At 43.0% G+C, this 230686-nt stretch carries 184 protein-coding genes and 1 tRNA gene (1 of these 185 cut by a window edge); 84 read left to right on the top strand and 101 right to left on the bottom strand.

The features are described from left to right. The first annotated feature begins 723 nt into the window (after positions 1–723). Positions 724–1107: a DUF3570 domain-containing protein gene (locus BLS28_RS16750; protein WP_369596630.1), complete on the top strand. Its 384-nt coding sequence runs from the start codon at positions 724–726 to the stop codon at positions 1105–1107. Positions 1108–1735: 628 nt separating this feature from the next. On the opposite strand, the gene BLS28_RS16755 is transcribed toward BLS28_RS16750, so the two are convergent. The 3 genes from BLS28_RS16755 to BLS28_RS16765 are packed head-to-tail and all read right to left on the bottom strand — an operon-like array spanning position 1736 to position 7319. Continuing rightward, positions 1736–3187, bottom strand: a complete 1452-nt coding sequence (locus tag BLS28_RS16755) for a TolC family protein (protein WP_176844491.1) — start codon at positions 3185–3187, stop codon at positions 1736–1738. A gap of 2 nt (positions 3188–3189) precedes the next feature. Next, positions 3190–6231, bottom strand: coding sequence for an efflux RND transporter permease subunit (locus BLS28_RS16760; RefSeq protein ID WP_091169765.1), 3042 nt, complete (start codon positions 6229–6231; stop codon positions 3190–3192). Between the two features lie 5 nt (positions 6232–6236). Further along, complete coding sequence (locus BLS28_RS16765) at positions 6237–7319, bottom strand: efflux RND transporter periplasmic adaptor subunit (protein WP_091169767.1); 1083 nt, start codon at positions 7317–7319, stop codon at positions 6237–6239. 256 nt (positions 7320–7575) lie between these two features. On the opposite strand from BLS28_RS16765, the gene BLS28_RS16770 reads away from it, so the two are divergent. The 5 genes from BLS28_RS16770 to BLS28_RS16790 all read left to right on the top strand — a co-directional run bounded on the left by BLS28_RS16770 (position 7576) and on the right by BLS28_RS16790 (position 13643). Then, on the top strand, positions 7576–7767 hold the full coding sequence (locus BLS28_RS16770) for a hypothetical protein (protein ID WP_143020797.1): 192 nt from the start codon (positions 7576–7578) through the stop codon (positions 7765–7767). A gap of 109 nt (positions 7768–7876) precedes the next feature. Further along, positions 7877–9085 (top strand): hypothetical protein, encoded by a 1209-nt coding sequence (locus BLS28_RS16775; protein ID WP_143020798.1) that lies wholly within the window; start codon positions 7877–7879, stop codon positions 9083–9085. Beyond that, complete coding sequence (locus BLS28_RS16780) at positions 9078–9527, top strand: hypothetical protein (RefSeq protein ID WP_091169777.1); 450 nt, start codon at positions 9078–9080, stop codon at positions 9525–9527. The genes BLS28_RS16775 and BLS28_RS16780 overlap by 8 nt, the downstream gene beginning before the upstream one ends. A 47-nt stretch (positions 9528–9574) precedes the next feature. After that, entirely contained in the window at positions 9575–12718 is a 3144-nt protein-coding gene (locus BLS28_RS16785; RefSeq protein ID WP_091169780.1) for an efflux RND transporter permease subunit, read from the top strand. Between the two features lie 199 nt (positions 12719–12917). After that, positions 12918–13643, top strand: coding sequence for a LytR/AlgR family response regulator transcription factor (locus tag BLS28_RS16790; RefSeq protein ID WP_091169782.1), 726 nt, complete (start codon positions 12918–12920; stop codon positions 13641–13643). 16 nt (positions 13644–13659) lie between these two features. On the opposite strand, the gene BLS28_RS16795 is transcribed toward BLS28_RS16790, so the two are convergent. Then, a complete protein-coding gene (locus BLS28_RS16795; protein WP_091169787.1) occupies positions 13660–15492 on the bottom strand; it encodes a TlpA family protein disulfide reductase in 1833 nt (610 codons plus the stop codon). A 296-nt stretch (positions 15493–15788) separates the two neighbouring features. Here BLS28_RS16795 and BLS28_RS16800 point away from each other — a divergent pair, with 296 nt between their 5' ends. Both BLS28_RS16800 and BLS28_RS16805 read left to right on the top strand, forming a co-directional pair. Next, positions 15789–16790 (top strand): sensor histidine kinase, encoded by a 1002-nt coding sequence (locus BLS28_RS16800; RefSeq protein ID WP_176844492.1) that lies wholly within the window; start codon positions 15789–15791, stop codon positions 16788–16790. Then, a complete protein-coding gene (locus tag BLS28_RS16805) occupies positions 16787–17476 on the top strand; it encodes a LytR/AlgR family response regulator transcription factor (protein ID WP_091169795.1) in 690 nt (229 codons plus the stop codon). Before BLS28_RS16800 ends, BLS28_RS16805 begins: the two co-directional genes overlap by 4 nt. Before the next feature lie 334 nt (positions 17477–17810). Here the strand turns inward: BLS28_RS16805 and BLS28_RS31380 are convergent, their stop codons facing one another. The 4 genes from BLS28_RS31380 to BLS28_RS16825 all read right to left on the bottom strand — a co-directional run bounded on the left by BLS28_RS31380 (position 17811) and on the right by BLS28_RS16825 (position 19683). Beyond that, positions 17811–18005 carry an OsmC family protein gene (locus tag BLS28_RS31380; protein ID WP_256337461.1) on the bottom strand — a complete coding sequence of 65 codons (195 nt, stop codon included), beginning with the start codon at positions 18003–18005 and terminating at the stop codon, positions 17811–17813. Between the two features lie 117 nt (positions 18006–18122). Then, positions 18123–18800 (bottom strand): type 1 glutamine amidotransferase domain-containing protein, encoded by a 678-nt coding sequence (locus BLS28_RS16815; RefSeq protein ID WP_091169798.1) that lies wholly within the window; start codon positions 18798–18800, stop codon positions 18123–18125. Positions 18801–18826: 26 nt separating this feature from the next. Further along, positions 18827–19225 carry a DoxX family protein gene (locus tag BLS28_RS16820; RefSeq protein WP_091169802.1) on the bottom strand — a complete coding sequence of 133 codons (399 nt, stop codon included), beginning with the start codon at positions 19223–19225 and terminating at the stop codon, positions 18827–18829. Then, a complete protein-coding gene (locus BLS28_RS16825) occupies positions 19225–19683 on the bottom strand; it encodes a MarR family winged helix-turn-helix transcriptional regulator (protein ID WP_256337462.1) in 459 nt (152 codons plus the stop codon). Before BLS28_RS16825 ends, BLS28_RS16820 begins: the two co-directional genes overlap by 1 nt. A gap of 314 nt (positions 19684–19997) precedes the next feature. Between BLS28_RS16825 and BLS28_RS16830 the strand changes: the two genes are divergently transcribed. From BLS28_RS16830 to BLS28_RS16870, 10 genes are all read left to right on the top strand, one after another. Next, a complete protein-coding gene (locus tag BLS28_RS16830; RefSeq protein ID WP_091169805.1) occupies positions 19998–20897 on the top strand; it encodes an AraC family transcriptional regulator in 900 nt (299 codons plus the stop codon). A 1217-nt stretch (positions 20898–22114) separates the two neighbouring features. Beyond that, positions 22115–25300 (top strand): SusC/RagA family TonB-linked outer membrane protein, encoded by a 3186-nt coding sequence (locus BLS28_RS16835; protein WP_091169809.1) that lies wholly within the window; start codon positions 22115–22117, stop codon positions 25298–25300. Positions 25301–25349: 49 nt separating this feature from the next. Next, complete coding sequence (locus tag BLS28_RS16840; RefSeq protein ID WP_091169814.1) at positions 25350–26849, top strand: RagB/SusD family nutrient uptake outer membrane protein; 1500 nt, start codon at positions 25350–25352, stop codon at positions 26847–26849. Between the two features lie 24 nt (positions 26850–26873). Continuing rightward, positions 26874–27569, top strand: coding sequence for a hypothetical protein (locus BLS28_RS16845; RefSeq protein ID WP_091169817.1), 696 nt, complete (start codon positions 26874–26876; stop codon positions 27567–27569). Between the two features lie 32 nt (positions 27570–27601). Then, positions 27602–28576 (top strand): hypothetical protein, encoded by a 975-nt coding sequence (locus BLS28_RS16850; protein WP_091169822.1) that lies wholly within the window; start codon positions 27602–27604, stop codon positions 28574–28576. 743 nt (positions 28577–29319) lie between these two features. Continuing rightward, complete coding sequence (locus BLS28_RS16855; RefSeq protein WP_218134442.1) at positions 29320–29622, top strand: zinc-binding dehydrogenase; 303 nt, start codon at positions 29320–29322, stop codon at positions 29620–29622. Between the two features lie 365 nt (positions 29623–29987). Further along, positions 29988–30266, top strand: coding sequence for a winged helix-turn-helix transcriptional regulator (locus BLS28_RS16860; protein WP_256337463.1), 279 nt, complete (start codon positions 29988–29990; stop codon positions 30264–30266). Positions 30267–30454: 188 nt separating this feature from the next. Continuing rightward, positions 30455–30985 carry an AAA family ATPase gene (locus BLS28_RS31215; protein WP_218134443.1) on the top strand — a complete coding sequence of 177 codons (531 nt, stop codon included), beginning with the start codon at positions 30455–30457 and terminating at the stop codon, positions 30983–30985. After that, complete coding sequence (locus BLS28_RS31385; RefSeq protein WP_256337464.1) at positions 30982–31956, top strand: AAA family ATPase; 975 nt, start codon at positions 30982–30984, stop codon at positions 31954–31956. Before BLS28_RS31215 ends, BLS28_RS31385 begins: the two co-directional genes overlap by 4 nt. An 804-nt stretch (positions 31957–32760) precedes the next feature. Then, positions 32761–33024: a tyrosine-type recombinase/integrase gene (locus BLS28_RS16870; protein WP_091169825.1), complete on the top strand. Its 264-nt coding sequence runs from the start codon at positions 32761–32763 to the stop codon at positions 33022–33024. A gap of 5 nt (positions 33025–33029) precedes the next feature. On the opposite strand, the gene BLS28_RS16875 is transcribed toward BLS28_RS16870, so the two are convergent. From BLS28_RS16875 to BLS28_RS30900, 12 genes are all read right to left on the bottom strand, one after another. Further along, positions 33030–34613, bottom strand: a complete 1584-nt coding sequence (locus BLS28_RS16875; RefSeq protein ID WP_091169830.1) for an arylsulfatase — start codon at positions 34611–34613, stop codon at positions 33030–33032. A 6-nt stretch (positions 34614–34619) separates the two neighbouring features. Next, the gene (locus tag BLS28_RS16880; RefSeq protein WP_091169834.1) at positions 34620–35351 is read right to left on the bottom strand and encodes a thioredoxin domain-containing protein; all 732 of its coding nucleotides are present in this window, start codon (positions 35349–35351) and stop codon (positions 34620–34622) included. Between the two features lie 2 nt (positions 35352–35353). After that, complete coding sequence (locus tag BLS28_RS16885) at positions 35354–37231, bottom strand: arylsulfatase (RefSeq protein ID WP_091169837.1); 1878 nt, start codon at positions 37229–37231, stop codon at positions 35354–35356. Between the two features lie 18 nt (positions 37232–37249). Further along, a complete protein-coding gene (locus BLS28_RS16890; RefSeq protein WP_218134444.1) occupies positions 37250–39085 on the bottom strand; it encodes an arylsulfatase in 1836 nt (611 codons plus the stop codon). 13 nt (positions 39086–39098) lie between these two features. After that, on the bottom strand, positions 39099–39353 hold the full coding sequence (locus tag BLS28_RS16895; RefSeq protein WP_091169844.1) for a DUF6841 family protein: 255 nt from the start codon (positions 39351–39353) through the stop codon (positions 39099–39101). A 356-nt stretch (positions 39354–39709) separates the two neighbouring features. Further along, on the bottom strand, positions 39710–41266 hold the full coding sequence (locus tag BLS28_RS16900; protein WP_091169848.1) for a RagB/SusD family nutrient uptake outer membrane protein: 1557 nt from the start codon (positions 41264–41266) through the stop codon (positions 39710–39712). A 24-nt stretch (positions 41267–41290) separates the two neighbouring features. Then, positions 41291–44380 carry a SusC/RagA family TonB-linked outer membrane protein gene (locus BLS28_RS16905; RefSeq protein ID WP_091169851.1) on the bottom strand — a complete coding sequence of 1030 codons (3090 nt, stop codon included), beginning with the start codon at positions 44378–44380 and terminating at the stop codon, positions 41291–41293. Further along, positions 44377–44550: a hypothetical protein gene (locus BLS28_RS30895; RefSeq protein ID WP_176844493.1), complete on the bottom strand. Its 174-nt coding sequence runs from the start codon at positions 44548–44550 to the stop codon at positions 44377–44379. The genes BLS28_RS16905 and BLS28_RS30895 overlap by 4 nt, the downstream gene beginning before the upstream one ends. Positions 44551–44743: 193 nt before the next feature. Next, positions 44744–45883: a formylglycine-generating enzyme family protein gene (locus BLS28_RS16910; protein WP_091169854.1), complete on the bottom strand. Its 1140-nt coding sequence runs from the start codon at positions 45881–45883 to the stop codon at positions 44744–44746. Beyond that, positions 45883–46848 (bottom strand): sterol desaturase family protein, encoded by a 966-nt coding sequence (locus tag BLS28_RS16915; protein WP_091169857.1) that lies wholly within the window; start codon positions 46846–46848, stop codon positions 45883–45885. Before BLS28_RS16915 ends, BLS28_RS16910 begins: the two co-directional genes overlap by 1 nt. Next, the gene (locus BLS28_RS16920) at positions 46841–47038 is read right to left on the bottom strand and encodes a hypothetical protein (protein ID WP_091169859.1); all 198 of its coding nucleotides are present in this window, start codon (positions 47036–47038) and stop codon (positions 46841–46843) included. Before BLS28_RS16920 ends, BLS28_RS16915 begins: the two co-directional genes overlap by 8 nt. Beyond that, positions 47035–47211, bottom strand: a complete 177-nt coding sequence (locus tag BLS28_RS30900) for a hypothetical protein (RefSeq protein WP_176844494.1) — start codon at positions 47209–47211, stop codon at positions 47035–47037. The genes BLS28_RS16920 and BLS28_RS30900 overlap by 4 nt, the downstream gene beginning before the upstream one ends. 445 nt (positions 47212–47656) lie before the next feature. Here BLS28_RS30900 and BLS28_RS16925 point away from each other — a divergent pair, with 445 nt between their 5' ends. Together BLS28_RS16925 and BLS28_RS30905 are read left to right on the top strand one after the other, a co-directional pair. Further along, entirely contained in the window at positions 47657–47830 is a 174-nt protein-coding gene (locus BLS28_RS16925; protein ID WP_218134445.1) for a hypothetical protein, read from the top strand. A 176-nt stretch (positions 47831–48006) separates the two neighbouring features. After that, positions 48007–48183, top strand: a complete 177-nt coding sequence (locus tag BLS28_RS30905; RefSeq protein WP_176844495.1) for a hypothetical protein — start codon at positions 48007–48009, stop codon at positions 48181–48183. A gap of 222 nt (positions 48184–48405) precedes the next feature. On the opposite strand, the gene arsA is transcribed toward BLS28_RS30905, so the two are convergent. After that, positions 48406–50193, bottom strand: coding sequence for an arsenical pump-driving ATPase (arsA, locus tag BLS28_RS16930; protein WP_091169864.1), 1788 nt, complete (start codon positions 50191–50193; stop codon positions 48406–48408). A gap of 864 nt (positions 50194–51057) precedes the next feature. Between arsA and BLS28_RS16945 the strand changes: the two genes are divergently transcribed. The 4 genes from BLS28_RS16945 (at position 51058) to BLS28_RS31230 (ending at position 54484) form a co-directional block, all read left to right on the top strand. Then, on the top strand, positions 51058–52710 hold the full coding sequence (locus tag BLS28_RS16945; RefSeq protein WP_256337465.1) for an NAD-dependent succinate-semialdehyde dehydrogenase: 1653 nt from the start codon (positions 51058–51060) through the stop codon (positions 52708–52710). 122 nt (positions 52711–52832) lie between these two features. Beyond that, a complete protein-coding gene (locus BLS28_RS16950; RefSeq protein WP_091169877.1) occupies positions 52833–53420 on the top strand; it encodes an alcohol dehydrogenase catalytic domain-containing protein in 588 nt (195 codons plus the stop codon). Between the two features lie 618 nt (positions 53421–54038). Beyond that, positions 54039–54248, top strand: a complete 210-nt coding sequence (locus BLS28_RS31225) for a hypothetical protein (protein WP_218134446.1) — start codon at positions 54039–54041, stop codon at positions 54246–54248. Next, on the top strand, positions 54242–54484 hold the full coding sequence (locus BLS28_RS31230) for a carboxymuconolactone decarboxylase family protein (RefSeq protein ID WP_256337472.1): 243 nt from the start codon (positions 54242–54244) through the stop codon (positions 54482–54484). The genes BLS28_RS31225 and BLS28_RS31230 overlap by 7 nt, the downstream gene beginning before the upstream one ends. Before the next feature lie 348 nt (positions 54485–54832). On the opposite strand, the gene BLS28_RS16960 is transcribed toward BLS28_RS31230, so the two are convergent. The 9 genes from BLS28_RS16960 to BLS28_RS17000 form a co-directional block, all read right to left on the bottom strand. Further along, complete coding sequence (locus tag BLS28_RS16960; RefSeq protein ID WP_091169880.1) at positions 54833–55837, bottom strand: NADP-dependent oxidoreductase; 1005 nt, start codon at positions 55835–55837, stop codon at positions 54833–54835. Between the two features lie 38 nt (positions 55838–55875). Continuing rightward, entirely contained in the window at positions 55876–56643 is a 768-nt protein-coding gene (locus BLS28_RS16965; protein WP_091169884.1) for an SDR family oxidoreductase, read from the bottom strand. A gap of 16 nt (positions 56644–56659) precedes the next feature. Further along, positions 56660–57463, bottom strand: a complete 804-nt coding sequence (locus tag BLS28_RS16970; RefSeq protein ID WP_091169888.1) for an SDR family NAD(P)-dependent oxidoreductase — start codon at positions 57461–57463, stop codon at positions 56660–56662. A 28-nt stretch (positions 57464–57491) separates the two neighbouring features. Beyond that, complete coding sequence (locus BLS28_RS16975) at positions 57492–58589, bottom strand: alkene reductase (protein ID WP_091169891.1); 1098 nt, start codon at positions 58587–58589, stop codon at positions 57492–57494. 214 nt (positions 58590–58803) lie between these two features. Further along, positions 58804–59394 (bottom strand): TetR/AcrR family transcriptional regulator, encoded by a 591-nt coding sequence (locus BLS28_RS16980; RefSeq protein ID WP_091169893.1) that lies wholly within the window; start codon positions 59392–59394, stop codon positions 58804–58806. Positions 59395–59568: 174 nt separating this feature from the next. Then, complete coding sequence (locus tag BLS28_RS16985) at positions 59569–60153, bottom strand: TetR/AcrR family transcriptional regulator (RefSeq protein ID WP_091169896.1); 585 nt, start codon at positions 60151–60153, stop codon at positions 59569–59571. Positions 60154–60190: 37 nt separating this feature from the next. Further along, entirely contained in the window at positions 60191–61483 is a 1293-nt protein-coding gene (locus BLS28_RS16990; RefSeq protein ID WP_091169899.1) for a TolC family protein, read from the bottom strand. 10 nt (positions 61484–61493) lie between these two features. Continuing rightward, positions 61494–64601, bottom strand: a complete 3108-nt coding sequence (locus BLS28_RS16995; protein WP_091169901.1) for an efflux RND transporter permease subunit — start codon at positions 64599–64601, stop codon at positions 61494–61496. A 9-nt stretch (positions 64602–64610) separates the two neighbouring features. Next, positions 64611–65672, bottom strand: a complete 1062-nt coding sequence (locus tag BLS28_RS17000) for an efflux RND transporter periplasmic adaptor subunit (RefSeq protein WP_091169904.1) — start codon at positions 65670–65672, stop codon at positions 64611–64613. Between the two features lie 259 nt (positions 65673–65931). Here BLS28_RS17000 and BLS28_RS17005 point away from each other — a divergent pair, with 259 nt between their 5' ends. Beyond that, a complete protein-coding gene (locus BLS28_RS17005; protein ID WP_091169907.1) occupies positions 65932–66522 on the top strand; it encodes a TetR/AcrR family transcriptional regulator in 591 nt (196 codons plus the stop codon). A gap of 172 nt (positions 66523–66694) precedes the next feature. On the opposite strand, the gene BLS28_RS17010 is transcribed toward BLS28_RS17005, so the two are convergent. From BLS28_RS17010 to BLS28_RS17055, 10 genes are all read right to left on the bottom strand, one after another. Further along, positions 66695–67252, bottom strand: coding sequence for a GNAT family N-acetyltransferase (locus tag BLS28_RS17010; protein ID WP_091169909.1), 558 nt, complete (start codon positions 67250–67252; stop codon positions 66695–66697). An 18-nt stretch (positions 67253–67270) separates the two neighbouring features. Beyond that, the gene (locus tag BLS28_RS17015) at positions 67271–68200 is read right to left on the bottom strand and encodes a hypothetical protein (protein WP_091169911.1); all 930 of its coding nucleotides are present in this window, start codon (positions 68198–68200) and stop codon (positions 67271–67273) included. 12 nt (positions 68201–68212) lie between these two features. Then, on the bottom strand, positions 68213–68656 hold the full coding sequence (locus BLS28_RS17020) for a DM13 domain-containing protein (RefSeq protein ID WP_091169915.1): 444 nt from the start codon (positions 68654–68656) through the stop codon (positions 68213–68215). A 62-nt stretch (positions 68657–68718) separates the two neighbouring features. Then, on the bottom strand, positions 68719–69009 hold the full coding sequence (locus BLS28_RS17025) for a hypothetical protein (protein WP_091169918.1): 291 nt from the start codon (positions 69007–69009) through the stop codon (positions 68719–68721). A 252-nt stretch (positions 69010–69261) separates the two neighbouring features. Then, a complete protein-coding gene (locus tag BLS28_RS17030; protein WP_091169920.1) occupies positions 69262–70074 on the bottom strand; it encodes a haloacid dehalogenase type II in 813 nt (270 codons plus the stop codon). A gap of 39 nt (positions 70075–70113) precedes the next feature. After that, positions 70114–70560 (bottom strand): DMT family transporter, encoded by a 447-nt coding sequence (locus tag BLS28_RS17035; protein WP_091169923.1) that lies wholly within the window; start codon positions 70558–70560, stop codon positions 70114–70116. Between the two features lie 69 nt (positions 70561–70629). Further along, a complete protein-coding gene (locus BLS28_RS17040; RefSeq protein ID WP_091169925.1) occupies positions 70630–71502 on the bottom strand; it encodes an alpha/beta fold hydrolase in 873 nt (290 codons plus the stop codon). 183 nt (positions 71503–71685) lie between these two features. After that, entirely contained in the window at positions 71686–71880 is a 195-nt protein-coding gene (locus BLS28_RS17045; RefSeq protein ID WP_091169928.1) for a hypothetical protein, read from the bottom strand. 94 nt (positions 71881–71974) lie between these two features. Further along, on the bottom strand, positions 71975–72961 hold the full coding sequence (locus BLS28_RS17050) for an alpha/beta fold hydrolase (RefSeq protein ID WP_091169932.1): 987 nt from the start codon (positions 72959–72961) through the stop codon (positions 71975–71977). Between the two features lie 97 nt (positions 72962–73058). Continuing rightward, complete coding sequence (locus BLS28_RS17055; protein ID WP_091169936.1) at positions 73059–73598, bottom strand: TetR/AcrR family transcriptional regulator; 540 nt, start codon at positions 73596–73598, stop codon at positions 73059–73061. A gap of 265 nt (positions 73599–73863) precedes the next feature. On the opposite strand from BLS28_RS17055, the gene BLS28_RS17060 reads away from it, so the two are divergent. The 5 genes from BLS28_RS17060 to BLS28_RS17080 are packed head-to-tail and all read left to right on the top strand — an operon-like array spanning position 73864 to position 77608. Beyond that, positions 73864–74883, top strand: coding sequence for a metallophosphoesterase family protein (locus tag BLS28_RS17060; protein ID WP_091170313.1), 1020 nt, complete (start codon positions 73864–73866; stop codon positions 74881–74883). Between the two features lie 6 nt (positions 74884–74889). Further along, entirely contained in the window at positions 74890–75423 is a 534-nt protein-coding gene (locus tag BLS28_RS17065) for a YceI family protein (protein WP_091169941.1), read from the top strand. After that, positions 75420–75824 carry a c-type cytochrome gene (locus tag BLS28_RS17070; protein ID WP_091169946.1) on the top strand — a complete coding sequence of 135 codons (405 nt, stop codon included), beginning with the start codon at positions 75420–75422 and terminating at the stop codon, positions 75822–75824. The genes BLS28_RS17065 and BLS28_RS17070 overlap by 4 nt, the downstream gene beginning before the upstream one ends. 9 nt (positions 75825–75833) lie before the next feature. Then, positions 75834–76892: a sensor histidine kinase gene (locus BLS28_RS17075; RefSeq protein ID WP_091169950.1), complete on the top strand. Its 1059-nt coding sequence runs from the start codon at positions 75834–75836 to the stop codon at positions 76890–76892. After that, positions 76889–77608: a LytR/AlgR family response regulator transcription factor gene (locus BLS28_RS17080; protein ID WP_091169953.1), complete on the top strand. Its 720-nt coding sequence runs from the start codon at positions 76889–76891 to the stop codon at positions 77606–77608. Before BLS28_RS17075 ends, BLS28_RS17080 begins: the two co-directional genes overlap by 4 nt. A 380-nt stretch (positions 77609–77988) precedes the next feature. On the opposite strand, the gene BLS28_RS17085 is transcribed toward BLS28_RS17080, so the two are convergent. Continuing rightward, entirely contained in the window at positions 77989–78219 is a 231-nt protein-coding gene (locus tag BLS28_RS17085) for a hypothetical protein (protein ID WP_091169957.1), read from the bottom strand. Between the two features lie 55 nt (positions 78220–78274). Continuing rightward, the gene (locus tag BLS28_RS17090; RefSeq protein WP_091169960.1) at positions 78275–78628 is read right to left on the bottom strand and encodes an alpha/beta fold hydrolase; all 354 of its coding nucleotides are present in this window, start codon (positions 78626–78628) and stop codon (positions 78275–78277) included. 551 nt (positions 78629–79179) lie between these two features. Here BLS28_RS17090 and BLS28_RS17095 point away from each other — a divergent pair. From BLS28_RS17095 to BLS28_RS17110, 4 genes are all read left to right on the top strand, one after another. Next, positions 79180–79755, top strand: coding sequence for an RNA polymerase sigma-70 factor (locus BLS28_RS17095; RefSeq protein WP_091169963.1), 576 nt, complete (start codon positions 79180–79182; stop codon positions 79753–79755). Positions 79756–79845: 90 nt separating this feature from the next. Continuing rightward, positions 79846–80928: a FecR family protein gene (locus tag BLS28_RS17100; protein WP_091169965.1), complete on the top strand. Its 1083-nt coding sequence runs from the start codon at positions 79846–79848 to the stop codon at positions 80926–80928. 204 nt (positions 80929–81132) lie between these two features. Beyond that, on the top strand, positions 81133–84417 hold the full coding sequence (locus tag BLS28_RS17105) for a SusC/RagA family TonB-linked outer membrane protein (protein WP_176844496.1): 3285 nt from the start codon (positions 81133–81135) through the stop codon (positions 84415–84417). Positions 84418–84433: 16 nt separating this feature from the next. Continuing rightward, positions 84434–85984 (top strand): RagB/SusD family nutrient uptake outer membrane protein, encoded by a 1551-nt coding sequence (locus BLS28_RS17110; protein WP_091169972.1) that lies wholly within the window; start codon positions 84434–84436, stop codon positions 85982–85984. Between the two features lie 730 nt (positions 85985–86714). On the opposite strand, the gene BLS28_RS17115 is transcribed toward BLS28_RS17110, so the two are convergent. From BLS28_RS17115 to BLS28_RS17145, 7 genes are all read right to left on the bottom strand, one after another. Then, the gene (locus BLS28_RS17115) at positions 86715–87917 is read right to left on the bottom strand and encodes a DUF4998 domain-containing protein (RefSeq protein WP_091169975.1); all 1203 of its coding nucleotides are present in this window, start codon (positions 87915–87917) and stop codon (positions 86715–86717) included. A 23-nt stretch (positions 87918–87940) separates the two neighbouring features. Then, positions 87941–89119 carry a DUF5000 domain-containing lipoprotein gene (locus tag BLS28_RS17120; protein ID WP_176844497.1) on the bottom strand — a complete coding sequence of 393 codons (1179 nt, stop codon included), beginning with the start codon at positions 89117–89119 and terminating at the stop codon, positions 87941–87943. Between the two features lie 48 nt (positions 89120–89167). Next, positions 89168–91114 carry a RagB/SusD family nutrient uptake outer membrane protein gene (locus tag BLS28_RS17125; RefSeq protein WP_256337466.1) on the bottom strand — a complete coding sequence of 649 codons (1947 nt, stop codon included), beginning with the start codon at positions 91112–91114 and terminating at the stop codon, positions 89168–89170. Positions 91115–91129: 15 nt separating this feature from the next. Continuing rightward, the gene (locus BLS28_RS17130) at positions 91130–94309 is read right to left on the bottom strand and encodes a SusC/RagA family TonB-linked outer membrane protein (RefSeq protein WP_091169980.1); all 3180 of its coding nucleotides are present in this window, start codon (positions 94307–94309) and stop codon (positions 91130–91132) included. A 467-nt stretch (positions 94310–94776) separates the two neighbouring features. Further along, positions 94777–96276, bottom strand: coding sequence for a RagB/SusD family nutrient uptake outer membrane protein (locus BLS28_RS17135; RefSeq protein ID WP_218134447.1), 1500 nt, complete (start codon positions 96274–96276; stop codon positions 94777–94779). Between the two features lie 55 nt (positions 96277–96331). Further along, on the bottom strand, positions 96332–99406 hold the full coding sequence (locus BLS28_RS17140) for a SusC/RagA family TonB-linked outer membrane protein (protein ID WP_091169987.1): 3075 nt from the start codon (positions 99404–99406) through the stop codon (positions 96332–96334). A gap of 205 nt (positions 99407–99611) precedes the next feature. Next, positions 99612–100910 (bottom strand): GH36-type glycosyl hydrolase domain-containing protein, encoded by a 1299-nt coding sequence (locus BLS28_RS17145; protein ID WP_218134448.1) that lies wholly within the window; start codon positions 100908–100910, stop codon positions 99612–99614. Between the two features lie 314 nt (positions 100911–101224). On the opposite strand from BLS28_RS17145, the gene BLS28_RS17150 reads away from it, so the two are divergent. From BLS28_RS17150 to BLS28_RS17175, 6 genes are all read left to right on the top strand, one after another. Further along, the gene (locus BLS28_RS17150) at positions 101225–101959 is read left to right on the top strand and encodes a GntR family transcriptional regulator (protein ID WP_091169993.1); all 735 of its coding nucleotides are present in this window, start codon (positions 101225–101227) and stop codon (positions 101957–101959) included. A 112-nt stretch (positions 101960–102071) separates the two neighbouring features. Next, positions 102072–103832 carry a class I mannose-6-phosphate isomerase gene (locus tag BLS28_RS17155; protein WP_091170320.1) on the top strand — a complete coding sequence of 587 codons (1761 nt, stop codon included), beginning with the start codon at positions 102072–102074 and terminating at the stop codon, positions 103830–103832. Positions 103833–103884: 52 nt separating this feature from the next. Beyond that, positions 103885–106767, top strand: coding sequence for a glycoside hydrolase family 38 N-terminal domain-containing protein (locus BLS28_RS17160; protein ID WP_091169996.1), 2883 nt, complete (start codon positions 103885–103887; stop codon positions 106765–106767). A 7-nt stretch (positions 106768–106774) separates the two neighbouring features. Next, positions 106775–108181: a sugar porter family MFS transporter gene (locus BLS28_RS17165; protein ID WP_091170000.1), complete on the top strand. Its 1407-nt coding sequence runs from the start codon at positions 106775–106777 to the stop codon at positions 108179–108181. A 1088-nt stretch (positions 108182–109269) separates the two neighbouring features. Continuing rightward, positions 109270–112413 (top strand): SusC/RagA family TonB-linked outer membrane protein, encoded by a 3144-nt coding sequence (locus BLS28_RS17170; RefSeq protein WP_091170004.1) that lies wholly within the window; start codon positions 109270–109272, stop codon positions 112411–112413. Between the two features lie 11 nt (positions 112414–112424). Further along, a complete protein-coding gene (locus tag BLS28_RS17175) occupies positions 112425–113978 on the top strand; it encodes a RagB/SusD family nutrient uptake outer membrane protein (protein ID WP_091170006.1) in 1554 nt (517 codons plus the stop codon). Positions 113979–114419: 441 nt separating this feature from the next. Here BLS28_RS17175 and BLS28_RS17180 read toward each other — a convergent pair whose 3' ends face one another. Beyond that, positions 114420–115892, bottom strand: a complete 1473-nt coding sequence (locus BLS28_RS17180) for an RICIN domain-containing protein (protein WP_091170008.1) — start codon at positions 115890–115892, stop codon at positions 114420–114422. An 841-nt stretch (positions 115893–116733) separates the two neighbouring features. On the opposite strand from BLS28_RS17180, the gene BLS28_RS17185 reads away from it, so the two are divergent. Beyond that, positions 116734–120849, top strand: a complete 4116-nt coding sequence (locus tag BLS28_RS17185) for a hybrid sensor histidine kinase/response regulator transcription factor (RefSeq protein WP_091170011.1) — start codon at positions 116734–116736, stop codon at positions 120847–120849. Positions 120850–121271: 422 nt separating this feature from the next. On the opposite strand, the gene BLS28_RS17190 is transcribed toward BLS28_RS17185, so the two are convergent. The 3 genes from BLS28_RS17190 to BLS28_RS17200 all read right to left on the bottom strand — a co-directional run bounded on the left by BLS28_RS17190 (position 121272) and on the right by BLS28_RS17200 (position 128031). Continuing rightward, positions 121272–123650: a glycoside hydrolase family 127 protein gene (locus BLS28_RS17190; RefSeq protein WP_256337467.1), complete on the bottom strand. Its 2379-nt coding sequence runs from the start codon at positions 123648–123650 to the stop codon at positions 121272–121274. 252 nt (positions 123651–123902) lie between these two features. Beyond that, positions 123903–125597 (bottom strand): cellulase family glycosylhydrolase, encoded by a 1695-nt coding sequence (locus BLS28_RS17195; RefSeq protein WP_091170014.1) that lies wholly within the window; start codon positions 125595–125597, stop codon positions 123903–123905. Positions 125598–126447: 850 nt separating this feature from the next. Further along, positions 126448–128031, bottom strand: a complete 1584-nt coding sequence (locus BLS28_RS17200; protein ID WP_091170015.1) for a GH39 family glycosyl hydrolase — start codon at positions 128029–128031, stop codon at positions 126448–126450. A 782-nt stretch (positions 128032–128813) separates the two neighbouring features. On the opposite strand from BLS28_RS17200, the gene BLS28_RS17205 reads away from it, so the two are divergent. From BLS28_RS17205 to BLS28_RS17220, 4 genes are all read left to right on the top strand, one after another. Continuing rightward, the gene (locus tag BLS28_RS17205; protein ID WP_091170018.1) at positions 128814–131975 is read left to right on the top strand and encodes a SusC/RagA family TonB-linked outer membrane protein; all 3162 of its coding nucleotides are present in this window, start codon (positions 128814–128816) and stop codon (positions 131973–131975) included. Positions 131976–131986: 11 nt separating this feature from the next. After that, complete coding sequence (locus BLS28_RS17210; protein ID WP_091170021.1) at positions 131987–133603, top strand: RagB/SusD family nutrient uptake outer membrane protein; 1617 nt, start codon at positions 131987–131989, stop codon at positions 133601–133603. Between the two features lie 35 nt (positions 133604–133638). Beyond that, on the top strand, positions 133639–134853 hold the full coding sequence (locus BLS28_RS17215; RefSeq protein ID WP_091170023.1) for a glycan-binding surface protein: 1215 nt from the start codon (positions 133639–133641) through the stop codon (positions 134851–134853). 384 nt (positions 134854–135237) lie between these two features. Continuing rightward, positions 135238–136704, top strand: coding sequence for a cellulase family glycosylhydrolase (locus BLS28_RS17220; protein WP_091170026.1), 1467 nt, complete (start codon positions 135238–135240; stop codon positions 136702–136704). Between the two features lie 93 nt (positions 136705–136797). Here the strand turns inward: BLS28_RS17220 and BLS28_RS17225 are convergent, their stop codons facing one another. From BLS28_RS17225 to BLS28_RS17260, 9 genes are all read right to left on the bottom strand, one after another. Further along, positions 136798–137187 (bottom strand): nuclear transport factor 2 family protein, encoded by a 390-nt coding sequence (locus BLS28_RS17225; protein ID WP_091170029.1) that lies wholly within the window; start codon positions 137185–137187, stop codon positions 136798–136800. A gap of 12 nt (positions 137188–137199) precedes the next feature. Then, positions 137200–138039, bottom strand: coding sequence for an MBL fold metallo-hydrolase (locus tag BLS28_RS17230; RefSeq protein ID WP_091170033.1), 840 nt, complete (start codon positions 138037–138039; stop codon positions 137200–137202). Positions 138040–138143: 104 nt separating this feature from the next. Continuing rightward, positions 138144–138725: a Crp/Fnr family transcriptional regulator gene (locus BLS28_RS17235; RefSeq protein ID WP_091170035.1), complete on the bottom strand. Its 582-nt coding sequence runs from the start codon at positions 138723–138725 to the stop codon at positions 138144–138146. Between the two features lie 333 nt (positions 138726–139058). Further along, the gene (locus BLS28_RS17240; protein WP_369596629.1) at positions 139059–140417 is read right to left on the bottom strand and encodes an alpha-L-fucosidase; all 1359 of its coding nucleotides are present in this window, start codon (positions 140415–140417) and stop codon (positions 139059–139061) included. Next, a complete protein-coding gene (locus BLS28_RS31600) occupies positions 140359–140571 on the bottom strand; it encodes an alpha-L-fucosidase (protein ID WP_218134450.1) in 213 nt (70 codons plus the stop codon). The genes BLS28_RS17240 and BLS28_RS31600 overlap by 59 nt, the downstream gene beginning before the upstream one ends. Positions 140572–140773: 202 nt before the next feature. After that, positions 140774–143173 carry a glycoside hydrolase family 2 TIM barrel-domain containing protein gene (locus tag BLS28_RS17245; RefSeq protein WP_091170038.1) on the bottom strand — a complete coding sequence of 800 codons (2400 nt, stop codon included), beginning with the start codon at positions 143171–143173 and terminating at the stop codon, positions 140774–140776. 22 nt (positions 143174–143195) lie between these two features. Continuing rightward, a complete protein-coding gene (locus BLS28_RS17250) occupies positions 143196–145352 on the bottom strand; it encodes a glycoside hydrolase family 3 C-terminal domain-containing protein (protein ID WP_091170324.1) in 2157 nt (718 codons plus the stop codon). Positions 145353–145398: 46 nt separating this feature from the next. After that, positions 145399–145965 (bottom strand): glycoside hydrolase family 5 protein, encoded by a 567-nt coding sequence (locus BLS28_RS17255; RefSeq protein WP_091170328.1) that lies wholly within the window; start codon positions 145963–145965, stop codon positions 145399–145401. A gap of 506 nt (positions 145966–146471) precedes the next feature. Then, the gene (locus tag BLS28_RS17260) at positions 146472–150626 is read right to left on the bottom strand and encodes a hybrid sensor histidine kinase/response regulator transcription factor (RefSeq protein WP_091170042.1); all 4155 of its coding nucleotides are present in this window, start codon (positions 150624–150626) and stop codon (positions 146472–146474) included. Between the two features lie 335 nt (positions 150627–150961). On the opposite strand from BLS28_RS17260, the gene BLS28_RS17265 reads away from it, so the two are divergent. From BLS28_RS17265 to BLS28_RS17290, 6 genes are all read left to right on the top strand, one after another. After that, complete coding sequence (locus tag BLS28_RS17265; RefSeq protein WP_091170045.1) at positions 150962–151849, top strand: helix-turn-helix domain-containing protein; 888 nt, start codon at positions 150962–150964, stop codon at positions 151847–151849. A 483-nt stretch (positions 151850–152332) separates the two neighbouring features. Further along, a complete protein-coding gene (locus tag BLS28_RS17270) occupies positions 152333–153973 on the top strand; it encodes an alpha-L-fucosidase (protein ID WP_091170048.1) in 1641 nt (546 codons plus the stop codon). Between the two features lie 5 nt (positions 153974–153978). Then, positions 153979–155931 (top strand): glycoside hydrolase family 97 protein, encoded by a 1953-nt coding sequence (locus tag BLS28_RS31240; protein WP_091170051.1) that lies wholly within the window; start codon positions 153979–153981, stop codon positions 155929–155931. A 53-nt stretch (positions 155932–155984) separates the two neighbouring features. Next, the gene (gene fucP / locus BLS28_RS17280; protein WP_091170054.1) at positions 155985–157253 is read left to right on the top strand and encodes an L-fucose:H+ symporter permease; all 1269 of its coding nucleotides are present in this window, start codon (positions 155985–155987) and stop codon (positions 157251–157253) included. An 18-nt stretch (positions 157254–157271) separates the two neighbouring features. Further along, entirely contained in the window at positions 157272–158288 is a 1017-nt protein-coding gene (locus tag BLS28_RS17285) for an aldo/keto reductase (RefSeq protein ID WP_091170058.1), read from the top strand. A 15-nt stretch (positions 158289–158303) separates the two neighbouring features. Next, on the top strand, positions 158304–158639 hold the full coding sequence (locus BLS28_RS17290) for an L-rhamnose mutarotase (RefSeq protein ID WP_091170061.1): 336 nt from the start codon (positions 158304–158306) through the stop codon (positions 158637–158639). A 242-nt stretch (positions 158640–158881) separates the two neighbouring features. Here the strand turns inward: BLS28_RS17290 and BLS28_RS17295 are convergent, their stop codons facing one another. After that, complete coding sequence (locus BLS28_RS17295; RefSeq protein ID WP_091170064.1) at positions 158882–159859, bottom strand: glycoside hydrolase family 43 protein; 978 nt, start codon at positions 159857–159859, stop codon at positions 158882–158884. A 195-nt stretch (positions 159860–160054) separates the two neighbouring features. Between BLS28_RS17295 and BLS28_RS17300 the strand changes: the two genes are divergently transcribed. From BLS28_RS17300 to hemN, 4 genes are all read left to right on the top strand, one after another. Further along, positions 160055–161242, top strand: a complete 1188-nt coding sequence (locus BLS28_RS17300; RefSeq protein ID WP_091170066.1) for a PAS domain-containing sensor histidine kinase — start codon at positions 160055–160057, stop codon at positions 161240–161242. Next, a complete protein-coding gene (locus tag BLS28_RS17305; protein WP_091170069.1) occupies positions 161239–162291 on the top strand; it encodes a response regulator in 1053 nt (350 codons plus the stop codon). The genes BLS28_RS17300 and BLS28_RS17305 overlap by 4 nt, the downstream gene beginning before the upstream one ends. An 82-nt stretch (positions 162292–162373) precedes the next feature. Further along, on the top strand, positions 162374–163411 hold the full coding sequence (locus BLS28_RS17310; protein ID WP_091170072.1) for a 2-hydroxyacid dehydrogenase: 1038 nt from the start codon (positions 162374–162376) through the stop codon (positions 163409–163411). 5 nt (positions 163412–163416) lie between these two features. After that, the gene (gene hemN / locus BLS28_RS17315; RefSeq protein ID WP_091170076.1) at positions 163417–164784 is read left to right on the top strand and encodes an oxygen-independent coproporphyrinogen III oxidase; all 1368 of its coding nucleotides are present in this window, start codon (positions 163417–163419) and stop codon (positions 164782–164784) included. A 64-nt stretch (positions 164785–164848) separates the two neighbouring features. On the opposite strand, the gene BLS28_RS17320 is transcribed toward hemN, so the two are convergent. The 10 genes from BLS28_RS17320 to BLS28_RS17365 form a co-directional block, all read right to left on the bottom strand. Continuing rightward, positions 164849–166624 (bottom strand): hypothetical protein, encoded by a 1776-nt coding sequence (locus tag BLS28_RS17320; RefSeq protein WP_091170079.1) that lies wholly within the window; start codon positions 166622–166624, stop codon positions 164849–164851. Between the two features lie 61 nt (positions 166625–166685). Then, positions 166686–167372 (bottom strand): sulfite exporter TauE/SafE family protein, encoded by a 687-nt coding sequence (locus BLS28_RS17325; RefSeq protein ID WP_091170083.1) that lies wholly within the window; start codon positions 167370–167372, stop codon positions 166686–166688. Then, a complete protein-coding gene (locus BLS28_RS17330; RefSeq protein WP_091170085.1) occupies positions 167369–167800 on the bottom strand; it encodes a FixH family protein in 432 nt (143 codons plus the stop codon). Before BLS28_RS17330 ends, BLS28_RS17325 begins: the two co-directional genes overlap by 4 nt. Beyond that, complete coding sequence (gene ccoG, locus BLS28_RS17335; RefSeq protein ID WP_091170090.1) at positions 167793–169166, bottom strand: cytochrome c oxidase accessory protein CcoG; 1374 nt, start codon at positions 169164–169166, stop codon at positions 167793–167795. Before ccoG ends, BLS28_RS17330 begins: the two co-directional genes overlap by 8 nt. Positions 169167–169171: 5 nt before the next feature. Next, positions 169172–170044 carry a cbb3-type cytochrome c oxidase N-terminal domain-containing protein gene (locus tag BLS28_RS17340; RefSeq protein ID WP_256337469.1) on the bottom strand — a complete coding sequence of 291 codons (873 nt, stop codon included), beginning with the start codon at positions 170042–170044 and terminating at the stop codon, positions 169172–169174. A 32-nt stretch (positions 170045–170076) separates the two neighbouring features. Beyond that, positions 170077–170268 (bottom strand): hypothetical protein, encoded by a 192-nt coding sequence (locus tag BLS28_RS17345; protein ID WP_091170095.1) that lies wholly within the window; start codon positions 170266–170268, stop codon positions 170077–170079. An 8-nt stretch (positions 170269–170276) separates the two neighbouring features. After that, a complete protein-coding gene (gene ccoN, locus BLS28_RS17350; RefSeq protein WP_091170098.1) occupies positions 170277–172403 on the bottom strand; it encodes a cytochrome-c oxidase, cbb3-type subunit I in 2127 nt (708 codons plus the stop codon). A gap of 86 nt (positions 172404–172489) precedes the next feature. Beyond that, positions 172490–172651, bottom strand: coding sequence for a cbb3-type cytochrome oxidase assembly protein CcoS (gene ccoS, locus BLS28_RS17355; RefSeq protein WP_091170101.1), 162 nt, complete (start codon positions 172649–172651; stop codon positions 172490–172492). Then, complete coding sequence (locus BLS28_RS17360; RefSeq protein WP_091170104.1) at positions 172648–175032, bottom strand: heavy metal translocating P-type ATPase; 2385 nt, start codon at positions 175030–175032, stop codon at positions 172648–172650. The genes ccoS and BLS28_RS17360 overlap by 4 nt, the downstream gene beginning before the upstream one ends. Before the next feature lie 158 nt (positions 175033–175190). Then, positions 175191–176069 carry a universal stress protein gene (locus BLS28_RS17365; RefSeq protein ID WP_091170107.1) on the bottom strand — a complete coding sequence of 293 codons (879 nt, stop codon included), beginning with the start codon at positions 176067–176069 and terminating at the stop codon, positions 175191–175193. 548 nt (positions 176070–176617) lie between these two features. Here BLS28_RS17365 and queD point away from each other — a divergent pair. Both queD and adhP read left to right on the top strand, forming a co-directional pair. Beyond that, entirely contained in the window at positions 176618–176974 is a 357-nt protein-coding gene (gene queD / locus BLS28_RS17370) for a 6-carboxytetrahydropterin synthase QueD (RefSeq protein WP_091170109.1), read from the top strand. 156 nt (positions 176975–177130) lie between these two features. Beyond that, complete coding sequence (adhP, locus tag BLS28_RS17375; RefSeq protein ID WP_091170112.1) at positions 177131–178165, top strand: alcohol dehydrogenase AdhP; 1035 nt, start codon at positions 177131–177133, stop codon at positions 178163–178165. A gap of 88 nt (positions 178166–178253) precedes the next feature. Here adhP and BLS28_RS31390 read toward each other — a convergent pair whose 3' ends face one another. Then, entirely contained in the window at positions 178254–178376 is a 123-nt protein-coding gene (locus BLS28_RS31390) for a hypothetical protein (protein WP_256337470.1), read from the bottom strand. A gap of 76 nt (positions 178377–178452) precedes the next feature. Here BLS28_RS31390 and BLS28_RS17380 point away from each other — a divergent pair, with 76 nt between their 5' ends. Further along, entirely contained in the window at positions 178453–179142 is a 690-nt protein-coding gene (locus BLS28_RS17380; RefSeq protein ID WP_091170115.1) for an OmpW/AlkL family protein, read from the top strand. A gap of 108 nt (positions 179143–179250) precedes the next feature. Here the strand turns inward: BLS28_RS17380 and BLS28_RS17385 are convergent, their stop codons facing one another. The 3 genes from BLS28_RS17385 to BLS28_RS17395 are packed head-to-tail and all read right to left on the bottom strand — an operon-like array spanning position 179251 to position 180248. After that, positions 179251–179454: a hypothetical protein gene (locus tag BLS28_RS17385; RefSeq protein ID WP_143020799.1), complete on the bottom strand. Its 204-nt coding sequence runs from the start codon at positions 179452–179454 to the stop codon at positions 179251–179253. Further along, entirely contained in the window at positions 179432–179746 is a 315-nt protein-coding gene (locus tag BLS28_RS17390; RefSeq protein ID WP_091170121.1) for a hypothetical protein, read from the bottom strand. Before BLS28_RS17390 ends, BLS28_RS17385 begins: the two co-directional genes overlap by 23 nt. A gap of 58 nt (positions 179747–179804) precedes the next feature. After that, positions 179805–180248 carry an Hsp20/alpha crystallin family protein gene (locus BLS28_RS17395; protein WP_091170123.1) on the bottom strand — a complete coding sequence of 148 codons (444 nt, stop codon included), beginning with the start codon at positions 180246–180248 and terminating at the stop codon, positions 179805–179807. A 584-nt stretch (positions 180249–180832) separates the two neighbouring features. Here BLS28_RS17395 and BLS28_RS17400 point away from each other — a divergent pair. Next, complete coding sequence (locus tag BLS28_RS17400; protein WP_091170126.1) at positions 180833–181243, top strand: cupin domain-containing protein; 411 nt, start codon at positions 180833–180835, stop codon at positions 181241–181243. An 84-nt stretch (positions 181244–181327) separates the two neighbouring features. On the opposite strand, the gene BLS28_RS17405 is transcribed toward BLS28_RS17400, so the two are convergent. The 3 genes from BLS28_RS17405 to BLS28_RS17415 form a co-directional block, all read right to left on the bottom strand. Next, complete coding sequence (locus BLS28_RS17405; RefSeq protein ID WP_091170129.1) at positions 181328–184966, bottom strand: family 78 glycoside hydrolase catalytic domain; 3639 nt, start codon at positions 184964–184966, stop codon at positions 181328–181330. A gap of 148 nt (positions 184967–185114) precedes the next feature. Beyond that, entirely contained in the window at positions 185115–186191 is a 1077-nt protein-coding gene (locus BLS28_RS17410) for a YncE family protein (RefSeq protein ID WP_218134452.1), read from the bottom strand. A 212-nt stretch (positions 186192–186403) separates the two neighbouring features. Then, a complete protein-coding gene (locus BLS28_RS17415) occupies positions 186404–187051 on the bottom strand; it encodes an RNA polymerase sigma factor (protein WP_091170132.1) in 648 nt (215 codons plus the stop codon). Positions 187052–187169: 118 nt separating this feature from the next. Between BLS28_RS17415 and BLS28_RS17420 the strand changes: the two genes are divergently transcribed. The 3 genes from BLS28_RS17420 (at position 187170) to BLS28_RS17430 (ending at position 188424) form a co-directional block, all read left to right on the top strand. Continuing rightward, positions 187170–187541 (top strand): hypothetical protein, encoded by a 372-nt coding sequence (locus tag BLS28_RS17420; protein ID WP_091170138.1) that lies wholly within the window; start codon positions 187170–187172, stop codon positions 187539–187541. A 208-nt stretch (positions 187542–187749) separates the two neighbouring features. Beyond that, positions 187750–188136: a VOC family protein gene (locus BLS28_RS17425; RefSeq protein ID WP_091170141.1), complete on the top strand. Its 387-nt coding sequence runs from the start codon at positions 187750–187752 to the stop codon at positions 188134–188136. A gap of 45 nt (positions 188137–188181) precedes the next feature. Further along, positions 188182–188424, top strand: coding sequence for a hypothetical protein (locus BLS28_RS17430; RefSeq protein ID WP_091170144.1), 243 nt, complete (start codon positions 188182–188184; stop codon positions 188422–188424). Between the two features lie 336 nt (positions 188425–188760). Here BLS28_RS17430 and BLS28_RS17435 read toward each other — a convergent pair. After that, positions 188761–188833 (bottom strand) — tRNA-Gly (locus tag BLS28_RS17435). A 313-nt stretch (positions 188834–189146) separates the two neighbouring features. On the opposite strand from BLS28_RS17435, the gene BLS28_RS17440 reads away from it, so the two are divergent. After that, positions 189147–191252: an AAA family ATPase gene (locus BLS28_RS17440; protein WP_091170148.1), complete on the top strand. Its 2106-nt coding sequence runs from the start codon at positions 189147–189149 to the stop codon at positions 191250–191252. A 9-nt stretch (positions 191253–191261) separates the two neighbouring features. On the opposite strand, the gene BLS28_RS17445 is transcribed toward BLS28_RS17440, so the two are convergent. The 4 genes from BLS28_RS17445 to BLS28_RS17460 all read right to left on the bottom strand — a co-directional run bounded on the left by BLS28_RS17445 (position 191262) and on the right by BLS28_RS17460 (position 194194). Next, positions 191262–191483, bottom strand: coding sequence for a DUF6965 family protein (locus BLS28_RS17445; RefSeq protein WP_129570495.1), 222 nt, complete (start codon positions 191481–191483; stop codon positions 191262–191264). Between the two features lie 106 nt (positions 191484–191589). Further along, complete coding sequence (locus tag BLS28_RS17450; protein WP_091170337.1) at positions 191590–192171, bottom strand: porin family protein; 582 nt, start codon at positions 192169–192171, stop codon at positions 191590–191592. 234 nt (positions 192172–192405) lie between these two features. Next, the gene (locus BLS28_RS17455; protein ID WP_091170155.1) at positions 192406–193170 is read right to left on the bottom strand and encodes a LytR/AlgR family response regulator transcription factor; all 765 of its coding nucleotides are present in this window, start codon (positions 193168–193170) and stop codon (positions 192406–192408) included. Next, positions 193145–194194 carry a sensor histidine kinase gene (locus BLS28_RS17460; protein ID WP_091170158.1) on the bottom strand — a complete coding sequence of 350 codons (1050 nt, stop codon included), beginning with the start codon at positions 194192–194194 and terminating at the stop codon, positions 193145–193147. Before BLS28_RS17460 ends, BLS28_RS17455 begins: the two co-directional genes overlap by 26 nt. Positions 194195–194413: 219 nt before the next feature. Between BLS28_RS17460 and BLS28_RS17465 the strand changes: the two genes are divergently transcribed. Together BLS28_RS17465 and BLS28_RS17470 are read left to right on the top strand one after the other, a co-directional pair. Next, on the top strand, positions 194414–195898 hold the full coding sequence (locus BLS28_RS17465) for a ligand-binding sensor domain-containing protein (RefSeq protein ID WP_091170162.1): 1485 nt from the start codon (positions 194414–194416) through the stop codon (positions 195896–195898). A 335-nt stretch (positions 195899–196233) separates the two neighbouring features. Continuing rightward, positions 196234–197034: an SDR family NAD(P)-dependent oxidoreductase gene (locus BLS28_RS17470; RefSeq protein ID WP_091170340.1), complete on the top strand. Its 801-nt coding sequence runs from the start codon at positions 196234–196236 to the stop codon at positions 197032–197034. Positions 197035–197113: 79 nt separating this feature from the next. Here BLS28_RS17470 and BLS28_RS17475 read toward each other — a convergent pair whose 3' ends face one another. Together BLS28_RS17475 and BLS28_RS17480 are read right to left on the bottom strand one after the other, a co-directional pair. Next, on the bottom strand, positions 197114–197365 hold the full coding sequence (locus BLS28_RS17475) for a hypothetical protein (RefSeq protein WP_091170165.1): 252 nt from the start codon (positions 197363–197365) through the stop codon (positions 197114–197116). 292 nt (positions 197366–197657) lie between these two features. Further along, the gene (locus tag BLS28_RS17480) at positions 197658–198596 is read right to left on the bottom strand and encodes a sugar phosphate isomerase/epimerase family protein (protein ID WP_091170168.1); all 939 of its coding nucleotides are present in this window, start codon (positions 198594–198596) and stop codon (positions 197658–197660) included. A gap of 142 nt (positions 198597–198738) precedes the next feature. Here BLS28_RS17480 and BLS28_RS17485 point away from each other — a divergent pair, with 142 nt between their 5' ends. After that, a complete protein-coding gene (locus BLS28_RS17485; RefSeq protein WP_143020800.1) occupies positions 198739–199134 on the top strand; it encodes a hypothetical protein in 396 nt (131 codons plus the stop codon). 2 nt (positions 199135–199136) lie between these two features. Here the strand turns inward: BLS28_RS17485 and BLS28_RS17490 are convergent, their stop codons facing one another. Together BLS28_RS17490 and BLS28_RS17495 are read right to left on the bottom strand one after the other, a co-directional pair. Next, the gene (locus BLS28_RS17490) at positions 199137–199553 is read right to left on the bottom strand and encodes a VOC family protein (RefSeq protein ID WP_091170176.1); all 417 of its coding nucleotides are present in this window, start codon (positions 199551–199553) and stop codon (positions 199137–199139) included. Further along, positions 199543–199977, bottom strand: a complete 435-nt coding sequence (locus BLS28_RS17495; RefSeq protein WP_143020801.1) for a hypothetical protein — start codon at positions 199975–199977, stop codon at positions 199543–199545. The genes BLS28_RS17490 and BLS28_RS17495 overlap by 11 nt, the downstream gene beginning before the upstream one ends. Before the next feature lie 273 nt (positions 199978–200250). Here BLS28_RS17495 and BLS28_RS17500 point away from each other — a divergent pair, with 273 nt between their 5' ends. From BLS28_RS17500 to BLS28_RS17525, 6 genes are all read left to right on the top strand, one after another. Beyond that, on the top strand, positions 200251–200568 hold the full coding sequence (locus tag BLS28_RS17500) for a hypothetical protein (RefSeq protein ID WP_091170184.1): 318 nt from the start codon (positions 200251–200253) through the stop codon (positions 200566–200568). Positions 200569–200671: 103 nt separating this feature from the next. After that, positions 200672–201094 (top strand): secondary thiamine-phosphate synthase enzyme YjbQ, encoded by a 423-nt coding sequence (locus tag BLS28_RS17505; protein ID WP_091170188.1) that lies wholly within the window; start codon positions 200672–200674, stop codon positions 201092–201094. A gap of 168 nt (positions 201095–201262) precedes the next feature. Next, complete coding sequence (locus tag BLS28_RS17510; protein ID WP_090533328.1) at positions 201263–201964, top strand: NUDIX hydrolase; 702 nt, start codon at positions 201263–201265, stop codon at positions 201962–201964. Between the two features lie 195 nt (positions 201965–202159). Further along, positions 202160–204028: a tetratricopeptide repeat-containing sensor histidine kinase gene (locus tag BLS28_RS17515; RefSeq protein ID WP_091170192.1), complete on the top strand. Its 1869-nt coding sequence runs from the start codon at positions 202160–202162 to the stop codon at positions 204026–204028. 106 nt (positions 204029–204134) lie between these two features. Further along, entirely contained in the window at positions 204135–204740 is a 606-nt protein-coding gene (locus BLS28_RS17520; protein WP_091170195.1) for a creatininase family protein, read from the top strand. Continuing rightward, entirely contained in the window at positions 204740–205006 is a 267-nt protein-coding gene (locus BLS28_RS17525) for a hypothetical protein (RefSeq protein WP_091170199.1), read from the top strand. Before BLS28_RS17520 ends, BLS28_RS17525 begins: the two co-directional genes overlap by 1 nt. 55 nt (positions 205007–205061) lie before the next feature. On the opposite strand, the gene BLS28_RS17530 is transcribed toward BLS28_RS17525, so the two are convergent. The 5 genes from BLS28_RS17530 to BLS28_RS17550 all read right to left on the bottom strand — a co-directional run bounded on the left by BLS28_RS17530 (position 205062) and on the right by BLS28_RS17550 (position 210957). Further along, entirely contained in the window at positions 205062–205757 is a 696-nt protein-coding gene (locus BLS28_RS17530; RefSeq protein WP_091170202.1) for an ATP-dependent Clp protease proteolytic subunit, read from the bottom strand. Positions 205758–205769: 12 nt separating this feature from the next. Continuing rightward, positions 205770–206042 carry a hypothetical protein gene (locus BLS28_RS17535; RefSeq protein ID WP_143020803.1) on the bottom strand — a complete coding sequence of 91 codons (273 nt, stop codon included), beginning with the start codon at positions 206040–206042 and terminating at the stop codon, positions 205770–205772. Then, on the bottom strand, positions 206023–206574 hold the full coding sequence (locus BLS28_RS17540; RefSeq protein ID WP_091170209.1) for an RNA polymerase sigma factor: 552 nt from the start codon (positions 206572–206574) through the stop codon (positions 206023–206025). Before BLS28_RS17540 ends, BLS28_RS17535 begins: the two co-directional genes overlap by 20 nt. 215 nt (positions 206575–206789) lie before the next feature. Continuing rightward, positions 206790–207665: an AraC family transcriptional regulator gene (locus BLS28_RS17545; RefSeq protein ID WP_091170212.1), complete on the bottom strand. Its 876-nt coding sequence runs from the start codon at positions 207663–207665 to the stop codon at positions 206790–206792. A 442-nt stretch (positions 207666–208107) separates the two neighbouring features. Beyond that, positions 208108–210957, bottom strand: coding sequence for a TonB-dependent receptor (locus BLS28_RS17550; protein ID WP_143020804.1), 2850 nt, complete (start codon positions 210955–210957; stop codon positions 208108–208110). 282 nt (positions 210958–211239) lie between these two features. On the opposite strand from BLS28_RS17550, the gene BLS28_RS17555 reads away from it, so the two are divergent. From BLS28_RS17555 to BLS28_RS17575, 5 genes are all read left to right on the top strand, one after another. Next, positions 211240–212310 carry a sensor histidine kinase gene (locus tag BLS28_RS17555; RefSeq protein ID WP_091170217.1) on the top strand — a complete coding sequence of 357 codons (1071 nt, stop codon included), beginning with the start codon at positions 211240–211242 and terminating at the stop codon, positions 212308–212310. Next, a complete protein-coding gene (locus BLS28_RS17560) occupies positions 212307–213050 on the top strand; it encodes a LytR/AlgR family response regulator transcription factor (protein WP_091170219.1) in 744 nt (247 codons plus the stop codon). Before BLS28_RS17555 ends, BLS28_RS17560 begins: the two co-directional genes overlap by 4 nt. A gap of 272 nt (positions 213051–213322) precedes the next feature. Further along, the gene (locus BLS28_RS17565; RefSeq protein WP_091170222.1) at positions 213323–214741 is read left to right on the top strand and encodes an ATP-binding protein; all 1419 of its coding nucleotides are present in this window, start codon (positions 213323–213325) and stop codon (positions 214739–214741) included. Between the two features lie 53 nt (positions 214742–214794). After that, a complete protein-coding gene (locus tag BLS28_RS17570; protein ID WP_091170224.1) occupies positions 214795–216456 on the top strand; it encodes an FAD-dependent oxidoreductase in 1662 nt (553 codons plus the stop codon). Positions 216457–216475: 19 nt separating this feature from the next. Next, positions 216476–216742 carry a UBP-type zinc finger domain-containing protein gene (locus tag BLS28_RS17575; RefSeq protein WP_091170227.1) on the top strand — a complete coding sequence of 89 codons (267 nt, stop codon included), beginning with the start codon at positions 216476–216478 and terminating at the stop codon, positions 216740–216742. 121 nt (positions 216743–216863) lie between these two features. Here BLS28_RS17575 and BLS28_RS17580 read toward each other — a convergent pair whose 3' ends face one another. Together BLS28_RS17580 and BLS28_RS17585 are read right to left on the bottom strand one after the other, a co-directional pair. Continuing rightward, positions 216864–217301 carry a DoxX family protein gene (locus BLS28_RS17580; RefSeq protein ID WP_091170230.1) on the bottom strand — a complete coding sequence of 146 codons (438 nt, stop codon included), beginning with the start codon at positions 217299–217301 and terminating at the stop codon, positions 216864–216866. Between the two features lie 184 nt (positions 217302–217485). Next, positions 217486–218469, bottom strand: coding sequence for a sugar phosphate isomerase/epimerase family protein (locus BLS28_RS17585; RefSeq protein ID WP_091170234.1), 984 nt, complete (start codon positions 218467–218469; stop codon positions 217486–217488). Positions 218470–218554: 85 nt separating this feature from the next. Between BLS28_RS17585 and BLS28_RS17590 the strand changes: the two genes are divergently transcribed. From BLS28_RS17590 to lysA, 3 genes are all read left to right on the top strand, one after another. Further along, entirely contained in the window at positions 218555–219688 is a 1134-nt protein-coding gene (locus BLS28_RS17590; protein ID WP_091170237.1) for a glycosyltransferase family 2 protein, read from the top strand. A gap of 240 nt (positions 219689–219928) precedes the next feature. Next, entirely contained in the window at positions 219929–221239 is a 1311-nt protein-coding gene (locus BLS28_RS17595) for an aspartate kinase (RefSeq protein WP_091170343.1), read from the top strand. Positions 221240–221365: 126 nt separating this feature from the next. Further along, on the top strand, positions 221366–222535 hold the full coding sequence (lysA, locus tag BLS28_RS17600) for a diaminopimelate decarboxylase (RefSeq protein WP_091170239.1): 1170 nt from the start codon (positions 221366–221368) through the stop codon (positions 222533–222535). A 1-nt stretch (position 222536) separates the two neighbouring features. Here lysA and BLS28_RS17605 read toward each other — a convergent pair whose 3' ends face one another. Together BLS28_RS17605 and BLS28_RS17610 are read right to left on the bottom strand one after the other, a co-directional pair. Continuing rightward, positions 222537–223301 (bottom strand): hypothetical protein, encoded by a 765-nt coding sequence (locus BLS28_RS17605; RefSeq protein WP_091170242.1) that lies wholly within the window; start codon positions 223299–223301, stop codon positions 222537–222539. A gap of 163 nt (positions 223302–223464) precedes the next feature. Next, positions 223465–224115 (bottom strand): HAD family hydrolase, encoded by a 651-nt coding sequence (locus BLS28_RS17610; protein WP_091170245.1) that lies wholly within the window; start codon positions 224113–224115, stop codon positions 223465–223467. Between the two features lie 430 nt (positions 224116–224545). Here BLS28_RS17610 and BLS28_RS17615 point away from each other — a divergent pair, with 430 nt between their 5' ends. The 3 genes from BLS28_RS17615 to BLS28_RS17625 all read left to right on the top strand — a co-directional run bounded on the left by BLS28_RS17615 (position 224546) and on the right by BLS28_RS17625 (position 226572). Further along, positions 224546–225682, top strand: a complete 1137-nt coding sequence (locus tag BLS28_RS17615) for a GAF domain-containing protein (RefSeq protein ID WP_091170248.1) — start codon at positions 224546–224548, stop codon at positions 225680–225682. 120 nt (positions 225683–225802) lie between these two features. Next, positions 225803–225997, top strand: a complete 195-nt coding sequence (locus tag BLS28_RS17620; RefSeq protein WP_090533335.1) for a cold-shock protein — start codon at positions 225803–225805, stop codon at positions 225995–225997. 188 nt (positions 225998–226185) lie between these two features. Then, positions 226186–226572: a YtxH domain-containing protein gene (locus BLS28_RS17625; RefSeq protein ID WP_091170250.1), complete on the top strand. Its 387-nt coding sequence runs from the start codon at positions 226186–226188 to the stop codon at positions 226570–226572. 71 nt (positions 226573–226643) lie between these two features. On the opposite strand, the gene BLS28_RS17630 is transcribed toward BLS28_RS17625, so the two are convergent. Continuing rightward, positions 226644–228509, bottom strand: a complete 1866-nt coding sequence (locus BLS28_RS17630) for a M1 family metallopeptidase (RefSeq protein WP_091170252.1) — start codon at positions 228507–228509, stop codon at positions 226644–226646. 277 nt (positions 228510–228786) lie between these two features. Continuing rightward, positions 228787–229293, bottom strand: coding sequence for a DUF892 family protein (locus BLS28_RS17640; protein ID WP_091170257.1), 507 nt, complete (start codon positions 229291–229293; stop codon positions 228787–228789). A gap of 155 nt (positions 229294–229448) precedes the next feature. Here BLS28_RS17640 and BLS28_RS17645 point away from each other — a divergent pair, with 155 nt between their 5' ends. Further along, entirely contained in the window at positions 229449–230399 is a 951-nt protein-coding gene (locus BLS28_RS17645) for a Smr/MutS family protein (RefSeq protein ID WP_091170261.1), read from the top strand. Positions 230400–230463: 64 nt separating this feature from the next. On the opposite strand, the gene BLS28_RS17650 is transcribed toward BLS28_RS17645, so the two are convergent. After that, positions 230464–230686, bottom strand: the final stretch of a protein-coding gene (locus BLS28_RS17650; protein WP_091170265.1) for an alpha-L-fucosidase. Its footprint extends 1925 nt past the window's final position; only the last 223 of its 2148 coding nucleotides appear in the window; the start codon falls outside the window, past its right edge — the gene reads right to left on this strand; it ends in the stop codon at positions 230464–230466.

A 230686-nucleotide genomic window follows, 5' to 3' on the forward strand; every position in this document is an offset into this window, starting at 1 on the left:
TTAGAATCGCCTAACGACACACTATCAGGCGGCAGTTTAGCCGGGATAACCGGAACAGGCAGGTGTCCGGACTTAATATTCTTATCAACTTTCTGCGCATAGCTATCAACTGTTAACAGGATAGCAAGTACAAACAACGTACTTATTTTTCTCATTGATCAATAAATAAAAGGCAACAAAATGGTCAGGCTAAAAGTAGATTTTCTATTAAACTGAAAAGTTGTCAAAAACCGACTTTCATTTATTATAAAGCGGTTTTTTTGTGGGCAAAACATTTAACCTATTACACTACTCGCCTTGCTTCATCCATATTCGCCGCCAGCCTCATCTTACCATGCAGAACAGAAATTGGCATTATTCTTAACCGATATAGCGCTACGTTTATTGCCGAGATAAGATTTATTTCAGCCAGGTCACACAGCTCAATTGGCCAGTGCCTTACCGTCCAAATGTATTTGAACAGTCTCTTCCAGAGTAATTTTATCTTAGTTTTATGTAACAAACACCTGAGGGTGACATCTAAATCGAAATATGAATGATAGAAATAAGATCGTACGCCTGTCGGACCTGTTATACCTGATCGTAGGATACTGCCATTAAGCATGATTAACGAGGGGCTGCAGAGCAGGTAAAGAATCAGTCGCCAATTGCTACCCTTTTTCAGACAATGTCAAACTTTCCAACCAGGGTAAATCCTTCGGATTTAGTAGGGCAAACTATTTCCTGGGAGATAATATTATTCTACGGTCCTATTATCGGTATTATACTGACAGCTGGGGCAGTAAATCAAATACGGCTAACCTGGAGATAACTTATAAAGTGTCACCTTTTTTGTCCATTTCACCGTTCTACCGATATTATACGCAAACTGCTGCCAAATATTTTGCTCCTTTCGAGCAAAATAGCGCATCGCAGACTTATTTTACCAGCAATTATGAATATGCAAAATTCAACAGCCAGTTTTTTGGGGTCGGTTTCAGGATCGCTCCGCCTAAAGGTGTGTTGGGCTGGGGAAGTTTACATGACCTGGAAATACGGTATGGCCACTATAAGCAAAATGTTGGTTTAGTTTCTGATGTGGTATCAATCGGCCTCGGTTTTAAATAATCCCAACAAAATGAACATGTCAAAGAATCCGGAAAGGTTTTAGTCTGGTTAGTTATGTTTATTTCTCCAGTTTTGTTACAAAACGAGATACCATTATAAAGTAATTCTGCTGCTTTTTTGGTTCCCAATTTGTCTTTTGTTCCTCATTTTTCAGTGTCACGTAAATAGTTGTAATTATGGATGACTAAATACCATTAAATGACACTAAATGTTACAAAACGCTCCAACTTTAGGGATATACAACGACCGATATTGTTACGATGATTTGTTGGGGCGGGTGTTAATGTGGATAATTAAATTGTGGAAATTTAAAATACATGGGTTTAAATTTCACGATCCAAAGAAAATGTGTGCATTGTAAACAAACGTTCAATGTACACATTTTCACTCGATTTTGCAGCACGCTGTTCAATAAGCGATTTAAAGCTGCAAAACAAAGAAGTAAAAAAATAAAGTTGAAAAGCTAAAGCCTGTTATTTTATCCGCTGAAGCAATGCAATCCTTAAAAATGTAGCGTTTTTAAATACTCAAAAAGCCGCACTATTGCTTTGCGTATCGTGCAGCTTTATTTACCATTTAATAAATACTGGTAAACTCGTCGCCTACCATCTTTTAATAGACGTTAAGCTTAATCAGAGACGTCGTAGGATATTTTCGTTCCGTTAACGAAGTCGAAAAGCGTCAGCCTCCGAATATGATAATATGATTCCCAAAACAACCGGAGATTTTTTATAAACGCCCGCTTAGCTTCATCCTTTTCCGTTAAGGCGATATTCAATTCGGTCAGCCCGATACGACCGATAAGGAATTGTTGTTCAGCCAGATCATACCGTTCACTGGCTATAGTATCAGCCTGTCGCGCGATTTTGATATTGTCACTGATGAGCTCTGTGTTTTGAACCAGGTTAACGATCTCTTCTTCAATCGCGATTTGCTCGAGCTCAATATTGTACTGCTCTGTTTTTAAATTGGATAAAGCCAAGCTTCTCTTTCCCCGGTTCCGTCCCCAATCGACGATAGGAATACTTAGATTTAACGAAAGCTGTTGCTGGCCTCTCGACGAATTATAAACACCATATATGTTATCATCAGATCCATTTACACCTGCTACGGCGCTCAAAGTCATCGAATAACGCTCCCGGTTAGCGCTTTCCAAATTGCTTTTGGCTTCCAGCATGCGTCTTTTAAAGGCAATAAATTCCTTCCTGTTTTTTTTAGCAGCCGCAATAGCTTGGTCAACGGATAATTGCATTGCCGGGAGATTTTCCGGAATCAGCAGGTCAGCCAGACTGGTGTCTTTGATACCGGCATAAGCTTTTAATTTGTATACAGCAGATTTAAAGTCGACATTCGATTTTTGTAGGTCCTGCTGTGAATTCAGTATTTTCAGTTTTAACTGCAAAATCTTGTCCTTGGTTGTCGTACCAAGACTGATTCTCCGATCTTCAATAGTGTACAGGTGCTGAATATTTTGCAGGTTTTTAATGGCTAGCTTTTTATTCACCGATGCTTCAATAGCATCAAAAAAATAAGTTACGATGTTGTCAGACAGACTTTCCATCTCTTGAACGAACGCTTTTTCTCCTTCCTGCATTTTCAAGGGTTCGATCTGTTTTTGCCATTTGAACCGATTGTAAGCAAACAACGGCTGGTTAATGACCAAGTTATAGAGGCTTCCGCTGTATTGCTTATAGCGATTCCCGAAGTCATCGAATCTGGACATATTGGTGGTCAGCGATAAGTCACCTCCAGTAGCGAGAATACTCTGACTTAAAATAGCACCCAGGTTGGAGTAATTTTGTTTGATCGGAATAAAGCGGAATGAGCCATCATCCTGCGATATTTTGGAATATTCCTTAGTATAATTCGCAAGACTACCGGTGATTACCACTTGCGGCTTGAGTGTTGCCTTGTAGTTTTCGAATGACCATGCTATGGTTTGACGGGTACTGTTGGCAAGCTTGGCCGATGCAGAATTATGGATGGCCAAAGCGATCATCTCGGACAGCGAATAGACCTTCTTTTCCTGGCTATGGCCAAGGACAGGAATAAGTAATAAGATAAACAAAAAGTACCTCATCTTTATTTTGACATTTTGAATTTGGTAGTAAGAAAGAAATAGGACAGAGGAACAAACCATACGGCCAGGAATGTCCCCATTGTTAATCCCCCGATGACCACATAGACCATCGGTCGTTGAAGGTCGCTGCCTATTCCCGGCGTTAACAGGACGGGTATCAGCGCGAGGCTGGTACTCAGTGAGGTCATTAACAATGGTTTCAGACAGATTTCACCTGCTTGATGTAATAGATTTTCCAGTTGTTCGACACTTTCTGAACCATTTGACTCCTGAAATTGCCTCCTCAGCCGGTTGATCGTTTCGACTTTCAGTATCGGATCGTCGACAATGATTCCCAGTACGACCACAAAGCCCACCGCAGCCATGATGTCCAGCGTGCCGCCTGAGATCCACAATAGCAGCAATGCTGCAGACAACCCAATCGGCATGGTCAGCAGCACAATAAGCGGATAAGTGATGCTTTCAAACTGCATGGCGAGAATAAAGTAGAGCAGCAGGATAGAAATGAAGAAAATGACTGCCAGATCTTTAACAGTGGCCTTACTGCTATAATACTTTCCCGTGAACGCAACAGAACAGTTTGAACGTAATGCGATTTGAGTAATGGAGTCGCTGAGCTTATCAATGTCATCATGATTTTGCTGTGCAAACAGGATTGATCGGTAAGGGCCGGCCCTGTCAGCAGTAACGTTTTTGGGATGTCCGACAAGTTCGTAATCGACCAAAGCAGTAAGTGGGTAAGATGAATGTTGCTTATTGATCACCGACTTGGCAAGCAAAGTGGTGAAATCAGCTTCCGGTCCGCTTAGTTGCAGCGACTCCCCCTGGTCTTCATTTCCTTGCCTGATCCTGTAAGGACCGAAAACCCTTTTAAGTTCCGACCTGACATCTTCAGCATCGATGTGGTAAGCTTCCAGCACCTTTTCCTTGAAAGACATGTCAATATTTTCTTCCTCCTGGAAGCCGGGGCCGAATTGCCAGTTATTGTTGTTTATGCCAGCTAGAGCTTTTTTCAGGGTTTTAAAATCCACTTCTCCTGAAGATGCAGAAATAGGTTTGAAGCGGGCCTCAAAGTACGGCTGATTATCTTCGAACAATTTGGTGAAAGCATTCGGTGCGTCTGTGATCGTGAATGTAGCATCAGGAAAGTGGGACTTCATGATTTGTGCGAGCTTCGCTATTCCCTGTCTCTTTTGTGCTTCGTTCTTAAAATTGAAGTAGATTTCCGCGTGCTGTGTGTTGTTAGTGTTTTCGTTCAGGGCAAACTGCCTTATACCGATCTCAGCTTCCCAGGCAACATCTTTGTCCAAAACACGGGTTGCTGTAAGCGTATTATAACGATTAGCTTCGACTGCTAAGGGGGCGTTCCAGTCAAGTGTCATTAGGCTTTCGTTTTGCGCAATGTGCGGGAGCGAGGCAACGGGGATAAAACGATAGATAATAAAACAGGCAGGCATGAAAAGCAGCGTGATGTAGAAAAAGAGTTTTTTGTGCCTGAATACAACGCTGATCATGCGATGATAACCGCCGGATATCCACAAATAGAATTGTGTATCCTGTTTTAGCGTTATCTGTCGTTTTCCTATGAGCAGCTTGTACAGCAGGGGGTTGAGCATAAATGCAACCAAAAGCGAGACTGTTAGTGATATGGTCAGCGCGATGGCCTGGTCGTATACCAGTGCGCCTGCGATCCCACTCAGGTAGACCAGCGGCGCGTAGACAGCCACCGTCGTCAGCACCTGGCTGATCACCGGAACTATGACCTCATTGGTACCCTGGACACAACTTTCTTCCGTATTCAGCCCTTCAAGCTGCTTCCTGTAAATATTATCCAGCACGACGATGGAATTATCGATCAGCATGCCGATGCCTAATGCAAGGCCAGAAAGCGAAATAATATTAAAAGATATTCCGAATATATAGAAGAATACAAAGGAGATGATCAGCGATAACGGGATACTGATGCTCATTAGCAGTGGCATCGCATAATTCCCCAAAAAAATAAATAAGAGCAAAATGCATAGTAATCCTCCGAAAAGCAGGTCCTGTACAAGATTACTGATGCCGGCTTCCAAAAGAAAATTCTGGTTCTGGGTAGTTGCAAATCTGATTTTGGGGTAGTCCTTTTGCAGGTATGATACGGTACTCAGGAGATGGGGCAGAACTTCATTCATCTTAGCGCCCGGCTGTTTCATAATATTGATAACGAGCCCTGCTTTACCGTTATAAATATGGTATCCTGTTGGAGACTCCCTGTATAGAGTAACATCTGCTATTGATCCGAGTGTCACGTGATGCGCGGAATCAATGGGAATCATTACGGACTTCAGTTGTTCAATGCCCGGCGTGCGGCCTTTAAGCTTCAAAAAATAATTATTAGTACCGTCCTGTACGGTTAATGAACCCAAATCTGTTGCAGAAGCATCTATTGCTGAAGCAATACGGTCTATGTTTAAACCGATCCCGGACATTTTCCGGGTATCAGGAATAATTTTGATCACCGGACGCTGGGCACCGCTGATATCTACCTGTGCAATACCCTCGATCTGCTCAAACCGGCGTTTGATCGAAGTTTGGGTCAATACCGACAGTTCAGGTAGCTGGGCTTCACTTTCTGGGGTCAGTTGCACTCTCAGAATCGGCACATCAGACGTATTTAGCCTGGAAATCTGCGGCCGTGGCATACCTGATGGCAGCGTACTAATGAGCCTATCGATTTTTTCATTCACGTCCACATAGGCCAAATTCATATTAGTGCCGTACTGAAAGGAAACCCGCAAGGTCGCCGCGTGGTTGGTACTTGTTGTTTCTATATCCTGGAGGTGATCTACATTGATGACACTTTCCCGGATCAGACTGGTCACATTTCTTTCAATAGCAGCGGCGGCGGTATTCGGATAATTTACCTTGATCAGTATGACCGGAACATCAATAGAAGGGAGTAAGGATACCGGTATTTTTTGCAGCGCAAGTATCCCTAATATGCTGATCACCAAGAACGACATTAACACAGCTACCGGCCGTGCGATTAAATACCTGACCATAGATGTTATTTTGAGGTTTTGTTGATGGCTACGGGGCTGTCGCTGTTCAACTGCTGATTATTGGATATAATGACGCTTTGGCCTGAAGTGATGCCGAAAAGTATTTCGACTTCTTTACCATCATCATGCCCGATGTTGACGTAATTCCAAACGGCCCGGCCGTTTTCAAACGTGAACACGATCATCTTTCCGCCTCTGCTGACGACAGCCCGCTTCGGGAGCATGATCGCACGGTTCGCCGGGACATTGATCGTAGCCTGGGCGTTCATCCCGGGCAAAAGAGCTCCGGGCTCGTTAATATGAAGCCGGACTTTGACCATACCGTTGTCCGCTACGATCGGGTTGATCTCTTCGACAACTGCCTTATGTATCTTGTTCGTTGCCAAAGGAATAACCGTGCAATATTGTCCTTGCCTGATCTTATTGATATCTTCTTCCAGAAGATCGGTTTCCATAGAAAGATCCGTTGCGGAATAGATGGTAAATAGTTCATCGCCAGCCCTGACAAAATCGCCCTGATGCACCTTTAGGTTAGCCACTTTCCCTCCGAACGGGGCTCGTACTACGGCTCTGTCAAGTTCGTTCTGGCGCTCCTGTATATCGAGTTCCGCCTGAACAAGGCCGACATTCGATCTGATTTTATGATAAACAGTATCAAGCGTTGCAGGTGCTTTGTTTTTTAACAGTGACTCCTGGCTTAACAGGTCACTTTTGTAATTGACTGTACTATTGAACGCTGTCTCCTTTGCACGGTTTAGCTTAAGGAGCAGGTCTTTAGTGTCAAATTTTAATATTTCTTCGCCGATGCCGAAGACCGCGCTGTTGCCGGCTCTGCTCGAACTGATAACGCCACTCGCAGGGCTATAAACCTTGGCGAATCTTTCCGGGTAGATTTTTCCGTTGCCTTCTATTTTAAATTGCATTTCCCTGACTTCCGCGTGAATAGTATCGACCATAATACGATCCGGGGTCGATGCCTGCAGCCCGGCAACATCTGTCGGAACACTGTCCTGATCCCCCCCGCTACAAGAAAGAAATAGGCAGAAAAGGAAGGTGATCGGGATAAAAAAACGTACTTGTTTTGTCATATACCTATTAGTTTGTCTATAAATGATGTACTGGGCAAAAACTGTTTTTTATATTAAATAGTATTTATCCGTATATGAAATAGTATTATATGAGGACTAAACCCATAATACAGAAATACAGAATTATATTCTCAATATTAAATAAAATAAATATTATATTCTGTTGTTATTTAATTTTTTGTTATATAATTTTGCTTTGTCGCCGGCCGGCAGCAATAGTCAATTATTATTTTTTTATTACTTAAAAAACATTATCATGAAAATCTTGAAAAAAAACTTTTCAAAAATCGTGGCAACTTTCGTTCTTGTAGGATCAGGAATCGTTTTGCCTGCCAAATCAAATGCAACAGTACAATATTGCTGGGGCAGCCTTCGCACCGTGCAGGGTATTTCGGTTTGTGACGGCGCGGCGAACAACTGTACCCATCCGTGTACAGTTGCCAATTAATTCGTTACCGGAGCCTGTGATCACAGGCTCCGTTTTCAGACCGCCGGAAAGTTTTAGCACAGGCCGGCATATTCCTGCTTAACGGATACATCTCAATGACTACACGAACATGAAACCTATACAATCACTTTTACCCAAAGCTCTTGCCGCATCGATGGTGCTCCTATGTGCGATTAATTTCTCTTGCGGACATGCCGGAAAAAAGCCCTCGGATGCCAGGGAAATGACATTCAAGGTCACCGACAGTATCCCCTTATATAATGATTCGTTATCTTTCCGGTTCTTTGACGTCAGCAGATTTTCCAAGGACTCCATACTGGCGTTTCAGCATCCTGCCTTGAATTTATCTTTGTTAGATCGCAAGGGAGTTTTCCGGAAAAACATCAGTAAAAAGGGCGATCTGCTCGGCCAGTTCATCGGGACTTTTTTACAGCCGAATTTTTCTGCGGATGGTTACCTTTTCGTGGTAGAAGATGGCAATACGCCCTGCATCTCGGTATTTGATCCTGATCTGAAGTTTGTTAAAAGGATCTACCTGAACGAATACATTGATTATGATTATGTTCCCACCCTACAGTCTACCTCTTTTGTTGAGAAGAATAATCAGGGGACGAAAATATTCCTGAGCACCAATACCACGCAATACGGTTTTAGTTCAGCCGAATTATATAAACGGACCAGCAGTATTATAGAAATTGACCTGGATAAAGATTTTAACGTGAAAGGCAAAAAGCGATTTCTTCCATATCAGTCCTTTGAAAAGATCAGATCTGCGCTGTCGGAAAATAAAAAGGACTGGGATAGTCCGGTAGCCCAGCTTGCTGCCGACCCGATTACCCGCAGCAGGTATGTAAAATATGAATTTGATGATAACCTGTATGCCTACGACCAAAACTGGCACCTGCTCAGAACTTATCATGTTTCTCCTCCTTACTCTGGTGCGGGGTATGGCATCCCTTTTAACCAGGGTATCAGCGATCCGCAAAAAAGTATGGAAACAGATTTCAAATGGAGATACGCCAATATTTATTATTACAGCATGGATGTCAGGGATGGCAAAGCCTTTCTGCTTTATTGGAAACCGCTGCCCGCTGACGGGATACCTAAAAACCAGTTCGAGGAGAATAAGGTGCTGGTGACTCCTGTACTCCATATCATCGACTTGAAGACCGGGAAGCAATTCTATACTAACCTTCCGGGTAAATTCTCTCCTTACAGCCATGTAGCTGCACTTAACCGGAAGGAAGTAATGATCTCCGGAAACTCCAAGACCAGTGAAGATATACAGCTTTATAAATTAAGATTAGCTTATGAATAAGACCTCTTTCGCTGTGCTCATTTCACTGCTAACATTCTGTCTTTTATCATGCGGCTGTAGCCGGAAAGATGAACAGAGACCGTTTCGGGCGGCGGATTCTGTTTTAACAAAGTACCATATCAGCGACCGTAATTCAGGAACATTCTATCTCATAGCTGATGCTTCCTGTGAGTTCTGCGTTAAAAACCTGGAGTTTTTTCTGCGTAAAGTGCCCCGGACTGACAGGCATATCCTCTATACTACGGGATTTAGTAAAATACGCTATGCTGATCTCCCAATCAGAAGCATCGTGGACAGCAGTAATTTGGTGATCCTGCCAGGCTATGCGCTGTTGGAAAATGCGGCAAATTATACACATGATATCAAAGGACCCTACAAAATCGAGATCAGTGACCATCGTGTCAACGAAATCACATCCCTGAAACTGATGGTACATAAGTAGCCGGCGCCGGGCTCTTATGTGCTATACTATGTCAAGCCTCCTCATCAATGACGCCCAGAAGAATTGTCATCCTTTTCGTGGTAGTGGCTTTGCTGAGCATCCTTTGTATCAGTAAACTGAAGGTAAGTTATCTGCCGGCAACTACGGTCACTAATCAGATATCTGTATATTTTGATGTTGCCGGTTCCGATCCGGAACAAACTGAGGCACTGGCGACAGAATCCCTGGAAAACGCGCTTTCGGGCATTACTGGTATCAAGAAAATATCTTCGGTATCCTCTTATAATTCGGGACGTATCGTCGTTTCATTTGAGAGCGAATCCGATCTGGATTACAAGTATTTCGAAATCATGGCGGCTGTCCGGCAATTGCGGGAACATCTTTCCCCCCGTGTTTCGTTTCCAACTGTTATCAAAGGGGATGAATTGACAAAGCTTCGACAGACGCCATTCCTCGTATATGCCGTGACGTTCAGGGAAAATGCGGAGAAGGGAAACGATTTACTGGTGTCTGTCAGACGAAAGCTGGCAGCGGTGCCAGGTATCAAGCAGGTGGAATTGTCCGGATATGCCAGTCAGCAACTTACAATCACTTACGATGAACAAAAGTTAATGGCCCTTCAGCTTCAACCATCATCGCTTTTATCAGCGATCAGTAAAAACACCTCAGAATACTATCATGGTTTAGCTGTCTACCCGGGCCATGGAAAGTTATTTATCCGGTCGCTGCGCCCGATAAATTCACTTGATGACATCAGGAACATCCCCGTGGTTAGCCCCCGTTCAGGCCTGATCCGCCTGAAAGAACTGGCCGAAATCAGCCTCGCCGATCAGCCGGTAACCAACATATTTCGGATCAACGGGGAAAGATCGGTCAATTTGGCCATATATGCCGATGACCAAAAAAACCAGGTAAAAATGGCCGGACAGATAAAGCGGATCATCCAAGAATTTGAATCGATGCTGGCAGGCCGGTGCTCGTTCCATCTGACACACGACAACGCAGCGTACATCGCCGCGGAGCTTAGAGATAACATCATCAGAAGTTTTTTTGTCGTGGCCATACTCGTCGCTCTTTTATTTGTTTCTTATCATAACTGGCGACCGTTTGTGATTCTGACCGGGACTCTGCTGATCAACCTCGGGCTGCTCCTTTGGTGCTGCTGGGCTATGGCGATCCATATCCATCTCTATTCACTGGCGGGTATCACCATTGCTTTCGGAATCATGATTGATCACGGCATCATTATATTCGATTACTTTCATCAGGATAAAAATATCCGGTCCTACACTGCGCTACTTGGGGCCACACTCACCACTATCGCATCCCTTTTGCTGGTCTTTCTGTTGCCGGATGAAGAAAAACAAAATCTCGTTGATTTTGCGACGATTATCTGCATCGCCCTCGTATCCTCGCTCCTAACGAACCTTTTATTCACGACTGCGCTTTATCGGCTGCTTTATCGCACCGGTCATGGACAACCGTCCCTGGGGGCCGCGAAACAAAATAAAGCCGGCTTTGAGCGGTCGCACCGGCTTTATTTTTGCATGATCGAAAGAATCAGCGGAATCAGGAAGACATTTCTTGTAATCGTGACCTTATCTTTTGGAACTCCTTTTTTCCTCCTTCCGGAAAAAATTGAAAGCGCTCCGCTTTACAACCGGACCATAGGCTCGGCACTTTACCAGCAAGGTATCCGGCCGTACCTGGATAAATACACGGGCGGCGCGCTCCGGCTATTTAAAGTAAATGTATTTGACGGAAGCGGCTTTCGTGACGCGGGAAAGACCAGACTGATCATCAGTGCTGAAATGCCCGCGGGGAAACCATTAAGCGAAATGGACAAGCTTTTTACGACACTGGAAAGCATTTTAAAGCCTTACAATTGCATTGATAAATGCATCACCCGGATCTCATCCCCGCAGCAGGGCGTAATGGAGGTTCTGTTCAGGAAGGGGTTCGATCATTCCGGGTATCCTGCACAAATAAAACTTTTACTTACCAATAAAGTGGTCTTTTATGGCGGAGTGGTCTGGGGAATTTATGGATCTGGCCAGGGCTTCAGTAATTCGCTGGAGAACCAGCTACCCTTTTTCAGGATCAAGATTACAGGATATGAGGCGGGAAAGCTCGATCAGATGGTCTCGGATTACGGCCAGTTACTAAGCACCAACAAACGCGTTGGGAAAGTTGATCTTAATGACCGGTATACTTATGAAGATAAACCTGCCCAGCAATATAATTTTCATTTGAATGAAAGTGCGCTGTCTGCGCGGGGACTCAATCACGAAGATATCAACAATGCATTGGCCTGGGAGCGTGGCAGTTCCGAAAGCCCAGCCATCAAGGTGGATAATACCTTTTATTCTCTTTATTTCCATTCCATGTCTGCCAGTTCTTTAACTGGTTGGGATTTACTTAACTCCCCGTTGTTCGTTAATGCCAGCCGTGCCATCCGGTTCAGGGATATCGGGGCGATGACTTTAGATAAAATACCTGGAGCCGTTTATAAAGAGAACAGGGCCTATGTGAGGATTGTCAGCTTTGAGTATAACGGATCTGCAGACTTCGGCGGTCGCTTTTTAGACCGAAGTATTAAGGAATTCAAAGAAAAGATCCCACAAGGGTACCTGATGCAGCGGATCGACGATTCCGGAACGAAAAAAAACGATAATGGTCTTTATGGCAGCATCATTATGCTATTGATCGTCGTCAATTATATCATCTGCGCTATCTTGTTTGAAAATCTTTTTCGACCACTGATCATCATTTTTACCATCCTCGTTTCTTTTATCGGGATATTTCTTGTTTTCTACCTATTTGGGGTTTCTTTCGATCAGGGAGGTTATGCAGCTTTCATTATGCTCGGTGGGCTGGTAGCTAACGCCGGTATCTTTATCATCTACGACTACGACGTATTGCTTCGGAGAAACAACCCGGGACAAGCGGATCGGAACAGGATGCTGATTGCTGCCGTAGCGAATAGGTCGCGTACTATTTTATTGACGAGTATATCTGCGGTATGTGGTTTGATCCCGTTCCTGTTTGAGGGCAGCAGCCAGATATTCTGGTTTTCCTTTGCCGTTGGTACTCTCGGAGGGGTGATATTTTCGTTTTTCAGCATCTTTATTTTTCTTCCGGTAATGTTATGGCATAAATCCGGCTATCGGCAGGTCGAAGGAAATCTCTGAACCACTTCCTGAAGCTTTGATGATCATTGTCAATATCATTCATCCGCTGATCTAGGGCATTTGTCAACTTTTTAGCCGTATTCGTCATTTGTCCAGAAATCCAACCCTCTATTTTTCATACTTTAAAGCAAATAAAAGCCGGGTATGCCGGAGCTCGAATGTCTTTTTAACCTATGTTTATCACATCCCCCCAATAAATATGTTAAAGTGCTGTATTATCGAAGATCAACCATGTTACTCGACACAGGTTATTAAAAATCATATTAGTGATACGCTCGGCCTCGAATTTGCAGGTTCTTTCACTGGCTTCGGGAAGGGCTTTGACCAGGTAAGGCGGTCAATACCGGATGTTTGTTTCATTAACGCCAGTATGCAGCGGATAGCGGAGGCTGATCCGGCCGGAATGATCGGAAGCCTGACTACCATTGTGCTGATTACCGAAGAACCGAATTACGCGCTGGAAGCTTACGATAATGAGTTTTTTGATTACCTGCTCATGCCGGTATCTTATAAACGCTTCTTACAGTGTATGAACAGCCTGAAGAAATTGGCGAAAAGGCTAAATGGTTACTCCCGGGAAAATCATTTCTTCATCCGTGCAGAATCCCGCGGCAAATTCATCAGGATCAATTATTCTGACATCATATTTATAGAAGGCGCCCTGAATTATATACAGATACATCTCACAGACGGGACCAAGCATAAGACATATATTTCCCTTACTGATATCTACATGAATTTAAGCCAGTTAAAATTCACCAGGATTCACCGCTCATACATCATCAATAACGAAATGATCACGGAAGTTAACGGTAACGAGGTGACGGTAAACGGCAAATTTACATTCGGCATCGGGGCGGCCTATAAAAATGGTTTCTTTGAAAGTCTCACAACCAAGGTGATCGGAGCCAGAAAAACGGCCTGACCTCTGATATCGATGCTCACCCCCCGTCAGTATTGTCTTTAATGAGCTGGTATAGGTATGTGCCCAGATCCTCCCTTGCCCCAATCGATCTGTCAAGGACAGCGCCGTTTTTACCGATGACGATATGTGCCGGAAGGACGTTGGTACCGAACGACTTGCCGAGATCACCATCATAACGCAGAATAGTATAGCTGAACGGATGTCGATTCAAAAAATACCGCAGGTGTTCTGCCCCATCCGTTGTAATGCCCAGGAAAACAACATCTGTCTTGTCATTGAAGGAATTGACCAGGTTATTTAACTGCGATATTTCGGCTACACAAGGCGCGCAGCTGATGCTCCACAGATTAATCACAATAATCTTATCCTTGAAGTCACCGATCCGAACAGGAACTCCGCCAATTGATGAGGTCAACAAATCCAGTATGTGCACGGCGGATTCACCACCCTGATTTGTAGTTGCACGCTTCTTCAACGAAGCTGCAAATAATTCAAATGTCCTTTTAGCTGCCGCGTCCGCTGAAAACAATAACCGGAGCGAGTCCAGCTTTATGGAAGGTGCCGCCGCATTATATAACACCCTGTAATCTTCTATAGATCGCTGATAATCCCTGCTAAGCCTGTACGCCTCAGCTCGGACGCTCAGGATCAACCTTTTGAAATTTCCCTCTATACTGGTTCCGTTGATCATATGCATCGCCATGCTGGCCTGGGCGACCGATTGACGATAGTCCTTCTGTGCCAATGCAAGCCTGGCCAAATCCAGGCGGGTTAGTGATAAATAGAGCTGATATTCGCCAGGCGTTACACCGCCTTCCCGATAGACACTACCGCTTCGGAAGTAAGCCAGTTCCTGCCTTAGCAGTACACGGCATCTGTCAGTTTTTTTCCGGCGCGCGATATATAATTCAGGAAGCCTGTTCAAATCATAATAATGAAGTGTACCGGTACGGCATGTTGCCCTCCTTACTTTTTCAAAAGCTTCAACGGGGATGGACAGATCATCCTTAAGTGCGTTCCACACGTCGGGGTCCCGTGATATTTCCGCAGCGGGGTACTTCATGAAGATCCGCTTGATTAAAGGCAGGATATCCTCCCCTGGGCCGCGTCCAGAAGCTTTATAATGCTCATAATTATAAATGCTGAAAGCAAAATCCGATTCTGCACTTGTGGGAAAATCATTAAGGGCCTTTGTTAGGTATTCTTTTCCCGCCAAAGGGTCTCCATTTTTCACAGCTGCAATGCATAAAGCAGTCAGCAATCCGGCATTGCTCGTCGTTCTACTATGCCGGTAGTAGTACTCCAGGCGCCTGCGGAGCCCGGCTATTTGTAGTTGGCCCGAGCTGTCCGGCCTGATCATCGATACAATGTTAATGTATTTGGCATAGGCCAGGAAATTATTCGTATAACGCACGATCTCCCGCAGGAAAATACTGTCCGGCTTATCCGTATACAGGGTTTGAAGAAAGGCGCCGCGGACTGGTACCCGGGTGTCCCTGGTGTAAACCGGGGACTCAGTCGCCGAACGCCGCGCATCTTTAGTCCTGTCGTAAAATACCGCCTGAAGCGATGCAGCATCCTTAGGAATCCTGAAGTAGGCCACAAAAAGTTTTTGTACCCTTCTAAGCCTGGGATGGTAGGTTCGCAGACTACCATCCTGAAAATAAGATGTTACCCTTATAAAGAGCTTGTTATGGCCATTTAGTTCAGCGCCAGGCGCCCCTGTGTTATAACTGAAACGCATTGTTTCTCCTGCTGCAGGCTTCCGGGCATCCCTGTTCCCTGGCTGCGCCGTCGCCAGGAGAGGCAACAAGCAGACGATCAAAGCAACAGCACTAGTTCTAACCATTTTTTAATTTTTCATAAATTGACTACAAACATGCCTGAAGTGCAAAATATTTTGATTACTAGTAGTCCACAACGGATGAGGCTTTGTTTTGGACCTCTGAATCGAATTTATGCTATAAAAAACATCGCCCGTCATTTATTTCCATCGCTTTGTCAGGAAAATCCGGTAATTAGTGGGAATTACCTTATATTCATCACATGAAATGGCTGAAAACCTTATGGGACCGATCTTTTACAGAAACGCCCTACCGAATTATTTTGCATAGCTGTTTTTGGTTTATTCTCCTCTTTTTCGGAATGGGGGAAAGTACCAGTGTCCGTATTGATCTGCAGCAACGCCTTTCTGTATCTTTGGTGGGGGTATTCTTTTCGCTTTTCCTATATTACCCGCTTGTGTATTTTATTTTGCCATTGCTCCGCCATAAAAAATGGTTATCGGCATTGTTTTTTTTTTTATTGTATTACCTGGCGGCCGTGCTGCTTCGCGATTATCATATCAAACTGGTCGTCGGCTTTTACAATCTCAAAAATACCTGGGTAATCGGGGGGGATTTCTGGGAGCGTTTGCGTAGCAGCCGGTTTAACCTCACAATCCTGACCGAAATTTTATTCAGCAGTATACCCAGCATGCTTCAGGTTATTTATATACCGTTGTCCATTAAATTTATCCGCTACGCTTACCAATCGGCAATCAGGCAAGCCTGGCTAGCCAGAGAAAACGCCCAGTTACAGCTATCCACTCTTAAGGCACAGATCAATCCGCATTTTTTTTTTAATACACTGAATAATTTACAATCATTTATAGTCCGGAACGAAAAAGCCAAGTCCGTCGACCTCCTGATCAAACTGGGTGAATTTATGCGGTCAACATTATATGATTGCAATGAAGATTTTATAACTATGTCCCAAGAGATTTCCCTGCTCCGCAATTATATCGCCATCGAACTCGTCCGTTTCGCTGAAAAGGCTGATATCAGGATCAATCTGGCTGATCAGGATCCAGATTATCAGATTCCTCCGTTTATCTTTCTGCCTTTTATCGAGAATACCTTTAAATACGGAGGGGCATTGCCTACCAACGAGATCGACATCCACGTGGAACTGGTTAATGGGTCCGAAGCTATCTTACTTAAAATAAACAACCGATACCACAAAAAAACAGATTTAATTGCCAGTGGCGGTATCGGCCTGCAAAATGTGCGGATGCGCCTGGATCATTATTATAAAGCAAAACACCAATTGTTAATAAATCAAGCGGATGATTTTTTCTCAGTAGAATTACAAATTGATAAATCATGAATTATTTGATCGTTGATGATGAACCACAGGCGCGTAAATTACTGCAGGCCTATATGGAAAACCTGAGTACCTTCCATTTGGTAAGGGAATGTGAAAATGTTATGGAAGCCTTTGAAGCCTTACACAGCGAGAAGATCGATATGATGTTCCTGGATATTAAAATGCCCATCATCTCGGGAACCGATTTTCTGCGGTCTCTGAAAAATCCGCCCTTGGTCATTTTTACCACTGCTTATAACAAGTATGCGATCGAAGGTTATGAACTGAATGTGGTCGACTATTTGTTGAAACCTATCGCATTGCCTAGGTTGCTGTTGGCGCTCGAAAAAGTTCAGGACCGTTTCAGGCAGAGACCAGTTCCGACGGTTCAGTTTAGCAGCTATTTTTTTGTCAAGGTCGGACTCAAGCTGCTTAAAGTGAATTTCGAAGAGATCTTATTGATCGAAGGCATGCAAAATTATTGTAAACTGCATTTGAAAGACAAGGTGCTGGTAGCTGGCACCACCATGAAAGCGATGGCCGAAACCTTACCATCAGCAAGCTTCATCAGGGTACACCGATCCTATATCGTACCAGTTATAACGATCAAAGCGATCAACGGGAACACGATAGAAACTTCTTACAAAGAGGTGCCTATAGGAGTGAACTATCGTTCCGCAATTCTAAAATACGCCAACCCGAAGTAAGTTAATACGATTATATAAACCGTAAAAAATCAAAGCATCTGTCGATAGCTCTGCAATGAATTTAAAGTTTACAGACAGTCCTACTCGCTGGGGCGAGATGTTAAAGGCACAAAGTATAGAATAATTAGCGATCAGTGGATAAACCACAGTCTATTGACCCCTGTCGGCCGATTTGTCTTTGACCACTTTCTATTTTTGTAATCAAGCAGTTAGAAATGCAAACAAAATTGGCGAGGTGGGGTCAACCAAAATATTTTTTCCATGTAGCCCTGTTAAAACCTTTTTTTAACAGGGCTACTAACAAGGAATTTATTTCACCTCTATCACGAAGCCTTCAACCGGGTTGCACACTTTTTTCATAGTTTTGCCCGATGCTTACCTTTGCAATGACAGCGGTGTTACCGGCAGCAGCCTTTTCTTGTTTGATCACTAAATTGAGGGCGCTGTCAAAACAGACTGCGTAACCTGCCTCGAATAATTGCTCGGGATTGGTATGATCGTCATCTGCGCCGCCAAGTACTTTGGGCACCCTAACTTCCAGGTCTAATACCCCCGTTGCTACTTTTTACATGACCATTGCGGCCTCCGGTTGCAGTCGCATCCACGTATATAATGTTTTCATTTCTTAAAAAGGTTTTCTTAATAATTATTTTAAACGGGCGATCATCTTTTCGGCAACACCTTCTGACGAAGCGGGATTTTGTCCGGTTATCAGCAAACCATCTTCAACCACATGTATGCCCCAATCTTCGGTTTTACTATAGTTTCCGCCCAGGCTTTTCAATTCATCTTCAACTAAAAACGGTACAACATCGGTCAGTTTTACTGCCGCTTCTTCTGTATTTGTGAAACCGGTAACGTTTTTCCCTTTTACAAAAGGCCCGCCGTTATCAAATTTTACATTCTTAAATACGCCGGGCGCGTGGCAAACCGCGCCAACTAATTTACCGGCGTTGTAAAAGTCAAGTATCAACTGTGCCGATTTTGCATCATTAGCTAAATCCCAGAGCGGGCCATGGCCGCCAGGATAAAATATTGCATCGAAGTCAGATGCATTCATTTCGTCAAGCTTATGAGTATGGGCAATTACATCCTGTACTTTTGCATCGTTGTAATAACGTTTGGTAGATTCGGTTTGCGCAGAAGGCGCTTCGCTGTTGGGGTCGATAGGTGCTTGGCCGCCTTTAGGAGTGGCTACCACTACCTCATAACCAGCATCAGTAAATTTATAATACGGTGCGGCAAATTCCTCTACCCAAAAACCGGTTTTGTGGCCGGTATCGCCTAATTCATCGTGCGAGGTAACTACAAATAGAATTTTCATTGGTTATTTCTTTTAAAGTATAATTATTAACTATTCTTTTTAAGCGCATTGGTACTCCAGAGCGCCCATAGGAAAAGGATTGGCTGAAAGAAGAGTCTTATAAGCCTTGCGTTATCAGTATTAAGGCCGAAGGCGTTTACGTTATTAACGTATTGTGAGATATTCCCCGAGAAAATGAGTACAAAGAAAACGGCCGCCGTAATGCCACCCCATTTTTTATATCTGACTGCAAAAATGAGGGCTAAACCCAAACTTATCTCTGCAATTCCGGATAAAACGACTGTAAGATCAGGATCAACGGGTAGCCATTTAGGTACCTGTGCTAAAAATTCCGTCCGGTTAAAAGTAAGATGACTTACACCCGCAAAGGCTAAGAAAGCACCGAGAACTACACGGGCTGTATTTTGTATTTTGGTAGTACGCATTATTTGCCTAAAACTTTATTTAAAAGAGCTTTTAATTGCAATAGTTCGTCGTTGGATACATTAGCGCACTTAACTAATTCTATCGGGATATGTATTGCTTTCCCTTTTAATTGGGTGCCTGAAGTTGTTAAAGAGATCATCACCACGCGCTCGTCTTGCTTGCCGCGGATCCGGTTTATCAGTCCTTTTTGTTCTAATCTTTTCAATAATGGCGTAAGGGTTCCTGTATCGAGATATAACTTTTCGCCTAACTGATTTACCGTTTGCGTTTGATGCTCCCACAATACCATTAACACCAGGTATTGCGGATAGGTAATATCCAGCTGGGCCAGCAGGGGCCTGTACAGATTGGTCAGATTTCTGGAAAAGGCGTACGCGGGGAAACAGATCTGATTTTCGAGCTTCAGTAAATCTTCTATAGATGTATAACGACATTCATGTATAAATGTTTTGCACAATATAATTTTCCAAAATTAATTTAGCGTTTTTTCGGCAAAAAATTCAAAAATTATTGCGAATTAGCTCCAAAATAAATTATTTATCTTCCATTTTAAGCCAAGTAAGTCTTTCATTGTTAGCTAAATCGCCACACATTATTGATTATAATCGTATAAAATACAATTATAATACTTTGCATTTTTATAAAATCCTTTTTTTAAGATTTATTAAGCAATAAATTATCCTTTTATAATATTAAATTATCCATAGAATCGTAAAACTTGCTTTTTTATATTTATTAATTGTAAATTAAACAATAATTAATAAACCCGGTATGAAAGTTTTACAGTTTACCATCCCTGTCGCTTACGATAAAACTGTGATCGCAGAGAAAGTTTGCCAGAAGCGCCATTATCCTTACCTGCACCGCCATAAAGAGATACAAATTACCTGGATCAGAAAAGGTGAAGGAACTTTGATAGCAGGAAACCATATGCATGATTATACCGTCGGTGATATGTTTTTCATCGGGGCTAATATGCCGCACGTTTTCAAGACTAACCCGGATTGTTTTTTTACAGGCTCAGATAAGGAAGTAGAGGCACTTACCATATTTTTTAACCCGGAGGGAAGACTCACGCAATCGTTTGACCTTCCGGAAATGAAGCAAACATTATATTTTATACGGCAACATCAACAAGGGTTTAAATTTCCGGCTTATCTGCGGGGAAAAATGTCAAGTGCTATGGTTAATTTAGAACAGGTGTCGGGGATTGACCAGTTAATTGCCTTCTTCGACCTGCTTAAGTTGGTTGTTAATATAAAAACAAAACTTGATCCATTGTCCTATGGAAATCTTCCTGCAATCACTGATCATGAAGGTATCCGGATTGGCATCATTTACGACTATATCATCCACCATTACGGCAAAGAATTAACCTTGGAGGATGTTGCGAAAGTAGCATTTATGACTCCTGAATCATTTTGCAGATATTTTAAAAAGCACACCGGACACACCTTTGTTTCTTTTTTAAATGAAGTGAGAATTAATGAGGCTTGTAAAAAACTTATAGCGAACCGGTTTGAAACAATAAATACCGTTGCTTATAAATGCGGATTTAAAAGCATAACCAATTTTAACCGGGTATTTAAATTAATTATTGGCTTAACACCCAAAAATTACATGGATAATTATAACCAAAATATTTTAACGTTTAACATTCAGGCAGGTTGATGCTGCACGTTATCTAACCGTAAGAGCGATTAGTTTATTAATGCCCTACTTAAATCACGACAATCTTCCGTAAGAATAATTGTTGCCGGGTACCTTATTTACTTATTAGTAAACTTATACTTTCAGCAGTATTGGCTGGCAAAACCGTTTGAAACAGTGTAAAGGGTGTGGGGGGGGCTGGGAGCATAAATGGCGTTCTTGGTACTTGTAACTTGTTGACAATGAATTAATAGGGATGGTAACTGGCCCTGTGATCTGTTTATTTATAAATCTGTACAAAGAACGATCAGTAGAGGGTAACAATGATGTCGGATTGATGGTACGCGAATCAGCCTCTCTTGCAATGATAATACAGGCAAAGTACAATTACAAAACAGTCTGTTCCCTGTGGAATCGCGGCAATCTGTTTACAAATGTTCAATCAGGTCAACTAAAATTTTAACAGGTATTTATAAGTTAAGGATCAGCGAACCCTTTTTATCCGATCTGTGCACATGGTAAAAACCTGGAAGGCTCTTCCAAGAGGTCCGGTACATCGTGACTTGGTCACGGACCGTTGCAGATTGACTTGTTTCAAAGCAGTTACGGTCCGCAGGAGGATTTTTGGAACCTTTTAGGCAGTGTATATAATACAGGCGAAACGCCGCGCTGTAACCAGGAGTAATCTTAAGATATGCTTTTAATCATTGGGACAGAAGCGCATTCAGGCCGGCGATAGCTTGGCTGGTTTGGGCGTAAGTTTCGTGGTTCATCCTAAATTTAAATTCGCGATATATTCAATTATAATCAATGGTGCGATGCCCTCCCGTATAAAATGGCTGATTTTGATCGACGCATGCCCGCCTCAACTATAACAGGTAATCTTTTCCCGAAAGCCCACAGGCATATTTAAACTTCCTATCATGTCATTTAAATAATTTACAAAATGTAGTTATCAAAGGATAATTTCTGACTAAATGGCAGTTAAGTATCTCGTTACTTTTGGTTATCAGTAAGTTATTGTTAGAAATTAAACGGCCATTGTAAAACTACATAAACCTGAACACCCAGCAGTAGTAATATCAATTCAAGAGTGGTTAAACTGATTATTTAAAAATTTAAGATTTGCCTATGACATAACAACAACAACAAACGGTGGCATTACTATGGGGCTGCCGGTACATTAACTTGTGAATTTAAGTTCAACATCCACTAAATTAAATTTAAACATCATCGAAATGGGAAAACGCTTACTAATTTTAATGCTTTGCTACTTCTTCTGCAATAATATTACAACAGTTCTGGCGCAGACCAACGCCGTAACCGGCGTAGTTAAGGACAACGAGGGTAAAGTGGTGCCGGGAGCTACTGTGGCCGAAAAAGGAATGGCTACTAACGGTACTACCACGGATCTTAATGGTAAATTTCAGCTTACCTTAAAGGGCAATTTAAATACTATCACCGTCAGTCTAATCGGTTTCAGACGGCAGGAAATTAAAGCCGAGGGAAAACCATTAACGATAACCCTGCAAATTCAGGAAAATTCCTTATCAGATATCGTTATTGTAGGTTACCAGAAGCAAAACAGACGGGAAGTCACCGCAGCGATATCTTCTTTAAGCGGAAAGGACATTGCCAATATACCGGCGGCAAGTTTCGATCAGACGCTTCAAGGGCGCCTCGCCGGTGTAAGCGTTTTGTCAAGCACCGGTGAATTGGGATCAAAGCCTGCTATTGTAATCCGTGGGACAGCCAATATAGACTTTGGGAACGCTAACGGCGGTAACACAGGCCCCTTATATGTCATAGACGGTATTATTTTCGACGTCAACGCAATGGGTAGCGCTTATGGGAATAATAATCCTTTATCACTCATCAACCCTAACGATATTGAATCGATAGATGTGCTGAAAGATGCTTCCGCAGCTGCCATATATGGCGCACGAGCGGGTAACGGAGTAATTATTGTAAAAACAAAATCAGCTAAGCAGGGGAAGCCTCAGGTTACAGTATCCGCTTTTGTGGGTTCTGTTACTAAACCTAATTTTATCAAAGTTTCGACGGGAGCAGCAGAAAGGTCGCTCAAGCTTGCACTGTTGCAGCAGCTTACGTACGGTGACCGGCAACTTGGTGTCATACCCCTGGCTATAACCGATAGTCTCAATTCCGCTTTTAACAACAATGTTGATTGGCAAGGCCTGCTTGTTCGGCAACAATCACTGGTCAATAGCCAGGATGTGGCAATTTCCGCGATCACTGGTTCGACATCGTACCGGCTATCTATTAACCACTACAACGAACAGGGCGTATTGCACGGTTACGGGCTGGAAAAGTTTTCTCCTCACTTAAATCTTACCATCAAACCATTGAAAGGTATGGAGTTAACCGCCGATCTGTTAATGTCTTCTCAACGCCAGCAACATGGGGTTGGAGGAGCGGGGGCCAATCTCTTTGGTGCATGGAATTTTCCAACCTCGCTTGCACCGTTGACACAGGCCCAATATGACGTTTACACCGGAAAAAAACACTATTATGATGATGATCGTGCATTTTCAATTATCGGCTCTTTACAATTGAAACAACAGATCACTCCTGACCTTATATTTAACAGCACCTACGGGTCGACCAATTATACCAATAAATACGGTTACTTTTCTCCGGTTGAATTAAATGGCACATTAAATACCGCTTACGATATTTATGCCAGCAACCCATCCTGGTCATTTGAGAATTTTCTGCAATACAACAAAAGGATTGGCAAGCACAACTTTCTGCTAGCTGCGGGTGCTTCGCTCTATAGCTACGAGAGTTATTATAATTATGCTTCTGCAGCGGGTATTTCCGTTTCGGGGATAAGTACCGTCCAGACCGTCCCTCCGGGAACGAACCTGAATGCATCCACCTCTTATCAGCGAAAAACAACCGAGTCTTATTATACTCGTTTTAACTATGATTATGCCGGCAAGTACCTTTTAACGGCCAGCATACGCAGAGATGCAAGTTCTATATATAGTTCAGCCTATAGATGGGCTACTTTTCCAGCGGTTGCTGCCGGGTGGATTGCTTCGGACGAGCCATTTTTTGAGCCAATAAAAAAAGCTGTAAATTTCTTTAAGATCCGTGCAAGCTACGGCATCACCGGAAAAGATCCTGGACAATGGTATTCTAAATACCAGTCCCTGTCAAACGATGCGAGCTACTTTGGCGGTACAAACGGAACAATTAACAACTTTGGACAGTTGGGTGGAAATGCCAGCACCTATAACGGTACTACAGTTGTATCTCCTTTTTCGTATTACAATAACTTTTCGAACTACGGGACAAAAGCAAATTCAACGGTGAGGTGGGAAAGGGATCCACAACTGGATTTTGGTGCTGATGTGGAGCTTTTTAACAGCCGGGTTAATTTAACTTTTGACTGGTACAGGAAAGATTCAAAAGACGTGTTCTTCTATAATGTCCCCGCTCAGGCGACGAGTGGCTATCAATATCAATCCGGGAACTATGTCGACTTGCGTAACCAGGGCTTGGAGTTTGCTGCTAACATCAATGTTTTAGGTGCCAAGTCCCCTTTTCAGTGGAATTTCAACTTTAACATTTCCTTTAACAAAAACATGGTGACCAAATTGCCAAATAACAACCGCGATTTCCTGTTTGATGTGCCATGGTTTTACAAAACTTTAACGTTGGGCAAGCCGATATTCAGTTACCGGATATTCCATACCAACGGTGTTTATGCTACCGATGCGGAAGTTCCTATTGATCCTACTACCGGCGCAAAAGAAACTGCTAACGGTGTTCCATTGAAAGCCGGTGACCCAAGATATGTCGATGTCAATGGAGATTATAACATTAACAATGACGATAAGTATGACGGAGGAAACCCCAATCCTAAATACACAGGCGGGTTCGGTAGTACATTCCGATATAAACGTATTTCGCTGAGCTTCTTCGCCTCGTATGTATTTGGAAGGAAAATATTAAATGGAGCACTTTCCGACGAGTTAAACGGCAGTAAATACCCGGGCAGTTATGGTACTACGGCAGGTCCAGCTACCTTTGTCAGTTTGCTTAACCAGTTCTGGCAAAACCCTGGCGACCAAACTAAATATGCCAGGTTAGTTTACAGTAACGCGGATGCCAACGTGAAGGATCCCTGGAATATAGGAAACGAATACTTTGTGGAGGACGGCAGCTTTGTAAAACTCAAAAACGTGACTTTAGGCTATGATCTTCCGGACAGATGGATTAAAAAGCTTGGTATGAGCAGATTTAATATATACGTTATGGGCGATAATCTGGCCATGTGGAAAAAAGCCAAGGATATAGCAGACCCAGAATTGGTAGACCCGACAACAGGCTCTGCAAATATCATATATCCGACAGCCGCAAAATTTACCCTTGGCGTTAACATCGGTTTTTAAAAGAGTGGGGCAAACCTTAATTCAAGTAATACTTATAAATCATACTTCAATGAAAAGAAAACACCTATTGATATATACTATGGCTGCGGCATTATCAACTGCTTCCTGCCGCAAATTTCTTGATCAAACGCCCGTAAGCACACCTACAGACGTTACCACATGGCAGGCCGACGGTGACGCGAATACCGGCGTAGCGGCTTGCTACTCCCTGATCAGAGCGGCATTTAATGCTTCTATAGGATATTATGCGTATGGAGATCTTGCATCGGGCGAATTCAGCAGCTCAGACCAGCCCGACTTTCAAAAAGTGATTGACTTTAACCTCGGCGCGGGAGTAGCTTCAACAGCTACTGATAACCCGTTGTTGAAATTAAGGTTATGGACTCCCTTTTTTACCGCCATCGCGCAAAGTAACAGGGCAATGTCATTTATTACAGCCATGCCGGTCACTGTTTTTAACGGGACTTCAGATGCCGAAAAACTTGCTCAAAAAAACAAATATCTGGGTGAAGCTTATTTTACCAGGGCATTTTGTTACTTTACAATGGCCAGGATCTGGGGAGATGTTCCATTGGTGTTGGAGAATACCGACGCAACGGCGGCACAACAGTATGCAAGGTCTCCGCAAACTGATGTGTTAAAGCAGGCAATCAAAGATGTTAGCCAAGCCATTCAATACCTAAATTGGAAGGACAGTGGTTCGTCTGATCGTTCAGTTCGTGCAGATAAGGGCGCAGCTTACGCTTTGCTGGCTCATATTTACGCATGGATGGGCAATTATCCTGCCTGCAATGCCGCTTGTGACGCCATTATTAACTCCGGATCATATTCCCTAATGCCTTCTGCATCCTTTATGGATATCTATAAGGGTCAGTCGCAGGAGAGTATTTTTGAAATTGCGCAAAACACGCTGGCGGAAGGTTACAATGCAAACGTTTATTACACCCTGGCATCCCAGACACTTACTGCTCCCTATTTAAATGGCACTGTTCCAGTCTGGCATGTGAATAGTTCGCTTGTTCAGAGCTTATATAGCGATACGGCTGACGTACGCTTAAAAAAGGGATTCATTACAGTAAAAAATGGCACAACATCTTTTTACGAATGTATCAAATATACCAACATTCAAACAGTTAATAACAATGCCGCGTTAAAGGTTGCGCTTAATAACATTGTGATATTCAGGCTGGCTGATATCATATTATTAAAAGCGGAGGCATTAAGTGCCGGACAAACCGTTAATTATGTCGCAGCGTTGTCTCTTGTTAATGAGGTACGTAGTGCCAGAAATGCCAGGCCCTTGGCCGGCGTTTTGGGTACGGCAGTTGTTCAAGCCGTAACCGACGAAAGGGGTCGTGAATTGTTCCTGGAAGGACACAGAACATTTGACCTGATCAGACTGGAAAGAATAACGAAGCAACAACAGTTTGACAATGTCACCCCGGGTGAATTCGCAGCAGGCAAAACTTATTGGCCTATCGATCCAAATTTGTTTCTCAATAATTCTAAAATTATCCAGACCCCGTTCTGGATCGGGAAAGTTAATTGATCCACAAATAAATAAAGACATACGATGAAAAAATCAAATCATTATTTAAGTGTTGTGCCGGTGGCACTATTGCTCCTGTTTTGTTTAGGTGCCTGTAAAAAGAATAGCTACCTTACAGACGGCGGCCTCCAAAAAGCTGCGACTCCGTTCTCAACATATGATTATCTGAAAAACAACAAATTTCACCAGTTTGATACCTTGCTTACTTTAATTGATTTCTACAAATTAAAGGACAGCATAAACAACAGTAAGACCTTTTTCGCACCTCCCGACATGGCTATCAACTTGTTAATGAAAAGAATAACTGTAAAGAGGGAAGTAGATGGTGCCATACTTTCCAGTCCAATCACCACTCTGAAACAGCTTACAGATTCTGTCAGTGCCAATCTGTTTAAACAATATATGTTTAACCAAACCATTACGCTTGACGGGGCAGGTATTACAGCGGTTTCTTACGCCAACAAAGCGGGTTCCGCCGCCCCGTGTGCTATAAAAAAAGTTGCAGGAATAAGCTCTGTCTATTTGTCCAACAGCGCTTTAAGTTATAATTATTATACGTTAGAGTATGTAGTGGTGAACGGTACGATAGATGGCCCCTCCGGTCCGTCTCCAGGCGACCTGGTCGACGCAAATTTACCCTGCCAGACGTCAGGTATCCAAACCAGTACGGGTACCACGCTTCACGTGCTGGCTAACTTTGCCGTATTGAGAAAGTTATAATATAAATTATCAACGTATTTAAATCAATTATCATGCGTAAGAATTTTACATATTGGATAGCAGTAACGCTGCTGCTGACGATAGCAACCTTCAGTTGCAATAAAATAAAAACAGGGTTTATAAGCGACAACATCTACTATAATGTCAATCCGTTTACTGTTGCACAAGGAATTACAACCGTGTCTGCCGGCTTGGTGATTGATGGTTCCACGACACCCGTCAATGTAAAATTGCTGGCAGTCAAAGATATGGCAACAGGCGCTGACGCTTCTAAATATCTGCTAACAAAGGATACTGTGCGGGTATATAAAGGCAATGTTACTGCTGACGACTCTACGATTGCATTGTTGAGTGCAAAACTTAAGGATAGTACACTAGCTCCATTTAGTATTAATCCGATAGGTGGACGCCTTCAGTTTACGCAAGCGTCCAAGTTTGTTCCTGTAGGGTCTTACAATATCGATTTACAGGTATCTAACGTCAGAGGAACACGGATATTAACGAACGCCTGCAAAATAAACGTAGTAGGCAGCATACCGGATACGGTAAGTTACAAAGCATATAACCATTCTGACGCAACGTATACTAACTTCGTGGGTTTCTCGGCTTCGTTATTAGATATTAAAGTTACCTATAAGCCGGACGGTCCGGACAAAATCATTTATGTATGGAAAGATAAAAATGGCAAACCTTGGAACCCGGCCAACGGGGAAGTTATCGGACGGCCTGGAAGACCGAATTTTTCGGACTTCGACCCCTATTATCCAGTGGTGAAAACAGATACCTCATTAGAATACAAGTATCCAGGCGGTGTTCCAGTTTTCCCGGTTTTTACCACTTCAAAAAACTATCCCGGTTTTGTCGGTGGACCTTATTATTACAGTATTGTTGGAAAGCATACTGATGTTGCAATGGCTGTTAATACGACTTTAACTGTAGGTTTTTTTCTGACAAAGGGAACTTTTGTTGTTACAACTACGGTAACAGACGTGACCAGAGTCCCTTAAGGTCATTTTCCGGCTGTATTCGTTATCTCGTAAAGTGCAATCAACTTAGCCTTTAATTTTTATCAATTTGCGCAAGACAGTTCCTTGAGGTTCCTTTCAGGGAAGACCTTAAAAAAAGACTATCTGTTGATCGGTGCAGGCATGCACTGATCAACAGATAGTGAATTTTTTCTTCTAATTGTGGCTTTTCCGCAATTTCGCAGCTTTTTGAGCATTTGCCCAATAATAATCGGGATACGAAAGACTGGATTTGCTTTATTAATTAACCTGATGTAATATGAAAATAACTGTTACGCTTATCTGTAACCATCAAAGTTTGTACTTTTCGCAAATACTGTCGAGTATGGTAAAAAAATCGGGCAGGCTTTCAATATATATAGCAAATTTGCAGCAAATAGATGTCGAGCATCCTGTAAAGCGATTTTGATCTGTAACATTGTATTTAAATAGAAGTCAAATTATTAATAACACCCTATTGATAGTTATCGCGTACTTACATTGGTTAACTTATCTACTGTAGCTACATCTCATTAATGAATCAAAATTCCCAGAATCCCACAGTAGAAATAGCCTCCGGTTTGACATTGATGACCGTGTTTACACTTATCTGGACAGGTATAGCTATTATGGATTTGACGGATCGCCATACAAGTGACTCTTAGGAATATTCCTGATAGTGTGTATTTGTTTTAGTTATTACGCTTTTCGTATCCGGAAAAACAGCAGAGATATACCATTCTCCGATGTTTCCACTAACCAGGAAGAAGAAAAGAAAAAAGATAAATGGTTTATCATCATTTGCGCAGGAGAAGGTACCGGGTGATACGGTACTGGTAGAAGGAGCTACAGGCGGTCTCGGTTCTTCCAGTGTGCAGCTCGCTAAGTTGTACGGTGTATCTAAAGTGCTCGGCGCAGCCAGTACGCCTGAAAAAAGAGCGATCGCGGAGAGCCTTGGCGCTGATGCGACGGTGGATTATACGCAAAGCGACTGGCCGGAACAGGTGAAGCAGCTGACAGATGGCAAAGGTCTATATATCATACTGTAAACAGTTGGTGGAACGGTCGCTCAGCAGGCATTATCTGCGCTCGCAGATTTCGGGCGGATGATCTTCTTCGGATAGGCGAGTGGTGAGAACACCGCGATCGATCTCTGGAAGCTTACAGTTCCTAATCAAACGATCACCGGCCTATACATCATGCCTTTCATCGAGATGCCCGGATTTGCGATGGAAAGCTTGACAGAGTTGCCCCGCCTGATCCTCTGGATGGCATGTAAAATAATTTATACAAAAACTGATAAACACCGATTACTGCATTGTAATTTAACATTATTTGTAAAATAACTTATAAAAAAACGGAATAAGTTATACTCCTGCACCGTAAGTGTAGCTATGGACCTAGTCGGCGGAAAGTGGTCATCCTGTATCATTTAAAAGATTGGAGTAAGCGCTATGGCGAACTGAGAAAAGAAATGCCTGGCATTACTGAAATGACCTTGAGTTTGCAATTAAAACAATTAGAAGAATGCGGATTAATTGCAAGGCAGGTTTATGGTGAAAAGCCGCCTGTTAAAGTTGTATACAGCTTAAATAATTTTGGAAAATCCTTTACACCGGTACTCGATGCCATTCTTAACTGGGGGAATGAAATTGCTGTTCAAAAGGGCAAGTACGTAAAAAGCATCACTTAAAAAAATTTTAAGTATAGGTCCTCCAAGCTGTCAAAAACCTATCTGATTAATGCAAAATGCGAAGCCCGGAAACCCTATATCTACAAACATTAGCCTAATATCATACTCAGCCATAACCATCTTTTTAAATAGACTTGTGGCTGATTATGTGTTTTTATAATTAGCCACAAGTATTTATATTTGCATAGTTGTGGCTGATTATAAAGAATACGATTTGCTCACAAGCATGGAAAATCAAAGTTAAAATAGAAGTGAAAGAAGTTATCGGTCGTATAGAAGAACAGCTTATACTCGGGCAGGCTTTGCAATCTAATGAAGCTGAATTGATAGCTATATTTGGCAGAAGGCGAGTTGGCAAAACCTATCTGATCCGAAAATCCTTTCAAAAACATATTATTTTTGAAATTTCTGGTGTCCATAATGCAACATTAAAAGATCAGCTGATAAATTTTAGCAACACATTGGCTGAAAGGATGCAATTACCTATCCCTCCAGCTATTCCAAGTAACTGGACACAGGCTTTTCAAATGCTTAAAAACTATGCAGAGCCGCTATTAAAGAAAAACAAATGTGTTATTTTCCTGGATGAGTTCCCCTGGTTAAGCTCGGCCAAATCTGGCTTTTTACCTGCGTTTGAGTTTTTTTGGAACTCATGGGGAACAAAACAAAACAAAACAACCTGGTTCTTACCATTTGTGGATCAGCAGCATCATGGATGATCCAAAAAGTAGTAAACAATAAAGGCGGCCTACATAACAGGATTACAAAGAAACTACGGTTACTTCCATTTACACTTGCTGAAACAAATGAATATTTGCGACACAACAATATAAATCTGGACCATTATCAAATTGCACAGCTATATATGGCTATGGGGGGCATCCCACAATATTTGAAAGAAATTTCTCCGGGACAAAGCGCAGCTCAGAATATAGACCGGATTTGTTTTACAAAAGATGGCATTTTGCAAAATGAGTTTAATAATCTGTACCAATCGCTATTTGCCCAAGCAGATAAACATGTTTCTATTGTAAGGGCGCTTGCCAATAAACCATCAGGTTTAACACGCAAGGAAATTATCGCAGAATGTGGTTTATCTACAGGTGGAACGGTTACCTTGCTATTGGAGGAACTAACAGAATCGGGCTTTATTTCCGCTTATCTGCCATTTGAAAAAAACGTACGCGACAGCATTTATAAATTATCGGATGAATATTCAAGATTCTATCTTAAATTCATAGAAAACAGCCGTGCAACTGGTGCTGGAACCTGGATAAAGCTTTCTACAAGTTCTTCATGGCGAAGTTGGAGTGGTACAGCTTTTGAAAGCGTTTGCTTAAAGCACATAAAAGAAATTAAAGCGGCGTTGGGGATCGCCGGGGTTTATACCGAAGAGTCGGCATGGCGATATGTTCCGGGGAAAGGCCAGCCAGGCGCACAAATTGATTTACTGTTTGATAGTCAGGATTTCTGTATCAGTATTTGTGAAATGAAATTCTCAAACTCAGTTTTCACAATAGATAAGGCTTATGCGGCAGATTTGGTGCATAAAAAAGATGTGTTTAAAAACAAGACTAAAACCGCCAAAACATTATTTATTGTCATGGTTACGACCTTTGGCACACAAGACAATAGCTTCAAAATAGGACTTGTACAAAATGATATCAAACTAGAAAGTCTGTTTAATTGATATAATTCCTAAATCGCGCCAAAACTGATTTTTTTATGATTTGGTAATATTGAAAGCCTTATCCATAGTTAATTTACCTAAGCAGTTACAAAAACATCAGGATACATAATTGAATTTTCCTTAACAGTAACTGTCGGGTCGCTATATTTTTGAAAAGCCCGCTAATTTAGGCAAGACAATAACTTATGCAAAAAATGCACAACATCAATAGGCATTTCTATAACAGAAAAAATGCGATTGCTGTTGTATTGAACCACCGAGAATTCCTCGGGGGCTGCTCCTAAGATATAAAAAATTAGACTTTAATCCTTATGACAACTATTATCCCATTCTTGTCTTTTATTTCATTATTTCATATCAGGTGTTCGCAATGAGTGTATAAAATAAGTTATTAGGAATATGAAAAGCCCATAAAAACTTTTTTACTATCTTCGTAACACAATCGGCAAAGGTCGATTATGTGTTTATTGAACGATTCATTAGCTTAAACACCACCTTACAAGTCAATAAAAATCAAGGACTTACATACACTGTTCGATTTCCACTCTGAGTACTTGAAAATCAAGCGATTAGATGAAAGACAGTAATCGCTTTTTTGTTTTCTGAAATTTCTGGTGAAACAATAGTGAAACAGTTAGTGGGTCATGAGGAAAAGTTAATGTTTCACAGGTAACGAAAACCTACGCTTTCGATCACGAATACTCACTCCTCTCATTATCACAATCACTACTACCTGAAGCAATCATTATTCTAGAAAAATATAAGAAAAACCCAAAATGCCTAAATACAGGACTGGCCCCTCCTATGTTGAGTAATCAGAAAATGAACTCCTATTTGAAAGAGATTGCAGGAATAGTGGGTATCAACAAAGAGTTGACCTTTCACATCGCCAGACATACATTCGCTACAACAATAACATTGAATCATGGTGTACCTATAGAAACTGTATCAAAATTGCTTGGTCATACCAATATTAAACAAACACAACATTATGCAAAACTGATAGATAAAAAAGTGAGCGCGGATATGCGCGAACTTACATTTAGAAAAGATATTATCAGCAATTAATTAAGTTACAAGTCTTTTATTGTTTCCCAGTCAACTACGCCGGTCTTATTTGCCCAGGCCAGATATGCTTTCTCCAGTTCGATTACCTTTGCGGGACATTTTTTAGCCAGGTCTTTCGTTTCAGAACGGTCTGCTTCGATATCGTAGAGTTCCCAGGGCTGTTTCGGTTCTGCAACCAGCTTCCATTTGCCTTTTCGGATGGCGCGGCTGCCTTCGTGTTCCCAAAAAAGTGTGCGTTCCCCATTATTTGCCTTGCCTGTAAAAACTGGAATAAGGCTTCTACCTGCCAAAGGCGTAAGTTCCCGGTTTTTAAATTGAGCGGGATAAGTTACCCCGGCCAGCTGCAAACAGGTAGGCATCAGATCGACCAGATGCCCTACACTACTGCTGGTACTTCCCGCTTTAATATGCCCTGGATACCAAGCAATCATGGGCGTTGCTATCCCACCCTCGTGGGTGTTGCGCTTAAATAGTTTAAAAGGCGTGTTACTTACATTAGCCCAGGGAATCTCGTAACTATCGATAGAATTTACTGATCCGGGCTCACCGTTCTTCTGGATCACTGTTTTCAGGCTTCTTACCTCATCAGCACTTCCGCCATTGTCGGATGCGAAAAGGATGATGGTGTTTTTATCTTTCTCCAGTTGTTTAAGTTTGGCCATAATCTCGCCTATGCAGGCATCCATACGGTAAACCATGGCAGCATAAATAGCCATACGGGTATCCCATTTTTGTTTATCTTCTTCGGATAATGAATCCCATGCAGGCGCACGTTTATCCCGGGGGGATAATGCCCAGCTCTTTTTAATGATACGAAGCGCCACCTGCTTTTCGTAACGCTGCTTGCGCAAGCAATCCCAACCTTTCAGGTATTGTCCTTTAAACTTAGCTATATCCTCCGGCAGCGCCTGGATTGGCCAGTGCGGGGCGTTGTAGGCCACATACATCAAAAAGGGCTTTTGCTCGTCTTTGATTTCTTCTAATGATTTGACAGCGAAATCTGTGATGCCTTGCGTTAGATATTTGGAAGTATCGTTCCGGGTAATCTCCTTATTGTTCAGCATAAAAGTGATTTTACTGCCATCGTTATACAAAGGCGCCGAATTAAAATAACTGCTACCATTGTTCAGCATGGTGAACGACTTATTAAAACCACGATTATAGGCCAGCGCTGATTTTTGCAAACCGACGTGCCATTTGCCCGATACAATGGTATTGTAGTCGGCCTGCTCTTTCAGTAATTCGGCAATGGTAGCGCTGTGATCGTTGAGGTACCCCTGATAGGCTGGCGAACATTTGTATTTCACCATATCGCCTATCCCTGCCTGATGGGGATATAGACCGGTTAAGAGGGCCGCGCGCGAGGGACAACATCGGCCTGCATTATAAAACTGGGTCATTTTCAAGCCCTCACGGGCAAGCCTGTCGATATTGGGTGTGCTGATCTCCGAACCGAAGCAGCTGATATCAGAAAAACCCATATCGTCGGCCAGGATGACCACGATATTGGGCTTTTGTTTAGGAGCCTGCCCCAATACAGGCCCCGTGCAACATATGGAGATGATTATATAGCCGATTTGTTTGAGCATAAACGCTTATTTGTTATTTACCGCCAATGGACTTTTGGCCGTTTCGGTTGCAGCGATAACCTGTACAGCTGATGAAAAGCCCTGCTTTTTCCAAACCTGTTTACCGTTTTTATATAGCACTAAGGTTGGCAGCACATTTACTTTCAAATCTTTGGCCAGATTGGTATTATCATAAACCTCAATGCTGATCACTTTTGGCGAAAAAGCTTTATTTGCTTTCAACGAATCCAGTACCGGCACCAGCTTTTTGCAGGCTCCGCAATACTTCGATCCGAAATCAACCAAAACCTCCGGTGATGAGGCCACCAATTCATTAAACTGGCTTCTCGAAAGAGATACGCCTTTTTTAATGGTTGAGATGATAGGATAACCAGAGCCAATCCAGTTCGCCAAACCTCCTGGCAATTCTTCCACATCTTTAAAACCTTTAGCCCGTAACTCTCGCGAAAGTACCGTGCTGCGGCCATTGGCTATCGAGTATACAAAGGTTGGCTTCTGCTTATCCAAAGCATCTAATTTTTGCAGATAACCGGGTGCTTTGGCATCTACATTGATTGCCGCTTTAATATGGTTCTGCACAAATTCCTCGGCCGAACGGGCATCCAGTATCTGTGGTTCTTTTGCTTGTTTCAGCTTTGCAGCAAAGGCCTCGAGCGATAACAGCTTTGGCGATTGCGCTTTTACTCCGCCGGTAATGATCACCAGTAGCGCCAGTAAAACAACTTTTAAGTTTTTCATGGTTAATTATTGTTTTCGAGTTTGTGTATGCGTTTGTTGTTGATATCGTCCCTGTCGATAAAAGGATAAATATGGTTCTTTTTGGCCTCGGCATCGAACAGGTCTTTCAGTTCTTTCAGCTTTTCGGGATATTTTTTGGCGAGGTCGTTGCGCTCGTTAAAATCCTCGTTCAGGTTGTATAGTTTCCAAACGTCCTTATTATAGTTACGCTCTGGGATGATTTTTCCCTGCGGAAAATTGAGCAGGTCCACGTTATCCGGGCGGTGCGCGGCTTCAGCTTTCCAACCATCTTTGTAGATCGACCTTGAAGTGAAAATATAGTAATACTGCTGCGTGTGCAATGTTTTTGCCTGCGCGTTATTGAATGAATTAATGAACGATTTGCCCTGCAAGGTATCCTGCTTAATACCTTTAACATACTCCGGCAATTTTAAACCGGCAGCTTCTATAGTTGTTGGGAATACATCCGAAACGTGGCTGTATTGCGTGCGGATGCCGCCTTTTTCGGTGATAAGTTTAGGGTAATAAACAATAAGCGGGTTGCGGGTACCACCTTCGGCATCGGCGTCAGATTTCCAGTATTTAAATGGCGTATTGGCGGCCTGCGCCCAGCCTAAAGGATAGTTAGTGCTGGCTTCGGGCGTGCCTATGGTTTCATAATCGCTTTCGTTCTTTTTTATATAATCAGCCTCCGGCGTAGTTGCAGCTGAGTTTTTAGGATTGATCACACCATGAACCGTACCTTCTTTACTGGCACCATTATCGCCTATCATTACAAAAACCAAAGTATTATCAAACTGCCCCGATGCTTTCAGATAGCTGATCAAACGGCCAACCTGGTTATCGATGTAGGTTAAATAACCTGCATAAACCTCCATAAAACGGGCGTAAAGCTTTTTCTGATCGGCAGGGAGGCTTTTCCATTCTTTAATGCGCTCGTTACGCTCGGGGAGCTTGGCATAAGCGGGGATATAGCCCGCTTTCTTTTGGTTTTCGAAAACTTTTTGGCGGTACACGTCCCAGCCTTCATCAAACTTGCCTTTGTACAGGTCGCTCCATTCGTGGCTTACCTGGTGCGGGGCGTGGGTTGCTCCGGGCGCGTAGTATAAAAAGAAAGGCTGATCGGGCGCGGCTTTGTGGGCGGCATCGATATAGGCGATGGCCTTATCGGTGATCTGCTCGTTCAGGTTACGGCCATCGGGTTTAATATGGAAATTATCCTCCACCAAATGCGGCGGGTTATATTGATCGGTAGCCGATTCGAGAAAGCCAAAATGGTGATCAAAACCTTTACCGGTCGGCCACCTGTCAAACGGACCAACGGCTGTGGTATCCTCATCTGGCGTTACGCCCCACTTACCTACAGCGAAAGTGCTGTAACCGTTGGAGCGTAAAGCCTCGGCAATAGTCCCTTTATCCGGCGGGATCCGGCCATCATAACCCGGGAAACCAGCAGCGGTTGAAGCATGGGCAAAATTGCCCATATGTACATAATGGTGGTTACGCCCGGTAAGCAAAGATGAACGTGTAGGCGCGCAAATACCTGCCGTATGGAAGTTGGTATAGCGCAGACCGTTATTGGCCAGCGTATCGAAATTTGGCGTACTGATCAATCCCCCAAAAGTTCCTGATGCGCCGAAGCCGACGTCATCCAGCAGGATCCATACAACGTTTGGCGCACCTTTAGGCGCTTTAAGCGGTTTGTTCCACCACTCTTTTGATTCGGCGAAGGTTTTGCCCTCTACGCCCTTGTAATTGGCCGGGTCGATAGGCGCTATGTTGGCCGGCGTTACCTTCACCTGGGGCAACTGTGCAAAGGCCTGCCCGCTGAACGCGAGGACTAAGGCCGAGAGCGCGGCAATACGTTGATAAGTTTTCATAATAAAATGGCTTATTGGTTATTTTTTGTGGTTTTTGTGGATGCGCTGGTGGTATACATCGTACCAATCAATAAATGGATACAGGTTGTTTTTCTGCGCTTGCGCCTCGAATACCTCTTTCAGTTCTTTCAGCTTTTCAGGATATTTTTTGGCGAGGTCTACGCGTTCGTTAAAATCTTCGTTCAGGTTATACAGCTCCCAGGTATCTTCATCAAAACTTTTATCCGGTACGTTCTGCCCTACTTTAAAATCTCCCAGTTCCACATTATCTGGGTGGTGCGCTGCTTCTGCTTTCCAGCCATCGCTGTAAATTGACCTCGAACCAAAAATGTAATAGTGCTGTAATGTGTGTTTTGATTTGGCTTCGGGATGATCGAACGAATAAACCAGCGATGTACCCTGGATAGTATCCTGTTTTACACCCCTGATATATTCAGGCAGTTTAATGCCGGTGTACTCCAAAGTAGTAGGCAGCACGTCAATCACGTGGCCGTATTGGGTACGGATAGTGCCTTTATCTTTGATCCCTTTAGGGTAATAAACTATCAACGGGTTACGTGTGCCGCCTTCAGAATTGGCATCCTGTTTCCAGTATTTAAACGGCGTATTGGCCGCCTGTGCCCAACCAAGGGGATAATTGGTGCTGGACTGCGGTGTGCCTATATCGTCAATATCCTCAATGTTGGTTTTCAGGAAATTTTCTTCGGTAGCCAGTTTAGGCGAGTTCTTTTTAGGATTGATCACGCCGTGAACCGTCCCCTCTTTGCTCGCGCCATTATCGCCGATAATTACAAATAACAACGTATTATCCAGCTGACCGCTTTGTTTTAAATGGTTGATCAAACGACCGACAGCGTGATCGGTGTAAGTGAGGTAGCCTGCATAAATTTCCATGAATCTTGCGTATAGTTTTTTTTCGACATCGGGCAGGGTTTTCCAGGCCGGGATGCGCGGGTTACGCTCGGGCAGTTTGGCATAATTAGGGATAATGCCCAGTTGTTTTTGCCTGGCGATAACCTTCTCCCTGAAATCGTCCCAGCCTTTATCAAACTGGCCTTTGTACAGGTCGCTCCACTCTTTGGCTACCTGGTGTGGCGAGTGGGTTGCGCCCGGCGCATAGTATAAAAAGAATGGTTTATCGGGCGCTACGTTATGCTGGCGGGTTAGGTAAAAGATCGCCTTATCAGTGATCTGATCGGTAAGGTGACGGCCATCTGGTGTTACGTGGGCGTTATCCTCCACCAGGTCGGGTTTGTACTGATCGGTAGCTGAACCTAAAAATCCGAAGAAATGCTCGAAACCTTTACCCGATGGCCAGCAGTCAAACGGACCGGCATCGGTTGCGTCTTCATCGGGCGTTAACCCGTACTTACCAACCGCGAAGGTATTGTAACCATTCTCGCGCAGGATCTCGGCAATGGTCCCCTTATCCGATGGAATACGTCCATCATACCCCGGGAAACCCGCCGACATGGTTACATGCGAAAACCCACCCTCGTGAACGTAATGGTGGTTACGCCCCGTTAATAAAGCTGAACGGGTTGGCGCGCAAATGCCCGCCGTGTGGAAGTTAGTGTAACGCAGGCCATTATTGGCCAGCGTATCAAAGTTTGGAGTTTTGATAATGCCGCCAAAAGTGCTGGTTGCACCAAAGCCAACATCATCCAAAAGGATCCATAATATGTTTGGCGCGCCGGCGGGCGCTTTATGAGGCTCGGGCCACCACTCCTTCGAATCATCAAGCGTTTTGCCCACCGTGCCGCCAAATACCGGTGTTTGTCCGTTTTGCGCTTTGGCCGTAATTGCTGCGAGCAAGCCAAGCGACAGGAACAAGGTTATTCTTTTTGTTTTCATGTTGTTGTAGGTTTTATTCGGCATAGCTGGAGCGGAATTCTATACCCCAGCGGCCCTTCTCTTTGGTTAAAATGTATAGTGATTTGTAATACCCTATCAAGCTGCCATCAGCCCGGAACCGCGAAAAGCGGGTATCAACATGCACCTTATCTGCAGATGCCTGCACGATATTGCAATAGTCCCACTGGCTATGCTCCCAACCTTGCTTTTGTAATTCGCCAAATACTTTTGCCGAATCGCGCAGGCCTGCCCTTTCCAATACCGACATTTTGCCGCCGGCCAATCTGTAGTGGGGAACTGGTAGGCATCTTCCCGGCCTTTCGGGTCTTTGGCGTTGAAGGTGGTCATGTATTCATCAAGCGCCTGCAATACTGCGGTGCTAACCAGTGGATCGATGCCGTGCGAGCCGTTTTCTATTACGGAGCCTTGTACAGATACTGTGCCGGTTAGGGTAGTTAGGACGGGGAGGAATAGTATTATCTTTTTCATAGGTTATCGATTATCTTGTTAAATCTCGCGCCCAAATAAACCTTTTGTCATTTCGACGAGCCTGGGGTGGGATTGCGCGGGAGCGGTGAGGAGAAATCGTATTGTCAATTGCCCTTTATATCTTAAAAGCCTTTGTTACTGCCAGCCCGGATTTTGAGTAAGCTTACCATTACTATTATCAATCTCCTGCTGCGGTATCGGGAACAGGTAAAACTTGCCCGCCGCACCTTTGCTCACATTGGTTTTCCCAACCTTCAGCAAGGCGGCTTCCAAAATCCCTTTGCCTGATGCATCCCGCTCGCGGATGAGATCGAACCAGCGTTGATATTCGAATACAAACTCCAACCGGCGCTCTAAATAAACCGCATCACGGAGTGAGTTTTGATCAAGCCCGGCCAAGTCATCTAACCCAGCACGCCTTCTTACCCGATTAACAGAGGCATAAGCTTTAGCAGTTGGGCCGTTCAACTCATTCTCGGCCTCGGCATGGATCAGCAATACGTCCGAAAAACGGATGATCGATACGTTCGCACCAGATTCGGCCTCGTTTGCGGCTACGCTTGGGTCGAAGTATTTATTGAAAAATGGGATAGAATCGTTAGCAATGGTTGGGTCATTCAGCTTACCATACCATAGGTTGGTTGATGGGCTTTGAAAGCGGGTTACAAAGCTTACGCGTTTACGCTTATCATTGGCCGAATACAGTTTATAAATGCTGAAAAATTTGTCTACCCCTCCCGGTTTAGTAACATCAGGCACCGAATAAAAAACCACCTGATCGGCATAGCTGCCTACCATGCCGGGGATCCCGTTCAGCACCGAGCGTGGTGCCTGGTTATTACCCTGCCCCTGCGAGTTTGATTTGAATTGGGCCGAGAAGATATGTTCCTTGCCGTTTTCGGTAGCAGGTAAAAATACATCTGCATAGTTGGCGAACAGATCATATCCGTAAGGGCCGTTTATTACAGCTTCAGCCTGGGTTACGGCTTTATTCCATTTGCGTTCGGTTAAATAAACTTTAGCCAATAAAGCATTTGCAGCACCCGCGGTAGCACGACCAACATCGGCACCGGTATAGTTATTTGGCAGATCAACTGCTGCATTGGTTAAATCAGTTTCTATTTGCGCGTAAACCGTAGCCGCCGGACTGCGTGGCACCTGCAAATCAGATAAATTGATAGAAGTTTGATCATGCAACACCAACGGCACATCACCATACAAACGCACTAAATTAAAGTAATACAGCGCCCTTAAAAATTTAGCTTCGGCTACCAGGCGTTTGTTCAGCGTGGCATCAAATTTTATATCGGGGATAGTATCGATAGCGATATTGGCCTTTTTAATGGCCGCATAATGCTGCTGCCAGATCTGCAGGATGCGCAAACCGGAAGCCGAATGTCCTAAAACAGCTTGCGACCGTACATCGGCATTGGTAGCACCCGGACCGGGGCCTTCATCGTCGGCCATAAAGTTCATACCGGTGTTAAAAAGGGTATTGTATGGCGTTTGCACACTATTTGCGCCCGCGTTAAGCAGTGAGTAAGCGGCTGTAACAGCCGCAACGGCGTCGGCCTGTGTTTTGTAAAACTGGCTGGCCGGAATAAATGATCGGGGGTCTTCATTAAGCTTGGCGCATGATGCCGCGCCTAAAGCCAGCAGTAAAACCATGTATTTAATATTTTTAGTTTTCATGTTAAAAAAATCAAAAGTTATTGGTTACAGGGTGATACCTATACCCAGAATAAATGATTTGTTGTTTGGATACGCCCCGTTATCAACTCCCGAGGTAATGGCCGATTGCTCGTTGCTACTCACCTCCGGATCGTAGCCTGTGTACTTGGTCCGGGTAGCCAGATTTTGCGCGTTGGCATAGATCCTGATCTTTTTAATAGGCGATTTAGAAAGCACCGATTGCGGGAAAGTGTAACCTAAGCTGAGGCTTTTGAGGCGCAGGTATGAGCCGTTCTCCACAAACCTATCTGATATGGTTGGCGCCGGGTCCTGGTAGGCACTGTGCACATCGGTATTGGTGTTGGTTGGGGTCCAGCGGTTAAGCAAAGTGGTGGTGGCATTGGTGTAGCCGGTACCCAGTTCCAGCACGTTACGTTGCTGGTTATAGATCTTGTTACCGTACGATCCCTGTACAAATACGCTCAGGTCGATACCTTTGTACGAGAAGGTATTGGTGATACCGCCCGTAAATTTAGGCTGCGCATTACCAAGGATCACCCTATCTGCCGCCTGGGTAATTTTACCATCACCGTTAATATCCACATAGTTTTGTCCGCCGGGTTGCGTATTAGCCGCCGGGGTAAGCACCGGACCGCCAGCCTGGATCAGGCCGTTGGTTTTATAGCCGATAAACGAACCTATAGGCTCGCCAACTTTAATGATAGATGGCAACGATGAATCGGGGATGAACTGATTAACACCGTTACCTCCTAAGCTCAGTACCTTATTACGGTTAACCGCGAACACCAGGCTGGTATTCCATACAAAACCACCGGTTAAGTTGTGCGAGCTAATACTCAATTCAAAACCTTTATTCTGTACCGAACCCACGTTTTCATACTGCTGCGGGTTGGTAATGGCCGTATTGGTAATAATAGTTAAACCGCTGGTTGCAGGCAATGGCAGGTAAAGCAGCAGGTTGGTTGTTTTTTTATAGTAGATATCGGCAGTAACGGTGATGCGGTCTTTAAACAAACCTAAGTCGAAACCGAAATCGTATTGGCTGGTTTTTTCCCAGGTTAAGTTAGGATTGTACAAGCTGTTCGGCGCGAAACCGGCAACCGTTGAGTTACCGAAATTGTATCGATAGTAGCCCAGCTGCGAGTATGATTGATAAGCTGGAATGTCGCTGTTACCGGTTTGACCAGCACTTAAACGCAACTTCAGCTGGCTAACAGCGGTCACATTTTTCAGGAAATCCTCGCTCGAAGCATTCCACGCAATGGCTGCCGAAGGGAACGATGCCCACTGGTGCCCAGGTGCGAATTTGGACGAGCCATCCGCACGCAAGGTAAGCGTTAACAGGTATTTGCTATTAAAGCCATAGTTCACCCTGCCCAGGTATGATTTCAATGCCCACACGTTTGATGAGGACGACGGCGCGATAGCGAAACCGCTGCCTGACACCGAAGTAACGCTACCCGAGCCCAGGTTATTAAAGGTATCGTAATCGCTCACAAAGCCCGATGAACCGGTTATGGCACCCTCGGCCTTAAACTGCTGCTGGGTAAAACCGGCCAATACGTTTAGTGAGTGCTTGCCGAATTTTTTATTGTAAGTAAGCGTGTTTTCGTTAAGCCAATTGAAAGAATCAAGCGTACCAACCTCGCCCAGGCCCGAATAACCGGCACCTTCATACACGGTGGCAGGCAGGTAACGGTTTTGTTTATTATCGATGATATCCACACCGGCCAGCACCCTTGCGGTCAGGTTTTCGGTGATCTTATAATCGCCCGCGATATTACCTAAAATACGGCTGGTAGTGGTACGGTTGGTTTGGTTATACAGCGTATTGATGGGGTTACCATAAGTACCTTCAAAAACGTTTTTGACGTAGAACGAACCATCGGCATTGTAAACTGGTGTGGTAGGTGTCATCAGCAAAATGGCAGGAACAACACCCTGCGGCGCAACCTGCGCGGTGTTGCGGCTACCGGTTATGTAGGAGGAGATCTTGAACTTATCGTTATAGTCATGCTCCACATTCACCCTGCCTGCGTAACGCTCAAAGTTGGTGTTCTGCAGGATACCATCCTGCTTAAAGTAGTTGCCCGAAAATGCCAGCCTTGTACGCTCGGTACCTGAAAATATCGAAAGGCTATGGTTTTGCGAGTATGCTTTGCGGAAGGCGACTGCCTGCCAATCTGTGTTGGCGCCATAAGGGTTAAGCTGGGCTTCGGTTTGGGCAGTTTTGCCGGTGTTTATCAAAGCGTCGTTACGTAACGCTTCCCACTGGGTACTGTTTAACAGCAATAAAGTTTTGATCACCTCCTGTCTGCCGAAGCTTCCATCGTAATTGATGGATGATACACCTGCTTTGCCTTTTTTAGTGGTGATGATAATTACACCATTGGCACCACGGGTACCGTAAATAGCCGTAGCCGAAGCATCTTTCAGCACCTCGATACTTTCAATATCTGAGGTATTGATCGAAGCCAGCGGATTGATCTTGGGGCCGTTGGTTACACCAGCATCAGTTAATGAGTTACTGTTTGATGTAGGGAAACCATCGATCACATATAACGGCTCGGCCACGGCATTAATAGAGTTCACACCGCGTACCTGTACGGTAACACCTGCACCCGGCTGCCCGGTAGCCTGCGTAACCTGGATGCCCGATACCGAACCTTGTAAAGCCCTGTCTAACGACGGGATAGGTTGCTTTAAGGCTAAAGCAGGCACTGAAGCCACCGAACCGGTAATATCCTTACGCTTTTGCGAACCATAACCCACAACAACCACCTGGTTTAGCTGGGTTTGGGCATCTTTCAGCTTGATCTCCACCGGGCTACCATCGGCAATAAATTCCTTTTTTTCGTAGCCGGTAAAGGTGATGATCAGTTTATATGGAAATTTCTGCCCGGTAACAAAGCTGAATTTACCCTCAATATCAGTAGATACAACGTGGGTAGTGCCCTGAATTTTTACTACCGCGCCAGGCAATGGTTCGCGGGTGGCACTGTCAATTACACGGCCAACCAAGTGTGAGTTGATAGTAGGCTGGGTTTGCTGCGCTATGGTTAGCAACGGCAAGCCTATCAATAATAAAAATGTAATTAATAACAGTTTTTTCATGTCGACAGGTTGTTAAAGGTTAAAAACTCCGCCGGTTGATTGTCTGCGTAAAACAGCTTGTATAATTGGTGCGGATGAAAAGCATCCTCCATAAATTGCAGCGTAAAGGCTGCTGCCCGCCGGGCAAAAGGCAACGTATAGCCTTTTCCCGCCTTTGCAATATTTTGCATAGATTTGATTAATTAAAATGACACCATAAAACAGGCTCAACGCCAATCGATCCCTGTTTCGTTGTTTTGATCCGGAGGGAAAAGCAATGCTTTTCCCTTATTTGCAGTAGGTAAATATTATCGTTTCATGTTCCTTTCTGTTTGTGCCCGCCATTAAGCAGGCAGGTCAATTATTTAATTCGGGGTATTTAATTTAGTTACTAACACAACGGAAACCCAAATGCTCCATCCCGCTATCTTCGGTAGTTTTCATCCGGCGCGATACCCGGTAGCCAGAGCAATAGCTATCGTTACATAAAAATGACCCGCCACGTACCGCCCGTTTTATGGCATAAGGCTCATCCGGGTCGTACGATTTGGAAGCGCCCTTGGGGTTTTTCACGCTTGATGTACCCAATGTTTTGTAATAGTTATTGTTGTACAGATCGGCACACCATTCCCATACATTGCCGGCCATATCATACAATCCGTAGCCGTTTGGTTTAAACGAACTTACCGGGGCCAGATAATAGTATCTGTCTCGCTGGGTATTTTTGTAAGGAAAACTTCCTTCCCAGGTGTTGGCTTTTGGCTGTCCTTCGTTTATTTTTTCATTACCCCATGGGTAGATTTTATCTTCCAGTCCTCCCCTTGCCGCCCGTTCCCATTCGGCTTCGGTTGGCAAGCGTTTTCCGGCCCATTTACTGTAGGCCACGGCATCGTACCATGATACCTGCACTACCGGGTAGTTTTCCTTGCCCTTGATATCACTGCCGGGACCGTGGGGATGCTTCCAGTTGGCTCCCGTTTTCCAGGCCCACCATTGCGCGTACTCATTAAGATTAACCGGGTGCTCTGCCGGTACAAATACCAGCGACGCTGGTACCTGTAAACTATCGGCAGGCTTTTCGGTGCCTGGCGGCATTTGCTTTTTCAGTTCATCCCAATCAGGCTTGCGCTCGGCGGTGGTGACGTAGCCGGTAGCTTTAATAAACCGGGCAAACTCGGCATTGGTTACTTCGGTTTTATCTATCCAGAAGCCATCAACAGTAACATCGTGTTTCGGGTACTCATCGGGCTCGGCCTGTTGGTTATCTGCCCCCATCCTAAAAGTCCCGGCGGGTATCCAAACCATCCCCGCATGGTTGGCATGGGTGTTGCCAGTATCAGGCAGGATAAGCGCAGCACCGCTTAGCCCTGCTGTTTTAAACCTGCCTGGTAAATTCGATTCGCAGCAAACCTTCTTATTATTGCCCGGAACCCGGGCAATAGCAGCAATGGTCACCGGTTTTTCCTGCTGCCCGCACGCAGCAAGTAATATCGCCCCAAACAATATCAGTATTCTATTTTTCATTACACTTTTACCGGCTGTAACTGGAACTCTGCAACAGGTTGCTCCGCTTCGGCTTTGGCCAATGGATCAGGACGGTATAACTGGTGAGGCTGCAAAGGCACATCGTCCTTAACCATAGGGCCATCGGCAGCTAATTCACTTCCCTCAACTTTCGATTTAAAAATTGGCCAGGCCAGTTGCGCATACCATTGGTCGCCCCCATAGTGCGAAATACCGTAAGCTTTAGGATACTGGCGAGAGATGTGCGCTGTACCGAAAATGACATCCCACCAAAAAAACATATTGCCAAAGTTGCCTTTGTAATAACCCACGCCATCATCGGTAGTAGCTGCGTGGTGCGCGTGGTGTGTTGCTGGTGTTGATATGGTGCGCTCCAATATCCAGGCCAGCGGATGTAACACCTTATACTGATAAAAAGGTTTATCCCATGGGATGCTTGAATGCGCCAGCGTGGTGATAGTACCTTTAATACCTTTCACAACCAAAGCTGGGATTCCCAAACCCAGATAAACCAAAGCTGCGGTTAAATAAGTTTGCGAAAAGAACAGCGTGTAAATGATATTTTGCCTGCTGGCCATAGCCATGCCCATGTACGATGCCGAGTGGTGCGTTCGGTGGAAACGCCATAACCATGGCACTTGATGGTGCAGGCGGTGATACCAGTACTGGGTCAAATCGTCGGCCACAGCTATGATGGCGCATCCCCATAAAAATGGCACCCAATCAAACGTGTTTTTTAAAGCCGGTAACAAAGCTGGCAATACCAATAAACTATAGTAGGCTACCAAGGGCCTCACCACCAGTTTAGGAATTGTAAAACAGGCTATATCCACCCATTTTTCATTTTTATTCCAACGTTTTTTGTACAGGCCGAACGAAAATTCGAGTACGCCCAATACCAGCGTTAAAACGGAAAAACCGTAGCCGTTAAGGTTATCTATTACTTGTTTTATTTGCTCAATCATTGTCTTGCGAGTTCGTGGTTTTAGTTTTTACTGTGTTTTCCTGTTTATCCTGATGCCGCTTTTTTTCCCAAGGCCGCTGACCAGTAATGGCGAAAGTGCCAAACATGAGTGCGATAGGCAGTATGTACAGCAACAAGCTCAATGAAGCGTTTTTGATGATCTGCTTTTTGGTTGATTGTTCTAATTTCATGATACGTTGGTGTTTTGAGGTTGAACAATTTGCGCTGTCTTGGCCTTCGGCGCATTGTCGAGCAATTTGCGACCGAGCCACAGGCCTCCGAAGATGATAATGAAAGGGATAATGGTTACGATAATGCCCACCAATACCTTCTTCCCGATAAGGGAAACGTCGTTAAGCGTCATGATAAATCTGATTAAGTTATTATAGCATAGGCACCTTATAGCGGTCCGCATTACCGGTACAAGCACCTGTTAATTAAAAAGGATCAGAGCATCTGCCTATAAATAGCAGAATGAAAGGAAGGGAGAGAATCCCTGTATTGCTTTATTAACAGCAACAACAAGAAGGACAACAGCATATAAAAGCAGAAGCAGTTAAATGTTGATTAGCAAAGCCGTATTTAAGTAAAAGTTCGGGTTGCATGGTGGTTGCTTTTAAACTGTTTTTTTGTAGTGATTTTGTTTACTGGTACAAATGTAGAAAAAGATTTGATAAATACTACAATTTCTATAGAAATTATATAATTAATTAAGCGATCAGTATTTCATATTACTGCATTTTGTATATTTGATTATAGCATTTGATGATCCGATAGTGAATGTTAATGATGTTGTTTTAAATGGTAGATTGAAAGTAAATATCAAAGGTATTGCTCCATATACCTTTGCAGACAATGCTCCGTTTCGAAAAGGGATGCAAATCAACGAGGCCAGCTATATATATTTGGGCTACCGGTTTTTTGACCAATACAAAACGGTTTGGGATTTTGACGAAAAGAAAATCTATGTACTGGAGAAATAAAACTTGTTAACCTGCTATTAGTTTTCGAATTGCCGAAGTCGTCTACAAAATCGGGTACCGACACCTGTTATAACCTTGTAAATTAATGATTTACAAGGCATTTTATTTCCAACCAGAGATAAAACAAAATACATTTAGTTATTGCAAAAGGATTCGTCTATTGTCGATATGACCGCGTGATAAGCAATAAAGGACAGATTGGCCTGCCCCTGCATTTCAAACGTTTTGGCCAATCCCCCAATTATTACTTCAACAAATATGGTGTACGCCCGTCCAACGGCAAGCCCCCTGGCAGATGGGGAAAGTATATGGTGATGAACCTGGAGATCAAAAAAGGATGGAAAGCATGGTAAAAAAAACGGCGATCACTTCGGGAATCCCTATCTTTCTGAAAAAAAGGATACCGGCAAAAGCACCAGGCTGAAAAAAGCCATCAGCAAGAGCATAGGATCGTGTTCCCGGAAACGATGATCGTCACAGGCCGACAGGCCAATGGGTTCTATGGCCCGTTTTACGGTTAACGGCGTTAGCTTTTCATGGGCAATAATATACGCCTTTTATAGTCGGGCAAAAAATCAAGTCGCCTGGATCACCGCGTCGTCATAGCGTGAAAGGATCGCCGGCAGCAATTTTTCTTCCGCTATATATGGGATCTCAAACGCTCTTTTTGATAAATGAGCAGCAATATGATCAATGATAGGGACTTCAGCGGATGCCCGTTTTCTTAAAAGGGGATCTTTTAAATCGTTTACAGCTGAAAGACATTCATTAATAACCCAGGCATAGGGTACAATTCCGGCCCGTTGCAGATCTTTTTGAAGCGCTTCAGCTTCCCTCATGGGCGTTGTTTCCGGTAAGGCGACCAATAGAATCTTGGCAAAAACACCGTCTTGTAGCATCATATACGGTGTGGTAATCTTGCTTGGACTTACAGCCATGTTTTTCATGATTTCCTTATGGTAGCTGCCGGTTGTATCCAGCAGTAGTAGTGTATGGCCTGTCGGCGCAGTATCCATCACCACAAACCGCCGCCTGGCACTTTGAATTGCTTTAGAAAAAGCATGGAATACAGCCACTTCTTCCGTGCAAGGCGACTGAAGGTCTTCACGCAGGAGTTTTTTACCTTCCTCATCCAAATGCTTCCCCTTTTGTGCGGCGATCTTATCGATATAATCCTTCGTTTCAATTTTCGGGTCGATCCGTTCAATGGTTAATTTTTCCGGGATGGCCGTTAACTGATCCATAAAGTTCCTGATATGTGCCGCCGGATCGGTCGTGGTTAAAAGAACGGTATGCCCCCGATGGGCCAGCATCGTTGCTATCGATGCTGCTACGATGGTTTTACCTACACCGCCTTTTCCCATGGTCATGATCAGGCCACTATCGCTATTTTTTTCCAGTTCATCAACTAATGCCTTCAAATCAGGCAGCAAATGACCAGCTTCCGTTAATTTTAAAAATTCAGCGGATACGATTTTACTTTGGAGGTCCGTATCAAATACAGACCGTAGCTTTTCCAGACCCAGTACGTTATAAGGCAATAATGCATAACGCTCAGCAGCTAGGTTTTTTAATGTCCCGGGCATCTCCAGCAATTCCCTTTCCGCTATTTTTTCCATTTTTAGCGCGGTAGTGTCCGTTTGGTCCCTTGCCTGAAATATTCCGTTGATCAATAAGCTTTGATTGGCCATCCCCAGGTCGATCAGATCCCGGCTTGTTTTGCCCGCTTCTTTCAATGATGTAGCGTCGGGCCGCGTTACCAGGAAAAAAGTAGTTTGCAAGGGATCTCTTAAACTGGACACTACCTTTTCATATCTTTCCCTACTACTTTTCAGGGCCGACGAAGGCCCGATGCAGGAAGCCCCGTTCGGGTTATTCCCAAGAAAATCATCCCAGGCGGCGGGTAATTCCAGAAGACGGATGGTATGCCCGGTCGGCGCAGTATCAAAAATGACGGTATCAAATATTTCCGAAAGACCTTCCCCGGTGATAAACCGGGAAAACTCATCAAAGGAAGCGATCTCCGTGGTACAGGCGCCAGAAAGCCCTTCTCTTATTTTGCTTATCTCATCAGCTGTAGCAATGGCTGCAAGCGGATCTATCACCCTTTTGCGGTAATCTTCTGCAGCAGTTTGGGGATCGATATTGACCGTGAACAGGAGATTTAGATCCTGATGCTGCGTTATTTGATCGCTAACGGGGGTGCCCAATACATCTTGCAGATTGGACGCGGGATCCGTACTGATCAACAGCACCTTCTTACCCTTATCCGCCATGGCCACCGCTGTGGCGCAGGCCAGCGTAGTTTTACCTACGCCACCTTTTCCTGTAAAAAATAGAAATCTAAATCCCTGGGCAGTCATTTTAGCATTTACTGATTGTTGAATAATTAAAGTTACACTAACAGCACGAAAACAAGGTGATCGTTAACGGCCCATTTAATGATATTGGTCATTATCAGGTTTAATATTCCGGGCGGGGCTTTTTTCATGTAGCTCACTGAGTGTGGTTGACTTGCTATTGCATGAAAGTCGGAAATTATATTGTAAACCGATGTAAAAGCCTTTGGGGGCCGGATAGAATTCGTATTTGGTGTCTTTTTCAAGGGCGATTGTCGATGAAACCGGACCACATCGTTTTGTCCGATGTTCAATAACTGCGGCGCCTGACCGGATCGTTTGCTTTTAATCAGGCCCTTGAAATGCTCGTAGTTGCCGCTGAATCCGCCTGATGCCCATACATCCCGCAATGCTTTAGTGAAAGCACCGTTTAGTGGTCCTTCGTAAGAAAGTTCATCATCTTTGCAGGCGGAAAGAAGTTTGACCGAGGCTTTGACCGGTAAATGATTGGATGCAGCCGTGGCTTTTTGAATATTGTCGTAAAAATCTTTGCGCTGTATATAAGTTTTTCCTGCCTCTCGTTCCGGAAGGTTTTCGCGCCTTTACGGATAATCTCGGTATTATTAAATTTGATGATTGTACTGCTATGGCAGCTGCAGGATATAATCAATATCCTTACGCCGGCCGCAAATTTGGTCCATATGGCATATAATTCGGCATCCACCAGTTGTCCGTCAAACAGGCACCACGTTTCATCCGCTTCGTCGTCTATTTCTTCATGTTATTCTACTCCGATTCCGTTATTTTCCCCGGTAAGTGTCCGGTATTTTGTCTTTTCCTAACATGCTTAAATATTTCGGCATGGATGCAACGTGCAAGAAGTAAATATTGTCAGATAAACAGGTTACACGGTTGTTCCCAAAAATCATCTGGTTCAACCATTTGATGATCGAACAATTCATCTATCCGGTCCGAAAATTCTATCAGTTCCCTGCTCATGATATATTGTTTAACAAGGCAAATTTTAGGAAAAACCACGCCGAAAGAAATGAGTATGCTCATTTCAAAAGTTGTTCTGTGTCATTTCTGCCGGCCAGCGAGTTTCTAATTTTGAAAGAGTATTTAAAATCAATCAAAATGGAAACAGCAGCGAAAACTTCGCCGATAAAAACGGTAAACCCTTTTAACAATGAACTGGTCAAATCTTTCGAAATCATGGGCGATGAGCAGATCGAATCAAAGATCGCGGTTGCCGATCATGCTTTTCAAACCTGGAAAAAAACGCCGATGGCGGATCGTGCGCAGCTTTTGCGCCGTGTGGCCCACTTGATGCGCGTTAAATCAGTTCAACTGGAAAAACTGGCCACACTGGAAATGGGAAAACTGGTAACGGAAAGCCGTGCGGAAGTGGGGCTTTGCGCTGCTATTTTTGATTATTATGCGGAGAACGGCGAAAAGTTCCTGGCCGATCAGCCGCTGGAAACCCCGCAGGGTTCAGCTTTCTTAAGTTTTGAGCCGATCGGGGTTTTATTAAGTATCCAGCCCTGGAATTTCCCTTTCTACCAGATCACCCGTTCCGCAGCGCCACACCTGATGGCAGGTAATACCATGCTGCTTAAACATGCTTCAAACGTACCACAATGCGCCCAGATCATGGAAGATATCTTCCTGGAAGCTGGTTTTCCCGCAGGTGTTTACCAGAACTTATTTATTCCCGGCAGCAAAATTGATGTTTTAGTAGCCGATAAGAGGATCAAAGGGGTAACGCTGACCGGGAGTGAGCCGGCAGGTTCTTCCATCGCCGCCGCTGCCGGAAAATATATCAAGAAATCTACGCTGGAATTAGGCGGCAGCGACGCTTTTGTCGTGCTGGACGATGCCGATGTGGAACAAGCCGCCGAGGCTGCCGTGCGTGGCCGTATGTGGAACGCCGGGCAGGTCTGCGTATCGCCGAAAAGGGTAATCGCAGAGGAAGGAATAGCCGACCTGTTCCTGGACAAAGTAAAGGCCAAATTCGCTGCTTTAAAGGTAGGTGACCCGATGGACGAACAAACCGATCTGGCCCCCCTCAGTAGCGAAAAAGCGGTCGAAGACGTGATCAAACAAGTACAAAAAGCGGTAGAACAGGGCGCGACCGTTTTAGCAGGCGGGCACCGCATTGATCGTCCTGGCGCATTTATGGAGCCTACGATCCTGACCGGTATACAGCCTGGAACTGCGGCGTATGAGGAAGAGATCTTTGGCCCCGTGTTTATGTTTTACAAAGTAAAGGACGAGCAGGCGGCAATTGACCTGGCCAATGCCACCGACTACGGTCTGGGCGGCAGCGTGTTCAGTTCGAATAATGAACGTGCGGTTAAGGTCGCCAGGCAGATCGATACGGGCATGGTCTATATCAACCATGTGACCGGAATCGCCCCTGAACTGCCTTTTGGCGGCACCAAACATTCCGGTTACGGCAGGGAGCAATCACAGGCTGCGATATACGAATTCGTCAACTCCAAACTGATCCGGGTGACTACGCCGGAAAGCGCCTATTAATTTAGCCCAGCCGTTTAATAAGAAAGCTCACAGTTTTGCGGGCTTTCTTATTGGATAAACCAGGACGTAATTTCAGTGCTGTCAAACCAACACGAATATAAAGTTTATGATACCCGAAAAAAATGGAAACCGCCGTCATTCATGGATTTGGAGAGCCGCTGCATATCGAAGAAATGCCCGTGAGGGAACCCGGTAAAAACGAGATCCTGGTAAAGGTGATCACCTGCGGTATTTGCCATACAGATCTGCATGCCTGCCAGGGCGACTGGCCGGCCAAAGCGAAAATGCCTTTAGTCTCCGGCCATAAAGCCATCGGCTACGTGATCGCTTTGGGAAAAGGCGTCAATAAGATCAGGGAAGGCGATATCGTGGGTGTTCCCTGGCTTTACAGTGCCTGCGGCTGTTGCGACTACTGTTATACGGGCTGGGAAACCCTGTGCGAAACCCAACAAAATGGCGGCTACAGCGTTGACGGCGGTTTTGCCGAATACGTCGTGGCTGACGCGCAGTATGTCGCGCATTTCCCTTCCCATATTAAATTTACAGAAATGGCTCCGATAATTTGTGCCGGGGTTACCGTTTATAAGGGATTAAAGCAAACAAAGGCCAAACCCGGGAATACTCAATGGCACAACGATCCGGGGCTCCATCGTCGGAACCCGCAAGGACATGGAAGAAGCCATCTCATTCGCGGTGGAAGGCAAGCTTAGGGCCACAGTCAAGAGAGATAGACCTGGACGAATTGCGGCTTCGTTCCCAGCTGAAATGATCATCTTATATTTATCCGGTAGCACTTCTCGCAATTATAAACAATTCAGTCCCTGTGCTGGATATTCCGGCATACTTAACCACCCTGTTTCGTGCTCATTAGAGCAGCGGGTTCTGTTAATAAATTTTAAATTTAAATATCTAAACCAAGAAGATAGCATGGTCAAAGCGTAATAGAACGCTCAGAACTCTTTTTCGGAATGCATTCGTCAATGGATGCGGAATATCCCCATGTTGTCTCGTCCTTATTTTATTTGTAGTTTTTGAGTGGTAATACTGGAATCAGTTTACACCGATACTACTTTTAATGCACGGATGAGCTGATTCGTGCATTTTCTTTTTCTGCCAAAAAAACAGCTTTATTAAGATGCTTCAGTTTGTCCTGATATTCAGCTCGTCAGTCCTCGGGCTTCATTTTTGATGGTCAGCTATCTGCCGGCAGGTTTGTATTAATAAAACCGAAATCACATCGGCCGCTGCTCTGTAAATATTCGTTTGATACCACAGAAACGCTTTATCATGCATAGGAACAGAAAAGCACAGCCCCTAATTTTACTTCTATGGAAACCACATTTAACGTGCCCGGAAGAAACGAGGTTTCTGCGGCCAATCAAGCTATCTTTGATACATTGATTAAAGCAATAGGCTTCGTCCCTAACCTGTATGCAAACTTTGCGTACTCCGGTGATGCCCTGTCTGCGTTTTTAACAATTCAGGGAGCCAAAACCTCCCTGACAATAAAGAAAAAGAGATCGTTAACCCGATCGTAAGCCAGGTTAATAACTGTGAATACTGCCGGAGTGCGCACAGCAAATTTGCAAAAATGAACGGGTTTACAGATGAGCAAATCATGGAAATACGAATCGGCCAGGCCTCCTTCGATCCTAAGTTTGAAGCCCTGGTAAAACTGGCAAAAGCATCTCTGAGAACAAAGGACATGCAGCTCCCGAAGCAGTTGATAACTTCCTTACCCAGGGGGTACACTAAAGGCAGCTCATCGATGTGATTTTATTGACCGACCTGAGGATCATCACCAACTATGTTTACGCCATGACCGATCCGCTGGCGGTTCCCGCGGTTTAGCTTCAAAACGGCTAACATCGCCTTCTCTTAATAAAAAACTCTTTTTTTATAACCTGAGGTACCCGCTATTTCCACGCCCAATGTAAGTGGCGTGAGTGACGGTACAGGAACAAGGGTCGCCGCGGCGGCGCATGGTATCCGAATAATTCAAGCCGATGGCTTCAATTTTAATCAGAACCTCTCCTTGTTTAGGTGATAAGTCGGGTACATCTTCGTAACAGAACTTCCGGCCCTCCGGTTTGGTGAAATCGTACTGCTTTCATTCTATTATCTATTTAATCTTAATAACCACTTTACCTTTCGCTCGCCCGGATTCCACATAGGCCAACGCTTCGTTGGTTTGTTCAATTGGAAATATTTTATCTATTACCGGTTTAATCACACCTGATTCTATCAGTGATGTAATTTTTGCCAGTTGATTGCCATCAGCCCGCATAAACAGGAACCGGAAACTGCTATTTGCCTTTTTTGCCTTTTTCTTTGCGCCGAAGCTCAATAATTTTGTCACCAATTTTAAATACCAGGGCAAGCCCAGTTCTTGTGCAAATTCCGGGGTTGGGGGACCAACCAATGAGATCAGTTGTCCGCCGGATCTCAAAATACGGAATGATTTTTCCAGCACCTTAGGATCCCGGTTGCTGTGTAATACCAGATCGTAATCTTTAAGTTTGGTTTCGAAATCTTCTGTTTTGTAATCGATCACCAGGTCTGCGCCCAGTTTTTTAACCCAATCAGTATTCGCTGAACTGGTGGTTGTGGCAACATAGGCCCCTAAATGCTTCGCCAACTGAATGGCGAATGTTCCTACACCACCGGAGCCTGCCTGAATAAAAACTTTCTGACCTTTTTTGATCTGGCCGATCTCAACCAATGCCTGCCACGCGGTTAAGCCAACCAAAGGAATGGAACCTGCTTCGTCCATAGTAAGGTTTTTAGGCTTTAAGGCTAAGTCGCCTTCATTTACAGCGATGTATTCCGCAAAAGTGCCTATCCTGTGATCGCCCACTCTTGAATACACTTCATCGCCAATTTTGAACCGGCCGACGTTCGAACCAACTTTAGTTACCACACCTGCCAGATCATGGCCGTTTACAAATGGTGGCTTGTAGGGTAAAAACAATTTGAAGTCACCATTTTTTATAAGCGAATCCAACAAATTGACACCTGCCGAATGTATTTGTACCAACACCTCGTTTTCCTTTACCATTGGCTCAGGTAATTCGATGAGATGCAGTTTTTCCTTTTTGCCGTAGCTTTTGACTATAAATGCCCGCATGATCTTTTTTTAATTTATTTTTAGGATTGGAATGATTTCTATGATACTAACACCTGGTAACTTTTTTTAGGATTGACTAACCCGAAAGCCACTTTTGGAAAAAGCCGATTGATGAGATAAACTGCTTTGCTATCGCCGACCCGGATGGTCAACTGCTCTTTCTTTAAACCTTCGATGAGCGCTTTCGCCAGTTTTTCCGGGCTGATCTTTTTATCTGGCCGATCTGCCACCATATCGGTGTCTACCAGCGGTGGAAGCAACTCATACACTTTGACGGAGCTGCCGATCGCTTGCAGGTGTGCCCTTAAGGTTTTTGTATATGACGACAAGGCCGCTTTGGACGCGGAATAGGTAGCTTCTAACACGGAAGGTACCATACAGAGCAATGAAGTGGTATTAATGATCGCTGATTCGTGGCGTGAGTTAAGCATTTTCATAAATAAATTATTCAGGCGTATTACCCCAAAGTAATTCACTTCCATTTCATATACTGCCCCTTCGAGATGTTTATCATTCGCAACTCCCAGGTTTAATGGCGACACGCCAACCCCAGCGTTATTATAAAGTATGTCAATACCGCCTATTTGCTCGATCTCCTCGAAGAGTCTCTTTGCATCACTTTCATTGGATACATCACTTTGGAAGACCGTCATATCGGGATAGCTTCGTTTGACTGCATCGAGTTTAGTTTTATTGCGCCCGGTCACGATCACCCTTGCGCCTTGTTGCCGGAATTGTTTTGCCGCTTCCAACCCGATACCTGATGCACCGCCGGTGATCAATACCGTTTTTCCTTTGATTTGCATAATCCTTATTTTTGAATTATTTAGAGGCGTTGATTGATTTTAAAATAGATTTTTCGAAGATTTTATAGGCGAAATGCTGAAGCAGGAGTATGATCGACGATCCTTTGCCGACAGGGTAGCTAAATGTCGGATTTTTTTCTTTTACTGCCTTTAATAAAGCAGCCACAACCGGCGCAGGCTCCGGCGCCTTATCAAATGTGCTTTTGGTATATGAAGTAATCTTTTTCCTGAACAGGTCATAATCCCTGATATTTCCTTCCGCTACAGTCCCGCTTTCGCCGATGCTGGTTTTGAAACTCATCGGTTCAAGCATGACCACCTTGATGTTGAACTGGTTCAATTCAAACCGGAGCGATTTAAAGTAACCTTCAAGGGCATGTTTGGAAGCCGCATAATAGGCTACATAAGGAAGGCCGACTAAACCCAGCAGGGAACCGAGCGTGATTATTTTTCCGTGTTTTTGCCTCCTGAAGTAAGGCAGTAGTTCGTTTGTTAATTTGATCGTTCCCCAAAAGTTGGTTTCAAACTGCTGCTTGCCTAACTCAACGGGGGTTTCCTCTGCCAGTCCGTTAACCAGGTAACCTGCATTATTGATCAGCACATCTAAAGTTTTGATCTCACTGAACAATTGCTTGCCCAGGGATGCGATGGATCGGTCGTCATTCAGATCCACTGCCAGTAACTTAAATGGCAGTTTCGCCTGGTGTTTTTCCGGGCTCCGGCTTGTGCCGATCACCTGGTAGCCTTCTTGATGAAGCTTGTTGGCAACAAGCAGCCCGATCCCTGATGAGGCTCCTGTGACTAAAATCGTGTGTTTCATTTTGATGTCTTTTAATTATTAAAAAGCATTATTGTTCAGCCATCACCGGATAATCGGTATAACCTTTTTCGCCCGGCGTATAAAATGTTGATTGATCGGGCTGATTGAGCGGCGCGTCTGCTTTGAAGCGTTCAACTAGATCCGGATTGGCAATAAAGGGAACCCCGAATGATACCAGGTCAGCATCACCGTCGTTCAATACCTGGCTGGCTGTTGTCTTGTTAAATCCGCGGTTAATGATGATAGTACCATCATAGAGCGGGCGGTAACGTTTGGCCACTTCTTCAATACCCCAGGGATTGCCCGATACATCGGTAAAAGGCTCGGTGAGGTGTAGGTAAGCCAGGCTATATTCATTCAATTTGGCAACGATATAATCGTGGACGGCGATAGTTTCCTCGTCGAGCATCATCCCCTGAATGCCGTGAAGAGAAGGATTTAGCCTTACACCCACCCTCGTGATATCAATTACCGTGCGCAGTTCATCAAGAATGTCGAATAATATCCGCGCGCGGTTCTCTATAGTGCCGCCGTACTGATCCTGGCGTTTATTGGAGTAAAGATTAAAGAACTGGTGCAGCAGGTAGCCATTGGCGGCATGCAGTTCAACACCGTCGAACCCCGCCTCTACCGCGTTTGCGGCAGCCTGTTTAAAATCGTTAATGGTCTTTTGGATTTGCGCAGTTGTCATCTCCCTGGCATCAACCGTGTCTTTGAAGCCTTCGGGGGTGAATACTTTGGTAAGCGGATTTAATGCGGATGGCGCCAGCGGAAGTTCACCGTTAAGCAGATCAGGGTGCGATATGCGCCCTACGTGCCATAACTGGGCGAAAATTTTGCTGCCCCGCTCGTGCACCGCATCGGTAACCAGTTTCCAGCCTTCAACTTGTTGTTCGGTGTAAATTCCGGGCACATTAACATACCCTACAGCCTCACGGCTGACGTAAGTTCCTTCCGTGATAATCAACCCTGCCGAGGCGCGCTGCTGGTAGTAGCGTGCTGTCAGTTCGGTTGGCACATTGCCCGGATTAGCAGACCGGCTGCGCGTCATAGGTGCCATTACTATGCGGTTGCTTAGTGCAAGGCCATTTAAATTATATGGCTCGAAAATAATTTGCTCATTCATTGTTTTAATTTCAAATAGTATCAGGAAGCAGGTTTCCGACCCTGATTTTTAGTTGTTTAAATTCTATTTTATACTTTTTAGTATATTTTATTTCATTTTGATTGCTTGTATCCCTTGCTAAATCAAGTATGCGGTAGTCCGTTGAACACTTAATCTCCAATACAATCCCACTGTCTACAAAAAAGACTTTTTAGTATATTTAATATCAAAAAAATTATATTGCATAACTTTCTAACTCCGCTTTCAGGTCCCTGAGTAAACCGGCCATCGGTTTTGCAGTATTCATCGCCCTGCACATTACAACTGCACCTTCAACCGCAGCTACCGCTTTGAATGCATAGACAGCAGGATCAAGTTTGTCAGAAAATTCACCATCGGCAATGCCCTGATTTAAAATACTAACAAATACTTCCTGTCCATGGCGAATAACACCGGCTATCTTTTCTTTAACAGCCGGAAAGTTATCATCCGACTCAACTGCAATGTTAAATACAGGACATCCACCTTTAAGGTAAGTATTCAAAGGATCTTTATAAAAATCGAGAAAGGCAAATACCTTAGCCTTCGCTGTTTTACCTTTACTGATGGTTTGTAGCATTTTCTCGCCATTAGTATTCAGCATGTGGTCAACAACCTGCAGAGCGAGGTCTTCCTTTCCTTCAAAATGACCGTAAAGGCATCCTTTTGTCAGTTTCGTGGCAGCGAGCACATCGTCTATGTTAGCACCGGATATTCCTTTCTGATTAAAGATAGGCGCCGCTGTTTCCAGGATGAATTGCTTTGTTCTTTCGGCTTTAGTAAGCAAGTTAATAAATTTTATGATACAAAAATATACTAAAAAGTCTAATTAAAAATACTTTTTAGTATATTTTTAACTTTGTGATAGGAGAATGACAATCATGGTGATCCTTAAAAATATCCGAAGTGGCGCTACCTGATTTAGTCTGCTTAACAATAGGTTACATAGAGGCGTTTGCTTTTACTTGGTATAATCCGCGAGAAGCCGACGCCCATCATCGGTAATTATTCCGTTTATAAATAGCTGGAGCGCTTCAAATATATCAGCTGTTTTTTTCCCAGTATTATTAAACAGGTAAAAGTCTGCCACGGATATATAGATGGCTGCTGTGGCCGGCACATCCAGACCAGTGCGGTACAATCCCATTGCAATGCCATCCGCTAAATTTGATTCAATAATTATCTTCAGATGATTAATTTTAAACTCATGGAAAGCTTTCATGGCCCTCGGGTACCTTTTCAACATCGTGTCGTTAAAAAGGTGCCGTAAGGCGATCAAATGTTTAAAAAGCCCTTGTTGAAGAACCAACTCCTGTACCGGGTCATCTGCGGCATTGGTATTTGAACTGATGATGCTTTTAGATTGACCTATCAGTTGATGAACAACAGCTTCTACAAGGAGTCCCTTATTGGCAAAACATTGGTAAACGGTTTTCTTCGACATACCGGCTGCTTTCGCTACATCATCCATTGTTACACTGATGATACCATGGTTGATAAAAAGCTCAATAGTAATATCAATCAAACGTTTTCTTTTATCTTCCATTCCCGGTTGCTAATTTGTTAACTTTTAAAGTTTCAGGTCAGGGCTGATTTTCAGTTTTGGCGGTAACATAATTATATACAGCCGACCTTACGTAAAAATCAGCAAATGCTGTAGCAACAGTGCTTGAGGCCTGCTGATAAGCAGCCTGGGCATCCAGCACCTCCGAAATGGTGGCCAAACCGGCTTTGTAATTATCCTGGTTAACTTTCAGATTTTCGGTAGCCTGTTCCAGGTTGTCTTTTGCATAGCTAATTTGTGTAAGCTGGTCCTGCATATCATACCAATAACGTATAATGCCTACTCTCAGCTGGTTTTGTCCGTCGCGGAAATCGTTTTGAGCTATTTGCTCATTGATCCTTTGCTTCTGCATCTTTTGCTTGCCTCGGCCCCATAAACCGCCGGAGATGGGAATACTCAGGGTAACAAAACTGGCAGGTGCAAAGTTGCTCCCGATCCCGCTGTTGATTGACCCTGTTTGTGATGCACTTAAACCAACTGCCAGACTCGGCAAGTTATCGCCATTGGCTAACCTGGTTTGTAGCTTCTCGCCTTCTATGCGTTTGGTCAGTAGCTGATAATTGGCATTGCGGGCCAGGTTGGTATCGGGCTGCAGGGCAGGCAATACCGGCGTGCCGTTTTTGTTAAAGGTATCCTGCATCACCATGAGCGAATCAAAGGCAATACCTGTATACATGGAAAAATCAAGCAGGGCCACCCGACGGCCGTTCTGCAGCTTGCTTTTATTAACCAGCAACTGGCTTAGCTGAACTTTTACTTTGAGCAGATCATTCCGGGCAATCAATCCGGATGCCAGCATGTCCTTTTGCATTTTCAGTACAGTGTTAAGCAATGCTTCATTGACCAGTATGGTTTTCTGCTGTTCCTGTATATTTACCAGGTTCCAGTATTTCTGCTCGGTAAGCAGTATCACAGAATCTGCCGATTGTTTTTTCCTGATCTGGCTGACCTGTAGCTGCAATGCCGCTAACTGGTTACCCGTTTTAATTTTGCCGCCGGCATAAAGGGATTCCGTACCGGTTACGCCAAACAGGTAAAAGTTATTGATACCTTTTTCCAATAATGGCGGCGCGGCCGATATGAAGTCTTTAAACCCCAATAAACCCAGCCCGGTTGCGCTGACCGATGGGAGATAATCTGACTTGGCTGCAGCGACATCGGTTTTTGCAGAGTTTATCCTCAGCTCACCATTTTTTAAAGCGTAACTGTAGGCTATGGCAGCCTGCTTGCTTTCCTGCAGGGACATGATATGCTGCTGAGCCCCGGCCTGCAGACATGTAAAAGTGAATATTGATAATAGGAATGTTTTCATGATAATGAGCTTATGCAGTTACAGATTCCGGTGTTTTGCTTTCCGGATGCTTTTGATCCTCCTTGCGGAAGAACAGCCAGTATAGCGTTGGCAACACGAATAGGGTCAGCAACATGGATAACAGTAACCCGAAACAGATCACAGTACCCAGCGGTCCCCATAAGGATGACCTGCTGATCACCATCGGTATTACGCCCACGGCCGCTGCCGAAGAGGTTAAAAAGATGGGCCGCATCCTGCGTTCGGCAGAAAGTTTTGCAGCTTCAAAAACAGATTTACCCTCATGTAATCGTAGTTCTTCCGCAAAATCTATCAGGATGATACCATTACGAACTACAATTCCGCAGAGCGCAAGTAAACCGAGGAACGACGTAAAGCCAAAGGGATAGCCCATGATAAAAAGGCCAAAAGATGCCCCCAATAAGCTTAATGGCATAGTAGTAATGCTCAACAGGGCATGTTTAAGGTGCTTAAAGTGCCATAATAAGATGAGGAATATCAATATTATACTTACCCCAAGCGCGGTACCCATTGGGCCCTGGTTTTCTCCCTGCAATTCCAGTTCGCCCCCGTAACGCAGTTCAACGCCGGCGGGAAGTTTTATTTTTTCGATGGCCGGTTGCAGTTCCTGCAACACGGCATTGGCAACAGCGTCCTGGGTTACATCCATACGTACCGTCAGCGTACGTACACTGTTTCTGCGGGCAATCTGGCCATCATTCCACTCCGGGTTTACGTCTGCAACCTGTCTTAAAGGGATCAGGGATTTAGTTTGTGGCGCTACGATATTCAGGTCACGCAGAGCTGAAAGGTCAGTCCGGGACAGTTTAGGCGATTTGATCTTTACATCTACCGCGTAATTATTTTCCCAAACCTGTGTGGCTGTAATCCCTTCTGAATGCATGGCTATTGCATTAGCAATATCGCCCTTGCTTAATCCAAGCCGTGCAGCTTCTGCTGTTTTTACATCTATTTTAAGGGTTGGCTGTATCTCGTTATAATCTGTCCGGGCCCAGGTAACCTGTTTATGCGTTTTGCCGATGGCTAAAACCTGATTGGCAACCTGCTTTAAGGCTGGAATATCATTTCCACTGATCCTTACCTCGATAGCTGCCAGCGCATTGATCATGTTTAATTGTTTCATCCTGACATAAGCAGCCGGAAACAGGTTACTGTATTTATGCTGATAGTCAACAATCACCGCTGCGGTGGCATCTTCAGATACTGTTTTGACCAGGATCTGCGCATAATTTTTTGACGGAAGATTTGGTGCATATACCGAGTGGAAACGCGGCGAACTGCTGCCGATAAAGCTGGTATAATTAAGAATGCGCTTATCCTGTTTTAATATTTTTTCCATTCCCTTCACCACGCTGTCCGTTTGCGAAAGCCTGTAACCCGATGGCAGGTAGATTTCCATTGCAAATTGGTTTCGCTCTACTTTAGGGAACAACTGTTGCGGCAATATTCCCATAATCCCTATGCCGATCACTACAGACAGTACCGCAAAAAATACGGTCAGCTTGTAGTGTTTCATAGAATTGCCGATATGGTTATTAAAGAAATCCTGTAATCGGTCCAGGAAAGATCTTTTTTCATCTGCCTTATTATGCAGCAAGCCTTTTTTGATAAACAGCGTATTGAAAAACGGCACCACCATCATAGAGATGATCAGCGACAGTGTCAGAGCGATCATAATCGTTACCGGGAACAGGCGGATAAAATCTTTTGCCGTACCGGTCATAAAAAATGCCAGGGGTACAAAGGTTGCTGATAAAGCCAGCGTAGCCGTAAACACTGATGGAAACAATTCCTTGGCGCTGCTAATGGCGGCATCCCAAACCGACATGCCGTGGTCCAGCTTTTCTACGTGGTTATCAATTACCACAATAGGGTCGTCAACCACAATCCCCAGCACCACGATCAACGCTGCAAGCGTAACAGTGTCCAGTTCTATACCTGTCATATACATAATACCCAGCGTTGCGGCTATAGTAATCGGTATAGTTGCCGCTGCAACTGCGGCAACCCTGAAAGGAAGCAAGAGTAAGGCAACGCACACTACGCCGATAAGCGCAAAAGCAAACTCTTTCATAAAGTGGCTGATCGAATCATCCACCACCTCAGGCTGATCGGCCAGTTTTACCAGTTGGATATCAGGCGGCAGATGCTGCTTTACTTTTTCTATATGTTCTTCCAACTCCTTACCAAACTGTACAATGTTTTTGCCGGTGATCATTTCCAGTGATATCACGATGGATTTGGTGCCGTTGGAGGTTACGTAGCTGTCCGGCTCGTCATACTCACGTTTCAGGGTAGCCACATCACGAAGGCGCACTGAGTTGCCGCCGGGGTCCTGCCTGATGATCTGTTCAGCAAGCTCGGCCTCGGTTTTATAGTAGGTGCTCAAATGAATAGGCTCATCTACCACCTTTCCTTCTACTTTACCGGTGGCGTTAATAGCGCCATCATTTTGTAGCACCTGCATCACATTATTGACCGATACCCCTTTTTGCAGCAGTTTATTATTATCTACATAAATGGTAATCTGCTCGTTCAGGTTGCCGGTATGGGATATCTTGGCAACGTCCTGTACCTGCCTCAGTTCTGCCTCGATGTCTTCTACATTACGAAGCAGTTCCTTATAGGGCCGTGTCTTGGACTCTACGGACAAAAGCATGGCAGAGGTATTACCGAAATCACTATCGATATAGAAGCCTTTAACTTCTTTAGGAAGCTGGCTTTGCAGGATCAGCATCCCGTTTTTGATTTTGTTCCAGAACGCTTTGGTTTGGATAGCATTTTGGTTATCTGCTACCTCCACAAAGATGTACATTACGCCATCCCGGGAAAAGGAGTAGGTTTTTTTCTTGTTAACCTCGTTATTACTAAAAAGGTATTCTTCTACTTTTTTTGTCAATTGCTCTTCTACCTGTTTGGATGAAGCGCCGGGGTATTGCCCAACGATGAGGCCCTGCCTGATAGTAAAATCCGGAAATTCGTTTCGGGGCATATTGAACAGCCCGGATAGGCCGAGCAGCACCAATATGGCCGATAGCGCAAGCGGGAACACATGGTACTCCATCGCCCATGCTATTAAATTCGAGTTCTTCTTCATGATAGGCGATTATTTACTAACGATAACAGGGGTTTGATCGGCAAGCTTCTGATAGCCGGAGGTAATCACTTGTTCGTTACCTGACAGGCCTGACTTGATGGCGATACCGTTGCTGTAAAGCTGTCCGGTGGTCACATCTTTACGTACCGCTTTATTTTGGGCATTCATAATGAATAAGAAGTTGTTTCCTTTATCGTCAACCTGTACAGCCTGTACAGGTACGATGATCTCTTTAGTATCCACTGACGTATTGCCTTTTTTATCTGCTGCGCCAAATGACACTTTACATAGCATGCCTGGCCTTAATTGGGCACTGGTATTGGGTAAGGCTATTTTTAGATTGTAATTGGCACTGCCGTTCAAAGCAAGCATGCCGACTTCGGTCACTTTACCCTGTAAAGTCTGATCGCCGAGCGCATCGATTTTTATGAATGCCGGGGTTCCGGCTTTATAGTGGTTGATCTCACTTTCAGGCACGGCGACCAGCACCTTTACCGAATGGGTATCCAATAATTGTAACACCGGCTGGCCTGGATTGGCCACCGCACCGGCTTCTGCCATTTTAGCGCCAACATATCCGCTTACCGGGGCGTAAAGATGTGTATGTGCTATATTCTGGTAGGTTGCATTAGCAGCTGAAGTCGCTTGCTCGTAATTGGACTTAGCCTCCAGCATTTTGATCTCGGCAACGCTTCCCTTTTTAAAAACCTCGCTGATACGGGTATAGTTTTCATTGGCCAGTTTAGCCTGCGCCAGTTGTGCGTTGTATTGGCTGCGGTAGGTGGTTTCATCCACAGCCCCCACCAGTTGACCTTTTTTAACGTAATCACCAGTTTTGAACGGGAATGACAAAATGGTACCCGAAACCTGGAAACTCAGGTCGATCGTTTTTTCTGCTTCCAGGGTTCCGTCATAAACAATGCGATCATTGATTGCCTGGGCCTCTGCCGACAAATTAAATACTTTTACCGTGAGGGTATCAGGTCCCGGCTTCAATTTGCTGTTGTTGGAGCAGCCGGTAATCCATAGGGCAGTTAATACCGCTCCGGCCAGTGTGATCGTTGTTTTCATTGAGTTAATTGAACGTTTATTGTTTTTTTGTCGATTTTTTGTTCATAGGAAACATCAGATTTCGTTCTTTTTCTACCTAATTGGGGTGAGCAATAATCAATCTTCCCGAAACCAATTTATTTTAATTTCGACAAATATACATTTTTTGTATTTGTATTTTTTTCAATTTAATTGTCATAAATTCTTCAAGTCGGGTACTTTGCGCCCATATAATAAAAGACGACGCCCGTATTGAACAAATAATGTATTTTTGTCGACTATGAAAAGAGTAGAAAATGATCAGGTGCGGGAAGAAATAGTTTTAGCTTCTGAAGCGGTTTTCGAGCGTTACGGTTATCTCCGGGTTTCCATGCAGGATATTTCTAATGAATGTAAGAAAGGCCGAAGCACCATATACCATTACTTTAAAAATAAGGAGGAAGTGCTGGATGCGGTTTGCGAGAAGATTTTTTTGAATTGCCTGGCGGAGAGCGAAGCTACCATCAGTAAAAGGCGCTCCTTTTCGGCTAATATCGAATCTTTTAATATCACCAAATTAAAGAACCTCCGTCAGATGGTCTCAAAGTACAAGTTAGCCATTGACGACTTGCGTTTAGACCCTTCAGGCTTTATATTCAAATTGAGGAGATTTGCTGAAAAAGAGGTTGCCGTTGTCAGTCAAATCATCGCATGGGGCGTAGAAAACAAGGATATTGGCGAACTGACAAAGGAAGACATTGATTTTTTGTCAGAAACATTGAATGCTGCCTTCAAAAGTTTTGAACAGGAAGTACTCGTTTTTGGAAAATTTCCGCAAAGCGACAGCCAGGTGGCCTGGTTGGCGCAGATGCTGCATAAGGGTTTGTTATAACCATTGAAACGGATTGTTGGTGCTGCTCTTCTAATAACGGTAACAATGGCATAACCGCTGGCAACGCCATTTTTTGCTTTTTCTTTTTGATGGTTAAATGCCCACCAAAAGACTGCGATGTTTTCAACTTTTTACAGTTTTAAATTCATAAATGGTTAATTGTCTCGTCCTGCTATAGCTTGTCACTAAAGACAAGAAAATGAAAACAATTCCAGGGAAGAAAAAGAAAGTAGCGGCTATCGTAAGACGCAAGCCATTTGACAAGGTCGAAGAACAGACCGAAATAAACCATGTCCGTTAGCCGGACGCCATCTTCAAATATCGGTGCTGAATAATAGGTCAAAAAGAATCCTTTTTTGATTTCAAATAATTCAAAACCTGCTCTTTTGTAAATGGCTAATTGCTTTCCGGCGATGGTGGGTGTACCAATGATTAGTTCGCAGAAACCCTGCTCCGTAGCCCTGGTCTCTGCATCTTTGAGCAACAGCTTGCCGATCCCCTGGTTCTGCCAAGCCTCGTTTACAGCGATGGCTTTTATCTCTGCGCTGTGTTCGTCAATGGGATAAAGTGCGTAAACAGCAATTACGATGCCGCCGGTTTCAGCCACATAAATAGCCGATTGGAATATATAACGTTCAATAGCTTGCATTTCCTCATCTGCAAGCAATAAAAGTTCGTAGGGGATGGCATCTGTTTTTTTTAATAGCCGGATCGCTGTTTGATCAATCATGGTTGGATCATCATTAAGTTAAAAAGCAATTGTGTATTGAAAATTGATCACACCGCTTCTGGTCAATCCATCCGGCCTTATCTTTCTCACGATAAACGGCGTTCCGACAACAATTTCAAAACGGTTCGCATTTTTGAAAGTCTTTGTGGCGACAATGCTGCCATTTAACGTAAGCCCTTGTGATCCATCGATCGAAGTCTTATAACCGAATTTGTTTTCATAGGCATCATCTCCAATATGATAAACCGCTGAAAGACTGGGTTTAAGCGTAAGGGAAGACTGTGGTAAGTGGATGTAATAACCAATCCGGCCAAGCAGGTCGCTTTTTCGCCTGAAATTATTGGTTGGCGCGAATTCCAGTGCCCTCGGGTCATTATATTCATCAGGAAAATACGTACTCTTATTTATTTGTATGACAGGCAACTGTACAGCCGCATCGAATTCCCATGTCCGGTTTACGATATAGTTAACACCTGCAATGGCATCGTAAGTGCCGATACTTGCCTGGTAATCTAAAGGCAAAGGCTTGCCCTCATTATTTTTATCGTTCCCGGTGCTCACCGGGATCTTTATGCCGCCAATGAAATTAAGGCTATTGGCCGAATTTAAACGGGGTGTATAATTGAGCGTTCCGTACACATCGCCGATATTAAATGCATGCCCTAAAAAGCCAGTAGCATACGTTGCGGTTAATTTTGATTGAAAAGAAAAATGATTGTTTAAATTTACCTGGTATTGGACATAAGTATTGATCGTGCTGGTATTCTGTTCTCCTAACCCGTAATTTATGCCAAAGTCAATAGCATGTTTTTTGGGCAATGTGCCTACTGTATCTTCAATATTATTTTTCAATACGCCAAGGCTACAAAACCCTGCATCGCTGCAGCCCTGTGCAAACCCGTTTAAGGCTATTACCATGGCAATAGCAAATATATATATAGTTTTCATGATATGCCCCGATTAAAAAGTGAGTTGTGTATAACCGAATAAATGGTGGTATTGCTGGCAGTAGATCAAAGCGTATGCGTAATCTTTCACGTTCGCTTCCGAAGGGATATCATACACCTGGTTGCCGGAAGTAGATTTTAGCGACCCAAGGTTTATAAAATGAACCGGATTTTGTTCCTGGCTGATATAAACCTTAAGATCCGGCCCGTTACTGGTAGAAAAACCCTCCAGGGCTAGTTGATATTTGCCTCCCGTTAAAAAGACCCTGGCAGTACCCGTGACGGTGCCGTATGGGCCATTGCTAAAATCGCCGCTATTGCTTGCAGGTTTAGATTGGGACGCATCAATCCTCTCATTCAAAGTAGCGGTTGGCGTACTCCCTTTTTTGCAACCCGCCAAAATCGTACATGTCAAGAGCACGATAATGCTTATTTTTAAGAAATTTGGTGTTTTCATGATGATTAATAATTATGGTTTTAGCAGTTTAGACGACATATTCCGGGAAACCTTACATCAATTTATAAGAAATCACCGGTTATGCGGCCAATGTTAAAACAATCAGCATCGATTATGTACCTTCGATAATTCACGATGCCGGCTAAAGCAACTGCCACATTACTTATTCGTCGATTGGTCAAGCCGGATAAACGCAGGCGTACTAATCCCTGGAAGGTCCCGGATTCTACGAGCGGCTGGGAATTCAGTACAGTTTCTACCGTGTTGTTATTCAGCTGTTCTGTAGGAAGCGTAGATTTTTCATCTTTTTTGCAGGCAGCAAGAGAAAAAATCACCAGGGCACCAAAAGTCATTTTTACTTGATCTTAAAATTTAATATAGAAGATCTCCCAGTTTATTCGATTCCTTTTGTTTCCTGGCATTGTTGTCGACAAAAAGCGATTGGCCTTTATTCTATTTGAATTAATGCAAGCCAGTTTTGATATGGGATGCCTCCACACTTAATGGGGCGTTCAACCGGCAGGAAGCTGTTTTTTCAAAAATCAGCCCGTTTGCCCGCTGCTGCGCGGGTCAATTCCATTTCGCTAAAAGGCACGCCGTACCCGCTATTTTTTCATATAGGCGATCAGTTCCGGCAGTTCCCTCCCAACTACGTCTGCAGACACCCCCAGTTCCTCGGGAGTGCTATCGCCCCGGTTTACCCAAAATGTGGGGAAACCGAAGAATTTAGCGCCGCAGGCGTCCCAGGCACCGAAGGCCGCAAAAACGATGTCGTCCTTGGGTAGTTTTAAAGTGTCGATCCCCATTTGATAGGCAGCGGGGCTCGGCTTGAAGGCACGTACCTCATCGGTGCTTAGCAGATGGTCGAAATACTGGCTGATATTGTTTTTCTTTAAAGAAGACTTAAGCATGTCCACCGTAAAGTTGGACAGAAAGGACAAGCTGATATTCATCTTTTTCAGAGTTTCCAGCCCTGCAACAACATCAGGCCAGATGTCGAGATTTAAATAGACGTTCATTAACCGCGCTTTGTTCTCATCAGTCATGGCCAAGCCTATTTTTGCTGCTGCAAACGTGAGTGCATCTTCCGTCACCCGCCAAAAATCCTTATATTGTTTGGCCGCAGTCAATATCCACGAATATTCAAATTGTTTCGTTCGCCATAGGGCAACTAATTCAGTGCTTTGGCTTCCAAACAATTCTGCGGCAAGCGCAAATACTGGTGCCGGGTTAAAAATCACAAAGCCATCAAATAAAATTGCTTTCTTCACGCTATTTGATCTTGATCCCTTCCCGGAGCCTACCGCTTTTAAGGGGATTTGTGTGGCAAGTAAGCCGGTAACGGTAGTTGCGATAAACCCTCTACGGGAAAACACATTACTGAACTCATTTTCTGATATTATTTGTTTCTTTGCCATACTTATAGGATTATTTTGTAAGTTGAAATTTTGCGAAGCCTAAAACTTTTTGATCAGTATTACGCCGGTAACCAAAAGTACGATACCACCCGCCCGAGCCCGGTTTACAGGGTGCGCAGCGTAATGCAGCCAGCCATAATGTTCTATAAGCACCGATGAGATGATTTGCCCGGCGATAAAAAAAATGATGGTATTACCCGCACCAATCTTCTGGGGTACAATACTGAAGGTTAAGATGTTCATGGCGATGATAACTCCGCCAAGCCACATCACCCAATTCGTACTTAACACTTGCGCGATACCAGGCAAAGGCGTGCGGGTAACGGTTATCACCAAGCTTACTATTATCGCCGCGATTAAAAAGGCGCATAAAGTCGCCAAGTACGGACTACCCAGTGTCTTTCCCAATGCGCCGTTACTGGATGCCATAACCGGCAGGCACATCCCAACCATCATTGTAGCCGCTATATAGGAAACGTTATTCATAACTTACTTTTATAAAGTTTCCCGCACTCATCATTAGGTTTGACAAGAACGGGAAACAGGTTAATTAATCTACCGGATATTATTCCTGGTTAAAAACTCCCTTATATTCTCCGCAATCTCCGCATGATATTCCTCAAGGGCAAAATGGCTGGTGTTGTAAACATGCAGTTCGGCGTGCGGCAGGTCTGTTTTGTAAGCTTCAGCAGCAGCCAGCGGGAAGAACTGATCATTTTTACCCCAGGTGAGCAAAGTAGGCGGCAGATGGGTGCGGAAATAATTTTGCCAGTTCGCATATTCAGCCACGTTATTAGAATAGTTATGCAACAGGTCTAAATGAATATCTATCAGTCCCGGCCTGGTCAGGTAATACAAGTCCATCACAGGGCCATCCATGTTTATTTTTGCCGGGTCTTCAGCCCCGTCAAAGTAGAATATCCTGATGCCATCCAGGGTCATTAATCCTCTGATCGGTTGCTCTGTTTCAGCGTTGCGGTTTTGTAAAAACGGCATCGCCAATCCGAAAGCCGGGCCGATACCTTCTATGTAAGCATTCGCATTCTGGATGATCAATGATTGGATCAACTCGGGCCTGCGGGCGGCGATCCTGAAACCTACCGGGCCGCCATAGTCAAAAGCGTATAAGCTGAATTGCTTCAAACCGATCTGGTCGATAAATTTCTCAATCGTGACTGACAGGTTATGGAACGTATATTCATATTCATCGCGAGATGGTACTTCGCTGTTTCCAAACGCCGGGTAATCCGGTGCCACCAAATGGTAATCGCCTGCCAGGTCATTAATCAGGTCGCGGAAAGAAATAGATGATGAAGGGAACCCATTCAATAGTAATATTGTAGGATTCTCTTTGCTCCCGGCCTCCCGGTAAAAAATATTGACGCCGTTTACGGTTTCATTTTTGTAGTAAATTGTTGTTTTTTTCATTTTAAAATGGTTTGATATTTATAGGAATTAAGGTTTCAGCGAGAAAAATACGTCCGCTGAAATACTGTTCAATTGCAGGTAAAACAGTAGGATGCAGTACACCAGGATATAAATCATTTGAAAAGTAACCGTGGCCCAATCCAAAACCAGGCTTTTGCCGGTAAGTAAGAGAAACATCAACAGTCAGCCCGCTATCAGTACACCCTGAGTTTCCAACCCGCATACCAGTAGCAAGCCGATACCAGTTTCCCGGTAAGGCAGGCTGTTGCCGGTGGCTATTGTAACAACAGGCGGCAAGCCTGAGCCTTCAAACTCCCGGCCCAGTGCGTTTAAGAATAATGAACGGCCATTCTTAAGCCTAACCAGCCCGTGAAGCAATAATGTTAAAGCCTAACCCGGCCCTTAACAGGAAAAATGCAATGTATTCGTTCATATAACATACATACCAGTCTGTTTTAATTTCACGAATAAATTATTTGATGTTGTTTTTTAACAAAAATGACCTGATGAGGCCGGCCGCTTCCTCGTGTTTTTCTTCCAGCACAAAGTGGCCGCCATTCAATAGATGGATCTCTGCCTTCGGGAGGTCTTTTTTATAGGCCATCGCTCCTGCGGCAATGAAGAGCTTGTCATTCTTACCCGAAATAACCAGGGCTAATGGCTGGTGTTTCTTGAAATAAGCCTGCCATTCTGCATATAAAAGTAAGTTAGTGCCATAGTTTCGGAACAAAGCAAGCTGTATATCCTGGTTGCCCGGTCTGTTCAAATAATATTGATCGGTGATGTAGCTGTCGGGGTCTATTTCCGACACATCTTCCGCACCATCGGTATATTGCCATTTGGTTCCTTCTATGCTTAAGACCCCTTTAATCGGGCCAATAGTGGATTCGCCGGGGTTTTGAATATAGGCCACTAAAGGCTTCAGTGCATCACCCAATCCTTCGGTGTAGGCGTTAGCATTTTGCACGATAATGGACTGGATCAATCCGGGCCTTGCACTTGCGATGCGAAAGCCTACAGGGCCGCCATAATCCTGCACGTAAAGGCTAAATTGCTTTAAACCCAGCGCGTCGATAAAATGGTTCATGGTTGCAGCCAGGTTATCAAACGTATAGTTGTATGCTGTTGGCTCCGGCGCACTACTTTGTCCAAAGCCCGGATAATCCGGCGCGATCAAATGATAGTTAGGGGCAAGGTCCCTGATCAGGTCGCGAAACATGTGGGAAGAAGATGGAAAGCCATGTAGCAATAAAATGGTGGGTTTGCTTTTATCTCCGGCCTCCCGGTAAAAGATGTCTAAACCATCCACTTTTATGGTCCTGAAATACACGCCTGCAGTACCATTTACTTTAGGTGCTTGATGAGCCGCCTGTTTCGCTTGAGTTGCTGCATGGACTACAGGGCTTGAATTAAATACACTGCCCAGCAATAGCGAGGCGACGATGCTCTTTGTTTTCATTCTTTTATTTGTTTATTGATGATAATATACAGACAAGTCTGTTTTAATTGAGTTAAATTTTTTTCCAACCCGGCTGCCGTGGTTGGCTGATGTTTAGTTATAAGATTTTTCCTGCCAGTGTTTTCGCTGTCTGAATTGGCCAGCCATTGCCGTGTACCTTGTTGGTAATCAGCGCACCGTCGAACAGCATATACAATTCGTCCGCCAGTTTTTCCTTATGTACGGGCCTCAATATATCTGCAAACATGGCCCTTACACCATCTTTTTGTTTGCGTATGATCCCCCGTACCCTTTCGCTGTCAACCGGCAGTTCCGAAACAATATTCAGGAAATTACAGCCATAATACTCCGGCTGCACAGAGACCTCCGCTAAAAAGTCAAACACCGCGAGTACCTTTTCCTTCGGTGCTTCAAATTTTTCAGCTTCGGCTTTCAGTGCAGCATTCGTTTCTGCCCCCTTTACAGTGAGGTATTCTACCAGCAAATCTTCCTTTGAATGGAAATGCTGGTATAAGGATGCTTTCGCAACCCCTGCCTCTTCAATAATTTGGTTAATGCCGGTGGCATTATAGCCTTGCTTATAAAACAATCTGGATGCGGTTTCTACGATCTGGTTTCTTACGGCACTTGTTTTCATGGCACAAATGTAAAAATTAATTTAAACATACAGACAGGTTTGTATTTTTTTATTTTTTGTATGACGCTAAGTTGTTGTTTGTCTAAAAGATCAGTAATCTGGGAGACGCTCATTAATCACCTTACGGCAGTAATTTCCTTTTAGATAACAATCCGGAAATATTAAGGAAACTGTATTCATCAAGAATATTTCCCGATTGGTGTAAAATTTTGCGAAAGTGGTTTTTGTTGATGGTACTTCGTACAAAATAAATAAAACAAAGATCATGAAAAACCATTTTCACAACGGGGATGAACACACCCCGCAAGCAAATAACGATGGTATTGACCGCAGAGGTTTCCTTGAATGCATGGCATGGGCCGGTACCGGTGTGCTTTGGATGATGTCGGGCGGCATATTAAAATCGTATGGGATGAGCCAGATGATAGATAAAACGACCGGGACCTTGCAAAAAGGGCTTGTTATGCCGAAATCTGATTTCAGTTTTGTGCAGATCAGCGACAGCCATATCGGCTTTACCAAGCCGGCCAATACAGATGTGGTAGGGACACTAAATGCCGCCATCTCCAAAATCAATACCATGCCGGTAACGCCATCTTTTGTATTACATACCGGCGACCTGACCCATCTGGCACAGGCTGATGAGTTTGATACGCTCGAACAATCGTTAAAAAGCGTAAAAACTGAAAAGGTTTTTTATGTGCCCGGCGAACATGATGTTACCGATAACGGCAAGCTATACCTGGAACGCTACGGTAAAGGCACACTTGGCGACGGATGGTACAGCTTTGATTCGCACGGCGTTCACTTCATTGGCCTTAATAACGTAACTAACCATGTAGATGGCGGATTGGGTTATATCGGTGCTGCCCAGTTAAAATGGCTGGAGGCAGACCTGAAGCCGCTATCAAACAGTACGCCTATTGTGGTATTCGCCCATATTCCGCTTTGGGCCATTTATCCGCAATGGGGTTGGGGAACAGATGACAGCGGACAGGTCCTGACTTTATTAAAACGCTTCGGTTCGGTGTCGGTATTGAATGGGCATATCCATCAAACCATTCAAAAAGTTGAAGGTAATATTACTTTTCATACGGCCAATTCTACCGCGTTCCCGCAACCCGCACCCGGCGCGGCACCATCACCGGGGCCAATGAAAGTTCCTGCTGATAAACTGCGTAGCTTTCTGGGTCTAACCAGCGTTAATTATGTGGAACACAACCATACCCTGGCTATAACAGATACGCCGCTGATATTGGCAGAATCCATGATCGAACAGAAATAACCTGAGATGATAAAAAAAATCATATTACTGATACTGATAGCCGGTGTGTCAAAAACCAGCCTGGCCCAATACAAACCCGTTGAAGCAGCATCATCCTTAAAGTTTACCATAAAAAATCTGGGCTTCAGCGTTGAGGGGACTTTTAGTGGCTTTGATGGGACCATCAACTTCGACCCTCAAAACCCGTCGGGCAGCAAAATCGACGTAACCATTAACGCTGCTACTGTAAATACAGATAACAGTCTGCGGGACGAACATTTGAAACAGGAAGGCTATTTTGACATTAAAAATAACCCGAGGATCAGAATGGAATCTAACAAGATCACGGCTACCGGGAAAGCCACATACCAGTTTAATGGTTTGCTGACGATAAAAGGAAAATCGCAAACCGTAACATTCCCATTCATGGCAGAACCTTTAGGAGATGGTTATGCCTTTAAGGGTTCGTTTAAAATGAAACGGAAAGATTTTAGCCTGGGAGGAACAAGCACCGTGTCTGATGAGGTGGAGGTAAACATTAACCTGATCGCAAAAAAATGAAGAAATTCCTAACGATAGTAAGCCTTGCCCTGCCCGTGTTTTTAACCGCTGCGGCCACCATCAGGTCTTCCGATAGTGCTAAATATACCAATTTGAAAGTCCTGCCTAAGAACATCAGTTCGCGAGACTTGCAAAGTATCATGGCTGACGATTTTGAAGATGGTCTGGGTGTAAGTTGCGGCTTTTGCCATGCTAATGCCCCGGATGGACATGGCCTTGATTTTGCCAGTGATGCCAAGCCCGAAAAGGCCATAACCCGTACCATGATGCGCATGACGCTCGACCTGAATAAGCGCTGGCTGCAAAACAAACACCCGCGATTGGGAGACCCGGCTCTTGTTGTACAATGCAGCACCTGCCATAAAGGGCAGGCCTTCCCAGATGGGGCAGAACCGCAATAGAAAAATTAAATGTCTTTTTCTTACCTTACTTGTAATTTGAACCCGGTATTGAAGATCAATAAAATAATATATCATCTTTTGTTTTGGGCGCTGGCCTACTTTTTTTGGATATTTATTTTCAGAAACGGGGCGCTGGTGCTTACCCATACCATTACCATACAGTTTTGTTATCTGGCGTTTATATCGGCAAACTACTATTTTAACGCGCTGTACACCATACCCAGATTGCTTAACAAAAAACGGTATGTAAAATTCGGTATCCTGTTTATTGGTGGCATCGTGCTTACTGCGCTTATCCGCATACCAGTATCCATACTGGTGGTTACCTATATTTTTAAAGTGCCAACCCCACATTTCGATTTGTTGACCATTTTTGTTGACTCGTTCATCAATATCCTGTTTTGGGTACTTTGTATACTCGCCGCAAAAATGGTGATCGAAAAGACCCGTTCTCAGATCTATATCGAGCAGATAGAGAAAGAGAAAGCAACCAATGAACTGAATTTTTTAAGGGCTCAGTTTAATCCACATTTTTTATTCAACTCCATCAATTCTATTTACGGTCATATCGATAAATCGAACAAAGATGCCCGCGGTATGCTACTGGTTTTTTCTGAAATGCTGCGCTACCAATTATATGAATGTAATGTAGAGCAAATAGAACTGAACAGGGAACTGAACTACATCCGCAATTACATCGCTATGCAAAAAAGCCGGATTGATGAGCGGATCGCCGTTTCCTTCAACATTGGCGAAATCAACGGTAATATTCAGGTTGCGCCTTTGCTGCTGATCACCTTTATTGAAAATGCGTTCAAATACGTGGGCTTTAACGAGTGCACGGCAAACCGCATCGACATCAATTTAAACTACAGCAGCGGCAGGTTGATATTTTCGATCGCCAATACCAGGGATGCCTTCATCAATCAAGCGCCAACGGTTGCCTCCGGCTTAGGTATAGCCAATGCCCAAAGGCGCCTCGAACTGCTTTATCCCGGCAAACATGAACTGCTTATAGTGGATAAAGAAGACACTTATGAAATTATTCTAACACTTTTCGATCTATGAAACTTAACTGCCTGATCATTGACGATGAACCTATTGCCCGTAAATTACTGCAGGAATATATCGAAGAAACAGATTTTTTGGTTTTGGTGGGTACTGCCGAAAATCCATTGAAGGCAGCAGGACTGGTTAACCAGCTGGAGGTAGACATGATATTCCTGGATATCAATATGCCCAAAATGAATGGGTTAGATTTTTTACGGTCATCCGTAAATTTACCCATGGTAATCATGACCACGGCTTACGGCCAATATGCGTTGGATGGATTTGAAATGGCTGTTGTAGACTACTTAGTAAAGCCCTTTAGCCTCGAACGTTTTTTAAAAGCCACTCAAAAAGCGCTGGAGTTAAAATCGCTTAAACAAAAAAAGACGTCTTATACAGACGCGAAGCCAGATCATTTTTTTGTTAAGTGTGAAGGCAAAATAGAAAAAATTTTATATGCCGAGCTGAATTATATAGAAGCGATGGCAAATTACCTTACGCTATATACTAACGGAGGTAAATTTGTTGTGTATCTCACCATTAAAGGCATCCTGGAGAAACTGCCGGCCGACAAATTTATGCAGGTGCACAAAAGCCATATCGTTAACCTAAATAACGTGCAAACCATTGAAGGCAATATGCTAAGGCTGGGCGGGGTTAAAATCACAATTGGTTTAAACTTTCACGACGCAGTAATGCAGCGTCTCTTAAGGGACAAATTCATCAAGCGATAGCTTCACAAAGCATCTCAGCAGGATGCACATCCCGCGGCCGATTATTTTAGGGCTGTGCTTTTAAAAACAAAGTTTACTTGATGCCCTTACTTGGTAACAACGACCGGATATAAGCCGTAATCTCGGTATAGTATTCCACCAGTGCAAAATGCCCGCCATTCAATAAATGCACTTCCGCGCTTTTCAGGTCCTTTAGATAAGCTAAAGCCCTGGGAAAGTTTAATATCGGGTCGTTTTGCCCCCTACAATTAGCACAGGCGGCCGATGCTGGCGAAGGTATCGCTGCCAGTCGGGATATTTTGTTAAATTGGTATGGTAGTTTTGAAACAGCGCATTTTGGATGGGCTCGTTTTCTTCCCCTTTGATAAATTGATAGTCCATTAAATAAGCATCGGGATTGATATGAGCGGGGTTAGCTGCACCCTCGGTGTATTTTGTACCTTGATGCCTTCAGATGAAATGATGGATTTAAGGATATTTTCAACCTCAGCCTTATCGCCAACATCTTCCATTGTCATTATCTTTTTAAAGCCGCTGCCTAATCCCTCACTGTAAGCATTTACATTCTGAACAATTAGCGCGCTTATCCACTCCGGATGTTTTACCGCCAAACGGAAACCTATAGCCGCCCCGTAATCCTGCGTGTATAAACTAAAGTGTTTTAGGTTAATTTGGCTTATAAAAATCCTCCATCACAGCGGCCAGGTTATCAAATGAGTAATCAAACCCATACACCGGCGGCCGCCTGCTTAAGCCAAAGCCCGGATAATCAGGTACGATTAAATGGTAGTCGGCTGCGAGGTCATTTATAATATCCCGGTACATAAAGGACGAATATGAGAAGCCGTGCAGGGCTTTGTCCGGAATTGTTATGCCCAGATCGATAACCCGGATGTGGAGTACCAGCGGTACCGGCTTTATTTTCTTTCCTCCTATGAACGGATAGACGACCTGGAAATATTCGGGAAGCACTAAAATCCGCACTACAACCATCAGGAAGCCGTAAATGTGTTCAATCAATCTCCCGCTGTCAGTACAAAAGCAGCGTAAAATCGCTTCAAAAGCCCTTAAATCAAATGATTTAGGGCTTTTTCTTTTAAATTCCCTCCAAAAGATTTATTCGGGTCAGGCAGAATTATTTACACTTGAGAGGATGTTTTAACACTCCCTAATTAATGAAAGTGCCAGTAACAACTTACTTCAAGCCTTTATTAATTGTAAATATAACAATTAATAAACTATATATTAAATTTCTATCAGCTGGATGCCCACTTTCAATATTGAATCGCAAAGACTATGTATACTTCTATTTCGAAGGTATTTTGCCGCTTGGTCGAATCTTCGTTAAATATAATTCGTGCGAAATCCCTTGATTAAAAGCCAGTTGTTTTACTTATTTGACATAGCCACTTCAATGCCTCGTTAAATCTTCCTGAAATTTTTGAGTATAACAATCCTGTTCTGCTGTCTTATTTAATAATCACAGGTCAGACTCTGCCAAAACCAAAACTATAACCCATTATAATAATATGCATCAGTTGGGAATTACCTCTGGATGTTAGGATATCAGTATGAACGAAACCACTATTCAGGACTTGTTACAAAAAATAGCTTTTGAAGATGATCAGCAGGCTTTCAAGGTGCTGTATTTTCAATACTATAAAAGGCTGTATAATCTGGCCTCTTTCTACGTGCGATCTGCCGAGGCTACAGAAGAAGTAGTGAATGATACCTTTATTTCGATCTGGTCACGGAGAAAACTTTTGGCAGACATTACTGACTTCACTTCTTATATCTACAAAGCGGTAAAAAACAAATCGCTGAATTTCCTGAAACAAAGAAACTTCCCGATACATTTTAACATCGACGACGTTAAGGCAGAAATTGAAGATGTTACCCTGAATATTGAGGACCAAATGATCGTGGCAGACTTTCAGCTTTTAATAGAGCATGCAGTTAATAGCCTGCCCCCGCAGTGTAAGCTGGTATTTAAGATGATCAAAGAAGATGGTCTTCCGCACAAGGAAGTTGCCGAGCTTCTTAATTTATCCGTAAGAACCATCGAATACCATATGAGCATTGCCCTGAAAAAACTGTCAGAAAGCCTGAATTACAAAAAAAATGCTCCCCTGGTTTCCTCCAAATAAGGAAGCTCTCATTTTATTTCATTAAAAAATATTTTTCTTCCTTCCCCGTGCCGGGCAATTTTTGATTGTCTATAAGATTAGAAAACACTTATGGTCAACAATACCTGGATACTTATTTACAAAAAGCTGAATAATACGGCAACTCCGGAGGAACTGGAAGAGATAGACCAGATCCTGAAGGAAGATGGCGGGTCACAATACCCTATAGCCATGCTGGAGCATCTTTGGCGATTATATCCGATATCAAAAGGATGTGATAATGAGCCAAAAGAAGAACGATGGGCGCAGTTACAATCTCAGTTAAATAATAGGCCTGATGCTTATGTTGAAGATGAATACCGAGCCGAAACGATCCAATCGATGCATCGCGGAAGGCTCAACTACATATTGATAGCAGCAGCGGCTGTCATTTTATTTTGTAGTAGCATAGCATTGATCTATTTCAGGTCAACCGACAAAAAAAACGGGATCTGTGAGATTAAGGTACCAATGGGGGGAATTACAAATATACAATTACCCGATGGCAGTACGGTTATCCTGAATGCAGGCAGCAAGCTTGCCTATAAAAACACATTTGATGCCAGGCACCGGGAGATAACCTTATCAGGCGAAGCCTTTTTCGATATCGTTAAAGACCCGGCACACCCGTTCATAATAACAACGCCAACAATAAAAATCAGGGTTCTGGGTACCCGGTTTAATGTCAGATCTTATCCGGGTGATAACACTTCCGAAGCAGCTTTAATACGCGGTGTTATTGAGCTTACTGTACTGAAAAACCCTGACCGACAAATTATTTTAAAGCCTTCGGAAAAACTGACGGTATTCAATCAACCGGTAGAAACATCGGCATCACGGTATAAGTCAACCGATACCACGTCAAAAGCGATAGTTGAGCTCAGTGAAATCCACCAGAGTAAAAGGGATTCTTTACCTGCAGAAGCCGGATGGACCAAAAATAAAGTAGCTTTTGACACCATGGAATTTGGGGAGGTAGCAAAAATGATGGAGCGGAAATACAGCACCACCATCCTTTTTAAAAAGGAAGAATTGAAAAAGTTGACTCTAACCGGAAAATTTGAAAATATAACGCTTGACAAGGCGCTGCAGCAGCTTAAGCTAACAAGCAATTTCAATTATCAAATTATAAATAACCAGGTTTTCATTTATTAAAATTTTAAACATGCGTATGATAAAATAACAGACCAGCGATAAAAAAGAACGGGAAATGCTTCCAACATTCCCCGTCAAATGGTACATAACTACCAGTCCGTCTTAATAAACCAATTAGTTAAATACCCTTGATACTAAATTATGAAAAAAAATCAAGGCCGCATATGTTATTTGCGGCACGAACGACTTTTGAACGTTCTTCTCATGACAAAATTTATACTTTTCCTGATCATTGTCTCGACCCTGCAATCCTATTCAAAGGGTTTCGGGCAGACCGCGATCAATCTTAACCTGAAGAATGTAAGCTTGAAGACTGCATTCCGGGAGATCGAAAAAAAATCTGACTATCACTTTCTTTATAACGATGAAACGATCAGGCACATTGATAAGCTTAAATCTATTGAGGTAAGTAACGCATCCATCCATGCGGTGATGGACCTGCTAACCAGTAACACTGCCATTAAGTACCAGCTCGGTGAAGACAATACCGTCATTATTTACTTGAACGGAGCACAATTTAATGCTTTTGTGGTGAAAGGTAAAGTGACGGATGATAACAGCCAGCCTTTACCCGGCGTTTCTGTCCGGTTGAAAGGAACATCCACAGGTACCCAAACAGATCTGAACGGCAATTATTCATTGAACGTTCCGGACGGTAGCGTTTATCTCGTGTTCACTTACACCGGCTTCGAGGCCCAGGAAGTTAATGTTGACAGCCGGGCAGTTATCGACATAAAGCTGAAAGCAAAAGATAATTCGCTTAGCGAAGTGGTAGTAGTTGGCTACGGTGTTCAACGCAAATCCGACCTTACCGGCGCTGTAACCAGCATAAAGAGCGCCGACCTAACTAAAATCGGGGGCAGCAACGCGGCCGAGGCGCTGCAGGGGAAAATACCTGGCGTTCAGATACTGAGCCAGGGTGGTCCCGGCGCCGCACCTACAGTACTGATACGCGGGCTTGGCACAAACGGCGACCCTACCCCGCTATATGTTGTTGACGGTATGATGGTGACCAATATTAGCTTCCTTGCGCCGAATGATATCGCGTCGATGGAAATTTTAAAAGATGCTTCCGCTACCGCGATATATGGATCGCGCGGAGCAAACGGAGTTATACTTGTAACAACAAAAAAAGGGAAACCAGGCAAACCAGTTATCAATTTTTTAACAAGTCAGGGATTCCAGTTTCTTACACGTAAGTTTCACGTTGCCAATAGCCAGGAATACGCCCAATTAGTAAACCTGTTTAAAACTAATGCAGGCGCAGCACCGGTTTACGATAATATCAGCCAGATAGGCGCCGGAACCGACTGGACCAAAGAAGTAACTCAAAACGGAATTGTCAGCGATTATCAGCTGTCTGTTGGCGGAGGAAGCGAAAATGTCAATTATAATATCAGTGCCAGTTACCATAATGAAGATGGCGTATTGAAATACACCAACTATAACCGCTTAACTCTGCGCGCCGATAACGAATATAAGATCAGCAAAAAATTAACCTTCGGGCATAACCTCTCATTGGCCAGTAGCCATTATAATGGTGATGGCGGCTCCAATACGGGCAGAGGGATTAATTCAATAACCCGCATATCACCCTTGATCCCCGTTTACAAAAGTGATGGCTCTTTTTCATCAGGCCAGGATGTGGACATTGTTAACCCCTTTGCGGAGCTTTATCTTCATAAAGATGCCCAAACCCATCCGCTGCAATTTGTTGGTAACGGATACCTGAACTATGAATTATTTAAAGGCCTTACATTCCGGAGCAGCTATGGTGTAGATTATACTTTGAATAATATCAACAGATACACACCTCCATACAACCTGGGGGCAAATCAAAGCAGTTTAACCAGTATTGAAAATGGATATACTGCGGTTTCAACCTGGCTATGGGAAAATACGCTGACTTATGACAAACAGCTTGGCGCATCTCACCATCTGAACCTCCTGGCCGGTTATACCGCGCAGAATACTGATTATAGAGGAGTGGACGTAACAGGAAGCGGCCCGTTAACTACAACCGATCCCAATTATCGCTATATCCAGGTTTACCCGATATCAAACATCAATTCACTTGGTGCATTGCCTTCCAGCGAATCTATTCTTTCTTATCTTTTCAGGGCCAATTACAGCTACAAGGACAGGTACTTGTTAACCGCTTCGTTCCGTGGCGATGGTTCCTCAAAATTCGCTGAAGGGCATCGCTGGGGATATTTTCCATCAGTAGCCCTCGGATGGCGGGCCTCCGAAGAAAAATTCCTGAAGAACGTTTCGTGGATAAACAACCTGAAAGTACGCGGGAGCTGGGGCCGGATAGGCAGCAACAAAATCGCCAATTACCAAACCTTTAACCTGCTTAATCAGGAAACAACCTACGACGGCGTATTTAACGGCGTTTTCTATCCGATGGCAACAATCGTAGCCGCTTCAAACCCTAATATTACATGGGAGGTTTCACAGCAAACTGATGCCGGCATCGAATTCGGCACATTAAAAAACAGGCTGCGGTTTGAAGGTGACTATTACCGCAGGGACACCAAAAACCTGTTGTTAATATTGCCTGTTCCGGGGGGCTCAACGGGTACCGCCCCTGCGTATTCAAACGCGGGAACTGTGCGTAACAGCGGTGTGGAACTGGCGGTAAGCTGGAATGACCGTATCGGGGGGCTTGGATATGGTGTAAAAGTGACCGGTACCGCCAATAAGAACAGAATCCTGGACTTTAAAGGCCTCACTTCGTATACATCAGATTTCCAGGTGCCATCTACCCACGTGTCAAAAGCAGGTGCCCCTATTGGTGACTTTTATGGTTATCAATCTCTCGGCATTGTGCAAAGCCAGGCACAGATTGACCAGCTAAACGCAACAGCAGCATCAAAATCAGGCAATCCAACAAAACAGTACTGGTCGGGATTAAAACCTGGCGACCTGCTGTTCAAAGACATAAACGGCGACGGTTTCGTGGATGCAAATGATAAAACAGATATCGGTTCGCCTTATGCAAAATTTGTCGGAGGTTTGACGCTTTCGGCAGATTACAAAGGTTTTGACCTAACCATTGATATGATGGGCAGTTTCGGAGGTAAGATCTACAATGACACCAGGAACCAGTTTGTAAGCTCCGGGTTATCCAACCTGAATGTTGAGTGGCTGGATTCCTGGACCCCTACTCATACCAATACCACCATTCCGCGTTACGCTGTTAACACGTCAACAACGCAATCATCCGATTTTAACATTTTTGACGGTACTTATATCAAAGCGCGGTTTATCGAGCTGGGATATACTTTCAACAAGCAGCTATTGAAAAGAGTTGGAATTTCGGGGCTTCGTGTTTATGTCAACACCACCAATCCTTTTTACATAACCAAATACAAAGGCTTCTCTCCTGAAGTATCAAATGCTTACGGGGTTTCAACTATAGGCGATGATTTCCGGACATATCCGGTTTCAGGCACTGCCAGATTGGGTATAAACTTAACTTTTTAAATAAGAAATAACAGTTATGAAAAATATTATAAAATTCATTGTTGTTTTAGAGCTTTTTGTGACATCTTCCTGCAAAAAGAGTTTTCTTGATAAAGAGCCGCTTGGGGTGCTTTCGAGCGCAACCTTTTCGGCCGATACAACAACACTTGGCTTGGCGGTAAACCGCCTTTATGGTTCCATTGCCTGGAGGGAATTCCGGATAGGGCAACACCAGTATTCAACAAAAGAAATGTGCGGCGATGACTTTATTGTGGGCGGGAATGCTGACTTTAAAGTATTCCAGGATTACAGCTACCTCACGGATAATTACATGATAGAGCGCTACTGGGGACGGGCCTTTGAAAATATCCATTACTGCAACGTAGTAATTGACCGTACATCGACTTTAAAAGCCCCCTATTCGGCACAATTATTTGAAGCCCAAGCCAAATATTTCAGGGCTTATTACAACTTTGACCTGACTAATGTGTTCGGCGATGCCCCGCTGAGAGATCATGACCCGGTGTCAACTGCTGAATATAATATCCCAAAAAGTTCGCACGCGGATATCATTAAGCTGGTGATATCAGACCTGAAGTATGCTATCGATCATTTACCAACGAGAAGCCAATGGGGAACGGCCAACCTTGGCCGTGTTACCAAAGGCACAGCACAGGGACTTCTATCGAAGGTTTATCTTTATGAGCAGGATTATGCTAACGCGAAATTATATGCCGAAGCAGTTATCAATGGCGGCGAATACAGTCTTTACAGTAATTACCGCAGCCTGTTTAGCCCGGATCAATTGTATTCTTCTGAAAATATGATGCCCGGTGGATTTATTTACAACACATCCCTGCCCGCCGGACGCCAGTACGGACCTTACCTTCAATACCAGGGGCTTCCTTCGCTGGGTTCAAATGGTGATATCTTCCCCTCACCTAACCTGGTTAGCAGTTATGAAAAAGGTGATCCGAGAATGAGCGCGACTATTTTTACGAAAACTGACATCATTCCCGGCTTTAACAACAACCAGCCGGTGGCATTCCCGGCATCAACCAATTATGCCAATAAAAAAGTGATCTGGCCATATTCATACTGGAACGGCGGTAACTTTAACTTTCAGAGTGTGAACCCAATGTATCTGAGGTATGCCGACATCATTTTGATAGCCGCTGAAGCCAATAATGAGTTGGGGAATATATCCGATGCGTTGAAATACCTGGAAATGATCCGTTTCAGAGCCCGTGGTAATAAAACATTCGCGGCATCAGTCGCAGCAGGCGAAAATGATGGAGCGGGTATCCTTCCACAAATCATAACCACAGACAAAACAACATTGCGTTTAGCCATCTGGCATGAACGCCGGATAGAGCTGGCCCTTGAATTCAATCGCTGGTACGACCTGGTAAGATATAACAAAGTGGCCGGCCCCAATGGCAGTTCAGGCACCGGTTATACAGAAAACCTGCTGAAGACTGTTTATGGGAGAACTAATTTTAATTATGCCAAATTCAGTCATTTCCCACTTCCTCAAACTTTTGTTACTTCATCAAATGGCGTACTCAAACAAAACAGTGCCTGGTAATTGCTCCTTACTTTTTCCGTTGTTCAATCTCGCATGAACTGCGGACCGTAAATTAATTAACAAAATAAGACAGCATATATCGGAACTAATAAAATAGTTCGACTAAAGGCAAGCTTAGCGTTTAGTATTGCCCCAATAAATTTAGTCAGTTTTTGAATTAAAATAATTAGGTGTTCAATAAATCCCCCATGTTGATTTATTGAACACCTTTTACAAAGAAAAATGGCTCAATTATTCGTGTTTTTCACTCAACTTTTTCTACTCATATTTCTCCAAAATCAGCTCTACCATCATCAGGAAGCCATAAATGTGTTCAATTAATTTCCCAGTCCCGGTACATATGGGATTATAGACAAATCCGAACAAAGTCTGTTCGATATCGAGCAGATTTTTTCATTTCTATTATTTAGTATATCTCAGATCCAGGCACTGATGAAACGCCAGTAATTATTTTTATCAAAGCGGTCTCTTACATGATTTCTGTAAATGAAGAAACCCCATTGTCATTAAAAATTTATTACTTCAATCAGGTACCCGTTAGCAACTATCCCGTTAGTATTCTTTCCTTTGTTCAGTTCTACACTTATCGAAAGAATTACGATCCAACGATAATGATTAGTCAAACAGTAAAACCAGGCATGAATTATAAACCTCAGCCTACTATGTCGATACCGATATCCATGTTGGCTTACACAGTTTTTTGGTATAAATAACCATTGCTATGTTTAGGCTATCTTTCATGCGTGTAAAAAGTAATTTCCTCCAAGGTCATAAAATCCCCACCATAATTAGATAGAAGCTTAAACCTGTAATACCTGAATTTTGGAGTTGAGGCTGGAACAGAAAAGTTTTCACCCGCCAAGGCAAAAGTGACATCCGTGTCAGAGTTCTGACCTACGGGGAGGCCAGATGGTTTTACCGAAGTATAGGATCCTATTTTAGTCCAGCTTGCCCAGCTTCCATCCATGTTGGGGTTATTACTGCCGTATAATTCGAAGGTTTTTACGCTTTGCAATTGATAAAGCCTATCGTTAGCTTGCCAAACTTTAAACCGGCTTAAGGAGGTAGAAGTACCGGCATCAAAAGTGAACCAGCATGGAATTGTAGATTCTGTTGCGAAGCCCGGCGGGTTATAACTTTCATCCCATAAATACTCTTCCAGCCAACCATAGCCGCCTTCAAGCACATCTGTAGGTAAGATCTTTACCGCGAATTTAGATTTATCAAACTGCCTTTCAAACTTGGGCAAGGTGACCGATGATGGATCTGGAGAAAATGTTTCGAACGCCGTGGTATCAGGCTTGAATAAGGATTTAAATGTAAGTACGCTGCTTTCTTTATAATCAGGCAGTTCGGTATTGGTTTGATTTGCCGGAACGATGAACTTTTTGGCAGAACCATTAACCGCCGTATAATTTATCTCTACGCCAAGCTCTCCATTTGCAGGTTCGCCCCAGCCCAGTTCTATTTTGTTTCCATCGGGTGATTGTTCTACGGTTTTCAGCTTCCGGTTAATCAAGGAGTTTAAATAACTCGGCCCATAAACTACACCCGAAACGTTTACCCCTACAGATTTTCGACCTTGCGCGTCGTAGGTATAAACATCAAAACTGTAGTTACCCTCGGTCAGTTTATCGATGATCACATTTACTGTGTCCTTGCCAGGAGCGTGGGTAATAGCAACCTCTGTTGAATCATGATGGTTATTATAGAACACCCTCATTTTGGTTACCAGTGGGTCATTACCAAGCGTTGCCGATAACTGCACCCTATTGTAACCAGAATGCACCAGTACAGTATCCAGCCTGCCGGGATATGTGATCTCACCACCCGCCATGTATTTTTTATAAGCGTCGCCGCTTTTAGTGCATGAGCTTAATATTGCGATAAAGGCAACGAGACACAGCACCGCAAAATATTTTATTACTTTCATAAACTTTTATTGATCAGTTTGTTTTATTTAGTATCTCCCCACATCATTATTTCATTAAAATTCACATACGATCCGTTCGACCAGTTTTTCAGCGTCCGGAACCTGATGTATCTCACCTTTGGGGCATCCAGTGGAAATGTGATGGTTTCGCCGGCACGTGCGGCATCAATATCGTCCTGCGATAGCTGGCCCTCAGGCAGTCCTGATGGTTTTATTTGAGTATGTGATGCTAAAAGGGTCCAGCCGTCATAGCTGCCATCGGGATTAATGGTGTTAGTGCCCCAAATCTCTACTACACGCGGATTGTGTAACGAGTAGAAAAACCCCTCCCTCATGAAATAACTTAAGCGGCTTAGTTTTGCCGTAACACCCATATCGTAAGTAAACTGTTGCGGCATTTTAGATGCATCGCCCGTGTGGTAGTAGCCACCGGCGTTGGTTACGTCGCCATCAAATAGTTCATCAATGCCGCCGCCGTATTGTGGGCCAAGTGGCGCGTCTGTTGGCAGGGCTATGCCTTTGATCTTCGTCCGGTCTAAAAGTTCTTCAAACAGGGGAGTAACAGTTACCAGTAGGGTATCAGACAAATTACCCCACCTGTCGCGGGTGTAAATACCAAACTTGGTTGGCTTGGCGGGCAAGTTGCGAGTTGAGAAATTACCTTTTTGCAGGTTGGTATAGTTGGTAAGGATAGGCGCGAACTCGCCTAACGAATCGTTAGCTAACACCACGATAGCCAAACTGGCTTTAGTGCTATTGGTAAACTTAACGTTAATACCACCGAAATCTGGCGTTACAGTTAACGAATCGCGGGTAAGTTTTAAAGGCGGGGTGAGCGGATGTACTGTTACCTCTACCGGAGCCGATACGTTTTCACCTTTGTCTACAGCGTATAATTTTACCTGATAATCCATGCTGTTACCAAAGCCATCCACAGTCAGATCGCTATTATAGCGGCTAACTTTTGTTTCCCTGGCCTCACCTTTTTTGATAGCGTATACCGCTTTAATATAAAGCAGGTCGCCATCGGTGGGTATGGTGTAGCTTATTTTGGCGGCACCGTTCAGGTTAGTCACCGTAACCTTGCTTACCGGGCCGGGCGGGGTATGGTCATTAACAATAGGCGCAAGCTCATCCTGCTTACAGGAGTTGGCCAATAATACAATCAGGACGATGTAGCACCTGAACAATATCTTTTTCATTATCTTATATTTTAAAATGATCTCCATTTTTAATGTCGTTTAAGCCAATCACCATCCGGGGTTTTGTACCAGGTTGGGGTTAACCTGCAAATCGGTTTCTTTTATCGGCCAGAAGTAATCCCTCGGGGCAACAAACTTCGGCGTGAACAGTAATACCCGACGGTTATAATCCTCGTAGGTGGATTGTATAATATCCCAGCCGTATATTGGCGCGCTTAATACCTGTGGCGCGGTTTTCCAGCGGCGGAGGTCCCAGAAGCGACTGCCTTCAAAAGCCATTTCTATCCCGCGCTCCTGGCGAATGATATCCCGTAAGCCGGCAACCGTAGTGTATTTGGTAGGATTGGTTGAATAAGTAGCCCATGAGCTTTCAACCGATTTCAAACCCGCCCTTGCCCTGATCTGGTTAAGATAAGGCAATGCGGCAGCGGGGTTACCTGTTTCATTTAATGCTTCCGCGTATAACAAATACAGATCGCCAAGGCGCATAACCGGCCATGGATATGATTCGATAGTGACATTTGTTTTTGAATAAACCAGGTTCCAGTTAACTACTTTTTTGGTGTAATACCCGGTTACCGAATACAGGCGACTTTGCTTTTTGCCGGTGTACTGTTCAGACTTACTTTGGATATTATAGTTGCCATTATGCATAAACCAGGTTGAACCATCAAAAGCCAGATCGGCATAAAAACGGGGCTCGCGTTCAAAGTGAAGACCTACAGTTTGATAGCCTTCCTGCATCCAGGTGTCCAAATTGGTAACGGTTCGCAGTTTGAACCTATCGGCATAGTTCCAGGTCTTGTCTTCCTCTATCGGCACACCATTTTTGGTATAGAATAGCTCTGCCATTTTTAGCGGCGGGGCCAATTTGCCTTTCAAACTGAGGTTAATGTTATCCGGATCAATTTGCGGGCAGGCATATTGTTGCAACCAGAAGGTTGAAGCTGCCGCCTCGGAGGTAAGGCCCCAGATCAGTTCGTTGTTCCACTTTTCACAAATGGCATTACGAATGTTCATTTCAATTTTAGTAGCATCATCAACCGCTACATCTGTACTTGAAAAATAGTACAACTTACGGCCCGCGGCCGCGGCAGCATCAATGGCTATTTTGCAGGCGTTGGCAGCACGTGTCCATTTTTTAGCGTCGTATTGCGGGTTAAACAGCAATTTGTCATCAACTCCCTTAAACCCGGCAAAATCGTTATTACCATTAAAAAGCGGACTGGCAGCTGTTACCAGCACCCTGGCCTTAATAGCTAAAGCTGCAACTTTGGTAATACGGCCCAATTCGGTAGTAGTACTGGTAATGGTGCTTGGCAAGCCGGTATTGGCATCACCCGCGGCGGCCTCGTCTATCAGTTTAGCAATGTAGTTCACCACCGAGTCGGCCGGCTGCCTGAACACTTTAAACACCCCGGGGTTGGCTGTTATCGGCGGATTTTTATCAAGGATAGGTATTGGCCCGTACATCCTGAACAGGTACCAATGCAGGTAAGCTTTGATAAACTTAGCTTCGGCAATCCATCTTAGTTTTATATAAGGCTGCAGATCCGCCACTCTGTCGATGTTCTCCAAAAATATATTACATGTTCTGATGCCTTGCCATAGGTTACGGTTATCAAACTGGTCCCAATAGTTCATGTATGGGTCTGCCCTGTTTTGTTCGCCTCGGGCAATGTTGTAAGGGTCAAGGAAAAAGTAATCCTCTGTCATGGGCCAATAGGTCCAGGCCTCGTCACCGCCGCTAAAGCCAGGATTTTTATCTGGGTTGCCCTCCTGCGGAAGATATGAATAGCAGGTGAACAGGTATTTTTCGGCCTCGGTACGGTTAGCGAATACGTTATCGAGCGTGGCTACATTATCGGGTACTACATCAAGATAGCTTTTCTTGCAGGAGGCTATCCCGGTAAGCAATACAACTAATAGTAAAAGCTTTACCATCCTCCCCGGGATATGCCCGAAATATTGGTTATATACAGATAAAATTTTCATGCGATTTGAATTGGTTTAAAATGTAATGTTCGCGCCGATGTTAAACACCTTTTGTACCGGGTAACCAAGGCCATTGCTGCCCTGCTCGGGATCCCACAGCTTAAAGCTGCTAAGCAGGAATAGGTTGGTACCATTGAGATAAAGGCGGATAGAAGAGATATGGTACCGCTTAAGTGTTTTCTCTCTGATGTTATAAGCCAGTTCAGCACTCTTCATCCGCAGGAATGATCCGTTACGCATCCACCAGTTTGATGATTGATTGTTATTACTATTTTGTGTTAAACTTAATCTTGGCCAAAAAGCGTAAAGGTTCCGATTATCTTCCGACCAGTGATCTTTTGCTATCACATCCAACAAACCATGCTGATCGGGCCCGTTGGCCACAAATGGCGAGATCTGGCTTGGATTGATAAAAAACGATGACCGTGCCGAACCTTGGAAAAACGAACTAAGTTCCCAATTACCATATCCGTAGGTAAAGCCAAAACCATAAATAATTTCGGGAGTGGTTGGGTATCCTAACCCGTTCACCATATCCAGGTTGGTAATCTGCCCGTCGCCGTTCAGGTCTCGGTATTTGATATCTCCCCCCCTTACTTCGCCAAAGTTTTGTTTAGGCGAATTTTTCACATCTTCATCATCCACAAACAAACGCTCTGCTATCAACCCGTAGGCCTGTGTAAGCGACTGGCCAACCCGTGAAAGATATAGCATGTTAGATGGGTACTGCGGCTCTTCGTTAACCAGCAATTTGCTGGTGGCATAGGTGAAAGTACCCCGCATTTGCAACCACGATTTCCCAAAGTTTTTATTGTAATCCATAGCAACATCCAAGCCTTTTGCCTCAGCAACACCAACGTTGGCACTAACCGGGGCGGTAAGGCCGAGCGTGGTTGGGATATATGCCCTATCCATCAAAATATTGCTCCGGCGTTCTTTGTAGGCGTCTACAATAAGGTTCATGGAATCAAATAAACCTAAGTCCATACCTAAGTTTAATTTTTTCGACCTCTCCCAGGTGATACCTTCGTTGGCATATCTTGAAATAGATACACCATTTTTTGTATATCCGCCGTTTTCGCCAAAAGTGGCCCCATAGGCCGGATCATTCAACGTTACGTTTGATAGGTAAAAGAACCTGTCGCCGGCGTTGCCTATCTGATCATTACCAACAAGGCCGTAGGTTGCGCGGAACTTGAGTTTATTAATAACATGCTCGAGCGGCTTAAAGAACTTCTCGTTGTTTACATTCCATGCCACGCCCACAGACGGGAAAAAACCATATCTGTTATTTTGAGCAAAACGTTCTGAGCCATTATAACCAAAGTTGGTTTCAAAAAGATAGCGACCATCAAACCCATAAGTAAATCTTCCGGATAAACCTTGGTTACGGAAAGGCAAAGATGATGTAAGGGTGCCGGCGTTACCGTTAAGGTAGTTGCGCCTGATGCCGATAAGCAAACCGCTTACATTGTGCAGCTTGTTAAAAGTGCGGTTATAGTTCAAGGCAAGCTCGCCATATGTGGTGGTGTTTACCAGTTTATCACCTTGTGTGTAGTTAAGGTACTCAGTAGCGGTGCCTTCATTCAGGAGAGAAATGGTATAACCTTTAGGATCGCTTACCGAGGGGCTTGCAGCATAATAAAATGGGATGTACTGCCTGCTTAAGTTGAAGTATGAATAGCGCTTGGTATAAACCATTCCCCTTGCCGAAAGACCTTCGGTAATAAACTTCAGGTCTTGCTTTAACTCCAGCTGAACGTTAAGCGTTGATGTGCTGTATTGCTGAAACCCCGATACCATGGATGCATAAGGGTTGGTATACACCTCGCCATTAGTGCCCCGAGCGGCATTGCCAAAAAGCGGGTGTTTTACATAAGGCAGATCTGATGCCGGGAAAATAGCCGGAAACAATACGGGATTGGCATTAAGCGTGCTGTTAAAAACCCTTGTACCACCACTAACGGTGTTGCCATTAGCATCTGTACCACCTATTGGCCCAGAATAATCATCAAAATCGCCGGAGGTACGCAGGATGCCTTCGGTAGTGGGGGTAAGCTTAACGTTGATGTTGGACCGGATCTCGTAACTTTTTAGTTTAACATTATTGCTAAAGTTATTGAGGCTTTGGTTTTTTAAAACACCGTTATCCTGGTTAGCGGTAGCAGCTATATAGTATTGCGCCTTAGTGCCGCCGCCGGTGAGGTTTAAGTTAAACCTTTGGTTATTGGTGTATTTTTTTATCAGCGAACCAATCCAATCATTATTAGGATATAAAAGCGGATTATCACCTGCAACCGTATGATCTATCTTGTTTTGCGAATATGGTAAAGGTGCTAATGGATTCCTGGTAAGGGCGGCTTCGTTGGCCAGGTTCATGTAAGTGATATTATCGGCGAGCCTGAAGTTTTCGGTATTGGTTGATGTTGAATTTTCAAGGCGCACATTAAACCGTGTATCGCCGCTTTTACCCGTTTTAGTGGTGATCAAAATTACGCCATTAGCACCGCGTGCACCATATAATGATGATGCAGCCGCGTCTTTCAAAACCGAAAATGCCGAGATATCGTCCGGCTGGAGACGGGCAAGCTCGTTCGCTGCCGATTCCATACCATCTATTAATATCAACGGATCGATTTTACCGGAACCAAAAGAGGTGATTCCCCTGATAAAGAACGAGGCATTATCATAGCCCGGCTCCCCGCTACGCTGGTAGGATATTAAACCTGAAATGCGCCCGGCAAGCATGGTGGTAAGGTTACTGGTAGGGCCTTTGATCTCTTTAGGGCTAATAGTAGTGATGGAGCTTACCATGCTCTCCTTTTTTTGCGTGCCGTAGGCTACTACCGCTACTTCGTTTAGGTCGTTTTTATCATCAAGTAATACGACGTTGATGGTGTGGCGGTCGCCAGGCACAATTTGCTGTTTAACGAACCCAAGGAAGGAGAACACCAGTGTATCCCTGCCCTTTGGTAAACTGATCACATAGTCGCCTGCGTTATCACTTACAACCCCTCGCGGGCTGTGCTTAATGGTTACACTAACTCCCGGCATGGTTACACCTTTGGTATCCGTTATTTTTCCCTTAACCGTAAACGAAGTTTGGCCGTGTACCACCAATCCGATCGGGAACATTAAAAGAACACAAGAACCCAGGAATTTTAAATTTTGATAGGTAAAGATTCTTTGAACCATAGAATGATTTGGTTTAGTATTAATTTTTTATTATATTGTATATACATAATTACATATTTAAATTTAAATTAACAAATTATGCAGTTTAATAATTTATTCAACAACAGGCTTGTTTTAAGTACGTTATAATAAAATAGCCTTATTAGGCTTTACTTCTTAATTTAAGAGGTTTTTATAAATAAAATTAAAATCAATAAAATTGTACAAACATTTAAATTATGTATGGCCATTTTATTAAACAGGATAGAGTTTGAAATTTTGCAAGAGGCTATTATAAAGCGGATGAAGTTTTTTATGTAAAGGCGTGCAACGGCATCTTCAGCAGGACAAACCACGTTGCAGGTTATCTTACCTTTGTAAATTGCATGCTTGAGAAGCAGCTATGAGTCAAACTCACAAACAGTAAAAGGCCGCGTGCCCGGCCTTTTACTGTTTGTATTATAAATAAATTTCAGATTACTTTCCCTTTAAAAACCCGGATTATTAGGTAACAATTTCGGATTGACATCTGTCTCCTGTTTAGGCAGCGGGAACAGCAGCTGTTTATCTGTAAACGTGGCGCCAAATACTGTTTTATGGCCTATAAAATTGTCCCAGTTGCCGGTAACATCGTTATGAACTTTGCGGGTTCGGAGCATATCAAACCACATTTTATTTTCGAAGCAGAGCTCAAAATACCGCTGCAACCACACCTCCTGCTCAAATGCTGATTGGGTTAACGCCCCTATCGGAGCCAGCTTAGCCCTTGCGCGGATATTATTAACCATCAATATAGCCGTAGCATTTGGTGCGCCTTCGGCTTCGTTTGATGCTTCGGCGTACATCAACTCAACATCGGCCAAACGGTAAAGGGTGTAGTTAAGATTAGATTTTAACGTGGTATTAACTGCGGTAGAATCAAACCACTTGTATATATAGGGGCTGCGGAAAGTAATTTTTTTGCCCGTTTTTGTATTGGTATAGCTGGAGTAAAAGAACTGCTTTTCTTGTACTCGTTTATCGCCAGCAGCAAACGATGCTAAAAACTGAGTTGTAGGATAAACCGAGCCATACTCATCTGAATATTGCGAAACACCCGAAAAATTTGGAATAGTAAGCGGTGTAAGCGGATTTGACGATGGTACCGACGCCGCATATTGCACCTGGAATATAAATTCACCTGTATTTTTATTTGCTGGTTTGATCATGTCGGTATATTCCGGGAATAGTGTATAACCACCATTCTGGATCACGTTAAGTGAGCGCTTGGCCGATTCGGCGTAGAATGTTTTACCGCCATTGATCGCAGCCCCTGCGTAGGTTAAATACACATCGGCCAGTAAGGCCTCAACAGCACCCATCGATACTTTGCCTGTGTTATCCTTCCATGGCAGCGTTGATTTTTCGGCAGCTAACAGATCGGGGATGATCACTTTATCATAGATATCTTTAGCCGCGGTGCGCGGGATATTCAGGTTAAGGTCCTTAGGTGTTTCGGTAACCATTGGCACCGCTCCGTACATCCGTACTAACTGAAAGTAATAAAGCGCCCGCAGGGTTTTTACTTCGGCAAGCATGTTATTTTTCACCTCATCGGTAAGGCCGGGGGCGCTGATAGCAGGTATTTTACCAATGGCCAGGTTACAGGCACCTATACCAAGGTACATTTGCTGCCACCAGGTATCAAAATAAAATGAGGTGGTGCTATAAGTTAGGTTCTGGTAATTTACGTAACCGGTTTGCCCAAGGTCGCTGCCCGATTTGCCGGTCATAAATTCCATCAAATTCCAGGTATTACCACCGTACGAACCACTTTGGCCCGATAAAAATCCCTGCAGGTTTTGGTAACCCGAATTGGTAAAAGCCCTGGCCACCTTAACACTCGATACATTTGATTCGGGCGTAAGGAAACTGGTAGGCTCCTCCTTCAAAAACTTTTTGCAGGAGCATGCAAACAGCACCAGCCCTACAAGCAATATATTTTTCATGGTTTTCATTTTTATATCATTTAAATTAAACTATCAATCGATCCTCTACCGCTGTTTAAAAAGTTACCTGTAAACCAAGGTTCCATACACGGGGGCGAGGGTTTGAGAAGAAATCTAAATTCTGCGAGAACGAACCGTTCGACCCGTAGCTTGAATTGAAGGTATCCACCTCCGGGTCATAACCTGTATACTTGGTTATGATGAAAGCGTTTTGAACACTTGCGTAGATCCTGAAACGATTGGCATGAAGCTTTTTAAGCACCGGCTGTGGCAAGGTATAGCCCAACGTAAAGTTTTGGCCGCGAATAAACGAACCATCCTCAACCCACCATGTATCGAAATGCGAATCCTGCGCGAATTTGTAATTACGCACCTGCGAAATATATGTATTCTGGTTATTAGGTGTCCAGGCGTTAAGCACGCTGGCCAAACTGTTTGAAAGGGTTTGCCTGTCTTCAACCGAGTGTTTGAAGTTGGCGGCAGTATTTACTCCCTGAACAAAGCGGATATCGAATGAAAAATCGAAAGCTTTATATCTGAAGCTGCTGCTGAAAGTGCCCGTCCATTTAGGATAAGCGCGGCCGATGATACTATAATAATTACTGCCATCCGGATTGTAAATATATTTCCTGTCGCCTGGCTTTAAGCTGTGTTTAGCGGCCTCGGCTACATCCTCGGCCGAAGTGCTATAGGTACCAAGCCTTGTCATACCATAAAACGAACCAATAGGTTCGCCAACCCTGATCACAAAGTTTTGACCGAGGAAATTAGGGCCCGGGAAGATGTCAGCGCCGTTATCGTTTAGTTTTAAAACTTTGTTTTTATTGGTAGTGAATATAAAATTGGTACTCCATTCAAAATCGGGAGTTTTAACATTTAGGGTGTTCAGACTAACCTCGACACCGGAGTTGCGCACCGATCCTACGTTTTTATATACATTGGCATTGGTTTCACCGGCAGACCATGGTATAGGCGCCTGCAACAACAGATCTTTAGTTGTGCGGTTATAATAATCAAGGTTAAGGTTTACACGATCACGAAATAAACCTAACTCCAATCCGGCATCAAACTGAACAGAACGTTCCCACTTTAAGTTAGGGTTACCAATATAGCTTGGCAACAATGTTGACTGAGCAGCCCCACCCAAAACCGTGGTGCTCGGCTGGATCTGTGCCAGCGAACGATAGTTACCTATCTCCTGGTTACCCGAAGTACCGTAACTGGCCCGCAATTTCATGTTGGTGATGGTATGGTTATCCTTCAGGAAATTCTCCTGCGATACACGCCAGGCGGCACCCACCGAAGGGAAGAATGCGTACTTGTTATTCACCCCAAACCGCGATGAGCCATCGTACCGGCCCGTTGCGGTAAACAAGTATTTTTCGTCAAGGTTATAAGTTAAACGGGCGTAGTATGAACTTAATGATGATTTTTCATCCTGCGTTTCATTGGCGCTCCTTACAGAACCGGCCTGCTCATAGTGGTACTGAAAAATATCATCAATAAAATTCTGCGTTTCTGAGCGTACCCGGGCATACCCTTGTTGCTGGAACGAGATACCTAACAAGGCGGTGAAGCGCTGCCTTTCGTTGATCTTTTTGTTCCAGGTAAGGTAGTTTTCTGTTTGCCAATAGTAATTATTATAAGCGTTTACGTTAGCTACACCTCCCTGATCCTGTGATAAGTGCGGCAGATCGCCTGCTGAATAGAAGTTGTTTTTTTGAGCGCTTAAGTTATAGCCGAAATCTGTTTTAAAATCCAGCTCTTTTGTAATGTGGAACAGAGAGTAGATGTTACCTAACATTTGCAGGTTATTGTTAAGCGTGTAACGCTCGTTGGCAACCTGCACCGGGTTTGGCGCGCCCTCAAGACCGGCAATGTCATAATTACCTGCCCATGTGCCATCAGGATATTTAACAGGTACTATTGGCACCTCTTCTGATACGTCCCTTGGCACGTTCAGGCCACCGTTGCCATCGGTAACTAAACGTTGCCTGCTGCTGATGAGGTTGATGCTGCCGCCCACTTTCAACCAGCTTTTCAGGTCGTTATCCATTGTCATTTTGATGGTATATCTTTTAAAGGCCGATGTTGGCGCAAGACCATTCTGGTTAAAATAGCCAAGCGATAAACTGTAAAGCGACTTTTCGCTACCACCCTGAATGTTTAACTGGTGACTTTGCGAAAACGCCGGCTTGTAGGTTTCTTTTTCCCAATTGGTATCATAAATTGGGTTATTATTAGCGTCAAAAAGCTTAGGGAAATTAGCATGGTTTAATGCAACCGGTGGTGCCCATACCCCTCCGGCCGGGTCAAATTTTTGACCGTTGGCGAATGATTCATTGTAAACTTTAACAAACTCGGCCGAGTTTAAAGTGCGTAAATGGCGATACAGTTCGCTTACGTTAAAGTTATCATCATAAGTAATAGTTGCTGCACCAGTACGGCCACGTTTTGTAGTGATCATAATTACACCATTGGCACCACGCGAACCGTAAATAGCTGTGGACGAAGCATCTTTTAACACCTCGGCCGAGGCTATATCCAGCGGGTTGATAGAGTTTGGATCAACTCCAACAACGCCATCCACCACATATAATGGATCGACATTGGAGTTGATGGATCCGATACCCCTAATTCGTACTTTAGCGCCCGCGCCGGGGGCCGTGCTGTTAACACTAACTTCCACACCGGCTATTTTGCCTTGCAGGGCCTGGGTTACGTTAGCCACGGGTTTATCATTTAACTGATCGCCTTTGATGCCGGTAACAGCGCCGGTAAGATCCGATTTTTTAACGGTTCCGTAGCCTATCACGACGACTTCGTTAAGGGCGCTGGACGTTCCAGCTAACTGCACGTTAACGACAGTTTTGCCAACGGTTGATATCTCCTGGCTGGCATAACCTGTATATGAAAATATCAGTACAGGTTTAACACTGGTTACCTGTATCGTGTAATTTCCGTTAAGATCCGTCTGGGTACCACCCTGGGTGCCCTTTATTTTGATACTTACACCAGGTAAAGCTGAATTATCCTTAGCATCGGTTACCTTGCCGCTGATCTTAACCTGCGCCATCGTGTGCAGCGACAGCAAGGTGAGCAGAATTGAGTAGATAAGATTTTTCTTCATAACATTGTTTAGTAGGTTGTTTTTAAACTGGTAATTATAGGAACACTTCTCTGCGAAGCATTCATGGCGGTTTATAACCGCCGCAAGGCCGGAAGTTGCCCTTCAGAAAGGGCAAAGAAGTCCGGATTGCCTTTATGGCATCATTTTTTTTCATCAATTTGGATTATAGTTTACTTTAGTTTATGTCAGCTTATTGGCTGACAGGCTACCGGTTTTTAGCGGCCCATTGCCTTAGTGCCGTAATGGCATCATATAAAACACCTGCCTCACCCCTGAAATCGCCCGAGCCTTTTGGTGCGCCGGATTGCACATCATACCATTCAAAAAAGCCCTCGTTGGCAAGCATCCTGTCGAGCATCGGTGACAACTCCGCGTAAGCCTCCTGCGGGCGACCATAGATAATGAGCGGTGCTATCATTCGTCCGCCAAACCATGTCCAGTCGCCGCCGTTTTGATAACTATAAGGCTTCATGTTTGGATACTGCTTTTCAGGATAAGGGGGGTACACTGTGATGCCGATAGTGGCATGCTTTTCTTTAGCCGCGGCTGCAAGCATTTGTCTGTTTATTTCCAAAACTTCGGCCGGAGTGTTAAACCCCGCTATGATAGCACATATGGATCCACCGGTGTATAAGATCTCTTTTTCATTAAAATCCGATGAGAAAGGGCTGCCGTCAAGGTAAATATGTGGGATATATTTTTGAGCGGCAGCATCCCAAAGGTATTTACGAACATTGGCAGTGACTTTTGAGGCAACGGCCTTCCAATCAGTTTGGGCTTTGTAGCCTCGAGGTGCCATCGCAAGGAAATCTTGAACTGCCTTCACAAACATGGCGTTATCATAAATATCCAAAGCCCATTTGGTTTTATCATTAATGGCCACGCCCCAGCCGTTTTCGGATTGCACATCGCCCCAATCAATAGTGGTGGCCCCGGTTATCAAACCATATTTTTCCGACCAGCGATCTTTATGCAGATAGGCCAGCGCCGCCTCCATTCGTTGCAAAATCGTTTTACCACCAATACACTCGTTTAAAATAGATTGGTCTCCGGTAAAATCAATGTATTTTTTGACAGCCTGGATCAATGACGATTCCTGGTCGGTCTCTACCGTGTTTTTATGCGCTGCCCAACCCGGTAATAAAGATGAGTAGCGGTATTTATAGCCTACACTGGCTTTAGCGCTGTCAACTACACCATCCACAATATCCCCGCCCTGGCCCTGGATGCGAAAAAACATCAATAGTTTGGTTTTTACTTCTTCTTTGGGATGTACTTTTAATGAACCATTGATGAAAGTGTTGAAGTCGCGGATCCACACCTCGCTGTAGGATGTACCTGCAGAAAAACCGGATAGCAGTTTTAAAGCCTTCGCCTGGACTGTATCAAGCCGGATATCGGCAAGAATTTTCCTTGCCAAAGCTTTGTTGGAGGACTGTTGCGCTCCGGCAATGCAAAAAACAAAGCAAGACAATGCCGTAGAAATGAGTAGACGTTTTTTCATGCAGGTAAATATGTAATTAGGTTGCTGCCTTACCAGATAGAAATGGAGACAGATTGTTATATTATGTACAAACATAGTATCATAATATTATATTCCAAAGTTTTTCCAAAGTTTTTTTATTAACTATGATAAAAAATGAACAGAGGTCAGAAAATTACCTTAGTAAAGGAAGCAGCTATTGAACCCCAAAACCGTATTATAAAAAAATTCAACCTTTTTCTGCTCCGTAGATGTTCCTCCTCCAAAAGTGATACCACTATATGCCGGCCCCTGCCGTTTTCCTGATAAATTACTACCTTGCCACTTAATTCATTATGAAAATTTCCATCGATCATAAAAGCGCCGTACCCTTACATATCCAGGCAGAGAACCTGCTAAGAGAGCTCATCCGCGAGCCTGAATATCAGGCAGGTAAATTATTGCCTAATGAGGTTGACCTTGCTAAAAAGCTGGCTATATCGCGCACCACTTTACGTCAGGCCATTAACAAACTGGTTTACGAAGAGCTACTGGTGAGAAAAAAACGGCTTGGAACCAAAGTGGCCCATGCCAAAATGAGCTCCAAATCAATGAATTGGCTGAGCTTTACACAGGAGATGGAAGCCCGCAGCATCCCCATAAAAAATTACGAGCTTCATATTAGCTGGGTCTTTCCCGAAGATCATATCGCGAATTTTTTCGATATCAAAACAGATAAGAAAATTTTGAAAATGGAAAGGTTAAGGGGAAACGCCGAAGAGGCTTTTGTATATTTTATTTCGTATTTTCATCCAAGGATCGGGCTTACAGGCGAAGAAGATTTCAAGAAACCACTTTACGAAATGCTTGAGAGTGAGCATTCTGTAGTTGCAGACCTGTCAAAAGAAGAAATAAGCGCCAAGGCAGCCGATAAATTCATAGCAGGTAAACTGGAGATAGATCCGGGCAGTCCTGTTTTGATCAGGAAACGGTTTGTTTACGATCAGGGCGAACGGCCGATGGAGTATAACCTGGGCTATTATAAAGCCGAAAGCTTTGTTTATACGGTAGAAAGCAGGCGCAGTTCCTAAATTTATTTTTTTGACTTATTTGAAATATAAACGAAATAAAATATGTTTGCACATTACAACATATAAGTGCATGAATAAATCTATTTTATTGAACTCGGTTAATATCGAAACAATGAGGAACACCAAACAGTTTCTGCTTCCGGATTTGAAGAAAGCTGCGAAAAGGCAGGAGTATGACATTTACCCCACTTTCGACATTGCCGGGCCAATATATACCGGCTATAAAACTTTAGCCAATTGGATCGTTACATGCAACCATGATATTGTTATAGATGGCTATTCGGGCGTATATTGGGATGTACTTATCTGCTGTCTGAACGATGAATTTGCCGCTTTAGGCATCCAGGCCAATTGGATTAACGTAAATAAAACATTAAAACCGGAAAGCATTATTCATGAAATAACCGCTAATTACGATGGTGGCGATGACCCGTTATTTGGTAAGCTATACAATGGACAGCTGAGCGATTTTTTTGATGTCGAGAAGCTCAAAAGTCTTAAACCCGAACCAAACAAATTAAACATATTGTATGGTGCGGGTGCCGCTCTTGCGGGATGGAAATGTACATTGCTATATATCGATGTTCCTAAAAATGAGATCCAGTTCCGGTCAAGGGCCAACGCAATTTGCAACCTTGGCGAAAAGCAGCCTGCCGATCCCAAAAATCAATACAAACGTTTTTACTTTATAGATTGGCCAGTACTCAACAAGCATAAAAAACAGCTTTTGCCTGCGATAGATGCAATCATCGATGAGCAAAGGATCAATGAAATATCGTGGACAACTGGCGATGCGTTAAGAAACGGACTTAAAACCATGTCCAGCCACATGTTTAGGGCCAGGCCATGGTTTGAGCCCGGGGTTTGGGGAGGCCAATGGATTAAAAACAACATCAATGGGCTGAACAAAGATGTTGTAAACTATGCCTGGTCATTTGAACTTATCGCCCCGGAAAACGGCATCCTGTTGCAAAGTGGCAACAATATGTTAGAGGTATCGTTGGATACCTTGCTGTTACTGGATAACGAAGCCATTTTAGGCAAAGCGGCAGCCAGGTTTGGCGATGCCTTTCCTATCCGGTTTGATTTTTTGGATACTTTTGACGGCGGCAACCTTTCATTACAATGCCACCCTTCTGTTGAATATATTAAAAATAACTTCGGCGAAGATTTTACACAGGATGAAACTTATTATATCCTCGATGCAAAACCAGGCGCCGAAGTTTACCTTGGTTTCCAGGAAAATATCAATAAACAACAATTCAGGAGTATTTTAGAGAACAGTTTTGAGCAAAACGAACCGGTAGAGATCAAAGACTACGTACAAACCTTCCCGGCAACAAGGCACGACTTGTTCCTGATCCCGAATGGTACGGTACATTGCTCGGGCAAAAATAATATGGTACTGGAGATCAGCGCCACGCCGTACATCTTTACCTTTAAAATGTACGACTGGCTCCGCCCCGATTTAAGTGGAAATCCACGAACGCTGAATATCGACCGGGCCTTTGAAAACCTCAATTTCGAAAGGAAAGGTGATGTAGTGACGGAAACCCTCATCTCCAAACAAACCACCTTAAAAAAAGGCCATGACTGGGAAATCATTAACCTATCAACTCATCCTGAACACTTTTACGCCATTGAGCGCTTTGAGTTTGATACCGAGATAACTGAAGATACCAATAACCAATGCCATGTATTGAGCCTGGTTGAGGGCGAAAGCATTGCGGTGATCACTAACGGCCGTGAACAGGTTATTCATTATGCCGAAACCTTTATTATTCCGGCCGCGGTTAAAAGCTATACACTTAAAAATACGGGCAAAACAAGGGCTAAGGTTATCAAAGCTTTTGTTAAAGACGAATGTTGTTAATATTTCTGCTTAATCAAACTCAAAAACGCATCCTCTTAAAACCTTCTAAGTTATGAATAAGATTTTTTCCATCCTGTCGGCATTCATTTTCATATGCACATCAGCAATGGCGCAAACAGGTGGTAAGCATTTTAATGGAATCACCCTGCAACCAACAATAGCCTATATCAATTACCAGGGACAGTCCCGCAGAATGGCCCGGCTACTATTTCATGAAGGTAAAAGCTTCGCAGCCACAGAGGTCACCGTTTCCTTCAATGGCATAACCGATCATGTTATAATACCGGCCAGTAAAGAGGGTACTGATGTATTTGAGCTTCCGCTTCCCGGCTCGCCAATAACTTCGGCAGCACAGGTTACTGTTACCTTAAATTCCGGCGGGCAAACCTATATGGCCCGCTGCATTGTTGAACCGGCCCGTAACAACTGGACCATGTATATCCTCCCTCACTCGCATGTAGATATCGGTTACACCAACACACAGGCAAAGGTTTTGAAGCTTCACATGGATAATATTGATGAGGCTATTGATCTGGCTAAAAAAACGGCCAATTACCCAGTGGAAGCCCACTATAAATGGACAACAGAAGCCATTTGGGTAGTTGATAATTACCTGAAAGCGGCAGGTGAAGCTAAAAAAGAGCGCTTTTGGGACGCGGTGAAAAAAGGATGGATCAATTTGGATGGCGCTTACGGTAATATCAACACCAGCATGACAGACTCCTACCAGTTGATGCAAATGTTCGCCAAATCTCAAAAACTGGCTAAGGCGAATGAGGTTGAGATCCATACCATGTTCCAGGGCGATGTGCCGGGCGCCAGTTGGGGCCTTGCTGCGCAAAGTGAACAAACCGGGATCAAATATTTTTTATCAGGCCCAAACGCATCCGACAGGATAGGCAACCTTGCCAAATGGCAGGATAAACCATTCTATTGGATTTCCCCATCGGGTAAACAAAAACTACTGTTCTGGCAATGCCAGCCTTACTCGATAGGCTATGCGCTAAAAGGAACCAGGATCCCTAATTTTTTTACTATAGACGATCCTAAACCTTTTTATACTGGTCACCCATCGGATAATTTTCTAAATCCGCACCTTTTCCAATATCTCGGCGGCCTTGAACAAAATAACTTTCCGTATAACATGTCGTTGTTAACCTGGGCTATGAGCGATAATGCTCCTATCGATCCTGAACTTCCCGATGCTGTTAAAAGCTGGAACGAGCATTTTGCCTCGCCCAAACTGGTGATCACCTCGGTAAAACAATTTTTCCAGGATTTTGAGAAACAATATCAAGACAAAATCCCGTCTTTCACCGGCGATTATACTGAGTACTGGACGGACGGCGTGTCGTCAGCCGCGAAAGAAACAGCCATCAGCCGCCAAACATCTGATAAGCTGAAACAGGCATCGGCCCTCTGGGCCATCCGTAATAAACCAGGCTACCCTGTTAATGATTTTGATGACACCTGGAAAAACCTGCTGCTTTACAATGAACATACCTGGGGCGCATATAACAGCGTTGATGACCCCGAAGATGCAAAAGTTAAAAGCGAGTGGACTATTAAAAAAGGCTATGCACTAAGCGCCCAAAAACAAACCGATTCGCTCAGCAATTTGATATTGGCTATAAAAACCGCAGCAGCAAATAAAGTAGACGTTTACAACACCCTGTCATGGCCGCGTACCGATGTTGTTTATGTACCGGCCGGTTTAAGCAAAGCGGGCGACCTGGTTAAGGATGCAACAGGCAATGCAATCCCATCGCAACGCTTAAGCTCGGGCGAGCTGGCTTTTGTAGCCACCGGGGTACCGGCGTTTGGTAAAAAAACTTACACCATTAACCGTGGTAAAGCTTTTGCAAAGAGCAAAGCTGTCATTTCGTTAAACGGCTTGGCTAACGGCATCTACACTGTCACAATTGACAGTAAAACCGGCGATATAAGCAAACTAGTAAAGATCGAGGGTGGCAAAAAACAGGTATTGGTGGATAGCACCGGCTTTAACAAATACATTTATATGCCCGGCGATTCGCTGCAGCGGCAACAAACAAGTACCGACGCCATCATTAGCATTAAAGAAGATGGGCCATTGGTGGTGAGCCTTTTGGTTACCTCAAAAGCGCCCGGAGCCTATGGCTTGACCCGCGAAATAAGGCTGGTTAACGGGCTTGATAAAATTGAGCTGATCAATACCATTGATAAGGAAAGTATTCGCTCTAAAGAGAGCGTTCACTTCGCGTTTCCGTTTAGTGTTCCAGGTGCGCAGGTACGTTATAGTATTCCATGGGGAAGTGCTGCTGCCGAAGCCGACCAACTCCCTAACGCCAATAAAAATTGGTTTACCATGCAGCGCTGGGTTGATGTATCAAACTCGGCGTTCGGTATTACCTGGTCAAGTCCGGATGCGCCTTTGTTTGAGATAGGCAAGATCACAACTGCCGATTTGCTTGGTGGTTTGCATCACGCGCCGCAGTGGTTAACATTCACGGCACAGTCACCAAAGATTTATTCGTGGGTAATGAACAACTTATGGCATACCAATTTCCGCGCCGAGCAGGAAAAAGGGCCGGCCACCTTCCGTTATATCTTCCGTTCACACGCCTTAGGATACGATAGTTTTGATGCCAACCGGTTTGGCCTTAATAATCATCAGCCATTAGTAGTTTCCGCTTCGGATAATCAGGATGACGAACTGTTTTTTAATATCGGTGGTAAGCAGATCTATGTAGAATCCTTAAAACCTGCCGATGATGGCAATGGCGTTATTGCGCAGATAGTGAGCACCGGCGATAGTGAAGTGAGCATCACTCCGAAAGCAAAAACGACGATAAAGGTCTGGAAAAGCAATCTAACCGAAGAAAAGGTGGCCGCACTTGATAACAATTTTAAGATTTCGGCAAAAGGAATAATCACTGTACGCATCGAAAAATAAAAGCGCCATGAAACAAAAACTATCGCCGGAAACCAAAACCTCCGCCCTGTTTTTAACCGCTGTAACCCTTATAGCTACCTTAGGCGGCCTGCTTTTTGGTTTTGATATGGCAGTTATTTCGGGTGTGCTCCCGTTTGTAAAAAGCCAATTCGCGCTATCGGCCGCTACCGAAGGCTGGTTCGTATCGTCGGCACTTATCGGGTGTATTATCGGTGTAGCTTTTTCGGGGGACTTAAGCGACCGGGTAGGCCGTAAAAAAATGCTGATGTTATCGGCGGTGCTTTTCTTACTTTCTGCCCTGGGTTCGGCCTTGTCATCGGGCTTTACCCTGCTTATCTTAGCCCGGATGCTGGGCGGTATGGGTGTTGGCGTAGCATCAATTGTGGCACCGCTGTACATATCAGAAATTGCCCCGGCACGGATACGCGGCCGCCTGGTAACTTTTTATCAACTGGCTATCACCGCTGGCATTCTTGTAGCTTACCTTACCAATGCCGGTTTACTTAATTTTTCATTACACCATAAGAGCAATAGCTTAAGTACAATTATCGATCTGGTGATGGTTAAAGAAGTTTGGCGCAGCATGCTTGGCCTGGGCGCCATCCCTGCCCTGCTGTTTTTTGTTGGCCTGTGCTTTGTACCCGAAAGCCCACGCTGGCTTATTCAAAACGGAAAAACCGACGATGGCATTGCCGTCCTCTCAAAAGTAACCGACTATGCAACGGCTCTAAAAGACGTAACACTGATAAAGAACACCCAAAGCCGTGACATAGGCACCTACCGCGAGATATTTGCACCAGCTATGCGTAAACCATTCCTAATTGGCTTGCTACTGCCGCTGTTCTCTCAGTTCAGTGGTATTAACGCCGTTATTTATTATGGCCCCAGAATATTGAGCGATGCAGGCATCAATATCAGCAATGCCCTGCTTAGCCAAATCATATTTGGCATTGCTAACTTTGCTTTTACGCTAATAGCTATTTGGAAAGTTGATAAGATGGGGCGCAGGCCCTTATATATAGCTGGTGCTTTAGGTGCCACAGTTTGCCTTATTTTTACCGGCGTTTGCTTTTATACAGGTGCTACAACCGGCATTGCATTAGTTGTTAGCATCATCCTATTTTTAGCTTGTTTCGCATTCTCGATAGGACCGTTAAAATTCGTTATCGCATCCGAAATTTATCCAACAAGGATCCGAGGTCGGGCTTTAGGCTTAAGCATCATGACCATGTGGGTGGCAGATACAATCGTAGGGCAGCTAACCCCTATGTTTTTAAATTCAATCGGGCCGGCGGTCACCTTCTGGTTCTTTGCGGCGTGTTGCTTTTTTTCTTTACTGATTGTGTATAAAATGGTTCCCGAAACCAAAGGAAAATCGTTGGAGGAGGTTCAGGAAATCTGGGCTGGGCACTAATCTGAATTTGCATTCAGAAAGGTCACTTCAGAGTGCTGCTTAACCTTCCGCCTGAGGTTCACTCCCGGCAACAGGTTGGCAATTTTCTGAGTATCGCAGGTCGCCCCCAATCGTATTATTCAGGGCATTAACGTTCTTTATAACGTAAAAGGTATATTTTTAATCACTTCTTTTTTTGCTGAAACAAATGCACCGCCTGTATGCCCACCGCAGGACTTCCGGTCGGATAAATCGAGCTTTGTGAGGCCCCGGTAATAGCAGTACTTATCACCCAAAGCCTGATGGCATTAGCAGCGGTATTTACCGAATAACTTTGTGTAATAGTATGTCCTCCATCGATCTTCCAAGACGGGATACGATGCCGTCTTCCACTGGCAACGCTTCCATTGTACCCTTTGGCGCGATCTTCCGCCCGTCCGCATAGTTGATGCTGACCTGGCTTTAGCTTTATATGTACTGGCTATTTTCAGCTTGGCGCCACCAATCAAAGCCTTTAATCCCTGGTACAGTGTAACTCAACGCGATCATTGCTACAGGAAGTACAGTTCATTTAACTGCTGGCCTTACATTGCCCAGTTGCCAGGTATGCAAACTGAATGGCGAAACCGGTGGCAATTGAAGACTATAAGGGCTACAAAACGCTTTCTCATTAGATGATTGCCTCCCTCGAGCAATATGCTGTGATTTATCCACTAAGTGCTTTTTCAACTAAAAACTCCCCTTTTGTCCCCTCTTTTTTGCTGGTTAGCCCCTTTTGTTTTCTGTGTTTTTCAAAGACTTTGCATCTCCCGAATGGTCATTCAGAGATGACTATTCGTGCAACCAATTATACTGTTAATTAAAACCCATGATGAAAAAAAACCGAACGCAGCGCATGCTCCCTGGAAAGAGAAGCCGCATGCATCTTAACTGAAAACGATCTCGAGAAATGTCGGGATAAATACTGCCCGGGCAATTGTCCTTTATTGTTAACCCTGAAAGCTTCATTTAAATTATGCCTTTCGGTTGTTGGTGTCTGACATGCCAACAGCGTTTACATAACTGTCTTTTGTCAATACCCAAAAATCTAAATTATTAATAACCCAATTATGAAACGAAAATTACTTATTTCAAATTATTTGTATTCCCAGGGTTTTCGCACCACATTTAAAGCTTTGGCATTGCTGATATTGCCAATTGGTGCTAACGCGTCGACCCCCAATTTAGTAATGCACAACAGCAGGCAGGTAATAGCCAATGTAACTTCTGATAAAGCGGCTATCACGGTAAAAGGATCTGTTGTCGATGCCGGCGATGGTCAACCGCTGGTCGGTGTATCTATCAGTATTAAAGGTACTGTTAAAGGTGCACTAACTGATGTAAAAGGCAACTTTCAACTAAGCAATGTGCCCGAAAATGCGGTGTTGGTTGTAACTTATATTTCTTATGAGAAAGTTGAAATTGCAGTTAACGGTAAAACTGATATTGCGATAAAGCTTAAACCATCGATGAAAACCCTAAATGATGTGGTGGTAGTAGGTTACGGAACGCAGAAGAAAGAAAACCTAACAGGATCTGTAGGTATTGTAAATACGCAGGACCTGGAAAGCAGACCCTTAACAAATACCAGCCAGGCATTGCAAGGTACAGTTTCCGGTGTTTTTGCACTGCAAAGTTCGGGTAAACCGGGAGATGATAATACAGTCATAGATATCCGCGGCGTTGGAACTTTTGGAGATAATTCCCCATTAGTATTAGTTGACGGTTTCCCCGGGGCAATCGGCGATGTAAACCCTAATGATGTTCAATCAATTTCGGTGCTTAAAGACGCGGCATCATCGGCTATTTACGGTAACCGTGCTGCAAACGGCGTTATTTTAATTACTACTAAACGAGGATCTGCAGGCAAAGTCCGTGTTAATTACAGCGGATATGCAGGTATTCAGAGCCCGACAAGGCTACCTAAAGTACTAAACTCGGTTCAATATACTACACTGCATAACGAGGCTGATATAAATAGTGGCGCGCCTCCTACATATCCCGACTCGATAATACAAAAATATGCGGCGCATAACAACCCATTATACCCCGATATCAATTATTTCGACGTATACTACGGTAACGCTTACATGCAAAATCACCGGGTAAGCGCAACGGGGGGGAGTGATAATGTTAACTACTCCTTTATGCTGGGACATTTGGATCAGGACGGTATATTGGTTGCAACCAATTATAAAAAAACCGACTTCCGCCTTAATCTTGACAGTTATCATCTAAAAGATAAAAAACTCCGTGTTTCGGGCAATATATCTGGAAACGTGGGGATAAAAAATGAACCGACAGACCTATGGAACGCCGAATGGTATGCAACTTTAGCGCCAATACATCCACTTAAGGATGCCAACGGCAACTGGGTTTCTGTTAACGGCGAACGCAACTATTACGGTGAAATTAAAGAAGGGAGTACAAACCTTACAAAACGCTATAATTTTAGCGGACAGGCCGAAGCTGAATATAAAATTCTGCCAGGTTTAAGCGCGCAGCTTACCTACGGTTATAACGTTATCTCCACTAATGGCAATGCCTTTCATGCCAATGTAACCTTACAAAATCAAAACGGAACGGTTACGCAATTACCTTCCGATCTGACTACGTCGAGCGAGATTGACGGTCACTCGTTACTCACAGGTTTACTAAAGTATAACAAAACCATCAACCATCATTCATTCAATTTATTAGGCGGTTACAGTGAAGAGGAGTTTACCTACGATTGGCAAAGCGGCTATCGTGCACATTTTGTAAACAACACACAACGTGTATTAAACCTGGGCGATGCAGCTACACAGACCAATAATGCCGGCAGCTATGCTCTTGGCCTTCGCTCATACTTTGGCCGTTTCAGTTATGCTTTCGATGAAAAATATTTATTTGAAGCCAATATCAGGAGGGACGGATCTTCCAGGTTTGCACAAGGCAAACAGTGGGGTACATTTCCTTCATTCTCAGCTGGGTGGGTAATATCGAAGGAAAGCTTTATGAAAAACCTGAGCTGGCTTGATTTTGCGAAAGTTCGTGCTTCCTGGGGGCGTTTAGGTAATCAAAATATCAGCAATTACTATAATGGCAGCGATATCCTGAGCTCTGGTCAGAATTACTCGTTTGGCGGAACACTTTATTCTGGCGTTGCTATTACAGCGATGACCAACAAGGACCTAACCTGGGAAACAGCTCAGCAATTGGATTTGGGCCTTGATATATCTCTTCATAATAACATTGAGATTACGGCAGATTATTTTGATAAAAGAACTAAGAACCTGCTGTTGACCCAGCCAATTCCACTAACAATCGCACAGTCGGCACCAATGGCTAATGCAGGCGAAGTACAAAACAAAGGCTTTGAGCTCGGTATCTCCTATAAAAAGGCATTTGATAATGGTATTAAATTAAGAACAGCTTTGAACGTTTCGCACATTGTAAACAATATCCTGTCCATGAACGTGCCACAGCAGTTTACATCTCCAAAGGCGATTGTTGTTGGTTCCGCTATTAATTCGTTCTACGGATACCAGATGACTGGTATCTACCAAATTTCCGACTTTACATGGCAAAACAATAGCGATGCGTCCATCCCTTACGCAAATCGTACTTACACACTTAAACCAGGTGTTGTTAAAGTAAGCGATTACAACGCACAACCGGGGGATATTAAATATGCCGACCTTAATGGCGATGGTATAGTTGACCAAAATCATGACCGTAAAGTTATCGGGAAGCAGTTTCCAAGTGTAACGTATGCTTTCAACTTCAATGTAGCCTGGAAAGGTTTTGACCTTGGGGCGTTTTTACAAGGCGTACAAGGCATGCAGGGTTATACCTATTATGAAATTGCTTCACCTTTCAGCGGCTTTGCCAACCTTGGTACCTGGTGGTTAAACAGGTGGACGCCTCAAAATCCGTCCAATACTTACCCGCGCCTTACATTGGATGGGGTTAGAAACAATATTCACTCTTCCTTTTATGTAGAGAATGCATCCTATCTGAGGATAAAAAATATTGAATTAGGATACACCTTAAGTCCGGCTGCTATTAAAAAGATCGGGTTAAGCTCTTTGAGAATCTATGCCAATGTGCAAAACGCGTTTACGTTTACCAAATTCAAAGGCTTTGACCCGGAACAAACTACAGACCAAACAAGGGCCGAAGCGTATCCTCAGGTCCGTGTGATGACTGCAGGTGTAAATGTTAATTTCTAAATGATAAAATCATGAAAAGTATATATAAAGTCTTAACCGTATTAGCTGTTATTAATCTTGCAAGCTGCAAGAAAGGTCTGTTGGACAAGACCCCAAATGACCGCTTATCACCATCAACATTCTACCAAAATGAAACCCAGGTAAAAATGGCCCTGGTGGGTATTTACAATGCGTTACAGCCCAATGCAACGCCGGCACAATTTTTTCAGTTTGATTTTGAATCGGATAATGCCTATTGCCAGGATGCGTGGCAGGGTTCGAAGGAAGTGGGGGAATGGCAAACAACATCCAACAGTTGGGCCCCATACGCTAAGTGGACGCAGGATTACGCCATCATTTCAAGGGCCAACGAGTTCCTTAAGGAGGTTGCTGCTGCAAGCATTGATGCCACTGTAAAAAGCCAGATGGCGGGAGAGGCAAAGTTTTTACGTGGATATGCCTATGCTGATCTGATTGCTTACTTCGGCGATGTACCTTTAGTTACTCAGGTTCAAACACTTTCCGACGCTTATGTTTCCAGGACAGCCAAAGCCACTGTACTTACCCAGGTTGTAACTGACCTTACCGATGCGGCTGCGGCACTGCCAACCTCTTATTCGGGTTCTGACGTGGGCCGTGCAACAAAGGGCGCTGCCCTGGCCTATAAAGCAAAAGTGCTTTTGTACAACGGAAAATGGGCCGATGCTGCACAGGCTGCGCAGGATGTTATCGATCTTAAAGCCTATAGTTTATATCCAAATTACAGCTTGCTTTTTGATGAAACGCATGAGAACAACAGTGAGGTGATTTTTGATATTCAGTATATCCCAACCACCCAGCCACAGCCCTGGCCTTCATCTGCCTTATCTTTAAGTGTTTGGCCAACACCAAATGTTACCGCCGATCTGATCGATTCATATTACATGACCAATGGATTGCCGATAACCAACTCTGCTTCAGGATACAATTCGCAAAACCCTTATGTTAATCGCGACCCAAGACTGGCTTCTTCAGTGGTGTTGCCCGGCTCTCAGTGGGGTTCAACTACTTACATCCCCGCCACTGATGTAGTTCCGTCAGGGGCCCGTCCGCGTAAATACGCAGCAATTGGTATTGCCGACCCGAATAATTGCTCTTTAAATACAATCCTGATGCGTTATGCAGATGTATTACTGATCCGTGCAGAAGCCTTGATTGAATCCGGAAGTACAGCACCCGAAATCTATAGACTCATTGACCAGGTTCGGGCAAGGGTAAATATGCCAACGGTAGAAAGTGTGGAAGGAGCCGGTTTAAGCCAGGCACAATTACGTGCCGTTTTGCGCCATGAACGCAGGGTAGAGTTTTTTATGGAAGGCACCCGATATGCAGATATGTTACGATGGAAAGATCAATCCCTTGTTCATGACGTATATGGTTACGACAAATCGTTGCTAAAGAACCCGGCAAGCCCATCTACCTGGAAATTTAGCCAGGTTAAGTTAGAGACCAGGACATTTGACGCTGGCAAGGGGTGGCTTTGGCCGATTCCTCAAGCTGATATTGATATTAATAAAAAATTGTTGCCTAACAATCCGGGCTATTAGGGCTTCCGGACATTACGTCATTAAATGATGTGATTGTCCCCCTTCTTTAACTACAACCCTCGATAGGACTGCCGGTTACGGCGACCTATCGAGGGTTTTCGCATTATAAATGCATTTATAATGCATCTATCTTGTATCTTATTGAATATTCTACGCCCTATTAGTAAAAGATCGGAGAGTGTATGGCTGGTTAAAAGGGAATGACTTTCGAATGTGATCCCGCTCTATGTAAAACCTTCTCAAACAAAATTTAAACAGTCTCATTAAGATATGATGGATGTGCTTTTAAATTATTTTAAGAAACGGCTTTTAAAGCCTAACGAATTTAGAATCTCTATAATTATGAATTGATTGAAAAGTAAAAAGGCCGTCCTTGAGACGGCCTTCAACAATGTGTTTCTAAACTAAAGCGGAATGCTTACCCTGGCAATTAAATATGTTCTATTGAGCAATAAGTTTCCATTGCTGGTTATAACTTGAACCCTGTGGCCACTGCTGTACAGCTGATCCATTGGCAGTTAAACCTCCGGTATCAAGGCATTTGCCTGTGGTAAGATTAATTACCCTATAATAGCCATCTCCGGTTGAAACAAGCGACCAACGTTGGTTTGTACTCGTGCCTACTACATATTGTAAAACATTTGATCCATCTGCGGTATTAGTACCCACATCAAGACATTCTTTTCCGGTAACACAACTTAAAGTATAATAACCGGCAGTGTAGCTTATATTCCATTTTTGGTTATTACTTGTTCCTGATGCCCATTGAGCTACAGCTGCACCATCGGTTGTACTGCCCAGGTTATCGAGCATAAGGCCCGATGCACGGTTTTGAAGTTGATATCGCCCGTCGGCTACCGGCCCTATCCATACAGGTGAGGCAGTAAGTTTCCATGACCACCTGAACATATTGGCAGTACCCGGGCTAACCTCGGTAAGGTTATTATTTGCTGTATACCAGCGATAGGTATCAATGTCATTAACTCCGGACCATGCTATTGTTCCCATTGAATTATCCTTGGCATAGGCAAGCGATCCGGTCAGGAATGCCTGGTCAACATATACGCCGGTATCCCATTGCCACCAGAAGCTCATGTTCCTGAATGTTTCAATACCAACCTCGGTAACTATAGTACGAGATGCGTATGAACCTGTACGGGCCGACATGATATTATAGTAGCTTGACCAAACATTGTATGAGCCCCAGAACCACCAGTAGCAATGCAGTCCAAGATACTGGTTTGCTAACCTTGAATCGGCACCAACTGCAGTTACGTCGGCGGCATACCCGGTACCATCAAGGATACATTTTCCATCGGCCGGGCTGTAAGTGGTTAAGAAACCAGCATATAAGTTGTTCAGGTCGGTACTTGAATAATCAACCGGCTCGTTGATAGGTTCATATAATACCGATGTATTGTTTTTATATACATTATTTACTGTTGCCCACATGGTATGCCATTGTGCAGTATCAGGTACATGGTGTACCCCAACCGGCCAATAACAAAGTATTACTTTACAGCCGTTTGCCACAACCGCGTTAATTGCAGCCTGGTAAACCGGCCAATAAGTTGAGCTTGAGGCAGTCCAGGGGTTTATCGGCATCCTGATGGTGGTGCCGCCGCTTGTTTTAACGGCACTGGATATATTAGTGGCCAACGTAGCAGCCTGTGTAGCGGTAAGCGATGTTGTCATACCACTGGGCAATACAACCCTCCCATCTCCCTCGTTTCCGTTAGGGTCGGCCCAGTTTATACCCCTGAAACCGTTTGTATTGGTAGTTGAAAGGGCAAATGATTGTTTTCCAAATTTCTGGCCTGATAGGTCAGCGCCTTTTTGAATAGGGTTTTTAGAACAGCCCATGGCCAGGGCTAACAGGCAGCATAATGCCCCGGTAGTTAAATTTTTTCTCATAATTTTATATCAGGTGTTAAATAAGTAGCTCTTTTGATCAATCGGTTTTAATTTTTAATTACGGCGGGGCCCTTCCCAGCGTTAATATGAAGGGAATTATATCGGTCGGCAGTGAACTGACCGAATGCATATTCGGGCTCAAATCAAATATTATCATGGCAGATGTTTTGAACAATAGATTTTCTGCCGATAATTAACTGTCAATCACTGCGGCATGTAACCGTCAGTAATTAATTAGCCATTAAAAATGGCTATACGTAATGTCGGAGGATGAAAATCCGTGTTTATATGGTTGTCCTAAATTTCTTTTAAAAAGTAGGAATTGAAAAGGGGGTAAAGCCTCAATATTCAGGGGATAAAGTGGCATTTTATCAGGGTTTATTACAATAGCACAGCTTTTAATTTGCCTTTCCGCCGATTCAACGAATGCCTTTTGTTCGTAATTATTGTTATAAATACAATTAATAATTATTTACATTTGGATGCCTTATAAACTTAGTATTCCAGCATTATATGACAGGCTCTGCCAAAAGTTAAGCGAATTGATGAATCATTTTAATGAGCATTAAATGAGTTTTTGATGCCTATTGGTCCTTACAGGAAAATTCATCAAATGAACATCTAATACCTGGATATTAGAAAATTATTTGCAGGCACTTGTGGCACAGCCAACAAACTCTGTTTTTACATTGCCGAATTGTTGAAGGTTACAAGTGTATTAAGTACAATATTAAATGCATGGCCTGCCTAAGCCAAGCGGCGATAACTGGTTTATAGTGTAAAAAATGTTAGTGATGATACGGAGTGTTGTATTTGCCTAATTAAAAGTGATAACGGATTTATGCGTAAAGTTGTCTTGTTTTTTCTGATTAATCTTCTGTATGTCAGTGTTGTGAACGCGCAGGCTCCGGTAACTTTTCCAGCTAACGATGCAAGGAATTTTGCATTAAAATCATATACCACTCATGATGGCCTGCCATCTGAAAATGTAACAGTGGCACTTAAAGACAGCCGGGGGTATATGTGGATAGGGACGGATAACGGGCTTTGTAAGTTTGACGGCTACACTTTTGAAAGTTTAGTGAATATTCCCGGAAACACTGCGAGTATAAGTTCAAATTTTATCAGTGCGCTGGCCGAAGACAAGAACGGAAAGATATGGGTTGGCACCATGGACGGCTTAAACATTTTAGATCCCAATACTGAGAAGTTTGAACGATTTTATCATAGCGATAAGATCAAAGAGTCGGTAAGTAATAATAAGATTTTTTCGATCTTCTGCGACAGAGAAGGAACAATATGGATAGGTACGGATGATGGTTTTAATCAATATGTGTCAAATAAGCGATCTTTTGTTAGTTATAAACCCAATCAGAATGATCGATTTTCAATAAAAGGCAAGTCGGTAAATGCAATTGTTGAGGATGATAAAAAAAACCTGTGGCTGGGAAACTGGAATGGTGGATTAAATAAATTCGATAAGGTAAGTAAACATTTCAGCAATTATCCGCAGACTGAATCTCAGCTTAAAAAAAGCCCCAATGATATTTGGAGCCTTTTTTACGATCAAAAAAAAGGTTGCATTTGGGTGGGTACCTATTGGAGCGGCCTTTTTTGTTTTAATCCTAAAAACCAGCAATATACCCGGTTTTCAAGTCACGATAATATCAACGTAGGAGCTTTTAGCATTGATAAGGCTAATGACTCCACCTTAGTTGTTGGAAGTAACGGCGGGTTCTATTTTATAAATAAGGGTAATGGCCAATGGCGAAAGATTGGCGATATTAATAGTACTGCGGATGGATATGTTTATAATGATGGGGCCGGTATTATGTGGCTTTGTGGCAAAGACGCCTTAACAAAAGTTGATTTTACACAATATAAATTCCGTTTCATCCCCTTATCAATCGCGCCCCGCGAAGCAAAAAGTATGTTATTGCAAGGCAATATGTTGTGGCTGGCTACCAACGAAGGGCTTTATAAGTTTGATTTACTGAAGAAGACGACAAAGTTATATCAACATACCAATAATCCCTCAAGTATCAGCAGTAACCAGGTTGGTAAAATATATTTGGACAATGAGGGGGCGCTATGGGCAGCAACCGAAAATGGGTTCGATAAATTTGACAGCAGCAATAATAGGTTTATCCATCATTTTCACCATTCGGCCCTGAGTAATTTTTTTAACGAAGATGTTTTCAGGGATATTCTTGAAGTAAGGCCTCATGAATATTGGCTCGCCACAGATGCCGGTTTAAAGATTTACTATGAAGAAACACGGCAATTTAAACATTATTATAATGACGACAGAAACCTCAATTCAATTGCCAGTAACCATATTTATAATCTTTTAAAAGATAGCAAAGGCAATGTATGGATCGGAACAAGTGGAAACGGTGTTGATCGTTTTGATCCTAAAACCGGGATTTTTCACCACTATACGTATAATGATAAAATTGCAAGCAGCCTCAGTAATAATATTGTGCATTGCATATTTGAGGATAGCAAAAAGAATATCTGGATCTGCACAGCCGACGGGTTGAACAAATATGCTCCGGAAACCGATTCTTTTATTATTTATTCACGTAAAAGCGGATTTGTAAGCAACGTTTTCAACAGTGTGGTTGAAGATGAGGTGGGAAATCTTTGGATCAATTCTGCCACGGGGGTATCAAAGTTTACGCCCCAACCATTATCCATAATTAATTTTGATGAGGGCGACGGCGTATTTTCGCATTCGCTTATTTACAAAGCGGCAGATGGGCAAATTTATTTAGGGGGAAATTCAGGTGTAGTGGTATTCGATCCTTCAAAAATCAAGTTGAACGATAAAATCCCAGAGGTTTACTTTACCGATTTTCAGGTGTTTAATAAATCTGTAAAACCCGGTGCTGATTCACCATTGAAAAGACCTGTTGGTACAGCAGATACTGCCTTTCTTAACTATGATCAAAATGTATTTTCAATTGAATTTGTTTCGCTTAATTATACTCATCCGGAAAAAAATAGTTATAGGTATAAACTGGAAGGCTTTGACGAAAAATGGAATTTTAACGGTAACCAACGAAGGGTTACTTACACCAACCTTAATCCCGGAACTTATAGATTCAAAGTTATAGCAAGTAATAATGATGGTATCTGGAACAAGACGCCCAAATCCCTGATCATCATTATTTCGCCGCCATGGTACCGTACCTGGTGGGCATATACAATTTATACCATAATCATTGGCGGGGTAATTTACCTGTATCTTTTATACCGGGACCGTCAGGCTAAATTAAAATATGAAATCCAGATAGCTCACTATGAAAGCGAAAAGGAAAAGGAGCTCAGCGAACGAAAGCTCGCCTTCTTTACCAATATTTCGCATGAGTTCAGAACACCATTAACGTTGATCATTAATCCTATTAAGGAACTTTTATATAATGAAAAGAAGGCGGTAGATACCTCCAATTTAACCATTGTTTACAGGAACGCACGCCGGTTATTAGGTTTAGTAGATCAGTTGCTGCTTTTCAAAAAGGCCGAATCGGAATCTGATCAATTGAGGATAAGTAATGTTAATATAATCGATTTATGCAGGGAGGTTTATTTATGCTTTGTACATGAAGCAAAAAGAAAACACATTCAACTTGAATTCATATCACCAACCGATTGTTTGAATGTTTATATCGACCGGGAAAAAACAGAGATCGTGCTGTTTAACTTGCTCTCAAACGCGATGAAGTTCACTCCAAAACTCGGTAGAATTCGTGTTTGTGCAGGGGAATTTGAACAGACAGTTTCAATAATCGTTGAGGATACCGGCTGTGGAATCCCACCTGAAGTTGGCGAAAGACTTTTTAGCCGGTTTTACCAGGTGTCTGATTTGGCCAGTACGTCAAACGGAGGGTTTGGCCTTGGACTTTATCTTGTTAAAAATTTTGTAGAGCGTCAGGCCGGAACTGTTGAATATCACAGCGAAGCGGGAAAAGGGACAGCTTTTACAATCACTTTAAAAAAAGGGAAATCGCATTTAAAAGATCAGATCATCTCAGAACATCCAACAGCTACTTCTGAGTTTTTAAAAGAGTTGATCGATTCTGAAACTACAGCCAATGATATAGTACCCGCAGCAGATCAGGGTGAGGAAGTAATAGTGTCTGACCTCAAAACACTGTTAATCATCGATGACCATGAGGATATGAGAGAGTATCTCCGCCAGATATTTAAACTTGAATATAATGTTCTTGTAGCGCCAAATGGTGAGGATGGAATCAAAATTATTAATGAGCAGTGGCCGGATATAGTCATATGCGATGTGATGATGCAGGGCATGACCGGGATAGAAGTTTGCGCCGCTATTAAAGAGAATATGACAACATCTCATGTTCCCGTTATCTTATTAACCGCCAGTGCATCAAATGAAATTAAACTAAAAGGTATTGAAGGAGGCGCCGACGATTATATTGGAAAACCTTTTGACAAAGACATCCTGAAAGCACGGGTTAGCGGGTTGCTTAAAAGCCGAAACACACTTCAGCAATACTTTTATAATGAAATTACGCTGAACAACAACCCGCACACTATCTCTATCGAGTACAAAAGATTTCTGGATTCCTGTATCCGCATTGTGGAAGATCATATAACTGATCCTGATTTTAATCTGCAATCCTTAGCCTCCGAATTAAATATGTCTTATTCGGGCATCTACAAAAAAATCAAAATGATTTCAGGGCAGCCAGCCAATAGCTTCATAAGAGCTATCAGATTGCGAAAAGCCGCACAGCTATTTGTTCACAGCGATTTAAATATACTGGAAACCGCTTACGCTGTTGGAATAAAAGATATAAAATATTTTCGTGAGCAGTTTAAGAAAGTGTTTGATTTAAAACCTTCTGAATACATCAAAAAATTCAGGAAGAATTTTAAAAACGCCATGGTTTACCAGGGGAGCGAAAGGAAAATAAACCTGTAATACCTGTCTTGTTTATCCTTTTTTGAAAAGTTAAACTTAATCTTAGCCGGTAAGTTATTGGCTATTTTAAACCTATCCCGGCTCGTATGCATTTGACTATACTTTACTTTTTGATTTTTTGAAGAAGTAATATTATAAAAAGTCGTCCGGTAAACCGTTTCCCAACGGAAAAGCAAAACATTACTGCTTACTTAATCTTATACGCATTATAGGAAACGTGATGAATATTATGTAGTAAGGTTCCGGACAGCCGGGTTCTAAAGGCAAGAATAATTTTAGGTTAAACAGCGGTTTACTTCTGAAAAGCACACAAAAAAGGGCCTTTTTGAGGCCCTGATAGTATTTATATGTATCGAATAAATTTTACCGGACAATAGTGAACCGATCCCGTTATTGCAACACTTTGGAACGGATTTAAGCCCTCAATTATTCAAAAGTCGTATTTCATAAACAGGCCCGGCCATTGCACCCTTATCCGCCTGAAATTTTACCCGAAGACTTTGGTCTGCGTTGTATTTCAAATCTACGGGCAGGTCATATTCAACGGTATAAAAAGCGTCACGTTTACCGTCCTTTAAATCAACTTTCACCAGTTCCTGCTCATTTAGAAAAATGCTGAATTTATGGTTCCTTTCCGTCCCAAAATACGTAACACTAATCTTTTTTGCTGCTTTATCTTTATCAGTCAGCTTATAGCTAAACCAGCCTGTAGCAGCCCTGAAGTGCCTGTTGAAATTAACATCGGCAAAAGAATTTTCCTTTTCCATGAAATGATCTGATTCAGGCTGTTGCTCACCCGGAGTCAGCATATCGATGGTATTAGCAGCCAGTTTTGCTTCCTTCGCATCCTCCTCCGCTAACTTAGCCTGCAATTCGCCGAAGCCTTTGGCTGATTCTTTTCGCCAGTACACAACATAGCGTGCATCCTGGATCTTGTAAAACGGCACCAGCTTCAGGTTTCGGTATTTAGCCGGGTAAATTAACCGCACGGCAGTGAAGGACATTGGTTTATTTTTATCAGCAACTATCATCGGGGCATCATCAGCAGAATCGCTTACAAAAACCGGCATATCAGTAAGCTTATAAAGGTTACCCGCAGCAACATGCCCCATCCTGCCATCATCAGCCTCACGGCCTTTTTGGGCAATTGTATCAATCACTGAAGCAAGTACGATGGGCCCGTGCAGCACGGCTTCATAATTAGAGCCGTCAGGAAGTTTCTCCGTCGTTGTCTGCATCGGTAATTGGACGGTGATGACATCTCCTTTCCTCCATTTTCTTTTTAGCTGCACATATGATAACGGCTGAGCTGTAACTTGAACAGGCCGGCCATTGATGTTAATTGAAAGCGCGCTGGCCTTTACCCATGATGGGTACCTGATGTTTATCCCGAATGCGCTATTGCCAGTCTTCAAAATCTTCAGCCTTGTTGTTTCCTTGTCAGGGAACCCTGTTTCCTGCCTCATTTGCAAGCCTTTTTGCTTCCATATAAGTTGTGATGGAATAAACAGATTAACATATAGCTCATTATCTGAATGGCTGTAGATCATTTCACCATACTTTGAATGATTTTCCATCCCGGAGCCAACGCAGCACCACATGCTTGTTTGTGGCTGGGAGTAAACCCTGTAATGCCCGGGGCGCATTGGAGTAAAGTAAACAAAACCACCCTTCCCCGGCCGTTGGGTTGTAAGGATATGATTATACAACGCCCGTTCGTAATAATCGATATACGCAATATCCGGATTTGACATGTACAGATCTTCGGTAAGCTTAAGCATGTTATAGGTATTGCATGTTTCGGGTCCTTCAACACTGGAAATCATGGTTGAGAAATCTGTAGCAGGGTTAAAATGTTCCCTTACGCTGTTACCACCTGTTGCTACCGACCGATGATGTACCACGGTTTGCCAAAAGAACGTCGCAGCATGATTGTAAGCGGTATCACCGCTGTAATCAGCAATCCGCTTAAAACCTATCACTTTGGGGATCTGCGTATTTGCATGTAAATTATCCAGTTTATCCTGACCTTTTTCAAGCGGTTGAAGGAGAGCCTGGTGAGAGAAACTGTAGGCCGCGTCAAGGTATTTCTTTTCCCCGGTGATGCCGTATACATCTGCCAGTACCTCATTGACGCCTCCATGCTCATTCCCAAGCAGTTGCTGCATTTGTGACTGGCTAAGTGCAGTACTGATGTTGTAAAACCAGTCTGCCAGTTTAATCAGCATGACTTTTGCTGTTTGGTTATTTTCATACAGCCAGGCATCGCGCAGGCCGGCAAATACTTTATGAATATTATAAAAAGGCACCCATTTCTTATTGAAATCTGTAAAATCACCCTTCATCACCTGGGGCCAAAGTTCGCGGCTTCCAGGCACGCCACCCAAATATCCGTCACCGTTTTTGTCCTGGCACAATTTAAGCTCATTGATCATGTAATCAAGGCGCTGGCGTATACGGTTATCACCTGTAGAAGCATACATCATAGCCAGGGCAGAAAGATAGTGCCCGCCGATATGCCCATCCAGGCCTGAGTTTTCCCAGTTTGTATAGCTTTTAGCTTTTTGTGGCAGCCCCGCCTCCCTTCTAAAAGGCGCAAGCAGGCGGTCGGGCTGCAGGGCAAGCATATAATTGAGGTCTGTCTGCTCCTGTTCTTTAAAAATCCCCGGTAATAGCTTGACATCCCCTAGAGGGAAGCTTTTGACAACTTGCTTTTGTTGCGCCCACAGCAAAAATGGGCTAAGAATTGATAAAAAAGCGATGCGTTTCATAATTGGGTTTTCGTCGGCAAGATACACCATTAAGTGTTAAAACAACAATAAAAAACTACATCATGGAAAAAGTCCGCTATTCTAAGGGGCTGTTTGATAAAGAATGGAAAGTTTTTGTAGGATGCATCGCATACGTTTCCGGGCGGCCTGGCCGATTTAAAGACTAAAAAAGCAATCGATGAAAAACAAAAGCCTTTAAATCGCTAAATCTGAAGGCTTTTTGTTTTTGCCTTTTTACCTATCAATAGCCTAAAAAGGCCATAATTCTTTCCAATAGTTACATTATATTTTCACAAAACCCCATTGCTGATTACGGTTTCCGGAATAAGTCCATTGCTCAACTGCAATGCCGTTATTAAGTGAAGCTCCGGTAATGTCCAAAGCCTTCCCACTGTTGGCATTGATAATTTTATAATATCCGTTGTCGGTTAGCTGAATTGACCATTTCTGATTTGCGCCGCCACTGTAGTCCCATAAATCTATCTGCCCGCCGTCAGCCCCGCTCCAGCCATAAACTTCAAGGCACTTTCCTGTGGCGTGCATAGGCGTTAACCTGTAATAACCACCTCCCGCATCTTCCACTTTAAATTGCTGGTTTGCCCCTGCTAAATAGTCCCACTGATCGGCCTGTGTTTGATTAGCAGTGCCCCAGCCGGCAAATTCCAGGGCTTTAAAACTGTTTCTGCTGTAAATCTGATAAACCTGCCCAACCTGAATCGATGAAGACGTATTGTTTTGCCCGCCCTGTATTACTGCGGCTAAACCTTGTTGATCGGCCGCTCCGTTAGTTTGCCTGCTCATAAGCCTGAATGCATTATTACCCGTCGCGCCGTCATCAAAATAAAACGGACGCAAGCCATATTGTAATGCTTTATGGGTAACATAATTAAGATAATACGCCCTGCCTGCAAGATGCAATGTTAACGCATCTCCCGTCAGTGTTGTGGACCGCCGGATAGCTCCATATTCGCCCAATATCACCGGAATGCCCTTGTCAATGAACTTAGACTTCATCAAAGGAAACTCTGCAACTGCATCCGACTCCTCACCATAGGTGGGATTCCTTGAAGCATCCGTTGTAGAATGGTAGCCATTGCCCCAATAATAGAACATACTGCCCCAGCTTGCATCTGATGACAAACCGGCAAAATTAAAGGGAGTATAATAATGCACTTCAACCATCAGTCGATTGGATGCTGGATCTGTAGGCAAGGTATTCATTAAACTGTTGGTATTATCAATGTTAGTACCCGGCCCCTGGATAAGGAGTACCCTGTAACTGTTATGCCCACCAGTTGACCGCACCGCATTGACAAACGTTTGGTGATAAGAAAGCAGTACCCCCATTCCCGTAGCATCAGATACTGCAGGTTCATTTGCGCTGGCAAATATCACATGCTCGTCAAAGCCTCGCATTTGAGTAGCTATTTGTTCCCAAAAGGCTTTTTGTTTGGCACTAACTGCGGCCTGTGCGGCGGTGGTACAATTGTTCTCCAGCCACCCCCCGTCCCAATGTATGTTCAATATCACATATAAGCCGTCATTAACGCAATATTGAACAACCTGCTGCACCCGGTTAAGCCACGATTGCTGTATTTGCCCGGTGTTTTGGTCAGAGTACTGGTCCCAATCACAGGGAATACGAATTGCCGTAAAACCGGCTTTCTTTACTCCGTCGATAAGTGCCTGTGTAACTAATGGATTGCCCCAGGCAGTTTCTGATCCACTTGCTTCCAGCGTATTACCTATATTCCACCCCAATTGAAACCTTGCTGCAAGCTGTGCGGCTGTACTGGTTACCCCTGTTTGATCAGGCGCAAGAGGCGACGTATTGTAATTTGGATAACTGGTTATAGCCAATGTTTTAACTGCTTTGGAAACAGGCAGCTTAACAACCGGACTGGCAATTTGTTGCTTTTGGCACCGGGTAAACAATAAAATCGCGGCTACGCTGAAAAAACAGTTAAGTGTTCTCATATTTAAATATTAATTGGTTTATAGCAAAAAAAGAACAATTAAACAGAGCGCATAAACAAACGTCATTTTAGCGATTGCGCTTCTGTTTTAAATCAGTGCAGGTTGTTTTTTGGTTAAAGCCTCTCTTAGGCTATTGGTTTGGGAGCCAAATACATAGGCCGAAAAGGCCACAAAAGTGAATAAATAGGGTACTGAATGTTTAATTTAAAAGAAAATATGATACCGGTGACTATAATCTTGAATACTATAGATATAATTCAAGATAAAATATAACGAAAATTATTATCAACTGAGATTAAGACCCTACTAAAGTAATTTAAATAAAACTAATTCATTTCACTCCTTTAAGTTGTAAATAATAGTAATTTAGTAATATTATTAATACCTCAACCTACTTTAAATGATTAGCAAAATAGAAGAAACAGCCGTGACCATGTCCGTGGGTTCGCCGCTACAAAATTTGGGGTTTTATACCTCCCTTACTTTCTTAATGGCTATGGTGATTTTTCAAATCAGGTATACAACAAAAAAAAAGAAACCCTGAATATTATTTAAAGAAGTTATAAGGATATTTATAAAATATCCGATCAATAATAAATGTTGCTCACCAATTAGCCAAACCAATTGCCAAATTCGATGCGGACAGGCTATATTGTGAATTTTAACCGGTATATAAAACGAATAAATATGCGTGCCAGCTTAATTGAGCTGCCGAAGATGAAAATAACTGTGTAAGAGGTTTAGCTTTGCAGATTAACTAACAAACTACCCGGGCATACGCCAGTAGGTGATACTTTTAAATGAGTATCATCCATCTGCTGACGTATTAAAATGAGATAACTGAAGGCTGCTAAAGTTTAACGATATTAATGAAAGCAACATCGTTTTCCCTGACAGGAAGTTTCTTAAACGCCTTACCTGATGCATTTACTGTAATATCCTCATGCCAGACGGCTGCACCACTATTTTCCTTTTTTAGTTTATCAACCTGTGCTTTTGTCAATTGATCAGGTTTATCGAAAGACAGGTACGTTGTGTACGGATCATTTACCTTATATCCCGTTTTATAGATTTCCATCCGATATTTGCCGCTGGGCATACCGGATATTACCAATTCAACCTCTCCTTTTGATTTAGCAGGCAGGTCGCGGACATAGTAAGCCTGGTTATTGACAGAATCAGGCAAAGTATAAGTGTAGTCCCAAAGCAACACCTGAACATCCCCTTTTTTATTTTTACAGGCCCAGGAGGAGCTATCCTGATCTGTTATTTCCGTTTCACCTAATTTGTTTAAAAAAGAATAGGCAAAAAAAGCCGGCTTCTTTATCCCCTGAGTATTGAGTAAACCGAAACCTCCGTGGAATGGCGTAAACCGTGGTCCGGCCTCTTCAAAGATGTCAGTGAACGTCCAGTAAGACATGGAATTGGCTGCAGATCCGGTTTGCTTCAATTTTTCAAGTATATATGCCGCTTCGTGATAACTATCGTGTATGGGATCTGACGGAGTATAAGATGAGCTCCATTCGGTATAATGTAATTCGAGGCCCGGAATTGTGGAGTTTTCTATTTGCTTGCGTGAATTCCGAACATCACCGCTAACGCTTCCTTTGTTTTTGTCAAGTACGGTACCGGTTGAACCGTACTCGTCCAAAAAGCCTTGTTTTACACCATAAGCATGGGTACTTATAAAATCAATAGGAACTGAATTTTTGCTGCAAAAATCTATCATGTCAGGTACCCATGCCGCACCGGCAGTAGCCGGCCCCCCTACTTTATAGGCTGGGTTTACGCTTTTTATCGCCTTCGCGCTATATTGATACAATTTAAAATACTCTTCTTGCGAACCTGTCCAAAAACCATCTTTGAGGTTCGGCTCATTCCAAACTTCAAAATACCATTTTTTAACTTCGTCAATTCCGTACCGCTCGGTAAAATGCTGAGTAAGGTTACGGATTAAACCTTCCCATTTATTATAGTCTTTCGGGGGTGTTACATTTCCCCTCCACCAAAAAATTGTCTTATTACCACTTGCCAACGCTCCCGGCATAAACCCCAGTTCAACAAACGGTTTCATGCCTATACTTAAAATATAATCATATAAAGCGTCAACGTATTGGTAATTATATTCCGGCTTACCATTCCTGTCTTCCCGGTAAACAGCCATATCGTCTGTAAGCAGGCCATGCATCCTGATATATTTAAAACCGCATTCTTTTTGTACAGTGGCCAATTGCTGCTGCCAGTCGGCCCGCAAGCCTTCATTTGCGCGCCCTGCTCCTACACAAAAATTAAATGACCTATTAAAACGTCCTTTTTCTTTTTTAAAATCGATGTTGATAACCCTTTTAGCTTGATTTACTTTTTCCGGGTTGTTACCTTGAGCAAAAACGTTACTAAAAAAAAGGCTTCCTAAAATAATGGGTAAGATTTTCATATTGATTTTTATATCTCAGCTTACAATATTGGTACGCAGCAATAAACGAAGCTAAGCAATATCATATCAGAGGCTGCAAATTTATGTTGCACCATGCTCCTTATTGTTGGTAAATAGGGATACAAATGTTAATTTTTGATGATCGTATCTGCAATGACCTTCGCCGGTCTCTTCAACAGTTTTTAAAATTGGTATTATTTTCGCATTTGTTAGTACTTTTCGGCGATTTTACCTTCAAATTTAAATGTCAATAGCTGTTCTTAAAGCTTCACTTTTAGCTTTTTTGGGAATATTGCTGGCTCTGCATTGGCGTTTTGACGCCTATTATTGATAAAAACAACTTTAATTGACTTATAATCAATTAGTTAATTTTAATTAACATTTGTACCCCCATTTGTAAACAATCGATTGCGATTGGTCATCTAATTTCATCCTCCATAAAGCGGCATATCTTCTATACCGATGCCGTAGTCTGATGCCTGAACAACGGGACAGATGATAACCAATTTTATGAATAACCTAATTTAAACTAAGCATTATGCCAAAACGCGTACTTATTAATACTTGTGCCATTCACGAGGCAAACCATTAAAAAAATCAATTCAGGATTTGTTGTAAATATCCCGTCCGCATTACGCAGGTATGCTTCCGTGTAAATATCCCGATGCTCTCGCCAACTTCAGTTCCACTGTAATAAAATATGAATATGACAGGATAAATCAAGTCCGAAACCAATCAAATAAACAAACCAAATAACCAAACAATTATGAACCCCAATTAACATGGAAAAAGATTTACGAAAAAGATTAAGACATGTAGTACTGCTGTTTACAACTTTGTTGTTGTTAAACCTTACAGGTTACGCGCAAAGTGTTAAAATTACAGGTAAAATTACCAGTACAGACAATAATCAGCCGCTGCCCGGTGTAACCATTAAAGTAAAGGATTCGCCAACGGGCACACTATCTGGTGCAGATGGCAGCTACAGTATCAATGCAAAAAATGGGGATGTGCTGATTTTTAGCTTTATAAGTTACAATTCCCAGCAAATATACGTAAGCTCATCTACCGTTATAAACGTAGCCCTCAAACCCGCAACCAGCGACTTGAACGAAGTTGTTGTAATTGGTTATGGCACCAGGAAAAGACATGACCTTACCGGGGCTATATCGTCAGTAACAGCGGCAGACCTATTAAAAGCGCAACCTACCACATTTGACCAGGCCTTACAAGGAAGAGTAGCGGGTGTGGTTGTACAACAGGTATCAGGCCAGCCCGGTGGTGACGTTAACGTGCAGATCCGCGGTTTGGGCGGTTTTACAGGCGCCCCTCCCCTATATGTAATCGACGGGGTACAGATACCACCGAATGGACAGTCGGCTATTGCGGGCAATGGCACTAACCCCTTATCCAGCATCAACCCCTCAGATATAGCTTCGATAGATGTGTTAAAAGACGCTTCAGCGACCGCTATTTATGGTTCGCAGGCATCTAACGGTGTAATTATTATTACCACTAAAAAAGGCACCACAGGTCCTCCGCTAATTAGTTATGACGGATACCAGGGCTGGCAAAAATTACCCAAGTATTATGATGTGATGGATTTAAGGCAGTACGCCACTTTCATGAATGAAAAATCGGCAATTATCGGTTATGATATGCGGCCGCAATTTGCAAATCCGCAATACCTGGGTGTTGGTACCAACTGGCAAAAAGCGCTGTTCCGTACAGCTCCTATGCAAAACCATAATTTAGCCATCAGCGGTGGTGATAGCAGGACAAAATATTATATATCAGGCACGTATTTTTCACAAACAGGGATAGCGTTAGGCTCAGATTTTAAAAGGACTTCGGTAAAAGCAAATATCGATAATAAAACCACCGATTGGTTAAAGGTTGGCATCAACTTGAATATGGCGCATGTGGCCGAAAATGTTACCACTTCCAATACAGGTGTGATTTTGCAGGCGCTTAATCAAACGCCCGACGTAGCTGTAAAAAATCCTGATGGCACATGGGGGGGTAATGATCCCAATATTTATGGTGCGGTGGGCACTAACCCGTTTGCGATAGCAACTATTGTAAAAGATTTTAAAAGCCGCTACCAGTTGTTTAGCAATGCCTATGCAGAAATCCAATTCACCAGGGATTTAACCTTGCGCAATGAGGTTGCCGGAAATTTTGACTTTGCAACTGAAGATTATTTTAACCCAAGCTATGTTATGGGCGCTTACACCAAGAGCAATAACAGTGGTACTGCTTCAAGCGCGCAAAATTTCTATAACTCAATCTCGAATTATTTAACCTACCAGCACACATTTGCAAAAAAATATTGGGTAAACGTAGTGGCTGGCCATGAAGCCCAGTTGCTTAAAAATAGCGGCATATCGGCTACCCGAACCAATTTTGCAAGTAATAACGTACAAACAATCAGCAGCGGCGACGCCACAACTGCAACCAATACCGGTGTTAAAGGACAAGGCGCTTTAGAGGCCTATTTTGGCCGGGCTAACTTTACTTATGACGACCGCTATTTGTTAACCGCAACCGTACGTCATGACGGTTCGTCGAAATTTGCTGAAGCCAACCGGTGGAATACCACATATTCAGGTGCCCTTGCCTGGAAGATTAACCACGAAAGCTTTCTTAAAAGTGTAAAAGCGATTAATGATCTTAAGCTTAGGCTCGGTTACGGATTGGTAAACAATCAAAATATTGCTGAATATGCTTATGGTTCAACTCTAAGTACAATATCCACCGGTTTATCAGGTAATTCGCAAATAACTACTACAACTGGTAATCCGAACATCAAGTGGGAAACGACAAAATCATATAACCTTGGTTTGGATGCAACAGTGTTAAACGGAAGGATCAGTTTAACGGGCGATGTCTATTACCGCAAAACCAACAACCTTTTGCTTAGCCTTACCTTACCGTATTATTCAGGCACATTTGCTGCCGGTGGATATTCACCCGGCGCAGTGCAAGCTCCATATGTAAACGTTGGCGCGGTGAGCAATAAGGGCTTCGAGTTTTCACTTAATACACAAAATATCCGGTCAAAATATTTTAACTGGAGCACCAACATCAACTTTACCCGAAATATCAACAAAGTACTTGCATTGGTTGACGGCACCCCGGCAATTTACGGATCTGTTTCCAAAACTGTTGTTGGCCGTTCAATCGGCGAATTTTACGGATACCAGGTACTGGGTATTTACAAAAACGCCGCCGACTTTGCAAAATACACCGCCTTGCCCCAAAATGGCAGCGGCCCTATACCTATAACGCCAGGCTCAGGTGGTGTTTGGGTAGGCGATGTTATTTTTAAAGACATTAATGGGGATGGTAAAATTGATGCAAACGATCAAACCTTTTTGGGTTCGCCCATGCCTAAATTTCAATTTGGCATCAATAACAGCTTTAGCTATAAAAATTTCGACCTGAATGTTTTTATGGCCGGCAATTATGGCAATAAAGTTTATAACCAGTTAAAGGTTAACGGCGATAACCCTAATCAAAACTTTGGCTATTTCCCGTCTGTTTTCAACTATGCTAAAATCGGTTTGATTAATCCAACCGGTTCCAGTTCGGATATCAACAATGTATTCATTACAAACCCTTCAACCAACATCGTCAGGATCAGCCAAAGCAGTGGTAATGATAACCAGCGCTTTTCCGACAAATATGTCGAAAACGGTTCCTATTTAAAGTGCAAAAGCATCGCTTTAGGATATAGTTTTTCAAATAACCTTTTGAATAAGATCAAATTAAGATCGTTGAGGGTATATGTTAACGTAACCAATGTGTTCACCATTACCAAATACACCGGCTACGATCCTGAGATTGGCTCATGGAACCCATTAGCAGCCGGTATCGATAATGGATATTATGCACAGCCGCGCGTTTACACATTTGGCCTGAATGTATCCCTAAACAATTAAAATCAAGATTTATGAAACGTATCAAAATAAATATAGTCTTGCTGGTTATCGGTATAATTATGATAAGCAGCTGCAAAAAAGATTACCTTAACCGCCCCCCTTTAACCGGTATTACTACCGATAATTTTTATAAAAGCGGTTCGGATTTAAGATTGGCTACAGCTACACTTTACGCGCAGCCCTGGGCTACCTGGAATAACTTTCCATTGCTTGGGATGGGGGATATCATGAGCGGCAATATGTTACAGCCTTATAATGCCGATCTCGTTCAGCTTACTACCTTTTCCATCACGCCGCAAAACGGAACGCTAACATCGGCATGGCAAAGCTTTTTTAACGTTATAGCGCATTGCAACATCAATATTAAAGCCATTAAGACCAAAATGCCCGATAGCGTAGCCGTAAAAAGTAAAACAAGCGCGCTTGGTGAAATCAGGTTTATTCGTGCTACTTCCTATTTTTATCTTGCCCAGTTATGGGGGCCTGTACCTATTGTAGAAGATAATGACAAGTTGATAGCTAACCCGCTGGTACCTCGCCATAAGCTTGAGGATGTATACAAGTTTATTATCAATGATTTAAGATACGCCGTTGCTAATTTGCCCCGAACTGATCAGCCTGGCCGTGTTACTACATGGTCGGCGCAGGGTATGCTGGCAAAAGTTTATTTAACCCGGGCCGGTTTAAATCAAAAAGGCTCACGCAACCAGTCTGATCTGGATAGCGCCGCGTACTATGCCGGTAATGTTTGCAAAACCAGCGGTTTATCTCTTTTACCAAGCTACTACAATCTTTTCAGGACACAGTATAATGACAATTCTGAATCATTATTTGCCTATCAATGGGCGCCTGGAGTACCTTACGGGCAAGGTAATTCCATACAAGCCCAATTTGCACCAAGCGGCAGCCTTGTTACCGGCGGCGGCGGCTGGGGCGGCGCAATTGGCCCAACGATAGATCTTGCAAACCAGTATACTGCCCAGGACTCGGTACGCCGCAAAGCTACATTTATGCTTACCGGTGATAAATACCCTGAGCTTAACGCGGCAGGTGGAGGTTACACAGCAACTGGTGTAAACGTTAAAAAACACATAGTAGGTACCGCCGCCGATAACAACTCGCCTACTATGGACCTTTGGTCATCTATCGAGCATAATACTGTATTACGCCTTGCCGATGTATATTTAATTTATGCCGAAGCTTTATTAGGCAACAACGCATCAACCACTAACACGGATGCATTGCTGTACTTTAATCAGGTACGCAGCAGGGCGGGTGTTGATGTTGTTACCCAACTTACTCCTGATATCATCATGAAAGAAAGACGGATTGAGCTGGCCTTTGAAGGCCAGTACTGGTTTGACCTTGTGCGCCTTTCTTATTACGACCCTAATAAGGCAATTTCCATAATTAGTAAGCAAATAACCCTTACAAATGACCCTGATCCTAATAACAGGTACGTGCCGCGTTCACAATTTAGCTATGATCCGGCCACTGGAGTAAAAAAAGCATCTAATAATAGCCTGATCATAACGCCGCCGACCGTTAACACATTTACGCTGCCTATACCGGCAAATGAGCAAACGGCAGACCCTAAGTTGTTAGAGGCCCCTGTACCCTATTATTAATTGCATTCAGAATCGTTTAGATAATTCTTAAAATCATGAAAAAATTAAATCATATTAAAAGCTGTTTGCTGCTTGCCTTGCTTGTTGCGGCCGCATTTATGCAATCCGGCTGTAAAAAGGATGCAACATCATCATCAAAAGGGACTCCTGTGATTACCTCTATCCGTAATTATGTGGCCCATCCCGGGGATTCGCTACTGAGCAGTGTGGGTACCGGTCAATGGGTAGTTATTTCGGGTAAAAATTTAAAAGGTGCACTTGCTATCAATTTTGATGGCGTAAAAGGCTCTTTTAATGACGCCTGGTTTTCAGATACCAGCGCTATAGCTCTCATACCGGCTGTTATTGCGTTCCCGACGGTACCTTCGGATAAGCTGAATACCATCCAATACATTACCAATCATGGTCAAACTACGTTTTCGTTCCCTATTGTAGCGCCCGCCCCTACTATTACAGGCGTTTCTAACGAAGACGCTAACCCGGGCGATTCGGTTAAAATAAACGGGCTTAGCTTCTTCTTTGTTAAAAGCGTCATTTACGGCGGAATTAATATCACCAACTTTAAATCGTCAAATGATGGCACAAGCATTAGTCTTGCGGTGCCTGCAGGCATTACGCAAACGGGTGGTATTGTAAGCGTTGAAACAAAATCAGGCAAAGCCGCAACTGTTTATTCGATACACAATTTTGTAAACGGGGTATTGAATAATTACGATAACATTAATAATTTCTCGTGGGGTTCGGGCACTTCCAACAGTTCGGCAAACTACCCTGGCAACACCGGTTATTATGGGATCATGAAAGCATCAAATGTCCCTGCCGGCGATGGATCCTGGTGGAATGACGGTAGGTCAATCAATACAAACTCGGCGCAATGGATACCTCAGGCCAACATGAAAGATACCTTAAGCCATTATGTTTTAAAATTCGAGATATCGGTTACCAAGCCATGGATAAACGGCTCTATCCAAATAGTAAAAGATTACTCATGGAATTATTCAGCCCTTTATCATCCGTGGAAAACCTCCACAGGAGCAACAGTTCCGTTTACTACCAAGGGCTGGCAAACAGTTACTATTCCATTGTCAAATTTTGTTGACAGTAAAGGCTTTCCGGCACCAACGCTTTCAGATCTGCTTGGTTCAGCAGGAGCCGGGGCCATCAACGTTACATTTACTAATGATGGCTCAAGTACTGTTCAAAATTTTGAAGCGGCTATTGATAATATCAGAGTAGTAAGAGTTAAATAAGCGAGAGAGTTAGTTGATTATAAATGAATGCGCGGGGCCTTAACAGGTCCCGGCATTTTTTTAGCTGATGCCTGGATATTAAAACTCTGAAAGCTGAGATACGGAGAAAACTCCGGTAAAGAATTTAATATAACTGTTCATAACCTGACAACAGTTTAAATTAAAAAGTAAAAGTTAGTTGAATAAGTGAATGCCTGGGGTTGTAGCAGGGCCCCGGCATTTTTTAACAACGTAAGCTAACAAGGCTTTGTGCAGCATGAATTTTAAAAAAACGGTTCTGCGTACCTCAAATAACTACACCATAATTGTTCTAATACTTACCTAACCCAAACCAATAATCGCATGCAAAAACAAACAAAGAATTTATTACCAATCATTTAAAAAATGAAAAAAACATTTTTCTTAAAACCAGTATTTTTAATACCAATTGTATTGATTTCGTTTTTTTCGTGTAAAAAAACGAATAACGCCCCGCCGGAACTTACTGTAAACCAAACAGCAATAACTTTTACACCTCAGGGCGGTACGCAGGATTTTTCTATTTCCTGTAATGCAACATGGAATATCGTTAATCCAGGCTCTACCTGGCTGCAGTTAAGCACCACATCAGGCAATAGCGGCAGTATCGTCATTCATATCAAAACGTTATCAGAAAACGGTACAGGATCAACACGTTCCAGTACCTTGACCATAAACTCCTCAAACGGACAGGCGAGAACCTTAAAAGTGTCTCAAACATCAAACCTTTTCCCCAATTACAATACTTCACCAATAGCTCCTGATGCAACCGGGATGAGCAGTAACGCTGTTCAGCTTGCCACGAAAATAAAATTGGGTTGGAATATTGGCAATACACTGGAAGCTTCTGGCGGCGAAACAGGCTGGGGCAATCCGCTAATCACTGAAGATTATGTAAAATTTGTAAAACAGCAAGGCTTTAATGCCATACGCCTCCCCTGCGCCTGGAACATGGGCCATTTAAGTAACCCGGCAACTGCGCAAATAGATCCAAACTGGATAAAACGGGTAAAAGAAGTAGTAGGGTATTGCGTAAACAATGATATGTATGTGTTGCTTAACATCCATTGGGATGGTGGCTGGCTTGAAAATAACATTACCCAAGCCAAACAAGATTCAGTTAATGCTAAACAAAAGGCATTATGGGAACAAATTGCCACAGCTATGCGCGATTTTGATGAACACCTGATGTTTGCCAGTGCTAATGAGCCAGCTGCAGATGATGCCGCGGCAACGGCGATACTTTCTACCTATCATCAAACCTTTATTAACGCGGTTAGATCAACCGGTGGAAAAAATGTCTATCGTGTATTGGTACTTCAGGGCCCCTCTACTAATATGGAGAAAACAAGTGCTTTTATGACCAATCTTCCGCAAGATCAGGTGACAAACAAGCTGATGGTAGAGGTACATTACTATTCTCCATTTCAGTTCTGCTGCCTGTTGGACAATGATGCAAGCTGGGGTAAAATGTTTTATTATTGGGGCTCAGGGCACCACTCGGCTATTGAGCCTGAACGAAATGCCACCTGGGGTGAAGAGAGCGATGTCGACGCCTCATTCAACCTAATGAAGACAAACTTCGTTGATAAAGGGATTCCTGTTCTTTTAGGCGAATATGGTGCCTACAGGCGCGACAACACAGCGCACGTTCCTTTAGATTTACCAACACATGAAGATGCGGTAGACTATTGGAATTTTTATGTTACAAAACAAGCAAAAACACGTGGCATGCTGCCATTTTATTGGGATACAGGCGGCGCTCTGGACAGAAGAAATTATACAGTAAAAGATCAGCGTACGATAACCGCTATTAAGCAAGGCGCAAATTAAAAAAAACACCTGGGGCTTCCACTGGCCCCGGGCATTTTTTTGTCGCGCCCTCAAATCAATAATGAACGCAACTGAGCCTCATTGATTAATTATTCATTTTGTTGCCTCATCAACCGTTTTACTATCCACAAACTGTTCAAAAGACGTTATGAGGCCGTTTTCCAGTTGCCAAAGATGCGCCACGCGCGCTTTAAAAAATTTGTTTGTTTCTTTATAGGTACCGCTATATGTACCAAAGGCAACTGCTTTATGGCCATCAGCAACATAACCCTCCAGCGTAAACTTATAATCGATCCACTCGGTAGCCAGGCGATAAAACACATTTTGGGCAATCGCTTCAAAACCTATATAAGTGCCGGCGAGCGGAAATCCCGCGGCCTCTGTCCAAACAGCATCAGGTGCGAGAAATTTTTGAAGGTTTTTGCCGTTTTCTTCCGAAGATTTTCCTTCGTAAGTGCTCTTTACAATTTCAAGATTTGTCATCGCTTTTAATATTTACCATTTCATTTCGCCTGTGTTTACTTTAGCTCCAATCTGAAGTGCTATATCAAACTTAAGATCGGGATAATGGTTTTTTATAGCAGCAATCAACTCCCCTGATGTTTTATTTGCTTTCAGGGCTTCTTCGTAAAATAAAAGGTAGTTTTTAGTGTGGGACACTGACGCAGTATCGAAAGCGGAATACTGATCAGTATGGGCAGGAATTACAATTGATGGCGCCAGTGCAGTAATCTTATTCAAAATAGCAATCCATTTATCACGTGTGTCGGGGGTTTGCGCGTCGGCTGTCCACAGGTTGAAATTGCTGCCAAAAATATTAATGCCCCCTATTACAGCTTTTACGGAAGGGATCCATACAAAAGATCTCGAAGGGAACTCTTCAAGTCCGTATATTTCAATTTTTTCGCCCTCCAATTCAAATAAACCATCCTTTAGCAATTGCGGCAATACCACATTTTTGGTAAGGGCATTGCCAAGGCGGCCTCCCCAAACGTCAAGCTTTTTTTGCGAGGTTGCCTTGATATGTTCAATGGTTGTGTCATTTGCATAAACTGTAACCTCAGGAAAGTAACGTTTGAAGATCTCCAATCCGAAATAGAAGTCGGGATCGGCATAACTGATATAAATTAAAGATAATTTCTTACCCGAGTTTTTGATGTGCTCCGCAACAACTTCCGCCTCGGCCAGGGTAAACTGGGCATCGACGAGCATTGCTTCCGTCTTCCCCGAAATAATTGTTGATGTTACGCCAAAACCGGTTTCCGCTGCAATAAATACATCAAGTGTAAGATTGCCTGATTGAAATTGTTTAAATTGCTGTGCCTGCGTTTCCATAGTTAAAAACCTTTTGTTAAACCTTATTGATTAATAGATTAAACAAAGGTACCCATGGTCAAAACGAAAAACATTGAACAAGTTCAACAAACGCAAAAATACAGCTACTTCTCCTTTGCCAGTTTATTACGAATTTTGCTCAAAAACTCATGACTAATCCCCAGGTATGCCGCTATTTGCCTGTTGGATAACCTGTTGTATAAATCCGGATACTTTGCTAAAAAGTCCTGGTATCGTTTATCGGCCGTTTTACTCAAATTATCGATCATCCTGCGCTGCAAGGCTACATGCGTTTTCTGCGTCATGATACGGAACAGCTTCTCAATGGCAGGAAAATGCTCATAAGCGAGATCCTTGTTTTTCCGGGAAATGACCAGGACTTCACTATCTTCCAAAGCCTCAATAAATAGATTTGATGGTTTTTGGTTAGAAAAACTGTCGATATCAGCAATCCACCAATCTTCGGGCGCAAAATAAAGAACTTGCTCAACACCGTTTGCGTCCACATGGTAAACACGGAAAAGTCCTTTCAGCACAAAACCTTCATGGGCACAAATTTGTCCTTCTGATAGAAAATAGCTTTTTTTCTTAAACAACCGAGGTTCAAAAAGATCATGAAACTGTTGCAGTTGATCTTCGCTGAGCGAAACGTGCCTGGCGATGTTATTACGCAGTAGTTGGTTCATAGAATATAATTAATAACACAGCACAGGAGAAAGCCAAGTCAAGCATATCATATAACAACCTTTATACACCTGATATTCACTTTTCTATCTTCAAATACGTTTCTTAAATTAACAAATCTTCTATTAATTTACAGATAATCCGGTTTGATTTTTATAAAATAAATATGGTAAAGAGCTGCTTATCGACTGCTTTAATGTAGCGAAAATAGTAGATCGAAGTTTATCATTGCAGGAATTGCACGCAGCTTCCTTTTAGTCTCCAGAAAAAGACAGGCCCTTCTGTTGAAGCAGAAGGGCCTGTCTTTTAATTTATTTATCTTAAACAGATTTGCCTTAATCAGCAAGCTCAATCCTAAAACCTGATACCTTCCAGGCGGGCAAGTTTAAGGGCTTTTTGATAACAAGTGCATCCGCTTCCTGCTGCCATTGTATTTTTTCTTTACTGCCCAAAAGTTTCACGGAGCGTATTTTTTTGATGTTTATTGCCGACGATTTACCCAGCGATTTGATTCGAATATCTGAAGTGGGCGTATCAAGTAAAAAAGCATATAACTTGTTGCCATTGCAGGTGAAACGGATATCTTCTGCCGTGTATTTCATCCGGTCTTCATTAAAGTTGTCGGATTTAACTTTCACTGCGTTTTCCGGGCGTTCTCCAAATTTTTTCCATGGTCGTGATCCGTAGATCCCTTCGCCATTAGCAGCCGTCCATTTACCTATCTCATCAAGTGTATTCAACATATCGGGCTCTAAATCCCCCTCGGGTGTTTGCACAATGTTTATCAGCAGGTTACCATTTTTACTTACTATGTCTACCAGCATTCGTATAATATCCGTACCACTTTTGTAGGTTTGGCCGGTACGATAAAACCAATCGCCTATAGAAGTATCCGTTTGCCATGGATACGCGCTGATTGAATCCTGAACGCCCCGTTCAAGATCCTGTACCCACATACCCTGCGAAGGTTGCTTGCAATTATACACAGCGGTGAGCTGCCCATTGTTGTAGGCGACATTTCCGTTGTAAAAATTAGCTAACATGTCACGGCCAATATCCCCAAACGGGAAGCCGCCATCTGAGTAAAGCAGGTCGGGGTGATAAGTATCTACCAGTTCTTTAATAGATTTATACCAGGTAAGCTGCCATTCAGGATCTGTAGTATACCAGCCGCGATCATCGGCTTTCGCTTTCGGGTGATATAAGTCAGCATAAGCTGGATCATTCGCATCGTATGGAACACCCTTGTAAGCGCCGGAGGTATCGGCATTATGTGAAGGCTGGTACCATGTATAGCTTGCGCCCAAATGCTCCGACACGCCAAATTTAAGACCGTTCTTCTTAGCCTCTTTTTGCCAAATGCCAACCACATCTTTATGAGGGCCCATTTGTACGGCATTCCACCGGTGCAGTGAAGAGTTCCATAAAAAGAAATTGTCATGATGAGTGCCCATGCTAACAAAATATTTTGCCCCGACTTTTTTATATAGCGCCATCAATTTCTCAGGATCCCATTTTTCCGCCTTCCATAATGGTATAATGTCTTTATAACCAAACTTTGACGGATGCCCGTAATGCGCAACGTGATATTTATTTTGTTCGCTGCCCTGAATATACATGTTACGGGCATACCAATCACCCTGGCGGGGGCACGGCTTGCGGTCCCCAATGCGCCCAGATACCAAACTTGGCATCTCTGAACCACGCAGGATACTGGTATTGTTTAAAAGAAGTATCCGAAGGCTTGAACGGGCCATTGTTAACGGACAGCTCTTGTCCGCGCAGCATCAACGACATCCCGGACAGGACGAAGCTAAGCGCGAAAATCTTTTTAAGGTTAGTTATCATTTTTTCAGGTATTTATATGTAAACAGAAAAATCTATCGCAGTTCGATAAATTCGGGCTTATACGGCGCAAGCGAAAAACTTCCGGCATCGTCCTTATCAAACAATATATTCTTATTTGATTTTAGCCATAATATTGGCCGGACGTTCATGTTCTTTTTTGATATATCAATAATTGGCGCGTTCCCTGCGTGTTTCCCCTGTGTCAATGTGTGAGCGCTTTAATGGCGATAGTTGCATCAGATAACCCCGCCGAACTAACGGTAAGCTTAATATCGCCGGCATTATGAGTACTCCTGATTACCACCATGGCCCGGCCACGCCAGGCTTTGCGCGAATTGCCTGTATATGGGTCAGTGTCCTTCACGTCCGCATTATCCACCCCGGCCATTACACCAGGCCCTTCAATTTTAAATTGAAGGCGATTTGATGCATTTGGTTGTAGTACGCCATCCTTATCAGTGATTTCAATTGAAACATAGGATAGGTCCTGCCCATTCGGCAATAGCTGCTTACGGTCAGCAATGAGCCAGATCTTAGTAGCGGAGCCTGAAGTTTGCAGCGTAGTTGATTCAATTTCTTTATCATTTTCAACGCCTGCTGCTTTGAGAGTCCCTGGCGTATAGGGCACTGAGAAAGTAGCTTTAAATTCCTGATTTACTGTTGCAGGCTTCTCTCCAAGAAGCTTATCATTAAAGTAAAGCCTTACTTTGGGATATTTGGAATATACTTCTACATCTAATTTTCTGCCTTCAAAGCCTGGCCATGTCCAGCTCTCCCAGGTCGGCCATACCGACCACCAGGTCTCTTTGATTTCCAGTGGTTCGGGCTTTGGCTCGCGGACAGCCATGTACAGCTTTTCCTTATCGTTGTACAACATGCTGCGGTAGTGCGAAATCGGTTTTCTCCATCCGGTTAAATCTATATCTCCGCAATACGCACCATGCCACGGAAAGAAATCGTTTTCCCAATGTTCTCCTGGCACATCGCCCGAATAATACCAGCGGCCAATTCCCGATTCGCCTAAATAATCTATCGCTGTCCACACAAAATCACCAATGATATAATTGTTGTTTTGTACCAGCTTCCAGTTGGCAAAAGCATCGCGAGGATATGATTCGGTTTGAAAAATAACACGTGAAGGAACCCTTTTATGATCAGCAGGCGCACCTTGCAGTTGATAATTATAACCGCAAACATCATGGGCCGCCATAAGCGGATCTAAAGATTCCCAGTCATTGCCCCACTTTACAATTGCCGATGTTACCGGTCGTGTGCTATCTATACCTTTAACAATACCTGCAAGCATTTTAGCGGTCGTAACAGCCTCTGGTTTGTTCCGTTCAACAACTTCATTACCGATACTCCACATAAAAATTGAAGGGTGATTCCTGTCGCGCAGCACCATTGTTTCCAGATCAAGTTTCGACCAGTTATCAAAATATACCGAATAGTCGTGTTTGTTTTTACCAACTCGCCAGCCATCAAAAGCCTCATCAATAACTAATAAGCCTAACCTGTCGCAAGCTTCTAAAAAAGCTTCGGACGGAGGGTTATGAGATGTACGCACGGCGTTGAAGCCTGCAGCTTTCATCAACTCAACCTTACGTTCCTCTGCCCGGTCAAAAGCAGCGGCACCAAGGCACCCGTTGTCATGATGAACACATCCGCCGTTGATCTTTACGGTTTTACCATTAAGCTGGAAACCTTTTTCCGGCGTAAATTTTATTGAGCGGATGCCAAAAGAGGTCTTTGTCTCATCTATTTTTTCATTGCCTTTTAATACCTGGATTTGAGCCTGATATAAATAAGGGGTTTCCGGTGTCCATAATAATGGCTTCGATACTTTTATAATTTGAGTAACCTCTTTTTCGCCGTGTGCCGGTAACTCTACCTTTGTTGTATTATTTCCCGCATCTTTAAAGCTTACGGATAGCAGCCGGGTGTTAACAGCGATGCGCTGCGGAAAGCCGGTTTCGTTTTTTATCGTAGCCTTAACCTGTACCGAAGCCTGCTTTGAAGAGACTTCGGGTGTTGTAATGGCTACTCCCCAATCGGCTAAGTGTAAGGGATTGGTAACGTCAATCCACACATGGCGGTAGATCCCGGAACCACTATACCATCTGCTGTTTATTTGCTGTGAATTATCCACACGTACGGCTATCACATTCTCTTTGTTAAAATCCAGGTAAGGCGAAAGATCATACCTAAATGACGAATAACCATAAGGCCGGATACCAAGGTATTTACCATTGATAAAAACCTCCGAGTTCATGTAAACGCCCTCAAAATAAACCGAAACGTTTTTTCCTTTCCATTCAGGAGCTACCTTGAACGTTTTTCTATACCAGCCAATGCCTGCCGGGAAATAACCGCCTGCACCTCCCGTTGGATTTTTGGGGCTTACGCTCCCTTCAATGCTCCAATCATGCGGCAAGTCAAGGTTACGCCAGGCATTATCATTAAAATCCCGTAACCGTGCCAACGAATCGTCACCCAGGTTAAATTTCCAATTGTAATCAAACAATTGTTTTCGCCCGGAAGACTGGGCGAAACTTACAACACTGTAAGCCAAAAGCAAGATGACTATTGTTATTTTTTTCATAAAAGTAATATGCTTAAAACAGTTATTTAACCGTAATCTTTGTTTTGAGAATAATATTACGGGATGAATTACCTAACTCGAGAACGTATTCGCCGGCTTCAGTGTTCCAACCTTTTTTTGCTTCATCATAAAATGCCAGATCTGCGACTTTCACCTGCATTTCTATCGTCTTTTTTTCGCCGGCCTTTAAAAATACCTTTTTAAAGGCTTTGAGCTCTTTTTCAGGACGCTGTACCGAACAAACCGGATCATTCACATACAATTGCACAACTTCGGCGCCACTTCTTTCACCTGTATTTTTGATCGTAAACTTCGCATGGATCGTTTCGTCTTTTTTATAGCTTGATTTATCTGTTGAAAGCTTGCTGATTGAAAAATCAGTATAGGAAAGGCCATAACCAAATGGGAACAGCGGCACTATATTTTTAGTATCGTACCAGCGATAACCAACCAATATTCCTTCTTTATATTCGGCTGTGAGATTATCGCCTGGATAGGTGTTCAAATTAAATGCCGGTGAATCATTTAACGAAGCAGGAAAGGTAAACGGCAGCTTACCCGATGGGTTTATAGTTCCCTTCAACACATCGGCCAGCGCATTGCCGGCTTCTGATCCGTTAAACCATGACCAAACAATGGCGTGATTTGATTTTTTGATTTCGTTCAGGTCAAATGGCGCGCCAGCCATTACTACAATAACGGTATTTGGATTAACGGCACTTACGGCGTTAACCAAAGCCTGCTCACCAAAAGGCAGCTCCAGGCTTTTACGATCATGGGCTTCACTTTCGTATTCACGGTTTGAACCGATACACAAAATGGCAACATCACTGCTTTTAGCGAGCGCTACGGCTTCATTAATCAGGTCCTGATCAGGTTCATTATAGTCGCCATTTTGCTCAGCAGTTTTACTTGCCAGATAACTTGCCCTGTAACTCTGTGCAAACCTGATATCGGCAGTTTTGCCGAACCTTGATTTTATACCTTCTAATGCGGTAACCTCCTGTTTAGCCTTTACACCTGCGCCATATCCTCCTAAGGCGAAAGTGCGTACGGCATTATCCCCTATAACTGCTATGCGTTTGATCTCACTTGTTTTTAACGGCAATAATTGTTTATCATTTTTCAACAGAACTATGGATTCTGAGGCGATATCATATGCGGCTTTAGTGTGCTCCGGTGTTGCGATAGCCCCTTTTGGATGGTTGGTACTCATAGATGTATGGTACATGAGCCATAAAATCCTGCCCACTTTATCGTCAATAGTTTTTACTGAAACCTCCCCGGCTTTAACAGCGGCAAGCAATGGTTTAGCCAGATACCATTGATCATAAGGTCCACTTGAACCCATTTCAATATCCAGGCCGTTATTTGCCGCCGCGACGGTATGATGTGTGCCGGCCCAGTCAGACATAACTACGCCTTTAAAGCCCCAGTCTCCTTTTAAAACTTTGTTTAATAAATACCCATTTTCAGAACACCAATAACCATTTAACTTATTATAAGCCGACATAACGGTATAAGCATTGCCCTGCTGAACGGCGGCTTTAAAAGCCGGGAAATAGATTTCCTGTAGAGCTCTTTCATCAACTATTGTATTTACACTATCGCGGTCGAGTTCCTGGTTATTAGCTGCAAAGTGTTTAATGCAGGCAGCCACGTGCTGACTTTGAATCCCTTTTACCGATTGAATGGCCAACTGGCTGTTTAAATAAGGGTCTTCTGAGTAATATTCATAAGTACGGCCGCAAAGAGGCATCCTGCAGATATTAAATGCCGGTGCAAGCATTACATTTTTTTTTCGGGCATTCGCTTCCTCTCCTATTACCACGCCATATTTATTGGCCATTATAGGGTTCCAGGTGGCAGCTATTGCCGAACCATTGGGTAAGAACGTAGCCGAATCGGTTGTCCAGTTAGCCGAAGCCCAGTCAAAACGTTTAATTTCTTCGCGCACGCCTAATGGCCCGTCGTCACAGGTCAATTCAGGGATACCTAAACGGGGCACACCTGCCGAAGAAAATAAAGCGTTGCCGTGCAACATTGCTATTTTCTCTTCAAGTGTCATCTTTTTGATGATCCTATTGATCTTTAATTTAAGGGCAGCCTCGTTTTTGTTTTGTGCAGATACACTACCGAAAAATAGAAGAGCAATAAAACAAGTAACTATGCATTTCATAAACATTATTTCTTTAAATCCTTTGTTAAACATTATTTATCAGCGGCTATGATTTCGATAGCCGACGGCCCTGGACAATTAACACCCGGTAACTGTTTCTGCCACCTGTTGACCTCACCGCGTTCACAAACGTTTGGTGATATGAAAGCAGTACCGACATTTGGGCGGCATCATTTGTACTGGGTTCGTTGGCGCTGGCAAACATCACATGTTCGTCAAAATCGCGCATTGCCGTTGCAATTTGTTCCCAAAACGCTTTTTGTTTAGCGTTAACAGAATCCTGTTTTGCCGGAGTAATATTATTTTCAAGCCAACCGCCATCCCAGTGAATATTGAGCAACACATACGTATCGTTTTTTACACAATATTGTACTACCTGTTTTACGCGGTTTAACCAGGCATCCTGTATTTTGGCAGTTTTTTTATCTGAATATTGATCCCAGGCGCAAGGGATACGAATAGCGTTAAAACCGCTCCGCTTAACCAACTTGATATAATCTTCTGTGATTAAAGGGTTGCCCCAGCCGGTTTCGGCGCCGAGCGCTTCCATTGTGTTGCCGATGTTCCAGCCCAATTTGATATTTGCTGTCCGTTGAACTGCAGTGTTATCCATTCTCGTTTTATCGGGAGCTTTGGGCGATATATTGTATGAGGGATAGATTGTTCTGATAACGGCTGTATCTTTTATTGCCTTTTGAGGACTATTGCAATAAGCGGCCTTGAGCGGAGAAGCAATCGAAAAAATAACAGTAGTACACCAAAGTATACGTTTTAACATCATAGTAAATTAAGCAGGTTTGAAAATTGGCTTAAGCAATGCCCAACTTTAATTGCGTTTTACAATAAAGAAACATTGAATTATGCTGCTAATTTAAATGTCGGGGTGCAATCGATTGTTCACAAATGGGTACACAAATGTTAAAACCACATACTGTACTTATTTACAATATGTTAAAGTGAATTTATACCTAATAATCGGTCGTAACTGAAACAGATGTTGTACTAAATTTAACAAAAAGACCCAAAAAGCATCAAGTTAAACCAATAACAAAATCAGGTAAATCGTTTTTTTTAAAATAATAAAAGCAATTTGCTTGCGGTAAAATCGATTATAAAACACTATTTGTTCTTATTGCTGACATACGCAGATGGAAGGCAATTAAATTCGGCCTTGAAGCATCGTACAAAATACTTTTGACTTTTAAAGCCTACTTTGTAGGAGATCTGTGATATAGTTAACTGTGAATTCTCAAGCAACTGTGCGGCACGTTTGAGGCGGATGGTGCGGATCAGATCTACGGGAGATTTTCCTGTTAAAGCCAGCGCTCTTTTGTACAGGGTTACGCGGCTCACACATAATTCGCTGCTCAATTCCTCTACCGAGAATTCGGCGTTGTCAATGTTTTTTTCAATTATTTGTACTGCTTTTTTTATAAACGCTTCATCAAGTGATTCGGTTTCTACTTCAGTTGGTTTAACATCAAGCTGCTTTTGATAAGTTTTACGCATATCTTGCTGCATGGCCAGTATGTTCTTTAATTTAGAAGTCAGTATTTCGAAATTGAAAGGCTTGGTAAGGTAATCATTGGCACCCGTTTCAAGTCCCTGCAATTGCTGTTCTTCATCTGTAACAGCAGTAAGGAGAACAACCGGTATATGTGATGTACGTTTATCGTTTCGTATTTTGCGGCATAAATCTATGCCATTCATCTCAGGCATGCTAATATCGCTGACTACAAGGTTAGGATGAAGGGCCAGGGTTTTCTGCCATCCTTCCTTTCCATTAGCAGCTTCGATGATGTTAAAAGTTTCATTTAAATTGTCTTTCAAATAAAAACGAAAATCCTCATTGTCTTCAACCAGTAAAACAGAAAGCTTCTTAATTGAATTGCTGCCTCCCATCTGTACCCAATCGGTATTTTCGGATACCGCTGTCCGGGGGAAATCAGGTTCATTTATCGATACTTCTTCGTCTGTTACTAAATCAACAGGTAAAAATATAGTAAAATAACTGCCTTGTCCGGGTTCACTTTGCACTGATATTTCACCGTTGTGCAGCTTTACAAATTCTTTAGTTATTGACAGCCCTATACCACTACCCTGGTTAACCATAGATCCTGGCACTTCGTTTTGAAAAAAGCGCTCAAAAATTCTGTCCTGCTTATCTAACGGAATACCAATACCCGTATCAATAACCTTTATCTCAAGCTGTTGCTTTCCAGAGTCCTTTTCGAGTATCGCCAATAAAACGCTTATATGTCCGCCATCAGGTGTAAACTTAAAAGCATTAGAAAGCAGGTTGAAGATGATGCGTTCGATTTTATCGTGATCAAAGTTGATAATCAGGTTTTGAATTTCCGAGTCGAATACCAGCCTGATATGTTTTTTCTCAGCAACATCCGAGAACGAATAAGCCATTTCCTTAATAAAACTGATAATATCACCACTCCGTGCATGCAGCCTAAGTTCCTGCACCTCCATTTTCCTGAAATCAAGCAACTGGTTTACCATATTTAGTAACCGTTTGGCATTGCGGTTAATTAATTGCAACTGATTTCTCTGCTCTTCGGCCTCGGTTTGCTTTAAAATCTTATCAACAGGTGCCATGATCAATGATAAAGGGGTCCGGAATTCATGGCTTACATTGGTGAAAAACTTAATTTTCATCATGTCCAGCTCATGCATACGCCTGGCCTCCTGCCGCTCATTTTCAATTAACAATTTAGCCTCGCGTTTCTCCTTTTCGATTTCAAACTGCCTTCTTATTTTTTGAATTCCGCGCCGGCGCATCAAAAATAGGATCCCAAATAAAAGTAATATATAAATAAAATAAGCCATTGTCGATTTCCAGAACGGGGGCAATACCTTAATTTTTAATGTGATATAATCAGGGTCCCACCGCCCTTCCTGGCTAACCGCCCGTACTTTAAAAGTATAATCGCCGCCATCAAGGTTGGTGTAGGTAGCTTTTCGCGTAGCATTATCGGCATCAATCCAATCCTTATCAAAGCCTTCCAGCATATACTGATGTTTTACTTTGTTGGGATTAAAGAAATTAAGCGCGGCAAACTCAATGGTAAATACATTTTCGCTGTGTGTCAGTGTCAGCTCGCGGGTTGCCGAAATAGCTTTTGACAATACCACATGTCCGTTAACTTCTTCATTGGCTTTAATACTTTTGTTATACAGCAAAAAATCAGTAAAAGTTAGTTTAGGCTTGTTGGTATTGGCATGTATGGCTAACGGGTCGAAAATATTGAAACCATGCCCGCCGCCAAATATAAGTTCGCCCTTGCGGGTTTTGAGCCCTGCCTGGTCATTAAATTCCCTGCCTTGCAAACCATCCGTTTCATCAAAATTCTCAAACCTAAAAGCGTAAGGAGCCTTTTGGGCAATAAGCGTTACCCTGCTTAAACCATTAGCAGTACTAAACCACATTCTTCCTTTGCTATCTTCCAGTATTTGCAATATGGCATTATCTGGTAATCCGTTTCGCTTTGTTAGTGATGTGAACTTGTTGGTTTCGGGGTTAAGTATGCTTAATCCGTAGCGTGTAGCTATCCAGATCAAGCCGTGCCTGTCCTGGTTAATGCAGTTGATTGTATTACTGATTAAGCTGTTAGGATCATCTTTATTTATGCTGTAATGAATAAACCTGCCTGTATTTTTTAAAATCACATCGATACCAAAGTATCCTCCAACCCAAATATTGCCTTTGCGGTCTTCAAACAGAGCAGAAACGTAAAGACACCTGATATCTGTTTGTTTAAAGGGAGGGGAAAATTTCTTTTTTTCTCTGTCAAATATCTGGAGCCCGGCTGCAAATGTCCCTATCCATAACTTATGCGATGAATCTTCGAAAATACTCATCACCCGGTTATCGGCAAGGCTCCCCGCTATCTTATCGTCATGTTTATAATGGGTAAACGTTTTTCCGTCAAAGCAGTCCAGGCCGCCAAAATATGTCCCTATCCACAATTTTTGATCATGATCGATACATAAACTGACAATAATATCGTTGCTGAGACTGTTTGCATTTCCTGGTTCATACTTATACTGCCTAAAACTGCCGGTTTCACGGTTAAAATAAATTAAGCCTCCCCCGTTTGTACCAATCCAAATATTCCCATTTTTATCTTCAACAAACTTGTTAGCATCTTCGAAGCCCAAACTTTTAGGGTCTGAAGCGAAGTGCCTGTACAATGGGAACCGGATAATATTTTTGTGATAATAGCTTACACCTTCTTTAAAGGTGCCTGCCCACATAATACCCGAATCGTCTTTATAAAGGTTGATAACGCTGTTTTGACTTAATGATTTGGCATCATCTTCCCTGTTCAATAAATAGGTAAATGTGAAAGTTTTTTTATCTAACAAATTTATACCACCGTGGTCGGTTGCTATCCATATCAGGCCGTCATCGGCCTGGATAATGTTGCTGATGATATTAGATTTTAATTTGAGCCCCGAAGGTTCGTTAGCGATAGGCCTGAACGCCCTGCTTGAGGGACTGTAATAATACGCGTTGGCGTAAAAACCAGGTGTGTAAAACCATAAATCATTGTCCTTATCCACAGTAATAGCGTAATAAGCATCTTTGTTATTAACGGCTTTATTAAATACCTCGGTATGATAAGTAATTTTGTTTTGTTTGATATCGAACATCTCAACGATGCCGTTACGGTACACCACCCAAACATTGCCGGTTGCATCCAGTGTTATATCTGAGATAAAATTTGAATACAATGACGCACCTGAACGGTGATGATAATACCGACGGGTTGTTTTGTTTATTTCATTATGCCTGTACAGACCGGAATCCGGGCACACCAGCCAAAACTCGCCCTTACCACCGCGAATTATTTTAGATACGTTAGGATATCCGGGAACCTTTAACGAGCGCGTCATTACCGACATATCACTGTCAAACTGTTCCGTTTCCGGATCATAAAAACAGTATCCTCCGCGGGTTGATACCCATAATTTTTTGCCGGGTCCTTCAAAAATACCGCTTACAAAATCATCATTAAGCGACTTTTTGTTATTTGCGTCATGCTTGAATATTTTAAAACTGTAGCCATCATAACGGTTAAGCCCTGATGCAGTTCCGAACCACATAAAACCTTCGGAGTCTTTATAAATGCAGTTTACCTGGTTGTGCGATAAGCCATTACTTCGGTTTAACTGCGAAAACTGATATTTACCATTTTGTGCAAAAGCGACACGCAGCGTCAATAGTAAAACAAGCATGCTTATGGATAATTTATATCTCATAGCTTAGGGATAGGGGTACTCATAAAGTTCGATCAATAGGTTAGACTATCTTCACAAAAACAAGTCTTTTTTAATATGGCTTTAGTAAATATCCTATTTTGAACGTATAAATCCAAAAACACCCGATTATGAGGATACTTTCAAACTTCCACCAACCGTTAAAAAGGAAAGCCTATTCTTTTACCGCTTATATTGGTTAATTCAAACCTACAGTAAAATAAGCATTCAAATTTTGATTTAAATGGACTTTTTTTTGTAAAAAACCGACTTCATAATCTTTAAACCACTCATATACTTTTAGGTGTGTCAAATCAATTTGCATATTTGTAGTTCAGATGATTAAAAGGAATTTAAAGCATACTTTCTCGCTCCTTAACGTTGATTACGTAAGGTTAAACCCAAAATGGAATTACAGGAATGTGATCAGCCCTTACTATCGCATTTATTATATAGATGATGGAGAAGGTGAAATTTCAGATGCAGCCAGTTCGCTAAAACTTGAACCGGGTTATTTGTACATCGTTCCAAGCTTCACCCTATGTAATTTAAGTTGCAACGATTACCTGGGCCAGTATTTTGTACAGTTTTTTGAAGATTCGATAGATGGAAGTTCGCTTTTTGCTAATCACAGGGTTGTATTGAAAACAATGGCCACCGAAATGGATATAAACCTTTTTAACAGACTGCTTGAAATTAACCCGGGGAGGGGAATTAACAGGTCAGATAATCCTAAGGTGTATGAAAAAGATATCTACTATAAGGAATATCAGGAACTTAATAATCAACAAAACACTTCCGTGTACCTGGAAACCCAGGGTATCCTCCTGATGTTAACCGCAAAATTCCTTAACCCACAATTATTTAAACATCCGGAACATAAATCTATACCCATTAAAATTGCGGAAACCTTAAATTATATCCTTGTTAATTTACATATGGATCTTTCCGTAAACCTGCTTGCATCCCGGGCAAATCAAAATGTCGATTACTTTTCAAGGCAATTTAAGCAGCACACAGGAACCAGGCCATTAAATTATATAAATGAAAAACGAATTGAACGTGCACAATATCTGATGGCAACAAGCAGAATGGCTTACTCAGAGATCTGCACGCAAACCGGGTTTGATAACCTTTCTTATTTTTCCAAAACATTCAAAAAGCTAACCGGTATGTCGCCCAGTGAATATAAAAAACAGATGTACCAGGTTGGCTTCAATCATTAGTATTCATACCTACTTATCATTATCGCTTTTTTTCACCGATAATGCCACAACCCGAGAACAGCATGGTCTGAAACAGCCAATGATTTCATTTTTACAATCCCGTTCCCAAACCTTCCTTCACTACGCATCCTGATATGGCGTAAACAAACGCTTAATTTCCATTATTAAGTAATTCTCAATAAATAAGCTATTTATAGGTAAACCTGAAAAATAATATGATTTAAGTAGTATCCGATCCTTTTATCAATCTCAACTTCAATCGTAATATCAAACACTCAAAAAGTCGGGTTTGTATAAAAAAAAGTCCCATTAGGTCAACTATTTGAATATTATTTCAAAGAAATTTGATTGATGATCAATTTAACGTGAATAGCTCATCAACCAATTATAGATAATGACATATAGAAATTTACTTAAAGGCCTGGCTGCTCGTTTGCATAGCTGATCCAGATAGGTACTTTTTCAAAACTTCCAAACTCAATTATGAAAAGAAGAACATTAATAAAAGGCATGGCCACGGGACTCTCATCTCTGTATCTGTCAAAGGTATTTGGTAGCAGTTTACTGCAAACAAACACTGAAACTATTTCTGGGCCGTTTAAACCAAATTGGGATTCATTGGCTCAGTACCAGGTGCCGGACTGGTTTCGCGATGCAAAGTTTGGGATGTGGGCGCATTGGGGCCCGCAATGCCAACCGGAACGTGGTGACTGGTATGCACGCGGCATGTACCAGGAAGGCAGCGATCAGTATAAATATCACGTCCAAAAATATGGACATCCTTCCAAATTCGGTTTTAAAGACGTTATTAATGAATGGAAAGCCGAAAACTGGAACCCTGACGAGTTGGTTGGCCTATATAAAAAAGCCGGTGCCAAATATTTTATGGCACTGGCCAATCACCATGATAATTTTGACCTTTATGACAGCAAATACCAAAGCTGGAACTCCACTAAACTTGGCCCCAAAAAAGACCTGATAGGCGGCTGGGCCAAAGCAGCTAAAGAGCATGGTTTGCCTTTTGGCGTAACCGTACACGCCTCCCACCCCTGGACCTGGTACGAGGTTGCCCAGCGCGCGGATAAAACCGGCCCGTTAGCAGGCGTACCTTATGATGGCAAGCTTACCAAAGCTGATGGTGCAGGTAAATGGTGGAACGGTTACGACCCACAGGAATTATATGCACAAAACCATCCGTTAAGTAAGGACAGCCTCGATAACAACAGTATGGGCAGCCATTGGGACTGGGGCAACGGCGCAAGCGTGCCCAGCAAGGCTTATTGCGATAAGTTTTTGAACCGAACCATTGAGCTGATAGATAAATACGGCCCAGAACTGATTTATTTTGATGATACAGCCTTGCCCCTATGGCCGGTGAGCGACGCCGGTTTAAAAATAGCGGCGCATATGTACAATACCAGCATTAAAAAGCATGGAAAGTTGCAGGCCGCACTGTTTGCTAAAGTATTGAATGAGCAGCAACGTAAATGCATGATATGGGATATAGAACGTGGCCAAAGTAACCAGATAGAACCTTTACCGTGGCAAACCGATACTTGTATTGGCGGCTGGCATTATGATCGGCGCATATTTGATAATAAAGGCTACAAAAGTGCCAAAACAGTGGTACATACCCTGGTTGATATTGTAAGTAAAAACGGTAACCTGCTTTTAAATGTCCCATTACGGGGAGACGGAAGTATCGACAGCGAAGAACGAACTGTTGTTGAGGGAATAGGAGCCTGGATGCAGGTTAACAGCGAGGCAATTTATGGCACCCGCCCCTGGAAAGTATTTGGAGAGGGGCCCGCAACAGATTCAGCGGCTCCAATTAGCGCGCAGGGCTTTAATGAAGGCAAAGGCAAACCATTCGGAGCCGAAGATATCCGGTTTACCGTAAAAGGCAAAACCCTTTACGCCACCATGCTGGGTTGGCCAACCGGGAATGAAGCCGTTGTTAAAAAGTTAGCAAAAGGTAATGAAGCAGGCAATGTAAGCAGTGTAAGCTTGCTTGGAAACGGCAATTTGAGTTTTGAGCAGACTGAGGCCGGTCTTAAAGTAAAATTACCTGAGCAGGCACCCGGTAAAGATGCGTTTGTTTTAAAAATAGAAGGAGCTGTTTAATTTATATGATGAACCTGAAAACTTGTTACGCCCTGATCACTGCCGTTTCACTGGCAGTTCCTTCTTTGGCGCAAACGTTTAAGCTGGTTTCGCCGGATAAAAAAACCGTTGTGGAAATAAACAACACCAGCAGCCTGAGATATACAGTTTCCAGCAATGGTTTAACAATCGTCCATCCTTCATCACTCGGTTTCGAGTTTAAAGATGAACCGGCTCTTGGCAACGGTATGGCCGTAACCGGTCATGTGGAGCATTCTGTTAACCAAACGTGGGCGCCGATAGTAAAAGCGAAGCACAGTATCGTAACCGATCATTACAATGAACTGGAATTATCACTGGTTGAAAAATCAGCGCCAATGCGCCGCATGAACATATTGTTCAGAGCTTATAACGATGGTGTTGCTTTTCGCTACCAGTTGTTCGGGGCTGATAAAATCGGCGACCGGCAGATAGTAAAGGAGCTCACCGCTTTTAACTTAACAGCAAAAGCAAAAACCTGGGTGGCAGACTATGGTAGTTATACCTCATCCCAGGAAACCGAATTTCAACCGAAAAACCTAAACCATATTACTGATAAAACAATTGCAGGCTTACCCCTGCTGGTAGAATTAGATGAGCATCATTATGCGGCTTTTACTGAAGCCAATATTGATAACTATCCGGGGTTTTATATAGGATCCTCAAAAACTGACACTGGTACTACCGACAAAATTAGCCTGATCACCAAACTATCGCCCCTACCCGGTGAAGGTGAAAATGGTGTTAAAGCACGCTTCACTAATAATTTGTTTACACCCTGGCGCGTAGTGATGCTGGCTGCTTCGCCAGGTAAATTAATTGAATCGGAACTGATACAGAACCTGAACCCACCTAACGTATTGAAAGATCCCAGCTGGATCAAACCAGGCATGAGCGCCTGGGATAACTGGTGGAGCGGAGACGTAAAGGTTGACATGCCAACGATCAAAAAGTATATAGACCTGGCATCGGCACAACATTGGCCTTACATGCTTATTGACTGGCAATGGTATGGGCCATTTAACAAGCCTGAAGCAGATATTACCAAAGTGGCTCCGCAATTAAATATGCCCGAGATTTTAGCCTATGCTAAAGCCAAAAAGGTTAAATGCTGGCTTTGGTTATATAGCTCGGATGTTAACCGGAATGACAATTTTGAAAAAGCATTTCCGATTTACGAAAACTGGGGTATTGCAGGAATAAAAATTGATTTCATGGACCGCGATGATCAGCAAATGGTGAACTGGTACCGTCGTATCATCCAAACGGCTGCAAAGTATCATTTGATGGTTGATTTTCATGGCGCTTTTAAACCCGACGGCATTGAGCGGACCTATCCCAACATGGTAACCCGCGAAGGAGTTTTAGGAGAAGAATATTCCAAATTTTCGACCAGGATAACAGCCGGGCATAATACCACATTGCCATTCACCCGTATGTTGGCCGGGCCAATGGATTATACTCCCGGCGGATTCCTGAATGTAAAGAAAAGCGATTTCAGAAAGGGAAGCCCTACCCAGGTAATGAACAGCCGATGTGCCGAGCTGGCAAAATTCGTGATCTACGAAAGTCCGTTTATGGTTTATTGCGATGCGCCTGAAAACATTTTAGGCAAGCCCGGAGCCGATTTTTTAAACAATATACCAACTGTTTGGGATGACATGAAGGTACTCGGCGGTTACCCGGGCCAATATGTCATTATTGCTAAAAGAAACGGGAAAGACTGGTATATCGGCGCGATGACAAACGATTCTGAAAGGACTGTACAATTGAAAATGGATTTTTTACCGGCGGGCAACTACACGTTATCATCATGGGGCGATGTGTTGTCATCTCCTCAAGGCCTAACCCGGGCTGAAAAAAAGTTATCGGCTAATTCCGTGATCAACATCCATATGGATACAGCAGGCGGATGGGCAGCTAAAATAACTGCCCAGTAATTAATTGAGAACCTTTAACCCGGCATACAAAAGTTTAATACAATGATCAGATCATGACAAAGAATAAAACTCTTTTTCCATTTATATTAATAACCAGCTTATTCTTTCTGTGGGGGTTTGCACATAACCTCGACCCGATATTGATACCGCACTTAAAGAAGTCGTTTACGCTTACCACAGTGCAGGCTACGCTTGTAGATTCTGCGGTGTTTATAGCCTATTTCGTGATGGCTTTACCTGCGGGGTTCATTATGAAAAAATATGGTTATAAAACAGGTATTATCACAGGGCTGCTAATTTTCGCGTTTGGTTCCTATTTATTTATACCTGCAGCCAATACGCAGCAGTACACATTTTTCCTTGTAGCTTTGTTTATCATTGCCTGCGGGTTAACCATCTTAGAAACTGCCGCCAATCCTTATGCTTCTTCATTAGGAGATCCCGCAACTTCTACACAAAGGCTTAACTTTGCGCAATCATTTAACGGGCTTGCTGCCACCCTCGCGCCTATAATTGGCGGGCGTATTATACTGACAAAAGGTTATACTCCGGCACAATTAAGCGCAATGACAGAAGAGGGCCGTAAACTGGCGCTGGCCGCCGAAGCTTCATCAGTAAAAACACCCTATTTTATATTAGGCAGCGTGTTGGTGTTTATTGCCATACTTTTCGCGTTTACACGGCTGCCAAGGATCCAGCAGCATGAAGGACACGCAGCCAGTAAAAACATTTTCCATGCCCTGAAGCATCGTCATTTAGCATGGGGTGTGGCTGCCCAGTTCTTCTATGTTGGCGCGCAAGTTTGTGTATTTAGTTTGTTTATTCTTTATGCCACGAAATCTGCCAGACTTACGGAGGTGCAAACGACCTACTATCTCAGTTTGTGCGGCGCTGCATTTCTAATAGGCAGGTTTATTGGTACTTTCCTGATGAGGTATTATAGCTCGGCTGTTTTACTTGCAGTTTATGCGGGTATCAATATCTTGCTATCCGCAATCGCCATTTTTGGTCACGGCATGATCACGGTTTACACAGTAATTGGGATCTGTTTCTTCATGTCCATTATGTTTCCAACCATTTTCGCGCTGGGTATAAAAGATCTGAAGGCAGATACGGAATTTGGCAGCAGCCTGATCATTATGTCTATCGTTGGTGGTGCTGTGTTGCCAAGGGCATTCGGTTATATCAGCGATGTAACTGGCAATATTCAAAATGGTTATGTGGTACCGTTGGTATGCTTTGCGGTAGTGGCCCTTTTTGGATTGAAAGGACATCGTGTAAAAGTGGGGCCGGAAAATGTACCGGTTTCAACTATCCTTTAACAATTTTCCATTTTCAATATGCAGGAAATTAATTTACCTAAAGTAATTTTTGGAACCAGCGGATTAGGAAATTTATATGTAGCACTTCCAGACGATGTTAAATGTGCTATTGTTGCCGAAAGTATCAGGCATTCTCCTAAACCGGCTGTATTTGACTCAGCAGGGAAATACGGCGCGGGGCTCGCGCTCGAATCATTGGGAAAGGCTTTGGCAATACTAAATGTCTCCCCCTCGGAGGTACTGATCAGTAATAAATTGGGCTGGCTGCGTACGGCGTTAAAAAGTCCCGAACCTACTTTTGAACCGGGTGTTTGGCGCGACCTGAAATATGACGCCGTTCAGCGAATAAGTTATGAAGGCATCCTGGAATGTTATGAACAGGGAAATGAGTTGCTGGGGAATTATCGTGCACAACTGGTATCTGTACATGACCCCGATGAATACCTTAATGCAGCAAAAGATAAACAGGAACAAGCACAACGCTACCGGGACATATTGGACGCTTACCGGGCATTGATTGAATTAAAACGCAATGGCAAAGTAAAAGGTATTGGTGTAGGTTCGAAAGACTGGCGGATCATCAAAATGATAACGCAGGATGTAAAATTGGATTGGGTAATGATCGCCAATAGCATGACAATTCATAGCCATCCGCCAGAATTAATTGAATTTATGCAGGAACTTGAAAAGCAAGGAACTTTGATCATTAATTCCGCCGTTTTTAACGGCGGCTTTTTAACCGGATCTGATTATTATAACTATCGGTTAACTGATCCGGTAAAAGACAAACATTTACATCGTTGGCGAGAGTTGTTTTATCGCTTATGTGCAAATTATAAAATAAAACCGGCGGATGCCTGCGTGGCTTTTGGGTTAAATGGTCCAGGCGTTAAAAGCATCGCCCTGAATACCACAAATCCCAATAGGGTTGCACAAAATATTTCGCTGGCTTCATTAAAGATCCCACCACAATTTTGGAAAGAAATGAAAGAATATGGCTTAGTTGACGAATCATACGCTTCCGCCTATCTGTAAAAATTTAATCTCACTATGAAAAGATACTGTTTGGCCCTCGATTTAAAGGATGATTCGCAATTGATAGCGGAATATGAACATTGGCATAAGGCTGAAAATAGCTGGCCAGAAGTACGCAAAAGCATACTGGACGCGGACATTCTTGATATGCAGATCTATCGCACGGGAAACCGGTTGTTTATGATCATGGAAACGAGCGACAATTTTGAGTCAAAGAAAAAAGAAGAAATGGATGCGCTAAATCCTAAAGTACAGGAATGGGAGCAACTTATGTGGCTATTTCAACAGCCCCTCCCCTGGGCAAAAGAAGGAGAAAAATGGGTGATCATGAAACAGATTTTTAAACTTTAAGCACGGGTGATATACAGATAATATTGCAAAAAACAGGGATAAACGATTAATTGCGCAACGTTCAATCACCAACATAAGATACGGACTTAAAATAAATTAAAACCATAACGCAACTCCCGATTCCGGGCATACAACGGGAAAGACGCAAATCATGGCGGTCTTTCCCGTTTTCTGCTTTTGGGTTACTTAGTGTTTATGACTTTTGGCTAAGGACTAAACACCAATTTATCGTTAGCACCACATCAGTTATTTATTTTCACTTCGCCGTCTATTACCTCAAAAGGAATCCACAGATAACCGGATTTCTCCAGGTCAAGTTTGTTCCACAGATCTCCCATGAAGATAAAATTTGAAGGTTTTCCGTTTATCGGCAAAACATAATTTCCCTGTGCAAAGAACGTTTGTTCTGCATTGGTACCGCTGCAGGGGTTGCCTATCTCAGTCCACGCCCCCATGATACTATTGGCAGTTGCGTAAGATGCCGCATTGGGGCTCCAACCTGAGCATCCCGAAGTGATCAGGAAATATTTGCCGTTATTTTTGAAAAGTGCCGGGCTTTCGCGGTTTCTGTCGATCAGAATCCTGGTATAATGTTCCGTTGGCTTCAAATAATCATCTGTCAGCAGGCAAACATGCATAGTGTTGTTATCTTCGGATGAATAAACAACGTAGGCTTTGCCATCGGTATCCTTAAAAAGTGTCATGTCCCTAAGCATTTGATTGTTTGGTTTGATACTGCCCAGGTACGTATATGGCCCCTCGGGCGAATCGCTTATGGCAATACCGGCCTTTGAATCCTGATAATCATTTCTGTCATTATGGAACCACATCACAAATTTTTTGGTTTTCTCATTGTAAAGCACCTTGGGCCGTTCAATTACCCTACCGGTATCCAGATCATTTGACGGGTCACCTGTGACAGATCTTAATGCAGTTCCGAGATTTTTCCAATGTTTCAGATCTGTCGACGAATAACACGATACCCCGCCTGCAGGGACCCGGTAATCTTCCCAGCTTTGCCCGGGAACCAACCAGGTTTTGCCTTTTTTAATTTCGCCAAACAGGTAATATACCTCATTATAATAAAGTACCCCTGCCCCATGAGCATTAATCTGATTTCCGTCAGTGTCCTTAAAGTCTCCGCCCGAAATCATGTTTTGCGACCGTGCCTGGTTATTGAAAAATATGGATAAGATCAGGATCAGTACCGTATACTTCATATATTTTGTTTTCTATTTTAACAGATCGGATAGAGTTTAAAAATAGGTAAAAAAAGGATGGTTGCTCTACACTCAACCATCCTTTTACTTTGTGCCTCACCATAAAAAGTGATTGTGATCACTTTTTATGGTGAGGCACATCATATTGAAGACTAAATCCATTCGTGATCTTTGGCATTAAACAAGGAAACGCTGATGGAGAATGCCGCGCTGCTAAAAGCAATTATTGAAAATGCCATAGACGGCATTATTACCATAAACAGCCACGGAATTATCGAATCTATCAATCCGGCAGCATGTAATCTGTTTCAATACAGTCCCGGCGAAGTAATTGGTAAAAATGTATCTGTTTTAATGCCCCCGCCCGATAAGGAGCTGCACGATGGTTATATAAACCGTTATCAAAACACAGGCAAGGCGCACATTATAGGTTTTGGCCGCGAAGTTAAGGGGTTAAAAAAAGATGGCTCCGTATTCCCTTTCCGCCTGGGGGTAAGTGAAGTACAGTTTTCAGGCCGAAAAATCTATACCGGTTTTATCCATGATCTCACACGCGAAAAGGAGGCAGAAGAAAGATTAAAGGACTACGCCGTCCATTTAGAAGAGCTTGTTGAGGAGCGTACAATTTCTTTAAAGCATTCGGTAAGCGAGTTGTTGCAGGCTAAAGAAGAAGTTAGCCTGTCATTAGAGAAAGAAAAAGAACTTGGACAGATGAAAAGCCGCTTTGTATCAATGGCCTCGCATGAATTCAGGACCCCTCTGAGCAGCATCCAGTTATCGGCCATTCTTGTTGAAAAATATGCGCAGGAGTTTAGCAATCCTAACATCAGCAAACACATCGCCAAAATAAAAACGTCGGTAGGTAACCTTACGGGTATCCTAAATGATTTTCTGTCGCTCGAAAAACTCGAAGCCGGCAAGGTCGAGCCCGTATTTACCGAATTTAACCTGGTAAAATTTGGCGAGGAAATAACAGAAGAAATGCAACTGGTAGCCAAACAAAACCAAAATATCATTTATCAGCATACCGGTACTACCAGTGTTTTTAAATTGGATCCCGCATTATTAAAAAACTGCATCATTAACCTGATCAGCAACGCCATCAAATACTCGGGCGAAAATACCTTTATTGAATTTAACACGGAGGTAGCCAGCGATCAGTTGGTTGTTGTGGTTAAGGATAATGGTATAGGAATCCCTGAAAATGACCAGAAGCACTTGTTTGAAGCGTTTTTCAGGGCACATAATACCGGCAATATATCAGGTACTGGTCTCGGCCTTAATATAGTAGCGCGCTACGTTAGCCTGATCAACGGCACGGTGCAATTTGAAAGCAAAGTTAATTACGGAACATCATTCACGCTCACATTTTCGCAATCATGAAAAAAAGTATCCTCATTATTGAAGACAATACCGATATAAGGGAAAGCACCGCCGAAATACTGGAGCTTTCCGGCTACCTGGTATTGCAGGCCGGCAACGGCAAAATTGGTGTCGACTTAGCTATAAAGCATAAACCGGACCTTATTTTGTGCGATATCATGATGCCCGAGCTTGACGGGTATGGCGTATTATTCATGCTCAGCAAATCGCCCGAAACGGATAATATACCCTTTATATTTTTAACCGCGAAAGCCGAACGGGTTGACTTTAGAAAAGGCATGGAAATGGGTGCCGATGATTATCTTACCAAACCTTTTGACGATATAGAATTGCTTAATGCCATTGATAGCAGGTTGAGCAAAAAAGAAAAACAACAGGCATTTTTTAGCAGGTCGCTGCAAAAAATAGAGCACCTGGCCATCAATTCGCGCAACGGAGCAGCCGAATTAAACGCACTGATAGCCAGTAGAAAAATAAGGCAGATAAGAAAAAAACAAGTATTATTTTATGACGGGGATAGCCCGCAGGGAATTTACCTGGTGATGGAAGGCAGCATAAAAACATTTAAACTGGCCGAAGACGGCAGGGAACTGATGACCGGCTTATACAAAGCCGACGACTACCTTGGCGTACATGCCCTGCTGCTTGATGATGCTTACGGCGAAACTGCCGAAGCAACCGAAGACGCGGCCATATGCCTGCTGCCGAAAGATACCGTTTTAACCATGCTTGACCGGTATCCCGACGTTGGCCGGCAATTTTTGAAAATACTGTCAAACAATATCAAAGAAAAGGAAGAACAACTAATCGAGCTGGCCTACCATTCGGTAAGGAAACGGCTGGCGCAGGTATTGGTAAGGCTGAACAAGCAAAACGGCGAAACGCAGGAATTTAAAATATCAAGGGAAGAAATGGCATCAATGGCCGGTATGGCTACCGAAACGGTAAGCCGTACGCTTTCTGATTTTAAAGAGGAAGGCCTGATAGAAAAGAAAGGTGCAACCATCAATATAACAGACCTTAACAAACTGGTAAAAATGAGAAACTGATAAAGGTCATTTTTATCACTGACCGCGCTCATGGTTTTGATGATGCCAGCCAGGTAGTTTTGTTTAATATAAATGTGTATAGATGAAAGTTGTAGCTTACAGTATCAAGGCGTTCGAAAAGGAATTTTTGGCCAGAGCGAACCAAAAAAAACATGATATTACCCTTATCTCTAACCCGTTAAATTCTGAAACCGCGGTTTATGCCGAAGGTAAGGAAGCGGTGGTTGTTTTTACCAATGACGATGTATCTGCCTATGTTATCAACCAACTGGCCGATCTTGGCGTTAAATATATTGCTACCCGGTCGGTTGGTACAGATCATATCGATAAGGAAGCAGCAGCTTTGCGCAACATAAAACTGGCCAACGTACCTGAATACTCGCCGCAGGCTATTGCCGAACATACCGTTGCCATGGCACTTGCCCTAAACAGGCATTTAGCCGAATCAAACGCCCATAGCCACCTGTTTGATTTCAGGCTGAATGGCCTCATGGGGTTTAATTTATACGGCAAAACAGTTGGCATTATTGGCCTGGGACATACCGGGCAGGCGACTGCCGCTATCTTTAACGGCTTTGGCTGTCGTGTTATTGGATACGATCCGCTTGCAAAATCAAACTTGCCAGGAATTGAACAAGTGGCTATGAATGACCTGCTTGCTACTGCCGATATAATTTCATTACATGCCCCCCTCTGCCCCGAAAACTATCATATGATAAATAATGAGACTCTTGCTTTGATGAAAGATGGAGTCATGCTCCTGAATACTTCGCGGGGAGGGTTAATTGATACTGAAGCAGCATTACGGGCTGTTGAAACCGGTAAAATAGGTTATTTAGGACTTGATGTTTATGAAAAAGAAAAAGGCCTGTTTTTTGAGCAGCATCAACATGATACCGATAGAGACCCATTGCTGGAAAAACTGATGACCTTTAAAAATGTCCTCATCACCCCCCATCAGGCTTTTTTAACCAGTGAGGCATTACAGCAAATTGCTAATCAAACCATAAAAAATCTTGATCAGTGGCAGGCTAAAAAGTGCGTTGGAAATGCGTGTGTGTGTGCAAAAAACTGCAAAGCGACCGGTGAGCTATCAACGGTTGATACTACCAAAGCTTAATATTTATGAAAATTCCCCAGCACCTTATTGATAAATACAACGTTGCTGCTCCCCGTTATACCAGTTACCCTACGGTACCTTATTGGAACATTGAAAACTTCGATGAAGAGGAATGGCGAAAATCAGTATCGCTTTCTTTTAAGGAGAGTAACGATCGTGACGGGATCAGCCTGTATATTCACCTGCCATTTTGCGAAAGCCTGTGTACCTATTGCGGTTGTAACACCCGCATCACCAAAAACCACCGGGTAGAAGAGCCGTACATTAAAGCTGTTTTAATGGAGTGGGCCATGTACGTCAATACCTTTGAAAGCAAACCCGTTATCAGGGAAATACACCTTGGCGGCGGCACACCTACATTTTTTAAACCCGAACACCTGGCCATACTGATCAATGGTATATTAAATTCATCAACTATTCATCCCCAGGCCGAGTTTAGTTTTGAGGCGCACCCCGCCAATACAACTGTTGATCATTTACAGGTTTTATATAATCTTGGTTTCAGGAGGATAAGCCTCGGCATCCAGGATTTTGACCCGAGGGTTCAGTTTATCATTAACCGGATCCAGAGTTTTGAACTGGTAAAACTGGTTACGCAGCAAGCCCGACGGATCGGATATACATCCGTTAATTTCGATCTGATATATGGCCTCCCGCTTCAAACTATCAACGGGCTAAAGGATACCATTGCCCAAGTGGCGAAATTAATGCCCGATAGGATTGCTTTTTACAGTTATGCCCATGTACCCTGGATAAAACCCGGTCAGCGCCGTTTCACCGAAAATGATCTGCCCGATGCTAATGAAAAAAGGGCTTTGTATGAATGCGGACGCGAATTATTTACAGCATTGGGTTATCATGAAATTGGCATGGACCATTTCGCCTTGCCTACGGATAGTCTTTACTTAGCCGAACAAAATGGTACGCTGCACCGTAATTTCATGGGTTACACCCATCAATATACCCAATTAATGATTGGTTTGGGCGTATCGTCCATAAGCGATAGCTGGTATGCATTTGCCCAAAATGTAAAAAAAGTAGAGGAATACCTGCAATTGGTTAACGCCGGCCAACTGCCGGTATTTAAAGGTCATATGCTTACGGCCGATGATCTGAGCATTCGCAGGCATATTTTAAATATCATGTGTAACGGCAAAACCTGCTGGAACCTGCATAATGAAACAAGTGAAGCTTTTTTAGAGGGGCTGGAACGTATGCGCCAATTTGAGCAGGACGGGCTGGTTGAATTAAATTCATGGTGCATTACTGTTACCCCCATGGGTAAACGCTTTTTACGCAATATATGTATGGCGCTTGATGCCCGCCTATGGGCCGACAAGCCTACTACGCAGTTATTCAGCATGACTGGATAAGGCTTTGACAACACCAACTATCAGTTAAACAAAGAAACCGGGATTGATTCCCGGTTTCTTTGTTTTAGATATTTAGCAATTGCAGTTTCTCTTCTGATAAGACCAGGTCCTTCAGCATCCGCTCCAGGTAATCCTGGGTTTGGTTGCTTATTTGCGGGATCAGCTGTTTATAGTATGTGATGCCCTGCTGTAATTGGTCTTTAAATTTGAGCAGGTATTTTCCTTTCTTTTCGTTGAGGTTTGCTACATAGCCCGAAATGTCCTTTTTAAGGTAATCGATATAAAGGTTTAGCTCATTGATAAACATATTAGGGCGGGTTGTTGCCTCAAGCAAGTTGATATGCCCATAGATATGGCTAACCATATCATCAAGCGTATAAACCCCTGAAAAGAAGGCGATATTTGGTCCGGGACAAATGGTTACTGCCTTGTTTTCCCGGGCTTTCAGAATATCGTTTTTGATATAAGCAGATGCACAAAGCCCTTCGCATAAGCAAACCTTTTCGGTAACAGCATCTATCTGTTTTTGAATTTCATCTACCGGAAGCTCACTGTGTTTTAGCTGTTTTATTTTCAGATGCTGGTACTCACGTGATGCTGTGCAAATGGGATGTTCGGTAAACTCGGTATTTGATACTAAATATTTTTTATTGCAGGGACTACCCGGCCTGCCATTTGCTATCCTGCTAAGTCTTTGCTCTTCGCCCGAGCTTTTGCTGAAGTTATTGAACAGGATACCCAGCGGGGATGACGAGCTTACATAAAAATCATCATGGCCGGCGCCTGCCAATTGTTGCAGCGTATGTTCATCAACATTGGTGGCTTCGGGTACCAACAGGAACGGGCTGCCCCAACCGGTAGCATCCATCTGATAATGCTCCCGCAAAAAAACATCTTCCTGCATAGTGCCTATCCCACCCTGTACGCTGATCTTTTGCGCCGGACTGGCCTCTGTAAACCCCCTTTCGGCAAGTGCAGGTTGATAGAGGTCAAGCAGCTCGTGTATCATATTTTCCCTTTTCAGTTTAAACTCTTCCAGGATGGGTCCGAGCAGCAGGCCATCAGTAGCAAAAGCATGCCCTCCACAATTCAGGCCCGATTCAATCCTGAACTCTGATACCCACAGCCCCTTCTTTGCTAAAAACTTAGCCTGGATCAGCGCCGAACGAAAATCGCTCACCTTTAAAACGATCCGTTTACGAAGCTCGTTATTGCCATCAGGATAAAAACACTTAAAAGTTTCCAGGTAACTGTACAGCCTCGGGTTCATTCCCGCCGAAAGTACCACTGATGAATCCAGATCGCTTTCAGCAAAGCCTTTTAAAGCAGCAAGCGCGTCGGTATGGGTATCGCCGGTATAATTGCCGTCTGCGTCAAAGTTCATTTTATCAACTTTGGCCATGATATTTACATCAATAGCACCTTTGTTCATTCTGGCGCGCAAAAGATCTTGAAAGATCTGTTTACGTTCCCCCTCAGGATACTCGTTCATCAGTTCGTAACCCTGCTTTGAAGCCGAAGCCTCAGGTAATAGGTTAAAGTAACGGTCGATGTCCATTCCCTGGTTAAATGGCATTTGTTTAAGTTCTTCAAACTGCCTATTTACCAGTTCGTTTAATAAATTAAGATAGGCTGTAATCCGTTTTGAACGGCTGTCGGGGCCGCTTTTTAAAATTGGCGTAAATGGCAAACCATTTTGAGTTGAATGATACTGCCGCATACGCTCAACGAGTTCATCATCAACAATTGAAACAACGGACGAGATACCGTACCGGGCCACTTTTAGCGGTGTATCAACAGAGTATCCCAAACCTAAAACAGGTATATGAAAGCTGTGCATATAATTAATTTAATATTATGTATTTAGAATAAACATGAGGCTAATCAATCTGCCTACGGTGTTACTTACAAATAACAGTTCCGCTGGCCGATGGCGGGCTCAGATAAGGAATATCAAGTGCGAGCCCGCGCAGTAAAAACCAGGCGCCAAGGCATAGCATAAAATAGGGAACCACCCTGTTCATCTTTCTTCGGATGCCCTGGTTAACAAATCCACTGCCAACAGTGACTGCCAGCATTAAAGGCAGGGTACCCAAACCAAACCAAATCATGTATTGCACGGAAGCACCCACTGACGAAGTGTTTACCGCACCGATGAGCGCCAGGTAAACAAAACCGCAGGGTAAAAAGCCGTTTAACAAGCCTATGGCCAAATGGCCGGCCCGATGCTGTAACGCGTAAGTAAGCAACGCATTAAAAGGCTTCAGCAGCCAGTTACCAGTACTTTTGTTACTAATTTTCAACTTCCACAATCTTGAACCGGCCGCCAGCAGGATCAGTATCCCGCTAATGATGCTTACCCCCTGCTGCAAACCTGAAAGCCATAATTGCTTACCGATGAGCCCGGTTATTAACCCGAGGGTTGCGTAACTTATAGTACGCCCAAGGTTATATACCAACTTATCCCACAAGAGCAGCCAAAAGCTACTGTGGTTAATGGGGATAGCGAAGGCGAGCGGGCCGCACATTCCTATACAGTGAACACTACCAAACAAGCCTATAAAAAAAGCGATTTGACTGGTGCTCATGGTATAAATATTTCTTTGGTATACAGGTATTTTTTGCCGTTGCTTTCCCAATTAAAAACCAGCTGCCACCTACCTGGCTTTACATCAGTCAGCGGAATATTAACATTACCCGCCAGGTTGCTCTCCAGGTTGATATGTTTGTCCATTTTGCCGTCGTCCGGGCGCTTCAAATCTGCTGTTCCCTTTACCAGACCTGTAAACTTTACTAGCAGAATATTGTTGTTAATGCTGATTGATGGCTGTGCTTTATCGCTAAGTACTTGCTTCTCTTTATCATAATCGGCATTAAACGCAAGCCCTTTTTCGTAATAATGCGGATCGACATCGTCGGGCTGCCTGAACATGGCAACGCCCATGGCTACAATGTAACTCATAAAAGCCAGCATGCCTATTACTATTCCTTTTCCCCAGTTTATATGCTTAATCATTTGTTGGTGCTATAAAATTGGTTTTAACAGATTGAACCACCTTACCGCCAAGCAACAAGTTCAGTTTAATGGTAGTTTTGGCGGCATGTACTTTTGATGCAGGGAGCATGACAAAAAACACCGTTTTAGCCGATCCGCCCTTTGCAACCGGTCCGGGCGCCTGGATATAACTGATCTTAACAGCCGGATCATCCGCCCCTATCCTGATCACTTTATCCTGATTGGTTTTATTAATGATTTCGGCATTATAAATATTACTGATGTAACCGCCCGGCTGTTGCTGATAAAGCATTCCCGCACTGCGCATAACGGTGATATCCATATCGCTCCGGCTGAAAATAAAATAACCAAGTACAGCCACCAGCACGGTTATTACCGCGGTATATCCCATCATGCGCCCGGTAAACGAGGGCTTTTCTTTCAGCCTGATCATATTTTCGGAGAAGTAGCCAATCAGGTTGCGGGGCTTTCCTATCTTGTCCATTACCTGGTCGCAGGCATCTATACAGGCAGTACAGTTGATACATTCAATTTGAGTTCCTTTACGAATATCAATACCTGTAGGACAAACAGCAACGCACAGGCTGCAATCAACGCAATCGCCTTTCAGGTTAAAGGGGTCCGCGTTACGGCTTAACTTGCCCCGTGGTTCGCCACGCACATCGTCATAAGCTACTACTAAAGTATGCTCATCAATCAATACACTTTGTAAACGCCCGTAAGGGCATATCAATGTGCAAACCAGCTCACGTACCTGGCTGTAAATCAAATAAAATACAATGGTGAATACCCATATACTGATAAAACCAACCCAGTGGGCTGCAACAGGCTCAACAATAATTTTAACAAGGCTTTCGCTGCCGATGATATAAGCGAGGAAAGTGTTGGCGATCAGAAAGGATACGAATACAAACAAAGCATGTTTGGCTGTTTTTTTGATGATTTTTTCCCGTGTCCAGGCACCAGCGTCAAGCTTTTTACGCTTATTGGCATCCCCTTCTATCCAAATCTCTATCTTTCTGAAAACCATTTCCATAAATATGGTTTGAGGGCAAATCCAACCGCAGAAAATACGACCGAAAGCAATAGTAAATATTACCACGCAAACCAAAAAAACAAGCGAAGCCAGCATAAACAGAAAAATATCCTGCGGCCAAAACACCTGCCCCAGCAGTACAAATTGCCGATCTATCACATTGAGCAGCAACAACGGCTGGCCATTGATTCGTAAAAACGGCCCAGCAAAAAAGAAAATGAGATAAAAATAGCTTAACCAGCTTCTCCATTTATAAAACCTGCCTTTACGTACCAGCGGATACATCCACTGTCTTTTCCCGTTTTCTTTTGCCGCCAGTAAGCCGTCCATAATCGTTATATTTTTGCTATCTTTTTGCCTTTTGCCGCAATGTCATCCGCATCTTTTTCGCCCTGCGGTTCTTTAGGATTAGCCGGATTGCTGCCATGCAATGATTTTATATAGTTTGCCACATCCGAGATTTGCTTGGGCGATAACTGTTTCTCCCAGTTGGGCATTCCTTTGGCCAGTACGCCATATTTTATGGTTTTAAACACATCATTGATCTTACCACCATGCAGCCAGTAGTCATCGGTAAGATTGGGGCCAACTACACCCTGTGCGTGATCACCGTGACAGGGAACGCAGCTTTGTTTAAAGATCGCCTGCCCGGAAGCCAATACAGCCTGATCGGTAACAAGTTTAACTGTTGTTTCGTCAACCCGGTTAGCGGCCTTGCTCAGGTATTCTTTTTTGGCAATATCTGCCTGGGCCATCTCCGTTTTATATTCATCATATTGTAACTGCCCAAAGCCAAAAACATGATAAATGAGGATGTAACCAACTGCAAAAACAATGGTGATATAAAACATGTAGCTGAACCAGCCAGGAATAGGATTGTTAAGCTCCTGGATACCGTCATAATCATGTGCTATGATCAGCTCCTTTTCTTCAGACATTGGTCTTAACGACAGTAATTTGTTCCAAACCTCTGTTTTAGGCTTTTTAACTTTTTTGGCGGGTTTCATCTCCGCTATGATCTGCTCTTCTGTATACCCCTGCGCCCGGAGCGTTATTTTTGTCAATACCCTAAGCGCCCTGAGCAATACCAGCATGGCTACAATAAATAATACCAGCATGGCTATAATTGCTCCATACCCTATCTCGTTCATCAAATCGCCCGGTATCAGGCTGTCATCGGCGGCCATTGCCGGTTGTAACGGTATCATCAATACAAGTAAAATTAACAGGCGGCGGTATTTCATAAGTTGTAAGAATTAAGGGATTCACCATGACTATCCTTCAAAGGCAGATTACGCATATGATCTACATGCTGTTTCCTGAGCCTGAAAAGCAGGATAGCTACTACAATAAAAAATACGAGGAAGATCCCCAGAGAAAATAACAGGTAACCCTGGGCACCCGAAATGTGTTCTGTAAATTGCTTAAACATTGCTTTTGTTATTTAGCGGCGGTTTTGCTTGCTTTGATATCGGTACCCAAACGTTGCAGGTAAGCTATCAAGGCTACTATTTCTTTATTGTTTTTAACCTTTATATGATCGTTATACAGGTTATCGGCAATTTCTTTTTCCTGTTTACTAAGATCGTTGTTGGCTATTTTTTCATATCCTTCGGGATATGGGACACCCAGTGTGCGCATGGCCTTTATTTTGGCGGCTGTGGTAGCCGTATCAAGATTTTGGGTTAACAGCCAATCATAATTTGGCATAATACTCCCCGGCGACATGAGGCGTGGGTCCATCAAGTGGTTATAGTGCCAGGCATTGCCGTATTTGCCGCCCTCGCGCGCCAGGTCGGGCCCGGTACGTTTTGATCCCCATAAAAACGGGTGATCATAAACAAATTCGCCGGCCTTGCTGTATTCGCCATAGCGCTCGGTTTCTGAGCGGAAAGGCCTTACAGTTTGTGAGTGGCAGTTTGAGCAGCCCTCTCTGATATAAAGGTCACGTCCCTGCAACTCAAGCGGAGTATAAGGTTTTACCGCCGCGATAGTTGGGATATTTGATGATATAGTCAGCGTTGGCATCAACTCAATAAAAGTACCCACCAGTATAACCAGCAATGCGGCTATCATCATTTGTATTGGTCGGCGTTCCAATACCCGGTGCCATGTTTCTTCATGCCCGGTTGTGCTTAAAGCAGGCAACGGCATAGCCTGGGCAGGCTCATTTGCAACGAGTTTGCCCTGCAGCGCGGTGCGGCAAAGGTTATATGCCATTACAATAACGCCCAGCAGGTATAATCCACCACCTACAGAACGCATAACATGCATAGGCAATATGCGCATCGTTGTTTCCAGAAAAGCGGGATATTTCAGTATCCCCTCGGGTGTAAACTCTTTAAGCATTAAACCCTGGGTAAAACCAGCCCAATACATTGGTATAGCGTAAAACAGGATCCCGAGCGTACCTATCCAAAAATGAAACGAGGCCATCTTTTTTGAATATAACTGCGTTTTATAAATACGCGGAATAAGCCAGTAAAGGATGGCAAAGGTTAAAAAGCCGTTCCAGCCCAAAGCGCCAACGTGTACGTGGGCAATTATCCAATCGGTAAAGTGGCCTATGGCGTTCACCTGTTTCAATGAAAGCATAGGACCTTCAAACGTGGCCATACCATAAGCAGTTAAGCCAACTACCATAAACTTCAGGATCACGTCGTCACGAACTTTATCCCAGGCACCTCGCAGGGTGAGCAAGCCATTGATCATGCCGCCCCAGCTTGGCGCTAACAGCATAATAGAAAAGGCCACACCTAATGACTGCGCCCAACCGGGAAGCGTGGTGTACAGTAAATGGTGCGGGCCGGCCCAGATATAGATAAAAATGAGCGCCCAAAAGTGCAGGATACTTAACTTATAGGAATAGATAGGCCTGTTGGCCATTTTGGGCAAAAAGTAATACATCATGCCCAGATATGGGGTGGTCAGGAAAAATGCCACCGCATTGTGGCCATACCACCATTGTACCAGTGCATCCTGCACGCCGGCATATACCATGTAGCTTTTAAAGGCTGATACCGGCAGTTCAAATGAATTTACAATATGCAATACGGCAATGGTGACAAACGTGGCTATGTAAAACCATATGGCAACATATAAATGCCGTTCGCGGCGTTTAAATATGGTTCCAAACATATTAATGCCAAACACAACCCAGATAAGGGTAATTGCAATATCTATTGGCCATTCAAGTTCAGCATATTCATGCGAGGTGGTTAAACCTAAGGGCAACGTAATAACAGCCGAAACAATGATGAGCTGCCAGCCCCAAAAGTGAATTTGACTAAGGGCATCGCTAAACATCCGCGCTTTTAACAGCCGCTGTAATGAATAGTAAACACCCATAAAAATAGCGTTACCCACAAAAGCGAAAATCACCGCGTTGGTGTGTAAGGGCCGGATGCGGCCAAATGTAGTGTATTGGTTGCCCATGTTCATCCCCGGGCTATACAATTGTATGGCTACGATGAGGCCTACGGTCATCCCAATTATACCCCAGATCACCGTGGCGATACCAAAATTACGGACGATCTTGTTGTCATAGTAAAAATTTTCGGGCTGCATATGATATTAAATAATTTGATGGTGTAAAAGTATTGAGGGGCTGCCGCCGACAGAATGATTACGGTTTGCCCGAATAATGACATTGGTCATTTTTTATCTTTATCAGTTGGTTCATCATCCAGCAGGATCCTTACCGATGGGGTATACAGATCATCATGCTGGCCGTTACGCTGCGCCCAAAAAAAAGCGCCCAAAAACACAAGTGCAAGCAATACGCTGCACCCGATCAGGAAATAAATAATGTTCATGATAATTTTCTTTTTTTAGCGGCGAGGTGTGTTGCTATGCTTGTGAACGAAATGATGGTTGCAGTACTTAAAGGCATCAATATGGCCGCTATGAGCGGTGAAAGCCTGCCGCTTACTGCATAGCTTAATCCTAATAGGTTATAGCAAAGCGATATAAAAAACGAAATGTGGATAATGGTGATACTATCCTTTGAGAATTTAAGAAATGCGGGCAGCAACCTGAGCGAACGCCCATCCAAAATAGCATCGCTGCCGGGCGAAAAATTGTTAACGTTATCCGTAATAGCTATCCCCAAATCACTTTGTTTTAAAGCACCCGAATCATTCAAGCCATCACCTATCATCATTACCTTTTTACCGGCCAGCTGTAAAGCCTTTATAAAGTCAAGCTTTTGCTGCGGGGATTGGTTAAACAGCATATATCCCTCCCCCTTAAAATAAGGCAGTAAATTTTTCCGCTCCCGGTCCTGATCGCCTGATAACAGGTAAATTTTATAATCCGCGGCCAGCCGCGCAATATCTTCAAGCCCTTCGCGATACTTGTTTGCAAAGCTGAAATAACCGGCGTATCGCCCGTTAATCATCAGGTGTACTTCAGTTGATTTTGCGATATCTACTCCTCCCGTTAAAAACGACTGGCTGCCGACTTGAACATTATGCCCATCAACCCAGGCAGTAATCCCCTTTCCGGCTATTTCCCGGTAATTACTTACCCGAAGTTTATCCGCCCCCTGGAGGTAATCGCAAATCTGAATGCTTAAGGGATGGGCCGAATTACTACAAATACTGTATATGAGCTGTTCCTCGTAACTGCTTAGCTGTGCATTGTTGCTTACACCGTTTTCGCCGCCAATAGTAATGGTGCCGGTTTTATCTAACACGATTGTATTAATACGGGCCAGTTGTTCAACAACGGCGGTGTTTTTGAGGTAGAAAAAATTACGATCAAAAATACTGAGTGCCGCCGACATAGTGAACGGTGTACTTAAAGCCAGCGCACAGGGGCATGCTACAATCAACACCGCTGTAAATGCCGAAAAAGCACGGTAAACATCGACCGGCAACCAGAAAACTAATGAACCCAATGCAATCATCAGTAAAACAATGCTGAAATACTTACTTACCTTTTGGTTAAAGGTTTGCATCCGGTTGTCCTGACTACGGCTAAAAGCTTCATTATTCCACAATTGGGTAAGGTAGCTTTGTGATACTGGTTTAATTACCTCCAATTCAATAGCTTCGCCCATTTGCCGGCCACCGGCATAAACCACTTCACCCCAAACCTTTGTCACAGGAGCCGATTCGCCGGTAACAAAGCTAAAATCAATCCGCGCTTCACCATTTAGTAATATCGCATCGGCCGGAATAATCTCATTACTGCGAATGCGGATCCGCTGACCTACTTTCAGGGCTGATAAGGGCAGCGGCTTTTCAATACCGTTATCAACAGCCTGTACGGCAACAGGGAAAAACGAGCGGTAGTCCCGCTCAAAAGAGATATGGTAATAGGTTTTTCGCTGAACAAATTTACCCACCAGTAAAAAAAACACCAGCCCGCAAAGCGTATCGGCAAAACCGGCTCCCGCATGGGTTAGTACCTCAATCAGCGTACGCAAAAAAAGCACGGCTATGCCCAGCGCCAGCGGAAAATCGATATTCAATATTTTATTACGGAGGTTTGTATAGGCCGATTGGAAATATTCCCTCCCGCTGTAAAAAACAACCGGCAGCGAAAACAGCACATTCAACCAGCCAAAAAAATGCCTGAAAGTTTGCTCATATTCCGATAATCCCAAGTACTCCGGAAAACTGAGCAGCATCACATTACCGAAACAAAACCCGGCCACCGCTATCTTTTTTACAAGATTATCGCCAGCACCGGTTTGTTGTTTTTTAATAACATCTTGGAGGTTAATAAGTGGCTCATAACCGATATCAACTAATAGTTCCACAACCTGTCTTAAACTTATCTCCTTGTTATTAAAGCGCAGGTTTACCTGTTTCTTTAAAAAGTCAATCCGGCTGTAATAAATGGCAGGGTTAAACCTGTTTAACTGCTCAAGCAGCCAAATACATGAGCTGCAATGGATATAAGGGATATAAAGCGTTAATATGGTAATGTTTTCGTCTGTAAAATCAACCAGGTCTGCTATGATCGAAGGATCATCAAGGTATTCGAACCGCTTTTCCACGTGGGTACGTGTTGCGCCGGGATGTTCATTATAGCTGTAATAGTTACATAACCCACTATTGGATAGCACCTTGTAAACACCTTTACAGCCCGTGCAGCAAAAATCTTTGTCATCCAATACATAATGATCTTTATCACAATCGTTACCGCAGTGGTAGCAGGTAGTTTGGGTAAGTATATTTACAGCCATTGATGATCTATTTATAAGATCAAAAATGGCTGTAATCCACCACTTGAAAAATGATGGCTGTTGGATGGAAAAGTGATGAGTATCATTTTTCACAGCTTAAAACAAAGAGTAACACACGTTGCTATCCGATCTTATACGCTCACTCCCATCCCCTGTTTTTAGAAATGCAGCGGTGGAAGCCCCTCCGGCAACACCAGCAGAGGTATTTCAATATGATGCGAAAGTTTTTTAGTGTAACTGATGCCGAACAGGCGCTCAAGCGGGTTAACTTTACGGTGCACCATCACCAGCATATCAATCACTCCGTGCTCGCTAAGCCAATCGAGCCCGCGCATTATACCCGTACCTTTAATGTGCCTGTAATAAATTTTAGGATAGTTGGCTTTACAGGTAACTTCATTTAAAAAAGCTTCAACCTGCTGTTTTTCATCTCCTGTTTCGTACTTCTCGTCGGTTACATGGGCTATCAATAGCTCTGCATTAAAATAGCGTGCCAGGCTTGCCACCGAATGGATCATTTCTATATCGCTGCTGTTCAAATCGGTAGCAAAAGCTATTTTTGTTACAGGGTGATATTTTGCTTGCGATGGTATAAGTAAAACCGGGAAGGCGGCATCGCCGATCATGTCCTGTGTGTTGCTGCCTAAAAAAAATCTGCTCATAGCTCCTGCTCCCGACATGCCCATAACAACCATTACGCTTTTTTCTTCATCTATTTTGCCTGTTACTACATCAACTACCTCGCCTACGTCGCAGTACGTTGTAATAACATTATGGCCTGACGCCGCTTTAGCGTAAGGGCTTTCCTGTTGTAAGGTTACAGAAAGTTGCTCCAATTCCTTATCTGCATCTGCTTTGAGCGACGTATAATCCTCTAAAGGCCAGGCTACTTGCGCTGCCATGGGCGTTTCTGAAGGTATTTTGATGGCATGACATAATATTAAACCTGCTTTGATATTTTGCGCAAGGTTTATAGCATAGCTTGCCGCGTTTTTTGCAGGTCCCGAAAAATCGGTGGGTACTAAGATTGTTTTCATGTTTAAAGGATTGATTAATTGATATGGCTGATATTTTTTATGTTGTGGTTCGCTATTATAGAGCTGGCTTTCAAACAGGCTATTAAGGTTATATGTCGTTATATTTAAGTGCCCGTCGACAATAGCCCCTGTATTATCATCATTTTTTGCAGGTGTGTTCTAAAAACAACAGGTATATCATCGCTTTCATATATTTTCATAACATCGTTATTGATAATGTAAAGTTGGAGCGTACCGGGTGTTAAAATAGTGACGATTGTCATTTATCAATCTGATTGTCAACATCTATAAAACAACATCTACCCCAAAAAACTAATAAGGAAAAAACTATTTACCAGCGTGAAAAACTTGTACCGAATTATGAACTTGCGGACACGGGCAAGTACCACGAAAAATCATTACTGCCGGTATAGTAAATATAACCCAGAGATATTTTAACCAATGCGCGAGTGATTTCAATCAACGAATAAAGAAATACAGATCATTTTATTAAAATACTTTCCGCGCTTCTTTTGCCCGCAAACTAAAAATCGCAAAAAGCGTATTATATGATCGTTTACAAAAGCTTCACTTTTGATTCTGCACATTTTTTACCCAACGTTCCGCTGCACCACAAATGCAGGAACATACATGGCCATACCTACCATTTAACAGTTTATTTTGAAGGCGAGGTAACAAGCCCCGAAGGATGGGTGCTTGACTTCGCCCTGATCAAAAACGCGGTTAAACCAATAGTTGACCAGTTGGACCATACCATTCTGAACGAAGTCCCTGGTTTGGAAAACCCCACGGCCGAAAACCTGGCCATATGGATCTGGAAAAGCATAACCGACAAATTGGATGGGCTTAATAAAATTGAATTGAAAGAAACGCCGACATCCGGGGTCATTTATGAAGGAAAATAGCGTAGTTATCTTTCCCATTTTTTTAGATCTCCGTGCAGTTTCCCCAGTTGAATGCCCCATATCACCACAGCAGGTGATTTTGATCACTATTTAAGCCGCTAAATTCCGCAAGCTTTGCATTAATAAAAAAATCATTAGTCATAAGCCATTGAAAATATGATACCTAAAAAAATGAAAGCCGCCGTAGTGCACGAATTTGGCCAGCCTTTGCAAATAGAAGAAATGCCGGTTCGCGAGCCGGGCCAACATGAAATACTGGTTAAAGTAATAGCCAGTGGTGTTTGCCATACCGACCTGCACGCGGCAGACGGCGACTGGCCGGTTAAACCCAAAATGCCACTGATCCCCGGCCATGAGGCTATTGGTTATGTAGTAGCGCTTGGTCCTGATGTTAAAGGCCTGAAGGAAGGTGATATTGTAGGTGTACCCTGGCTGTACAGCGCCTGCGGATGCTGCGAGTTTTGTATTACCGGTTGGGAAACCTTATGTAACGACCAGAGAAATGGCGGCTATAGCGTTGACGGCGGTTATGCGGAATATGTAGTGGCCGATTCCCGTTATGTTGGGCATTTCCCGGCAGGCTCGGATTGTACCGCGATGGCACCGATCATTTGCGCGGGTGTTACCGTTTACAAAGGCCTTAAAGAAACGGAAACCAAACCGGGAGAATGGGTAGCTATTTCCGGCATAGGTGGCCTTGGGCACTTAGCTGTACAATATGCCAAAGCCATGGGCATGCATGTTGCGGCTATTGATGTAGACGATACAAAACTGGAATTAGCTAAAAACCTTGGCGCCGAGCTGATCGTTAATGCCAAAACTACCGACCCCGGCACGTTTTTACAAAAAGAAACAGGGGGTATGCACGGCGTGTTGGTTACCGCTGTATCACCCATCGCGTTTAAACAAGGTATATCCGCGTTAAGAAGAAAAGGGACTATCGCGCTGAATGGATTACCGCCCGGTAGTTTCGACCTCCCCATATTTGAAACCGTACTGAACCGCTATACCGTCAGGGGATCAATTGTAGGTACTCGTAAAGATCTGCAGGAAGCCATCGAGTTCGCCGTGGAAGGAAAAGTTAAAGCCACCATACATACCGCAAAATTAGAGGACATAAATACAGTTTTGGCCGACCTGAAAAATGGTAAGGTAGATGGCCGGATTGTACTTGAAATAGCTACACCCTAATCTGCAAATAACAAAAACTTTTACGGCAGGCCGGGCCAAACTGCTCATTGACGCAATATACCGTGCCTAAGCGCCTACTCAAACTAAGTTACTTTAAAAAGATCCGCTCCCTGGGCGGGTCTTTTTTATTGCGGGCAGCATCGGTATTATGCTCGCTTCCGGGTCGCCATTCCAGTGATAAACCGGGTAAACGCGAAATGATGAGTATCATGAGAACAACTGTTTCCGGTCAGGCAAAGTCTATCACCTGCGGGATACATTTGCCCCATAATTTAATACAAATCATTATGAAAAAGATTTTCTTTACTACTTTGATCTTATTTTTATTAAGCGGGATAACCGCTTTCGCTCAGCAAAAAAATGAATGGGATATCCGCCTCAGGGCAATTGGGGTTATCCCCCAGGAAAGTGCGACGATAGGCGTTATCGGCGGAGACATAAACATTTCCAATACTGTTGTTCCCGAGCTCGATTTTACCTACTTTTTTGCCAAAAACTTTTCTGCAGAATTAATCCTGGCGACAACAAAGCACCAGGTAAAAACAAAAGGATCCAACCTGAGTGCTATTGGTGCCGGCTCTTCGGCCGATGTTGATCTCGGTAAAGTATGGTTGCTTCCGCCTACGCTTACTTTGCAATACCATTTGCCCACAGGTACCCTTTTTAAACCCTATATCGGCGCGGGGCTTAACTACACTATTTTTTACAATGCCGATAAAGGTTCAACCGTAGGCGGCATTGATTACAACAACAGTTTTGCTTTTGCAACTCAGTTGGGTGCTGATTTCGATATCAGTAAAAAAGTATTCTTGAATATTGATCTGAAGAAAATATTTCTCTCTACCGATGTAAAGGTTGATGCATCCAATTTAACGCCTGCGGGCAAACCCGAACTTGCGCCGGTTTTGAAAAACATACCGGCCGATGTAAAAATCAGGCCCTGGATAATCGGCGTAGGTATGGGTTACCGTTTTTAATCCACTTGCTGCAAAAACGCCCCGTGGAAACCTGGAGTACGAAGACTGCACCCAATCAGGAAAAAAATACGATTTCACGAAGTTAAGAGCAGAACAAGCGTGTCAATGTTATATCGCCCAGTCATCGCTGTCTGTTTTGTTTATACGAAAAAGAATGCCCGATATCCAAAGCAAGGCGCCGGTGAGCAATAATTTCTGATTCATTTCGGGCAAGCGGTGACCTGGGCTGGTTAAACATAAAAACAATTCTGTCAATAACACCAGTATCGTGAGCATGCCGATGAGCATTTCACTCCATTGTTGCCTGTCCATATCCGTTAAATTCTGTGAGGTTTTTCTGCCGGAAGATACCCCGGACAATCAATTTGATAGTGCAGGTTAGCTCCTCAAGTGTACAGGATATCGACTTGATTTTTACCGGGATTTCATCCGTCGTTTCCATCAGGTCGATATGCAGTAAATCAGAGCTCAAAGGTTCCCTACCCTTAAAGTTGTCAAAAAGCAGGTCGGCGAAATTTCGGTCATTACCTAAAAAATACTGTCCATAACTATCAAATCCTGCCGGTGTTCTAACGCTCAGCAAAATATAAAACCCGAGTTCCATAGCTATAAATTAAGAGGCTCCTGCTTTAACAGGAGCCTCATTTAAAAAACTATCCCACTTATTTAATGTCAATTTGCCTGCGTATAGCCTTAGCTTCTTCGCGTTTAGCAATATCGATCTTCAGGACGCCGTCTGTATAAGACGCCTCAATATTTTCGGCGTTGGCGCTGTCGGGCAACGTAAACGAACGTACAAATGAACTGTAACTATACTCACGTTTACTGTAATTTTTTTGAACGTCGCTGCTTTCGTTTTGTCGTTCTACCGAAATGTGCAGCACATTGCGATCAAGGTTAATCTTGAAATCTTCTTTTTTCAGGCCGGGCGCAGCCAGTTCAACATGATAATGATCCTCGGTTTCGCTGATGTTAGCTGCGGGAACGCGCGCTACCAAGCGGTCATTGAAAAAAGAATCGTTTAAGATTGATTCAAAAACATCATTAAATGACGGTAATAACGAACTGTTATTCTTTTTGTCGGCATTAAATTTAACCAATGTCATAGGTCTTCCTCCTTAAATAAATTAATGATTAAAACTTATATTAATTAAACCGGTTCATTTAATTCAAAGCTAATGCCAGTAGAGTAAACACTTGAGATCACTGAAAAAATTTCACAAAAAATGCTTTTTTTTCAGTTCGACCTGACAAATATTCAATATACCATTGCTTTTAACATTAGCATTAAAGCAAAGCAACAATGGTTGATATTTTCACGACGTATGCCGCTTTGTTTAAGCTAAAAAGCATTGATAGAATTGCGGTAAATTAAAATTCTCTTCGTTCTTTGGACTTAAAACAATAGCTATTTTATTTTGGTTTAAACATTACGCAGCATGCCTGCTTTCGCACTCATCTTTTGAGGAACAGCATCGATTCCCGAAAATATTATCTATCCTGGTCGAAACATTGTTAAAAACCTGTCAGTACATAAAACTGGCTTGCACAACAAAATCCGGGTTCAAAAAACGGCTATTTCGGTATAGCGAATGTCTGCATGAACGATGATTTAGTCCGGTTCATTGATATGGCAATTGCTAAAGGATGGGTGAGGCTGTAGTTTTACTAAAAATTAAAACCAAAAGCTATGAAAACTAACAAAAACAAACTGGCTACCGCCATTATTATCGCAGTTCTTGCAGTACTTACACTTCCATCATCTGTCCTGGCTCAGCAAACCGTAGCAGGCCGCACAGAGTTACAGCGACATGACCTTAGTATTCCCGGCCGTGAAATGGTACAGGTACGCGTAGATGTTGAAAAAGGAATGTCATTCCCGCAGCATACACATTTCGGCGAAGAAATTATTTATGTACTTGGTGGGTTACTGGAATACCAGGTAGCAGGCCAACAACCGGTGACGCTTAAAGCCGGCGACGTTTTATTTATCCCTTACGGAACCGTGCATTCGGTGAAAAATGTAGGAACCACCAAAGCGAGTGAGCTTGCTACCTATATTGTTGAAAAAGATAAACCACTTGTTACACTGATCAAGTAAGGTTCATTATAGATTTTGGAAGTATCGATCCCCAACTTAATAATCATTGCGATCAATACTTCCAAAATTGCTTCGGGCATAGCTTTATAAGCTTGATGTAAACCGGTAAGCTCCCGGCATCAAGCGATAAATTGCTTTGTTTCCTTCAAACCCGATAAAGCTGATACCCTTTGCCCCTGCCACAGGCTTACCACCTTCAGTTATGCCTTTAACAGTAACTGCCGGAAGAAACAATGTAGCTGAGGTATTCGCCGGAACAGTTGCATCATAGGTCAATGTTTTACCGCTTACGGACCAGCTACTGTTTATCCGTCCATAAGGTGAATCATAAGATCCTTTAGCCCAGGTCATCTCCCCGGTGGGGTCGGGCTCAGGCTGCAAAATAAATTTCTTAAAACCAGGTTCATCACGCTGAATCCCGATAGAATAAGCAATCATCCATTGACCAACAGCACCAAATGAATAGTGGTTAAAAGAGTTCATGCTGTTATTACCGCCAAAGCCGTTTTCTACAGTATATCCGTTCAGCCTTTCCCAAATAGTTGTAGCGCCCTGGTCAATAGCATACAGCCATGACGGATAATGCTCGTTCTGCAACATTTTATAAGCAAGGCCCGAGTGCCCGTTATCTGAAAGAGCTTTACTGATCGCGCCCGTACCTACAAATCCGGTCATAAGAGAATAAGCAGGGCGGACAATCCCCTGGTCATCTTTATTCTCGTGTTCAACGGCAGCCTCAAGGTTCTTTGCCATATAACTGATATTTTCGTTGCTAAATACGCCAAGTGCCAAACCTGTTGCGTAGGCCGTTTGCGTATCCGAAACTTTAAACTCTTTTTTGCCGGGCTCGCCAAACATCCCACCACCAACAACACCTACGGCTTTTTTATCAGCGTTAACAAATGTTTTGTTGAAGAAGGCTTTTCGCTCTTCATATTTTTTCCTGAATTTCTCAGCATCATCTTTCTTTCCTAAAATAGCGGCCACCTTTGTCATAATGCCCAAATCATAAACATGATAAGCTGTAACCGGGAAAGCAGTACCAAGCTGCATATATTGTGGTCCAAGCCAGTCGCCCAGCACACCATCCGTACTGAAGCCGGTTTTAGGATCAATAGTTGAGTCGATGTAATCCATATACCTGCACATGGCATCATAATGTTCGGCAAGTAATGATACATCATTATATTGCTGGTAAGTTTCCCAGGCCACGGTGATGCCTGCACTCCCCCAGATCACACCACCAAAGCCACCGCCAACTGGTGCTATATCGGTAAATCGCCCTTGCTCAGTTTGCAAATCACGCATGGCCAGCATATGCCTGCGCAGAAACTGATCGGCATTGGATACATAAGTTGCAGTACGCGAAAAAATACTGATATCGCCCGACCAGCCCATCCGCTCATTCCTTTGCGGGCAATCGGTTGGTATAGTAAGGAAGTTATCGATGTTTGACCACGTTAGGTTGGACCATAGTTTGTTCACCTTTGGATTAGAGGTAGTGTAATTTGCAGTGAGTTTTTTTACGGAACTTATAACCAGGCCCTGTACATCCTCTAACGGCAGCGGCTTGTCAATGCCGGTAATTTCGATATATTGATAACCATGCGATGTAAAATGCGGTTGGATCACCTGATCGCCATCCTTCATGATATAAAGATCCTGACTCAGCGCTGCGCGGTAATTTTCGGTCATAATCATACCGACATTTTTACCAGACTCCTTCAGGTTTGGATACAGGATTTCGGCATAACGCAAGGTCAGTTTTTTTCCAGAGATACCATTTTTGATGCTGATCTTGGGCACACCTACAAAATTCTGTCCCATGTCATATACATAAACACCTTTTCTAACTTCCCTCACTCCTTTAGCAGTAAGGGTTTTATAAATTCCTGCCGATGTTCCGATCTGCCCGATCATCGAAATATGATCAAAATCCAGCGGGATCTTTTTCCCGAAATAGTCAACGTCATCCCCCATATATGTTGTTCCTTTTAGAGATACTTCCTGCGCCTTTTGCCAGTTATGATCATCATAAGCTACCGTGTTCCAGTCTTTAACTGCAACTTCCTTTGTGGCATCGTCAACCTCGCCCATATCCAGGCTGCTGTAAACAACAGGACCATCGTTAAAATATTTCCAGTTTTTGTTATTGGTTTTGATCACCTCCTGCGAACCATCAGTATAAGTAATAACCAGCTTAGCTAACAAGGATTGCCTGTCGCCAAAATGGTTCCAGACCGAGCCGTAGCTCAACAAACCGCTCCACCAGCCTTCGCCGAGCATAGCACCAATAGCGTTTTTCCCTTTACTTACCATACCGGTTACATCGTAGGTTTGATAAAGATGAGTTTTGTTATATTGTGTAAGGCCGGGGTTGTAATAATCGTTACCCACCCGTTTACCGTTAAGATAGATTTCATAAATCCCCCTTGCCGTTACATAAAGCCTTGCCTGCGAAATACCTTTATCGGCATTAAAAACCGAGCGCAGCATAGGCATAGCGTTATGACTGGGATCGGCAAGGATAAATGCGCCCGCACTTCCGCCGTCTACCTCATATTTCCCATCTTTTATAACTAAACCGGATGAAGGAGTAATAACAGCTTCTTTAAAAATCCCTTTGTAATTATTTTCTTCGGGCTTTTCGCTGAATAAATTGTTGCGCGGCGACCTGAAATTGGAAACCGTCAGCTCAGAAAATTCGGCTTTCTGACCTTTATCTACAGAAAAACCTATCTCTCCAAGCATTCCAAAAGAGATTACATCACGGCGGCCAAGCGGATTAAGTGTTATCACGGCGTCGCGGTTTGCAGGCACAGGCTGGGCTATAGCAGTTGCATCTTTCTCATCGGCTAAAAATGTTTTATTATCATCAACAGTGAATGTAAGTGTACCAAGCTCATTATTGATCAATATGGAGTGTTGTTTGTTCTTATTACCGTTGCCAATCAGGTCGGTTTTTATTGGGAAGCTTTTAAATACTTTATCCAATGTATCTTTTTCCGAATACCCTGCTCTGTATACGTTGATCCGTGCATTGCCTCCCTGATCCAGCCCTGAAATATCCACCTCTACTTTAAAATAAGATTGGTTCTTTTTATTGGCAAGCTGAAAAATATTCCTGTTACTGTTCATCAGCCGTGGGTCATTAGCGGCAAAAATCAGGCTTGCCCTGGAGCTCCCCGGAGCGATAGCCACTTTATATTTCAGGTTATACAGCGGCAGGTAATGTGCATAAAGCACCAGGTCATTATCTCCTCCCCCTATCCATTGCGCGCCATCCCATGCCGACATTCCCGTGTCCATGAGCCCCGTTTCAAACCAGGAGCCCGAGGAAGAAACACCGCCTGCCTGATCCCAAACAGTTACCGTCCAGCTATAGCGGGTTGCGGCTTTAAGCGGCGAGCCTGCGTAAACCACAGCTAAGGCTGTTCCGCTTTTTATTCTGGTGCTATTCCATACCACTTTTCCCTGTGCATCTTTTACGATGATCTGATAAGCAACCTGGTTATAGCCTCTCGATCCTTCAGGGGCCAGCATTTGCCAGCTAAACCGGGGCAGTTTAACATCAATCCCAATAGGATGGTCAGTATATTCCACCTGCAGGTTAACTATCCGGGTCCCTTTTACAGCACCGTAAAGGTTAATTTGTATAAATGAAAATAACAGTAATAAAATCAGGATAGCCGGTTTAACTATCGGGGCAGGATTTTTTGTCATAATTGGGTTTACAGTAAAAATAATTGGTACAGCAATATGCTAATAAAATGATACTTAACTGTCCCTTACTTACCCCTTTGATTGTAAATACTTTTTTATACGACTAAAAGCAGAATACGAAGCCTAAAGCTAATAAATTATCACGGCATCAACGCCTCACCGCCCAGGCCAAACCATCAGCCCCGCGAATATCAATATGCCCGGCCACTTCTAATTTATTGAGATCGATCACTGCCACATAATTATCGCCGGTGCAGCCTATGAATGCACGTGATCCGTCATCATCAACCAGGATGCCGGCCGCGCCATGCCCTGTATTTATACGTTTCAACTCCTGGTGCGATACTGCATCAAAAATAAACAGGTCGCCAGTGCGGAGGCTCGTAACCAGAATACGTTTACCATCCGGCGTGAACTTAAGTCGGTTGGCACCCGTTACCTTTGCATCAATTGTGGCAGTTACCTTTTTGGTCGCGATATTGATGATCGAAATATTGCCATCCTCAGCACCTGCAGTCCATAATTCGCGCCCATTGGGTGATAGATCAAAGCCCTCAGAACCTTTAGCTACCGGGATAACAGTTTGCACCCAGTCATGGCGTGCCGGAGGTGCAAAACCGCCCGGAGGCCCCGTTGGCTTCAGCAAACTATCCTCCAAAATGCTTACCGTTGCTGAAGATACATTTGTGGTGAACACCTTTTTCCCATCATCGGTTACATAGATCATGTGCGTTCTATCCTGGCCTGTTCCCATGGCCCAGTCAAATTTGCCGGTTGCAGGATCATAGCGGCCAACAGCTTTAGCGCCTTCGGCCGAGAACCAAACTTTTCCTCCTGCAAATGTGAGTCCATGCGGCCCCATCAATGGTTTGGTATCAATGGCGGGCAGCGCTTTTTGCGCCACAAGATCAATTACGCTCAGCTCGTGCAGGCTTCCTCCACCGTAGATGGAAACATAAGCCGTCTTTCCATCGGCTGAGGCAATAACTTCATGAGGATCGGAACCCACGGGCACGCGTGCAATAACCTTTAAAGTCAGCGGGTTGATGATCGCCAAATTATGATCGCTTTTTGAAAGTGCAAGTAAAACCCGTGAGGGTGTGGCCTGCGCTGAACATTTGTTTGAAATAAAAACCATCGGAATCCATAATATGCTTACGACGAGTAATTTGACCATGTCAAATCTCATCGCTTTAAAATTGGGGGCGAATGCTGTTTTATTCATGCGGTTTACTAATTGAAGGGCGGTTTATAAGTCGTTTAAAAGTAACGAAGCCGATCATTAAGAGTGATCTCTCCTTAAAACAAATATACTGATCCCGGCTTTGCTATCTCCGCCAGTGGCAAACAAATCGACGAAGACCAGATTGTTACCCATCGCGGTTTGTTTTTAAAAGATTAACCATAGTAAAAACAAAATTTCTGGTAACATTATTATCAACCGGCATTGATTTTATGCATCACATAATTAACGATCACATCACAACGAGTAAGGTTAAATTCCAGAAGTTCTCCGGGCTGCCAATAACTATTTAACTCGGTGCGTAACATTTCTTTGGCCCGGTTCAATCTTATTTTAACATTAGACTCCCCTATTTCCAGCGCTTCCATTGTTTCATTAGTGGTCATTCCCTGTATCTCCCTCATTACAAATACCAACCTGTATTTTTCGGGGAGCGTTAATACCGCCTTTTCTAAAATAGCTTTTAATTCTTTGTTCATAAGATTATCTAAAGGTGTTTCAGGTTGGTGATCAATGCGAATATGTTCGGTAAGTGTTTTTTCTAATTGAGCTTTCCTCTTTTTGTGCAACAGGCTCTCGTTAATCAGGATCCGGATTAGCCAAGTGCTAAAACTCGATTGATGTTTGAAATTAGACAACTGGCGATAGGCGTTCAGGTAGGCCGTTTGCATAATGTCTTCAGCCTCCTTATCGTCGTTAATGATGGACATGCTGATCCTATACAATCTTTCGTTGAATTTGCGCATTAGTTTTTCGTACAAATGCTTTTCGCCATTAACTACTCGTTTTACAATCTCCTCGTCACTGAAAGTATCTGTCATATGATCGGCAGGTGGGTTCATAAAATATGATTTATATAATAGAGCACTGTAAAGCTAAAGGGTTACAGATTACCTCTAATTAAACTTTGTAACCCTTTGTTCAAAGGCAATCTCTAATGGATATTAATTCAAAATAATCATGGAAGATCAAACTAAAAACACTCAAACTCTTTTAAAGTTTACTTATGGTTTAGTGCCTGTTGTAGCGGGAGCCGACAAATTCACCAACCTATTGACTGATTGGTCACATTATCTCAATCCAACAATTAAAGCCATGCTTCCTTTTGGCGAACATGTATTTATGATGATTGTTGGCATAATTGAAATTGTGGCCGGAATATTAGTGCTTTTTAATCCTCAAAAAGGAGCTTATCTTGTTAGTGCCTGGTTAGTATTAATCGCACTTAGTTTATTGGCAAGCGGCAACTATTTAGATGTGGCTGTGCGTGATATTGTAATGGCCATCGGCGCCTTCTCATTAGCAAGACTATCTACTATAGCCAAAAATTAATATCATAAGCACTTTACAATTACTGTGTTGTACAATTATTTATAACGGGCCATAAAGGACATTACAATGCAAATCTGTCGGGTAAGACTTATATCCGACAGACTTATTTTTATGTTCACATTATTCAGTAAGGAGAACCATATTTCACATATTGCCAATCCAGTACCTGCTTCATATATTTATACATGCGGTCTTGTAAAATCAACTTATGAATCAGCCACATATAGCCGGCATTGCTCCATTCTTCATTGTACGCAATGTCACAACGGCAATATCCTTTTATCTGGAGAAACTCGGTTTTGATACCGTTTTCCAGGAGCCAGATCACGATCCGTTTTTTGCTATTGTACAGCGGGATGGGGCAATGATCTTCCCGAAATCTGTAAGCGGGGATCCGCTTCCGAACTACAAGCAAGCCCCGGATGCCCGGTGGGACGCATATGTTAGTGTACCTGAGCCGGATACGCTGGCCGCAGAGTTTATATCGCGCGGTGCTAGTTTCACTGTACCACTACAAAATACTCCTGATGGCTTGCGCGGCTTTGAATTGGAAGACGCTGACGGTTATATTTTATTTTTCGGTCATCCACGTTGATAGAGATAGTTACTAAACAGGTATACTTTTTGCAAAAGGTATAGCATGGATCAAAATTATTTACTGAACTCCATAGATGGGGTCGACGTTATCTTAATTCCCGGTTCAGGCAGTAGCGTCTGCGTTTTCGAACCGGAAACGCAAACCAGTGCGGGTTCGTCCCAACTATTGCGGGCCACAATACTGGATAAAGAACTGGTTTTTCAGCCCACAGGCAACAATATTATTTCAGAAGATGAGCTATTAAAAGTTATCCGCTGGTACAGTTACCGCAAAACTTTTTCCTGAAATATTGAGGCAATTTTTACAAGCAAACAGCCTTTGTGCCCGCCCATAAGCTCAATTAGCGTATATAAACTTTCCCGAACCGGGGAAGAATTAACCCTGCCATGATGCTGCCTCGGCCAACCCTCATTATCTATCTTCATTGTATTGATATTGTTACAGATAGGCTTTTACTAAAATGATCTCAACCCAATTGGAAGCAGTAAAAACGCAGCTATTGCTTTGGGTTAATTTAAGCATTTCAAATTTCTGCCCAGTCTCCAATTATTACTTTATTGGGGGGAATAGATGATATAGAAGTATAAAAAAAGCCTCTCCCTGAATAGGGAAAGGCTTAAGAGCGAAAGACGAGATTCGAACTCGCGACCCCGACCTTGGCAAGGTCGTGCTCTACCAACTGAGCTACTTTCGCGTTGGTGGCCGCAAATATATAACTTCCACCAGGTGCTGGCAAAATATTTTTAAAAATTTCGCAAATTAAATTTAACACATTTTTAATCAAATATTTACACCTATCGCCACACCTGTTATGGTTTGTAATTGATGTCCGTGTAAGAAACAGGCACTTAGAAAAGGGCAAAGAAAGTACTTAATTTATCCGTTTGGGTGTGTTTTATTTAAAGTCGTTTTCTAATATGTTGACAAACAGTTTTCAGCACTATCGCACCTAATTATTAAATTTGAAGATAATTTCCTGATCCGGGAATCGATAATATAGCAAGTGTATGGTGTTGGAGCCTTTTCATGAACTCGTCCTTAAATTTATTGAAAATACTAACCGGCCGATATTTTTAACAGGTAAGGCAGGTACCGGTAAAACCACTTTTCTCCGCTGGATCAGGGCAAACGTTACCAAAAACCTGGCGGTTGTAGCTCCTACCGCAGTGGCAGCTATTAACGCCGGTGGCGTAACCATTCATTCCTTTTTCCAGGTGCCTTTCGGGCCGCAAGTGCCTGTAACCGATCATAACAATCACAGCACCCTGCTCAGGCAGGTAAGTCTCGAAAAATCAAACATATTAAAGTGTCTCGACCTACTTATTATTGATGAGATCAGTATGGTGCGGGCCGATACCCTTGATTACATTGATACCGTATTACGCCAGGTTAAAGGATCAACACGCCCCTTCGGCGGTGTTCAGTTATTGATGATTGGCGACCTATTTCAATTGCCCCCAGTGTATGAAAAGGACTGGCCGGTGCTCAGAAATTTTTATAAAGGCCCTTATTTTTTCGATAGCCTCGCTTTTCAAAAATTCCCGGTGCTAACTTTTGAGCTCACACAGGTTTACCGGCAAAAAGACCCGGTGTTTGTGGAGATATTGAATAGCATCAGGAACGGCTATGCAGACAGCGAAATGCTCGACAAACTGAATGCGCATTATAACCCTAATCTGAATGCCAACTGGCTTAAAGATTATGTAACCCTATCAACCCATAACCAACTGGTTAATGAAATTAACCAGCAGCGTTTAACGGAACTTGACGGCGAAGCACATACTTTTAAAGCCACCATAACCGGCGATTTCCCGAAAGAGGTCTACCCTGCCGAAGAGGAACTGGTGTTGAAAGTTGGCGCGCAGGTAATGTTTATTAAAAATGACAGCTCGGGCAAAAAGCAATATTATAACGGCCGAACAGGGCGTATCGCTGCTATGGGGCCAGGCAACATCCGTTTAACTTTTCTTGATGACGACTCTGAGTTTGAAGTGATCCCCGAAACCTGGCAAAACGTAAAATATGCATTGGCCGAAAATGAGCAAAAAGTAAATGAACAAAATAACGGTTCGTTTAGCCAATATCCGCTTAGGCTGGCCTGGGCCATCACCATACATAAAAGCCAGGGGCTTACATTTGAAAAAGCGGTTATTGATGTCGACGCCGCCTTTGCTTTCGGGCAAGCTTATGTTGCGCTAAGCCGTTGCCGTTCGCTTGAGGGCATGATCCTGAAATCGCCGGTACGCCCCGAAAATATCCGCACCGATCCGGAGATCATCAGCTTTATGCAAAATGCAGCTGTCTCCATACCCGATGAAAATCTGCTGGAAAGTACTATCCGGCAAATAGCCCTGGAAGAAATGAAGGACATCTTTGATTTTTCGATGCTTACAGGTGCATGGAGGCAACTTAAAGCCATCATGCTAAACGGCGCGATTAAAAATAGCCCCTTATCCGAAACCATCAACAAAACTGACCATAACTGGGAAACTGAAATTAAAACCATCGGCGACCGTTTTATCAGGAAGGAACTGGGCGCTTTACCTGATGATCAGCTTATCTGGAACAATGCACCGTTTATAAGCAGACTCAAAAACGCTGCCAGCTATTTTCTGCCTAAATTGAATGTTTTTTCAGAAGCTATTAACAGTTTTTACACCGCTGTAAATAACACCAACCCTCCTGCCGAGTTTTACGACAGTTTAAATCATTTATTAGTTAATCTGAAAGCAAAAACGGCGGCATTTGTACGCCTGCCCATTGCCACATCGGGCAGGGATGTTTTATCATCAGTACAGGAGGCCGGGATGAGTTACAAACCTGTATACAAAAACTGGAACCCTAAAGCGCTGCCAAAAGAGAAAGAAATTGCTAACCCCGAACTATACAAGCAATTACTCAACTGGCGTAAAGAAACCAGCCTCGAACGTAAAATCCCCGAACATACGCTGGTGTCTGAAAATATGCTGCGCGATATCACTGCTAAGCTACCACGGTCATTAAACCAGCTTTCACAGTTAAAAAGTTTCGGTGATGCAAAAGCAACAGACTTAGGCGAACCCATTTTAAAAATGATCAGGAGTTATTTAGGCGAAAATGACCTGTTTTCTTAAGCCGGATATTTAAAACCTCGGAATTTCCGGGCCGTTATATGGATTTTCGAGGGCATTCTTGATCCTCATTAACTGGTATTGGTGACGCCAATTATCAGGATAGTTTTTCATGTTTTTCAATAATTGCTTAACAAAATCGGCAACATGGAGCTGAGTTGTAGCGCGATCTAACCTTAATTCCTGGGGTAATGTAACATTAGTAAAGTATTCACTCAATTCTTCGTAGCTCATGGTGCAAAAGTAAAAAAAGCCCGGCATTTTCATACCAGGCTCTTAAGCTTAAATAAAAAGCTGAAAGCACAAAGCACAAAGCTCAATGCTAATATCTCTTAGCTGTTTAAAACACATAGAACAAACTGGCCTGAACGTTATTATTTTTAAAATCGTTGTTGATATTGGAGATATTAAAGTTGCCTACCTTTGAAAGGCCGTAAACATATCTTACACCAATACCAAGGCCCAGTTTTGACTGGTATCCAATACCTCCGGCCGCTGCCAGGTCCAGTTTTTTAGCAAAATCACCGGCACTTAAGCCCGAAACATCTTCTTTGGCTTTCATACCTACCTGCGGACCAGCCTCGATATAGAAGCCTGAGTTAGCACGGTATTTCAATAAAAAGGGAACCGAAATATAGGAAAGCTTGAGGTTTTGATTGCCAAGGGAGCCGCCTTTAATTTTTGCACCCTGCGATGAAAATAGAAATTCCTCCTGCACCAGGAAATTATCAGTGAACTTAAATGCAACAGTAGCGCCCGCATGAAAGCCAACCAACGGATCGGTAGGGAAACTGGCATTGGTAAAATTGCTATAGTTGGCGCCTGCTTTAAGCCCAAATTCCAGGCGCGAAAGGATGCCCTGACTGAAACCTTTAGTTGATACCAGGATTAAACAAGTTAAAATGAAGAGTAGCTTTTTCATAAATTTTAATTTCAATTTTTGAGATAATGTTGCTGCCCGAAAGCGCATTTGTTATTGATAGCGCAAAAGTGAGCTTATGCTGTGGCCTATAGAAGGAAAAGGTAACCGAAGCGGGCAAAGTGGCACCGGAAGTGGAAAAAATGGGCAGATGCGTTACAGCTATTTAGCTTAAAGCGGAAGGCTCAAAGCTTAAAGCCAGTAGAGCATTTAACAGGATGTATGTACACAGATCTATCAGGCTTTTGCCAGCCATGCAAGAAACTGGGAAGCCTTGCCTTTACTTACCACAATTCTTTCGCTGAATGCGATATTGAGGTTGAGAGAAAGTTTACGCGAGAAAAAGCTGGAAACATCAGCAATAGCCTTCCTGCTCACCAAAAACTGGCGGTTAGCTCTGAAAAAATAACTTCCGCATGTCTTTTCCAACTCATCCAAATTTTTGTTAGGGTAAAATATCTTACCTGAAAAAGTTACCAAATGTGAAACTTCATTTGAAAGATGGATCAACGCTATATCATCTAATTTTATCGGGATGATCTTATCCTGGTGATAAACCAATACAGAAGAAGGTCTGGTGGTTTCTTTTTTAGTCAGCAATTCCATAAGCGCCTCATATTGCGGTGGCTGATGCGTTTGAAATACTTTTTTCAACTGCCCATAGCGTTCAAGTGCCAGTTGAAGCGTTTTTGTTGTAAAGGGTTTTAATATGTAATCTATTCCGTTTGCTTTAAACGCATCCAGCGCATATTCATCGTATGCGGTACAAAAAACCACAGGGACGTCAATCGATATCGTGGCAAAGATTTCGAAACTTAACCCGTCGCCCAGTTGAATATCACTGAATATGAGATCAGCTTTATTACTTCCCGAAAAATAGGTAACGGCTTCCTTTACAGAATGAAGCTGTACTACGGTTACCGGCTCGCTAATCAGTTGTTTTATACTTAGTTCAAGGTCATCGGCAACTAACGGCTCATCCTCTATGATCGCTATATTCATTATTCAATAATCTGATGCTTACAGAAAATGTGTCTTTATTTTCGCTGATAATAACTTCATCACCTGATAACAGGCTATACCGCTCGGCAAGGTTGGCCAGACCATGATGAGTTGAAGTTACATTAAGATTTTTCTTTTTAAGGGTATTGGATACCACTATCCTGTCTTCCGAACAAAAGATTTTTACCACAAGCGGCGACTGTTGGGTTAGCTCATTATGTTTAAGCGCGTTTTCAAGAAGCGGTTGTAATGAAAAAGACGGCAGGTAGCGGTCGTTTAAAATATCAATGGGCAAATCAATAACGCAATTTAATGCCGAACCAAACCTGATCTTTTGCATCTCCAGATAGTCGAGCAGTAGTGCCAGCTCATCCGCAAGGCTCGAAGTTTTTGCGGCATGATTATAAACCGAGGCCCGGAGAAAATTAGCCAGGTGAACAATATAATTATCGCCCGCAACAGGATCTTTGTGGTACAGTGCTTTGAGTGTGTTAAGTGCGTTAAACAGGAAGTGAGGGTGGATCTGTTGTTTTAAAAGAAGGTTTGTAGCCTCGGCATGAGCGGCTTTTATCTGGGAAAGCTCAAGATCGGCATGGGATTTATCGGCCTGCAGGATCACAAAGTCCTGCAACAGGATAATCATTGTATTTACAAGGATACCGGAAATAAAGAAAATGACCAGGAAAAACGGAAAAGGGAATGATTTACTTTTATGTTCAAAATAATCAAACGCAGGCGCCAGCATCAGGTATATAGTGGCGCTGGCAGCATATGTAAAAAAATAACGGTACCGCTTAAGTGCTTTTCCCCTGACGCCGTGCTTCCGGGCCAATAAAATCAGGATCCTGACATTTACAAATGCTACCAAACCTATTCCTAACGCAGTCATACCCATATAAAACACTTTATATAGGAATCTCTCGTCCAGCAAAAAAATAAAGTACAGCGATATGATCGCGGTAAAAGTGAATACAAGCAGCCAGTTGAGCCGGACAAGGCTTTTAATTGGTAATGGAGACGGCATATTACTCAAAGATAATTAATAGGCATAAGTGCCGTATCAATTTGCTGCCGAAGCGGACAAAAAGGAACCTAAAGGAGCTTTAAATAGGTTTAACAGAAATATAAGTCAAATGCAAAAGGCTTCATATTATCCTCATTTAGGATTTGTATCTTTGTTTAACATTATTTAACTATCATTCGCTTGGAGTTTCGGGTTTGCTTTCTTTTATTTATAAGCGTAATGCTGGCATTGTTATCCCCAACTAAAATCCGCAGAGTTTTATTTATCTGCCTGTTTATCTTCATTTTACCATCGGCCCTGTTTGCACAAAATCTTTTTTTGCAAAAGGTAGAGATGTGTAATATCACCAATTATTGCATGGATTGCGGCGATACAAAGGCCAGCTGCGATCAGCTTGCCATTGATTTTGTTTCTGCGAGGATCAATAACCGTTACCTGCTAAAAGAAGCTACCGGTTCCATAACGTTCCAGGTTTTGGTGGATGAGCGGGGTTTTAGCTGCGTGCTTAGCCATAATGATGCGAGCAAAAGCGCGCTCACCAACGAGTTGATTACCTATCTGAACGGTTGCATCTGGAAGCCGGCCAAGGTAGATGGCAAACCGGTAGCCTCATCTGTAAATGTGATCTTTCGCTTTATAAGTGGCGGCGTTTACGGCCAGGTACAAAGGCTGGATCTTGCCGAAATGAAACCACCCGGCGATCCAACCATCTACAATAAAACTTTCACCTACGCCAATCCATCATTAAAAAACTACGACTTTACGGTATGGACAAAATATAACTCGCCCCTGGTTGATAACATCGGCAAATCAGCCGCTATGGATCAATCAGATCTGTTATGGTATGCTACGGAAAAAGGGATGACCCGCTTTGAGGGAACAACATTTATCCCGGTTAATGAATATAATTCGCCATTCCCGTCAGATGCTAACATAAAGGAAGTAACCATCGACCGAGATAATAATAAATGGGTTTATTACGATAATAAAATATTTATGTACGGCAGCGGTGGCTGGCAGTTATTTGATTTTAAGCAGTTTTTGGCAGGTGGGGTTAACCAGGTGCTGAACAGCCGCAATGGCGAATTACTTTTCACCACTCAAAACGGTCTTGTTGTAAAAAGGAAAGATAAAGTGGTAGTGATAAACAAAAAATCGATGCCTGAAATGCCCTCAAGCAATGTACTTTTTGCTTATGTAGATAGTCAGAAACGGCTTTGGATTGGTACGTCAAAAGGAACCATCATGATTGATAAAAGCGTTATCACCTCATTTAACAGCCTTAACAACACTCCGCTGAAAAATGCCAGTATTTCGGGCGCGGTGGAGGATGAAAAAGGAAATGTTTACTTCTCACTGGTTGATTGTAATAAACAAACTGGTGAAAATGATAGTGATAAAGAAGGTATAGCCGTACTAAAGTTTAATGGTAACTGGCTGCATTATAATGATAAAAACTCGGGCATGCCTGCTAACCATGTTAATACCATGTTGTATGATAAGTTTGAGCATGTTTTGTGGCTGGGTACAGACGAATCGGGCATTGCCAGGTTTGACCTGAATAATGGGTGGGAAAATTACCACAACAACAATTCGCCGCTCCCTGGTTTTACTATTTACCAGATAGTTCAGGATTCAAAAGGCGTTATTTACGCCACTACTGCCAATGGCTTGTTAAGGATCAGAAAAAAGGCGGGAGCTTAAGATTAAGCAACTGTATATTATCAAAATGGTCTGAGGCTTATAAATAAGCCGTTTACGTTTGTTTGCTAATTGCCATCAGATTCCCTTTAGCGAATGTTAATGTGGCAGGCAATCAAACACAATTTAACCTTATCAAGTAAAGAATATAGCTCAATAGCCTCTATTGGGTCTTAAATTTACCTGGTAAGTTCATTCGTATTTAATTTGGCATATTCCTTTTCTTGTCCCGCTCCCTCCGTAATTGTCATCTTTTCCCCTTCCCTCAAACATCATTTACAATTAGTTTTGTTATGTAGCCGGTGTTTTTAAAACTAACTTTAAATAAAACTACCATCATGATGCTTCAAAATAGAAACGCGGTAATTTACGGTGCAGGCGGTTCATTAGGCGGTGCAGTTGCAAAGGCACTGGCCGGCGCCGGCGCGCGCGTATTTTTAACCGGGCCTAACCCCAGGTCAATTAAAAAGATATCCGATGAAATTATTTCTTCAGGGGGATTGGCTGAAATAGCAATTGTAGATGCATTTGACGAAAAAGCAATTGATCGGCATTTACAGCAAGTGGTAAGCAGCGCAGGGACGATTGATATCTCATTTAACGCCGTTGGAGTTGATGTGGTGCAGAACGTACCGCTTATCGAAATATCGGCCGAAGATTTTGTAAAGCCGATTACGCTTACGATGCAAACCCGTTTCATGACGGCCATTGCAGCTGGCAAGATGATGATGAAACAAAAATCGGGGGTAATTTTATCGCTTACAGCTACGCCAGGAGGTATAGGCTATCCTCACACAGGTGGCTTTGGCCCTGCTTGCAGCGGTGTTGAAAGTTTTTCGCGCACACTGGCATCCGAATTGGGTGCTTACGGCATCCGGGTGGTTAATATCCGATCGGGAGGCTCGCCCGATTCGCGCGTGTTTAAAACCGCAATTGACACCATGCCCGATGTTATGGACCCTATCCTTAAAAAAATGGAAGCTGATACCATGCTCAAAAAACTACCCTTAATGGCCGATATTGCCAATACAGCGGTTTTTCTGGCATCGGATCTGGCTGGCCAGATTACAGGCGTTACCATTGATGTAACCGGAGGTACAACTGCAGCATTAAATTACAGAGTAAACAGGCTTGATTAAACGGGTTTAGGAAAGAAACGCCATTAATTGATCCCCAAAAAAGACAAGCAAAAAAATAAGGCCGGGGTATTGCAGTTAATTACTTTCCGCCCATAAATCCTATCGATTTTGCCGGAACCTGTTTCGTTACTACGCCTTCAATGTAAAGCTGACCATCCTTAATTTTATAATCGAGGGTACGGTCATCAACTTTATAGTCATCATCGTGAAAAAGGTCCTTCAGTTTGCTCAGCAATTCTTTGCGATCAAATACGGGGCTGATACTTAACTGATCGTCAACCGGGGTAAGTATAATACCATCTGCCTTGTATGAAAATATTTTAGATTCCATTTGATAAAGATAGGCTTATATGCCGAACATCAGCAAAGCAACTTCTTATGGTTTCCGCCGGTAAACCTTGTGCTTTGTAAACCCTCTGCCGCTTTCATAAATCCCGTTTGCAGGTTGCTTTTGTTTAAGCTTATCAGCCGATGTATCGTTAAAACTATGGTCTGTTACTCTGCTATAGGCGGCAGGAATCCATTCCAACTTTAGTTTACATGAGTTATCCATATCTATATTCAAATAAATATAAATTTACAAATAAGAGGCATTCGTATCACGAATAAACTAATACAATACTTTATGCCAGTGCATCAGCAGCAAACTGCCGGCAAATTTTCACCTCCTTTACCGCATCTGATCCTTCAGGTATCTTGTACTCCAGCTCAATAGTGGCCGGGAATTTATAATGGTTATTTTTAAGGAGTTGCAGCACCTCTTTTATCGGGGTATCGCCCTGCCCCCAGGGCTGATTGGGACCGTCATGAAACTTACGGTCTTTGATGTGCATACTGGTTATACGGTCATGATATTTTTCAATAAAGGGAACGGGGCTGCTGCTGGTACCTGCCACATAATGGCCGATATCCAAATTAATTCCGTTATGCTTTGACTGGGCCAGGGCCGCGTCCCAAAGGGTTGGCGTGGCCTGGGTGTGGGCATGGTAGCCAACCATCATTTTATGTTTGGCGGCTATATCACCAAGGCGTTTGGTTTGAACCTCATCAGGCAACTCAACAGTTACATGATTTACACCCAAAGCTTTCCCTGCATTAAAGGCATAATCAATTTCGGCATCGCTGTTTTTAGTACCGAGGGCATTGGGTTTCCAGGCATAAATATTGACACCGGCATCATGGTACATCTTCCTGATCTCCTTAAATTTATCCATTGGCGCGGAGACGCGCCATTCGGCCATCTTTTTCCCAAATGCAGCCCAGTCTTCGCCAGCTTCATGTTTAGGGGCACCGGCGTACATTTCGGCGGCATCGCCCATCAGTTCAATGGCGTTAATATTACAGTCGATACAGTACCTCAGTAAATCTTCAATTGTGCTAGGCATGCTCCTGAATGAGTAGGTGATCACGCCTATTTGTACGCCATTGATAAGCGAGTTGGGTTTATCAACCCTACCTGAAATCACGCCCGCAAATGATGATTTTGAAAATGCTAAAAGCCCCGCTGCGGCAAGTGCGCTGCTGCCAATAAACCTGCGCCTTGATAAGTTATGCTGCTTCATAAATTTTATAGGAAATACATTGGTTTACACCAAAGTTATCAATTAATTGATGCCTGCAAATTGTGTATTGAAAGTGTTACTAACAAAGTTAACTTGTAGCGTTTTGCCTGGTATTAACGTAAAGTATTATAAACCTTATGCTATGAAAAAGCTGTTTTTATTTGGCATACTCGCCGTTTTATCAGGCTGTAAAAAAGACAATACCCCTAATAATGATCAGTTGATTGGCAGGTGGGAGTACCGCGGCACCAGTTGTTACTGCGAGCCTCCCAAAGATCTTAATTCGATAAAGGCAGGCAACGGCAACATTATTGTTTTTACCGCCAGTACCTACAAACGATTTAAAAAAGACACCCTGATAAACAGCGGCACTTACCGTACCCGTAAATATGACAATGCACATGAGCAGATCATGTATGACAAAGATACCTCCAGCAAAAGCATCACATTTTTCAGGATAGAAGGTAAAATACTCACTTTCTACGGAACAGTTCCCCTTGCAGCAGACGGGCCGGAATCTCACTATGAGCGGTTATAATATTATGGTACAGACCAGTGGAAGCACAACTGATATCCATCCGGATCAAGCAGATAAATGGCTTTCCAGCCATAACCTGTAATTTGAGGTTGTTTAAGGTGCATGCCCTTACTTAATAAATAGCTATATAGCATATCAATATCCGGGTGACCGAAATAAAGTGAGGTATCAGTATGCGCTGCTGTGCGTTGCTCATCGGGTTCGGCAGGGCGGTTGGGCTTTTCGTACGCGGTGTTGAGCATTAGTTCTATACCATTAAGTTTCAATAAAACCCAATCAACATCATCTCCTTCGCCAGATGCCTGCACTATTTCAAAACCCAGCACATCGCGGTAAAATCCTAAGGCCACGGGCATATCAAAAACCTGAAGCAAGGGGGCTATGCCCTGTATTTGTTTTGTGGTAGTGCTATCGCTCATAATCTCCTTCTAATAATTCTAATAAAAAAGATTTACAGCTATTACTTTCCGAGTTGAAGCCATATATCATAATAAGATAAATGAATACCAACATACCAAATGGAGTTATTGATAAGGGATCAAACCTATCAGACATTGAAGAATGTATCCAACCGCCAAAACCCGCGACCATTAAAAAAGCAGCCATTCCAATGATAATATATTCTATTTCCTGGTGCATAGCCATGGTTATATAAAGACAACTTCCCGTTTCCGCAAACTCCACGCGCCCCTTTATAAAAGGTATAAACGAATTCCTACCAACAACTACGGGTTCAATTTTAAACTCACTAATATTTACATACCCTTTAAAAGGAGTGGGATACCTGTTGGTTAATTGTTCAAAGAAACTTCCTGTGAAAGCAGGGCTTACTTGTTCTGTCAATCTTAATCTTACCTCTTCGGGGTTGAGCGGACTTATAATGGAAAATTTTTCATATGGCCACCAATTCATAACTAATAGATAGTTACATTAAAAGTACCAATACTGTTCATCAAAACCTATCTAAATAATAGATACCCCTGCGCGAAAACGAACAATAAATGTATTATAACGATGCACATTACTGGATTGAAAACAAATGTAATTAATTGACTAACAATACTATAAATACATGGCACTTAATTTGAGTTCTTAATAAAGATTACTGTATATATCATGAGACACGGCAAGCAACTGGAAAGGCGTACTTTCAACCAGGACCGTTTTGAAATACTTATTAAGCGGCAAAAAAACGGTACAGCCACCTTTAACGAGCTCACCGAATTGGATGAGATCGTAAACCGTGACCCTGAGATCCGTGAAATTGTTTTGGAGGAAATGCAGGACGCCGATACTCCAAAGCTTCCGGACGATAATCAAATTCAAATGGTTGAAAAACCGGTCAGGAAAAGTTTCATCGAAAAGATAAAAGCTTTCATTGATCGCTTGTTCGCAGTTCAAAGCGATGATCTTAATCCGGCCATTGCTGCATAAGTAATGTAAACCTGCAAACAATTTTTAATTGGCACGCCATTCAAAACAAAACGGAACAATCTTTATAGATATGTTTGCAACACTGTTATAAAGCAAACTGTTTATGAAAATATTTCAGCAAATCCTTCAGCTTAGGGAGCGCAAAAGAGGTTTTCATCTCATCACGGCCGAAGTAATTAATGCCCTACCTCAAATACACGAGTTAAAAACCGGTATTTGCCAGGTATTTATCCAACATACTTCGGCATCATTAACCATTAATGAAAATGCCGACCCAACCGTAAGGCAGGATTTTGAAATGTATTTCAGTAAAACCGTACCCGAAAACGACCCGGATTATTTACACGATGATGAAGGTCCTGATGATATGCCTGCCCACCTGAAAGCTGCGATGCTGGGCAGTTCAGTAACTATTCCTATCCGCAATGGAAGACTGGCTTTAGGAATGTGGCAGGGAATTTATTTGTGCGAGCATCGTAACCACGGCGGCAACCGCATGCTGGTAATATCGGCATGGGGCGAATAAATAATGAATAAGTGTTAATTATTATTGTAAAAAGCACAATTAATTTACACATTTGATTAACAATTGTAAATTAATGCTTTTTTAACGGGTGTAACACAGCAAATTTGCAAGCTTATATCGAATGTTATTCTATATTTGTTTTTACCATAAAATTATTACTGTTTATAAATGCTCAAGTACTCCAAGCAAACAAGGTTATTATTAGCTGTTGATTGTATCATTTTTGGCTTTGATGGCGAAGTTTTAAAGATCCTACTGATAAAAAGAGGCTTTCAACCCGAAAAGGGAAACTGGAGCCTGATGGGTGGCTTTGTTCAGCCAGATGAAAGTCTTGATCAAAGTGCCAACCGCATTTTAAAGCAATTAACCGGCTTGGAGGGCGTGTACCTTGAACAATTATATACTTTTGGGCAACCCCAGCGCGACCCTATTGAGCGTACAGTATCTGTAGCATACTTTGCACTGGTTGATATCCATAAATATGAAGCCCAGATCAGTGATGATTACCATGCCGAGTGGTTTCAGCTTAAACGTGCCCCTAAATTGATATTTGACCAACAGGAAATGGTTGAGCAGGCCCGCAAACGCATCCGCTACAAAGCAGCTATGCACCCTATCCTGTTTGAGCTTTTGCCCACTAAGTTTACCATCCCGCAATTGCAAACTCTTTACGAAAGCGTGTTTAATACCACTATTGATAAACGCAATTTCAGTAAAAGGGTGCTGGCAACCGGTTTACTCATTAAACTGGCCGATAAGGATAAAGCAGGCTCAAAACGCGGTGCTTATTATTACCAGTTAAACATGCAAAACTATTATGCCAAGTTTCAGGCATTTATGAACTTTATTCCTAATCCCGATTCGCTATAACAGTTCTTTGAATCATTTTTTATTTGAGCCATTATCCGGTATTACCTGCAGAAGGTTTAATATTTTTGAATAACAGTAAAACTAACTGTACCTGAGCCTTTTTTATTTAACATTCTTCAACCATACAGCTTTTTATCCGTATAATAGCTTTAGGCTATATCATGAACCGTTAGCCCGTTTTGCAAATATTAATTAATGAAAAAAAACGTAAGCCTTTTAGTATTACTGTTGCTTGCTGTATCTGAATGTTTCGGCCAATTCAGGGAGGTTAATAAACTAAAAAAAGACTTGCCCTTAACTCATGATAGCATACAGTATGTAAATACGCTTAACAGGCTGGGGATGCTTATGTATGAGCAAAATATCGACAGTGCTTTCAATTATGCTAAAAAGGCCAGAACTATAGCTGAGCGGCTTGGCTATAAGGCCGGAAAGGCCGATGCACTAAATGTTATAGGCATTGTTTATGATCTTAAAGGAAATCTGCAGCTTTCACTACGCTATTATAACGAGGCTTATAACCTGTACAAAGAATTAAATGATACCTCAAACGTTGTACAGGGGTTAATGAATATTGGCCTTGTGTTTAACGAGAACAAGGAAGATAAAAAAGCGATAAACTTTTTTAAGCGGGCATTAAACATTGGTAAAACCCTGCAGCGCGACTCTATCGTGGCGTTGGTGCTGTGCAATTACCTCCTCTTATACCCCGGGCAAATCCCCAAAGATTCGGTTGAAATCTACCTTGATAAAGCACGCGAAATTGGCACAAGGTATAAAGATAAACGTATGCTCGTTGAAGCAGACCAGGTACAGGGATTGCTATACCTTCAAAGCAATAACCGTGAACAAGGTGTGGCGGTTTTACAAAAAGCAGTAGATAATGGTTTAGCCATGGAGCTTTATTACCTGAGCCTTGATATAGTCATGAACCTTGGCGATTTGTACCTCGAAAATAATGTTCCCCAAGCTATTGATTACTACAAACAGGGACTTTCTATTGCCGAAAAAAGCGGCTATCACTATTATGAAAAAATCTTCGGGAAAAAATTATATGATATTTATATTGCTCAAAATAATCTGCCCGAAGTACAGCGCTACAGTTCAAAATTGCTGAAACTATATGACGACGAGGAGAAGTACACTAATACAACAGGCTTTGATTATATTGATTATGCCCTGAAAGACCAGGAACTGGAAGCTATAACCATCCGGAGCCAAAACAGGCAGGTGCTTGCGATTGTACTTGGTGTTTTATTTGTGATAACCGCCATTACCGTAATATTTACTTACCGCCTTTACAACCTGAAGAAAAAGCATGGCCAAACATTGGAAGAGCTTAATCACACCGTACAGCTACGAAACGAAAAACTGCAAATAGATCATGAATTCAACAACCGGCTGGTATCTATTCTTGCGCATGATTTCAGGCAGCCAATAGGCGCACTCAAAACACTGGCAACAGTACTTAAAGACGCCGATACTTTTACACGGGAAGAATTGATGGAATTGGTAGATACCATGGAGCATTCTTCAAATATTTCGCTGGAGATTTTTGAAAACATATTGCAATGGATCAAACAGCAATTGTCGGGCTTTAATTACAAAGCTGTTCCACTGCCTTTAAAGGACCTGATAGATGAGGCAATACAACCATTTTATTTAATGGGTAAAGACCGCGGGCTTAGGTTCGTAATCAAAGTGGATCCGGCCATTGTTATTCACGCCGACAAAGAGTTGGTACAGTTTATCCACCGCAATTTTATACATAACGCCATTAAGTTTTCGCCAGATAATTCAACCATTACTATAGGTGCATCAAGCGATAACAACGATGTAACTGTTTGTGTACAGGACGAGGGAAAAGGTATTTCGCCCGATAAGCTGAAGTTGCTCTTTAATTTTAAAGCCAACATGCAGTACAGTAACGAAAAGGAAAAAGGCGCGGGCGTAGCGCTCATGATCTGTAAAGATTTTACCGAAAAAATGAATGGCCGGATCTGGGTTGAAAACAACAAGGAAAAAGGGGCTATTTTCTGCTACTCATTGCCCAATATCCATTAACCTCTTCATTGTAATTTTTAAATTACCTGTTGAAAAACAATATTTTAAGTTCGTAAATTTCAGTTCAAATACAGTTTGCTATACCCTGTTATTAAACCTATAATTTATGAAAACTTATTTATTACTGTTTGCAGCGCTACTGCTTTCTGCATATTCCTTTGCCCAGCAAATACCTGCCCGCTGGGACGAGCTTGTTGCCTCAGATTTTCCTGCTGCGCTCGCAAAATCGTCGAAAACTTGTATCCTGCCCATTGGGATCCTGGAAAAACACGGCCCCCATTCCCCTTTGGGAACCGACCTGATCCACGTACGTGAGTGGGCTGCCCATGCTGTTAAGTCGGAATATGCTGTTGTATTTCCCGATTATTTTTATGGACAGATCAATGAGGCCCGCCATCAGCCCGGAACATTTGCCCTGCCAAGCAAAGTGATCTGGGATTTACTGGAAGCTACCTGTGATGAAATTGCGCGAAACGGGTTTGATAAAATAGTAATACTGAACGGCCATGGCGGCAATCCCGAGTTTATCCAGTTCTTTATGCAATCTCTGCTCAACAAACGTCACAGCTATGCAGTATATTTTTATAACCCGCATGGTGCAGATAAGGAATACACAGATCAATACCGCAAAATGCATAAATCAGCTATTGAAGGTGATCAGATGCCGGCGAAAGTGAAACCGCGTCGATGCTTTACTATCGCCCAGATCTGATGAAGATGGACAGGGCGGCATCACAATCGGGCGATAATCAGCACCGTTTAAACCTGGCTAATATTTATACACCTATATGGTGGTATGCCGCTTACCCTAACCACTATGCCGGTGAAGGTGCTAAAGCTACACCCGAATTTGGCAAATTTATAGCAGAGCATGAAATAGCCAGCTTTGTACAAGCGCTCAAAGCAATTAAGGCCGATACCAGTACCATCAAATTGCAAAATGAGTTTTTTGATAAGGTAGATGCGTTGAATAAGTGATCTAAATAACCAGACTTACGAAGTTTAATTACTTCGTAAGTCTTCAATATGCTAATCAGTCCTCCTTAGCTCCCAAAACCTCGTCTATCATCCCAAAAGCTTTCGCTTCTTTAGCTATCATCCAGTAATCCCTGTCGGATACTTCATAAACCCTGTCGTAGCTTTGCCCGCTGTGTTTGGCTGTGATCTCGTACAGCTCTCTCTTCATTTTAGAGATCTGTCTGGCAGCAATTTCAATGTCCGATTCCTGCCCCTGCGCTCCACCTGATGGCTGGTGCAGCATAACGCGTGAATGCGGCAACGCAGCCCGTTTGCCGTTGGCACCGGCGCAAAGTAATGTCGAAGCCATTGAGGCAGCCATACCAGTACAGATGGTAGCTACATCAGGCGATATAAACTGCATGGTGTCATAAATTCCCAGTCCGGCATATACTGAACCGCCCGGTGAATTGATATAGATCTGGATATCCTTTTTAGCATCGGCCGATTGCAGGAACAGCAATTGCGCCTGGATGATATTAGCCACCTGCTCATCTATCGCAGTGCCCAGGAAAATAATCCTATCCATCATCAGCCTCGAAAAAACATCCATTTGCGAGATATTGAGCTGTCGTTCTTCCATAATATAGGGCGTCATACCCATCCTTAATTGGCTGTTATTCACCTGCGCAATAAACCTGTCGACATGTAAACTTCGGACACGGCGATGCCCCACCGCATATTTGCGGAACTCGTTTTGATTGATATTCATAAAATTTGATGTTTAGCGTTTACCGAACAAACGCATGACCTTTTGCCTGAAACCCGCATGCTCAGGCAAGCTGAATAGCTTTTGATGTACGGTTTCAATTTCGGCCTTAAGGCTGTTACGGCCATATTGCTGCACCAGGGTCAGAGTTTGTTTATGCCACATCACCTTATACTTAAGGCTTGGATTGATGATCCGTTTGGCCTCGAACAACAGTGCATCATCAGGCGCGGTTTGCCCAAGCACATGATCGTCAATTTCTTTGATCTCATTCAATGAAGTCCTCATAAGCCAGTGATTGTTCTTTAACTGTTTCCCTTACCTTTTCAATGCATTTATACTTCTGCGCAGTAGCAGACCGCTCGCCCGCGTAACCAAACAAATCCGCAAGCTCCTTCATGGGTAGTTTATGATAATAAAAAGCGCTTAGCAACTCCATGCATTTTTTACCGGCCGTTTCCAGGTATCTCATTAGTTTAACTGACGATGGCTGATCTTCAGTTTCATCTGTAACATCAAAATCTTCGGTGCAATTATCGAGCGGCAGGTTATTGCGGTCACCCTTAAACTTTTTGAACCAAAGATGTTTGGCAATACCCAGCAGATAAGCCTTTTCACCGTTATGCAGGGACAGATCACTGTTCACCGCCTTTTCATAATAAATAACAAGGGCATCCTGAAAAATATCTTTTGCGTCGTCAAAGGAACCACCCATCTTGCTTATATATTTAGCCACTGTTGGGAAAGCGCTTTGGTAAAGCTCCGTAATGAGTTGTTCCCTTTGGGCGGCCGGTTTATCAAAAACTATCTCATGTGCCATGATCAATGCGTTTAATAATAAGTGCGCAAAACGAGAGATATATCACCGTGAATTTAAAAAATTATTCCCAGGATAGGATAATAGAATTATTTTCATCCTTATGGAAAAGGATATTGAAGGGACTGCTGCCCTGTCATGAACTGCCTTTTTTCTAAAGGTCAGCCCATCCCGAGTTATTTTCAATACAATTAAAACCACTCGGGGATAGCAAAAAATTATGTTTTCTTCGTAAACTCCTTTTGGTACATGAGTGGGCTTTTACCTGTTACCTGTTTAAAATGCTTGTGAAAAGTGGAGAAATTATTGAACCCACTATCGTAACAAAGCTGTTTAATGTTGAGCTTGTTTTCAATCAGGAGCTTGCAAGCGTAACCTACTTTTATCTCGATTACAAACTGCGAGTAGGTTTTACGGGTTTTTGATTTAAAGTATCGGCAAAAAGAGTTAGCGCTTACGCCAGCTATATCTGCTATTTCTTCCAGGTAGATCTTTTTACGGAAATTACGTACCGAGTACTCATAAATGTTATTGAGCCTATCGCTTTCCGATTCATTATGATCGTACTTAAAACCTATAGAAGTTAAATAATTAAGCGGCGAACTGCCTGCTATCGTATTCAATGCTTTGAGTAGCATAATGATCCTTTCTGCCCCATCTGTGTTGAGCATAGTGGCTAAAGTGTTGGCAACCTGCTTTTTTGTTTCGCCTGTTATCTGCAATCCACGTTTAGAGCGTTCAAGCAATACCTTGATCAGCTTATTTTCCGGGAGCTGAAGAAACTGATCGCCCCAAAAGTTTTCGCAAAAATGTACTACAACGGTATCTACCGGAATATGCTCTGCACCGCTGCCAAAATGTACATCATCAAAGCGCCAGTAATGTGGCAGGTTTGAGCCAACCAGAACCATATCGCCGGCTTCAAACTGTTTAATACTATCGCCTATAAATTGCGTTCCGCCGCCACTTGCGAAATAAATCAGTTCTAGTTCTGGATGGCAATGCCAGCGGTTATTGATATCCGGTGATACATCATGCCTTACGCTAAAGGAATGCGCAGGATCGGCAGAAACTTTAAGTAAAAGCGGCTTCATTCAGTTTTATTTACAAACAACGGGCTAAATGTAGATAAAAACTGTAAAAAAAGCTTATTTTTTATGAGGAGCTAAATTAACAAAATATTCGAGCTGCGAAGCCCCGCAAAAACGGCCCGGGTAAATCAATACATAAAAGTTTAATCTTGGTTTGTGTAGCTTAATTAAATAATAATAAAAACGAGAATAATACCTCACGGTTATTGGATTGATATACAGATTGATTAAATAATAAGTGAGTTTAACGGAAAAATCAAAACCTTAATAAGTTCATTAACGTATAATTAATAAAAAAAGGGGCGTCCCGTATCTCACCTCGGAACGCCCTGCAGTTATCTTATGATAACATCAACTAAATCTCAGATCATCATGTTTTGATCTGAACTCTCCATCTTTCTCAGGGATGGGAAGGTTTTTAATATTTTATGAACCTTGCCGTTCATTAAAACGGTGGCGGTCCGCCGGGACCGCCGCCCTGAGGTGGACCACCTGGTCCGCCACGTTCCATAGTTGGCCTTTTGCCGGCAAATTTCTGCAGCTTAAGCGTAAAAGTTAGCAGATAGTAACGCCCCAAACGGTTACTGTTGGTTTGAGTGATATAGCTGCCGTTCTGAGTGGTTGTATAACCGGTGTTTTCGTTAAACACATCCATGACCGAAAAGCGCAGGGTGCCTGCATTGCCCTTCAAAAACCGGCGTTCTACATAGGTATTCAATATATTAGGATTAGTAGCACCGGTATAGCCGTAATAGATCATTTTTGAATAATCATAACTCAATGTCCAGTCTTTAAAATAGCTTTTGCCATTAACGCCCAGGTTAAGGGTTTGGAAATTGCTGTTAACGTTTGCCTGTTTGATGGAGTTGCTTGAGGTATTAACGCTATAAGTAGTACTTGCTTCGGCATCAATAACATCGGTAATGCTTACCCTAAAGCGTGCGCCTTGAGATAACACCAGGTTTTTGGCGATATTTTTCTCGGTTGTCATGTTATAGGTAGCGGAATCCACATTACTTATATATGAGACGTTGTTATTGTATGAAATGTTACCTATCATGAACAGATTATATTTTCTTTTTTGCCATGGCTTAGCAAACACATAAAATCCTTGTGCCGAGTAATAGCCATCGGCATTCAAATACTGGGTTAAAATACTTCCGGCCAGTTTGCTGTTGGGCGTATAGGTTTTAGGATAGGTAATGGTATTGGCTACTATTTTATTATCAGTTTTAATGAACGACAGGTTACTAAAAAATACGTTGCCGCTTTCAAAATTGAACTTATTGTATTTTAACGAAAGTGTATTATTAAACTCCGGTTTCAGATCGGGGTTACCCTGTACCGGGTATGATGCATTGCTGAAATCTGTAACAGGTTGCAATTCTGTATAAGTAGGCTGATTGCTGCTGCCGTTATAATTTAAACTAAGCGATTGGCTACGCGAAAAGTTATAAATGAACCTTGCAGTAGGTGCCCAGTTAAATGTATTGTTATTGGTTGTAAACGGTGTACCATCAACTATCGACGATCCTCTTAACAGCGTTGGCTGGGCCACAATACCTAAAGTGTAATTGTATTTTTTATCGATAAAACGATAGTTAAGCCCGAACCGGTTGGTAACGAAGGTTGAATTATAGTTATTGCTCAACAAATCATACCTGTTTATATTTCCATCACCGGCCAGGGTGTCGGTAGCTTTATCGGCAGTGGTATAGGCGTAGTGGTAGGCATAGTTCAATTCCATGTAGCCCTTTTTACTTATCGGTTCCATGTACGATACGGTAGTCCCAAGGCTATCCGTACGGCTATCGGTATTGATGAACTGGTTAAGAGGGGCATTACGGGCGCCATCAATATAGGTATAAACCGGATTTTGATATTTGTTAATGGTATAACTCCCTGCGCCGACATTTATACTGAAGTTGCGCCCATGACTATTAAGCTTGTGGTTAAACAATACATTAACACCATAATTGGGCTCGGTTGATTTACTAAGGTTGGCGAGGCTGTAGTTTGATACCGTTTCCGAATTCCGGAGCAGCAAGCTGGTTGCATCAGATGTGGTGTTGGTGCTGGCGTAGGCATATGTTGGGGTGATCTTTATATAGTTTACGGTATCGGGTTTATACTCAATGTTGAAGTTAACCCGGTGGTTCAGCTTTTCGTCCTGCTGGTTATTGGTTTGCGTATTGGTGCTCGGGTTGGTTGATGAAAGATTATTTTGAATGGTACTGCTGATGGTGTTCACCGAATTATCGGCAAAGCTGTAACTACCATAAGCGGTAATCTTCTTGCCCCAGCTATCGCGATAATTAAACCCGAATGAACGTGCTGTAGTGATGCCGTTCGATGAGCTGCTATTGCCTCCCGGAGGCCCACCCGGTCCGCCGCCTCTTGGACCACCACCCCCAAAGCTAAACAGATTGGTATTGGTATTGTTAAGGTTACCTAAAAAGGCAAGCTGCCTGTTGCCGTTAAAGCTAAACACATTGGCCGAAGCCACATACCTGTTGCTCTCCTTATCGCTTGAGACACCGGGAATGGCATCACGGCCCCCTCCTAAGCTGGCCTGGCCAAAGTAACCATAGTTTTTATTTTGTTTAATGGTAATGTTCAGTACCTTATCCGGTTCGCCGGTTTTTACACCGGTGAGATTTGCCTGATCGCCATAGTCATCAATGATCTGGATATTTTGTACGATATCGGCAGGTAGGTTTTTAGTGGCGGTTTTAACATCGCCTCCAAAAAAATCCTTGCCGTTAACACGCACTTTAGTCACGCTTTTGCCCTGGGCGGTGATGTTTCCATCTTTATCAACATCCATGCCGGGCAGCTTTTTAATCACATCTTCAACAGGGGCATTATCGCGCACCTTATAGGCATCGGCATTAAATTCAATGGTATCTTCCTTAAGCTTTACCGGGTTCACATCCGCGATAATTACGGTTTTTAACATCGTAGTTCCTATTTTCAGGATAACCGGCGGCAAATTAGCCGGCTTGTTATCATTAGCCAACACAAACCTGCGCCTGAGTGGTTCATAACCTATCGAGCTAAAAACTAAACTAAACTGGCTTACTGTCACATTGTTAAATGTAAAGGTACCATCGGCACCCGTAATAACGGTAGTGCTGTCGGTACCGGTAAGCATTTTTACGCTCGTACCCGCAACCAGGTAACCGGTAGAGTCTTTTACGACACCTTTAACCGTACGACCGGTTTCGGCATTTGCGTTAAATGGTAATACAAGCGCTAAGGCAATTATTACCGCAAAGGAGTATAGGATTTTCATTTTGTGCTGTTTAACAGCCACAAAACAATAGCATTGCTTGTAGTGTAAAAAACATAATGGACAGGCACTATTAATGTATAGACAGGGCACCACTTTTCGCCCATGAAAACGGATAATTACTCTGTATAAAGCTTTTAGCAGCCTTTAAAGATCAGATCAAAGCGCTCATCGGTGTTTTTTGCCTCCCGGGCGATTATGATTGTCCTAAAGCTTTATTGATTTGTAATATTGCTGAATTATATATGTAAATTTATTTTTCGTGCACTATAGTAAACTCTTTCAATGAGCCTTAAGTCAAAAAGCAACACCATCACAATACTCATCCATGTTTTAATATGGGTAGTTTTTGGATTGCTGTTGTTCTTCTACCAGCCCCTTAGCTGGAATGTTGAAATACCGTACCAGTTCTGGGTCAAACAGGCGGTTACTCTTTTTATACTTGTTGCTGCTTATTACTTCAACAGCAAATTACTTGTTCCACGGTTTTTATTACATGATCGCATAGGGATGTACTTTATGGCTGTTGTGGGGGTGGTAATTGTTTTTTTAATGCTCAATAGCTGGGCTGATAAGGTGCTGCATATGCATGAGCATATGGAAGCTGTTTTTCACCGGCAGCACCGCCCGCCAAAACCAAGGGACCGCGGAGGATGGGATTTTTTTGGTACCGTTATCGTAGCGTTGGTTTTAGGGATCAGCACCAGCATTACCGCAATCCAAAAATGGCAAATGGATATCCGCCTGCGCCAGGCATTGGAGCAGGATAAGATCAGTTCAGAATTATCATTCCTGAAAGCCCAGATCAACCCTCATTTCTTTTTCAATACGCTTAATAACATTTATGCGCTTACGCATGTTAATGCCGAAACATCGCGCAAGGCATTGCACCAGCTTTCGCGCATGATGCGGTATGTATTATATGATACGCAGCATGGCACCGCATTATTAAGCCAGGAGATAGCTTTCATTAAAGACTATATCAGCCTTATGGAACTGCGCCTTACCCAAAAAGTAACCGTTACATTTACACCGCCTGCACATACTGATGATGTAACCGTGGCCCCAATGATTTTTTTACCTTTTGTAGAAAACGCCTTTAAACACGGCATCAGCGCTACAGAGCCGAGTGCTATCCACATCATTATCGATCAACATGATAACCTGCTGGAGTTAAAGGTAGAAAATGGTATCTATAAAGATCATAACCCAAGCATTGGCGAAAATAAAGGTATCGGTTTAACCAATACCATTCGCCGGCTTGATTTGCTGTATGCAGGAAAATATAAACTGGATATTACTGAAGATGTAACCGCCAATATCTATACTGTTCACTTAACCCTTAACCTGTCATGATAATTAACTGCATAGCGATTGATGATGAGCCGCTTGCGCTGGGCCTGGTTTGTGCTTTTATCGAGCAAACCCCCTTCCTGAAACTGATCGGCCGTTATAGCAGTGCCGTAGAGGCGCTTGTCGGCTTGCAGGATCAAAAGGTTGATCTTATTTTTTTGGACATCCAAATGCCTAACCTTAATGGCATGGAGCTGGCCCGGGTGCTTGACAGTCGCGGAGCAGCTAAACCCCGCATTATTTTTACCACCGCCTACAACCAGTTTGCTATTGAAGGCTACCGGGTTGATGCTCTCGATTACCTGCTCAAGCCTTTTAACTACGAAGAGTTTCTGCATGCTTCAAATAAAGCCTTAACTTATTTTGAATTGGTGAACCGCTCAAACATCCCTGCAACCGTAGTCGCCGCAAAGCCGGAAGAAGAGGAATACCTGTTTTTAAAGATCGAATACCAACTGGTTCGTATAGCACTTAACGAAATTCTTTATATTGAAGGTTTAAAAGATTATGTGAAAATCTATCTGCAGGATAAAGAAAAGCCGCTGCTGTCCCTCACCAGTTTAAAGGTTTTAGAAGAAAAACTGCCGTCCAAACGGTTTATGCGCGTACATCGCTCATTCATTGTCTCGCTCAATAAAATTAACTCCATTACCCGCAACGCTTTACAGATAGGCAAAGTAAATATCACCGTTGGCGATCAGTACAAAGAAGCTTTCGGGGTGTTTTTGAGTAAGTGGAATTGAACCGGGATTAAGCTGATTTACCGGATTAAAGGATTTTAATGTCATTAAGCTTATGGTGGATGCTATCACCGTACCATTGTTTGATTTTATAGAATTGCTCAACATCAATTAATTCCTTGAATTCTTTAAGTCAATATCATAAATCCTCAAATCCATTTATTCCAAACACAGATAGAATCAACGCAATCAAAGAAACCAGCGGTCAGGTTCACCCTATTGCAATTTTTCACCTCATTTTTACATCATTAAATAATATTCCCTACTTTTAAATTATGCAAAAGGTAAGTGAACTACAGGTAAGCGTATCAGACTTGAAAGCTTTTGAAGCTTTAGCCAATATACCCGACGATCAGCTGCAGTGGCTGATTGATAAAAGCGAGATCTTAACATTTGAAGATGGTGAATACCTGATGGAGCCGGGGCAGGACCTTACTGGCCCGCATTTTATCATCGAAGGCAATATGCGCTTCTTTATGATGCAGCAAGGTTCGCGCCGTGATTACACCCTGGTTGAAAAAGGAAGTATCACCGGCTATATGCCCTATTCGCGCGGCCTTATAGCCAAAGGTTATGCACAGGCCGTTGGCGAATTAACGGTATTAAGCTATCCCACGGGCGAGATCATGGAGATGATTCGGAACCATTTTGAGCTTACCCAGGCGCTGGTTCATATCATGACCACCCGCGTACGAGATTTTACTGCCATGCAGCAGCAAAATGATAAAATGATGGCTTTAGGCAAGTTGTCTGCCGGCTTGGCTCATGAGCTTAATAACCCGGCATCGGCCATAGTGCGCGACTCGTTATCATTAAGAAAACACCTGCGTATGGTGCCCGCCCACCTAAAAAATATGTTTGCCATAAGGGCCAGCGATGAACAGGTTGACGGTCTTACCGACGAGTTGTTCAGGATCCTGAACAAAAAAGAATGCTATACCCGCCTTACACTTAAACAACGCACCCAGCTTGAAGATGAAATATCTGAATGGCTGGAAGATAACGGCGTTGAAGACGCCTATGATATAGCCGAAAGCTTTGTAGACTTTAGTTTTACCACCGAAAACCTGGAGGCCCTGAAAGCGCATATACCCGAACATGCGGTATCCATTATTATGGGTTGGCTTAGCGCCAAGCTAATGGGCGAAAAAATGATCGAGGATATCCAGGAATCGGCACGCCGTATCGCCGAGCTTGTAAGCTCAGTTAAAACGTTTACCCATATGGACCGTGCTCAGGATAAGCAATATGCCGATATTCATGTGGGTATCCGTAATACCATTACCATGCTGGGCTACAAGATCAGGAAGGAGAATATCACGGTGATTGAGGAGTTTGATGATACGCTGCCAGAGGTTAAAGCACTCATTGGCGAACTTAACCAGGTATGGACCAATTTGGTCGATAATGCTCTTGATGCTATGGAAGTGAATGAGAAAGGGACGCTTACCATCCGCACTAAAAAAGATAACGACTTTGTTGAGGTAACCATTATTGATGATGGACCCGGTATACCGGAAGATAATGTTAGCCGTATATACGACCCTTTCTTTACCACTAAAGAAATGGGTAAAGGTACTGGTATGGGCCTTGAAGTGGTGCAGCGTATTGTGAAGCAGCACCGCGGTTCGATAAAGGTAAAATCAAGGCCCGGGCATACCGAGTTTATAGTTTGCTTCCCGATAAATGGTTAGCAAAAAGCTGATTTTACCAAAAATATTAGTTAATTTGCCTGCATATTTACCCTATGAGCCGTCCGATAATATTTTCCATAGATGATGATCCGCAGGTACTGCGATCAATAAGCCGCGATTTAAAGTCGCAGTATGGCAAAGAATATAAAATACTAAGCACAACATCGGCAAATGAAGCATATGAAACCCTTATTGAACTGAAAAACAGTTCGGAAGTGGTTGCCTTGTTTTTGTGCGATCAGCGCATGCCCGAAATGGAAGGTGTTAAATTTCTGGAGAAAGCTAAAAAAGTATTCCCCGAAGCTAAACGTGTACTGCTGACCGCCTACTCCGATACTGATGCCGCCATTAAAGCCATCAACGATGTGCAGCTTGATTATTACCTGATGAAGCCATGGAACCCTCCCGAGGAAAAGCTTTACCCGGTAATTAATGATCTGCTTGGCGACTGGCACAGCCACTACATCCCCGAATTTGTGGGTATGAAGCTGGTAGGTTACCAGTTTTCGCCGCAATCACATGTGATAAAAGATTTTTTAGCCGGTAACCTGATCCCTTATCGCTGGTTTGATATCGAAAAAAATATCGATTCGGCCAGTTTGCTTACCATCAATAATCGCACAACCGATGATTTGCCGATGGTGATATTTGAGGATGGCAGTTGTTTAACAAAACCTACCATAAGGGATATTGCCGATAAAATGGGGAAAAATCCAACCCAGCTCACCGATGTTTACGACGTGGTGATCATTGGTGCAGGTCCGGCAGGATTAGCCGCCGCTGTATACGGTTCATCAGAAGGCTTAAAAACTTTATTGATTGAGCGTAAAGCACCGGGAGGACAGGCCGGTACCAGTTCCCGTATCGAAAATTATCTGGGTTTCCCGGCAGGTTTAAGCGGCGCCGATCTTACCCGTCGCGCCATAAGTCAGGCTATGCGTTTGGGCGCCGAATTTTTATCACCCCAATCTGTTAGCGATATCAAACAAAAAGATGGCTACAAAACCATTATTTTGGATGATGGGCCCGAGATCATCAGCCGTACAGTAGTAATTACCACCGGGGTTGATTACCGCAAGCTGGAAGTTAAAGGCGTTGATAACTTTACCGGGGCAGGTATTTATTATGGCGCGGCTACTACCGAAGCTTCGGCATGTACAGGTAAAGAGGTGTTTGTAATTGGCGGGGGCAACTCGGCCGGACAGGCAGCTATGTACCTTTCCAAATTTGCAAAAAACGTGCATATCATTATCCGCAGGGATGATTTGACGGCAACCATGTCTGCCTACCTGATCAACCAGATTGCCGATACGCCAAATATAAAGGTTATGCCAAATACCGAGGTAATTGAGGCCGAAGGTACCAACTGCCTTGAAAAGCTCACGATACAAAACTGCAAGACCAAAGAATCTGTGGTTAAAACGGCTAACGCATTATATATATTTATTGGTGCTAAACCTTATACCGACTGGATAAAGCTGGATATTATTAAAAACAGTAAAGACTTTATTGAAACCGGCCGCGAGTTGCGCAGCTATGAAAGCTTTGGAAAAGTTTGGAAGCTTAAACGAGATCCATTCCTGTTAGAAACCAGTTGTCCCGGTATTTTTGCCGCGGGCGATGTGCGTGCCGGGGCCATGAACCGTGTGGCATCTGCCGTAGGCGAAGGTTCGATGGCGATAAGTTTTGTACATAAATACCTGGCCGAAGTTTAATCATAAACTACCTATACCTATGGAAGAAACCTGCGCCCATATCGAAGCTATTGAAAGCATAACCCAACCTAAGGATTATGTTTGCGAAGAATGTATAAAGCACCATGGTACATGGCTGCATTTGCGTACCTGTCAAACATGCGGCGTTACGCTTTGCTGCGATAGTTCACCTAATACACATATGACCAAGCATTTCCACGCTACCGGCCATCCGGTAGTTATATCTGCCGAGCCGGGTGAGCGCTGGCTATGGTGTTATGTGGATGAAGCCGTTAAAGGATATTAATTAGAAGTTAGAAGTCTTGATTTCTAAGTTTTAAGCCCTAAGTCGGGAGTTTTAGAGTTTGGCGTTAGTTCAAAGCAATTCCTTTCTTGGTTTCCGGCTCTTGATCTCTTATATCTCTCCACTATCCCTTAAACGACAGTACTTTATCTAACGACCATGGGCCGGAGCCTAAAATGGTAAATAGTATAAGGAGAGCCAGGGCTGTAATTGATGGCCATAACATGGTGTTGATAGGCTCCTGGAAAATACCTGTTAAAAATACCGCGCCAACCAATATAGGGATCTGAATAATGCAGCCCAAACGGGTTAATATACCCATAGCTATGAGTATACCGCCAACCATGTGGGCAAATGATACATAGTATACCAGGATCATCAGCATATCAGGCGATACATCAATAACATCCTGATCGGTAATAATACCGCGCAGGTATGATGTATTTTCCATAAAAGTTATGCCCTTCACCAATAAAAATACACCAAGAACAATACGCACAATATCCAAAACTTTAGGGTGATGAGTATCACCCCAGTGTTCAATTTTATGAACCAGATTCATAAAGGCCTCCTTTTAGTTTAATAATTGGTTATCAGCAACCCGGGGGCGATCAGGGAGATCAAGCGACCGAAATGCTTCTACTAAATTTAGTAACAAGTTTGTTATAAAACAAGTTTTAAGGAGAGGAAAAAAATTCGCAGACTCAAGCACGGATACTTAAACCTGCAATCGCGTTGACCGGCACTTACAGATCATACTCTGCCAGCCAACCCCGTAATCTGGTCAAATCTTTTTTTAAAGCGGTCGAAAACTCATCTTTACTAATAGACAGCTCACGTTTACCATCCTCTGCCCCGCCTAAGGGATATTCACAGTGCAGGCTCATGGGGCCATTGATATTGTATTGTTTTAGCAGACTGAAGTATTTTTTATAATCAACCATACCCTCGCCTAATGGTACACTTTTCACCTGCCATTTGTCGCCCTTTTTCTCCCAGTAAAAATCCTTTACATTGATTGTTTTGGAATAAGCCTTCAAAAGATTAAGTGTAACAGGCCATGTGTCAGCACCTTCGGTGGTAGCGTGCCTTACATCGTATTGGCAACCGATGTAATTGGGGTCAAGTCCTTCAAGGCTCAGCCATAAATCCCATTGCGATGCTCCAAACAAGTCGCCGGAGTGGTTTTGATAGCCGCCGTGCATGCCATACCTTTTGTTGAGCCCGGCAAGACCGACCAGTTGTTTATTGATAGCCCTGATATTGGCAGGTACACTGGTAGCCTTATCATAATTAAACCAGGCGGTACGATAATATTTAATGCCCAATGCTGATGCCGTTTTCAGGATCGGCCCGGCGTATTTTTCATCAGCAGTTTTAATATTGGTTACTATGGTATAAACCTTGAGCCCGGCTTTTTCAATAGCTTCAACCGCTTTAGGCAGGTCATCGGCAACACGTTCGGGCAGCACGTGGCCATCGGGCCTTACAGTAAGGTCAATTCCGTCAAAACCAAGCTGTACCGTTAAAGCGGCCATATCGGCATAATTAAGCCAGTGCATATGTTTGGAAAATATACTCACTTTTATTTTTTCACCCGGAGAGGGGTTACCTGTAGCAAGGTTTGTATTTAAGGGTGACTGCTTAGCCAAAGCACTTAAACCAAAAGGTAAGCCGGCAGCAGCTATTGCGGCCGAAGCAATAAATTTTTTGCGGCTGATGTTTTTCATAGGTGTTAAAATTGGTAATGCAATATGCCATTTTTTGTTGTAATTGTTTCCTGATTTTACCCACCTTTATCCAAACCTATTTATCATGATATTATTCTGGTACAGCGTGATACTGTTTGTATCCACCTTAGCGCTTAACTTTTATCTGCTTATCGGCTTTAAACAAATTAAACAGGTAAGCCGACAACCTGTGATGGATAGTCCCCCACCCCTTGCCATCATTATAGCTGTGCGAAACGAGGAGGAAGGCCTTGAAAAAGCCTTGCAAAGCGTTTGCCATATCAATTATCCTAACCATCGCCTTATTGTAGTGAACGACCGCTCAACCGACCGTACCGCCGACATCCTGAAAGATTTTAGCTTACGCTATCCAAAACTTCAGGTGACTACGATAGACACTTTACCCGACGGATGGCTTGGTAAAAACAACGCACTTTACCAGGGATACCTTAGCAGTACTGAAGAATGGATGCTTTTTGCCGATGCCGACATCGTTTTTCATCCTGATGCTATTAACCAGGCTGTCGGTTATGCAGTTAAACACGAGGTTGATCATTTAACCATGTTACCTGAGTTGATCTCCCGGTCGTCAATTTTAAACAGTGTATTTGCCACATTAAGTATTATGCTCATGATTGCCATGAAACCATGGGAGGCCAAAAACCCGAAATCAAAAGCATCGTCGGGCATAGGGGCTTTCAATTTGGTCAGACGTACAGCTTATGAAAAAATTGGCACACATGTACGCATAAAACAGCGCCCGGATGATGATCTTCAACTTGGTCAATTGATAAAAAAGGAAGGTTTACGGCAGGATGTTTTAGCCGGTAAGGGTTACGTTTGCCTGGAATGGTATAGGAATCTTGGTGAGCTTGGGCGCGGCGTGCAGAAAAACTCATTTGCTATGGCTAAGTACAGTATTACGCAAGCCATTGTTAACGTACTGAATATGCTATTAACGGTGGCATTGCCTATGCCATTAATGTTCATTTTCGGCACCCCGGTTATCAGGATCATGGCTTCTGTTATGCTCATAGTGCATATAATTTATATGGAGCTGGTGCCGCCCAATAAATGGTGGTATGCATTCATGATCCCCCTTTCGGGGCTATTCCTGGCCTGGCATTTTTTAAAAGCATCAATAATAACAGTTGTACAGGGAGGCATTTACTGGCGGGACAGTTTTTACTCGCTTGATATGTTAAAAGGTAGGGGATAAAATATTTTGTAGCAGTGGCGACATCTTACCCCGAATAACAACGTGAGGATATCATTTACCAATCAGAGTACCACGGATCTCAAAGCTCAAGGATGATATGGCCCGTCAAATTTAAATTCCAATCACATTACATTAAAGCGTTTTAAAACACTATTTTTAGCGCCTCAAATATTGGTGCTTGAATATCAGCAAGCTGATGTTCAGGAACACCGATCATATACGGTTAACAGCAACATAAAAATGAAAGTTTTAAAATTTGGTGGGACATCAGTAGGTAGCCCCGCCCGGATGAAAGCGCTGCTTGATATCATTAACCCGGCCGAGCGCCAGGTAGTGGTGCTATCGGCAGTGTCAGGCACAACAAACAGCCTCGTAGAAATTGGACAAGCATATCTCGCCGGCGATAAGAAGAAGGCAGTGCAGCTTATTACTATCCTAAAGGATAAGTACGAAATTTTTATTAAGGAATTGTTTGCGAAACCCGAATTTTTAGCCCAGGGCAAAGAGGTTATCGACTACCATTTTTCGTTGCTCAGCAATCTTGCCAATGATCTTTTCACCCATATTGAAGATAAGATCATTGTTGCACAGGGCGAACTGCTTTCAACTACCCTCTATCATGTTTATTTAAAGGAGATAGGTATCCCATCGGTATTGCTGCCTGCCCTGGATTTTATGAAGATAGATGAGGATAATGAGCCAATTGTTGATCATATTACCGAAAACCTGCTCCCGCTGCTTGATAAGCACCCCGAAGTAAACTTGTTTATTACCCAGGGCTACATTTGCCGCAATGCCTACGGCGAAATAGATAACCTGCGCCGCGGCGGCAGCGATTATACCGCTTCATTGATTGGTGCCGGTATCCGCAGCGAAGAGGTACAGATCTGGACAGATATCGACGGCATGCACAATAACGATCCGCGCATTGTAAAAGGCACGCAGCCTATTGCTCAGCTATCTTTTGATGAAGCTGCTGAGCTTGCCTATTTTGGTGCCAAAATTCTGCACCCGCAAAGCGTGTTCCCTGCTCAAAAATATAAGATCCCGGTTCGTTTATTAAACACAATGGATCCTAAAGCGCTGGGTACCCTAATCACCAATACCAGCGAAAAGGACAAGATCAAATCTATAGCTGCTAAGGATGCCATTACGGCTATCAAGATCCAATCGAGCAGGATGCTTTTGGCACATGGCTTTTTACGCAAGGTATTCGAGGTATTTGAACGTTATAAAACATCTATCGATATGATCACCACATCAGAAGTTGGTGTTTCTGTTACCATCGATGATACCACTTACCTGGGCGACATCACCAAAGAATTAAACGCTTACGGTTCGGTAGAAATTGATGTAAACCAAACCATTATTTGTGTGGTAGGTGATTTCGGGGCCGAAAAACATGGGTATGCAGCCCGGGTACTGGAAGCCGTTAAGCATATCCCATTAAGGATGATATCATACGGCGGCAGCGATCACAACCTGTCGTTACTGGTAAAAACAGAGGATAAGGTTGAGGCTTTAAGGAGTTTACATAACAGGTTGTTTTAATTCCGGATGTCGGATTTTCGATTTCGGAATTGCCTTATTTGAAATTTTTAATTTAAAACGTCATCGCGAGGAACGAAGCAATCCCTGATATGCAATAGTTCAGCATGATTTGATGAAATATTACCCATGTTCACAAGTAAAACTATAGATAAATTCAACGGCTTAGAAACTCCGTTTTATTACTACGATCTCGAGGTGCTTAAAAACACCCTGAGTGCCTGCCGCGATGCTTCTGCAAAGCACGGCTTCCATGTGCATTACGCCATGAAGGCCAACTTTAACTCAAAAGTTATTGACACCATACAAACCTATGGCTTTGGCGCCGATTGCGTGAGCGGCAATGAAGTTCAGGCAGCTATTGATCATGGCTTTGATAAAAGCAAAGTGGTATTTGCAGGTGTTGGCAAATCAGACCGTGAAATAAACCTGGCCCTTGATGCGGATATCTTCTGCTTCAATGTCGAATCCATCCAGGAGCTTTTTATTATTGATGGCCTTGCTAAAGCAAAAAACAAAAAAGCTGGTGTGGCTATCCGCATTAACCCGAATGTTGATGCACATACTCACCATTTCATCACCACCGGACTCGATGAAAATAAGTTCGGCATTAATACCTGGCAATTACCTGATGTTGCCGCTGCTTTGCGCAAATGTGATAACCTGCAGTTTTTAGGGATCCATTTCCATATCGGCTCACAAATTACCGACCTTGAAGTTTACAAAAACCTGTGTACCCGCATTAATGAAATGCAGGATTGGTTTGAAGATCGTGGCTTCCCGATAAAAGTGCTTAATACCGGCGGTGGTCTTGGGGTTGATTATTACAGCCCGGATAACAACATAGCCGATTTTGAGGCCTACTTCCAGGTGTTTAAAAACTTTCTGAATGTTAAGCCGGGGCAAGAAGTTCACTTTGAGCTTGGCCGTGCACTCGTAGCCCAAAGTGCTTCGCTTATATCGCGTGTATTGTATGTTAAAAACGGACAGAAAAAGAACTTCCTGATCCTTGATGCCGGCATGACCGAGCTGATTCGCCCGATGCTTTACCAGGCTTATCACCAGATAGAAAATTTAAGCCGGAGGTCAGAAAGTCCGGAAGCAGGAAAGTCCGAAAGTTTAAAGTATGACGTTGTTGGGCCGATATGCGAAAGCACGGATTGCTTTCAGAAGGATGTGAGCCTGCCTGAGTCATTTCGCGGCGACCTGATAGCGGTGCGTACCGCAGGTGCTTATGGCGAGGTGATGGCATCAGGCTATAACCTGCGCGACAGGGTTGGCAGCGTTTATTCTGAATAAGCTATCTGAACCGGTAGCCAAGTCTTAACTGTACATAGGTACCAGCTTCAACAACGGCCATATAGTTTTTAATCTGCATAAAATAAGCAGCGGTTACAAAACCAGGGTTATAAGCCCTGTAAACGTAATCGCTGTTTTTGTTTCGGTATACGTTGTCGTTGCCAAATGTACCGCCCCAAAAAAGCCGGAAACCAAACTGATTGGCAACTTTATTGGTATGAAATATAATTTCAGTTGTGCCACCTAATGTAAACAGACCGGCACGCGGATCAGTGTAAAAGCCCGGTTTATTGGTGACAGCTTTCCTAAAGTTAAGGTAATCGCCAAACTCATGACTATAGGCCGCTTCAAAGCCAATAAAGCGTAAATCGATATGCCCGCTGCTCACAAAAAAGTTTCCCGATAACCTTCCTCCTGCCGCTCCAAAGAACTTATTTTTAAAGTAGTTGGGATCTTGCGGCTCCAATTCGCTGTTATGATAATTACCTAATGTACCAAATGCGCCGTAAGCCAGGTTGAAATGATCAAATACATGTGCGCGGCTAAAATTAAGCTGTGCGCTAACCAACTCGTCTGAGTAATTAGGGCTTTCATCAACTACTAAAGCCCCCGAAATATAATTTGCCGATTTAACAGCATCGGCAGATACCGGTTTAGGCAGATAAGCAATATCGCTATGGTGCATGGCCGGCGCATAAATATGATCACTGCACGAGCTTATGATCATACTGGCCAGGAGCAAAAGCAGGTTGAATTTAAGTTTCATTGTAAAAGGTCCGGATCGGGTTTATAAACTGGATACTGAACAATTATACGCTAAAACAAGTAATAAAATAACACACCCTACTGTTTATTTTGGGCAAACGCATTTAAATGGGGTTAACATGAGTTAACACATTCAAATGTTATACATTTACCCTGGCTATTTATTATACCAGGCTGCCAATAAAGTCATCCGTAAAATCATCGGCAAAATGAATTACGTTTTGCAACGCTTCAAACTCATCCTGTTGGTGCGTTGTAGTAAGTACAACGGCTTTCATACCTGCATTAGCGGCAGCTTCAGCACCTTTAGGTACATCCTCAAACACAACACAATCTGTAGGTAAGGAATTCAGTAATTCGGCAGCTTTTAAAAATGTTTCTGGGTGGGGTTTACTTAGTACCACGTCATCGGCACTTACTATAGCTTTAAAATAATGCCTGATGTTAAGGTTATCCAGTACAAAATCAATGTTAAAAGGAATAGCTGCTGAACCGATAGCCATAGGGATACCGTTTTGATAAGCTTTTTCCAAAAACTCATGCAAACCGGGCAACAGTGCCAGGTGGGGTAAAAACTCATCCTGGTAGCGCTGTTCTTTAAGGTACGAAAGCCTGTTCATTTCCTCGGTAGTAAAGCGGTTAGGGCCAAACATACGTACCAGTACTTCCTGATTTTTGCCGTACATCTGTGGTTTTACTTCATCCCAGGTAAAGCTGCCGCCAAGGTCGGTATTTAAAAGATGTTGCCATGCTCTGGTATGATAAGGCATGTCATTGATCATAGTGCCGTTGAGGTCGAATATAAAGGCCTTCATATATTAATTTTCAATTTAAGAGATAAACCGAGCGCGGTTTTTTGGCAAACTTAAACCTTTAAAAAACTAAAAGTTGAATTATGCCACATATTCTTTAAACACATGAGTGATTTGTTTTTAACAGCTGCACGATGGATGAATAATATTGTTCGATTTTTTTGGCGGGACATTAGTCTTTTCATGTACTCAATCCATCCGATAAAAAAGGTACTTAATCCGAAAGATTTTATCTATAGTGAATTTCCACCTTAAACAATAATTAACCAGTTAAATTGTATTAAAATCATTGCCATTATATCTTTTTATTCTGTAATTTATACAACTATTAGCTAAACTATTGCGTATGTGTTTAATAAGCTCATTATTATTATAGTGTGCGTAAGCTCCGTGTTGGATTTATAAAAAACTACTAATCCTTATACAATATACAATGAATAACGAACCCCTGCGCCTGCGTGCCGTTAAGAGATTTAAGGATCTGGATAATGACATAGCGGTTGATTTAAATGATATAGTAGGATTAGCAGCTCAGATCTGCGGCACTCCCGTCGCCCTGGTTACTTTGCTCGATACCGACATGCAGTGGTTTAAAGCCGCTACCGGCATCAATATCAGCTGTACCCCACGTGATTTATCATTTTGCAATCACACCATTATCCAAAAACAGGTGTTGGTTGTGCCCGACCTGCTTAATGACAAACGCTTTAACACCAACCCTCTTGTTATTGAGGATCCACAGGCAAGGTTTTATGCAGGCGCCCCTTTGATTACTAAAGATGGCCATGCCCTTGGTAGCCTATGTGTTATTGACTTTAAGCCCCATGAACTTAACCAGCAACAGATTAAATCATTAAAAACGCTGGCCAGGCAGGTTGTAAACCTCATGGAACTTAATTCAAGTTTACGTTCGCTTGAGCAGCAGCACCAGCAGTCGCAATCACAAAAAGCGTCTATCAGCGAATCGGAAATGAAGTTGAAAGCAATTTTCGACAGTTCAAAAGATACCCATATCCTGGTTGGCCGTAATCTTGAGGTTATGGCATTCAATAAATCTGCGTCGGTTTTTATCAGAAGCCTATATAATAAAAAACTGGCCAATGGTGATAATATTATCGCTTATACAGAGCCGGCGCTGGTAAATTCATTTTCGAAATACTTTGCGATAGCATTAACCGGCCGTTCCATTAAACGGGAATGGGAACTGCTGTCCGGAACGCCAAATGCCTGCTGGAAAGAAACCTCATTTATCCCTGTAAAAAATAATAGCAGCGAGGTAATCGGGATAGCTATTAACTCAACAGATATTACTACACGCAAAAGACACGAGGAACAAATCAATATTCAAAAAGAGGCGCTTAACCGTATAGCTATCATACAATCGCACGAATTGCGGAGGCCGGTGGCATCCCTGCTTGGTATATTAGACCTCATGCGGATGGAAAATATTGATTTTGGTTACTTTAATATAATAGAACATACCGTTAACGAACTGGATGAAAAGATACGGGGAATAGTAAAAGATTCGGAAGATACCATCCAGGGAGGCCATTTGGCAATAGTAGCCTGACCATCAATTATCTAAAATCCAAATACCATTCCACAGGTTTGGTTTACACCTAAATTACGCTTTGGCTATTGCTGATTACGGTAAATTATAACTACCTTGGCGGCATTAATAAATAAAAGAATGCAAAATCAAGGAACAGTAAAATTTTTTAATGAAACAAAAGGTTTCGGATTTATAGTACCAAGCAATGGTGGTCCGGATATTTTTGTTCATTCAACAGGCCTTATTGACGAAGTTCGTGAAAACGACACCGTTGAATACGAAGTTGAAAACGGCCGTAAAGGTCTTAACGCGGTAAATGTAAAAGTTATATAATTATAATATAATCATTAAGCCTACCAGGCACTCAAAGTTTGAGTGCCTTTTTTTTGCTTTATTTTTTTGTTAACCTGCTGCGTACATCAGCTTAATATTTGAATGTTACTTTCAAATAAAAACTGGCATTGTTGTTGTTTATTCCAATAATATCATAAATCGACTACACATAAAACAAAGAAAAGAACATGAAAGATCAAGCAAAAATTATAGCAGCACTATTGGTAGGTGCAGCGGCGGGCGCGGCTTTGGGTTTATTGTTAGCTCCTGAAAAAGGAACAGAATTAAGAGGCGATATAGCAGATTATATAAACGACCTGGTTGATACTGCCAAAACCAAAGCGCAAACAACAGCCGGAGATATTAAAGATTACAGTAATAGTGTGATTGACAAAGCTAAAACCAAGTTTAGCGGAACTGTTAGCGACCTTTGGGACGCTAAAGATAAAGCTGTTGATGCTGCAAAATCAAAAGCCGACGACCTTGCAGGGAAAGCAGGTGACGCCGCGGATGAAGCGAAATCAAAAGTCAAAGCGACTGCCAATGACTGGAACAATTCTGTACAGAACGCATAATATTTAGTACTATTATAAAATAATAAAACCCTGCCAGTTAGCAGGGTTTTATTATTTTATAAGCTTTTCTATTATCTATTCCATGAATTGTTACTTTCATCGGCATCCATAAATATGCCGCCGTCTAAAGTAACTGATTTAATGGTCTTAGTGGTTTTGATATCTATTGCAATTTGCTTTTGATTTTTTTCCCAAACCACGGGGGTTTGATGAATGCTCTCGCCGGAACCATCAGCATAAGTAATTTTTACATCAAACGGAATTACAAAACCGCCCACGTTTTTAATTGCTACTGTATAACCACCGGCTGCTTTGGTTACGCCTTTTACCGACAGATCAATATAGTAATTAGTAAAGAACCAGTTATTGAAAAACCAATCGAGGTTTTTACCTGTAATATTACTCATAGAGTTAAAATAGTCCCATGGTATTGGGTGTTTGCCATGCCAGCGGTCCATATATCCATGCAGGGCTTTTTTGAATAGTTGATCGCCCAGCATGTCTTTCAGCGCTAAATAACTTAATGATGGCTTACCATATGAGTTATTACCGTACCCACCCCGCAATTCGCTCGATGGTGTAATAACCGGCTGATCTTCGGCGGTTGAAGCATCATGGATCCATCTGTCAACACGGAAATTTTTGTACAATGCTTCAGCTTTTTCTTTGCCAACTTCTGATGTTCCTATCAACAGTTCAAAAGTTGTTGCCCAGCCCTCGTCCATAAATGCATAACGGCTTTCATTAATACCCATGTAAAAAGGAAAATAGGTATGCGCTATTTCATGATCCTGCACAAATTGCGAAAAGCGTACATCATTGGTATGGCTATCGTTAACCATCATAGGGTATTCCATATCTGCAAAGCCCTGAAACGATGTCATCTTGGGGAACGGATATGGCACGCCCGGCCAGTTGTGGGACAACCAGCTTAATGAATTACGGCCGTTTTGTACCGCATGGTGAAAATCTTCCGAGCTATCTAAAAAAGCTGCCTGCATACTGGCGCGGCGGTTTGTTGCGTCATCAACCACAACGCTGGCCGCATCCCATACATAATGATCACTGATGCCTACAGCCATATCGCTGATATCGTTAGCGGTCCAGGTCCAGGTATTCATCTCCTTTTGAGCCGTTACTTTATGGGCGGCAAGCTCAGCAGCCGATGCAATATTGATAGTTGAATCACTGGTGAATGAAGCCTTCAATCGTTTTGCATATTCAGGCTGAAGCACCTCTTCAGGGTTTTGCAGGGTACCGGTAGCCCAAACTACGTAGTTTTTAGGCGCGGTAACGTGCAGGGTATAGTCGTTAAAGTCGTTGTAAAATTCCTGAGCATCTAAAAAAGGTAGCCTGTCCCAGCCATTGTAATCGTCATAAACCGACACCCGCGGATAAAAATAAGCCAGGTAGCAGGTAGTCGAATCGATCATTCCTTCGCGGCCGCTTTCTTTCGAAACTTCAAAATGCCAGCCAATATCAAGCTTAACAGAATCATGAGGCATCAACGGCTTACTTAAACCAACCATTTGATTTGTTGAACCTGATGCAACTTTTTTTGCTTCGCCATTAATTGAAAAGCTATCAAACTGAATGCCCGGTGTAAGATAGTCAGCCCCTGCATCGCCAAAACGGGCGGCACCCGGTTTATGAATGTTCAGGATAAGCTTCATGTTAAGCCTTTTTAAAGTATCCGGACTATTATTAACATAAGTGATCTGTTCTGTGCCTTTCACAGTACGATTTTGAGGCACAGCCGTAATACTGATATTATAACGACCATAATTTTGCCAGTACTTTTTGCCGGGGCGGCCATCAGCCGAGCGCGTTTCGTTTTTGAATGCTTTTTGTATATCGCGGGGCATATACAAGGTTTGGGCCTTAACCTGTATAAATGCAATGCAGGTTAATGCAGATAAAATGAAGGGTTTGGTCATATGTCTTAAATTTCTTTGCCAATTTAAATTAATTGGACTAAATAACGATATGCAGGAAACATTAATCGGAAAATTTAAAACAAAAAATCGCTTGATAAATCGCTATATCAGAGCTTATTTTGTAACAAAGCTGTCACAAAGATTATTTACAAATAAATATTTTGCGGTATCGGATATATTTTTTTTTACTTTGTTATCAGTTATTTTAATAGGGGTATTAAATAACTAACATTTAAGCCATCTGCGCTATGCGGATGGCTTTCTTTTTTATAGATACTTAATCTGCAATTATATATTCTTTGCTAATAAGCGTAAACAGCTCATCGTTGTCAATTGATTCATCTTTACATTCGGTAAGTAATTGTTGAGCTTCAGTATAATTAAGCTGTTGGGCCACCATTATTAACATATGGCACGATGTAATATTAATATGCTCAAGTAACTGCAGATACAACATAATATCCATATCCAGCAATACAGGTATAGTTTGCTCTTCATCCAGGCAAAACTCATCCTTAACAATGGACTTTATAGGGTTGCAGTTCTTGTCTGACGGAATTTCATTAATCAGGGTATACACCTTCTTCATCCGTTCTATCTGCTTTTTAATATCGTCCCAAAACTCCTGTATAGCCTGCTGCAATGCAGTAAACGAAGCGAGACTTTTCAAATGTGCAAGATGTTTATCAAGGTAACATTTACCAAAATAAATACGGTTAAGATTGTGGACAAATACCTGTTTTAACAAATCGTTATCCAGTGTTTTAGGGGTATTGTTGCTCATGGTATGAAGTTAAAAGTATATAGTTAGGGTTTATATATTTCTTAAAAGCTGTTTCACGCAATTGCTTATCAAACTTACCTTAAAAATAACTAAGTTTTATTACCCGGACAGATGTGCCGGGATAAATTAACTTTGCATTACAATAACATAATGCTATGAAATATAAATTAGGCAATTTTGTTCGATTTGTTGATGAAAAAATGGAAGGTTTTGTAACGCGCATCATCGACGAACAGATGATAGGTGTTACCGGCGATGACGATTTTGAGATTCCGGTACTTGCCAGCAAAGTAACTTACGTTCATGGTTACCAACCTGCAGGGGCGACAAAAAGCAACAATACAACGGATGAAAAGCTCGTAACACCAGGTGAATTTGTTAAAAAAGGCGTTTATATAGGTGTGGTTACTGATACCAGGGCAAGTTCTGTCGTACATTTTCATTTAATCAATGAAACTTCGTTTCAGCTGCTCGCTACTTTAACAACGGATAAGCAACAGGTATTTAAAGGCGAATTTGCAGGGATTATTGCGCCAAAATCAACCGAAAATATCTACTCCGCCCAACTGGCCGATCTGCAGGTTTGGCCAAAATTTATTTTCGGCGTTTTATTCAGCACCAAACAAAATGTTGAACCACCGGCACCGTTGGCTGTACATGAAAAGTTTAAGGCCAAGGATTTCTCAACCACTAAAAAGAACATTCCATTACTTAACCAGGCCGGCTGGCTCATCAGGCTCGACGAGCCTGAACTGGTTATTGATGCTCAAAAACTGAAGGAAAGCTTTTTTGAAAGCCCTACCGAAAAAATAGTGATTGAAAAGCCGGTTAGCGAAGTTGACCTGCATATAGAAAAGCTGCGTGACGATTATCAGTTTTTAAGCAGCGCTGAAATTATGGAGATTCAGCTGGCCCATTTTCACAAAGCGCTGGATGCAGCTATTGTTCATCAACTACCTGATATTACTTTTATACACGGTGCTGGCAATGGCACGCTGCGTAATGAACTGCACAAACAATTGGGCAGGCATAAAAAAGTACAAACCTTTATGGATGCCCGTAAAGAAAAATTTGGTTACGGCGCTACCAAGGTGTTGTTGAAGTAACAATTTACAACAGCATCAGCCACCTTACGAGGTTTGAAACCTTGGCAAGGCGGCTTTTATTTTCTTACTTTTTCGTAAACACAATTTCAAGATTAGGCAACTTTAAAGTTTGATTCGGCGATGCGGGATCATGTAACTTTAAACTCACCGGGTAAAGTTCATTTGCTTCAAGCGTTAAAGGTTCGAGATCTTTAATATAGATATTTTGTGGAATACTATGTGTGAGCGCAAAAGGGATGTTCTTTTTAAAGTTGTTGAACACTTTTATTAGTAACTGGTTATTGCCG

Source organism: Mucilaginibacter gossypii (assembly GCF_900100945.1).
Taxonomy (GTDB): Bacteria; Bacteroidota; Bacteroidia; order Sphingobacteriales; family Sphingobacteriaceae; genus Mucilaginibacter; species Mucilaginibacter gossypii.

Coding starts and splice junctions, on each gene's coding strand:
- BLS28_RS16760 (WP_091169765.1), bottom strand. CDS start 6,231: ATGGTCAGGTATTTAATCGCACGGCCGGTAGCTGTGTTAATGTCGTTC.
- BLS28_RS17250 (WP_091170324.1), bottom strand. CDS start 145,352: ATGAAATGCATAGTTACTTGTTTTATTGCTCTTCTATTTTTCGGTAGT.
- BLS28_RS17230 (WP_091170033.1), bottom strand. CDS start 138,039: ATGGAAACGCAGGCACAGCAATTTAAACAATTTCAATCAGGCAATCTT.
- BLS28_RS17235 (WP_091170035.1), bottom strand. CDS start 138,725: ATGAACCAACTACTGCGTAATAACATCGCCAGGCACGTTTCGCTCAGC.
- BLS28_RS17005 (WP_091169907.1), top strand. CDS start 65,932: ATGAAAAGAGTAGAAAATGATCAGGTGCGGGAAGAAATAGTTTTAGCT.
- BLS28_RS17210 (WP_091170021.1), top strand. CDS start 131,987: ATGAAACGTATCAAAATAAATATAGTCTTGCTGGTTATCGGTATAATT.
- BLS28_RS17115 (WP_091169975.1), bottom strand. CDS start 87,917: ATGAAAGTAATAAAATATTTTGCGGTGCTGTGTCTCGTTGCCTTTATC.
- BLS28_RS17260 (WP_091170042.1), bottom strand. CDS start 150,626: ATGAGATATAAATTATCCATAAGCATGCTTGTTTTACTATTGACGCTG.
- BLS28_RS31225 (WP_218134446.1), top strand. CDS start 54,039: ATGGAAACCACATTTAACGTGCCCGGAAGAAACGAGGTTTCTGCGGCC.
- BLS28_RS16800 (WP_176844492.1), top strand. CDS start 15,789: ATGGGGGAAAGTACCAGTGTCCGTATTGATCTGCAGCAACGCCTTTCT.
- ccoG (WP_091170090.1), bottom strand. CDS start 169,166: ATGGACGGCTTACTGGCGGCAAAAGAAAACGGGAAAAGACAGTGGATG.
- BLS28_RS17640 (WP_091170257.1), bottom strand. CDS start 229,293: ATGAGCAACAATACCCCTAAAACACTGGATAACGATTTGTTAAAACAG.
- BLS28_RS17200 (WP_091170015.1), bottom strand. CDS start 128,031: ATGAAAATCTTACCCATTATTTTAGGAAGCCTTTTTTTTAGTAACGTT.
- BLS28_RS17050 (WP_091169932.1), bottom strand. CDS start 72,961: ATGAAAACAAAGAGCATCGTCGCCTCGCTATTGCTGGGCAGTGTATTT.
- BLS28_RS17385 (WP_143020799.1), bottom strand. CDS start 179,454: ATGGACAGGCAACAATGGAGTGAAATGCTCATCGGCATGCTCACGATA.
- BLS28_RS17095 (WP_091169963.1), top strand. CDS start 79,180: ATGAACGAAACCACTATTCAGGACTTGTTACAAAAAATAGCTTTTGAA.
- BLS28_RS16775 (WP_143020798.1), top strand. CDS start 7,877: ATGAAACCTATACAATCACTTTTACCCAAAGCTCTTGCCGCATCGATG.
- BLS28_RS30895 (WP_176844493.1), bottom strand. CDS start 44,550: ATGCAAAATATTGCAAAGGCGGGAAAAGGCTATACGTTGCCTTTTGCC.
- BLS28_RS17625 (WP_091170250.1), top strand. CDS start 226,186: ATGAAAGATCAAGCAAAAATTATAGCAGCACTATTGGTAGGTGCAGCG.
- BLS28_RS17565 (WP_091170222.1), top strand. CDS start 213,323: ATGCAAAAGGTAAGTGAACTACAGGTAAGCGTATCAGACTTGAAAGCT.
- BLS28_RS17190 (WP_256337467.1), bottom strand. CDS start 123,650: ATGGTGTATCTTGCCGACGAAAACCCAATTATGAAACGCATCGCTTTT.
- BLS28_RS17295 (WP_091170064.1), bottom strand. CDS start 159,859: ATGAAGTATACGGTACTGATCCTGATCTTATCCATATTTTTCAATAAC.
- BLS28_RS17135 (WP_218134447.1), bottom strand. CDS start 96,276: ATGAAAAATATATTGCTTGTAGGGCTGGTGCTGTTTGCATGCTCCTGC.
- BLS28_RS17305 (WP_091170069.1), top strand. CDS start 161,239: ATGAAAAAAAGTATCCTCATTATTGAAGACAATACCGATATAAGGGAA.
- BLS28_RS17180 (WP_091170008.1), bottom strand. CDS start 115,892: ATGAGAAAAAATTTAACTACCGGGGCATTATGCTGCCTGTTAGCCCTG.
- BLS28_RS17570 (WP_091170224.1), top strand. CDS start 214,795: ATGAGCCGTCCGATAATATTTTCCATAGATGATGATCCGCAGGTACTG.
- BLS28_RS17620 (WP_090533335.1), top strand. CDS start 225,803: ATGCAAAATCAAGGAACAGTAAAATTTTTTAATGAAACAAAAGGTTTC.
- BLS28_RS17015 (WP_091169911.1), bottom strand. CDS start 68,200: ATGAAAACTATATATATATTTGCTATTGCCATGGTAATAGCCTTAAAC.
- BLS28_RS16850 (WP_091169822.1), top strand. CDS start 27,602: ATGCGTAAGAATTTTACATATTGGATAGCAGTAACGCTGCTGCTGACG.
- BLS28_RS16765 (WP_091169767.1), bottom strand. CDS start 7,319: ATGACAAAACAAGTACGTTTTTTTATCCCGATCACCTTCCTTTTCTGC.
- BLS28_RS17120 (WP_176844497.1), bottom strand. CDS start 89,119: ATGAAAAAGATATTGTTCAGGTGCTACATCGTCCTGATTGTATTATTG.
- BLS28_RS17360 (WP_091170104.1), bottom strand. CDS start 175,032: ATGGCTGTAAATATACTTACCCAAACTACCTGCTACCACTGCGGTAAC.
- ccoS (WP_091170101.1), bottom strand. CDS start 172,651: ATGAACATTATTTATTTCCTGATCGGGTGCAGCGTATTGCTTGCACTT.
- BLS28_RS17490 (WP_091170176.1), bottom strand. CDS start 199,553: ATGAGCGATAGCACTACCACAAAACAAATACAGGGCATAGCCCCCTTG.
- BLS28_RS17195 (WP_091170014.1), bottom strand. CDS start 125,597: ATGAGAACACTTAACTGTTTTTTCAGCGTAGCCGCGATTTTATTGTTT.
- BLS28_RS17405 (WP_091170129.1), bottom strand. CDS start 184,966: ATGACAAAAAATCCTGCCCCGATAGTTAAACCGGCTATCCTGATTTTA.
- BLS28_RS17165 (WP_091170000.1), top strand. CDS start 106,775: ATGAAACAAAAACTATCGCCGGAAACCAAAACCTCCGCCCTGTTTTTA.
- BLS28_RS17340 (WP_256337469.1), bottom strand. CDS start 170,044: ATGATACCGTTACAACCGGCAATGGCCGCCGATGACAGCCTGATACCG.
- BLS28_RS17415 (WP_091170132.1), bottom strand. CDS start 187,051: ATGAACCCACCTGCCGATCATATGACAGATACTTTCAGTGACGAGGAG.
- BLS28_RS17460 (WP_091170158.1), bottom strand. CDS start 194,194: ATGCCGTCTCCATTACCAATTAAAAGCCTTGTCCGGCTCAACTGGCTG.
- BLS28_RS16915 (WP_091169857.1), bottom strand. CDS start 46,848: ATGATTGAGCAAATAAAACAAGTAATAGATAACCTTAACGGCTACGGT.
- BLS28_RS17100 (WP_091169965.1), top strand. CDS start 79,846: ATGGTCAACAATACCTGGATACTTATTTACAAAAAGCTGAATAATACG.
- BLS28_RS17485 (WP_143020800.1), top strand. CDS start 198,739: ATGAAAAAGCTGTTTTTATTTGGCATACTCGCCGTTTTATCAGGCTGT.
- BLS28_RS16995 (WP_091169901.1), bottom strand. CDS start 64,601: ATGAAGAAGAACTCGAATTTAATAGCATGGGCGATGGAGTACCATGTG.
- BLS28_RS17175 (WP_091170006.1), top strand. CDS start 112,425: ATGAAAAGTATATATAAAGTCTTAACCGTATTAGCTGTTATTAATCTT.
- BLS28_RS16790 (WP_091169782.1), top strand. CDS start 12,918: ATGTTAAAGTGCTGTATTATCGAAGATCAACCATGTTACTCGACACAG.
- BLS28_RS17475 (WP_091170165.1), bottom strand. CDS start 197,365: ATGGAATCTAAAATATTTTCATACAAGGCAGATGGTATTATACTTACC.
- lysA (WP_091170239.1), top strand. CDS start 221,366: ATGTTCACAAGTAAAACTATAGATAAATTCAACGGCTTAGAAACTCCG.
- BLS28_RS16815 (WP_091169798.1), bottom strand. CDS start 18,800: ATGAAAATTCTATTTGTAGTTACCTCGCACGATGAATTAGGCGATACC.
- BLS28_RS17545 (WP_091170212.1), bottom strand. CDS start 207,665: ATGAAGCCGCTTTTACTTAAAGTTTCTGCCGATCCTGCGCATTCCTTT.
- BLS28_RS17510 (WP_090533328.1), top strand. CDS start 201,263: ATGCTCAAGTACTCCAAGCAAACAAGGTTATTATTAGCTGTTGATTGT.
- BLS28_RS17105 (WP_176844496.1), top strand. CDS start 81,133: ATGACAAAATTTATACTTTTCCTGATCATTGTCTCGACCCTGCAATCC.
- BLS28_RS16755 (WP_176844491.1), bottom strand. CDS start 3,187: ATGAGGTACTTTTTGTTTATCTTATTACTTATTCCTGTCCTTGGCCAT.
- BLS28_RS16990 (WP_091169899.1), bottom strand. CDS start 61,483: ATGAAAACATTCCTATTATCAATATTCACTTTTACATGTCTGCAGGCC.
- BLS28_RS17290 (WP_091170061.1), top strand. CDS start 158,304: ATGAAAAGATACTGTTTGGCCCTCGATTTAAAGGATGATTCGCAATTG.
- BLS28_RS17575 (WP_091170227.1), top strand. CDS start 216,476: ATGGAAGAAACCTGCGCCCATATCGAAGCTATTGAAAGCATAACCCAA.
- BLS28_RS17270 (WP_091170048.1), top strand. CDS start 152,333: ATGAAAAGAAGAACATTAATAAAAGGCATGGCCACGGGACTCTCATCT.
- BLS28_RS31600 (WP_218134450.1), bottom strand. CDS start 140,571: ATGATAACTAACCTTAAAAAGATTTTCGCGCTTAGCTTCGTCCTGTCC.
- BLS28_RS17560 (WP_091170219.1), top strand. CDS start 212,307: ATGATAATTAACTGCATAGCGATTGATGATGAGCCGCTTGCGCTGGGC.
- BLS28_RS17430 (WP_091170144.1), top strand. CDS start 188,182: ATGGATCAAAATTATTTACTGAACTCCATAGATGGGGTCGACGTTATC.
- BLS28_RS17365 (WP_091170107.1), bottom strand. CDS start 176,069: ATGAAAACAATCTTAGTACCCACCGATTTTTCGGGACCTGCAAAAAAC.
- BLS28_RS17480 (WP_091170168.1), bottom strand. CDS start 198,596: ATGAAGCAGCATAACTTATCAAGGCGCAGGTTTATTGGCAGCAGCGCA.
- BLS28_RS16795 (WP_091169787.1), bottom strand. CDS start 15,492: ATGGTTAGAACTAGTGCTGTTGCTTTGATCGTCTGCTTGTTGCCTCTC.
- BLS28_RS17140 (WP_091169987.1), bottom strand. CDS start 99,406: ATGAAGAAAAATCTTATCTACTCAATTCTGCTCACCTTGCTGTCGCTG.
- BLS28_RS16895 (WP_091169844.1), bottom strand. CDS start 39,353: ATGTCGGTATTGGAAAGGGCAGGCCTGCGCGATTCGGCAAAAGTATTT.
- BLS28_RS16890 (WP_218134444.1), bottom strand. CDS start 39,085: ATGAAAACAAAAAGAATAACCTTGTTCCTGTCGCTTGGCTTGCTCGCA.
- BLS28_RS17110 (WP_091169972.1), top strand. CDS start 84,434: ATGAAAAATATTATAAAATTCATTGTTGTTTTAGAGCTTTTTGTGACA.
- BLS28_RS17035 (WP_091169923.1), bottom strand. CDS start 70,560: ATGAATAACGTTTCCTATATAGCGGCTACAATGATGGTTGGGATGTGC.
- BLS28_RS17185 (WP_091170011.1), top strand. CDS start 116,734: ATGCGTAAAGTTGTCTTGTTTTTTCTGATTAATCTTCTGTATGTCAGT.
- BLS28_RS31240 (WP_091170051.1), top strand. CDS start 153,979: ATGATGAACCTGAAAACTTGTTACGCCCTGATCACTGCCGTTTCACTG.
- BLS28_RS16870 (WP_091169825.1), top strand. CDS start 32,761: ATGTTGAGTAATCAGAAAATGAACTCCTATTTGAAAGAGATTGCAGGA.
- BLS28_RS17020 (WP_091169915.1), bottom strand. CDS start 68,656: ATGAAAACACCAAATTTCTTAAAAATAAGCATTATCGTGCTCTTGACA.
- BLS28_RS17550 (WP_143020804.1), bottom strand. CDS start 210,957: ATGAAAATCCTATACTCCTTTGCGGTAATAATTGCCTTAGCGCTTGTA.
- BLS28_RS16805 (WP_091169795.1), top strand. CDS start 16,787: ATGAATTATTTGATCGTTGATGATGAACCACAGGCGCGTAAATTACTG.
- BLS28_RS17070 (WP_091169946.1), top strand. CDS start 75,420: ATGAAGAAATTCCTAACGATAGTAAGCCTTGCCCTGCCCGTGTTTTTA.
- BLS28_RS31390 (WP_256337470.1), bottom strand. CDS start 178,376: ATGATACTCATCATTTCGCGTTTACCCGGTTTATCACTGGAATGGCGA.
- BLS28_RS16960 (WP_091169880.1), bottom strand. CDS start 55,837: ATGCGGGCATTTATAGTCAAAAGCTACGGCAAAAAGGAAAAACTGCAT.
- adhP (WP_091170112.1), top strand. CDS start 177,131: ATGATACCTAAAAAAATGAAAGCCGCCGTAGTGCACGAATTTGGCCAG.
- BLS28_RS16885 (WP_091169837.1), bottom strand. CDS start 37,231: ATGAAAACTTATCAACGTATTGCCGCGCTCTCGGCCTTAGTCCTCGCG.
- BLS28_RS17205 (WP_091170018.1), top strand. CDS start 128,814: ATGGAAAAAGATTTACGAAAAAGATTAAGACATGTAGTACTGCTGTTT.
- BLS28_RS16835 (WP_091169809.1), top strand. CDS start 22,115: ATGGGAAAACGCTTACTAATTTTAATGCTTTGCTACTTCTTCTGCAAT.
- BLS28_RS17540 (WP_091170209.1), bottom strand. CDS start 206,574: ATGGCACATGAGATAGTTTTTGATAAACCGGCCGCCCAAAGGGAACAA.
- BLS28_RS17245 (WP_091170038.1), bottom strand. CDS start 143,173: ATGAAAAAAATAACAATAGTCATCTTGCTTTTGGCTTACAGTGTTGTA.
- BLS28_RS16985 (WP_091169896.1), bottom strand. CDS start 60,153: ATGGAAGATAAAAGAAAACGTTTGATTGATATTACTATTGAGCTTTTT.
- BLS28_RS17535 (WP_143020803.1), bottom strand. CDS start 206,042: ATGAGGACTTCATTGAATGAGATCAAAGAAATTGACGATCATGTGCTT.
- BLS28_RS30900 (WP_176844494.1), bottom strand. CDS start 47,211: ATGACGCTTAACGACGTTTCCCTTATCGGGAAGAAGGTATTGGTGGGC.
- BLS28_RS17010 (WP_091169909.1), bottom strand. CDS start 67,252: ATGATTGATCAAACAGCGATCCGGCTATTAAAAAAAACAGATGCCATC.
- BLS28_RS17445 (WP_129570495.1), bottom strand. CDS start 191,483: ATGAGCTACGAAGAATTGAGTGAATACTTTACTAATGTTACATTACCC.
- BLS28_RS17325 (WP_091170083.1), bottom strand. CDS start 167,372: ATGAGCACCAGTCAAATCGCTTTTTTTATAGGCTTGTTTGGTAGTGTT.
- BLS28_RS16840 (WP_091169814.1), top strand. CDS start 25,350: ATGAAAAGAAAACACCTATTGATATATACTATGGCTGCGGCATTATCA.
- BLS28_RS17615 (WP_091170248.1), top strand. CDS start 224,546: ATGAATAACGAACCCCTGCGCCTGCGTGCCGTTAAGAGATTTAAGGAT.
- BLS28_RS17410 (WP_218134452.1), bottom strand. CDS start 186,191: ATGAATAAAACAGCATTCGCCCCCAATTTTAAAGCGATGAGATTTGAC.
- BLS28_RS17030 (WP_091169920.1), bottom strand. CDS start 70,074: ATGGCAAAGAAACAAATAATATCAGAAAATGAGTTCAGTAATGTGTTT.
- BLS28_RS17645 (WP_091170261.1), top strand. CDS start 229,449: ATGAAATATAAATTAGGCAATTTTGTTCGATTTGTTGATGAAAAAATG.
- BLS28_RS17310 (WP_091170072.1), top strand. CDS start 162,374: ATGAAAGTTGTAGCTTACAGTATCAAGGCGTTCGAAAAGGAATTTTTG.
- BLS28_RS16855 (WP_218134442.1), top strand. CDS start 29,320: ATGTTTCCACTAACCAGGAAGAAGAAAAGAAAAAAGATAAATGGTTTA.
- BLS28_RS17215 (WP_091170023.1), top strand. CDS start 133,639: ATGAAAAAATTAAATCATATTAAAAGCTGTTTGCTGCTTGCCTTGCTT.
- BLS28_RS17285 (WP_091170058.1), top strand. CDS start 157,272: ATGCAGGAAATTAATTTACCTAAAGTAATTTTTGGAACCAGCGGATTA.
- BLS28_RS17160 (WP_091169996.1), top strand. CDS start 103,885: ATGAATAAGATTTTTTCCATCCTGTCGGCATTCATTTTCATATGCACA.
- BLS28_RS16965 (WP_091169884.1), bottom strand. CDS start 56,643: ATGCAAATCAAAGGAAAAACGGTATTGATCACCGGCGGTGCATCAGGT.
- BLS28_RS16920 (WP_091169859.1), bottom strand. CDS start 47,038: ATGAAATTAGAACAATCAACCAAAAAGCAGATCATCAAAAACGCTTCA.
- BLS28_RS17400 (WP_091170126.1), top strand. CDS start 180,833: ATGAAAACTAACAAAAACAAACTGGCTACCGCCATTATTATCGCAGTT.
- BLS28_RS17515 (WP_091170192.1), top strand. CDS start 202,160: ATGAAAAAAAACGTAAGCCTTTTAGTATTACTGTTGCTTGCTGTATCT.
- BLS28_RS16820 (WP_091169802.1), bottom strand. CDS start 19,225: ATGCGTACTACCAAAATACAAAATACAGCCCGTGTAGTTCTCGGTGCT.
- BLS28_RS16880 (WP_091169834.1), bottom strand. CDS start 35,351: ATGAAAAACTTAAAAGTTGTTTTACTGGCGCTACTGGTGATCATTACC.
- BLS28_RS17470 (WP_091170340.1), top strand. CDS start 196,234: ATGATGCTTCAAAATAGAAACGCGGTAATTTACGGTGCAGGCGGTTCA.
- fucP (WP_091170054.1), top strand. CDS start 155,985: ATGACAAAGAATAAAACTCTTTTTCCATTTATATTAATAACCAGCTTA.
- BLS28_RS17440 (WP_091170148.1), top strand. CDS start 189,147: ATGGTGTTGGAGCCTTTTCATGAACTCGTCCTTAAATTTATTGAAAAT.
- hemN (WP_091170076.1), top strand. CDS start 163,417: ATGAAAATTCCCCAGCACCTTATTGATAAATACAACGTTGCTGCTCCC.
- BLS28_RS17465 (WP_091170162.1), top strand. CDS start 194,414: ATGCTGGCATTGTTATCCCCAACTAAAATCCGCAGAGTTTTATTTATC.
- BLS28_RS17450 (WP_091170337.1), bottom strand. CDS start 192,171: ATGAAAAAGCTACTCTTCATTTTAACTTGTTTAATCCTGGTATCAACT.
- BLS28_RS16950 (WP_091169877.1), top strand. CDS start 52,833: ATGGAAACCGCCGTCATTCATGGATTTGGAGAGCCGCTGCATATCGAA.
- BLS28_RS17075 (WP_091169950.1), top strand. CDS start 75,834: ATGTCTTTTTCTTACCTTACTTGTAATTTGAACCCGGTATTGAAGATC.
- BLS28_RS31385 (WP_256337464.1), top strand. CDS start 30,982: ATGATCCAAAAAGTAGTAAACAATAAAGGCGGCCTACATAACAGGATT.
- BLS28_RS17505 (WP_091170188.1), top strand. CDS start 200,672: ATGAAAATATTTCAGCAAATCCTTCAGCTTAGGGAGCGCAAAAGAGGT.
- BLS28_RS16770 (WP_143020797.1), top strand. CDS start 7,576: ATGAAAATCTTGAAAAAAAACTTTTCAAAAATCGTGGCAACTTTCGTT.
- BLS28_RS17060 (WP_091170313.1), top strand. CDS start 73,864: ATGAAAAACCATTTTCACAACGGGGATGAACACACCCCGCAAGCAAAT.
- BLS28_RS17330 (WP_091170085.1), bottom strand. CDS start 167,800: ATGATTAAGCATATAAACTGGGGAAAAGGAATAGTAATAGGCATGCTG.
- BLS28_RS17170 (WP_091170004.1), top strand. CDS start 109,270: ATGAAACGAAAATTACTTATTTCAAATTATTTGTATTCCCAGGGTTTT.
- BLS28_RS16975 (WP_091169891.1), bottom strand. CDS start 58,589: ATGAATGAGCAAATTATTTTCGAGCCATATAATTTAAATGGCCTTGCA.
- BLS28_RS17585 (WP_091170234.1), bottom strand. CDS start 218,469: ATGAAAAACATCAGCCGCAAAAAATTTATTGCTTCGGCCGCAATAGCT.
- BLS28_RS17420 (WP_091170138.1), top strand. CDS start 187,170: ATGGAAGATCAAACTAAAAACACTCAAACTCTTTTAAAGTTTACTTAT.
- BLS28_RS17610 (WP_091170245.1), bottom strand. CDS start 224,115: ATGAAGGCCTTTATATTCGACCTCAACGGCACTATGATCAATGACATG.
- BLS28_RS17300 (WP_091170066.1), top strand. CDS start 160,055: ATGGAGAATGCCGCGCTGCTAAAAGCAATTATTGAAAATGCCATAGAC.
- BLS28_RS17525 (WP_091170199.1), top strand. CDS start 204,740: ATGAAGATGGACAGGGCGGCATCACAATCGGGCGATAATCAGCACCGT.
- BLS28_RS16845 (WP_091169817.1), top strand. CDS start 26,874: ATGAAAAAATCAAATCATTATTTAAGTGTTGTGCCGGTGGCACTATTG.
- BLS28_RS17530 (WP_091170202.1), bottom strand. CDS start 205,757: ATGAATATCAATCAAAACGAGTTCCGCAAATATGCGGTGGGGCATCGC.
- BLS28_RS17225 (WP_091170029.1), bottom strand. CDS start 137,187: ATGACAAATCTTGAAATTGTAAAGAGCACTTACGAAGGAAAATCTTCG.
- BLS28_RS17630 (WP_091170252.1), bottom strand. CDS start 228,509: ATGACCAAACCCTTCATTTTATCTGCATTAACCTGCATTGCATTTATA.
- BLS28_RS16830 (WP_091169805.1), top strand. CDS start 19,998: ATGAAAGTTTTACAGTTTACCATCCCTGTCGCTTACGATAAAACTGTG.
- BLS28_RS17025 (WP_091169918.1), bottom strand. CDS start 69,009: ATGACTTTTGGTGCCCTGGTGATTTTTTCTCTTGCTGCCTGCAAAAAA.
- BLS28_RS17390 (WP_091170121.1), bottom strand. CDS start 179,746: ATGGAACTCGGGTTTTATATTTTGCTGAGCGTTAGAACACCGGCAGGA.
- BLS28_RS17555 (WP_091170217.1), top strand. CDS start 211,240: ATGAGCCTTAAGTCAAAAAGCAACACCATCACAATACTCATCCATGTT.
- BLS28_RS16970 (WP_091169888.1), bottom strand. CDS start 57,463: ATGAAACACACGATTTTAGTCACAGGAGCCTCATCAGGGATCGGGCTG.
- BLS28_RS17130 (WP_091169980.1), bottom strand. CDS start 94,309: ATGGTTCAAAGAATCTTTACCTATCAAAATTTAAAATTCCTGGGTTCT.
- BLS28_RS17220 (WP_091170026.1), top strand. CDS start 135,238: ATGAAAAAAACATTTTTCTTAAAACCAGTATTTTTAATACCAATTGTA.
- BLS28_RS17395 (WP_091170123.1), bottom strand. CDS start 180,248: ATGACATTGGTTAAATTTAATGCCGACAAAAAGAATAACAGTTCGTTA.
- BLS28_RS17595 (WP_091170343.1), top strand. CDS start 219,929: ATGAAAGTTTTAAAATTTGGTGGGACATCAGTAGGTAGCCCCGCCCGG.
- BLS28_RS17150 (WP_091169993.1), top strand. CDS start 101,225: ATGAAAATTTCCATCGATCATAAAAGCGCCGTACCCTTACATATCCAG.
- BLS28_RS16900 (WP_091169848.1), bottom strand. CDS start 41,266: ATGAAAACTAAAAATATTAAATACATGGTTTTACTGCTGGCTTTAGGC.
- BLS28_RS17455 (WP_091170155.1), bottom strand. CDS start 193,170: ATGAATATAGCGATCATAGAGGATGAGCCGTTAGTTGCCGATGACCTT.
- ccoN (WP_091170098.1), bottom strand. CDS start 172,403: ATGCAGCCCGAAAATTTTTACTATGACAACAAGATCGTCCGTAATTTT.
- BLS28_RS16875 (WP_091169830.1), bottom strand. CDS start 34,613: ATGCTCAAACAAATCGGCTATATAATCATCTCCATATGTTGCACGGGG.
- BLS28_RS17065 (WP_091169941.1), top strand. CDS start 74,890: ATGATAAAAAAAATCATATTACTGATACTGATAGCCGGTGTGTCAAAA.
- BLS28_RS17125 (WP_256337466.1), bottom strand. CDS start 91,114: ATGAAAATTTTATCTGTATATAACCAATATTTCGGGCATATCCCGGGG.
- BLS28_RS17155 (WP_091170320.1), top strand. CDS start 102,072: ATGAGGAACACCAAACAGTTTCTGCTTCCGGATTTGAAGAAAGCTGCG.
- BLS28_RS17520 (WP_091170195.1), top strand. CDS start 204,135: ATGAAAACTTATTTATTACTGTTTGCAGCGCTACTGCTTTCTGCATAT.
- arsA (WP_091169864.1), bottom strand. CDS start 50,193: ATGACTGCCCAGGGATTTAGATTTCTATTTTTTACAGGAAAAGGTGGC.
- BLS28_RS17605 (WP_091170242.1), bottom strand. CDS start 223,301: ATGAAACTTAAATTCAACCTGCTTTTGCTCCTGGCCAGTATGATCATA.
- BLS28_RS17080 (WP_091169953.1), top strand. CDS start 76,889: ATGAAACTTAACTGCCTGATCATTGACGATGAACCTATTGCCCGTAAA.
- BLS28_RS17380 (WP_091170115.1), top strand. CDS start 178,453: ATGAAAAAGATTTTCTTTACTACTTTGATCTTATTTTTATTAAGCGGG.
- queD (WP_091170109.1), top strand. CDS start 176,618: ATGATCGTTTACAAAAGCTTCACTTTTGATTCTGCACATTTTTTACCC.
- BLS28_RS17000 (WP_091169904.1), bottom strand. CDS start 65,672: ATGAAAACAACGATCACACTGGCCGGAGCGGTATTAACTGCCCTATGG.
- BLS28_RS17265 (WP_091170045.1), top strand. CDS start 150,962: ATGATTAAAAGGAATTTAAAGCATACTTTCTCGCTCCTTAACGTTGAT.
- BLS28_RS16780 (WP_091169777.1), top strand. CDS start 9,078: ATGAATAAGACCTCTTTCGCTGTGCTCATTTCACTGCTAACATTCTGT.
- BLS28_RS17320 (WP_091170079.1), bottom strand. CDS start 166,624: ATGCACAGCTTTCATATACCTGTTTTAGGTTTGGGATACTCTGTTGAT.
- BLS28_RS16910 (WP_091169854.1), bottom strand. CDS start 45,883: ATGAAAAATAGAATACTGATATTGTTTGGGGCGATATTACTTGCTGCG.
- BLS28_RS17590 (WP_091170237.1), top strand. CDS start 218,555: ATGATATTATTCTGGTACAGCGTGATACTGTTTGTATCCACCTTAGCG.
- BLS28_RS17055 (WP_091169936.1), bottom strand. CDS start 73,598: ATGAAAACAAGTGCCGTAAGAAACCAGATCGTAGAAACCGCATCCAGA.
- BLS28_RS16785 (WP_091169780.1), top strand. CDS start 9,575: ATGACGCCCAGAAGAATTGTCATCCTTTTCGTGGTAGTGGCTTTGCTG.
- BLS28_RS17040 (WP_091169925.1), bottom strand. CDS start 71,502: ATGAAAAAAACAACAATTTACTACAAAAATGAAACCGTAAACGGCGTC.
- BLS28_RS17255 (WP_091170328.1), bottom strand. CDS start 145,965: ATGGATAACACTGCAGTTCAACGGACAGCAAATATCAAATTGGGCTGG.
- BLS28_RS17500 (WP_091170184.1), top strand. CDS start 200,251: ATGAGACACGGCAAGCAACTGGAAAGGCGTACTTTCAACCAGGACCGT.
- BLS28_RS16905 (WP_091169851.1), bottom strand. CDS start 44,380: ATGAAAAAACTGTTATTAATTACATTTTTATTATTGATAGGCTTGCCG.
- BLS28_RS17425 (WP_091170141.1), top strand. CDS start 187,750: ATGAATCAGCCACATATAGCCGGCATTGCTCCATTCTTCATTGTACGC.
- BLS28_RS17240 (WP_369596629.1), bottom strand. CDS start 140,417: ATGCCAAGTTTGGTATCTGGGCGCATTGGGGACCGCAAGCCGTGCCCC.
- BLS28_RS17145 (WP_218134448.1), bottom strand. CDS start 100,910: ATGAAAAAACGTCTACTCATTTCTACGGCATTGTCTTGCTTTGTTTTT.
- BLS28_RS17345 (WP_091170095.1), bottom strand. CDS start 170,268: ATGTTTAAGCAATTTACAGAACACATTTCGGGTGCCCAGGGTTACCTG.
- BLS28_RS17580 (WP_091170230.1), bottom strand. CDS start 217,301: ATGAATCTGGTTCATAAAATTGAACACTGGGGTGATACTCATCACCCT.